General features: G+C 72.6%; 207 protein-coding genes, 7 tRNA genes, 4 pseudogenes and 1 riboswitch (1 of these 219 running past the window's edge). Of the genes and pseudogenes, 141 read left to right on the top strand and 77 right to left on the bottom strand.

The annotated features are described in order from the left end of the window. Positions 1-95 precede the first annotated feature (95 nt). Positions 96-2,177 carry a hypothetical protein gene (locus OG455_RS06765; RefSeq protein WP_266291240.1) on the top strand — a complete coding sequence of 694 codons (2,082 nt, stop codon included), beginning with the start codon at positions 96-98 and terminating at the stop codon, positions 2,175-2,177. 370 nt (positions 2,178-2,547) lie between these two features. Here the strand turns inward: OG455_RS06765 and fabG are convergent, their stop codons facing one another. The 3 genes from fabG to OG455_RS06750 form a co-directional block, all read right to left on the bottom strand. Beyond that, positions 2,548-3,306 (bottom strand): 3-oxoacyl-ACP reductase FabG, encoded by a 759-nt coding sequence (fabG, locus tag OG455_RS06760; RefSeq protein ID WP_266291238.1) that lies wholly within the window; start codon positions 3,304-3,306, stop codon positions 2,548-2,550. A gap of 14 nt (positions 3,307-3,320) precedes the next feature. Next, on the bottom strand, positions 3,321-4,508 hold the full coding sequence (locus OG455_RS06755) for an acetyl-CoA C-acyltransferase (protein WP_266291236.1): 1,188 nt from the start codon (positions 4,506-4,508) through the stop codon (positions 3,321-3,323). A 191-nt stretch (positions 4,509-4,699) separates the two neighbouring features. Then, on the bottom strand, positions 4,700-5,875 hold the full coding sequence (locus OG455_RS06750) for an acyl-CoA dehydrogenase family protein (protein ID WP_266291234.1): 1,176 nt from the start codon (positions 5,873-5,875) through the stop codon (positions 4,700-4,702). Positions 5,876-6,060: 185 nt separating this feature from the next. Here OG455_RS06750 and OG455_RS06745 point away from each other — a divergent pair, with 185 nt between their 5' ends. Beyond that, a complete protein-coding gene (locus OG455_RS06745; RefSeq protein WP_266291232.1) occupies positions 6,061-6,771 on the top strand; it encodes a TetR/AcrR family transcriptional regulator in 711 nt (236 codons plus the stop codon). A 64-nt stretch (positions 6,772-6,835) separates the two neighbouring features. Here the strand turns inward: OG455_RS06745 and OG455_RS06740 are convergent, their stop codons facing one another. Together OG455_RS06740 and OG455_RS06735 are read right to left on the bottom strand one after the other, a co-directional pair. Further along, a complete protein-coding gene (locus tag OG455_RS06740; RefSeq protein WP_266300675.1) occupies positions 6,836-7,945 on the bottom strand; it encodes a nitric oxide synthase oxygenase in 1,110 nt (369 codons plus the stop codon). A 258-nt stretch (positions 7,946-8,203) separates the two neighbouring features. Further along, complete coding sequence (locus OG455_RS06735) at positions 8,204-9,766, bottom strand: APC family permease (protein WP_266291230.1); 1,563 nt, start codon at positions 9,764-9,766, stop codon at positions 8,204-8,206. 172 nt (positions 9,767-9,938) lie between these two features. On the opposite strand from OG455_RS06735, the gene OG455_RS06730 reads away from it, so the two are divergent. Next, positions 9,939-10,658 (top strand): TetR/AcrR family transcriptional regulator, encoded by a 720-nt coding sequence (locus OG455_RS06730; RefSeq protein ID WP_266291228.1) that lies wholly within the window; start codon positions 9,939-9,941, stop codon positions 10,656-10,658. 67 nt (positions 10,659-10,725) lie between these two features. On the opposite strand, the gene OG455_RS06725 is transcribed toward OG455_RS06730, so the two are convergent. The 3 genes from OG455_RS06725 to OG455_RS06715 form a co-directional block, all read right to left on the bottom strand. Beyond that, a complete protein-coding gene (locus OG455_RS06725) occupies positions 10,726-11,523 on the bottom strand; it encodes a TIGR03084 family metal-binding protein (RefSeq protein ID WP_266291226.1) in 798 nt (265 codons plus the stop codon). A gap of 14 nt (positions 11,524-11,537) precedes the next feature. Then, the gene (locus OG455_RS06720) at positions 11,538-13,070 is read right to left on the bottom strand and encodes an AMP-binding protein (RefSeq protein ID WP_266291224.1); all 1,533 of its coding nucleotides are present in this window, start codon (positions 13,068-13,070) and stop codon (positions 11,538-11,540) included. A gap of 142 nt (positions 13,071-13,212) precedes the next feature. After that, a complete protein-coding gene (locus OG455_RS06715) occupies positions 13,213-13,869 on the bottom strand; it encodes a hypothetical protein (RefSeq protein ID WP_266291222.1) in 657 nt (218 codons plus the stop codon). Between the two features lie 259 nt (positions 13,870-14,128). Between OG455_RS06715 and OG455_RS06710 the strand changes: the two genes are divergently transcribed. The 4 genes from OG455_RS06710 (at position 14,129) to OG455_RS06695 (ending at position 19,215) form a co-directional block, all read left to right on the top strand. Continuing rightward, positions 14,129-15,592 carry a DUF4331 domain-containing protein gene (locus OG455_RS06710; protein WP_266291220.1) on the top strand — a complete coding sequence of 488 codons (1,464 nt, stop codon included), beginning with the start codon at positions 14,129-14,131 and terminating at the stop codon, positions 15,590-15,592. After that, on the top strand, positions 15,589-17,136 hold the full coding sequence (locus OG455_RS06705; protein WP_266291218.1) for a lipopolysaccharide assembly protein LapB: 1,548 nt from the start codon (positions 15,589-15,591) through the stop codon (positions 17,134-17,136). The genes OG455_RS06710 and OG455_RS06705 overlap by 4 nt, the downstream gene beginning before the upstream one ends. An 89-nt stretch (positions 17,137-17,225) precedes the next feature. Then, on the top strand, positions 17,226-18,017 hold the full coding sequence (locus OG455_RS06700; protein ID WP_266291216.1) for an SDR family oxidoreductase: 792 nt from the start codon (positions 17,226-17,228) through the stop codon (positions 18,015-18,017). A gap of 1 nt (position 18,018) precedes the next feature. Continuing rightward, complete coding sequence (locus OG455_RS06695) at positions 18,019-19,215, top strand: S-adenosylmethionine:tRNA ribosyltransferase-isomerase (protein WP_266291214.1); 1,197 nt, start codon at positions 18,019-18,021, stop codon at positions 19,213-19,215. A 108-nt stretch (positions 19,216-19,323) separates the two neighbouring features. On the opposite strand, the gene OG455_RS06690 is transcribed toward OG455_RS06695, so the two are convergent. Continuing rightward, positions 19,324-20,544, bottom strand: coding sequence for a serine hydrolase (locus OG455_RS06690; protein WP_266291212.1), 1,221 nt, complete (start codon positions 20,542-20,544; stop codon positions 19,324-19,326). Positions 20,545-20,729: 185 nt separating this feature from the next. Here OG455_RS06690 and OG455_RS06685 point away from each other — a divergent pair, with 185 nt between their 5' ends. Both OG455_RS06685 and OG455_RS06680 read left to right on the top strand, forming a co-directional pair. Next, on the top strand, positions 20,730-22,034 hold the full coding sequence (locus tag OG455_RS06685; RefSeq protein ID WP_266291210.1) for a methyltransferase: 1,305 nt from the start codon (positions 20,730-20,732) through the stop codon (positions 22,032-22,034). A gap of 362 nt (positions 22,035-22,396) precedes the next feature. After that, entirely contained in the window at positions 22,397-23,929 is a 1,533-nt protein-coding gene (locus OG455_RS06680) for an FMN-binding glutamate synthase family protein (RefSeq protein ID WP_266291208.1), read from the top strand. 58 nt (positions 23,930-23,987) lie between these two features. Here OG455_RS06680 and OG455_RS06675 read toward each other — a convergent pair whose 3' ends face one another. The 5 genes from OG455_RS06675 to OG455_RS06655 are packed head-to-tail and all read right to left on the bottom strand — an operon-like array spanning position 23,988 to position 28,177. Next, positions 23,988-24,563 (bottom strand): hypothetical protein, encoded by a 576-nt coding sequence (locus OG455_RS06675; RefSeq protein WP_266291206.1) that lies wholly within the window; start codon positions 24,561-24,563, stop codon positions 23,988-23,990. Further along, entirely contained in the window at positions 24,560-25,951 is a 1,392-nt protein-coding gene (locus OG455_RS06670; protein WP_266291204.1) for a hypothetical protein, read from the bottom strand. Before OG455_RS06670 ends, OG455_RS06675 begins: the two co-directional genes overlap by 4 nt. Further along, positions 25,948-26,757 carry an ABC transporter ATP-binding protein gene (locus OG455_RS06665; protein ID WP_266291202.1) on the bottom strand — a complete coding sequence of 270 codons (810 nt, stop codon included), beginning with the start codon at positions 26,755-26,757 and terminating at the stop codon, positions 25,948-25,950. Before OG455_RS06665 ends, OG455_RS06670 begins: the two co-directional genes overlap by 4 nt. A 32-nt stretch (positions 26,758-26,789) precedes the next feature. Beyond that, positions 26,790-27,620 carry a zf-HC2 domain-containing protein gene (locus OG455_RS06660; protein ID WP_266291200.1) on the bottom strand — a complete coding sequence of 277 codons (831 nt, stop codon included), beginning with the start codon at positions 27,618-27,620 and terminating at the stop codon, positions 26,790-26,792. Continuing rightward, on the bottom strand, positions 27,617-28,177 hold the full coding sequence (locus OG455_RS06655) for an RNA polymerase sigma factor (protein ID WP_266291199.1): 561 nt from the start codon (positions 28,175-28,177) through the stop codon (positions 27,617-27,619). Before OG455_RS06655 ends, OG455_RS06660 begins: the two co-directional genes overlap by 4 nt. A gap of 43 nt (positions 28,178-28,220) precedes the next feature. Between OG455_RS06655 and OG455_RS06650 the strand changes: the two genes are divergently transcribed. Next, complete coding sequence (locus tag OG455_RS06650) at positions 28,221-28,391, top strand: hypothetical protein (RefSeq protein ID WP_266291198.1); 171 nt, start codon at positions 28,221-28,223, stop codon at positions 28,389-28,391. Here the strand turns inward: OG455_RS06650 and OG455_RS06645 are convergent. Continuing rightward, positions 28,384-29,277 (bottom strand): NADP-dependent oxidoreductase, encoded by an 894-nt coding sequence (locus OG455_RS06645; RefSeq protein WP_266291197.1) that lies wholly within the window; start codon positions 29,275-29,277, stop codon positions 28,384-28,386. The genes OG455_RS06650 and OG455_RS06645 overlap by 8 nt on opposite strands. A 69-nt stretch (positions 29,278-29,346) precedes the next feature. On the opposite strand from OG455_RS06645, the gene OG455_RS06640 reads away from it, so the two are divergent. Both OG455_RS06640 and OG455_RS06635 read left to right on the top strand, forming a co-directional pair. Then, entirely contained in the window at positions 29,347-29,952 is a 606-nt protein-coding gene (locus tag OG455_RS06640; protein ID WP_266291196.1) for a TetR/AcrR family transcriptional regulator, read from the top strand. 222 nt (positions 29,953-30,174) lie between these two features. Then, on the top strand, positions 30,175-30,867 hold the full coding sequence (locus tag OG455_RS06635) for a hypothetical protein (RefSeq protein ID WP_266291194.1): 693 nt from the start codon (positions 30,175-30,177) through the stop codon (positions 30,865-30,867). 811 nt (positions 30,868-31,678) lie between these two features. On the opposite strand, the gene OG455_RS06630 is transcribed toward OG455_RS06635, so the two are convergent. Next, complete coding sequence (locus OG455_RS06630; protein ID WP_266291192.1) at positions 31,679-33,910, bottom strand: hypothetical protein; 2,232 nt, start codon at positions 33,908-33,910, stop codon at positions 31,679-31,681. A gap of 290 nt (positions 33,911-34,200) precedes the next feature. On the opposite strand from OG455_RS06630, the gene OG455_RS06625 reads away from it, so the two are divergent. Both OG455_RS06625 and OG455_RS06620 read left to right on the top strand, forming a co-directional pair. Next, on the top strand, positions 34,201-35,565 hold the full coding sequence (locus OG455_RS06625) for a helix-turn-helix domain-containing protein (RefSeq protein WP_266291190.1): 1,365 nt from the start codon (positions 34,201-34,203) through the stop codon (positions 35,563-35,565). A 222-nt stretch (positions 35,566-35,787) separates the two neighbouring features. Then, on the top strand, positions 35,788-36,501 hold the full coding sequence (locus tag OG455_RS06620; protein WP_266291188.1) for a TIGR02391 family protein: 714 nt from the start codon (positions 35,788-35,790) through the stop codon (positions 36,499-36,501). Between the two features lie 167 nt (positions 36,502-36,668). On the opposite strand, the gene OG455_RS06615 is transcribed toward OG455_RS06620, so the two are convergent. Together OG455_RS06615 and OG455_RS06610 are read right to left on the bottom strand one after the other, a co-directional pair. Next, complete coding sequence (locus OG455_RS06615; RefSeq protein WP_266291186.1) at positions 36,669-37,463, bottom strand: hypothetical protein; 795 nt, start codon at positions 37,461-37,463, stop codon at positions 36,669-36,671. 72 nt (positions 37,464-37,535) lie between these two features. Then, the gene (locus OG455_RS06610; RefSeq protein WP_266291184.1) at positions 37,536-38,132 is read right to left on the bottom strand and encodes an SMI1/KNR4 family protein; all 597 of its coding nucleotides are present in this window, start codon (positions 38,130-38,132) and stop codon (positions 37,536-37,538) included. Positions 38,133-38,381: 249 nt separating this feature from the next. Between OG455_RS06610 and OG455_RS06605 the strand changes: the two genes are divergently transcribed. The 23 genes from OG455_RS06605 (at position 38,382) to OG455_RS06495 (ending at position 67,965) form a co-directional block, all read left to right on the top strand. After that, on the top strand, positions 38,382-39,164 hold the full coding sequence (locus tag OG455_RS06605; protein WP_266291182.1) for a TnsA-like heteromeric transposase endonuclease subunit: 783 nt from the start codon (positions 38,382-38,384) through the stop codon (positions 39,162-39,164). Beyond that, on the top strand, positions 39,161-41,191 hold the full coding sequence (locus OG455_RS06600; RefSeq protein ID WP_266291180.1) for a transposase: 2,031 nt from the start codon (positions 39,161-39,163) through the stop codon (positions 41,189-41,191). The genes OG455_RS06605 and OG455_RS06600 overlap by 4 nt, the downstream gene beginning before the upstream one ends. Beyond that, positions 41,188-42,420, top strand: a complete 1,233-nt coding sequence (locus tag OG455_RS06595) for a TniB family NTP-binding protein (RefSeq protein ID WP_266291178.1) — start codon at positions 41,188-41,190, stop codon at positions 42,418-42,420. Before OG455_RS06600 ends, OG455_RS06595 begins: the two co-directional genes overlap by 4 nt. Positions 42,421-42,428: 8 nt before the next feature. After that, positions 42,429-44,279 (top strand): TniQ family protein, encoded by a 1,851-nt coding sequence (locus tag OG455_RS06590; protein ID WP_266291176.1) that lies wholly within the window; start codon positions 42,429-42,431, stop codon positions 44,277-44,279. A 102-nt stretch (positions 44,280-44,381) separates the two neighbouring features. Then, positions 44,382-45,410, top strand: a complete 1,029-nt coding sequence (argC, locus tag OG455_RS06585) for an N-acetyl-gamma-glutamyl-phosphate reductase (RefSeq protein ID WP_266291174.1) — start codon at positions 44,382-44,384, stop codon at positions 45,408-45,410. Between the two features lie 14 nt (positions 45,411-45,424). Continuing rightward, positions 45,425-46,579, top strand: coding sequence for a bifunctional glutamate N-acetyltransferase/amino-acid acetyltransferase ArgJ (gene argJ / locus OG455_RS06580; protein ID WP_266300674.1), 1,155 nt, complete (start codon positions 45,425-45,427; stop codon positions 46,577-46,579). Between the two features lie 18 nt (positions 46,580-46,597). After that, on the top strand, positions 46,598-47,530 hold the full coding sequence (argB, locus tag OG455_RS06575) for an acetylglutamate kinase (RefSeq protein WP_266291172.1): 933 nt from the start codon (positions 46,598-46,600) through the stop codon (positions 47,528-47,530). Then, positions 47,527-48,837 (top strand): acetylornithine transaminase, encoded by a 1,311-nt coding sequence (locus tag OG455_RS06570; protein ID WP_266291170.1) that lies wholly within the window; start codon positions 47,527-47,529, stop codon positions 48,835-48,837. The genes argB and OG455_RS06570 overlap by 4 nt, the downstream gene beginning before the upstream one ends. A gap of 18 nt (positions 48,838-48,855) precedes the next feature. Continuing rightward, the gene (locus OG455_RS06565) at positions 48,856-49,458 is read left to right on the top strand and encodes an arginine repressor (protein WP_266291168.1); all 603 of its coding nucleotides are present in this window, start codon (positions 48,856-48,858) and stop codon (positions 49,456-49,458) included. Positions 49,459-49,650: 192 nt separating this feature from the next. Further along, positions 49,651-49,893, top strand: coding sequence for a ferredoxin (locus tag OG455_RS06560; RefSeq protein WP_266291166.1), 243 nt, complete (start codon positions 49,651-49,653; stop codon positions 49,891-49,893). Next, positions 49,890-51,065 carry a cytochrome P450 gene (locus OG455_RS06555; RefSeq protein WP_266291164.1) on the top strand — a complete coding sequence of 392 codons (1,176 nt, stop codon included), beginning with the start codon at positions 49,890-49,892 and terminating at the stop codon, positions 51,063-51,065. The genes OG455_RS06560 and OG455_RS06555 overlap by 4 nt, the downstream gene beginning before the upstream one ends. 53 nt (positions 51,066-51,118) lie before the next feature. Beyond that, complete coding sequence (locus OG455_RS06550; RefSeq protein ID WP_266291162.1) at positions 51,119-52,618, top strand: hypothetical protein; 1,500 nt, start codon at positions 51,119-51,121, stop codon at positions 52,616-52,618. A 106-nt stretch (positions 52,619-52,724) separates the two neighbouring features. Next, positions 52,725-53,918 carry an argininosuccinate synthase gene (locus OG455_RS06545; protein ID WP_266291160.1) on the top strand — a complete coding sequence of 398 codons (1,194 nt, stop codon included), beginning with the start codon at positions 52,725-52,727 and terminating at the stop codon, positions 53,916-53,918. A 141-nt stretch (positions 53,919-54,059) separates the two neighbouring features. Further along, the gene (gene argH, locus OG455_RS06540) at positions 54,060-55,484 is read left to right on the top strand and encodes an argininosuccinate lyase (protein ID WP_266291158.1); all 1,425 of its coding nucleotides are present in this window, start codon (positions 54,060-54,062) and stop codon (positions 55,482-55,484) included. Positions 55,485-55,743: 259 nt separating this feature from the next. After that, the gene (locus tag OG455_RS06535) at positions 55,744-56,247 is read left to right on the top strand and encodes a GNAT family N-acetyltransferase (RefSeq protein WP_266291156.1); all 504 of its coding nucleotides are present in this window, start codon (positions 55,744-55,746) and stop codon (positions 56,245-56,247) included. A gap of 523 nt (positions 56,248-56,770) precedes the next feature. Then, positions 56,771-57,853, top strand: coding sequence for a methionine ABC transporter ATP-binding protein (locus OG455_RS06530; protein ID WP_266291154.1), 1,083 nt, complete (start codon positions 56,771-56,773; stop codon positions 57,851-57,853). Continuing rightward, positions 57,850-58,503 carry a methionine ABC transporter permease gene (locus OG455_RS06525; protein WP_266291152.1) on the top strand — a complete coding sequence of 218 codons (654 nt, stop codon included), beginning with the start codon at positions 57,850-57,852 and terminating at the stop codon, positions 58,501-58,503. The genes OG455_RS06530 and OG455_RS06525 overlap by 4 nt, the downstream gene beginning before the upstream one ends. 102 nt (positions 58,504-58,605) lie before the next feature. After that, positions 58,606-59,445 carry a MetQ/NlpA family ABC transporter substrate-binding protein gene (locus OG455_RS06520; protein ID WP_266291150.1) on the top strand — a complete coding sequence of 280 codons (840 nt, stop codon included), beginning with the start codon at positions 58,606-58,608 and terminating at the stop codon, positions 59,443-59,445. Positions 59,446-59,624: 179 nt separating this feature from the next. Beyond that, positions 59,625-60,251, top strand: a complete 627-nt coding sequence (locus tag OG455_RS06515) for a GNAT family N-acetyltransferase (protein ID WP_266291148.1) — start codon at positions 59,625-59,627, stop codon at positions 60,249-60,251. 190 nt (positions 60,252-60,441) lie between these two features. Then, positions 60,442-61,662 (top strand): precorrin-6y C5,15-methyltransferase (decarboxylating) subunit CbiE, encoded by a 1,221-nt coding sequence (gene cbiE / locus OG455_RS06510; RefSeq protein ID WP_266291146.1) that lies wholly within the window; start codon positions 60,442-60,444, stop codon positions 61,660-61,662. Between the two features lie 520 nt (positions 61,663-62,182). After that, entirely contained in the window at positions 62,183-65,740 is a 3,558-nt protein-coding gene (gene cobT / locus OG455_RS06505) for a nicotinate-nucleotide--dimethylbenzimidazole phosphoribosyltransferase (protein WP_266291144.1), read from the top strand. Positions 65,741-65,854: 114 nt separating this feature from the next. Continuing rightward, positions 65,855-67,099, top strand: a complete 1,245-nt coding sequence (gene cobA / locus OG455_RS06500; protein WP_266291142.1) for a uroporphyrinogen-III C-methyltransferase — start codon at positions 65,855-65,857, stop codon at positions 67,097-67,099. A 35-nt stretch (positions 67,100-67,134) separates the two neighbouring features. Continuing rightward, positions 67,135-67,965, top strand: coding sequence for an RNA methyltransferase (locus OG455_RS06495; protein ID WP_266291140.1), 831 nt, complete (start codon positions 67,135-67,137; stop codon positions 67,963-67,965). Positions 67,966-68,021: 56 nt separating this feature from the next. On the opposite strand, the gene OG455_RS06490 is transcribed toward OG455_RS06495, so the two are convergent. The 3 genes and pseudogenes from OG455_RS06490 to OG455_RS06480 form a co-directional block, all read right to left on the bottom strand. Next, positions 68,022-68,627 carry a GrpB family protein gene (locus OG455_RS06490; protein WP_266291138.1) on the bottom strand — a complete coding sequence of 202 codons (606 nt, stop codon included), beginning with the start codon at positions 68,625-68,627 and terminating at the stop codon, positions 68,022-68,024. Between the two features lie 73 nt (positions 68,628-68,700). Next, positions 68,701-69,684 (bottom strand): hypothetical protein, encoded by a 984-nt coding sequence (locus OG455_RS06485; protein ID WP_266291136.1) that lies wholly within the window; start codon positions 69,682-69,684, stop codon positions 68,701-68,703. 938 nt (positions 69,685-70,622) lie between these two features. Beyond that, positions 70,623-71,912: pseudogene (locus OG455_RS06480) on the bottom strand (serine/threonine-protein kinase); the annotation flags it as partial. 507 nt (positions 71,913-72,419) lie between these two features. On the opposite strand from OG455_RS06480, the gene OG455_RS06475 reads away from it, so the two are divergent. Continuing rightward, on the top strand, positions 72,420-72,638 hold the full coding sequence (locus tag OG455_RS06475) for a hypothetical protein (RefSeq protein ID WP_266291134.1): 219 nt from the start codon (positions 72,420-72,422) through the stop codon (positions 72,636-72,638). A gap of 285 nt (positions 72,639-72,923) precedes the next feature. Here OG455_RS06475 and OG455_RS06470 read toward each other — a convergent pair. The 5 genes from OG455_RS06470 to OG455_RS06450 all read right to left on the bottom strand — a co-directional run bounded on the left by OG455_RS06470 (position 72,924) and on the right by OG455_RS06450 (position 73,474). Then, positions 72,924-72,995 (bottom strand) — tRNA-Val (locus OG455_RS06470). A 46-nt stretch (positions 72,996-73,041) separates the two neighbouring features. Beyond that, a tRNA-Val gene (locus OG455_RS06465) sits at positions 73,042-73,113 on the bottom strand. A gap of 58 nt (positions 73,114-73,171) precedes the next feature. Further along, a tRNA-Val gene (locus OG455_RS06460) sits at positions 73,172-73,246 on the bottom strand. Positions 73,247-73,274: 28 nt separating this feature from the next. Further along, positions 73,275-73,348: transfer RNA gene (locus OG455_RS06455), tRNA-Cys, on the bottom strand. A 53-nt stretch (positions 73,349-73,401) separates the two neighbouring features. Further along, positions 73,402-73,474, bottom strand: a tRNA-Gly gene (locus tag OG455_RS06450). A 320-nt stretch (positions 73,475-73,794) separates the two neighbouring features. On the opposite strand from OG455_RS06450, the gene OG455_RS06445 reads away from it, so the two are divergent. From OG455_RS06445 to OG455_RS06435, 3 genes are all read left to right on the top strand, one after another. Continuing rightward, positions 73,795-74,862 (top strand): chorismate-binding protein, encoded by a 1,068-nt coding sequence (locus OG455_RS06445; protein WP_266291132.1) that lies wholly within the window; start codon positions 73,795-73,797, stop codon positions 74,860-74,862. 44 nt (positions 74,863-74,906) lie between these two features. Then, positions 74,907-75,722, top strand: coding sequence for an aminotransferase class IV (locus OG455_RS06440; RefSeq protein WP_266291130.1), 816 nt, complete (start codon positions 74,907-74,909; stop codon positions 75,720-75,722). A 176-nt stretch (positions 75,723-75,898) separates the two neighbouring features. Next, a complete protein-coding gene (locus tag OG455_RS06435) occupies positions 75,899-76,735 on the top strand; it encodes a GNAT family N-acetyltransferase (RefSeq protein WP_266291128.1) in 837 nt (278 codons plus the stop codon). Positions 76,736-76,773: 38 nt separating this feature from the next. Here the strand turns inward: OG455_RS06435 and OG455_RS06430 are convergent, their stop codons facing one another. Beyond that, entirely contained in the window at positions 76,774-77,262 is a 489-nt protein-coding gene (locus OG455_RS06430) for a DsbA family protein (protein WP_266291126.1), read from the bottom strand. Between the two features lie 74 nt (positions 77,263-77,336). Between OG455_RS06430 and OG455_RS06425 the strand changes: the two genes are divergently transcribed. Beyond that, the gene (locus OG455_RS06425; protein WP_266291124.1) at positions 77,337-77,825 is read left to right on the top strand and encodes a hypothetical protein; all 489 of its coding nucleotides are present in this window, start codon (positions 77,337-77,339) and stop codon (positions 77,823-77,825) included. 87 nt (positions 77,826-77,912) lie between these two features. On the opposite strand, the gene OG455_RS06420 is transcribed toward OG455_RS06425, so the two are convergent. Together OG455_RS06420 and OG455_RS06415 are read right to left on the bottom strand one after the other, a co-directional pair. After that, positions 77,913-78,497, bottom strand: a complete 585-nt coding sequence (locus tag OG455_RS06420; protein WP_266291122.1) for a CGNR zinc finger domain-containing protein — start codon at positions 78,495-78,497, stop codon at positions 77,913-77,915. A 341-nt stretch (positions 78,498-78,838) separates the two neighbouring features. Next, on the bottom strand, positions 78,839-79,252 hold the full coding sequence (locus tag OG455_RS06415) for an SsgA family sporulation/cell division regulator (protein WP_030056266.1): 414 nt from the start codon (positions 79,250-79,252) through the stop codon (positions 78,839-78,841). A 353-nt stretch (positions 79,253-79,605) separates the two neighbouring features. Here OG455_RS06415 and OG455_RS06410 point away from each other — a divergent pair. After that, positions 79,606-79,677, top strand: a tRNA-Val gene (locus tag OG455_RS06410). 236 nt (positions 79,678-79,913) lie between these two features. Then, a tRNA-Val gene (locus OG455_RS06405) sits at positions 79,914-79,985 on the top strand. Between the two features lie 100 nt (positions 79,986-80,085). Here OG455_RS06405 and OG455_RS06400 read toward each other — a convergent pair. Beyond that, on the bottom strand, positions 80,086-80,862 hold the full coding sequence (locus OG455_RS06400) for an exonuclease domain-containing protein (RefSeq protein ID WP_266291120.1): 777 nt from the start codon (positions 80,860-80,862) through the stop codon (positions 80,086-80,088). A gap of 230 nt (positions 80,863-81,092) precedes the next feature. On the opposite strand from OG455_RS06400, the gene thrS reads away from it, so the two are divergent. After that, positions 81,093-83,072, top strand: coding sequence for a threonine--tRNA ligase (thrS, locus tag OG455_RS06395; protein ID WP_266291118.1), 1,980 nt, complete (start codon positions 81,093-81,095; stop codon positions 83,070-83,072). A 100-nt stretch (positions 83,073-83,172) separates the two neighbouring features. Beyond that, positions 83,173-83,733 carry an HIT domain-containing protein gene (locus OG455_RS06390; protein WP_266291116.1) on the top strand — a complete coding sequence of 187 codons (561 nt, stop codon included), beginning with the start codon at positions 83,173-83,175 and terminating at the stop codon, positions 83,731-83,733. Between the two features lie 71 nt (positions 83,734-83,804). Here OG455_RS06390 and OG455_RS06385 read toward each other — a convergent pair whose 3' ends face one another. Then, a complete protein-coding gene (locus tag OG455_RS06385; RefSeq protein ID WP_266291114.1) occupies positions 83,805-85,451 on the bottom strand; it encodes a hypothetical protein in 1,647 nt (548 codons plus the stop codon). A 154-nt stretch (positions 85,452-85,605) separates the two neighbouring features. Between OG455_RS06385 and OG455_RS06380 the strand changes: the two genes are divergently transcribed. The 16 genes and pseudogenes from OG455_RS06380 (at position 85,606) to OG455_RS06305 (ending at position 101,927) form a co-directional block, all read left to right on the top strand. Then, entirely contained in the window at positions 85,606-86,043 is a 438-nt protein-coding gene (locus OG455_RS06380) for a thiol-disulfide oxidoreductase DCC family protein (protein WP_266291112.1), read from the top strand. A 160-nt stretch (positions 86,044-86,203) separates the two neighbouring features. Then, entirely contained in the window at positions 86,204-86,872 is a 669-nt protein-coding gene (gene pgsA / locus OG455_RS06375) for a phosphatidylinositol phosphate synthase (RefSeq protein WP_266291110.1), read from the top strand. A gap of 9 nt (positions 86,873-86,881) precedes the next feature. Then, positions 86,882-87,901 carry a phosphatidylinositol mannoside acyltransferase gene (locus OG455_RS06370; RefSeq protein ID WP_266291108.1) on the top strand — a complete coding sequence of 340 codons (1,020 nt, stop codon included), beginning with the start codon at positions 86,882-86,884 and terminating at the stop codon, positions 87,899-87,901. Next, positions 87,898-89,082, top strand: coding sequence for a glycosyltransferase family 4 protein (locus OG455_RS06365; RefSeq protein ID WP_266291106.1), 1,185 nt, complete (start codon positions 87,898-87,900; stop codon positions 89,080-89,082). Before OG455_RS06370 ends, OG455_RS06365 begins: the two co-directional genes overlap by 4 nt. Before the next feature lie 73 nt (positions 89,083-89,155). Beyond that, entirely contained in the window at positions 89,156-89,701 is a 546-nt protein-coding gene (locus OG455_RS06360; protein WP_266291104.1) for a hypothetical protein, read from the top strand. A 165-nt stretch (positions 89,702-89,866) separates the two neighbouring features. Beyond that, a complete protein-coding gene (gene pdxS / locus OG455_RS06355; protein WP_266291102.1) occupies positions 89,867-90,781 on the top strand; it encodes a pyridoxal 5'-phosphate synthase lyase subunit PdxS in 915 nt (304 codons plus the stop codon). Positions 90,782-90,875: 94 nt separating this feature from the next. Then, positions 90,876-91,505, top strand: a complete 630-nt coding sequence (gene pdxT / locus OG455_RS06350) for a pyridoxal 5'-phosphate synthase glutaminase subunit PdxT (RefSeq protein WP_266291100.1) — start codon at positions 90,876-90,878, stop codon at positions 91,503-91,505. Positions 91,506-91,584: 79 nt separating this feature from the next. Beyond that, positions 91,585-92,349, top strand: coding sequence for a YebC/PmpR family DNA-binding transcriptional regulator (locus tag OG455_RS06345; RefSeq protein WP_266291098.1), 765 nt, complete (start codon positions 91,585-91,587; stop codon positions 92,347-92,349). A 145-nt stretch (positions 92,350-92,494) separates the two neighbouring features. Beyond that, entirely contained in the window at positions 92,495-93,115 is a 621-nt protein-coding gene (gene ruvC / locus OG455_RS06340) for a crossover junction endodeoxyribonuclease RuvC (protein ID WP_266291096.1), read from the top strand. Continuing rightward, positions 93,112-93,723, top strand: coding sequence for a Holliday junction branch migration protein RuvA (gene ruvA / locus OG455_RS06335; protein WP_266291094.1), 612 nt, complete (start codon positions 93,112-93,114; stop codon positions 93,721-93,723). The genes ruvC and ruvA overlap by 4 nt, the downstream gene beginning before the upstream one ends. A 102-nt stretch (positions 93,724-93,825) precedes the next feature. Further along, positions 93,826-94,839 (top strand): annotated as a pseudogene (ruvB, locus tag OG455_RS06330) (Holliday junction branch migration DNA helicase RuvB); the annotation flags it as partial. 356 nt (positions 94,840-95,195) lie between these two features. Then, the gene (gene yajC, locus OG455_RS06325) at positions 95,196-95,609 is read left to right on the top strand and encodes a preprotein translocase subunit YajC (RefSeq protein ID WP_266291092.1); all 414 of its coding nucleotides are present in this window, start codon (positions 95,196-95,198) and stop codon (positions 95,607-95,609) included. Between the two features lie 205 nt (positions 95,610-95,814). Further along, entirely contained in the window at positions 95,815-97,590 is a 1,776-nt protein-coding gene (gene secD, locus OG455_RS06320; RefSeq protein WP_266300673.1) for a protein translocase subunit SecD, read from the top strand. Positions 97,591-97,594: 4 nt separating this feature from the next. Then, positions 97,595-98,722 (top strand): protein translocase subunit SecF, encoded by a 1,128-nt coding sequence (gene secF / locus OG455_RS06315; protein ID WP_266291090.1) that lies wholly within the window; start codon positions 97,595-97,597, stop codon positions 98,720-98,722. Between the two features lie 28 nt (positions 98,723-98,750). Beyond that, positions 98,751-99,302 (top strand): adenine phosphoribosyltransferase, encoded by a 552-nt coding sequence (locus OG455_RS06310; protein WP_266291088.1) that lies wholly within the window; start codon positions 98,751-98,753, stop codon positions 99,300-99,302. A gap of 156 nt (positions 99,303-99,458) precedes the next feature. Next, complete coding sequence (locus OG455_RS06305; protein ID WP_266291086.1) at positions 99,459-101,927, top strand: bifunctional (p)ppGpp synthetase/guanosine-3',5'-bis(diphosphate) 3'-pyrophosphohydrolase; 2,469 nt, start codon at positions 99,459-99,461, stop codon at positions 101,925-101,927. Between the two features lie 74 nt (positions 101,928-102,001). Here the strand turns inward: OG455_RS06305 and OG455_RS06300 are convergent, their stop codons facing one another. Next, on the bottom strand, positions 102,002-103,231 hold the full coding sequence (locus OG455_RS06300) for a DUF349 domain-containing protein (protein ID WP_266291084.1): 1,230 nt from the start codon (positions 103,229-103,231) through the stop codon (positions 102,002-102,004). Positions 103,232-103,519: 288 nt separating this feature from the next. Next, positions 103,520-104,353 (bottom strand): peptidylprolyl isomerase, encoded by an 834-nt coding sequence (locus tag OG455_RS06295; protein ID WP_266291082.1) that lies wholly within the window; start codon positions 104,351-104,353, stop codon positions 103,520-103,522. Positions 104,354-104,576: 223 nt separating this feature from the next. Here OG455_RS06295 and OG455_RS06290 point away from each other — a divergent pair, with 223 nt between their 5' ends. The 4 genes from OG455_RS06290 to OG455_RS06275 all read left to right on the top strand — a co-directional run bounded on the left by OG455_RS06290 (position 104,577) and on the right by OG455_RS06275 (position 108,954). Beyond that, a complete protein-coding gene (locus tag OG455_RS06290) occupies positions 104,577-105,284 on the top strand; it encodes an MBL fold metallo-hydrolase (RefSeq protein WP_266291080.1) in 708 nt (235 codons plus the stop codon). A gap of 11 nt (positions 105,285-105,295) precedes the next feature. Beyond that, a complete protein-coding gene (hisS, locus tag OG455_RS06285) occupies positions 105,296-106,558 on the top strand; it encodes a histidine--tRNA ligase (RefSeq protein WP_266291078.1) in 1,263 nt (420 codons plus the stop codon). Further along, positions 106,555-108,345: an aspartate--tRNA ligase gene (gene aspS, locus OG455_RS06280; protein WP_266291076.1), complete on the top strand. Its 1,791-nt coding sequence runs from the start codon at positions 106,555-106,557 to the stop codon at positions 108,343-108,345. The genes hisS and aspS overlap by 4 nt, the downstream gene beginning before the upstream one ends. Before the next feature lie 90 nt (positions 108,346-108,435). Continuing rightward, positions 108,436-108,954: a GNAT family N-acetyltransferase gene (locus OG455_RS06275; protein WP_266291074.1), complete on the top strand. Its 519-nt coding sequence runs from the start codon at positions 108,436-108,438 to the stop codon at positions 108,952-108,954. Here OG455_RS06275 and OG455_RS06270 read toward each other — a convergent pair. The 5 genes from OG455_RS06270 to OG455_RS06250 all read right to left on the bottom strand — a co-directional run bounded on the left by OG455_RS06270 (position 108,941) and on the right by OG455_RS06250 (position 112,140). Further along, a complete protein-coding gene (locus OG455_RS06270) occupies positions 108,941-109,306 on the bottom strand; it encodes a hypothetical protein (protein WP_266291072.1) in 366 nt (121 codons plus the stop codon). The two genes, OG455_RS06275 and OG455_RS06270, sit on opposite strands and share 14 nt — an antisense overlap. Positions 109,307-109,353: 47 nt before the next feature. Next, a complete protein-coding gene (locus OG455_RS06265) occupies positions 109,354-110,319 on the bottom strand; it encodes a sporulation-delaying protein SdpB family protein (RefSeq protein WP_266291070.1) in 966 nt (321 codons plus the stop codon). Continuing rightward, positions 110,310-110,891, bottom strand: coding sequence for an SdpA family antimicrobial peptide system protein (locus tag OG455_RS06260; RefSeq protein WP_266291068.1), 582 nt, complete (start codon positions 110,889-110,891; stop codon positions 110,310-110,312). The genes OG455_RS06265 and OG455_RS06260 overlap by 10 nt, the downstream gene beginning before the upstream one ends. Before the next feature lie 159 nt (positions 110,892-111,050). Beyond that, entirely contained in the window at positions 111,051-111,710 is a 660-nt protein-coding gene (locus OG455_RS06255) for a sporulation delaying protein family toxin (protein ID WP_266291066.1), read from the bottom strand. Positions 111,711-111,774: 64 nt separating this feature from the next. Next, positions 111,775-112,140, bottom strand: a complete 366-nt coding sequence (locus OG455_RS06250; RefSeq protein ID WP_266291064.1) for an SdpI family protein — start codon at positions 112,138-112,140, stop codon at positions 111,775-111,777. Between the two features lie 373 nt (positions 112,141-112,513). Between OG455_RS06250 and OG455_RS06245 the strand changes: the two genes are divergently transcribed. After that, positions 112,514-113,998 carry an NAD(P)/FAD-dependent oxidoreductase gene (locus OG455_RS06245; protein ID WP_266291062.1) on the top strand — a complete coding sequence of 495 codons (1,485 nt, stop codon included), beginning with the start codon at positions 112,514-112,516 and terminating at the stop codon, positions 113,996-113,998. A 182-nt stretch (positions 113,999-114,180) separates the two neighbouring features. Next, complete coding sequence (gene ppk2, locus OG455_RS06240; RefSeq protein ID WP_266291060.1) at positions 114,181-115,077, top strand: polyphosphate kinase 2; 897 nt, start codon at positions 114,181-114,183, stop codon at positions 115,075-115,077. Here the strand turns inward: ppk2 and OG455_RS06235 are convergent. The 9 genes from OG455_RS06235 to OG455_RS06195 form a co-directional block, all read right to left on the bottom strand. Continuing rightward, the gene (locus OG455_RS06235; RefSeq protein ID WP_266291058.1) at positions 115,074-115,943 is read right to left on the bottom strand and encodes an AAA family ATPase; all 870 of its coding nucleotides are present in this window, start codon (positions 115,941-115,943) and stop codon (positions 115,074-115,076) included. The two genes, ppk2 and OG455_RS06235, sit on opposite strands and share 4 nt — an antisense overlap. Further along, positions 115,940-116,785, bottom strand: coding sequence for a formyltransferase family protein (locus tag OG455_RS06230; protein ID WP_266291056.1), 846 nt, complete (start codon positions 116,783-116,785; stop codon positions 115,940-115,942). Before OG455_RS06230 ends, OG455_RS06235 begins: the two co-directional genes overlap by 4 nt. After that, a complete protein-coding gene (locus OG455_RS06225; protein ID WP_266291054.1) occupies positions 116,782-118,020 on the bottom strand; it encodes a DegT/DnrJ/EryC1/StrS aminotransferase family protein in 1,239 nt (412 codons plus the stop codon). Before OG455_RS06225 ends, OG455_RS06230 begins: the two co-directional genes overlap by 4 nt. 5 nt (positions 118,021-118,025) lie before the next feature. Further along, positions 118,026-118,955, bottom strand: coding sequence for a hypothetical protein (locus tag OG455_RS06220; RefSeq protein WP_266291052.1), 930 nt, complete (start codon positions 118,953-118,955; stop codon positions 118,026-118,028). 43 nt (positions 118,956-118,998) lie between these two features. Beyond that, positions 118,999-120,030 (bottom strand): NAD(P)-dependent oxidoreductase, encoded by a 1,032-nt coding sequence (locus OG455_RS06215; RefSeq protein ID WP_266291050.1) that lies wholly within the window; start codon positions 120,028-120,030, stop codon positions 118,999-119,001. 98 nt (positions 120,031-120,128) lie between these two features. Continuing rightward, positions 120,129-120,671, bottom strand: coding sequence for a CYTH domain-containing protein (locus OG455_RS06210; protein WP_266291048.1), 543 nt, complete (start codon positions 120,669-120,671; stop codon positions 120,129-120,131). A 64-nt stretch (positions 120,672-120,735) separates the two neighbouring features. Beyond that, entirely contained in the window at positions 120,736-122,004 is a 1,269-nt protein-coding gene (locus OG455_RS06205; RefSeq protein WP_266291046.1) for an MFS transporter, read from the bottom strand. A gap of 9 nt (positions 122,005-122,013) precedes the next feature. Beyond that, positions 122,014-123,012: a hypothetical protein gene (locus tag OG455_RS06200; protein ID WP_266291044.1), complete on the bottom strand. Its 999-nt coding sequence runs from the start codon at positions 123,010-123,012 to the stop codon at positions 122,014-122,016. 436 nt (positions 123,013-123,448) lie between these two features. Next, complete coding sequence (locus OG455_RS06195) at positions 123,449-124,246, bottom strand: ParB N-terminal domain-containing protein (RefSeq protein WP_266291042.1); 798 nt, start codon at positions 124,244-124,246, stop codon at positions 123,449-123,451. A gap of 320 nt (positions 124,247-124,566) precedes the next feature. Here OG455_RS06195 and OG455_RS06190 point away from each other — a divergent pair, with 320 nt between their 5' ends. Together OG455_RS06190 and OG455_RS06185 are read left to right on the top strand one after the other, a co-directional pair. Next, positions 124,567-124,695 carry a hypothetical protein gene (locus OG455_RS06190; protein ID WP_266291040.1) on the top strand — a complete coding sequence of 43 codons (129 nt, stop codon included), beginning with the start codon at positions 124,567-124,569 and terminating at the stop codon, positions 124,693-124,695. Between the two features lie 108 nt (positions 124,696-124,803). After that, entirely contained in the window at positions 124,804-126,039 is a 1,236-nt protein-coding gene (locus tag OG455_RS06185; RefSeq protein WP_266291038.1) for a helix-turn-helix domain-containing protein, read from the top strand. 31 nt (positions 126,040-126,070) lie between these two features. Here OG455_RS06185 and OG455_RS06180 read toward each other — a convergent pair whose 3' ends face one another. Then, complete coding sequence (locus OG455_RS06180) at positions 126,071-128,023, bottom strand: lipopolysaccharide assembly protein LapB (RefSeq protein WP_266291036.1); 1,953 nt, start codon at positions 128,021-128,023, stop codon at positions 126,071-126,073. 103 nt (positions 128,024-128,126) lie between these two features. On the opposite strand from OG455_RS06180, the gene OG455_RS06175 reads away from it, so the two are divergent. From OG455_RS06175 to OG455_RS06135, 9 genes are all read left to right on the top strand, one after another. Beyond that, positions 128,127-129,476: a replication-associated recombination protein A gene (locus tag OG455_RS06175; RefSeq protein WP_266291034.1), complete on the top strand. Its 1,350-nt coding sequence runs from the start codon at positions 128,127-128,129 to the stop codon at positions 129,474-129,476. A 295-nt stretch (positions 129,477-129,771) separates the two neighbouring features. Continuing rightward, positions 129,772-130,386 (top strand): 30S ribosomal protein S4, encoded by a 615-nt coding sequence (gene rpsD / locus OG455_RS06170; RefSeq protein WP_266291032.1) that lies wholly within the window; start codon positions 129,772-129,774, stop codon positions 130,384-130,386. Between the two features lie 162 nt (positions 130,387-130,548). Continuing rightward, the gene (locus tag OG455_RS06165) at positions 130,549-131,025 is read left to right on the top strand and encodes a DUF948 domain-containing protein (protein ID WP_266291030.1); all 477 of its coding nucleotides are present in this window, start codon (positions 130,549-130,551) and stop codon (positions 131,023-131,025) included. 6 nt (positions 131,026-131,031) lie between these two features. Continuing rightward, positions 131,032-131,418 carry a DUF6167 family protein gene (locus tag OG455_RS06160; protein ID WP_266291028.1) on the top strand — a complete coding sequence of 129 codons (387 nt, stop codon included), beginning with the start codon at positions 131,032-131,034 and terminating at the stop codon, positions 131,416-131,418. 15 nt (positions 131,419-131,433) lie between these two features. Then, complete coding sequence (gene alaS / locus OG455_RS06155) at positions 131,434-134,103, top strand: alanine--tRNA ligase (RefSeq protein ID WP_266291026.1); 2,670 nt, start codon at positions 131,434-131,436, stop codon at positions 134,101-134,103. Next, the gene (ruvX, locus tag OG455_RS06150; protein WP_266291024.1) at positions 134,103-134,609 is read left to right on the top strand and encodes a Holliday junction resolvase RuvX; all 507 of its coding nucleotides are present in this window, start codon (positions 134,103-134,105) and stop codon (positions 134,607-134,609) included. Before alaS ends, ruvX begins: the two co-directional genes overlap by 1 nt. Before the next feature lie 95 nt (positions 134,610-134,704). Continuing rightward, positions 134,705-136,000: an endolytic transglycosylase MltG gene (gene mltG / locus OG455_RS06145; RefSeq protein WP_266291022.1), complete on the top strand. Its 1,296-nt coding sequence runs from the start codon at positions 134,705-134,707 to the stop codon at positions 135,998-136,000. A gap of 173 nt (positions 136,001-136,173) precedes the next feature. After that, positions 136,174-138,216 carry an endolytic transglycosylase MltG gene (gene mltG / locus OG455_RS06140; protein ID WP_266291020.1) on the top strand — a complete coding sequence of 681 codons (2,043 nt, stop codon included), beginning with the start codon at positions 136,174-136,176 and terminating at the stop codon, positions 138,214-138,216. A 122-nt stretch (positions 138,217-138,338) separates the two neighbouring features. Beyond that, the gene (locus tag OG455_RS06135) at positions 138,339-139,172 is read left to right on the top strand and encodes a shikimate dehydrogenase (protein WP_266291018.1); all 834 of its coding nucleotides are present in this window, start codon (positions 138,339-138,341) and stop codon (positions 139,170-139,172) included. A 48-nt stretch (positions 139,173-139,220) separates the two neighbouring features. Here OG455_RS06135 and OG455_RS06130 read toward each other — a convergent pair whose 3' ends face one another. Beyond that, positions 139,221-139,481, bottom strand: a complete 261-nt coding sequence (locus OG455_RS06130; RefSeq protein ID WP_266291016.1) for a hypothetical protein — start codon at positions 139,479-139,481, stop codon at positions 139,221-139,223. A gap of 18 nt (positions 139,482-139,499) precedes the next feature. Then, positions 139,500-139,564, bottom strand: a riboswitch (guanidine-III (ykkC-III) riboswitch). A gap of 209 nt (positions 139,565-139,773) precedes the next feature. On the opposite strand from OG455_RS06130, the gene aroC reads away from it, so the two are divergent. From aroC to OG455_RS06100, 6 genes are all read left to right on the top strand, one after another. After that, positions 139,774-140,958, top strand: a complete 1,185-nt coding sequence (gene aroC / locus OG455_RS06125; protein ID WP_266291014.1) for a chorismate synthase — start codon at positions 139,774-139,776, stop codon at positions 140,956-140,958. Next, on the top strand, positions 140,955-141,533 hold the full coding sequence (locus tag OG455_RS06120; RefSeq protein ID WP_266291012.1) for a shikimate kinase: 579 nt from the start codon (positions 140,955-140,957) through the stop codon (positions 141,531-141,533). The genes aroC and OG455_RS06120 overlap by 4 nt, the downstream gene beginning before the upstream one ends. Then, positions 141,530-142,621: a 3-dehydroquinate synthase gene (gene aroB, locus OG455_RS06115; protein ID WP_266291010.1), complete on the top strand. Its 1,092-nt coding sequence runs from the start codon at positions 141,530-141,532 to the stop codon at positions 142,619-142,621. The genes OG455_RS06120 and aroB overlap by 4 nt, the downstream gene beginning before the upstream one ends. Beyond that, complete coding sequence (gene aroQ / locus OG455_RS06110; RefSeq protein ID WP_266291008.1) at positions 142,618-143,058, top strand: type II 3-dehydroquinate dehydratase; 441 nt, start codon at positions 142,618-142,620, stop codon at positions 143,056-143,058. Before aroB ends, aroQ begins: the two co-directional genes overlap by 4 nt. Before the next feature lie 96 nt (positions 143,059-143,154). Beyond that, positions 143,155-144,009 carry an AAA family ATPase gene (locus OG455_RS06105; RefSeq protein WP_266291006.1) on the top strand — a complete coding sequence of 285 codons (855 nt, stop codon included), beginning with the start codon at positions 143,155-143,157 and terminating at the stop codon, positions 144,007-144,009. 103 nt (positions 144,010-144,112) lie between these two features. Further along, positions 144,113-144,919: an Fpg/Nei family DNA glycosylase gene (locus tag OG455_RS06100; RefSeq protein ID WP_266291004.1), complete on the top strand. Its 807-nt coding sequence runs from the start codon at positions 144,113-144,115 to the stop codon at positions 144,917-144,919. A 7-nt stretch (positions 144,920-144,926) separates the two neighbouring features. On the opposite strand, the gene OG455_RS06095 is transcribed toward OG455_RS06100, so the two are convergent. Further along, the gene (locus OG455_RS06095; RefSeq protein ID WP_323185427.1) at positions 144,927-146,210 is read right to left on the bottom strand and encodes an MFS transporter; all 1,284 of its coding nucleotides are present in this window, start codon (positions 146,208-146,210) and stop codon (positions 144,927-144,929) included. A gap of 199 nt (positions 146,211-146,409) precedes the next feature. Then, positions 146,410-146,847, bottom strand: coding sequence for a MarR family winged helix-turn-helix transcriptional regulator (locus tag OG455_RS06090; RefSeq protein ID WP_266291000.1), 438 nt, complete (start codon positions 146,845-146,847; stop codon positions 146,410-146,412). A gap of 83 nt (positions 146,848-146,930) precedes the next feature. Here OG455_RS06090 and OG455_RS06085 point away from each other — a divergent pair, with 83 nt between their 5' ends. Beyond that, positions 146,931-147,863: an NADP-dependent oxidoreductase gene (locus OG455_RS06085; RefSeq protein WP_266290998.1), complete on the top strand. Its 933-nt coding sequence runs from the start codon at positions 146,931-146,933 to the stop codon at positions 147,861-147,863. A gap of 6 nt (positions 147,864-147,869) precedes the next feature. Here OG455_RS06085 and OG455_RS06080 read toward each other — a convergent pair whose 3' ends face one another. Together OG455_RS06080 and OG455_RS06075 are read right to left on the bottom strand one after the other, a co-directional pair. Continuing rightward, positions 147,870-149,273 (bottom strand): lipase maturation factor family protein, encoded by a 1,404-nt coding sequence (locus OG455_RS06080; protein WP_266290996.1) that lies wholly within the window; start codon positions 149,271-149,273, stop codon positions 147,870-147,872. A 22-nt stretch (positions 149,274-149,295) separates the two neighbouring features. Then, complete coding sequence (locus tag OG455_RS06075; protein ID WP_266290994.1) at positions 149,296-150,114, bottom strand: SAM-dependent methyltransferase; 819 nt, start codon at positions 150,112-150,114, stop codon at positions 149,296-149,298. Between the two features lie 144 nt (positions 150,115-150,258). On the opposite strand from OG455_RS06075, the gene OG455_RS06070 reads away from it, so the two are divergent. From OG455_RS06070 to OG455_RS06055, 4 genes are all read left to right on the top strand, one after another. After that, positions 150,259-151,365 (top strand): Xaa-Pro peptidase family protein, encoded by a 1,107-nt coding sequence (locus OG455_RS06070; RefSeq protein WP_266290992.1) that lies wholly within the window; start codon positions 150,259-150,261, stop codon positions 151,363-151,365. Positions 151,366-151,435: 70 nt separating this feature from the next. Further along, the gene (gene efp / locus OG455_RS06065) at positions 151,436-151,999 is read left to right on the top strand and encodes an elongation factor P (protein WP_266290991.1); all 564 of its coding nucleotides are present in this window, start codon (positions 151,436-151,438) and stop codon (positions 151,997-151,999) included. Between the two features lie 2 nt (positions 152,000-152,001). Further along, on the top strand, positions 152,002-152,442 hold the full coding sequence (nusB, locus tag OG455_RS06060; RefSeq protein ID WP_266290990.1) for a transcription antitermination factor NusB: 441 nt from the start codon (positions 152,002-152,004) through the stop codon (positions 152,440-152,442). Between the two features lie 161 nt (positions 152,443-152,603). Next, the gene (locus OG455_RS06055) at positions 152,604-153,455 is read left to right on the top strand and encodes a thioesterase family protein (protein ID WP_266290989.1); all 852 of its coding nucleotides are present in this window, start codon (positions 152,604-152,606) and stop codon (positions 153,453-153,455) included. Between the two features lie 149 nt (positions 153,456-153,604). Here the strand turns inward: OG455_RS06055 and OG455_RS06050 are convergent, their stop codons facing one another. Further along, a complete protein-coding gene (locus OG455_RS06050; protein ID WP_035840801.1) occupies positions 153,605-154,108 on the bottom strand; it encodes a transcriptional regulator in 504 nt (167 codons plus the stop codon). Between the two features lie 326 nt (positions 154,109-154,434). Between OG455_RS06050 and pyrR the strand changes: the two genes are divergently transcribed. From pyrR to OG455_RS05970, 16 genes are all read left to right on the top strand, one after another. Beyond that, positions 154,435-155,043: a bifunctional pyr operon transcriptional regulator/uracil phosphoribosyltransferase PyrR gene (gene pyrR / locus OG455_RS06045; protein WP_266290984.1), complete on the top strand. Its 609-nt coding sequence runs from the start codon at positions 154,435-154,437 to the stop codon at positions 155,041-155,043. A 19-nt stretch (positions 155,044-155,062) separates the two neighbouring features. Further along, positions 155,063-156,097 (top strand): aspartate carbamoyltransferase catalytic subunit, encoded by a 1,035-nt coding sequence (locus OG455_RS06040; RefSeq protein ID WP_266290982.1) that lies wholly within the window; start codon positions 155,063-155,065, stop codon positions 156,095-156,097. Beyond that, complete coding sequence (locus OG455_RS06035) at positions 156,094-157,398, top strand: dihydroorotase (RefSeq protein WP_266290980.1); 1,305 nt, start codon at positions 156,094-156,096, stop codon at positions 157,396-157,398. Before OG455_RS06040 ends, OG455_RS06035 begins: the two co-directional genes overlap by 4 nt. Next, positions 157,395-157,970, top strand: coding sequence for a hypothetical protein (locus OG455_RS06030; protein ID WP_266290978.1), 576 nt, complete (start codon positions 157,395-157,397; stop codon positions 157,968-157,970). The genes OG455_RS06035 and OG455_RS06030 overlap by 4 nt, the downstream gene beginning before the upstream one ends. Continuing rightward, positions 157,967-159,166, top strand: coding sequence for a glutamine-hydrolyzing carbamoyl-phosphate synthase small subunit (gene carA / locus OG455_RS06025; RefSeq protein ID WP_266290976.1), 1,200 nt, complete (start codon positions 157,967-157,969; stop codon positions 159,164-159,166). Before OG455_RS06030 ends, carA begins: the two co-directional genes overlap by 4 nt. A 3-nt stretch (positions 159,167-159,169) precedes the next feature. After that, positions 159,170-162,478, top strand: a complete 3,309-nt coding sequence (gene carB / locus OG455_RS06020) for a carbamoyl-phosphate synthase large subunit (protein WP_266290974.1) — start codon at positions 159,170-159,172, stop codon at positions 162,476-162,478. Positions 162,479-162,547: 69 nt separating this feature from the next. Beyond that, complete coding sequence (locus tag OG455_RS06015) at positions 162,548-163,642, top strand: quinone-dependent dihydroorotate dehydrogenase (protein ID WP_266290972.1); 1,095 nt, start codon at positions 162,548-162,550, stop codon at positions 163,640-163,642. Positions 163,643-163,857: 215 nt separating this feature from the next. Further along, on the top strand, positions 163,858-164,712 hold the full coding sequence (locus tag OG455_RS06010) for a dihydroorotate dehydrogenase electron transfer subunit (protein ID WP_266290970.1): 855 nt from the start codon (positions 163,858-163,860) through the stop codon (positions 164,710-164,712). Beyond that, a complete protein-coding gene (locus tag OG455_RS06005; RefSeq protein WP_266290968.1) occupies positions 164,712-165,671 on the top strand; it encodes a dihydroorotate dehydrogenase in 960 nt (319 codons plus the stop codon). The genes OG455_RS06010 and OG455_RS06005 overlap by 1 nt, the downstream gene beginning before the upstream one ends. Before the next feature lie 9 nt (positions 165,672-165,680). After that, positions 165,681-166,517, top strand: coding sequence for an orotidine-5'-phosphate decarboxylase (gene pyrF, locus OG455_RS06000; RefSeq protein WP_266290966.1), 837 nt, complete (start codon positions 165,681-165,683; stop codon positions 166,515-166,517). A 267-nt stretch (positions 166,518-166,784) separates the two neighbouring features. Further along, positions 166,785-167,111 (top strand): integration host factor, actinobacterial type, encoded by a 327-nt coding sequence (gene mihF, locus OG455_RS05995; RefSeq protein ID WP_266290964.1) that lies wholly within the window; start codon positions 166,785-166,787, stop codon positions 167,109-167,111. A 60-nt stretch (positions 167,112-167,171) separates the two neighbouring features. After that, entirely contained in the window at positions 167,172-167,729 is a 558-nt protein-coding gene (gene gmk, locus OG455_RS05990; protein ID WP_266290962.1) for a guanylate kinase, read from the top strand. Positions 167,730-167,900: 171 nt separating this feature from the next. Further along, positions 167,901-168,167: a DNA-directed RNA polymerase subunit omega gene (rpoZ, locus tag OG455_RS05985; RefSeq protein WP_035840778.1), complete on the top strand. Its 267-nt coding sequence runs from the start codon at positions 167,901-167,903 to the stop codon at positions 168,165-168,167. Between the two features lie 160 nt (positions 168,168-168,327). Continuing rightward, positions 168,328-169,542 carry a bifunctional phosphopantothenoylcysteine decarboxylase/phosphopantothenate--cysteine ligase CoaBC gene (coaBC, locus tag OG455_RS05980; protein ID WP_266300672.1) on the top strand — a complete coding sequence of 405 codons (1,215 nt, stop codon included), beginning with the start codon at positions 168,328-168,330 and terminating at the stop codon, positions 169,540-169,542. A gap of 139 nt (positions 169,543-169,681) precedes the next feature. Then, the gene (metK, locus tag OG455_RS05975) at positions 169,682-170,890 is read left to right on the top strand and encodes a methionine adenosyltransferase (protein WP_266290956.1); all 1,209 of its coding nucleotides are present in this window, start codon (positions 169,682-169,684) and stop codon (positions 170,888-170,890) included. A gap of 162 nt (positions 170,891-171,052) precedes the next feature. Next, on the top strand, positions 171,053-173,137 hold the full coding sequence (locus tag OG455_RS05970; RefSeq protein ID WP_266290954.1) for a primosomal protein N': 2,085 nt from the start codon (positions 171,053-171,055) through the stop codon (positions 173,135-173,137). Between the two features lie 123 nt (positions 173,138-173,260). Here the strand turns inward: OG455_RS05970 and OG455_RS05965 are convergent, their stop codons facing one another. Then, entirely contained in the window at positions 173,261-173,824 is a 564-nt protein-coding gene (locus OG455_RS05965; RefSeq protein WP_266290952.1) for a hypothetical protein, read from the bottom strand. A gap of 222 nt (positions 173,825-174,046) precedes the next feature. On the opposite strand from OG455_RS05965, the gene def reads away from it, so the two are divergent. The 3 genes from def (at position 174,047) to OG455_RS05950 (ending at position 177,196) form a co-directional block, all read left to right on the top strand. After that, a complete protein-coding gene (def, locus tag OG455_RS05960) occupies positions 174,047-174,592 on the top strand; it encodes a peptide deformylase (RefSeq protein ID WP_266290950.1) in 546 nt (181 codons plus the stop codon). Between the two features lie 133 nt (positions 174,593-174,725). Further along, positions 174,726-175,661: a methionyl-tRNA formyltransferase gene (gene fmt / locus OG455_RS05955; RefSeq protein WP_266290948.1), complete on the top strand. Its 936-nt coding sequence runs from the start codon at positions 174,726-174,728 to the stop codon at positions 175,659-175,661. 104 nt (positions 175,662-175,765) lie between these two features. Then, positions 175,766-177,196, top strand: coding sequence for an RsmB/NOP family class I SAM-dependent RNA methyltransferase (locus OG455_RS05950; RefSeq protein WP_266290946.1), 1,431 nt, complete (start codon positions 175,766-175,768; stop codon positions 177,194-177,196). Between the two features lie 59 nt (positions 177,197-177,255). On the opposite strand, the gene OG455_RS05945 is transcribed toward OG455_RS05950, so the two are convergent. After that, a complete protein-coding gene (locus OG455_RS05945) occupies positions 177,256-177,798 on the bottom strand; it encodes an AAA family ATPase (RefSeq protein WP_266290944.1) in 543 nt (180 codons plus the stop codon). 73 nt (positions 177,799-177,871) lie between these two features. On the opposite strand from OG455_RS05945, the gene OG455_RS05940 reads away from it, so the two are divergent. Beyond that, positions 177,872-178,453, top strand: a complete 582-nt coding sequence (locus OG455_RS05940) for a histidine phosphatase family protein (protein WP_266290942.1) — start codon at positions 177,872-177,874, stop codon at positions 178,451-178,453. Between the two features lie 154 nt (positions 178,454-178,607). Beyond that, entirely contained in the window at positions 178,608-178,844 is a 237-nt protein-coding gene (locus OG455_RS05935; protein WP_266290940.1) for a hypothetical protein, read from the top strand. 160 nt (positions 178,845-179,004) lie between these two features. Here the strand turns inward: OG455_RS05935 and OG455_RS05930 are convergent, their stop codons facing one another. After that, on the bottom strand, positions 179,005-179,805 hold the full coding sequence (locus tag OG455_RS05930; protein WP_266290938.1) for a TetR/AcrR family transcriptional regulator: 801 nt from the start codon (positions 179,803-179,805) through the stop codon (positions 179,005-179,007). Between the two features lie 142 nt (positions 179,806-179,947). Here OG455_RS05930 and OG455_RS05925 point away from each other — a divergent pair, with 142 nt between their 5' ends. The 3 genes from OG455_RS05925 (at position 179,948) to OG455_RS05915 (ending at position 182,862) form a co-directional block, all read left to right on the top strand. Continuing rightward, a complete protein-coding gene (locus tag OG455_RS05925; RefSeq protein ID WP_266290936.1) occupies positions 179,948-180,988 on the top strand; it encodes an ATP-binding cassette domain-containing protein in 1,041 nt (346 codons plus the stop codon). Then, positions 180,988-181,839 carry an ABC transporter permease gene (locus OG455_RS05920; protein WP_266290934.1) on the top strand — a complete coding sequence of 284 codons (852 nt, stop codon included), beginning with the start codon at positions 180,988-180,990 and terminating at the stop codon, positions 181,837-181,839. The genes OG455_RS05925 and OG455_RS05920 overlap by 1 nt, the downstream gene beginning before the upstream one ends. A gap of 288 nt (positions 181,840-182,127) precedes the next feature. Continuing rightward, positions 182,128-182,862, top strand: a complete 735-nt coding sequence (locus tag OG455_RS05915) for a hypothetical protein (RefSeq protein ID WP_266290932.1) — start codon at positions 182,128-182,130, stop codon at positions 182,860-182,862. A 154-nt stretch (positions 182,863-183,016) separates the two neighbouring features. On the opposite strand, the gene OG455_RS05910 is transcribed toward OG455_RS05915, so the two are convergent. From OG455_RS05910 to OG455_RS05895, 4 genes are all read right to left on the bottom strand, one after another. Beyond that, a complete protein-coding gene (locus tag OG455_RS05910) occupies positions 183,017-183,565 on the bottom strand; it encodes a hypothetical protein (protein WP_266290930.1) in 549 nt (182 codons plus the stop codon). Further along, positions 183,562-184,551: a hypothetical protein gene (locus tag OG455_RS05905; RefSeq protein ID WP_266290928.1), complete on the bottom strand. Its 990-nt coding sequence runs from the start codon at positions 184,549-184,551 to the stop codon at positions 183,562-183,564. The genes OG455_RS05910 and OG455_RS05905 overlap by 4 nt, the downstream gene beginning before the upstream one ends. A 114-nt stretch (positions 184,552-184,665) precedes the next feature. Next, positions 184,666-185,004 (bottom strand): hypothetical protein, encoded by a 339-nt coding sequence (locus OG455_RS05900; protein ID WP_266290926.1) that lies wholly within the window; start codon positions 185,002-185,004, stop codon positions 184,666-184,668. A 61-nt stretch (positions 185,005-185,065) separates the two neighbouring features. Next, positions 185,066-185,365 carry a response regulator transcription factor gene (locus OG455_RS05895; protein ID WP_266290924.1) on the bottom strand — a complete coding sequence of 100 codons (300 nt, stop codon included), beginning with the start codon at positions 185,363-185,365 and terminating at the stop codon, positions 185,066-185,068. A gap of 230 nt (positions 185,366-185,595) precedes the next feature. On the opposite strand from OG455_RS05895, the gene OG455_RS05890 reads away from it, so the two are divergent. Then, a complete protein-coding gene (locus OG455_RS05890) occupies positions 185,596-186,567 on the top strand; it encodes an aldo/keto reductase (RefSeq protein WP_266290922.1) in 972 nt (323 codons plus the stop codon). Between the two features lie 69 nt (positions 186,568-186,636). Here the strand turns inward: OG455_RS05890 and OG455_RS05885 are convergent, their stop codons facing one another. Beyond that, positions 186,637-187,476, bottom strand: a complete 840-nt coding sequence (locus OG455_RS05885) for an SDR family NAD(P)-dependent oxidoreductase (RefSeq protein ID WP_266290920.1) — start codon at positions 187,474-187,476, stop codon at positions 186,637-186,639. A 136-nt stretch (positions 187,477-187,612) separates the two neighbouring features. Here OG455_RS05885 and OG455_RS05880 point away from each other — a divergent pair, with 136 nt between their 5' ends. The 4 genes and pseudogenes from OG455_RS05880 to OG455_RS05865 all read left to right on the top strand — a co-directional run. Next, positions 187,613-188,578 (top strand): methyltransferase domain-containing protein, encoded by a 966-nt coding sequence (locus OG455_RS05880; protein WP_266290918.1) that lies wholly within the window; start codon positions 187,613-187,615, stop codon positions 188,576-188,578. Between the two features lie 76 nt (positions 188,579-188,654). Then, complete coding sequence (gene rpe / locus OG455_RS05875) at positions 188,655-189,338, top strand: ribulose-phosphate 3-epimerase (protein WP_266290916.1); 684 nt, start codon at positions 188,655-188,657, stop codon at positions 189,336-189,338. Continuing rightward, positions 189,326-190,099 (top strand): RDD family protein, encoded by a 774-nt coding sequence (locus OG455_RS05870; RefSeq protein ID WP_266290914.1) that lies wholly within the window; start codon positions 189,326-189,328, stop codon positions 190,097-190,099. The genes rpe and OG455_RS05870 overlap by 13 nt, the downstream gene beginning before the upstream one ends. Positions 190,100-190,264: 165 nt before the next feature. Then, positions 190,265-190,504, top strand: a pseudogene (locus tag OG455_RS05865) (pirin family protein); the annotation flags it as partial. Positions 190,505-190,639: 135 nt separating this feature from the next. Here the strand turns inward: OG455_RS05865 and OG455_RS05860 are convergent. The 9 genes from OG455_RS05860 to OG455_RS05820 are packed head-to-tail and all read right to left on the bottom strand — an operon-like array spanning position 190,640 to position 200,169. Continuing rightward, a complete protein-coding gene (locus OG455_RS05860; protein WP_266290912.1) occupies positions 190,640-191,899 on the bottom strand; it encodes a cytochrome P450 in 1,260 nt (419 codons plus the stop codon). Then, positions 191,896-192,972 (bottom strand): aminomethyltransferase family protein, encoded by a 1,077-nt coding sequence (locus tag OG455_RS05855; protein ID WP_266290910.1) that lies wholly within the window; start codon positions 192,970-192,972, stop codon positions 191,896-191,898. Before OG455_RS05855 ends, OG455_RS05860 begins: the two co-directional genes overlap by 4 nt. Further along, positions 192,969-193,997, bottom strand: a complete 1,029-nt coding sequence (locus OG455_RS05850) for an SDR family oxidoreductase (protein ID WP_266290908.1) — start codon at positions 193,995-193,997, stop codon at positions 192,969-192,971. Before OG455_RS05850 ends, OG455_RS05855 begins: the two co-directional genes overlap by 4 nt. After that, complete coding sequence (locus OG455_RS05845) at positions 193,994-196,012, bottom strand: amino acid adenylation domain-containing protein (RefSeq protein ID WP_266290906.1); 2,019 nt, start codon at positions 196,010-196,012, stop codon at positions 193,994-193,996. The genes OG455_RS05850 and OG455_RS05845 overlap by 4 nt, the downstream gene beginning before the upstream one ends. A gap of 2 nt (positions 196,013-196,014) precedes the next feature. Continuing rightward, complete coding sequence (locus OG455_RS05840) at positions 196,015-196,929, bottom strand: 3-oxoacyl-[acyl-carrier-protein] synthase III C-terminal domain-containing protein (RefSeq protein ID WP_266290904.1); 915 nt, start codon at positions 196,927-196,929, stop codon at positions 196,015-196,017. A gap of 4 nt (positions 196,930-196,933) precedes the next feature. Further along, a complete protein-coding gene (locus tag OG455_RS05835) occupies positions 196,934-197,560 on the bottom strand; it encodes a GNAT family N-acetyltransferase (RefSeq protein WP_266290902.1) in 627 nt (208 codons plus the stop codon). Further along, positions 197,544-198,233: a hypothetical protein gene (locus OG455_RS05830; RefSeq protein WP_266290900.1), complete on the bottom strand. Its 690-nt coding sequence runs from the start codon at positions 198,231-198,233 to the stop codon at positions 197,544-197,546. Before OG455_RS05830 ends, OG455_RS05835 begins: the two co-directional genes overlap by 17 nt. Next, positions 198,230-199,735, bottom strand: coding sequence for a class I adenylate-forming enzyme family protein (locus OG455_RS05825; RefSeq protein WP_266290898.1), 1,506 nt, complete (start codon positions 199,733-199,735; stop codon positions 198,230-198,232). The genes OG455_RS05830 and OG455_RS05825 overlap by 4 nt, the downstream gene beginning before the upstream one ends. Next, on the bottom strand, positions 199,732-200,169 hold the full coding sequence (locus OG455_RS05820) for a GNAT family N-acetyltransferase (RefSeq protein ID WP_266290896.1): 438 nt from the start codon (positions 200,167-200,169) through the stop codon (positions 199,732-199,734). The genes OG455_RS05825 and OG455_RS05820 overlap by 4 nt, the downstream gene beginning before the upstream one ends. A gap of 696 nt (positions 200,170-200,865) precedes the next feature. On the opposite strand from OG455_RS05820, the gene OG455_RS05815 reads away from it, so the two are divergent. The 15 genes from OG455_RS05815 to OG455_RS05745 all read left to right on the top strand — a co-directional run bounded on the left by OG455_RS05815 (position 200,866) and on the right by OG455_RS05745 (position 213,413). Beyond that, positions 200,866-202,092, top strand: coding sequence for a hypothetical protein (locus OG455_RS05815; RefSeq protein WP_266290894.1), 1,227 nt, complete (start codon positions 200,866-200,868; stop codon positions 202,090-202,092). A 136-nt stretch (positions 202,093-202,228) separates the two neighbouring features. Continuing rightward, positions 202,229-202,456 carry a ferredoxin gene (locus OG455_RS05810; protein WP_266300671.1) on the top strand — a complete coding sequence of 76 codons (228 nt, stop codon included), beginning with the start codon at positions 202,229-202,231 and terminating at the stop codon, positions 202,454-202,456. A gap of 66 nt (positions 202,457-202,522) precedes the next feature. Beyond that, positions 202,523-203,281: an iron-containing redox enzyme family protein gene (locus OG455_RS05805; RefSeq protein WP_266290892.1), complete on the top strand. Its 759-nt coding sequence runs from the start codon at positions 202,523-202,525 to the stop codon at positions 203,279-203,281. A 138-nt stretch (positions 203,282-203,419) separates the two neighbouring features. Then, positions 203,420-204,169 (top strand): HpcH/HpaI aldolase/citrate lyase family protein, encoded by a 750-nt coding sequence (locus OG455_RS05800; RefSeq protein WP_266290890.1) that lies wholly within the window; start codon positions 203,420-203,422, stop codon positions 204,167-204,169. A gap of 14 nt (positions 204,170-204,183) precedes the next feature. Beyond that, the gene (locus tag OG455_RS05795) at positions 204,184-204,897 is read left to right on the top strand and encodes a hypothetical protein (protein ID WP_266290888.1); all 714 of its coding nucleotides are present in this window, start codon (positions 204,184-204,186) and stop codon (positions 204,895-204,897) included. Then, positions 204,894-205,886: an alpha/beta hydrolase gene (locus OG455_RS05790; RefSeq protein ID WP_266290886.1), complete on the top strand. Its 993-nt coding sequence runs from the start codon at positions 204,894-204,896 to the stop codon at positions 205,884-205,886. Before OG455_RS05795 ends, OG455_RS05790 begins: the two co-directional genes overlap by 4 nt. Next, the gene (locus OG455_RS05785; RefSeq protein WP_266290884.1) at positions 205,886-206,146 is read left to right on the top strand and encodes an acyl carrier protein; all 261 of its coding nucleotides are present in this window, start codon (positions 205,886-205,888) and stop codon (positions 206,144-206,146) included. The genes OG455_RS05790 and OG455_RS05785 overlap by 1 nt, the downstream gene beginning before the upstream one ends. After that, positions 206,146-206,997 (top strand): NAD(P)-dependent oxidoreductase, encoded by an 852-nt coding sequence (locus tag OG455_RS05780; protein WP_266290882.1) that lies wholly within the window; start codon positions 206,146-206,148, stop codon positions 206,995-206,997. Before OG455_RS05785 ends, OG455_RS05780 begins: the two co-directional genes overlap by 1 nt. Then, positions 206,994-207,335, top strand: a complete 342-nt coding sequence (locus OG455_RS05775; RefSeq protein ID WP_266290880.1) for an acyl carrier protein — start codon at positions 206,994-206,996, stop codon at positions 207,333-207,335. Before OG455_RS05780 ends, OG455_RS05775 begins: the two co-directional genes overlap by 4 nt. After that, entirely contained in the window at positions 207,328-208,479 is a 1,152-nt protein-coding gene (locus OG455_RS05770) for an acyl-CoA dehydrogenase family protein (protein ID WP_266290878.1), read from the top strand. The genes OG455_RS05775 and OG455_RS05770 overlap by 8 nt, the downstream gene beginning before the upstream one ends. Next, on the top strand, positions 208,476-209,285 hold the full coding sequence (locus tag OG455_RS05765) for a hypothetical protein (RefSeq protein ID WP_266290876.1): 810 nt from the start codon (positions 208,476-208,478) through the stop codon (positions 209,283-209,285). The genes OG455_RS05770 and OG455_RS05765 overlap by 4 nt, the downstream gene beginning before the upstream one ends. A 52-nt stretch (positions 209,286-209,337) precedes the next feature. Next, positions 209,338-210,777: a condensation domain-containing protein gene (locus OG455_RS05760; RefSeq protein ID WP_266290874.1), complete on the top strand. Its 1,440-nt coding sequence runs from the start codon at positions 209,338-209,340 to the stop codon at positions 210,775-210,777. 58 nt (positions 210,778-210,835) lie between these two features. After that, entirely contained in the window at positions 210,836-211,813 is a 978-nt protein-coding gene (locus tag OG455_RS05755; protein WP_266290872.1) for an ABC transporter ATP-binding protein, read from the top strand. Then, entirely contained in the window at positions 211,810-212,640 is an 831-nt protein-coding gene (locus OG455_RS05750; protein WP_266290870.1) for an ABC transporter permease, read from the top strand. Before OG455_RS05755 ends, OG455_RS05750 begins: the two co-directional genes overlap by 4 nt. Continuing rightward, positions 212,637-213,413, top strand: coding sequence for an ABC transporter permease (locus tag OG455_RS05745; RefSeq protein ID WP_266290868.1), 777 nt, complete (start codon positions 212,637-212,639; stop codon positions 213,411-213,413). The genes OG455_RS05750 and OG455_RS05745 overlap by 4 nt, the downstream gene beginning before the upstream one ends. An 89-nt stretch (positions 213,414-213,502) precedes the next feature. Here the strand turns inward: OG455_RS05745 and OG455_RS05740 are convergent. After that, positions 213,503-213,604, bottom strand: a pseudogene (locus OG455_RS05740) (VOC family protein); the annotation flags it as partial. Positions 213,605-213,887: 283 nt separating this feature from the next. On the opposite strand from OG455_RS05740, the gene OG455_RS05735 reads away from it, so the two are divergent. Beyond that, positions 213,888-214,628: a lytic transglycosylase domain-containing protein gene (locus OG455_RS05735; RefSeq protein WP_266290866.1), complete on the top strand. Its 741-nt coding sequence runs from the start codon at positions 213,888-213,890 to the stop codon at positions 214,626-214,628. Between the two features lie 231 nt (positions 214,629-214,859). On the opposite strand, the gene OG455_RS05730 is transcribed toward OG455_RS05735, so the two are convergent. Then, positions 214,860-215,240 (bottom strand): VOC family protein, encoded by a 381-nt coding sequence (locus OG455_RS05730; RefSeq protein WP_266290864.1) that lies wholly within the window; start codon positions 215,238-215,240, stop codon positions 214,860-214,862. Positions 215,241-215,540: 300 nt separating this feature from the next. Continuing rightward, positions 215,541-216,983 (bottom strand): MFS transporter, encoded by a 1,443-nt coding sequence (locus OG455_RS05725; RefSeq protein WP_266290862.1) that lies wholly within the window; start codon positions 216,981-216,983, stop codon positions 215,541-215,543. Between the two features lie 94 nt (positions 216,984-217,077). On the opposite strand from OG455_RS05725, the gene OG455_RS05720 reads away from it, so the two are divergent. Then, positions 217,078-217,824 (top strand): TetR/AcrR family transcriptional regulator, encoded by a 747-nt coding sequence (locus OG455_RS05720; RefSeq protein ID WP_266290860.1) that lies wholly within the window; start codon positions 217,078-217,080, stop codon positions 217,822-217,824. Positions 217,825-217,879: 55 nt separating this feature from the next. On the opposite strand, the gene OG455_RS05715 is transcribed toward OG455_RS05720, so the two are convergent. Together OG455_RS05715 and OG455_RS05710 are read right to left on the bottom strand one after the other, a co-directional pair. Then, complete coding sequence (locus tag OG455_RS05715; protein ID WP_266290858.1) at positions 217,880-218,566, bottom strand: response regulator transcription factor; 687 nt, start codon at positions 218,564-218,566, stop codon at positions 217,880-217,882. After that, positions 218,563-219,840: a sensor histidine kinase gene (locus OG455_RS05710; RefSeq protein ID WP_266290856.1), complete on the bottom strand. Its 1,278-nt coding sequence runs from the start codon at positions 219,838-219,840 to the stop codon at positions 218,563-218,565. The genes OG455_RS05715 and OG455_RS05710 overlap by 4 nt, the downstream gene beginning before the upstream one ends. Before the next feature lie 327 nt (positions 219,841-220,167). Here OG455_RS05710 and OG455_RS05705 point away from each other — a divergent pair, with 327 nt between their 5' ends. The 4 genes from OG455_RS05705 (at position 220,168) to OG455_RS05690 (ending at position 228,097) form a co-directional block, all read left to right on the top strand. Next, positions 220,168-221,025, top strand: coding sequence for an ABC transporter ATP-binding protein (locus OG455_RS05705; protein ID WP_266290854.1), 858 nt, complete (start codon positions 220,168-220,170; stop codon positions 221,023-221,025). Then, positions 221,022-223,559, top strand: a complete 2,538-nt coding sequence (locus OG455_RS05700) for an FtsX-like permease family protein (protein WP_266290852.1) — start codon at positions 221,022-221,024, stop codon at positions 223,557-223,559. Before OG455_RS05705 ends, OG455_RS05700 begins: the two co-directional genes overlap by 4 nt. 475 nt (positions 223,560-224,034) lie before the next feature. Then, entirely contained in the window at positions 224,035-226,692 is a 2,658-nt protein-coding gene (gene lanKC / locus OG455_RS05695) for a class III lanthionine synthetase LanKC (RefSeq protein WP_266290850.1), read from the top strand. Positions 226,693-227,113: 421 nt separating this feature from the next. Then, positions 227,114-228,097, top strand: a complete 984-nt coding sequence (locus OG455_RS05690; RefSeq protein ID WP_266290848.1) for a S41 family peptidase — start codon at positions 227,114-227,116, stop codon at positions 228,095-228,097. 77 nt (positions 228,098-228,174) lie between these two features. Here the strand turns inward: OG455_RS05690 and OG455_RS05685 are convergent, their stop codons facing one another. Further along, on the bottom strand, positions 228,175-229,407 hold the full coding sequence (locus tag OG455_RS05685; protein ID WP_266290846.1) for an aromatic acid exporter family protein: 1,233 nt from the start codon (positions 229,405-229,407) through the stop codon (positions 228,175-228,177). 215 nt (positions 229,408-229,622) lie between these two features. On the opposite strand from OG455_RS05685, the gene OG455_RS05680 reads away from it, so the two are divergent. Then, positions 229,623-230,686: the 5' portion of a molybdopterin cofactor-binding domain-containing protein gene (locus OG455_RS05680; protein ID WP_266290844.1), read on the top strand. Its footprint extends 1,240 nt past the window's final position; 1,064 of the gene's 2,304 nt are visible here — the first part of the coding sequence; the start codon lies at positions 229,623-229,625; its stop codon lies beyond the right edge, outside the window.

The raw sequence follows: 230,686 nt of genomic DNA, 5'->3' as shown, positions 1-230,686 counted from the left end.
TGCAGGATCTCGGCTGACGCTTGCGGCTCCACGCAACGGACGCACCGGCCCGTGCCGTCTTCCACCGGCCCGGGCGCTACCAGGAGGAACAGCCCATGCCACGTCGCCGTACAGCGACCAGCGCCGCCATCGCGGTCACCACGATCGCCGCCCTCACCGCCACCGCCGGCCCCGCACTGGCCGACGCCAACGGCAGCGCCATCGACGGCTTCGGCGCCCGGGGCCACCACCACGGTTCGTTCTCCTACGGCGTCGGTACCCCGGTGGTCGACAAGGTCAAGGGCGGCCCGTGGACCCTGGGCCAGGGCGACCTGACCCTCGGCGCCTCCTACGGCAACAGCCTGCCGGTCTACGCCGGCGGCGGCACCGGCACGGTCACCGTGGGTGGGGTGACCTACCCGAACCTGGCCGTCGACCCGGCCGGCACCGGCAGCGTCCCGGCGGCCAGCGGTGTCACCGGTACCCCCGGCCCGCTGGACGGCTACTGCTCCAGCGGTGGTGCCACGCCCGAGACCGGCACCGTGGTGCGCCAGCCCAAGGGCAGCGTGCTGCCGATGCAGCCGTACTACTTCCCCTTCGTCACCAGCCAGGACGGCGGCGAGACGCTCTCCGGCCTCTTCGACTACCGCCCCAAGGACGGTGACGAGGCGGTGGTCGCCGCCACCTCCACCGACCACGGCAAGACCTGGAAGTACGCGGGCGAGGCGCTGGAGCAGAACGCGGGCCTGTGCCCGGACGGCAACACCAACGACGACGGCCAGGGTCACGCCTTCGTGCTGAACGTGCCCGACTACGCCGGCACCGGCCACCACGGCCAGGTGTTGTACACCCTCTCCCGCCCCTCGGGTGACACGCTGGGCACCAACCTGATCGTCCACCACCTCACGCCGAAGGACGGCGACCCGCTGGCCGGCCTGCCGGCCGCCGAGCCGGTCGGCATGGGCGGCGGCACCGCGGCGACCGGCGCGGTCGGCGTGCCGGCCGGCCCTGGGGGCGCGGGCGTGACCATCAACGTCGGCAGCACCGCGAACTTCGAGCAGCCCGGCCACTTCTCGGTGGACGGCGTCACGGTGGACTGCAACGACGCCGCGGCCACGGCGACGGCCTTCACCGGCTGCACCACCCGCACCGCGGGCGGCGTGAGCGTCAAGGCGGGCGACGCGATCACCGCCGACAGCGTGATCCCGGCCACCGCGCAGCAGACCAGCGGTCTGATCGCGCCCGACGGCATCATCAGCACGCTGCCGCACTACCCGGGCGCGCCCAAGGGCAGTGTCGCGGTGCTCTACACCGAGAAGATCGTCAACTACTTCACCCCGACCACCACCACGGCCGCCGTCACGCTGCCCGCCGCCACCATCCCGGTGGCCGACAGCTCGGCGCTGAAGCCGGCGGCCGGCGGTGCGGTCACCGTGAGCCTGGGCACCGCGGCCGGGATCGTCCAGGCCACCTGCACCGGCGCCGACGCCACCGACCTGACCGGTTGCACCGGCGGCACCGGCGCGGTCGCCAAGGGCAGCAGCGTGGGCGCGCCCGGCGCGGCCACCGTCCCCTACGCGCGGCTGGCGCAGATCGGCGAGGGCAAGAACAAGCCCAAGTCGCTCTACGGCAACAACGAGGACTACACCGTGGTCCGCGCCGCCTACACCACCGACGGCCTGCACTTCACCGACCTGGGCCAGGTGAACGGCCTGGCCGACCCGACCAGCACCAGCGACTCGGTGCTGCGCTGGACCGGCTCGCGCGGCACCGTGATCACCAACCCGGACGGCAGCCTCGGCCTCTTCCTCTCCGGCGCCTACGCCTCGGACGGCGACAGCGACGCCTTCAACCAGATCTTCTACTCCTCCTCCAAGGACGGGAAGACCTGGTCGGCCCCGCAGAAGCTGCTCTCCACCGACTACGGCTTCTCGGCGCTGGCCGAGCAGGCGGCCACCGGTGGCGCCCTCGGCGTCTCGGGCTACTACAGCGGCCGGGTCTACGACCCGACCGTGGTCCGCAACGACAACGGCACGCTCACCATGGTCTTCGCCGGCTACGCCACGCCCAAGCCGCTGCCCGGCACCGGGAGCGTCTACGGCACCGACCCGGCCGCGCCGTTCACCGTCCCGGCGGTCGAGCCGGCCGAGTACCGCACCATCCTGAGCGTCACCCTGAAGCCGCACTGGACCAACTGACGGTCCGTAAGCCAGAATGAACGCATCGGGTCATCGTTCAACAGGTGTGAATTCCGGGGAGGTTCGCGTGACGGAACCGTCAATTCGTGACGCCGCCACCGTGCTGCTGGGCGCGGTTGTGTCGGCCACCCCGGGATCTGTGGCTCACCTGGTGGACGCCGCGCCCGAGGAGTAGGCGCGCGGCGCCGCGGCGCTCACCGCCGCGGCCGCCGACGTGCCGAGCGCGGTGACCCAGGGCCCGAGGGGCCGACCAGGCCCCGAGCCTTCCCATGAACTGATCCGCCCTGTCCGGCGCCCAGATACCGGACAGGGCGGATCGATCCATGCTGTCAGCTGTCAGCTGTCGGCCGTCAGCCGGTCGGCAACCGCCTCAGCGCGCGCCGCCGTTGACGTACAGGGTCTGCCCGCTGACGTAGGAGGCCTCCTCGCTGACCAGGAACGCCACCACCGAGGCGACCTCCTCGGGCTTGCCCGGGCGGCGCAGCGGGGTGCGGGCGGCGACCTCGCTCTGGTGGTCCTCGGGGGTGGCGCCGACGCGCTCGGCGGTGGCCTCGGTCATGGCGGTGACGATGTAGCCGGGGGCCACCGCGTTGACATTGATGTTGAACGGGCCCAGCTCGATCGCCAGGGTGGCGGTCAGGCCCTGGATGCCGGCCTTGGCGGCGGCGTAGTTGGCCTGGCCGCGGTTGCCCAGGGCGGAGCGCGAGCTGAGCGAGACGATCTTGCCGTACTTCTGGGCCACCAGGTACTTCTGCGCCACGTGGCTGCAGTTGTACGCGCTGGTCAGATTGACCGTCAGGACGGCGTCCCAGTCGGCCTTGGGCATCTTGAAGAAGAGGTTGTCCCGGGTGATCCCGGCGTTGTTGACCAGGATGTGCAGGCCGCCCAGCTCCTCGACGACCTGCGCGAAGGTGCGCTCCACGGCGTCGTAGTCGCTGACGTCGCAGCCGTAGGCACGCGCGGTGCCGCCCTTGGCGGTGATCTCGTCGGCGGTCTGCCGGGCCCGCTCGGCGCTCAGGTCGACGACGGCGACGGTGGCGCCCCCCTCGGCCAGCAGGCGGGCGGTGGCCGCGCCGATGCCCTGGGCGGCGCCGGTGACAACGGCGACCTTGCCGGTGAATCGTGACATCTCGTGACGCTCCTTCAGCTGTTCTCGATCAGGACGGCGGTGCCCTGGCCCACGCCGACGCACATGGTGGCCAGCCCGCGCCGGGCGCCGGTGCGGCGCATCCGGTGCAGCAGGGTGGTGAGGATCCGGGCGCCCGAGCCGCCCAGCGGGTGGCCCAGCGCGATCGCGCCACCGGAGGGGTTGACCAGCTCCGGGTCGATGCCCAACTGGTCGGTGCTGGCCAGCGCCTGGGCGGCGAACGCCTCGTTCAGCTCGGCCTCCTCCAGGTCGCCGATCGTCCAGCCCAGCCGGGCCAGCGCCTTTCGGGTGGCCGGCACCGGGCCGATGCCCATCACGTCCGGGTGCACGCCGGCCGAGGCGCCGGCGGCGTAGCGGCCCAGCGGTTCGAGGCCGAGCTCGCCCAGCGCCCGCTCGCTGACCAGCAGCAGGCCGGCCGCGCCGTCGTTCATCGGGGAGGCGTTGCCGGCGGTGACCGTGCCGCCGGCGCGGAAGGCGGGCTTGAGCTGGGCGAGGCGCGCCAGGCTGGTGTCCTCGCGGATGCCCTCGTCCTGGCTGACCGTCACCCCGTCGGGGCGGGTGACCGGCAGCAGCTCGGCGTCGAAGTGGCCGTCCTTGCGGGCGGCGGCCGCCCGCTGGTGGCTGCGCAGCGCGAAGGCGTCCTGCCGCTCGCGGGTGATGCCGAACCGCTCGGCCACCTCCTCCGCGGTCTCGCCCATGGCGAGCACCCCGTGCAGGTCCTTCATCAGCGGGTTGGTCAGCCGCCAGCCGAGCCGGGTGTCGTAGGTCTGCATGGCGTGCGGCAGCGCCTCGTCGGGGCGGGGCAGCACGAAGGGCGCGCGGCTCATCGACTCGCAGCCGCCGGCCAACACGATCTCGGCCTCGCCGGCCGCGATGGTCCGCGCCGCCATGGTGACGGCCTCCAGGCCCGAGGCGCAGAGCCGGTTGACGGTGGCGCCGGGCACGCTGTCCGGCAGGCCGGCCAGCAGCACGGCCATCCGGGCCGCGTTGCGGTTGTCCTCGCCGGCCTGGTTGGCGGCGCCCCAGTAGACGTCGTCGATCCTGGCGGGGTCGAGGTTCGGCACCTCGGCGAGCAGGCCGCGCAGCACGGCGGCGGACAGGTCGTCGGGCCGCACGGTGGAGAGCGCGCCGCGCAGCCGCCCGATCGGGGTGCGGCGGGCGGCGGCGAAGTAGACGGGACGCACTTCGTTGGGCTCCTCTACTGGTTACTGCTCTGCTGGTTGCCGCCCTGCCGGGTTTTGCCCTGCTGGGCGTTGCTCTGCTGGTCGCGGCTCTGTTGGTCGCGGCTCTGTTGGTCGTGGATTTGCCGCTCCGTTGGTCGCTGCTCTGCTGGTCGCGGCCGAGGCGCACCGGGGTCTCCGGCGGGCCCCGGCGGTCAGAACGCGTTCACGCCGGTCAGCGACCGGCCGATCAGCAGCTTCTGGATCTGGCTGGTGCCCTCGTACAGGGTCATCACGCGGGCGTCGCGCAGCAGTTTGCCCACCGGGTACTCGTCGATGAAGCCGTAGCCGCCGAAGACCTGCAGCGCGTTGTTGGCGGCCCGCACGGCGGCCTCGCTCGCGAAGAGCTTGGCCACCGAGGACTCGGTGCCGAACGGCAGTCCGCGGTCGATGTGGTCGGCCACCCGCCAGGTGAGCAGCCGCGCGGCGTCCAGGTCCACCGAGATGTCCGAGATCAGCTCCTGCACCAGCTGGTAGGAGGCGATCGGCTTGCCGAACTGCTCGCGCTCCCCGGCGTACCGGACGGCGGCGTTCAGCGCGGCCTGGATGATCCCCACGCAGCCGGCCGCCACCGACATCCGTCCCTTGGCCAGCGCGGCCATCGCGACGCCGAAGCCCTTGCCCTCGGCGCCGAGCCGGGCGCTGTCCGGCACCCGCACCTGGTCGAGGACCAGTTCGGCGGTGGCCTGGCCGCGCAGGCCGAGCTTGCCGTGGATCTCCCGGCGGGTCAGCCCAGGGGTGTCGGTGGGGACCAGGAAGGCGGTCACCCCGCGGTGGCCGGGCTCGCCGGTGCGGGCGAAGACCAGGGCGAGGTCGGCCCAGGTCCCGTTGGTGATGAACATCTTGGTGCCGCTGATCAGCCAGTGCCCACCGCTCTTCGAGCGGGTGGTGCCCTCGTCCTCGCGCACCGCGCGGGTGGTCAGGTTGGCGGCGTCCGAGCCGGTGCCGGGCTCGGTCAGCGCGAAGCAGGCCAGTGCCTCGCCCGCGCAGAGCCGGGGCAGCCAGTGCCGTTTCTGCTCCTCGGTGCCGTAGCCGCTGATCGACTTGCCGACCAGCCCGAGCGAGACCGAGACGATCCCGCGCACCGCCGAGTCGCCGCGCCCCAGCTCCTCCAGCACCAGGCAGTACGCCAGGTGGTCGCCGCCGCTGCCGCCGTACTGCTCGGGGATGGTCAGGCCGAGGAAGCCGAGCTTTCCCAACTTGCTGATGACCGACCGGTCGACCGACTCGGCGCGGTCCCAGGCGGCGGCGTGCGGGGCGATCTCGCGATCGGTGAAGTCGGCGGCGAGCGCGCGGACCGCGGCCTGTTCCTCGGAGAGCTGCAGGTCCATCCCCGGGTCCCTTCCTCGGGTCCAGGTCCCGTCCCCGGGGCCCTGAGACCGACCGGCGCGTGGCGGCGGAGGGCGGTCTTAAACTAGCGGTGCAAGTTTTTCGGACTCTAGCCCGCCCGGGCCCGCTCTGGGAAGGGCCCCCTGCAAGAATGGCCGCCCCACCACCCGACCGGAGGAGCCCGCTGATGGCCCGGCCCCGCACCCCGCTGCTCAGCCGCGAGCGGATCGTCGGCGCCGCGCTGGCCCTGGTGGACGCGGAGGGGCTGGAGGCGCTCTCCACCCGCAGGCTGGCCACCGAACTCTCGGTCAGCGGCCCCTCGCTCTACAACCACTTCGCGACCAAGGACGAACTGCTCGACGCGGTGGTGGACAGCGTGATGGGCGAGGTCGACCTCGCGATGTTCGCCCCCGGGTCCGTGCCGGGGGCTGCCCCGGGGTCCGCGCCGGGCGCAGCCGACTGGCGCACCGCGCTGCGCGACTGGGCCCGCTCCTACCGCGCCGCGCTGGCCGCCCACCCGCACATCGTCCCGGTCCTCGCCCAGGGCCCAGGGCGCCGCCCCAACGCGCTGCGGCTGGCCGACGCCGTCTACGGCTGCCTGGTCGAGGCGGGCTGGCCGCGCGGCCAGGCCACCCGGATCGGCGCCTTGATGCGGTACTTCATCACCGGCTCGGCGCTCGGCTCCTTCGCCGCCGGATTCCCCGAGGACGCCCAGCTCTACGCCGCCGGCTACCCCCACCTCGGCGAGGCCCACCGCCTGGCGGAGCACCGGCGCACCGTGGACGAGGGCGCGTTCGAGACCGGCCTCGAAGCCCTGCTGGACGGGCTGGCGCTGCGGTTCGAGCGGACCGAGCGGACTGAGCGGACCGAGCGGACTGAGCGGACCGAGCAGGCCTAGCGGACCGAGCAGGCCTAGCGGACCGAACGGGCCGAGCAGGCCTGGCCGACCGCCGCGGCTCCCGTCACCACGGCTCGCGGGCCAGGAAGGCCGGGCGCAGCTCAGGGTCCACCGGGTCGTAGTAGCGGTGGAACACGGGGGTCACCCCGCCGGAGACCGGTGGCACGATCCAGCTCCAGTCGGCGGGCGTCTGCCGCCCCAGCCGCCGCTCCTGGGCCACGTGCTTCAGGAAGCGCTCCGACTCGGTGTGGTGGTCGGACATGGTCACCCCGGCTTCCTGGTAGGAGTGCAGCACCGCGCGGTTGAGCTCGACCAGCGCGCGGTCCTTCCACAGGGTGCGGTCGTGCGAGGTGTCCAGCCGCAGCCGGCCGGCGACCTCGGCCAGCAGGTCGTAGCGGTCGGCGTCGGCCAGGTTGCGGGCGCCGATCTCGGTGCCCATGTACCAGCCGTTGAAGGGGGCGGCCGGGTAGCGGATGCCACCGATCTCCAGCGTCTGGTCGCTGATCGCGGGAACGGCGTACCAGCGCAGGCCCAGCTCGGCGAACCAGGCGTGATCGGGGTGGCTCAGCGGCACCTCCAGCGTGGTGTCGTCCGGCAGTTCGAACCACTGCGGGCGCTCGCCCGGCCGCTCCTGGACCAGCAGCGGCAGCACGTCGAACCGGCCCTCGCCCGGCTTCCAGCCCAGATCGGCGGCGCGGGCGGCGAGTTGGCCGCCCGCCGGGTCGCCGGTCCAGCCCCCGGAGCCGTCCGGGTAGCCGGCGTAGCGGACCAGTTGGGAGTTGAGGATCCGCGGGGCCGGGCGGCCGGGGCGGTCCGGCGCGAAGACGCTGATCACCGGCCGGATCCGGCCGCCGTTGGTGGCCGTGCGCAGGTGCTCGAAGCACTCCTCGGCCAGCTCGTCGGCCGAGGAGACCTCGCGCAGGTCGCGCACCACCAGGCTGCGCCAGTAGAGGCGGCCGATGCAGCGGGCGGAGTTGCGCCAGGCGACCCGGGCGCCGAAGGCCAGCTCCTCGGGGGTGTGGCGGTAGCTGCCGGTCCGCTCGATCTCGTCCAGCACCTCGTGCACCCGGGCCGCCGGATCGCCGGTGCCCGGCAGTTCGGCGTGGAACTGCTCGATGAACGCGCGCGCCTGGGCCGGATCGGTGAAGGCGGGGGTGAAGAGGCTGGTCGGCATCCGGCGGGCCTGCTCGGGCACCGCCTGCTCGGCCGCGCCCGCCCGCCCGTGGCCCATCGGGCACCCGGGCGCGGCCGAGGGAGCGGCGGGGGCGGTGACGGGCATGCGGGCGCGTATCCGGCTGAAGATCACAGAGACGTCCTTTCCGCCCTCAGGGATACCGGAAGCAGCGGCCCGGCGGCACAGAGTGACCAAAGCCCCCACAGATTCCCCCCGCGACACGCTAGGGTGGGCCGCGCCGGGTGGATCTTGTGATGGTCAGGCCAATTCGTGTACCGGCCCGCCCTCCGCCGCCGCCGCCATCCGGTCCTGCGGGCGCTTCACCAGCAGGTAGCCGACCCCGATCAGGGTCACCGTCCCCACCCCGAGCAGTGCGGCCCAGATCTGGTACCACGGGGCCCCGGGGGGTGCCAGGATGGTGCGCGGCCAGCAGATGTTCAGCACTTCGCCGCCGGTCCAGAGCACCGCCAGCGCGTTGAGCGCCGTGCCGAAGCGCCCGTAGCCGACCTGCCCGGCCGGGCGCCAGGTGCCCCGCACCCGGGCGAGCAGCGCCGCGAGGGTGAGCAGGAAGAACGGCAGGAAGGTCGCCGCGCTGCCGAAGGTGATCAGGCTGCCCATCGCCGCGCTCTTCAGGCCCAGCGGCAGCGCCGCGCAGCTGATCACGGTGGCCGCGACCAGCCCGCCGATCGGCGCCTGGTGGCGGTTCACCCGGCGCACCTGGGCGGAGAACGGGAACACGCCGTCCCTGGCCAGCGAGTACAGACCGCGCGCCGCGCCGCCCTGCGAGGCCATCAGGCAGGCCGTGAAGCTGATCAGTACCACCACCACGAACGGCTTGGCCGACCAGTCGCCGAACGAGCTGGTCACCGCGGTGGTGACCGGGTCGAGGTCCCGGCCCGCGACCACGGCGGCCGGATCCGGGTGGGCCAGCGCCACGCCCACCGCGTTCAGCATCACCGCCGCGCCGACGCTGAGCAGCGCGTACCACATGGCGCGCGGCACCTGGCGGCCCGCGTCCTTGGTCTCCTCGGCGGTCGAGACGCAGGCGTCGAACCCGATGAACGCCCAGCCGCCCACCGCGACCACCGCCAGGAAGGCGAGCACGCCACCGGTGCCGGTCACCGAGGAGGCGCCGAGCGTGTCGGTGAGCAGTGAGAAGCCGTGCTTGCGGCAGAAGAGCAGCAGCGAGACGCCGACCAGCACCGAGGCGATCGCCTCGGCGCCGATGCCGAGCGAGACGAACCGGCGCAGGATGTTGATGCCGTAGGCGTTCACCAGGGCGCAGGCCATGGTGAACGCGGCGGAGACCAGCACCAGTTGGGCGGGGCTGGGCGTGCTGTCGAAGAGCGCGAAGACCCAGGGGGAGGCCAGGTAGGCGACCGTGGTGTTGGCGAACATCACGGCGAACTGCCAGAGCCAGCCGCTCAGCCAGGCGAAGGACGGGTTGGCCAGCCGCCTGGTCCACTGGTAGGCGCCGCCCGCCAGCGGCCACTGGCTGGCCAACTCGGCGTAGACGCAGACCACCAGGGCCTGGCCGAGCAGGCAGATCGGCAGCGCCCAGACCCAGGCGCCGCCGTCGATGCTCATGCCGACCTGGGCGACCGCGTAGAGGCCGACCACGGGGGAGACCACCGCGAAGCCCATCGCGATGTTGCCGAGGACGCCCAGGCTGCGGCGCAGCTCCTGCTGGTAGCCGAGGGCCGCCAGGCGCTCGCTGTCGTCGGGTGCGGCGGTGGGGGTGGCGGTGGGCTCGGCGGTGGGGGTGGCGGTCGGCGCGGGTGTGGTCGGGGGTGCGGTCGGGGGCGTCGGGTGTGCTGTCATGCGGTCCGCCTGAGGGTCGCGGGGAAAAACTAACTTAGTTAGTCCGGGACGGTAGACCACCGACCCCGGCCGGCGGAAGCCCCCGACACCGGGCTGTAACCTGACGGCGGCCGCACCGAGGACCGGGCGGCGACCAGGGCGGCAGGGCGCCGCGGCGACGATGGGGTGGGGCGTGGGACGACCGGGCAAGGCGCTGCTCAGCAGGGAGATCATCGCCCGGGCCGCGCTGCGGGTGGTCGACGAGCACGGGCCGGACGGCCTCACCATGCGGGCGCTGGCCGAGCGGCTCGGGGTCAAGGCCGCCTCGCTCTACAACCACGTGGCCGGCAAGGACGAACTGCTGGACGCGCTGGCCGAACTGGTCAACGCCGAGATCGACCACGCCCCGCTGCGGCCGGCCGGCACCGGCGCCGCCCCCGGCGGGGGGTCGGGGGCGCCTTCAGCCGCGGTCCCGGGCGCGTCCCCGGCCGGCGACTGGCGCACGGCGGTGGCGGAGTACGCCCGCGGCTACCGCCGGGTCTTCCTGCGCCACCCCAACACGATCGCGCTCTTCGCCCGCCGCCGGGTCGAGGCCGATCGCCAGCTCCTGGGCTACGACGCGCTGCTCGCCGCGCTGCGCCGGGCCGGGTTCCAGCCGGCGGACGCGGCCGAGGCCGCCGCCGCCCTCGACTACCTGGTGCTGGGCTCGGCCCTGGAGACCTTCACCGAGGGCTTCGCCCGCCCGGCCGAGGAGTACCGCCCGCGCTACCCCGACCTGGCCGAGGCGCTCTCGGCCTCGGCCGCCCGGGGTGGCGGCCCGGGCGGCCTGGACGATCGCGGGTTCGAACTGGCGCTCCGGCTGCTGCTGGGCGGCCTGTCACCGGGGCCGGCCGAGCCGCACCCTCCCGCGTAGCGGCGGGCCGCCCGCAGGCGGAGCCCTGGACGTTCTCGACGTACTGTCAGCCCCTCCTGACGCACTGTCAGTTCTCGCGCGGCGCCCGCCCGGCGCCCGGCGGACCGGCGAAGACCTGAGCGATCGGCAGCCAGGACCGCGCCACCGGGCCGGTCACCGTCAGTGCCAGGTCGTCCGGGTGCCGCCGCTGGGTGACCAGCAGGCAGAAGTCCAGTGCCGGCCCGCTGATCCGGTCGGCGGCCTCCTCGGGGCCCCAGGACCACGCCTCGCCCGCCGGTCCGGTCAGCTCGACCCGTACCGGCTCGGTCGGCACCGGCTGCCCGTGCGCCGCGAAGGCGAAGCCCATGGTGCGCACGCCCAGGTGCGCCACGTGCCGCAGCCGCGGGCCGGGCTCACGGGCGACGCCGAGCGCCTCGGCCACGTCCTCGCCGTGCGCCCAGGTCTCCATCAGCCGGGCGGTGGCCATCGAGGGGGCCTTCATCGGCGGCCCGAACCACGGCAGCCGGGTCTCCGGGGGCACCTCGGCCAGTGCCGCGAGCACCTCGGCCCGGCCTGCCTGCCACCGGTGCAGCAGCTCGGCCGGCGGCAGTGCCGCGCCCTGCGCCGCGCCGTGGTCCACGACGTCCTCGAACGCGACCTGCCCGGTGAGCAGTTCGGCCGCCGCCGGCTGGAACCCGGCCGGCTCGCGGACCGAGCGCAGGGTCCAGCTGTCCGTCCAGGCCAGGTGGGCGATCTGGTGCGCGATGGTCCACCCCGGGGCGGGCGTCGGGTCGGCCCAGCCCTCGGTGGTCAGCGGCTCGACCAGGGCGGCCAGTTCGTCGCCCTCCGCGCGCAGGTCCGCCAACAGTGCGGTGGTGTCGGTCATCGGGCCGGTCCTCCTCAGTTGACGCCGCGCTCGCGGCCGGCCCAGTACGGCTCGCGGAGCCGGAACTTCTGCAGCTTACCGGTGCTGGTGCGCGGCAGGCTGTCGCGGAACTCCACGCTGGTGGGCGCCTTGTAGCCGGCCGCCCGGGCCTTGCAGTGCGCGATCAGCTCGTCCTGGTCGGCATTCGCGCCGGGCTTGAGGACGACCAGGGCCTTGACCGTCTCGCCCCACTTCTCGTGCGGCACCCCGATCACCGCCGCCTCCGCGACCGCCGGGTGGTCGTAGAGCACGTCCTCCACCTCGATCGAGCTGACGTTCTCGCCGCCGGTGATGATCACGTCCTTCTTCCGGTCGGAGATGGTCAGGTAGCCGTCCCGCAGCGAGCCGCCGTCCCCGGTGTGGAACCAGCCGTCCTGGAGCGCGGCGGCCGTCTCGTCCGGGCGCTCCCAGTAGCTGTCGAGCACGGTGTTGGAGCGGACCAGCACCTCGCCCCGCTGGTCCACCTTCAGCTGGGTGCCGAGCGCCGGCGCACCGGCCCGCACCAGCTTCTCGGCCCGCTCGGCGGGCGGCAGGTCGTCCCACTCGGCGCGCGAGCGGTTCACCGTGACCACGGGGGAGGTCTCGGTGAGCCCGTAGATCTGCATGAACTCCCAGCCCAGCTCCCGTTCCACCCGCTGGATCACCGAGCTCGGCGGGGGCGCGCCGGCCACGATGATCCGCACCCGGTCCCGCCCGGGGACGGGCCCCGCCCAGTCGGCCGCCGCCTCCAGCACCGAGGCGACCACGGCGGGCGCCCCGCAGAGGAAGGTCACGCCGTGCCGCTCGACCCGGCGCAGGATCTCCGCTCCGTCCACCTTGCGCAGCACGATGTGCTGGGCGCCCAGTCCGGTCAGGCCGAAGGGCATCCCCCAGCCGTTCGCGTGGAACATGGGCAGACTGTGCAGGTACACATCGCGATCGCTCGCGCCGAAGTGCAGTGCCATCAGCGTGGCGTTCAGCCAGTTGTTCCGGTGGGTGAGCCGAACGCCCTTGGGGCGTGCGGTGGTTCCACTGGTGAAGTTGATCGTCGCGGTGTCGTTCTCGGCCACCGGGTACTCGGCGGGCTGGCGGTCGAAGTCGTACAGCTCGGCGTCGCTCGCCGCGCCCAGCACGTACCGGCGCGCGCACGTGACCTCGGCCAGCGCCTGGTCCAGCTCCGGGTCCACCAGCAGCAGGCTCGCGCCGCTCCGCTCGACGATGTAGGCGACCTCCTCGGCCTTGAGCCGGAAGTTCACCGGCACCAGCACCCGGCCGAAGCCGCTGACCCCGTAGAAGGAGGTGAGCAGCCGGGCCGAGTTCTGCGAGACGACCGCCACCCGCTCGCCGGGCCCGATGCCCAGCCGGTCCAGCCCCGCGGCCTGCGCCCGGGCCAGCTCCGCCACCCGGCGGTAGCTCAACTCACCCCAGGACTCAGCGGGTTGATCCGGCTCGTCGATGATCCCGATCCGGTCCCCGTAGACCGACTCGGCCCGGTGGAGGAAGTCCATGACGGACAGTGGAGTCTGCATGCCGCCACTCTGGCCCCACTGGTCGTCCGGCGCCAGACCCCGTCAGGCGCCGGACGCCGGACCCCGTCAGGCGCCGGACGCCGGACCCCCGGCCGCGCGGGCGCCTTGAGCGGCTGCCCGCGCGGCCGGGGCGCAGGTCAGGTCAGGCCGGGACGTAGTCGAAGCGCGGGGTCAGCGTGCCGAACATCGAGTCGGCCTTGAGGCCGTCGCCGAACCACTGCGCGGTGAGCGCGGCCGCCTCCGGGGTGACGTGGAAGGGCACCCGGTCGAGCATGAAGCCGGTCAGCGTGGGGCGGCCGTTGGCGAGCACCTCCGCGGGGGTGGTGTAGGCGATCAGCGTCTCGTCGCTGATCTTCTGGCCGTTGACGGTGATACCGGCGGAGTAGCCGGGCTGCGGCACGAGGCGGATCCAGGTGGGCTCCAGCTCGACGTGGGTGCCGGTGCTCGCCTGGTCGAGGGTCATGCCGCCGGGGTAGAAGATCCGACCCTGCGCGTCGATGTGGTCGCCGGCGGTCGAGCCGATCGGCATGTCGAAGCCCAGGCCGTCCGGGTCGATCACGAACGGCGCGATCGCGCCGAGCTTGACGCCGTTGGTGCTCAGCCAGGCCGCGGTCTCCGCGCTCACCCGGACGTGGGCGCTGCCCCAGGGGGAGATGTAGATCCCGGGCGCCCGGTGCTCGGCGGACGCCGCCGGGGCGGTGGCCGCCGAGGGCGCCGCGGCGCCGGCGGTGGCGGGGGCGGTGGACAGCGCGAGAGTGCCCGCGACGGCCAGCGCGGAAAGGGTACGGAACAGACGCATCGTCAAATCTCCCGGTTGCGGCAAAGCCTGGTACTTCGTTCGCGAAGTGAGGCAATCTATAGGGGAGGAAAGGGAGTTGAAGCCAGCGAATTGCGCCGTTCGGGGGAGGGGTGACACTCGATCGAGCGATGGGAATGCGTTGTCGGCCAAGGGTGATCCATTGCTGCCTACAGTAAGTGTTCGAACTTCCTGTTGAAGTACCGCTCCCGTGCTGCCGATTCGAACCGCTGCCCGTTCCCGCGCCCCTGGAGGCCCGCCGATGCCCCGTCCCCCCGCCCGCCGCCGGAGGCTCGCCTTCACCGCGGCCACGGCGCTGCTCACCACCGCCGCACTGGCCGGCCCCTACCTCGGCACCAGTCAGGCCGGCGGCCACTTCGACGCGCCCGGGGTGCTCGCCGACCCGCAGGCCAACTTCACCGACGTGTACGCCTTCACCAGCCCGGACAATCCGGAGCTGGCGACGATCATCGCCGATGTCCAGCCGATCCAGCTGCCCGGCAGCACGGCCGCGCCCGGCCTCAACTACCCCTTCGCCGGCGGCGGCGCGCGCTACGAGATCCACGTCGACGGCCGCGGTGACGGCGGCTCCGACCTGACCTACCGCTGGACCTTCCGCACCGAGGACCGGCGGCTGTTCGGCGCCGGCCCGATCGCGGCCGGCCCGGTCCGCTCGCTGACCGACCCCACGCTGCTCTACCGCCAGTACTACACACTGGAGCGGATCCGGTCCGGGCAGGCGCCCGAAACCCTGGTCAAGGACGCCCCGGTGGCCCCGACCCGGCAGAGCGCCGGCCTGATGCCCGACTACGGCGCACTGCGCGATCAGGCCACCACCCGGCTCCCCGGCGGCGGCCGCTCGATCGCCACCCAGAGCGCCGAGTCCTTCCAGGCCGACGCCCGGGTCTTCGGCTACTTCATCCTCGGCAGCGCCGGCCCCGTCCCCGGCTACCTGCCGGCCGCCAACCCGCTGGCGGCGGTCAACGTCAGCAGCCTGATCCTGCAGGTGCCCAAGCGCGAGCTGGCGCTCAACGGCGACCCGGCGCGCAACCCGGTGGTCGGTGTCTGGGCCACCATGTCGCGTCCGGGCGGCAACCTGGCCAAGGACCTGCGCGCCCAGGAGGCGGCCTACCGCCAGGTCGGCCGGCTGGGCAACCCGCACATCATGTTCGCCCTCTGGGGCACCTTCGGCGGTACCGCCACCCCCGGCGGCCCCGAGGACCGCTTCAACGGGCGTCCCGCCGACCAGGACAAGGACGACCAGGACTTCCTCGCCGCCACGCTGGACCCGGCCCCGCCGCACAAGATCGAGGCGGCCGGCCACTTCCCGGCCCCCGCCGCGCCGCGCACCGACATCCGGGCGCTCTTCCTCGGCGGCATCGGCAAGGCGAACGGCAGCAAGTTCGGCTTCGACCTCAACACCCAGGCGATGAACGCCGATGCCGACCCGAACAGGCTGGCCTGGGCGGACGAGCTGCGGCTCAACCTGACCACGCCGGTGAGCGCCGCACCCGACCGGCTCGGGGTGCTCGACGGCGACCTGCAGGGCTACCCGAACGGGCGGCGGCCCAACGACATGATCGACAACTCGCTGCTGCGGATGCTGGAGGGCGAGCCGGCCGGCCCCTCGGCCGCGGGGCTGCTGCCGGCACCGCTCTTCGACCTCCAGCCGAAGCCGGCGACCGACGCCTTCCCGTACCTCAACCTGCCGCACGCGCTGCCGTGACGGCCGCCGCCGAGCACCGCGCCGGGCCGGGGCAGGCGGAGCCGGGCGCGGTGGACGGCAGCGGGTCGCAGGCTCGATCGGCGTCCGGGACGGCGGGGTTGGCGGCCGGGGCGGCTGGGTCGGCCGGGACGGCGAGCGGGTCGGCGGCCGGTTCGAGCGCGCCGGTCCGCGCGGCTGCCCCGGCCGACCCGGCCGCCCCGGGCCGGTCCGGCCTGCGCTGGGCGGCCCGGGTCGCGGGCGCGGCGGTGCTGACCCTGGCGGCCGCGGGCGGGCTGCTGGCGCTGGGCCCGGCCGGTCCGTTCGCGCCGTTCGGCGCCGACCGGGCAGCCGCGCCGCTGCCCCCGCCGCCGGCCGCCGCCGATCCGCTGGCGGCGGCGCGGTCCGCTGTCCAGGGGAGCCCACAGGACTCGTACGTCTGGGTGCAGTTGGGGCAGGCCCAGCTCGACCGGGCACGGCTCACGCTGGACGCGGGCGCGCTCGCCGACGCCGAACGGGCCTTCCAGCGCTCGCTCGAACTCAAGCCCGAGCAGAACTACGGTGCCCTGGTCGGCCTCGGCATGCTCGCCAACGCACGGCACGACTTCGGCGCGGCGCGGCAGGCCGGGCAGCGGGCCACCGCGATGGCACCGGACCGCCCGAGCGGCTACCTGGTGCTGACCGACGCCGAGATCCAGCTCGGCGACTACCCCGCGGCCACCGCCGCCGCGCAGCGCCTGCTCGACCTGGCGCCCACCGTGCCGGGCTGGACCCGGGCGGCCTACGACCTGGAGACCCACGGGCGGGCCGAGGAGGCGGGGATCGCGCTGCGGCGGGCCCTGGACAGCGCCCAGACCCCGGGGGACAGCGCCTTCTGCGAGCACCGCCTGGGCGACCTCGCCTGGGACCACGGGCAGTTGGTGGAGGCCGCGGAGCACTACCGGCGCGCCCTGGCCGCCGCGCCCGATGACTACTACGCCCGGGCCGGCCAGGCCCGGGTGCTCGCCGCCACCGGGCAGCCGGCCCAGGCGCTGCGGGAGTACCAGGAGCTGGTGGCCCGGGTGCCGTTGCCGCAGTTCCTGCTGGAGTTCGCGGAGTTGCGGCTCGCCCAGGGGCAGCAGACCGAGGCCGCCGACCAGTTCGCCGTGCTCGCCGGTCAGGTCACGCTGCTGGAGTCGGCCGGTGGCGCGGTGGACCCGGCTCTGATGCTCTACCAGGCCGACCACGCGGACCCCGCCGTCGCGGTCCGCCTGCTGCGTGCGGAGTGGGAGCGGCGCAAGAGCGTGCTGGTGGCGGACGCCCTCGGCTGGGCGCTGCACCGGGCCGGCCAGGACGAGGAGGCGATCGCCCTGCTCGGGCAGGCGGCGGCCACCGACTGGCACAATCCACTCTTCGCCTATCACCGCGGCGCGGTCGAGGCCGCGCTGCGCCGGACCGACGCCGCCCGCGCGGACCTGCGCGAGGCGCTCGCGCTCAACCCCCGCTTCTCCCCGTACCAGGCACCGCTGGCCCAGCGGTTGCTGGCGGCGCTCGACTCCGGGGCCGCCACGGGGAACAGTTCGTCCTAGGACGGTCCAATGTCCTAGGACCATCGGACCCTCAGCTCCGGGGCCCGGGCCTGATCCGGGCCCCGGGTGCCCGGCGGGAGGGTTCACCCATGGACACCGCACGACGCACCCCCGCCTCCCGCTCCTCCGCCTCCCGCTCCTCCGCCTCCCGCTCCTCCGTCGCCGTGCTCACCGGCGCCTCCCGCGGCCTCGGGCTCGCACTCGCCCGCGCGCTGGCCGCCGAGGGCCGGCAGCTGGTGATCACCGCCCGCGACCCGGACGAACTGGCGTCGGCCGAGGACGAACTGAGCCGGCTGACCACCGTGGTCGCACTGGCCGGCTCGGTGGTGGACGACGACCACCGCGCCGAACTCGCGGCCGCCGCCTCCCGGTTGGGTGGTGCCTCGCTGCTGGTCAACAACGCCTCCACGCTCAACGGCTCGGCGGACGAGGACGCGGACCCACTGCCGTCGCTCGCCACCTATCCGCTGCCCGACCTGCTGGAGACCTTCGAGGTCAACGTCCTGGCCCCGATCGCCCTCACCCAACTGCTGCTGCCGCAACTGCGCCAGCACGAGGGGGCGGTGCTCAACATCAGCTCGGACGCGGCGGTCCAGGCCTACGCGGGCTGGGGCGGCTACGGCGCTGCCAAGGCCGCGCTGGACCACGTCTCCGCCGTCCTGGCCGCGGAGGAACCGGAGCTGCGGGTCTGGGCCGTCGACCCGGGCGACCTGCGGACCAGGCTGCACCAGCAGGCCTTCCCGGACGCCGACCTCTCCGGACTGCCGCTGCCCGCCACGGTGGTCCCGGCCTTCCGCGCGCTGTGGCGGACCCGCCCGGCCTCCGGCCGCTACCGCGCCGCCGCGCTGCTCGCCGACGCGGCACTCGGGAGCGGGGTCTGAGATGAGCTCGGACCTCCTCCCCGGCCGGCCCCTTCCCGGCCGACCCCTCCCCGACCTGGACGCCTCCGGCCCGGACTTCACCGTCCCACCCGAACTCTCCGCCCGCGCCCCGGCCGAGGCGCGCGGCCTGCGGCGCGACGGGGTGCGGCTGCTCGTCGGCCGGGGCGGTGGTGGTGGTGGCGGCGGTGGCGGCGGTGTACGCGGTGCGGGTGACCGGTCCGCCGCGCCGACCGTCTCGCACCACCGGTTCACCGAGCTGGCCCAGGTGCTGCGACCGGGCGACCTGCTGGTGGTCAACAACTCGGCCACCCTCCCCGCCGCGCTGCCCGCCCGCCTCCCGGGCGGGGCTCCGATCACCCTGCACATCTCCTCCGCCCACCCCGCCCCACCCACGCCCGCCGGTCGCACCGAGGTCCACGGCACCCACCTGGTCGAGCTGCGCCGCCCCGGCCGCGCCGACGAGGCCGCGAGCTACCTCGCGCCCGCCGACAACCCGGCCAGGCCCGGTCTGCGGCTGAGCCTGCCGGCCGGCGCCGGCGCCGTCCTGACGGCGGCGTACACCCCGCGCCTCTGGTACGCCCGCCTCACCCTGCCCGGTCCGCTGCCCGCCTACCTGGCCGCTCACGGCAAGGCGATCCGCTACGGCTACGTGGACCGGGACTGGCCGCTGAGCGCCTACCAGACGGTCTTCGCCGCCGAGCCGGGCAGCAGCGAGATGCCCAGCGCGGCACGCCCGTTCACCGCCGCCCTGGTCAGCTCCCTGGTCGCGCGCGGCATCCTGATCGCCCCGATCACCCTGCACACCGGCGTCGCCTCCCCGGAGGCCCACGAGGCCCCGTACCCCGAGCGGTTCCGGGTCCCCGAGGCCACCGCCGCCCTGGTCGCCCATGTCCGCGCCACCGGCGGCCGGGTCATCGCCGTTGGCACCACGGTCGTGCGGGCACTCGAATCCGCCACCGGCCCGGACGGCCGCACCCGCGCCGCGGACGGCTGGACCGACCTGGTCGTCACCCCCGCCCGCGGGGTCCGCGCCGTCGACGGACTGCTCACCGGCTGGCACGAACCACGCGCCTCGCACCTGCTGATGCTCGAAGCCGTCGCCGGCCGGCCGCTGCTCCACCTCTGCTACCGCGAGGCGCTGGCCGCCCGATACCTCTGGCACGAGTTCGGCGATGTCAACCTGCTCCTGCCGAATTGACGCACCCCGAAGGTGAGGAGCCCCCGAGCCCCGAGCCCCGAGCCGCCTGCGCCGGCCCCGCGCCTGCGCCGGCCCCGCGCCCGCGCCGGCCTCCACCGCGACAGGCGCTCAGTCCGCCAGCGCCTGGTAGGTCGAGGTCCAGAAGTCCTGGACCACCGGCGGCGCCTCCGCGGAGGTGAAGAGCCGCTGGGTGAGCAGCACGCCGATCACCCGGTCCGCCGGGTCCACGGCCCAGGAGGTACCGAAGCCACCGTTCCAGCCGAACTGACCGACCGGGTGGCCGAGTTCGGTGCGCCGGGTGGCCACCGAGACGCCGAAGCCCCAGCCCTGGGCGTCGAAGAAGCCGGGGCCGAGGCCGGAGGTCGCCTTCTGCTCGGGTGTCAGCTGATCGGTGGTCAGCAGCTCGACCGAGGCGCGGGAGAGGATCCGCTCGCCGTCGTACCGGCCGCCGTCCAGCAGCATCCGGCTGAAGGCGTGGAAGTCGTCCACCGTGGAGACCAGGCCCGCGCCGCCGGAGGCGAAGGCCGGGGGAGCGCTCCACCCGCCGCCCGCCGCCTCGTCCTGGACGGCCAGGGTGCCGGTGGCGGGGTCGCCGCGGTAGGCGGTGGCGAAGCGGTCGAGCCGGTCCGGGGTGACCGAGAACGCGGTGCTGGTCATGCCCAGGGGCGCGAACAGCCGCTCACGCAGGAACTCCTCGAACGGCCGGCCCACGGCCCGCGCGATCAGCACGCCGAGCACGTCGGAGCCGGTGTGGTAGGCCCAGCGCTCGCCCGGCTGGTACATCAGCGGCAGGGTGCCGAGCCGGCGCAGCCACTCGTCGGGCGCGGGCACCAGGGCGGGGCTCGGCAGCCCTTGGCCGAGTTCGAGGGCCGCCATCGCCCGCTGGATCGGGTAGCCGCCGGGCGGGCCGGCCACGATGCCCGTCCCCAGCCGGAAGGTGAGCAGGTCGCGCACGGTGATCGACCGGCGGGCCGGGACGGTGTCGTCCAGCGGCCCGTCCAGGTGCCGCAGCACCTGGCGGTCGGCCAGCTCGGGGAGCAGCTCGTCGACGGGGTCGTCCAGCCGGAGCCGGCACTCCTCCAGGAGGATCATGGCGGCGACCGCGGTGACCGGCTTGGTCATCGAGGCGACCCGGAACAGCGTGTCCCGGGTCACCGGTCCGCCGCCGACCGACCGGACGCCGAGCGCCTCGACGTGCACCTCGTCGCCCCGCGCCACCAGGGCGACCAGCCCGGGCACGCCGCCCTGCTCGACGTGGCCGGTCAGCGTGGTGCGCAGGCGCTCCAGGCGGCTCTTGACGAAGCCCCTGCTGTGGCCGGTGGGGATCATGTCGTCCTCTCCATAATCTTGGTGACGGATCATCAGAAAGCGTCAGTCGATCCTCGCAGTCCGGCCCGGCAATCACGGGCAAGCTCACCGGCCCGCGCTGCCGGGGGCGCGGCCCCCGCACCGGAGCGCCGCCGTCCGGGGCGCGGGCGCCGCCGACCGGCGCGAACGGCTAGCCTGGGCGGACAATGAACCGTTTCACCACATCATGGGGCGACCTCCAACTCACCCGCTTCCCCGAGGATCCGCGCGAGCAGCTGCGCGCCTGGGATGCCGCCGACGAGTACCTGCTGCGCCACCTGCACGGCGATCCGGACCTGCCGGCCGCACCAGCGGCGGCCGGGACCGCCGGGACCGCCGGCACTGCCGGCACTGCCGGGGCGGCCGAACCCGCCGAGGCCGCCGACGCGCCCGCCCCGCCCCGCGCCGCGGTGGAGCTGCGCGGCACCGTCGTCGTCCTCGGCGACCGCTGGGGCGCCCTGACCACGGCCCTGGCCACGGCGCTCGCCGCCGCGAGCCCCGCGTCGGCGAGCCCCGCGGCCACCCTGGTCCAGCTCGGCGACTCCTACCTCGCCCGGGAGGCCACCCGCGCCAACCTCGTCCGCAACGGGCTGGACCCCGAGGCGGTCCAGCTGCTGGCCGGCACCGACACCCCGCCCGAGCGGATCGACGTCCTGCTCATCCGGGTGCCCAAGAGCCTGGCCCTCCTGGAGGACCAGCTGCACCGCCTCGCCCCCGCGCTGCACCCGGGCACGGTGGTGATCGGCACCGGCATGGTCACCGAGATCCACACCTCCACCCTCCAGCTCTTCGAGCGGCTCGTCGGCCCGACCCGCACCTCGCTCGCCGTGCGCAAGGCCCGGCTGATCCTCAGCACCCCCGCCCCGGCGCCCGCCCGCACCGCCGCGAGCCCCTGGCCGCTGCGCTACGCGCTGCCCGACGGCATCGGCGCGGTCTCCGGACGGACGGTGGTCAACCACGCCGGCATCTTCTGCGCCGACCGCCTGGACATCGGGACCCGGTTCCTCCTGGAGCACCTGCCGGCCCGTCAGGGCCGCGAGCAGGTGGTCGACCTCGGCTGCGGCAACGGCGTGGTCGGCACGGCGGCCGCGCTGGCCAATCCGGCGGCCGAAGTCACCTTCATCGACGAGTCCTTCGCGGCCGTCGCCTCCGCCGAGGCCACCTTCCGGACCAACACCCCGCCGGGCGCGGTCGCCCACTTCCAGGCCGGTGACGGGCTGGCCGACGTCCCCACGGGCTCGGTCGACCTGGTCCTCACCAACCCGCCCTTCCACACCCACCAGGCGACCACCGACGCCACCGCCTCGCGGATGTTCGCCGACGCCCGCCGCGCCCTGCGCCAGGGCGGCGAGCTCTGGGTGGTCGGCAACCGGCACCTGGCCTACCACGTCCGACTCCGCCGACTCTTCGGCAACTGCCGGACCGTGGCCGGGAATCCGAAGTTCGTGGTGCTGCGGGCGGTGAAGCGGTAGCGCGCCACCGAGCCGCGGAGATGGCGGTGCCACCGGGCCCGGCCCCGAACGCCCCGGTCGGCACCGCGCGCAGCCCGCTCTTCGGCTGAGCGCTCCCTGAGCGCCACTGAGCGCCACTGAGTACTGCTGCGCACCGCTGCGCGCCACCGAAAGCAACTGATCGCCCCTGCGCGCCCCTGAACCCGTCCCCGGCGCGGACCGGCCCCCTGGCGACACGCCCGTCCGCGAGGCCTCCTAATATCGTTCCGCACTCTTCGACGGACGCTGATGCCCGCCTGGTCGTGTGCCCGCCGTCCAACGCCCGACACGACACAGCGACTCCACCGCACGCCGATGGAGTCGTGCACCCAGGAGGAACGTTCATGCACGCCCGGAGGATCGGCGCGGCCGCCGCGACAGCGGTGGCGCTTCTGGCTGCCCGCGACCTCATCCAGAAGAGGCACGCACTGCTCCGCAACTTCCCGGTGGTCGGGCACGCCCGGTACCTGTTGGAGACGATCGGGCCGGAGCTGCGGCAGTACATCGTGACCTCCAACGAGGAGGAGCGCCCGTTCAGTCGTGACCAGCGCAGCTGGATCTACGCGTCGGCGAAGGAGGAGAACAACTACTTCGCCTTCGGAACCGACGTCGACGTCGAGCACGTGCAGGGGCACGCCTACCTGAAGCAGCGCACGTTCGCCGGCGCGCTGCCCGACCTGCACGACCCGCAGGCCCCGTTGCCCTCGGCCAAGGTGCTGGGCGGCCCGCGCGGGCGCGCCAAGGCGTTCCGACCGGCGAGCGTGGTGAACATCTCCGCGATGAGCTTCGGATCGCTCTCCGGCGCGGCCATCACGGCGCTCAACAAGGGGGCGGCGCAGGCGGGCACGATGCACAACACGGGCGAGGGCGGTCTCTCGCCGTACCACCGCAACGGCGGTGACCTCATCCTGCAGATCGGCACGGCGTACTTCGGCTGCCGCAACGAGGACGGCAGCTTCAACCTCGACAAGCTCAAGGACGCGGTCGCCGGCGCCCCGGTCAAGGCGATAGAGATCAAGCTCTCCCAGGGCGCCAAGCCGGGGCTGGGCGGGATGCTGCCGGGCGCGAAGGTGACCCCGGAGATCGCCGCGATCCGCGGCATCCCGGCCGGCAAGGACTGTGCCTCCCCCTCGCGGCACACCGCGTTCAGCGACGTCGACTCGATGCTCGACTTCGTCGAGCTGCTCGCCACCGAGACCGGCCTGCCGGTCGGGATCAAGAGCGCGGTGGGCGAGCTGGGCTTCTGGCAGGAGCTGGCCACGCAGATGGCGCGCGGCGACCGCGGTGTCGACTTCGTGACCATCGACGGCGGCGAAGGCGGCACCGGGGCAGCGCCGCTGATCTTCACCGACTCGGTGTCGCTGCCGTTCCGCATGGGCTTCTCCCGGGTCTACGGCACCTTCGCCGAGCTGGGACTGACCGACGACCTGACCTTCATCGGCTCCGGCAAGCTCGGCCTGCCCGAGAACGCGGCGGTCGCTTTCGCGCTGGGCGCCGACATGATCAACGTGGCCCGCGAGGCGATGCTGTCCATCGGCTGCATCCAGTCGCAGAAGTGCCACACCGACAAGTGCCCCACCGGCGTCGCCACCCAGAACCCGTGGCTGGCCCGCGGCATCGACCCGACCTCGAAGGCCACCCGGGCCGCCGTCTACCTGCGCGCCCTGCGCAGGGAACTGATCAAGGTCTCGGGGGCCCTCGGCGTCGCCCACCCGGCACTCATCACGGCCGACGACATCGAGATCATGAACGGCGACTACGAGGCCCGCACCCTGGCCGGCGTCTACGGCTACAAGGACGGCTGGGGCGAGCTCGGCCCGCACCTCGCCGACGAGATCCCGGCACTCCTCGCCACCAAGCCGGCCGCCGGCCAGTAGCCGGCCGTCCCCACCGGCCAGTGGCCGGCCAGTGGCAGGCCGTCCGACACGCCGACAGCTACCTTCTCGGCCCTGCGGCGGCGTACAGCACGGTGCCGGTCGCCAGCAGGGCCGACGCGGTCACGGTGGCCGCCGCCGTGCCCGGGGGAAAGATCATCCAGCAGGCCACCTCTCCCGCGATGCCGCCCGGCGGCTGGACGACGACGGTGAACGCGAGCCAGCCGGTCGGCAGGGTCCAGGCGAACGGCGCCCCGCACAGCACCGCCCCGAGCGCGGCCAGGCCGACCAGCCCCGCGCTGTCCCGCACGACGAGCGCGGCCGGGGCGAGCTCGGGCCCGGCCGCCTGGACCGCGAGCAGCGCCGCCCCGGCGACCGCGCCGATCAGCAGCACGTGCGCCGCCCGCCGGGGCAGCCACCGGATCGCGGCCGTACTCTCCAGCGCGGCATCCTGCCCGCCGAGCCCGACGGAGGCGACCGCCACGTTCGTGGCGAGAACCAGGAGCGCGATCGTCAGGTCCGCCGGGCCCTTGCCGCTGCCCTGGGCGAGGGCCCACACCGCCAGCGCGACGAGCGTGACCGCGGCGCCCGAGGTGGGCAGTTGCCGCGAACGCGCGTACAGCATCAGCCATCTCATGAGGATGCCTCCCCGGTCAGCGCCGCGAGCTCGTTCTCGCAGGAGAGCGCGGCGGCATGCGTCCGGGCGATCCGCGAGCGCTGTTCGGCCGGCGGCAGGGCCGTCAGCTTCTCCCAGGCGGTTTCGGCGTTCGCCCAGGTGCGCTGCGAGTACACGTCGGTCTCCGGCTTCTGCAGCGGTTCGAGCTGGTGATCGCCGAGGGCCCAACTCGCGGCGATGCTCTGCGCGGGGACGTCGACCAGCCCCCCGCCCTCCCACAAGGTGCGCGGTTCGCAGTTCGGCGCCAGGCCCTGGGCGACCAGCAGGCGGGTCAGATCCGCCCCCGTCGCACGGGTGATCAGCGGGTCGTCGAAGTCGATCAGCACCACGCCGGCGGAGAGTTGGCGTTCGTCGGCGATCGTGCGCAGCGCGGTCTCCTCGCGCACCGAGGTCGGCGCCTGGTCGCCCAGGGCGTCGTGCAGCAGGCGCAGCGCCTCCTTGCCGCGCGGCGCGAGCTCGGGCAGGCGGGAGCGGTGCACCTGCGTCACGCACACGGGTCCGTCGCAGACCAGGGCGGCCGCGGCCTTGTCGACGACGTAGCTGTCGCGCGCGGCGGCCGGGAGGATCAGCAGCGCCAGGGTCGCGCCGGCCAGGACGGGGACCACCGCGAGCAGCCGGGCCCGGCGGGTCGCGGCCGACAGCAGCGCGAAGCCGGTGGCGAGCAGGCCCAGCAGCCAGAGCGTCTGGCCGAGGTCCACGGCACCGGACAGGGTCAGCAGCAGCTCCCGCGGCATTTCGGTCACGGGGGACAGCAGGGCGAGCCGGTTCGGCGCGAAGCCCGACGGCAGCGCGCTCTCCGTGGTCTGCCGGAGCAGGACGGTCATCATCAGGAAGACCACCACCAGGAGCGGCGGGGTGAGCACGGAGGGCAGGGCCCGGGCGACGCCCATGCCGAACACGGCCCCCGCGACCAGGGCCAGTGCCGCCACCAGCGAGATCGGCAGCCAGCCGAGGGGCAGGTAGGTGGCGCTACCGAGCGCCACCTGGACCGCGCCCCACAGGACGAGCAGGCCGAAGGCCGCCGCCAGCGAGATCGCCGTCGCGCCGGCCGGCAGCGCCGCCCGGCGCCAGGCCGGTCGCGGCGTGCTGGTCAGCAGTTCGGTCATCCGCGAGCGGGAGTCGCGCAGCCCGTGCAGGGCCCCGAGGCCCACCGCGAGCGGCCACCCGTAGGCCAGCACGCACCGGGTGGTCAGCGCCATCGACGTCCACTGGGCCGTCCATGCCGTGGTGCCGTACCACCACAGTCCGTGGACCAGGTAGAGGAACGCCAGGCTGCCTCCCAGGATCACGAGGCCGACCCACGGGGCGGCGGAGCGCTTCAGCTCGATCCTCAGCACCCGCCCGTTCACCAGGCACCGCCCTGCGACTCGGAGGTGCGGAGCAGCGCCGAGTAGCCGCGCTCCAGGGGGCTGTCGCCCGGGTACTCGGAGCCGCCCGCCGCGGCCAGGACCTCCGGGGTGCCCTGGAAGACGAGGCGGCCGTCGGCGAAGAGCACCACATCGGAGCAGGCGGCCGCGACATCCTCGACCAGGTGGGTGGAGACCACCACGCAGGCGTCGCGGCCCAGTTCCTGCAGCAGCTCGCGGAAGCGCAGCCGCTGCGCCGGGTCCAGGCCGGCGGTCGGCTCGTCCAGCAGCAGCAGGGTGGGGTCGTTGACGATGGCCTGGGCGATGCCGGCACGGCGCACCATGCCGCCGGACAGGGTCTTCATCCGGTGGTCGGCGCGGTCGGCCAGGCCCACCCGTTCCACGGCGCGTTGGACGGCCGCGGGGATCTCCGCCTTCGGGACCTCCTTCAGCCAGGCCATGTACTCGACGAACTCGCGCACCGTGAAGCGCTTGTAGTAGCCGAACTCCTGCGGCAGGTAGCCGATCCGGCGGCGCAGCGCCCGCAGGTCGCCCAGCCCGCTCATGGCGGTGCCGCACAGTCGCAGCTCTCCCTCGGCGGGGCGCAGCACGGTGGCCAGGGCCCGGATCAGGGTGGTCTTTCCCGCCCCGTTGGGCCCCAACAGGCCGTGGGCGCCGGTGCCGAGCGAGAGGTCGAGCCCGTCGACGGCCATCTTCCTGCGTCCGGCCCGTACTTTCAGGCCGGTGGCCTGGATCTCCCAGGCGTAGGTCTTCGGCGCGGTGTCGGCCACGCTCGTCGCGGAGGTCATGCGGTGGTCCCTCTCTAGGGTCAACGATGGTTTCACAGGCTTGAGTACGCGCGTCTGCGAGCGATCACGGCGCCGATGCCGAGCACCAGGAGCGCTCCCCACACGGGCAGTTGGTCCGGCCGCAGGAGGACGGGGACGCGGCCGGCGTCCCACGCGGGTGCCGCGAGGACGACGCCCCACGCGACCACCAGCCCGGCGGCGGCACGGGTCACGCCGACGAAGCTGCCCAGCGCCAGGGCGGTGGCGGTGAAGGCCAGCGAGGGCAGCAGCCACTGCGCGACCGTCATGGCCCCGGTCAGCCAGCCCTGCACCAGGAGCACGGGAAGGACCACGGCGAGCACCGAGGTGGTGCGTCGCAGAAGCAGGGGCAGCCCGGCCCGGGCGGTCGAGGCCGTCAGTTCGTGCGCCGGGTCCAGGCCGCGCGACCACGATGCGGCGACAGCGCAGAGCGGCAGCACCGGCGCGATCAGCAACTCGGGTGAGGCGGCGCCGAAGGCCGTGGACCCGACCGCGTCCAGCAGCAGCGCCACCGCCACGACCGCGACGATCATGGCCAGCCACGGGGCCATGACCGGTGTCACCCAGGCCGACACCCACCGCGGCCGGTAGCGCCGCGAGGGCATAGGGACGGCCGCGTCCAACCGCGGTTCCAGACTCGCCCGGACGGTGTCGACGAGCGCGGCGACGCCGGGCGCCCCGGTGGCCACGGAGGCCGCCAGCCGGCCGCGGCACGGCGCGCACGCCTCCAGATGGGCCTCCAGCGCCCACAGCGTGTCCGCGGCGATCTCCGTGTCACCCCGTGCGTACGCGTCGATCAACCGCGTCGACGCGTGTGATTCGTGTGACGCCTGTTCCGCGCTCATGCCAGCGCCTCCCGCATCGCGATCCGGGCCCGGCGGGCGCGGGTCTTGACCGTGCCTTCGGGCAGTCTGAGCAGGACGGCGGTCTCCCGGACGGAGAGGCCGTCCAGCACCATGGCCTGCAGCACCTGGCGGAGTTCCGGGGCCAGTTGCCGCAGGGCGTCACCGACATCGCCGCCGACGGTGCCGGCGAGCGCCTCGTCCTCCGCCGCGGGCACCACCGCCCGCTCGGCGGCGGCGACCGGCGGCTCGGCGTGGTGGGCCCGGCGCCGGAACGCGTCGACGAGGCGGCGCGCCGCGATCGTCCACAGCCATCCGACGGCCGACCCGCCGACCGCGCTCCCGGCGAACGCGCCCGCCGCGCGCCACACCGCCAGATAGGTCTCCTGCATGACCTCGGCGACGATCTGCTCGTCCGCGCAGCGGCGGCGCAACCGCACCGCCAACCACGGCGACGTACGCCGGTACAACTCGTCGAACGCCCCTCGGTCACCCTTGGCCACCAGCCGGAGGAGGCGTTCCTCGTCCAGCTCGTCCGGTGCTCTCCTGCGTGATCTCACACCAGCCAGACGGCTGCCGCGGCGCGCAGGTTCTGCGCCTGCCGTGACCTGCGTCACAGTGCCGGCCGCGGACGCGCTCGGCGACACCAAGCCGGTCACCTGGTTCCCCGCCGTCCTGATCGAGTGGGACAGCCCGATCGAGAGCCGGTTCGCCCCGATCGCCGCCGAGACGCCCAGCCCCCCACCGCGACCCCGGTGGCGCCGGCTCAGATGACCAGGACCCGGCGCCCTCGCGTGTGGCCGGCCTGGCTGTCGATGTGCGCCGCCGCGGCCTCGGCCAGCGTGTACGACTTCTCGACCGGGATCCGGAGCTTTCCCCGGGAGATGAGGTCGACGGCCTCGGCGAGCGCTTCCGGTACGCTCCCGGCCACGCCGGAGAATCGGACACCGAGGGCCGGCGCACCGAGGTCGGCGATGGAGACCACCTTCCGCGGATCCCCGGTCAGTTCGACGAGCTCGCGGATCACGCCCGAGCCGGCCAGGTCCAGAGCCGCGTCGACCCGGCCGAGCCGCCGCACTCGCTCGACCCAGCCCTCGCCGTACGTCGTGGCGAGGGCGCCCAGGCCGCGCAGATAGCCCTGGTTCGCGGCCCCGGCTGTGCCGATCACCGTGATGCCGCGGTCGCGGGCGATCTGCAGCACCGCCGATCCGACTCCCCCGGACGCTCCGCTGACCAGCAGCGTCTGCCCGGACCGCACGCCGACCTCGCGGATGACGCGCAGCGCGGTCTCCACCACGGAGGGGTACCCGGCCGCCTCTTCGAACGTCAGCCCCTCGGGTATGCGGGCCCAGGCCGACAGCACGGCGGACTCGGCGTAGGTGTTCGAGCCTTCGCCGAACACCTGGTCGCCGACCTCGACCCCCTCGACACCCTCGCCGACCTCGTCCACCACCCCGGAGGCGTCCAGCCCGACTCCGGAGGGCAACTGGATCGGATGCGCCCCCAGGATCTGGCCTTCGCGGATCCTCCAGTCGACGGGATTCACGCCCACCGCCCGCACGGCGATGCGTACCTGACCGGGGCCCGCGTGGGGCTCCTCGGCGTCCACGAGTCGCAGCACGTCCGGACCGCCGAACTCGGCGAAGCTCACTTTCTTCATGCGGCGACGGTAACACTAACGGTTAGGGTTTGAAACCCGTTCTGTTTTTGCATCTGGTAGCGTGTGGCCATGACCGTGCCGTCCGGACGCCGCGAGCGCAAGAAGGCCGCGACCCGCCAGAAGATCGCCGACACCGCCCTGCGGCTCTTCCTGGAACGCGGCTTCGACCCCGTGGGCATCCGTGACGTGGCCGCCGAGGCCGACGTGGCCGTCACCACGGTCTTCTCCCACTTCGCCTCGAAAGAGGCCCTGGTGTTCGAGCAGGACGAAGACTTCGAGCTGCGCCTCACGCGGGCGGTCACCGGCCGGGCGTCGCACGAGCCGCTCATCCCCGCGCTGCGCCGCGAGGTCCAGGCCCTGGTGCGACACTGCGCGGCGGACGGCGCCACCCCGATCCGGCGCATGATCGAGGCATCACCCGCCCTGCGGGAGTACGAGGAGTCGATGAGGCTGCGCCATGCGGAGGCGCTCGCAACGGCCATCGCCGCCGATCCCGCCCTGTCACAGACCGCCACGGCCTGCCGGACCATCGCCAGGTTCGTCATCGACGCCTATTCACTGGCCCGCGAGGCGGCCGATCCGCAGACCGCGCTCGACGAGATCTTCCGGATGATCGAGGCGGCATGGGCCGTCACCCGCCCCTGCGGAAACCCCGCCGGCGCGGCCGGACCGTAGCCGGCGGCCTGGTCCCCGCCGGCAGGCTCTTCGGCGGCAGTGCTCGGTCTCAGCTGTGACTGAGCGCTTCAGTTGGCGAGTTGAGCGTTTGCCGGGCAAGGTATCGCCGGAGTTGAGCCCGTGAGTCTTGAGCCGAGCCACGATAGTTGGAACCTGGCCACGCATGTTGGAACCGGAGGGCTCACGACGGCCCCGGCGGGCTTGGGTGTCGGTGGTGTCGGGTTGGATGAGCAGGTGACTGTCTATGACGTAGCCCGCCAGCTCCCCAGCATCGCCGACCTGCGGGACAAGTGCCGTTCGCTGGCGATGCTCGATGCGATCTTGAGCCCGGATTGGGAGGGCCGGTACTACTCCTTCAACGCCGGTTGGGCCGACGGTGAGGAGATGGCGTCGATGCGTAACGGGTCGGGAGACGAGTACTCGATCGTGTTCTCGGCGGCCGGGGCCTATGTGCGGGGCTTCGATCACGAATCGCCGATGAGCCCCTTCGGCAACGATGGCGAGGCCTGGCCGGGAGTGATCGACGAGGTCCCCGAGCTCTTCAGGCCCTTCGTCGAGGAGCCGGCGTTCACCGACGAGGACGACGTGCCGGTCGTGACGGCCTGCTTGTGGCGGGGGCCGACGGACGAGCGGTGGCATCACGGGACGATCGACTTCCCCGAGGGTGCTGTCGATCCTGACGGGGCGACGAGCCTGTTCGGCCTCCTGGTCGACCGTTCTCCGGAAGCGTTCCAGCGTTTCGCCGAGGACTACTACGAGGTCTCCATCGACCTGAGGGCGGTGAGTCAGGTGCATGCCTTGCGGCCGCTGAGCCAGGAACTCGTATCGCTGCTGAACCCTGAGGTCAGCTTGGCGGACCTGGCCCAGGACATCTCCGAGATCGGCTATCCGCAGCTGGACCAAGGGTCGGCCTGAACGCTGTCGATCTTTCGGATGAGATGCTCGGCATGCTGGAGCAGGAGTCCGCGTAGTGCCGTGAAGTGATGGATCCGGCCTGGACGGGCGAGTTTGGCCCAGGTGCTGCTGCGCTGGTCGAGCCACCTTCGCCGCGAGCCCGGGATGTTCGGAACTGGTTCCAACATGAATGGCAATCCACCGCAGGTTACAAGAAGCGCGACCAGATGGTTCCAACAAGCGTGTCCCGCAGGGTCAGAACTGCCAGGTCAGCACACCATCCTGCTGGTTCCAACTATCGTGTCTCGGCTCAAGTCTGGCGCTCGGGAAGGTAGGCGATCGTTCACTCTTCCGGCCTCGGTGCGCCGCGCGCGGGTCAGCGGGCGCATTCCGTCACCAGTTCCAGGATCTGCCAGCCGGTCGACGCGAGAGCGCTCGAGGCAGGGCTGCACAACTGCACTACCGCCGCTTGCCGGGCCGAGCGGTACGTGCTCGCCTTGGCTGCTGTCACCGGCCGGCCTGCCGCCGACTGGATCTGTTCTCTGGCCACCCGCCAAACCGACGGGCACAACTGGCAGCTCCTGGAGTGCTACGCCGCCGCGTCGAGCAGGTGCTGAGCCATGAGATCATCCCCGGTTTGGAGGGTGAAGCTCACCCTGGAGCTGCGCGCCCGCCGGCGACACGCCCTGGTGGCCCCAGGTCCGGTGGGCTCGGGCACACGATAGCGGCCGGTTGCGGGATGTGCCGGTGCCCGTCTCCCGTTCGGCAGCATGCGGTCGGAGACCAGCGCTCCGCAAAAGTGTGCACGTGTCGTTGGGCGAGGCCGGGGATGTCAGAGCAGGTGCACGTGCTGCAGGCTCGTGCGCAGGTCGGCGGTGTCGTCGTCGAGGACGTGCCCGTGTTCCAGGCTCTTGAGGACGACCCGGTCTCTGGGCACGCGGTCCACATGAAAGGTCGACCACAGGCGGCAAGCGGGGCAGTCCCGGCCGATCAGGAACGGGCGTAGCAAGTGGAGTTCGTGTTCGCTGTCGCGCAGGTAGAGGCTGCCGCTCTCTAGGTCGTTGCGAGCAACTGTCATAGTGCTGATCGGAACGACGGGGTGGTCTCCGGTCATCTCGCGGTATTCGACCTTGGCGGTGCGAGTGAGGGTGTTCCAGCGCACGGCTGTGAGGTGGATGAGCGGCCAGTCGGCGAGGAACCGGGCGGATTGGAGCAGGTGGGTCAGGTCGGCCAGGGCTTCGGTGATGGCGCGGGGCAGGTCGACCGCGTCGATGCGACGCTGGTGGGCCTGGTCGTTGCGACGATCGTTCAGACGCTTGCGGGCGTCGGCTGTGCCGTGGTCGGCCAGCAGGGTGCGGACCTTGAGGAGGGGATGCTCGGACGGGAGCTGCTTCAGTTTCCGGCTGGTCGCGACTTCCTGAAGAACCGAGGCCCAGTCGCCGAGGCCCGGGCCACTTCGTCCGCTGGCGAGCTTGTCCTTGATGTCGGCCGCCGCTCCCAGCTCGATCCCGGCGGTTCGGGCGAGCGCGAGAGCGAGTTGCGCCACGTAGCACAGCAACACCTCGGCGGTGTCCAGAATGGTGGCGTAGGTGGCCTGGCTGGGTCCGGCGCTAATGTCGGCTTCGGTCTCGCGCCAGCGAGAGGCGACGGGGTAGGGGAACCGGGTGCGGACCGTGTGCCCGAGGTCATCGAGGAGGGCAGCGGCTTCGACGCGCAGGCGCAGGGTCTGCCCCGATCGGATGATGTTGTCGCGGGCTGCGGCAGGGGTCCTCTCCAAAAATACCGAGGCCAAGAGGGTTTCGGCTTCCGCCTGCCAGACGCGCAGGCGGTCTCGGGCCGCGGTCACGTCGTCGAGGGCCTTGGTAAGAGCGTCGTCTGGTTGCGGGATGGTGAGGGCGCGAAGCTTGCTGCCAGTCAGACGGAATCCCGACCACATGGTCAAGGAGCGGGCCGCTGGTGTGCGCAGGAACATAACCGCGAATGCCAGCAGCTTCGGGTCCAGTCCCTCGCGTGGGCGCAGCGGGAGAACCATGTGAGTGGCAGCGGCTGGCAGGTCCTGGGCGGTGACTTCCGCCAGGATCAGGCCGCCGGGGTCGCTGGGCTGGCCCACCGCCCGGACAACCAGGTCCCCTGGAGCCAGCAGATGGGTGTCGGGGACGCGGCCCCAGGCGGTGTCCTCCGAGGCGGGGGCGGTCTCGCCGTCCCGAGTGATGTCCCGCCCGCCCAGCAGCCGAACGGCGCCCAGATCCTCGGCGGCGCAAATCCAACCCACGTCGGTCGCGAGATTCACTGCGGGCAGTTGCTGGTACAGGTCGCCCAGGGGGGTGACGCTGCCGTAGGCGGCGAGGGCGGCGCGCAGTTCGGCGATCTTCGGATCGTGAACCTCAAACGCCAGCGAGGCGGACGGGTCGGGCCGGTCGCGGAGCACGTAGCCGTGGCGGGTACGGCCGCCGCCTCGACCCAGGAGGCTCTGGTAGTCCTTCTCAACCGCGTCCTGGGCATCACGCCCTGAGAAGCGGAACAGCTTCAGCGGGGGTTGGTGGGCGCCGCGGGGACGCAGCAGCACCGCCGAGATGACCAGGCTGTTGTTCATGCCGGTGACCGAGCCCTGGCCATACAGGAGCACGAGAATGTCCCAGCGCTCGGCAAGCGCGGTACGCAGATCTACGGCCCAGAGGGCTTCCGAATCGAACACCTCTGCGGGGAGGACCACCCCCAACAGGCTGTCGGGGCCGGCGGGCTGGAGGCCCCGCAGAACCGGCTCGAAGGCGAAGCGCGGCGGCTGCATCCGCTTGCTGGTTCGCGGTAAGCGCTCCCACGAGGGCAGCAACAGAACGGGGCCCTGGCTGAGCAGTTCCGCCGCCCGGGCTGAGAACCGCTCGCCCTTCGGCTCGTGATGGGTCGCCCACTGCTCAGGCGCGCGAAGGAAGCGATCCCCGTTCTCCGCTTCGTCCGCCAACACCGAAGGCGCGCTCCCAGCCAGGTTCGCGAACGACCATGCCAAGAGGTTCTGCAGCAACGGGCTGAGTTGACCGCTGATGTGGTCTGCTGCTTCATGCGACAACGTGATGGCCCGTCCCCCAGTGATGTCTCCTGATCCAGGAAGCCTACGGGAACTCAGGGTTGCCGCGTGTGCGCTGCAGTCGAGAGCGTTGCTGGGAAGTCCGTTACCCTCACCGATCGGCCATGGGACAGATGATCTTCGGTTCGGCAAAGGCGGGGTTGGTGACGACGTTGAACGGAGCAGTGGCCAGGGGACCGGCTCAGCCGTCGCTGCCGTCGAGCCGGACGCACCGTAGAGTCTGAGCACTCGTGCCAGTGCAGGTGTCACGGGTTGAGGGAGGGAGAGGTGGCATGGGCGTGCAGGTCAAGGCAGAAGAGGCCGCTGACGTGCTGGTCCGCGACAGCCGGGATGCCTGTGTCCGACTGCTTGCGCTGCGCCGCGGCGAGCGGTGGGTGCTCAACAGGTGCTGGGCGCTCGTTGGGGCTGAGCCGCCGGGTTGGGGCGAGAGCATGTGGATGTATGAGCACTACGCCTTCGTTGCTGCCCGTACGGCTGCGTCCGACCTCGCCTTGATGTTCTCCGTAGACGCCTGCCCGAGCGTGGTGGTCGGGCCGCTGACGTTCTGGACACCAGGCGCGCACCCAACTGCCATCGCGGAGCGGCGGCCAGGGTACTCGCGCCTTGATCGGCTGCAGCTGCCGTTCCCCGTCGCCGAGTACACGGTCTCGGCGGCCGATCCGGAGAACCGTCAGCTCCCGCCTGCGCACCTCCCGTCCGGGATGCTCGTGGGTGAAGGTGAGACCCCGTCGTTCCCCGACATTGCCTGGGCCTGCCGGGCGTTCTTCGACGGCGACTTCTCCCTGACCGGGAACCGTGACGCGATGGCTGACCTGGCCGTGGTCCGCGTCGCCGAGCAGGGCGCTCAGCTCGGAGGCGTGCACATCACCGCGACTGAGCTCAAGGTCGCTGTTGAGGGCGACGACGTGCACGGCACTGACCTGGAGCTCTACGGGGTCGAGCAGCGGCGGGTCGAACGACTCGACGGCCCGAGCGTCGTCGTGATCCCGCTGCCCTCCGGGCTTCCCTCCCACGCGTGGCTCTGGTTGAAGAGGGGCACAGTCTGGCTGGACTACCGCTCGCTCGACCCAACCTCCGCTTGGACCGGTGGGCTGCAGGGGGCCGGCGTGGAAATCGACAGACCGGTTGACCCCGTGGCCACGGTGGAGGCCCTTATCGCATCCGGGGAAGGGCCTCAGCTGGAGTTCAAGGAGATGCTCCCCACCAAGGAGAACCGTCGCACCCTCAAGACCGTTGCCGCCTTCGCCAATGGCGACGGCGGCGCGATCGTCTTCGGCATCCACCGTGACGAGGTAACGCTCCCGGGCCTCTCGGAGGACAAGCCCAGTACCCAGATGCGCGATGAGCTCACGAACCTGGTACGCAGCTCGGTGCAGCCAACTCCCGACTTCGACATCAAGGAGTATCGCCCCGGCAACAAGCTGGTTTTCGTCCTGGAAGTGCAGCCTGGCCAGAACGGTCCCTACGGGCTGGTGAATCCGCGTGAGCGCGACAAGCAGCCGGAGTACTTCGTCCGCCGCGGTGCCAACACCTATCCGGCGCAGCCCGGCGAGCTGCGTGCGATCGTCCTTCGGAACAACGGAACTCCCTCCGGCCTCACCGGTGGGCGCTACTCGGGCTTCGGCTCGGCTACTTGATGGGTGGCAAACTCATCCGCCAGCTGAAGCGCTCAGTCCCGGGCGGCTCACTGCAGCGCGGTCTTGGTTTTCCCAGGGTGCTCTCAGGTTACGACGGCGACTGATAAGCGACTTGGTGACACCCGGTGTGACTGAGCACGGCAGTTGGAGAGTTGAGCGTTGACTGAGCGGAGAGTCGCCGGCTTGGGTGCTGCTGTCGCAGTTGCCGCCTAGGATGCCGATGTGGACCGTGACTGGATGCGACAGCAGCTCGAGGCGTTCGACAACCTGGCCATGCGGTATGAGGCCAGTGAAAGGCATGGCGGATACATCGGTGACCGAACGCTGTACGAGCAGCTGCACCGGCTAGAACCCACTATCAAGCAGATCCTGCGACTCCTGGACCCGAAGATCGCGGAGAAGATCGACATCGACCAGATGGCGGGTCCGATCATGGCGCGGAACGAGGTCCACCGCGGCCTCGGAATCTTGGCGAGCATGGACGAATGGGCGGCGCGGCTGACGCCGGATGCGCCCACATTGGCTGCTGACCAGCTCCATCCGTGGGTCTGGGAGCCAGCCTCCCCGCTTTGGGCCGCAGAGGCGCGTCAAGACGCGGTGCTCGCTGCTGCTCGTACAGTTAACCGCCGTCTTCAGCAGAAGCTCGGTCGCCATGACATCGGCGAGACCGACCTGTGCCTCCAGACATTCGATCTGAAGGAGCCGGTTGCTGGGAAGCCACGGCTCCGCTTTCCGGATGATCGCAATACTCCAACCTGGCGGGCTCGCCAGGAGGGGGCTAAGTACCTCGCTGCGGGTGTCTTCTTGGCGATTCGCAACGTTGCTGCCCACGAGGATGAAGTCTCCTGGACCGAACAGGAAGCGTTGGAGCACCTTGCGACTCTGAGCGTTCTTGCCCGCTGGATCGGGGAGTGCACTGTCGAGTCTGCTGGCTGAATCCACCCTTTCGAGACAGCGCCCCAGTCGCCAACTCTGCCGTGCAGCCGCCAAGTCGGGCGCTCTGCCAGCCCACCTGACCAAGCCTGGCGGAGAGATCGGTCAAGGCGGTTCAGTATGACGTCATGCGCAAGGAGGAGAGCGATCTTGGTGATCGGTCCCCTACCTCAGCGCGAACTCACGAGTTGATGAACGCCCCCGATCGAGTCCACCGTCCTTTTTGGTGGCCAGGTCACCAGGCTAGCCGGGTTCGGCCAGATCTGAGTAAGAGCGTCCTGATGGTCCGGGGGCGGCGTCGCGGTGATCTCCGCGCCAGGCAGGTGGTAACCCATCACGTCGCAGACCACGTTGAACAGGCGAAAGGCCGCTCGGTAGAAAGGGAATGTGGTCTTGACGCCATCGACCAGCATCGTCGCGTTCGCAGGCAGGAAGTCGCATTCGCCAACAAGGTCGTAGCGTATGTTGTCGCCGAAGTAGTCCCGAGGTGGGGGGCTATCCCCGAGCCCGATGCGGATCCAGCATTGGGGGAGCGTGTCGCTGGCGCGGAAGTCCTGGCACTGCTGGAGCGGGAAGACAGGTCGTCCACTGACGTGTGCGGCCACAACAGCAGTCTTGAAGCCCCAGCGTGCCAGGGCGATCTGCTCGTCAGAGTCCAGCTGCAGTGTCGCCTTGCCGTCCCAGTCGAACATCTTCACCAGCGCCGGCTTAGCCTTCTCCTCCATGCTGCTCATCCACACGTTGTTGCAGGGACGACAGACGATCTTGAGCTTCTTGCTGAACGGTCCCCCCTTCTCCGTGACCGGTGTCCCGTCAACTGTCCATGTACGCACCCCCTCACCGCCGCCGTAGGCCCTGTGTAGCCAGTCGGCAAAGATGTGTTCAGCCGAGTCGGCATTGGACGAGCAGAACAGGCACTTCTTCCGTGACTGCTGCTGCCCCGCACTTCTCTTGTTGCTCCCCATGAGTGCTAACCATAGAGGCTTGTGGCGTACCGTCAGATCCAGAAGAGACGGCCCAGGTGTCCGAGGTCGCGCTCAGAATGGTCCGAAGCTCGGCTGGACCGGGCCGATCTCTCCAGCGGCGGCCAGTTCCTCCAGGTCTTCCGGCTCCAGGAATTCCAGCGCTTCCGGGTCGATGCCGTGGTACTGATCCACATCGAGGAGCCGTTTGACGAAGGCCAGGGCGAAGCTCGAGAACGGACCGTCGAAGGTCTCGCAGCCCTCCTCGTGGATCATGGTGACGATCTTCCATCGGTCCGGGTCGGGGTCGCAGGGCAGGAAGAAGTGCTCGTCGCCGCTGTGGTCGTATCCCCAGGAGATCAGCCCGCCTGGTTCAGGGTGGAAGGCATACGGGAAGTGCTGAGAATCGTCGCGATCCAGGGCCTTGCCTCGACGCTCAGAGAACGTCTGATGGATCTTGGTCATGCGCGTCAGCAGTGGGCTCGATCCACGTGGGTGGAAGACGACGAGCTCGCCGGAGATGACCCCGCTGCCGTAGACATCCAGGAACGCCTTGAAGTCGCTGGGCAAAGCGGAGCCTAGGTGTTGCTCGATGTCGCTCCAGCTGTCTGCGTCGAGCAATCGGTGGGCAGGGGCACCCAGGAGGGCCTGCAACTCGTCCAACGAGGACATGAACTGCTCCAGGGCTGGTCGGCGGTGGGGTCTGGGCCGCCACTTTAGCCGTGTCGAGCCAGTACCCGATGAGCACTTCAGTTGGCGAGTTGAGCGTTAGCCGGGCAGGGTATCGCCCGAACTTGGTTGCTGTGCCCGGTTTGGGTGATCTCGCGGCACGATCTGTCCCGGTCAGCTCTCCTAGGTCATGTGGATGATGCACAGCGCCAGCGTGTCGCAGTAGGGCCGGTGTGGTCGCACGCCTGCTCGTTGGACGATCTGGTGCTTCCCTATGAGATCCCTGACCGGGCCTTGGCGCGTCTGGACCTCGCGCCAAGATGGACGCGGTCGTGGACCGCCACCTGGAAGGTCGGGAAGGCCGACGTCATCAGCCCGGTGGAGATGCTGGCAGAGGTGCCCGCGATGGCGTCGGCGCCGGTACGGCGCTTCACCTGGCGGACGGGCCAGCGGCACAGGCCCGGACTGGAGTGCCTCGTCTCGACCGGCCGACAGCACGGGTTCGAGAGCCTGGCCGAGCGCTGGCTGCTGCTGGCCCTGGACTTCATCGGTGGGTTCGACGAGGTGCTGTCCCAGCCGTTTCGGCTGCGGTTCACCGGGTCGGACGGGAAGGGCTCGCACATCCCCGACTTCCTCGCGCTCACCGCAGATGCGTCCTGGCTGCTGGATGTACGCCCGGAGGGACTGATCGAGGCCGAGGACGAGGTCCGATTCGCCGCCGCCGCGCAGGCAGCGGCAGCGGCGGGCTGGCGCTACGCAGTGGTGACGGGTTGGCAGCCTCAGGTGTTTGCCGGGATCGATGCCTTCTCCGCGCGGCGTCGGCCGATGGTCGACCCGATGGGTCTGGAACGGCAACTGCTTGCAGCTGTGGGTCAGCACCCATGGCAGTTCGGCAAGTTGGTCGATCAGACGCGCGTGCCGGCGGTGGCTCGGACGCACGCGGTCCACCTGCTTTGGCGCCGTCGTATGACGGTCGACCTGACCCAGCCCTTCGGGGACGCCAGCTGGGTCTATCCAGGTGGGAGGACGCGATGACCGACAAGCCGCAGCCGACGCGCTTCGAGGACCTCGACCGCGGCAACCAGAAGCGCTTGCTTCTGCGGGCTGGTCACCTTCTGGAGGCTGAAAGTGGCTACCGAAGTGGCAGCCGGCACTGGGCCCAGGAGGGAGAGCCTCGACCTCAGTACGATCCTGGATGCACGAATCTGACCCAGCGTCGTCTCACCAAAGTAGCCGAGCTCAGTGCTCTCCATCCTGACGATGCACACCAGTTGGGGTTGGCTGAGGTCAGCGAGCGCACACTGCAGCGATGGTCCGCGGCCTGGCAGGAGCGCGGGATCATGGGTCTGGCGGATGGCCGTCTGACGCCTGTCCTGCGAGGGCACCGCTCGATCAGCTCAGAGATCACGGAGGCCATCCACGCAGTCCATGCGGAGTGTCTGCACCGGTCCCGGGTCGGGATGAAGACCAAGGAACGGATGATCCACCAGTACGTGCGCGAGAAGCACGGTGCAACGGTCGCGGAGACGATCCCGCACTACACGACGCTCTCGAAGGTCTGGAAGGAGTGGTTCGGCCCCGAGGGCGGCCGCCAGCGCTACCTTCGATCGGCGGCTGCGGTCGAGACCGGCGCGTCGGTGGTGACCGTCACCCGTCCCGGGCAAGTGCTGGTGCTGGACACGACCCCGTTCCCGGTGAAGCTGCGTGACGACGTGTTCGGGGAGCCGATCACCGCGGACCTCACCCTCGGGCTCGACGCCTTCACGCACTCCGTGGCCGCATTCCGGCTCACTCCGGGCTCGGACTCCTCGATTGAGGTGGCGATGCTGCTCAGGGACGTGATGCTCCCGTTGCCGATGCGCCCCGGCTGGACGCCGGAGATGGCATGGCACTATCCGGGAGTCCCGGCTGCACTGGTCACGGAGTTTGCGGGGCACCCAGTTGCGGGTCGCCCGTTCTTCGCCCCGGAGACCGTGACCAGCGACCACGGAAGCGTCTACAAGAACCACCACCTGGTGCAGGTCGCCCGCACTCTCGGGGTGGTGGTGCTGCCGGCGCGGGCCATGCGCCCCCAGGACAAGGCTGCCTGTGAGCGGGCCTTCGGCGGGATCCAGTCGCTGCTGCTGGAAATGCTGCTTGGCTATCGGGGGCGGGATGTCGCGGACCGGGGCGCGGACCCGGAGGGCGACGCCTCATGGACTCTGTCCGAGATGGAACATCTGCTGGCCACCTGGATCGTGAAGGTCTGGCAGAACCGGCGTCTGGATCAGTACGCACCGGCCTGGGACCCAGGCGGTCGGCACAGCCCGAACACGCTCTTCGCCGCCTCGGCGGCCCGGGACGGTATCGCCCTACAGATCCCGGAGCCAAGCCTCTACCACCACCTACTTCCGGCCCACTACGGCAAGATCCACGGCCGGCGCGGTGTCAAGGTCGGCGGACTTTGGTACGGCGGCAACCACCCCGTTCTCGCTGACCTCGGCCCGCTCCCATCGACACGAAGCGGCCGTCACCGCGGCAAGTGGGTGGTCAATCGCGATCCGCGCGACTGCCGCCAGGTGTATTTCGAACTCGCCGGTGAGTGGCACACGTTGCCTTGGAACGGCCTTCCTGCCGGCCGTGACACCCCGGTCTTCTCCGACGCGCGAGTGCAGCAGGTCCTTCGCGAAGCCGCTCGCGCAGGTATGAAGCCTCGCGACGACACCGAGCTGCTGCCGGTGCTGCTGGACTTGATCGCCGCCCACACGCCGGTGAGCGCCTGGCCGAGTCAGATGACCAAGACGGAACGAGTCGAGCGGGCCCGGGAGGTGGCACGGGCCCGGCAAGCCGACCGGGATCGCGCGCACCCAGCGGTCCTGACCTCCCCGCCAGCCGCACGTCCGGCCGACCTTGTCCGCCAGAACCGCGAGGCGGTCGGAGCCGAGCGCCGGCGTCGACGCGAAGCCGCAGTTCCCGAAATGCCCCCGTCGCCGGCCCTCCTCGGAGAGGACCTGCAGCGGCACAGCTTCTTCACGCTGCCCGACGACGCCGTGGAATCCGAAACCGCTGGAGGAACGCGATGATCGGGAACGAACTGCCGTTCGTGCTCCCCGGGCCGGCACCGGCCCGCGACACCCTGGCCGGCTGGCAGCACTGGTGCCGCATCCGGAGGTCGTTCGTTCCAGCGCCCCTGATGGACCTGGCGGCTTGGCGGCTGCTCAGTCCGCGCAAGAAGATGCTCCACAACCTCCACCGCGCCGCGACCCACGCGAATCTGCCGCTGTTGGCGACCCCGATGAGCCGGGCGGTGGAGAAGCTCCTCAACGGCCGCATCGAGAGCAACGCACTCAAGCTCAAGCCCACCACCCGCGCTGGCGTCATGGTCTCCGGCGGTGGCTACCAGGGCAAGACCGAGTGCGTCTGTGAGATCGCCGCTGCCTTCGAAGAACGCTGGCTCGCTCTGCACCAACATCTCAACCCTGAGGCGCAGTCCGGCCACCGAGACTTGCACGCTCCCGTCGCCTACGTCCAAACACCCGTCACCGCAAAGCCGAAGAGCACCTGCAAGGCCATCCTGAACTTCTACGGCGCACCCATCAGCCCGCGGATGGATCTGCCCGACCTCATCCAGCAGGTCGCCTCATCCCTGCGCGACCACGGCACCAAGGTCCTGATCCTCGACGACATCACCCGACTACGCATGCACCGCGCTGATGACCAGGACACTCTCGACCTGATCCGAGCCTTCATGAGCATGCACGTCACGCTCGTCCTGATTGGTGTCGACATCCGTGGGTCCGGACTACTTCGGGAAGGCCGCCACGACCCGAGCACTGGCCAGTGGCAGCTACCGGCCTCCGAGCGATCCAAGTTCCGCGGCTTGGAGCCGACCCAGACGGAGCGGCGGTTCGACCTGGTCGAACTCGGCCGATTCCGCTACGACAGCCCACCGCAGATCGCTGCTTGGCTCCAGCACCTTCGCGGTGTCCAGGAGGGGCTCCGCCTGCTCGACGCCACCTCGGGCATGCTCACCGAGGGCACCATGCCCGAGTATCTCTTCCAGCGCACCAACGGCGTCGTTGGCCTGCTGGAACGGTTGATCGAGGACGGCTGTCGGGAGGCCATCGACTCCGGGCTCGAGCGCTTGACGGAGGATCTGCTCGACAGCGTCGCGATCGACCTGACCGGGGTGCCCGACCGGGATCCGGAGGCTGGCGAAGTGCCGCCTGTCCCCGCCCGCGAGGCCCGGAAGGCCAAACGTTCGCGCAACACCGTCTTCGACGACCGCGGCCCTGCCGCCACGGGCACGTGAGGACCGCAGTGGCGACCGCGCCGCTGCCACGCAGCTTGGATCCATTGCCAGACGAGTCGGTGGCTGGATATGTGCTGCGCTTGTCGCACCGGCTCAACGTCCCACCGGGCTGGCTGATGTACCGCACCGGTCTCACCGGTCCTCGCAGCCCCAACTACTCGAACGCGGGCCTGTCTATCGCCATGTCCGACGACATCGCGGCCGAGTTCGCCCGCACAACCCGTCTGAGCCTCGAGGAGGTCACCGCTCTGACGCTGGCCTGCTTCAACGGCCGGTACCCGCCGGTCACACGCGCCATGAGTGCATCCGTCGTCGGGCGGCGGCCCAGCGAGACCTGGCTCTTTCAAAACTCATCTCGCTACTGCCCTGATTGCCTTGCTGGTGGCGGATCACCGATCCAGGATGCGCACGGCGGTAGTTGGAAGAAGATCTGGCAGCTTCCCGTGGTCTTCGCTTGCCTCGAACACCGCTGTTACCTGCGGCACCAGTGCTTTGACTGCCGCCGACCGATCAGCGGCGACGGTGGAGGCCGCCTCCTTGCCAGAGCCGGTGATCCCAGTCTCCACCCGCTCCAGTGCCGGAACTCACTACCCGGCGCCGAGGGAGAACGCAGCCGCACCGATCCCGCTTGCGGCGGCAGACTCGATCGTCGGCCGTCGCTCACCGCGCCGACCCTGATGGGTCGGGACATGGCGCTTCAAGCCCGCATGCTTCGCTGCCTCGGTGCGGAGACTTCCCCGCGCGAAGCAGCCGAATACTTCACAGACCTGCAGCTCGTCACCTCGCTGATCTGTGTGACCTGGCCGCTCGCCGAGTCCCTCGCACCGCGACTCGCCGCCCACACCGTCAACAGCTTCCTACGCCGACGTGCCGCTCAACTAGGCTCCAATCACTGGTTCCAGCGCTTCACCGCACTACCCGTCGACGCCACTGAGGCGGCGGCTCTACTGGAGATCGCCGCCGCAGTACTCGACAGTGAAGACCTGGCGGCCACGCTGGGTCCGCTTGTCCTGTCTGACCGGACGCAGGGCCGCAGAGCTGTCTGGTCCGAGCACTTCATCCGGCAGGCGGCCCCGTGCTCCAGCCGGTTCTCCCAAGCTGTCGCCCCGCTCACCCACGCCGTCCATGGCTCCCACAGGCGCGACACGCTCCCGCAAAGCGCGGGCCATGGCGGATTCGCTCCTGAGCATGTCCCTGCGTATCTGCCCAAGCTCTGGCTCGACGAGCACTTTCGCCGCTGCGAGGGCATCAGCGAGCGGCTTCTGCGTCGAACAGCCTCGGTCAGGCTGGCACAACTGACCGCGCAAGGCTCCCTCGACGAGGCGGCCGAGTACTTGGGGATCGAAGCACCCCGACGGGCTTCAGGGGGCGTTCAGCGGTGGGCCCACGCCAAGCTCGACGTGTTCGAGTTCGAGAACGCCCTGCGCGACCTTGCGATCGGCCTCGACGCCACAGTCGCGTGGCTGGTCGACTACCAGCACCGTCGCGAAGCGCTCAAGGATTGGCACCTCGACCAGCGGACCTGGGACGACCTCACGGCCAGCATCCCGCAGACCGGGACCGTCGAACCGCGTTACGACGACCTCAAGCGCCACGTCGCGTCCATCTTCGTCTGGACTCGTATCACCCAAGGCGAGCATCTCTTCGCTCCCCGCCCGTTGGAGACCGCTCAGGCGATCCGGACCCGGCAATACTGGGAAACACGCCGAAACACGATGTGGTCTCTATTGGCCAATCCTGGCGTTTCCCCACACTTCACCCTCCTTGGCGAAGCCCTGACTGAGTATGCCGACCGTCTGGCTGCCACGATCGACGCTGAACGCTCAGCTCGCCAAATGAAGCACTCGCTCGCCAACTGAAGCGCTCAGTCACATCAGCGGTCTCGGCCGAGCACGCCGACCTCCTTGCATGAATGTTCCGAGCTGCGTATATTCATGCCAAGCCTAAGGGAGGACGCAGTCATGGCCTTGCGAGTCGCCGTTGCCGGAGCCAGCGGGTATGCGGGTGGCGAGGTGCTGCGCCTGCTGCTCTCGCATCCCGAGATCGAGATCGGGGCGCTGACCGGCGGGTCGAACGCCGGGACGAAGCTCGGCGAGTTGCAGCCGCACCTGGTGCCGCTGGCCGGGCGGGTGCTGGAGGAGACGACACCCGAGGTGCTGGCGGGGCACGACGTGGTCTTCCTGGGGCTGCCGCACGGGCAGTCGGCCGCGGTGGCGGCGGCGCTCGGCGACGACGTGCTGGTGATCGACTGCGGGGCGGACTTCCGGCTCAAGGACGCGGCGGACTGGGAGCGGTTCTACGGCTCCGCGCACGCCGGGACCTGGCCCTACGGGCTGCCCGAGCTGCCGGGGCACCGGGCGGCGCTGAAGGGCAGCAAGCGGATCGCGGTGCCCGGGTGCTACCCGACCGCCGTCTCGCTCGCGCTCTTCCCGGCGTACGCGGCGCGGCTGGCCGAGCCGGAGGCCGTGATCGTCGCGGCCAGCGGGACCTCGGGGGCCGGCAAGGCGCCCAAGGTGAACCTGCTGGGCAGTGAGGTGATGGGCTCGGTCACCCCGTACGGGGTCGGCGGGGTGCACCGGCACACGCCGGAGATGGCGCAGAACCTCAGCCCGGTGGCGGGCGAGCCGGTGGGCATCTCCTTCACCCCGATGCTGGTGCCGATGTCCCGGGGCATCCTGGCCACCTGCTCGGCCAAGGCCAAGCCGGGTGTCACCGCGGGGGACGTCCGGGCCGCGTACGAAGCCGCCTACGCGGACGAGCCGTTCGTCCACCTGCTGCCCGAACTGCAGTGGCCGCAGACCAAGTCGGTCCACGGCGCCAACACCGCGCTGGTCCAGGTGGTGCTGGACGAGCAGGCCGGGCGGATCATCGCGATCAGCGCGATCGACAACCTGGTGAAGGGCACCGCCGGTGGCGCGGTGCAGAGCATGAACATCGCCCTCGGCCTGCCCGAGGAGCTGGGTCTTCCGCTGAACGGAGTCGCGCCTTGAGCAGCAGTCAGAACATCGGCGTCACGGCCGCCCGGGGCTTTCGGGCCGCCGGTGTCACGGCCGGGATCAAGGCCTCCGGCACCCCGGACCTCGCGCTCGTCGTCAACGACGGGCCGCACTTCGCCGCGGCCGGCATCTTCACCGGCAACCGGGTCAAGGCCGCTCCGGTGCTCTGGTCCCAGCAGGTGCTGACGGGTGGCCGGTTGGCCGCCGTCATCCTCAACTCCGGTGGTGCCAACGCCTGCACCGGTCCGGCCGGGTTCCAGGACACGCACGCCACCGCCGAGCGGGTCGGCGCCGAACTGGCCGTCAGCGCCGGTGAGGTGGCGGTCTGCTCGACCGGGCTGATCGGCGAGCGGCTGCCGATGGACCTGCTGCTGCCCGGCGTCGGGCTCGCGGTCAAGGAGCTCAGCGCGGACGGCGGCGCCGCGGCGGCGATCGCCATCAAGACCACCGACACGGTGCACAAGACGGCCGCCGTGACGAGCGGGGCCGGCTGGACGGTGGGCGGGATGGCCAAGGGCGCGGGCATGCTCGCCCCCGGCCTGGCCACCATGCTGGTGGTGCTCACCACCGACGCGGTCGTGCCCGCAGGGCAGTTGGACCGGGCGCTGCGCGCCGCCACCCGCACCACCTTCGACCGGGTCGACTCCGACGGCTGCATGTCGACCAACGACACCGTCCTGCTGCTCGCCTCCGGCGCGTGCGAGGTCACGCCCGCCGAAGCCGAGTTCGCCGCGGCCGTCCAGCAGGTCTGCGCCGACCTGGCCCGCCAGTTGGTCGGCGACGCCGAGGGGGCGAGCAAGGACATCCGGGTCGAGGTGACCGGCGCCGCCACCGAGGACGAGGCCGTCACCGTCGCCCGGACCATCGCCCGCAACAACCTCCTCAAGTGCGCCATCCACGGCGAGGACCCCAACTGGGGCCGGGTGCTGGCGGCGATCGGCACCACCGACGCCGCCTTCGACCCGGACCGGCTGGACGTGGCGATCAACGGCGTCTGGGTCTGCCGCGGCGGCTCGGTCGGCGAGGACCGCGCCCTGGTGACGATGGCCGAGCGCGAGGTCGTCATCACCGCGAACCTGAACGCGGGCGGTGCCGAGGCCACGGTCTGGACCAACGACCTCACCGCCGACTACGTCCACGAGAACAGCGCCTACTCCACCTGATCCCGGGGGACCGAGACCGTGCAGATCGCACCCAAGGGCGAACAGGCCCGCAACAACACCGCGTTGCCCAAGGCGCTCACCCTCATCGAGGCGCTGCCCTGGCTGGAGCGGTTCCACGGCAAGACCGTGGTGATCAAGTTCGGCGGCAACGCCATGGTCGACGAGTCGCTCAAGTCGGCCTTCGCCCAGGACGTGGTCTTCCTGCGCTACGCCGGACTGCATCCGGTTGTCGTGCACGGCGGCGGTCCGCAGATCAGCGCCCAGTTGGAGAAGCTCGGCCTGGAGTCCTCCTTCACCAACGGGCTGCGGGTCACCACGCCCGAGACCATGGACGTGGTCCGGATGGTGCTGGCCGGCCAGGTCCAGCGCGAGCTGGTCGGACTGCTCAACGAGCACGGCCCGTTCGCGGTCGGGATGACCGGCGAGGACGCGCACACCATGACCGCCGTCAAGCGCTACGCGGTGGTGGACGGCGAGCAGGTGGACATCGGCCTGGTCGGCGACATCGTCAACATCGAGGCGGGCGCGGTGAAGGCGCTGATCGCCGACGGCCGGATCCCGGTGATCTCCTCGATCGCGCGCGGCGACGACGGCCACGTCTACAACATCAACGCGGACACCGCCGCCGCCGCCCTGGCGGCCTCGCTCGGTGCGGAGATGCTGGTGGTGCTCACCGACGTCGAGGGCCTCTACGCCGACTGGCCGAACTCCGACGACGTGATCAGCCAGCTCTCGGCGACCGAGCTGGAGGCCATACTGCCCGACCTGGCCAGCGGCATGCTGCCCAAGATGGAGGGCTGCCTGCGCGCGGTCCGCTCCGGCGTCGGCACCGCGCGGGTGCTGGACGGCCGGGTCCAGCACAGCCTGCTGCTGGAGATCTTCACCGACGAGGGGATCGGCACCATGGTGGTGCCGGACGACGAGAGCACCGTTCTGGGGGGACTGGCATGACCGGCGAACTTGCCCATGGCAACGACGAACTGACGAAGCGTTACCAAAACGTCTTCACCAACAACTACGGCACCCCCCGCCTCCCCCTGGCGCACGGCGCCGGCGCGCTGCTCCAGGACGCGGACGGCAACGAGTACCTCGACCTGGTCGGCGGCATCGCGGTCAACGCGCTGGGCACCGCGCACCCGGCGATCGTCGCCGCGGTGACCGAGCAGATCGGCCGGTTGGGCCACGTCTCCAACCTGTTCACCGCCGAGCCCACCATCGCGCTGGCCGAGCGGCTGCTCGCGCTGGACGAGCGCCCGGGCCGGGTCTTCTTCTGCAACTCGGGCACCGAGGCGAACGAGGCCGCCTTCAAGATCAGCCGGCTCACCGGCCGGACCCACGTGGTGGCCCTGGAGGGCGCCTTCCACGGCCGCACCATGGGCGCCCTCGCGCTCACCGGCCAGCCCGCCAAGCAGACGCCGTTCCTGCCGCTGCCCGGCGAGGTGACCCACGTGCCCTTCGGTGACGTCGAGGCGCTGCGCGCGGCCGTCACCACGCGGACCGCGGCCGTGGTGCTGGAGCCGATCCAGGGCGAGAACGGCGCGATCCCGCTGCCGCCCGGCTACCTGCGGGCCGCCCGCGAGATCACCCGGGCCAGCGGCGCCCTGCTGATCCTGGACGAGATCCAGACCGGCATCGGTCGCACCGGCCACTGGTTCGCCCACCAGGCCGAGCCCGGCGTCGAGCCGGACGTCATCACGCTGGCCAAGGGCCTGGGCGGCGGCCTGCCGATCGGCGCCGTGATCGCCTACGGCGCGGCGGCGGAGCTGCTCCAGCCCGGTCAGCACGGCACCACCTTCGGCGGCAACCCGGTGGTCGCGGCGGCCGCCCTCGCGGTGCTCGACACCATCGGCTCCCAGGGGCTGCTGGCCCAGGTGCGCGCGGTCGGCGAACGGCTGCGCTCCGGTGTCGAGGCGCTGGGCGACCCGCTCGTCTCGCACGTGCGCGGGGCCGGCCTGCTGCTGGGCATCGTGCTCACCGAGCCGCTCGCCGCCCAGGTGCAGGCGGCCGCCCAGCGGGCCGGGTTCCTGGTGAACGCCGCGGTGCCGGACGCCGTCCGGCTGGTCCCGCCGCTGATCCTCACCGAGGCGCAGGCCGACACCTTCCTCGCCGCGCTGCCGGCGATCCTGGCCGAGGTCCGGGAGACGGCACGGGAGACGGCGCGGGACACGGCACAGGAGGCGGCACAGGAGACGGCGCGGACGGACGAGCAGGTGGCCGGGGCCCGGCAGGACGACCCGGCCGCGCAGGCGCGAGGGTAGTCCGGGAGAATCATCATCATGACCGTGTCCCCCTCCGGCCGGCCGCCCGAGCAGCCGACCGACCAGCCCGCCGAGCAGCTGTCCGAGCCGTCCGCCACCGGCCCGGTCCCGCAGGTCCCGCAGACCCGCACCGCGCGCCACCGGCGGATCGTGGACCTGCTGACCCGTCAGCCCGTGCGCTCCCAGAGCCAGCTGGCCAAGCTGCTGGCGGACGACGGGCTGGTGGTCACCCAGGCCACGCTCTCCCGGGACCTGGACGAGCTGGGCGCGGTGAAGATCCGCAACCGGGACGGCGCGCTGATCTACGCCGTCCCGGCCGAGGGCGGCGACCGCACGCCGCGCGCGCCGATGGGGGAGTCGGCCAGCGAGGGCCGGATGGCCCGGCTGGCGGGGGAGCTGATGGTCTCGGCCACCGCCTCGGGCAACCTGGTGGTGCTGCGCACCCCGCCGGGGGCGGCGCAGTTCCTCGCCTCGGCGATCGACACCGCCGAGGTGCACGAGATCATCGGCACCATCGCGGGCGACGACACGGTGCTGCTGATCAGCCGGGACCCGTCCGGCGGCCAGGCACTGGCGGACCACCTGATGCAGCTGGCGCAGGCCCGCACCGAGCGCGCGTAGCACTGCCGCGCCGGGTGCGAGCCGGCGCCGTGCGGTGGCGCGGGACGGTGCGCGCAGGGGCGGGATCCGGCCATTCTGCACCGACCTCGCTTCGGTCGGGCGTGTGCATCACAACAGCGGGTTAGTTTGGCAGCACGGAACGTTGGTTGCCTGAGGCAACCGGCCCATCTTCGCGCCCAACGAGGTCCCGCCATGCACGTGACTGTCGATCAGGATCGCTGCTGCAGCTCCGGCCAGTGTGTGCTGACCGCCCCCGACGTCTTCGACCAGAGCGAGGACGACGGCGTGGTCCTGCTGCTCCAGGACCACCCGGATCCCGCCCTCCTCCCCAAGCTGCGCACCGCCGCCGCGCTCTGCCCGGGCGGTGCCATCACCGTCACGGCCGGGCCGGCGGACCAGCGGGAGACCGAGCAGGTGGCGGGGGTCGAGGCATGAGCGTCGTCGACGACATCAGCTTCCCGGCGCCGCGCGAGAGCGCCTGCCCCTTCGACCCGCCGCCCGCCTACCGTCGTGCCGCCACCAGGATCGCCCTCTGGGACGGCAGGCCCTGCTGGATGCTGACCGGGTATCAGGACGTGCGCACCGTCCTGAGTGACCGCCGGTTCAGCGCCGACACCCGCAACCCCGCCTTCCCGCTGCCGTTCCCCGCCCAGGCGCTGCGGCGGGACAACCCGAGCTTCATCCGGATGGACGACCCCGAGCACTCCCGGCTGCGCAAGATGCTCACCGGCGACTTCCTGATCAAGCGGGTCGAGGCGATGCGCCCGGGGATCCAGCGGATCGTCGACCAGCAGCTGGACACCATGATCGCGCACGGCTCGCCCGCCGACCTGGTCGCCGAGTTCGCGCTGCCCGTCCCGTCCCTGGTGATCTGCGACCTGCTCGGCGTGCCGTACGCGGACCACGAGTTCTTCCAGGCCCGCAGCTCACGCCTGCTGAACAGCACCCTGCCGCCGGAGGAGGTGAGCGCGGCCTTCGAGGACCTGCTCGACTACCTGACCCGGTTGACCGCCGATGGGCGGGCCGGGTCCGAGGGCATCCTGGCCAAGCTCGCCGCCCGGGACGACCTGACGGCCCACGAGGTGGCCAACAACGGCGTGCTGCTGCTGATCGCCGGGCACGAGACGACGGCCAACATGACCTCGCTCTCCACGCTCGCCCTGCTGCACAACCCGGCGCAGCTGGAGCGGCTGCGGGCCGAGCCCGAGCTGATCAACGGTGCCGTCGAGGAGCTGCTGCGGTACCTCAGCATCGTGGGTTCCGGCCTGCCCCGGGTGGCGCTGGAGGACGTCGAGCTGAGCGAGGGCCTGGTGGTCCGGGCGGGCGAGGGCGTGCTGCTGATGCTCTCCACCGCCAACCGCGACGGGGTGCAGTTCCCCGGCGGCGAGGAGCTGGACGTGGCCCGCGACGCCCGCCGCCACCTGGCCTTCGGCTTCGGCGTGCACCAGTGCCTGGGCCAGCCGCTGGCCCGGGTCGAGCTGCAGCTCGCGCTGTCGACGCTGCTGCGCCGGCTGCCGGGGCTGCGCCTCGCGCTGCCCTTCGACGAGGTCCGGTTCCGCACCGACGCGCTGATCTACGGCCTGAAGGAGCTGTCGATCGCCTGGTAACGATTCCCATCGGGCCTGGTGGTTCGTCACATCGACTGCTAGTACTGCTGCCCGTGCGGATCAGATATGAGAACACCACCAGCGCAGGGACGGTGGCGGCGTGGTCGGCCCACCCCGGCACCGTCCTGGCGGCCCTGCTGCTGGTGGTCAACGATCACCTGCTCAAGCGGGCCGCCCCAGGCTTGATCACCGGCAAGCTGAGCGATGGCGCCGGCTTGCTGGTGGCCCCGCCGCTGCTGGCCCTGGCCCTCGCGCCGCTGGTCGCCCGGCGTCACGCGGACCGGCTCGCCGCGGCGGCCCTCACCCTCACCGGCCTCGGCTTCACGCTGGTCAAGTGCACCGCCACCGGGGCCGCGCTGGCCTCGCAGGCGTGGAGCGTGGTCGGCGGTCCGTCCACCGTGCTGCGCGATCCGACCGACCTGGCGGCGCTGCCGGGCCTGGGGCTCGCCTGGTGGCTCTGGACCAGGGCCCGTGCCCGCCGCCCGCAGTGGCGGACCGTCAGGATCACGGTGCTGCTGCCGCTGATGGTGCTGACCGTCTGCGCCTCGGGTGAGGACGGGTCCTGGCAGGCCGCGCAGGTGGGCACGGCCGACGGCACCCTGCTGGTGTCCACCGACAGCTGGCTGTACCGCAGTACGGACGGTGGCCTGAACTGGGAGGGCCAGGACCGGACCCCGCCGGCGGGCGGGACGGGCTGGCAGCCGCCCGCGCCCCTCCCGTTCACCCCGCAGCGCACGGCCTGCGTCCCCGGTGCCCCCGCCCACTGCTTCCGCGCCACCGGCGCACCCCGGGTCGAGGAGACGACGGACGGCGGCACGCACTGGAACGCCGCCTGGCAGCTCTCGCCCGGCCGCGCGCTCTTCCAGCGCCGGGACGACTTCTTCGACGAGGATCCGGCCGGGGCCCAGCCCGCCACCTCCGTGGCGGTGGTGCCGCGGGCCGGGGGGTACGCGGTGCTCGTCGCCATGGACAGGGACGGGCTGCTGGTCCGCGACCCCGCCGGACGCTGGCAGCGGCAGGGGTGGGCCGGACTGGACGGCGACTTCGCCGGCCAGGCGCCGCTGACCGGCTTCCTCTCCGACATCAACAGTGAGCTCGGCCTGGCGCTCGCGGTCGGCACCGCGTGCACCGTGCTCGGCTACGCGATGGCGATCCGGCGCCGCCTGGCGGTGGTGGTCGTCCGACTGGCGGCCGCGTCCGGCTGGATCCTGCTGATCCTCCTCGCCCGGGACGGCGCGGGCGACCCCGCCCCGGGGACCGGCCTGCCGATCATCGTGCTCGGCCTGCCCTCGGTGCTGGCCGTCGTGCTGGCCACGGTCGGGCCCGAGCGGCTGACCCTGGGCGAGCACTGGTCGCTGCTCGGTGTCGGCGCCCTGAGCACCCTGGGCGTCGCCCTCCCGTTCATCGGCTGGAGCGTCGCCGCCCCGGACAGCTACCGCACCGCCGCCCTCCTCGCCGGCGCCGCCGGCCTGCTCGGCACGGCCGGAGCGGTGCTCGCCGGCCGGACGGTGCTGCGCCGCTCGGGCCGCCGCCCGCCGGTGCCGACCACCTAGCGCCGTGTCCGGACTTTGAGTTTCATACGGAGTCGTGCATACTTATGCCTACCACCGCATGGGCCGCCCATGAGCCACCCATGAGCCACCGAAGAAGGAGAAAGCCGTGACCGAGCGCGTCGTACTCGCCTACTCGGGCGGTCTGGACACGTCCGTCTGCATCGGCTGGATCGCCGAGGAGACCGGCGCCGAGGTCATCGCCGTCGCGGTCGACGTCGGCCAGGGCGGCGAGGACCTGGACGTGATCCGTCAGCGCGCGCTGGACTGCGGCGCGGTCGAGGCCGAGGTCGCCGACGCCCGCGAGGAGTTCGCCGACGAGTACTGCCTCCCGGCCCTGAAGGCCAACGCGCTCTACCAGGGCCAGTACCCGCTGGTCTCGGCACTCTCCCGCCCGGTGATCGTCAAGCACCTGGTCGCCGCCGCGCGGAAGCACGGCGCCACCACCGTCGCGCACGGCTGCACCGGCAAGGGCAACGACCAGGTCCGCTTCGAGGTCGGCATCAACTCGCTGGCGCCGAGCCTGAAGTGCATCGCCCCGGTGCGCGACTACGCGATGACCCGGGACAAGGCGATCGCCTTCGCCGAGGCGAAGAACCTCCCGATCGTCACCACCAAGAAGAACCCGTACTCGATCGACCAGAACGTCTTCGGGCGGGCCGTCGAGACCGGCTTCCTGGAGGACATCTGGAACGCCCCGATCGAGGACGTCTACGAGTACACCCAGAACCCGGCCACCGCGCGCGAGGCGGACCAGGTCGTGATCACCTTCGAGGCGGGCGTCCCGGTCGCCGTCGACGGTCGCAAGGTGACGGTCCTGCAGGCGATCGAGGAGCTGAACAAGCGGGCCGGCGCCCAGGGCATCGGCCGCCTCGACATGGTCGAGGACCGGCTGGTCGGCATCAAGTCCCGGGAGATCTACGAGGCCCCGGGCGCGATCGCGCTGATCACCGCCCACCAGGCGCTGGAGAACGTCACGGTCGAGCGCGAACTGGCCCGCTACAAGCGGCAGGTCGAGCAGCGCTGGGCCGAACTGGTCTACGACGGCCTCTGGTTCTCGCCGCTGAAGCGCGCGCTGGACGGCTTCGTCAACGAGGCCAACCAGCACGTGACCGGCGAGATCCGGATGGTGCTGCACGGCGGCCGGGCCGTGGTCGACGGGCGCAAGTCGGGGCAGTCGCTCTACGACTTCAACCTGGCCACCTACGACACCGGCGACACCTTCGACCAGTCGATGTCCAAGGGCTTCATCGAGATCTTCGGGATGTCCTCGAAGATCGCCGCCCGCCGCGACCTGGCCTGATCTCCCGCCGGTCCAGCAAGCCCCCCGAGCCCCGGCCGACCTCCCTCGGCCGGGGCTCGCCCTCACCCTCCGCAGACCCTGCACCCCCCGCAGACCCTGCACCCCCCGCAGACCCGAGAAATCCAGCAAGGAGCCCACGCGATGTCGTCCCACCAGACCGCAGACGTCCGCCTCTGGGGCGCGCGCTTCGCCGACGGCCCCTCCGAGGCGCTGGCCAAGCTCTCCGCCTCGGTCCACTTCGACTGGAGGCTCGCCCCCTACGACATCGCCGGCTCCAAGGCGCACGCCCGCGCGCTGCACGCCGCGAAGCTGCTGACCGACGATGAACTCACCGCCATGCTGGCCGGGTTGGAGCAGCTGCTGGCCGATGTCGAGTCGGGCGCGTTCACCGGCACCATCGCCGACGAGGACGTGCACACCGCGCTGGAGCGCGGCCTGCTGGAGCGGCTCGGGGCGGACCTCGGCGGCAAGCTGCGGGCCGGCCGCTCGCGCAACGACCAGATCGCCACGCTCTTCCGGATGTACCTGCGCGACCACGCCAGGACCATCGGCGGCCTGGTGCTGGACCTCCAGGAGGCGCTGGTCGGCCTGGCCGAGGCGCACCCGGACACCGCGATGCCCGGCCGCACCCACCTGCAGCACGCGCAGCCGGTGCTCTTCGCCCACCACGTCCTGGCCCACGTGCAGGCGCTGGGCCGGGACGCCGAGCGGCTGCGCCAGTGGGACGCACGCACCGCCGTCTCCCCGTACGGCTCCGGCGCGCTGGCCGGCTCCTCGCTGGGCCTGGACCCGCGGGCGGTCGCCGCCGAGCTGGGCTTCGAGGGCGGCTCGGCGGGCAACTCGATCGACGGCACCGCCTCGCGCGACTTCGTCGCCGAGTTCGCCTTCGTCACCGCGATGATCGGCATCAACCTCTCCCGGATCGCGGAGGAGGTGATCATCTGGAACACCAAGGAGTTCGGCTTCATCACACTGCACGACGCCTTCTCCACCGGCTCCTCGATCATGCCGCAGAAGAAGAACCCGGACATCGCCGAGTTGGCCCGGGGCAAGTCCGGCCGGCTGATCGGCAACCTCACCGGCCTGCTGGCCACCCTCAAGGCGCTCCCGCTGGCCTACAACCGCGATCTGCAGGAGGACAAGGAGCCGGTCTTCGACTCCTGCGACACCCTGGAGGTCCTGCTGCCGGCCTTCACCGGGATGATGGCCACCCTGACGGTCCACCGCGAGCGGCTGGAGGAGCTGGCCCCGGCCGGGTTCTCGCTGGCCACCGACATCGCCGAGTGGCTGGTCAAGCGCGGGGTCCCGTTCCGGGTCGCGCACGAGGTCGCGGGCGCCTGCGTCAAGGTCTGCGAGGGCCAGGGCATCGAGCTCTGGGACCTGAGCGACCAGCAGTTCGCCGAGATCTCCGAGCACCTGACGCCGCAGGTGCGCGAGGTGCTCAGCATGCACGGTGCGATCGGCGCCCGGGACGGCCGCGGCGGCACCGCGCCGAGCGCGGTCGCCGTCCAGCTGGCCGAGGTCAAGGCGGACCTGACGGTGCAGCGGGCCTGGGCCGCCCGCTGACCGCGCCGACACCGACCGTCGTCAGAAACCCTTCATCGGGTGATATTTCCGCGTGATTTCCGCCACCCGGAACCACCGGTGGGTTGAGAACAGCTGAAGGCTGGGTAGAGCGCTGGCGAACGTATCTCCGGTTCGGCTGATACGGTCCTGCACTACCTCCGGTCAGGGACGATCCCCGGCCGGATCGACCTCCGGCAGGCCACCCGGTGCGAAACCCTCACCCTGCGCCCCGGGTATTGACGATGGGAGGCCCCCGCACATGGGCATGAGCGTGATCATCTCGCTGGCGACCGAGCAGGACACCGAGCAGATCCTCAAACTCCAGTACCTCGGCTACCAGACCGAGGCCGAGCTCTACAGCGACTGGTCCATCGAACCGCTGACCCAGACCCTGGAGGAGCTGCGCGAGGAGCTGGCCGGCCGCCACGTGCTGGTCGCCCGGCTCGGCGACGAGGTGGTCGGTTCGGTGCGCGGCTGGATCGACGAGGACGGCGTCGGCCGGATAAGCCGCCTGGTGGTGCACCCCCGGATGCAGCGGCACGGCCTCGGCGGCCGTCTGCTGCAGGCGGTCGAGGAGCGGCTGCAGCAGGACGACCGCCCGGTGCGCGCCTTCCGCCTCTTCACCGGCCACCGCAGCCTGGGCAACCTGCGGCTCTACGCGCGCCAGGGCTACCAGCAGATCGGCGTGCGGTCGGTCAGCCGCGACCTGAGCTTCGTGACCCTGGAGAAGCCGGTCGAGGTCCCGCTGGCCACCGCCGTCTGACCCGCCCGCCGGCCACCGTCCGACCCGTTCCACACCGCTCCGCCTCGCTCCACACCGCTCCGCCTCGCTCCACATCGAACGGCCCCACCATTCCCGGTGGGGCCGTTCTGCTTCAGCCCTTGCGGCGCCTGGGCCGTGTCCGCATTGCGGACATCACATCCTGATTTCTGGGACGTGGCCTTGGGATCTGCTTTACTTACTTTCATGACTGCGACGACGAAGACCACCGCCACCGGCACCATGCCGGCAGGTGTGCGTGGCATGTGTTGTCGAATGTGTCACTGCTGATCGGGCCTCTCGCCCCGCGGGCCGCCGTCCGCCCAGCCACTCGATCCGCCGCCCCCAGCTGACCGCTCGGTCGGCCCCGTACGGGCCCTGCGGCACTTCCGGTCGAGTCCGGCTCACCCCGCCACACCTCGCCACACTTCGCCACACCCCGGCTTCCGGCCTGCCGCACGCGCGGTCATGTCCGGATTCCGGACTGTGCGCACCGCTCACCAGACCCCGACCCACGGAAGCAGCTGTGATCACCACCAAGGACCTCACCAAGGTCTACACCTCACGTGGCCGCGAGGTCAGCGCCCTGCGCGGCGTCGACCTGCACGTCCGCGAGGGCGAGGTGTACGGCGTCGTCGGCACCTCAGGAGCGGGCAAGAGCACGCTGATCCGCTGCGTCAACATGCTGGAGCGCCCCAGCTCCGGCACCGTCACGGTGGACGGGGTCGAGCTGACCGCGCTGCCCGGCGGCGACCACCGGGCCGGGCGCGAGCTGCGCGCCGCCCGCGCCCGGATCGGCATGGTCTTCCAGCACTTCAACCTGCTCTCCTCGCGCACCGTGCGGGCCAACGTCGAGCTGCCGCTGGAGCTCACCGGCCTGGGCCGCGCCGAGCGCCGCCGCAAGGCGGGCGAGCTGCTGGAGCTGGTCGGCCTCGCCGACAAGGCCGGCGCCTACCCGAGCCAGCTCTCCGGTGGCCAGAAGCAGCGGGTCGGCATCGCCCGCGCCCTGGCCGGCGACCCCAAGGTGCTGCTCTCCGACGAGGCCACCTCGGCGCTCGACCCGGAGACCACCCGCTCGATCCTGGCACTGCTGCGCGACCTCAACCGGCAGCTGGGCCTGACCGTGCTGCTGATCACCCACGAGATGGAGGTGATCAAGTCGGTCTGCGACTCGGCCGCGCTGATGCGCGACGGGCGGATCGTCGAGTCCGGCACGCTCGCCGACCTGCTCGCCACCGACGGCTCCCAGCTGGCCCGGGAGCTCTTCCCGCTCGGCGACCACGGCACCGGCGACCACGGCACCCCGGGCACCGGCACCCCCGGCACCGACACCCCCGCCTCCCGCGCCGCCACCCCGGGCTCGACCGTGCTGGAGATCACCTTCCAGGGCGACACCGCCGGCCGGCCCTTCATCTCCCAGCTGGCCAGGACCTACCAGATCGACCTGAACATCCTGGGCGCCGCGGTGGAGACCATCGGCGGCCGCCAGGTCGGCCGGATGCGGGTCGAGCTGCCCGGCCCCCACCAGGACAACGTGGTGCCGATCGGCTACCTGCGCGAGCAGGGCCTGCAGGTGGATCTGATCAGCCCGGACGGAGTTGTGGCATGAACTGGGACGACATGCAGCCGCTGCTGCACGACGCGACCATCGAGACCCTGCAGATGGTCGGCATCGCCACTCTGGTCACGCTGCTGGTCGGCCTGCCGCTCGGGGTGCTGCTGGTGCTCACCGACAAGGGCGGCCCGCTGCGCAACGCCGTGGTCAACAAGGTGGTCGGCGCGGTCGTCAACGTCGGGCGCTCGCTGCCCTTCGTGATCCTGCTGGTCGCGCTGATCCCGTTCACCCGCTGGGTGGTCGGCACCTCGATCGGCTGGCAGGCGGCCACCGTGCCGCTGGCCGTGGGCGCCATCCCGTTCTACGCCCGGCTGGTGGAGAGCGCGGTGCGTGGCGTGGACGGCGGCCTGGTCGAGGCCGTGCACGCGATGGGCGGCGGCACCTGGGCCGTGGTCCGCAAGGTCCTGCTGCCCGAGGCGCTGCCCGCCCTGCTCGCCGCGCTGACCACCACGGTGATCGCGCTGGTCGGCTACTCGGCGATGGCCGGGACGGTCGGCGGCGGCGGCCTGGGCAACCTGGCCATCACCTACGGCTACATGCGCTTCGAGACCAACTTCATGATCGTCATCGTGATCGAGCTGGTCCTCCTGGTCACCCTGGTCCAGCTGCTCGGCGACCTCGCCGTCCGCCGCCTCAAGCGCTGACCCCCGCGCTGACCCCCGCGCGCTGACCCCCAACCGAAGACTTCCGCTCCCCGAACCCCCGGGTGTGCGGCTGACTCCCCACAACGGAGAAAGGCACTTTTCGTGCGTACCGTCCTGAAGTCCACCGCCCTGATCGTCACCGCCGGCCTCGCCCTGTCGGTCGCGGCCTGCTCCTCCTCCGGCAAGAGCGGCTCCTCGAACTCCTCCAACAACGCGGACAAGCCGCTCGTCGTGGTCGCCAGCCCCACCCCCCACGCCCAGATCCTCGACTACATCAAGGACAACCTGGCCGCCAAGGCGGGGCTCAAGCTGACGGTCAAGGAGGTCTCGGACTACACCCTGCAGAACCCCGCCGTGCAGGACGGCTCCGCCGACGCCAACTTCTTCCAGCACGTCCCCTACCTGACCGACTTCAACAAGACCCACGGCACCGACATCGTGCCGGTCGAGCCGGTCCACCTGGAGCCGCTGGGCGTCTACTCGAAGAAGGTCAAGAAGGTCGCCGACCTGGCGGACGGCGCCTCGGTCGCGGTCCCCAACGACGCCACCAACGAGGGCCGCGCGCTCAAGCTGCTCGCCGACAACCAGGTGATCACCCTCAAGGCCGGGGCCGGCACCACCGCCACCGTCCAGGACATCGCGAGCAACCCGAAGCACCTCAAGTTCAAGGAGCTGGACGCCGCCCAGCTGCCGCGCGCGCTGGACGACGTGGACGCCTCGGTGATCAACGGCAACAACGCGCTGGGCGCCGGCCTCAAGCCCGCCACCGACGCGATCCTGCTGGAGAAGGCCGACGGCAACCCCTACGCCAACGTGCTCGCGGTCAAGAAGGGCCACGAGAACGACCCGCGCGTGCAGAAGCTCGCCCAGCTGCTGCACTCGCCCGAGGTGAAGAAGTACATCGACGACACCTTCCAGGGCTCGGTCATCCCGGCGTTCTGACCGGCGTCCTGACCGGCGTTCTGAAACCTGGCTCACCGCCGGTAGCCGGCCCCCGGGCCCCGTCGCGCACGCGGCGGGGCCCGGCGCGTGCGCTGCCACCTGACGCTCCGTCGACCCCCGGCGACGCCCGGCGCGCGCGGGGCGTACCGTGGGTCCACGACCCGGCGAGGAGAGACGGTATGCCAGCGAGCTTCCCCGAGACCGCGATCAGCACCGAACGGCTGCTGCTGCGCCCTCTGGAGGAGGGCGACGTGCCCGAGCTGGTCGCCATGATGGCCGACGACCTGGTGCTGAGCTGGACCGACGTCCCGCAGCCCTTCACCCGCGGGCACGCGCTGCGCTGGGTGCGCCGGTGGGCGCCCGCGCAGCGCGCCGAGGGGCGCGGGATCGCCTTCGCCGTCACCGAGCACCTCACCCAGCGGCTGGTCGGGCTGGTCGAACTACGGCACACCGACTGGCGGTTGCTCAGCACCGAGACCGCCTACGTCACCGCGTCGTGGGCCCGCGGCGAGGGCTACGCGGTGGAGGCGCTGCTCGGCGTCGCCCAGTGGCTCTTCGAGGACCGCGGCTTCCACCGCCTGGAGCTGCGCACCGCGGCCGGCAACACCGCCGCCCAGCAGGTCGCCCAGAAGATCGGCTGCATCAGCGAGGGCGTGCTGCGCAGCGCCTGGATAGTGCGCACCGGCGAGGTCGGCTCGGCCGGCGAGGAGAGCCGCAGCGACCTGATCCTCTGGAGCCTGCTCCCGGAGGACCTCGAACCCGCGCCCGTTCACCGCGCCCCGTTCGCCGCGGTGCGCCATGGCTGACGAGGGCTCCAGGGCGGCGGCCTGGAAACCCGGGCCCACCAGGTAACCTCCTCTCCTGGACGGATGGCCGCAGCGGCGGGGGTGGGTGCACCTGACGCCCGCGTGCCACCGGCCGACCCAGGGGCCCGAGCGCGCGAACGTCCGCGCCGCGGCCCGGTCGTGAGGTGGGAGTCGAGGGAGAGCAGCCGCGATGGCTGACCGGATCACGGTCATCGGGTGGGACGGCACGCCGCTGACGGCGGCCGCCGCCGCCGCGCTCGGCGCGGCCACCCTGGTGGCGGGGGCGCCGTACCAGCTCAACGCGCTGCCGGTGCCGGCCGCCGCCGAGCGGATCGCGCTCGGCAGCGTCGAACTGGCGGCCCGCAGGATCGCCGAGCACCGTGGCGCGGTGGTGGTGGTCGCCGAGGGTGACCCCGGCTTCTTCGGCGTGGTGCGGACCCTGCGCCGCCCGGAGTACGGCCTGGAGTTGGAGGTGCTGCCGGCCGTCTCCTCGGTCGCCGCCGCCTTCGCCCGGGCCGGGATGCCCTGGGAGGACGCCCAGGTGGTGAGCACGCACGGCGGCCGGCTGCGCAAGGCGGCCAACGTCTGCCGCGCCCACCCCAAGGTCGCGGTGCTGACCAGCCCCGACGCCGGGCCCAGCGAACTGGCCCTGATGCTGCGCGGGGTGCACCGCACCTTCGTGGTCTGCGAGGCGCTCGGCACCGCCGACGAGGACGTCACCGTGCTGACCTCCGACCGGGTCCCCGACCACGACTGGCGCGACCCGAACGTGGTGCTGGTGATCGGCGGCAACGCCCAGACGCAGGCCGTGGACCGGCCCTCCGGCTGGCTGGCCGGGCGCCCGGTCGGCTACCCGGGCCCCGAGCGCGGCTGGGCGCTGCCCGGCGACGCCTACGACGGCGAGAGCGCGCGGACCCTCTCGGCGCAGACCCGCGCGGTGATCCTGGCCCGCCTCGGTCCGGGGCCCGGTGACCTGGTCTGGTGCGTGGGCGCGGGCAGCGGGGCACTCGCCGTGGAGACCGCGCGCTTCGGCGCGGCGGTGGTCGCGGTGGAGGCGGACGCGGCGGCCTGCGCGCGGATCGCCGTCAACGCGCGCCGGTACGGCGTGGAGGTGGAGACGGCCGCCGGCGGTGCGCCCGAGGTGCTCGGCGGGCTGGCCGAACCCGACGTCGTGGTGGTCGAGCGCGGCGGCGCCGAGGTGGTGGCGGCGGTGCTGACCCGCCGTCCGGGGCGCCTGGTGGCGCCGGCCCGCACGCTCGCCGAGGCGGAGGCGATCCGCGGCGTGGTCGAGGCGGCGGGCTACCACGTGGAGGGCGCCATCCTGCAGTCCGCGCCGCTCACCGCCGACGGCGGCCTGGTGATCGGCGCGGGGGAGAGCAGTCTGGTGCTCTGGGCGGAGCCGCTCGGCTGAGACCGGCCGGCGAACGGTGGGCGGTCTGAGCATCCGCCAGCTGAGAACTCGCCAGCAGACGCCCTGGCAAATCCGGATGAACCGGACACCGCGCCGCTGACCTGTCCGTCCGGGCCGGTAGTCTGACGATCCGACCGACGCTCGGGATCTTCGACAGGATCCTGGCGCGGTGGGGCGCCGACGTGGTGCAACCCACACGGAGATCGTTGTGTGGGCATTCGACTGACGCTCGCCCGACCGGGAGAATGACCCGGGGCCCGGGCTGGTCGTGCCGGTTGCCCCGGGCCGTCGTTAGTTCAGGTGACGGCGCACGGTGCCCGACTGTCCCGCTCGGGGCGGGCGAGCCGCACCGGACGCCGTCAGCACCGGGCGGCCCACGGCTGCCGCGCACCGCGCGCGACAGCCGGCAGGTTGGACTGTGGGGTGGGCCGGCACGCGGCTTGGACCCGGAGCGGGCGGTGCGCCTCGGTCGGCGACCGGGCCGCCAAGGACGCGGAAGCGGCCTGGAAGGAGTGTTGACATGACCGACGGCGGTCACGTCCCCAACGAGGGACTGCCGGAGCACCTGCTCCCCGAGACCGGTACCGATCCGGCGCAGGGAGGTGGCGGGTGGGGCACCGACCTCGTCGGCCAGGCCGTACCCGTGGGCCTGCCCGGTCCTGGCTACACCTTCATCGACGACGAGGACGACGTGCTCCTGATGCCGGGGCCGCAGGGCTCCTGGAGCGACGCGTCCACCGCGCCGGTGGTTCCGCTCGGTGAGGCGCTCGCGCCGCAGGGCACCCCCGGCTACCCGGCCGCGCCGGTGTACGCGGCGGTGGACGGCTCGGTGGCCTTCCCGTCGGCCGGCGTGCCGCCGGTGCAGCCGGTGGCCCCGCCCGTGGTGCCGCAGCCCGCCGTGCCGCCCGTGGTCCAGGGCCTCGCCCCTGCGCCCGGCTTCGTACAGCCCGTGGCGGCGTCGCAGCCCATGGCCGCGCCGGTCGAGGCCGGCGCGCAGCCGCCGGCCGGTCTGCCGGTGGAGCCCTCCTGGCCGCCGCTGGACCCGCTCGTACCGGTGGTGGAGGCGGCCCCCGCGGCAGCGCCCGCGACCCCCGCGCCGATCGAGGTGCCGGTGGCGCAGGCGGTTCCCGCCGCTCCCGTCGCCGTCCCGCCGACCGCCGTCGCCTCGCCCCAGCAGCCGCAGGCGGCCGCCGCCTCGCCGTCGCGTCGCCCGCTGCACGCCGGACCGCCGATCCCGGACCCCTCGGTGATGACCGGTCAGGTCCCGGTCCGCTCGCTCGCCGACCGCGGCCCCTCCGAGCCGGGCGGCACCCCGCCGCACGGCATCCCGGTCGCGGTGCCGGTCGCACCGGTGGCGGTGGCCGCGCCCGCCCCCGCCGAGCAGCACACCGACCAGCTCACCGAGGCCGTGGTGATCCCGGCCCAGTCGGCCGCGAGCGAGCCGCAGTCCGCCGTGCCCGCACCACAGCCCGAGGCCGCTCCGGCTGTCCCGGAGGCCGTCGCGCCCTCCGAGGCACAGGTCGCCGAGGCGGCCCCCGTGGAGGCGGCTCCCGTGGAGTCCGCTCCCGTCGAGGTGCCCGCCGCCCAGGCCCCGGCGCCCGACGGCGCGCCCTCGGCCCAGGTCGTCGAGGTCGTCGAGGCCATGGAGGTGGCGGAGGTCGTCGAGGCGGTCCAGGCCCAGGCCCCGGCCGTCGAGCAGGTCGCCGAGACGGTCGCTCCCGTTGAGGCGCCCGCCGCCGAAGCCGCCGGCCCCCTCGCTCCCGCGCCCGCCGCCCACCCGCGCCGGATCGCCGCCTTCCTGGCCGACCCCGCCCCGCTCGGCCTCGCGGTCCGCGACCTGGAGCCCCAGCCCGCCGAGCCCCAGCCCGCCGAGCCCCAGCCCGCCGAGGCGCAGGCACCCGAGGTCCTGGCATCCGGGGTCCAGGCCACCGTCGAGGCCGCCCCGCAGGCTCCCGCGCCGGCCCCGGCCCCCGAGGCCGTAGCCACCCCGGCGATAGCGGCCGACGCCGCCGACGCCCCGTCAGCCGAGGCCGCCGCGATCGACGACGCGGCCGCGGACGTGACTGCCGACGCGACCGCCGAGCCCACCACCGCTGCGCCCACCCCGGCCGCCGCCGAGCCCGCGCCCACCGCCGAGGAGCAGCCCGAGCTCGCCGGCGCCGACGCGGCCACCCCGGTCGACGCCCCGGCCGAACCGACCGCCGAGCCCGAACCGACCGCGCCCGCGGCCGAACCGACCGCGCCCGCGGCCGAGCCGCCCGCCGCCGTCGAGCCCGAGCCGACCGCCGCCGAGCCCGAGCCGGTCGAGCCCCCCGCCCCCCGCCCCCCGGCGGCCCCCGGCTACGACGACCCGATGCGCGAGGCCGTCCATCAGGTGATGCGCGAGCGCCGCGACATCCGCAACGGCTTCCGCTCCGACCCCGTCCCGCACGAGGTCCTGCTGCGCGTCCTGGAGGCCGCCCACACCGCCCCCAGCGTCGGCTACTCGCAGCCCTGGGACTTCGTGGTGATCCGCTCCGCCGAGACCCGGCGCAAGATGCACGCCCTGGCCGAGCGCCAGCGCGAGGTCTTCGCCGACTCGCTGCCCAAGGCGCGGGCCAAGCAGTTCAAGGAAATCAAGATCGAGGCCATCCTCGACACCCCGGTCAACATCGTGGTCACCGCCGACCGCACCCGCGGCGGCCGGCACACCCTGGGCCGGCACACGCAGCCCCAGATGGCCCCGTACTCCGCCGCCCTCGCGGTCGAGAACCTCTGGCTGGCCGCCCGCGCCGAGGGCCTGGGCGTCGGCTGGGTGAGCTTCTTCGACGAGGAGGAGATGGTCCGCGAGCTCGGCCTGCCCGAGCACCTGGACGTCGTCGCCTACCTCTGCGTCGGCTACGTCGACGCCTTCCCGGACGAGCCCGAGCTGCAGCAGCAGGGCTGGGCCAAGAAGCGCCCGCTCTCCTGGGTGGTGCACGAGGAGCAGTACGGCAACCGGGCGCTGCCCGGCGAGGAGCCGCACAGCGTGCTCTCCGAGACGCTGCGCACCATCCGCCCGCTGGATGCCAAGGCGCTCGGCCTGGCCTGGGACCGGCAGAAGCGGATGACCAAGCCGGCCGGCTCGCTGGGCATGCTGGAGATCATCTCCGCCCAGCTCAGCGGCCTGTCCCGGAAGTGCCCGCCGCCGATCCCGGAGCCCGCCTGCGTGGCGATCTTCGCGGGCGACCACGGCGTGCACGCCCAGGGCGTCACCCCCTGGCCGCAGGAGGTCACCGCCCAGATGGTGGCCAACTTCCTGGCCGGGGGAGCGGTGGTCAACGCCTTCGCCGCCCAGGTCGGCGCCGAGGTCTGCGTGGTCGACGTCGGCGTCAAGGCCGACCTGCCGGAGGCGATCCAGCAGGGCCGCACCACCGGGCTGCTGCCGCGCAAGGTCAAGGCGGGCACCGACGACATGACGCAGGGCCCGGCGATGACCCGGGAGGAGGCGCTCAAGGCGCTGGAGATCGGCATCGAGACCGCCCGCGACCTGGTCGCGGCCGGCAACAAGATCCTGATCACCGGCGACATGGGAATCGCCAACACCACCGCCTCGGCCGCCCTGATCTCCGTCTTCACCGGTGTCGACCCGACCGAGGTCACCGGCCGCGGCACCGGCATCGACGACGAGACGCACGCCCGCAAGGTGGAGGTGATCCGCCGCGCCCTGGAGCTGCACCGGCCCGACGCGACCGACCCGATCGGCGTGCTGGCGGCCGTCGGCGGTCTGGAGCACGCCGCGATCGCCGGCTTCCTGCTCGGCGCCGCGTCGTTGCGCACGCCCGTCATCCTGGACGGTGTGATCGCCGGCTCGGCCGCGCTGGCCGCCAAGGCGATCGCCCCCGAGGTGCTCGCCGCCTGCATCGCGGGTCACCGCTCGGCCGAGCCCGGCCACCAGGCCGCGCTCGCCAAGCTCGGTCTGCGGCCGCTGATCGACCTCGACCTGCGGCTCGGCGAGGGGACCGGCGCCCTGCTGGCCCTCCCGCTGGTGCAGAGTGCCGCCCGGGCGATGCACGATGTAGCCACCTTCGACTCCGCCGGCGTCACCGAGAAGGGCTGACCCCGCGCCCCGCGGGTTCCGCCCAGCAGTCCCCACCCCGCACCGGCCCGAGGGCGCCGGTGCGGGGCCCTGCCTTTCCCGCACAGACCGCACCAGCCCCCCAGGAGCCCGCCGATGACCGGTCCCAATCCCCACCCGAGCACGGAGGGCCGCACCCCCTACCCCGTGGGCCTGCTGCTGACCGGCCGCCGGGTCGTGGTGGTCGGCGGCGGCCAGGTGGCCCAGCGCCGGCTGCCCGCGCTGATAGCCGCCGGCGCGGTGGTCGAGCTGATCTCGCCGAGCACCACCCCGGCCGTGCAGGCGATGGCGGACGCGGGCGAGCTGAGCTGGCAGCGGCGCGGCTACACCGACGGCGATCTGGCCGAGGCCTGGTACGTGCTGGTCGCCACCGACGACCACGCCGTCAACGAGGCGGTCAGCGCCGAGGCGGAGCGTCACCGGATCTTCTGCGCCCGCAGCGACGACGCGGCCGCCGCCACCGCCTGGACCCCCGCCACCGGCCACGACGAAGGCACCACCGTCGCCGTGCTGACCGGCGACCCCCGGCACTCCGCCGCGCTGCGCAGCACCATCGTCGAGGGGCTGCGCGACGGCAGCCTCAGCGCGCAGCAGTACCGGCGGCGCGCGGCCGGCGTGGCGCTGGTCGGCGGCGGTCCCGGTGACCCGGACCTGATCACCGTGCGCGGCCGCCGGCTGCTGGCCGACGCCGACGTGGTGGTCGCCGACCGACTGGCCCCGCGCGAGCTGCTCGCCGAGCTGTCCCCGCACGTCGAGGTGATCGACGCCTCCAAGATCCCCTACGGCCGGTTCATGGCCCAGGAGGCGATCAACCAGGCGCTGATCGAGCACGCCAAGGCGGGCAGGTTCGTGGTCCGGCTCAAGGGCGGCGACCCCTACGTCTACGGGCGCGGCGGCGAGGAGCTGCTCGCCTGTGCCGAGGCGGGCATCCCGGTCACCGTGGTGCCCGGCATCTCCAGCTCGATCAGCGTGCCGGCCGCCGTCGGCATCCCGGTCACCCACCGCGGCATGACCCACGAGTTCACCGTGATCTCCGGCCACGTCGCCCCCGAGGACCCGCGCTCGCTGGTCAACTGGGAGGCGGCCGCGCAGATGTCCGGCACCCTGGTGCTGCTGATGGCGGTCGAGCGGATCGGCGCCATCGCCGCCAAGCTGATCGCGGCCGGGCGCGCTGCCGGGACGCCGGTCGCGGTGGTCCAGGAGGGCACCACCGCCGCCCAGCGCCGGATCGACGCCACCCTCGCCACGGTGGCCGACACCGTGGTGGCCGAGGGTGTCCGCCCGCCGGCCGTCATCGTGATCGGCGACGTCGTCCACGTCCTCGACCCGGCCACCCGCTGAACCTCCCCGTCCGTTGACGCCCGTCTGAGAGCAGCATGTCCGAGCCCAGCACCATCACCGACCCCGCCGACCCGCGGCTGGCCGACTACACCGACCTGACCGACGTCGAACTGCGCCGCCGCCGCGAACCCGCCGAGGGCCTGTTCATCGCCGAGGGGGAGAAGGTGATCCGCCGCGCGCTGGCCGCCGGGTACGAGATGCGATCGATGCTGCTCACCGCCAAGTGGCTGGACGTGATGGCGGACGTGATCGCCGACGTCGACGCTCCCGTGCACCTGGTCGAACCCCGGCTCGCCGAGCAGGTGACCGGCTACCACGTGCACCGGGGCGCGCTCGCCTCGATGGCGCGCAAGCCGCTGCCCGAGGTCGCGGAGGTGCTGCAGGGCGCCGGCCGGGTCGCGGTGCTCGAAGGCCTGGTCGACCACACCAACCTGGGCGCCATCTTCCGCAGCGCCGCCGCCCTCGGCATGGACGCGGTGCTGCTCTCCCCGGACTGCGCCGATCCGCTCTACCGGCGGGCCGTCAAGACCTCGATGGGCGCCGTCTTCTCCGTGCCCTACGCGCGCCTGGAGCCGTGGCCGGCCGCGCTCGCCACGCTGCGCGACGCGGGCTTCCAACTGCTCGCCCTCACCCCGGCCGAGGGCTCGGTCGACCTCGCCCAGGCCGCTCCGCACCGCCTCCCCAAGGCCGCCCTGCTGCTCGGCGCCGAGGGCGACGGCCTGACCGCGCGGGCGCTGGCCGCCGCCGACCAGCGGGTGCGGATCCCGATGGCGCACGGCATCGACTCGCTCAACGTGGGTGCGGCCGCCGCCGTGGCCTTCTACGCCGTCAACCCCGGCCTCGGGGCTGGTGGGCCCGCGTGTTGAGGTGCTCCCACACCCTCAGGTGAGGCGGACCACGCGCGGGACCGCCGTCGTGGGGATCATTCCCGGGGGCTCGTGCCGGCGTGCGGCGTCCACTTGCCCTCGGTGGCCCAGGGCTCGGCGACCGTGATGACGAGGTCGACGACGGGGTCCTTGACGTCGGCGTAGACGCCGGTGTCGCTGACGGAGTCCGCCAGGACCTTCTTGAAGCCGGCATAGGCGGGGACCGCCGTGGGGTGGGCCCGGAACCAGTCGCGGAACAGCAGGGCGAGTCGTTCGTTGGGCGAGCCGAGGAGGCGGACGTGCAGGTTGACGTCCGCGCCCGAGTGCCCGCGCCGTGACCACAGTCTCTTCGTCCAGCGCTGCGGGTCGTCGTCGCGGCCGGCGGGGACGTGGTCGTGCTGGTAGGGGGATCGCTGGAACCCCCGGTCGGCCAGCGGCTGGTCGAACGCCTGCTCGGCCTGGCGCAGGTCCATGACGCTGACCTGCAGGTCGAACACCGGCTTGGCCGCCATGCCGGGGATGGCTGTGCTGCCGATGTGCTCGACCTGCAGTGCCAGGGGCGCGAGTGCCGAGCGCAGTTCGCCGGCGAGGGCGATTCCTTGGTCCCGCCATGCGGGATCGTGGTCGACGACGATGGGGGCGAGCGTGGTCTCCTTGGGCATCTGAGCAAGTGTAGGGAACGACGGGACCTCATCCACCTGCTCCAATGCCTTCGCCACCCGGGCCGACGGTCCGTCAGTCGGCGCCCTCGGCGCCCTCGGCGGCCTCGTTGCGCTCCGCGGCCCACGCCGTCCACGCCTGCGCCCACGGGGCCAGCAGCGGCGCCGCCGCCGCGGGCTCGGCGCTGTCAGCAAGCTCCCAGTAGCGGTCCCAGAGGTCCATCGCGGCCTGGCCCGAGACCGGCTGGCGCAGCCCGTAGTGCCGCAGCAGCTCCTCCAGCGCGGCGGCGCGCGGCCCGTCCTCCTCGGTGAACCAGGGCAGCTGGACCCGCAGTTGGGAGAGCTGGTTGACCATCGAGGACACCAGGTACTCGGCCTGCCGCGGGCCGCGGCCCAGCACCTGGTCCAGCTCCGCCACCGCGCGGCGCCCCAGCGCCCGGTAGGCCGCCCCGGCGTCCGGCCCGCCCGGCAGGAAGGTCTCCAGGAAGGCGCGCACCGCGGCGACCCCCGAGGCCGGGGGCAGCACCGGCTCCGGCACCGCCCGTCGCTCGGCGCCGATCCTGGCGAAGAGCTCGCCCCGTGCCGTCACGTACGGCAGCAGGTCCTCGACCGGGCCGACCTCGACGTCCTCCGGGGCCGGGCCGTGCCCGACGATGGTCACCGCCTGGTCGCCGACCGCCGTGCGCAGCGCCCAGGCCTCGCCCAGCCGGAACAGCTCGCCACGCGCCACCCGCTCGCGCACCGGCGGCCCCTGGGCCGCCGGCGGAGTGCCGTTCCCGACCTGGTCCCGCAGCAGCCGCAGCGGATCGCCCGGCTGCCCGGCGCTGCCCGGCGGCTCGGTGGTCACCGTGACGAAGGGGCCGCCGCTCTCCCGCCGGTCGCCGTACGCGAGGGTGGCGCTGACCACCTCGCCCTGCTCGCGCCGCCACTGGGCCAGGTAGGCGGGCACCACCACGGGGCGCCGCAGCCCGAGCAGCGGATAGGGCGGACTCGCGGCGAACTCGCGCAGCCGCTGCTGGTACTGCTCCAGACGCTCTGGGTCGGGCGGCATCCGTTTCATGCCGGAGAGTCTCGCACCCATCACTGACAGCGAGAACCCCGGCGCCCGCACGCAGCGCCCGCCCGCGCCCGTTGCGCTCCAACGCGCCCCCGGGCTCGCGATGTTGACCCGACGCGTCGTCTGTCCGGGCCGTCGGTCCGGGCCGTCGGTCCGGGCGGTCTGTCCGGGCGGTCGGCCCGAACCGGTGGGTGAGGCCGTCAGCTCGCGCTCGCGGCGGCCGGTGCGCCGATCCCGATGCCGCCCGAGACCCCGGCGCCCGGCCAGGACTCGTCCAGGCCGCCGTCCGGGCGCACCGTGTAGCGGGTGGTCGCCGTGGCCCCGGTCATGGTCATCCGCTCCTCGCGGACCAGCGCGCCCTCCTCCAGCCGCCAGCTGACGGTGGACTGCGGGTCGGCGGCCGAACTGCGCGCGGTCAGCGGGACGGGGGAGTCGGCGGTGAAGCCGAACAACTCGACCAGGTCCACCGGCACCGAGCCCTCGGTGCGCCGCAGCACCACCACGGTGGCCGGCGCGCCGTGGAAGCGGGCGGGCAGCACGCCGGTCAGCGTGACCACCGGCGCGCCGGGGGCCGGGTCGGCGGCCGAGCGGCCGCCGCGCAGCGCGATCGCCGGACCGCCGGCCGGGTCGCTGTAGCTGCGGTTGGACCAGTCCGCGGCCGGCACCGGCTCGCTCGCCGGACCGAGCACGGCCGCCGCCCCGCCGGCCGGGCCCGCCGGGGCGCCTGGTGCCGCCGGGGCCTGCGGAGCCGCGGGGCTGCCGCCACCGGTCCCGGCACCGCCACCGGTCCCGGCACCGGTACGCGTCGCCGGGGCCGCGGCCGACCCCGCCGGCTGCGCGCCGTCCGCCGAGAGGCCGATCGCCGGCGCCGCAGAGACGCTCGCCGCCCTGCCCGCCCCGTCCGGCGCGGCCTGTGCCGCCACCGCGCGCTGCGGCGGCGCCAGCCCCTGGGAGCGCCGGTTCTCGCAGCCCTGCGCCGCCGCGATGGCCAGCGCGACCCCGATCGTCACCGTGATGAAGACCACCAGCCGCTGCCGCCGCAGCCGCCGCCGGGCGTCCAGCACCCGCCCGGGGGGCGGGGTGTGCTGGCGCTCGCGCGGCTGGGGCCGCCCGGCGCCCTCCGGTCGTGGCCGCACCGGCGGCAGGGGCGCGCCGACCGGCGGGTGCCCGGTGGGCGCGCTGCCGTGCGGCGGCGGGTACGGAGCCGAGCGGGCGAACCGCGGCTGCCCCAGCGCCCGTGCCTCGTCCGCCTCGCGCGCCGCCCGTTCGGCCCGTTCCGCCGCGCGGGTGGCCGATTCCCGCACGCTGCCCTCGCGCGCGGTCACCGCGCGCTCGTGCTCCCGCACCCGGTCCTGCGCCCCGGCGGCCGGCGGCGGTACCGCGGTGGGGGCGGTCCGGCCGCGGCCGGCCGCGGCCCGGGCGGCCAGCTCGCTCAGCCGCTCGTGCAGGTGGGCGGCGCCGGGCCGCTCCATCGGCTCCTTGGCCAGGCAGGCCCCGATCAGCGGGGCGAGCGGCGCCGGCACCTCGGAGAGGTCCGGCTCCTCGTGCACCACCCGGTACAGCATCACCTCGGAGGAGGCGCCGGAGCCGAACGGCGTGTCACCGGTGAGCGCGTACGCCAGCGTCGCCCCGAACGCGAACACGTCGGTGGCCGGCGTCACGGCCGCGCCGCGCACCTGCTCGGGCGCCAGGAAGCCGGGCGAGCCGACCGCCGTGCCGACGTGGGTGAGCGTGCTGGCCCCGCGCGACCAGGCGATGCCGAAGTCGATGATCCGCGGACCCTTGGGGGAGAGCAGGATGTTGGAGGGCTTCAGGTCGCGGTGCACCACGCCGGCCTCGTGCACCTTCACCAGGCCGTCCGCCAGCGCGGCCCCGATCCTGGCCACCTCGGGCCAGGGCAGCGGCCCCTCGTCGCCGACCCGCTTGTACAGCGAGGGTCCGGGGACGTAGGCGGTGGCCAGCCACGGCCGCTCCGTCTCCAGGTCCGAGCCGACCACCCGGGCCGTGCAGCCGGCCCGGATCCGGGAGGCGGCCGCGACCTCGCGGGCGAACCGGGTGCGGAACTCGGCGTCCTCGGCAAGCTCGGCCCGGATCAGCTTCAGCGCCACCCGCTGGCCCTTGCGGTCGGAGCCCAGGTAGACCACGCCCATCCCGCCGGCGCCGAGCCGCCGGTGCAACCGGTACGGGCCGACGATGCGGGGGTCCTCACGCCTCAGCCGCATCATCGCCATGTCGTCCCCGTCAGCCCGTCAGGTGGGCAAGCCGTGAGGTGGGCCCCGCAGATCGGGGCGTCATCAGTTTCGTCGGGCACAGCTTACGGACTGTCGGCTGCGGTGTGCTGATACGCAACACGCGAACCGCCGGTGGGATTGTCCGATCTCCACTGACGGCCGGTCCCGCCGCCGCCCCGGGGCCCCGCCGCACCCGTTCCGGCGGCCCGCCCGAACTCGCTCCGCGTCGGCCGGCGGCTCCTCCGGAGGCCGCTCTCAGGGTCTTCTCTCGGGGTTCCCTCGGGGGTTGACAACCCTGCCCCTCCATCTGCGGTAGTACGCCGGGGGGAGCGTCCTCATCCTCCCGGGCAGCCTTCGAACGATACGCAGGCATGACGTCACCAGCCCAGCTGCCGCCTACCGTTGAGGTCAGCGGTGGACGGGGCACTCGTCCCCCGAGACTTCCGTCCACCGCCGCAGAGCCACCACCCGGCACCCGGACGAACCGACAGCGGCAGGAGCAGGACGATGGCCACGCAGCTCACCGGAACCACCGAGTACCGGCGGTCGCTCATCGCCCGGGTCCAGCGGCGCCAGCAGGCGCAGCGGCCCGCCCGCCAGGAGCGCCATCCGGCCGTCGCGCTGGCGATCGCCCTGCCCTTCGCCATCGCGCTGATGGCGCTCTTCGGCGGGTGGGACCAGATGGTCACCCAGACCAGGGCGGTGGCCGACCTGATCGGGCGCTGATCCCAGGGGACAGGGATCGGACGCCGGGCCGCCCCCGCGGGGGCGGCCGCGCAGGACCGGGGTGAGCGCCCCCGCGGGGACACGCGGACGGGCGAGAAGCGGGTGGTGCCGCTCCGGGATCCACGAGTGCCGTGTACGGACGTCGGTGAGGGCGCCCCGTGCACGGCACTCGACTGTGCGGTGTCCGACCCTGTGCCGCCCGGCTCCGGCCTGCCCAGCTCTGTGGTCGCCCAACGCCGAAGGGCCGGACCCTCGATGAGGATCCGGCCCTTCGGCTCTGAACTGTGCGCGATACTGGGATTGAACCAGTGACCCCTACCGTGTCAAGGTAGTGCTCTCCCGCTGAGCTAATCGCGCGGATCGACCGCACCGACAGGAGCAGTCCGTGATCCCGGAGGATCGGTGCGCGATACTGGGATTGAACCAGTGACCCCTACCGTGTCAAGGTAGTGCTCTCCCGCTGAGCTAATCGCGCGGGTCAGCCGCACCGCGAGGTGCCGCCGCAGGCCTCGTGAGGCCGCGCCCCGAAGGGCTGGTGCGCGATACTGGGATTGAACCAGTGACCCCTACCGTGTCAAGGTAGTGCTCTCCCGCTGAGCTAATCGCGCGGGAAGACCCCGGAGACCGGGGACCTCTTGGAGGTGGAGACGGGATTTGAACCCGTGTAGACGGCTTTGCAGGCCGTTGCCTCGCCTCTCGGCCACTCCACCAGGCAACTTCGGCTGAACTCTATCAGGAAGAACGATCTTGCTGTCCTTCGCCGAGCGGACGACGAGATTCGAACTCGCGACCCTCACCTTGGCAAGGTGATGCTCTACCAACTGAGCCACGTCCGCCTGTCTTCCGAGCTCTTCCCCGCTCCGTAGCGGCTCCGTTTCCCGGCGACGTGTTGAACTTTAGCGGAAACCTGGGCCAGCTCAAATTCCGTATCCCAGGCCCGTCGCGGAGCGGCCGCCGAACGCGGCGCCGCGGGGCTCGTCCGAGGCCCTCCGCGTCCGCGCAGGTCAGCTGGCGCAAGGCCCCCGCGACCAGGATCGCGAGCAGGAGGCGACCTAGACTCTCGACTCACCGCACCCCACGCACCCCGTCCCGCCCCGACTCGCCCGCCGGGCCCACCCCTGCCCGCCGCGGACCGCGCACCACCAGCAGGAGAGCCGTGTCCCCCGTCAGCGAAGCCCCGCGCCCCGACCAGCCGATCGCCCGCTTCGGCGGCCGGCTCGCCACCGGGCTGCGCGAGGTGACCCACGACCCCGCCGCCCTGGAGAGCGAGGGCTGGTGGGCCGTGGCCCACGACTTCGAAGGACGCCTCACCTGCGCCCGGTTCGCCGAGGTCCGTCCCGACCCGGCCCCCGTCCCGGTCCACCACCGCTGGCACGGCCCCCACCCCGACAGCTGGCGGAGCTCGCTGGACCGCGCCGCCTACCTCGCGGGTGTCCGCCGGATCCGCGAGCACATCGCGGCCGGCGAGGTCTACCAGGCCAACCTCTGCCGGGTGATGACCGCGCCGCTGCCCGACCCCGACCCGGCCCGCAGCGACATCGACGCGCTCACCGGCCTGCTGGCGCTGGGCAACCCGGCCCCCTACGCCGGCACCATCCGGCTGCCCGAGCACGGTGTGGAGATCGCCACCGCCTCGCCCGAGCTCTACCTCGCCCGCACCGGCCGCACCGTCGCCTCCGGCCCGATCAAGGGCACCGGGCGCACCGAGCACGACCTGCTCGACAAGGACCACGCCGAGAACGTGATGATCGTCGACCTGGTCCGCAACGACCTCGGCCGGGCCTGCGCCACCGGCAGCATCACCGTCCCGGACCTGTGCGTGGTCGAGAAGCACCCCGGCCTGGTCCACCTGGTCTCCACCGTCGCCGGCACGCTGCGCGCCGACGCCGGCTGGCCCGAGCTGCTGACCGCCACCTTCCCGCCCGGCTCGGTCACCGGCGCGCCCAAGTCCAGTGCGCTGCGCGTCATCGAGCGACTGGAGACCGCGCCGCGCGGCCCCTACTGCGGTGCCGTCGGCTGGGTCGACGCCGACCGCGGCCGGGCCGAACTCGCCGTCGGCATCCGCACGTTCTGGATCGACCGGAGCGCCCCCGCCACTCCGGTACTGCACTTCGGCACCGGCGCCGGCATCACCTGGGGCTCCGACCCGGAGGCCGAATGGGCCGAAACCGAACTCAAGGCCGCCCGCCTGGTCGCGATAGCGTCGGGCCAGCAGCCGGAGTAGAACGCTCCACTCCGCTACCCCACCACCCTGGAGGAGTGACCCCGATGATCTGGCTCAACGGAGTGCTGGTCGAGGAGGCCGCCGCCGAGGTCTCCGTCTTCGACCACGGACTCACCGTCGGCGACGGCGTCTTCGAGACCATCAAGACCGTCAACGGACAGGCCTTCGCGCTCACCCGCCACCTGGACCGGCTGGCCCGCTCGGCCGCCGGCCTGGGCCTGCCCGCCCCCGATCTCGAAGCGGTCCGCAAGGGCTGCGAGGCCGTCCTCGCCGCGAACCCGATGCCGCTCGGCCGGCTGCGGATCACCTTCACCGGTGGCCTCGCCCCGCTGGGCTCCGACCGCGGCGACGCCCCGCCCACCCTGGTGATCGCCCTCGGCGCCGCCGCCGTGCGCCCCGACACCACCGCCGTCGCCACCGTCCCCTGGACCCGCAACGAGCACAGCGCGGTCGCCGGCCTCAAGACCACCTCCTACGCGGAGAACGTCGTCGCGCTCGCGCACGCCCACCGCCAGGACGCCTCCGAGGCGCTCTTCGCCAACACCGCGGGCCAGCTCTGCGAGGGCACCGGCTCCAACGTCTTCGTGGTCGTGGGCGGCAGGCTGCTCACCCCGCCGCTGGCCTCCGGCTGCCTGGCCGGTGTCACCCGCGCCCTGGTCGCCGAGTGGTGCGGCGCCGAGGAGGTCGAACTGCCCTTCGCGGTGCTGCGCGAGGCGGAGGAGGTCTTCCTCACCTCCACCCTGCGCGACGTCCAGGCCGTCTCCCGGGTCGACGACCGCCTCCTGGCCGCTCCCGGCCCGGTGACCACCCGTGCCATGGCCGCGTTCGCCGCCCGCTCGGCCGACGACCTCGATCCCTGACCTGGCGATGGCCCCGCGATGACCTCGCGATGGCCCCGCGATGACCTCGCGATGACCCCGCGATGACCGGCGGCGGCCCGGCCGGTGGGCCGCCTGCCGGCCGGGCCGCCGCCGGGGGAGCCGCCATGGGTCCGGTACGTCGTTACGCGCCGGTCCGCCGGGGGAAGAGACTCGCCATGACCACCACGCTGCGCCCCGCCGGCCCCGAAGAGGCCCACTCCGACGGCGGGCGCGACCGCCGCTGGCTGGTCTGCGCCAATGGCCGCCCGGTCGGCTCGGTGCGCACCGGCGCCCGTCCGCACGGCACCCACCTGACCGGCCGGATCGCCGAGCTGGAGATCTTCGAGGGCCGCCGCCGCGGCCGCGGCACCATCGCGGTGCTCGCCGCCGAGGAGGTGCTGCGCGCCTGGGGCTGCTACCGCGCCGAGGTCACCGTGCCGGCCGAGGCCGCCCCCGCGCACGCCCTGGCGCTGGCCCTGGGCTACACCGAGACCAACCGGAAGCTGCTCAAGCGCCTGGGCCGGGCACCCGCCCCGCGAGCTGACCTGATGGTCCGTCAGATCGACGCGGACGCCTTCCCCGACTGGCTCGCCGCCACCAAGGCCGAGTACCGCAGGCACCTGGTGGGCTCCGGCCTCACCGAGGCCCAGGCCCACGAACTCTGCGAGGCCGACCACAGCCAACTGCTCACCCGAGGGCACGCCACCGAGGGCGTCGTGCTGCGCCTGCTGATCTCCGAGGGCCGCCCGGTGGGCAGCCTCTGGCTCGCGCTGAGCGGCGCCCGGCTGCCGGACGGCACCCCGCGGGCCTGGGTGATGACCGTCGAGGTGCCACCCGAGGAGCGCGGCAGCGGTTTCGGCCGCGAGCTGATGCTGCTGGCCGAACGGGAATGCCTCGCGGCCGGCATCCCCGCCCTGGGCCTCAACGTGTACACGGCCAACCAGGTCGCCATCGGCCTCTACGACTCCCTGGGCTACCGGATCACCGCGCGGGTGCTCGCCAAGGCGCTCTGAGCCCGGCGGTACCCGCCCGCCGCCGCCCGGCGAGGCCTCTATGCCTCCAGCAGCTCGATGATCCGCTCCCGCAGGCCCTGCTGGCTCTGCCCGCCGTCCAGTCGCTGCCCGGCCACCAGGTACGTCGGCGTGCCGGCGACCCCGATCGCCTTGCCCTCGGCCTGGTCGGCGTCGACGGCCAGCATGTGCCGCCCGTCGATGAGCGCCAGCTCGACCTCCTCGGCGTCCAGGCCCAGACCGGCGGCCACCTCGATCAGCAGCTCGGGACCGCGCTGCTCCAGCTCCGCGACCCGGGCCAGCACCGCCTCCACGAAGGGCCACCCCTGTCCCTGCGCGAACGCCTCCTCGGCCGCCTCCGCGGCCGCGTAGGCATGCTTGTGCTTCTCCAGCGGGAAGTGGCGCAGCGAGACGGTCAGCGCGTCGCCGTAGCGCTCCCGCAGGGCGCGGACGTCGTCCAGGGCGGTGCGGCAGTCCGGGCACTGCAATTCGCACCAGAACTCGAGATGGGGCAGGGAACCTTCGGTCATGCGCCCAGTGTTCCACTACCAGGGACCCTGAACGGACAGGGCCGACCGACCGCCGAACGGGACGGAGCGAGGCCATGCTCACCGGTGCTATCTGCTACGCCCTCAGCGCCGCCGGCCTGGTGGTGGCCGGCCTGCACGCCTGGCGCCGACGCTGGCGCAGGGCCACCCGGTGGGCCGGGCTGGCACTGCTGCCCGCCGGGGTCTACCTGACCGGGCTGGTGCCGGTCGGCACCGCCATCGGCCACGCGGTCGGTCACTGGGTCTCGGGGCTGGTCTTCGCCCCCCGGGTGTGGAGCGGCATCGTGCTGCTCGGCCTCGCGGTGCTGCTGATCGTGCTGAGCCGGCTGGGCACCGGTGGCGCAGGCGGCGGCGAGGTCACCGGTGAGCAGGGGCGCCCGGCCGCGAAGCGGGGCCGCGAGTCCCGCCAGGGCGCCGCTGCCGCCCCCGCTTCCTCCACCGCCGCCGCTCCCACCGCTATCGGGCCCGAGCAGGGCAAGAGCGCGGCCGAGGAGCTCGGCGACTTCTCCGACATCGAGGAGATCCTGCGCAAGCGCGGCATCTGAGCGCGGCATCTGAGCGCGGCGGTGCGGCCCGTGCGGCCCGTGCGGGCCTTTGCGGCCGCCCCGGGCAGTGCTCGCCCCGGGCAGTGCTCAGCCGACGCCGAGCGCCACACCGGCGTCGTCCGCCGCCGAACGCTGCCGGGCCCGGTAGGCGGCCACGTGCATCCGGTTCCCGCAGGTGCGGCTGTCGCAGTAGCGGCGCGAGCGGTTGCGGGACAGGTCCACGAAGACCCGCGCGCAGTCGGGCGCCTCGCAGCGGCGCAGCCGCTCCCGCTCGCCGGCCATCAGGATCAGGCCCAGCGCCATCCCCAGCTCGGCCGCCAGGTGGTCGGCCAGCGCCGCGTGCGGGGCGAAGTAGTGCATGTGCCAGCCGTGGCCGTCGTGGTCGGTCAGCCGCGGCGTCGCGTTCACCGCCGCCACCAGGGTGTTCACCAGCCCGGCGGCCGCCTCGGTGGAGGAGGCGCCGAAGATCTCCCGCAGTCGGCCGCGCAGCGAGTGCACCGCGGCCAGGTCCGCCGCCGTGACGGCGTCCAGCTCGCTGATGTCGTGCCGCGCCACGAAGCCGTCCAGCGCGGTCAGGTCCGCCAGCTGCTCGTATCCGCCGACTTGCGGCGCGGTGTTCAGCAGGTCGACCAGGATGCCCAGGGCGCACTCGGTGTCATGGGTGATCAGCACGTGGGAGCTCCTCGCGTGCGCCGGGGGCGGAGGTGCCGCCCGCGTCGGGTCAACACCGCCGAACTCTACCGGGCCGGGGCGGCCGAACGCCGAAGGCGCCCGGTGCCGCGGCCCTTGTCCGCGCGGGGCGGACGAGATGCCATGACACCGGGCGCCTTCGGTCGGGCGCTCGCGCTGCTGCCGCGAACGCCGAGGACGACCGGCCCCGAGACCGCGGAACGCGGTGGTATCGGTGGCCGTGCCCCCGAGTAGGACAGCCACCTGGGAGGTCGACCTGACCGTCGACCCAGCACGTCGACCTCGGTGGGTCGACCGACGACCGGGGGAGCGCCCCCGGCGCTTCAGCTCTCGGCGAGGATGTGCGACAGCTCCCGATCCAGATCGAAGTGGCGATGCTCGGTGCCGGGCGGCACGGCGGCGTCGGTCCGCTTGAGGAAGGACTCAAGCGCCCGGGCCGGGGCTTCCAGCAGGGCCTCCCCCTCGGGGGAGGACAGCGCGATGCAGACGACTCCCTGTCCGTGGCTGCGTGACGGCCACACCCGGACGTCGCCAGTGCCGGTGGGTCGGTGCAGCCCCTCCGCGAGGAGGTCGCGGGCGAACACCCACTCCACGGTCTCGTCGGCACCGGTGTGGAAGGTGGCGTGCACGGCATAGGGGTCGGCAGTGTCGTAGCGCAGGCCCGCGGGGACGGGCAGTGACGACTCGCTGGACACGATGAGGCGCAGGTGCAGCTCGCAGCTGACCGTGGTGTTCATAAGCGCCAGGGCCTTTCGCTCAGTGTGCGCTCGGGGAATCGCACGTCGGCGAACGGACCATCCCACCCCCAGCGGCGATGTAAACCCCTCTGTCCCGATTCGGGGGGCACCGGTAACCCTTCCGGCGCATTGCGCATTGGTCCGGAACCGGGGCGGAACCGGACTGCGAGCGGAAATCGGCGCGGCGCGGGCGGGTGCCGCCAGGGGATCGGACGCATGCTCGGGAATGGCCGGGAATGGTGACTGATCGTGACGATTGGCGACAGCTGGGCTGGTGGGAGCCGGTCCGGAGTCGCCAGGGTGAGGGTGGCGCGGAGCGCCCCTCGGGATGGGGTAATGTTTTCCCTGCAGCCGGGCGATTAGCTCAGCGGGAGAGCACTTCGTTCACACCGAAGGGGTCACTGGTTCGATCCCAGTATCGCCCACCGGATTGCAAGTAAGGCGTAGGACCTCGGTTATTTATTGGCCGGGGTCCTACGCCTTTTCTGTTGTTCCGCAACGCCCGGACAGCGGTGCGGTGGAAGTCCGGAGAACTGAGGACGCGTCACCGGGCCTTTCCGGTACGGCTGCTGTCGTGCCGTCGGGCGGCCGCCGGGGTGCGGTGCTCCGAACCGCGTTGCGGGGCACCCCCGGGACGGTGCTATTGTTCATCTCGTTGCCCGGGCGATTAGCTCAGCGGGAGAGCACTTCGTTCACACCGAAGGGGTCACTGGTTCGATCCCAGTATCGCCCACCGGACAACATCGGGCCCCAACTGCCACGGCAGTTGGGGCCCGATGCATGGTCAGGGCGGATTCCGCGCCGCGCTCTCAGGGCGCGGCGCGGGCCACCGCTCAGGCCGCGCTCTCGCAGCGGTGCTCCGCGGCCAGCGGCACGCCGCAGCCGGCGCAGCGGACCGGGCGCAGCGGCCAGGAGCGGTCGACCCGCTCCGGAGTGCCGGACCGGTCGAACCAGTTCTGCAGCCCGCGCGCCTGGGCCGCGTGCCAGCGGGCCTGCCGCAGGTGCAGCTCGGCGGCGGAGAGGTCGCCCAGTGCGGCGCTGTGCCGCCGGCCGAGCGCGCGGACCAACTGCAGCGCGGCCCAGGCGTCGGCGCCCGCGTCGTGCGCGGCGGCGAGCTCGACCCCGTAGTGCGCGCACAGGTCGGTCAGGGTGCGCCGGCCCTTGCGGTAGCGGTCCACGTGCTTGTCCAGCACCCGCGGGTCGACCACCAGCAGCCGGGCCCCGGCCAGCTCGGCCGCCAGCGAACCCTGCCGGTGCCGGCGCAACTCCCGGTCCAGCAGCGTCAGATCGTAGGGCGCGTTCATCACCACCAGCGGCACCCCGGCCCGCGCCTGCTCGGCCAGTGCCCCGGCTATCTCGGCGGTGGCCAGCACCGGCGAGCGGCCGTGCGCGCGGACCTGCTCGTCGGTGATGCCGTGCACCGCGCGGGCGCCGTCCGGGATCGGGATGCCCGGGTCGACCAGCCAAGTCAGCCGCTCCACCGGGGCGTCCGGCGCGGGCTGCAGGACCAGCGCGGCCGACACCACGCGGTCCTGCTCCACGTCCACGCCGGTGGTCTCGGTGTCGAAGGAGGCGAGTGGTCCCTCGTACCAGTGCGGATTCTCCATCATGACCACCCCTCAGCTCCCCTGGGCGCTCCCGCCGAACCGGCCTGGTGCACCGTCGAGGACTGACGGTGCACCGGCTCGCGGTGCGGTGCCGAGCAGGTGATACCCCGGGGCCGTACCCCTTCAATCCCGTTCGGCCCGGCCGCGCGCACGGCGGGCGCGGCGGGCTCGGTACCATCGGTGAACGCAGCACCTGCTGCGCCCCATCAAAGCCAGCACGTCAGGAGAGACCGGTGACGGACGTCCGGGTATTCATCAACCGCGAACCCGATCGGGAAGAGCGCGTGGTGACCACGGGCACCACCGCCGCCGAGCTGTTCGCCGAGGACCGCGCGGTCATCGCCGCGCGCGTGGCGGGTGACCTGAAGGACCTCGCCTACCAGTTGCGGGAGGGCGACGAGGTCGAGCCCGTCGAGATCACCAGCCAGGACGGCCTCAACATCCTGCGCCACTCCACCGCGCACGTGATGGCCCAGGCCGTGCAGGAGATCTTCCCCGAGGCCAAGCTGGGCATCGGCCCGCCGATCAAGGACGGCTTCTACTACGACTTCGACGTCGAGAGGCCGTTCCACCCCGATGACCTCAAGGCCGTCGAGAAGAAGATGCAGGAGATCATCAAGCGCGGGCAGAAGTTCGCCCGCCGGGTGGTCACCGACGAGGCGGCCCGCGAGGAGCTGGCGAACGAGCCGTACAAGCTGGAGCTGATCGGCCTCAAGGGCTCGGCCGCCACGGCCGGCGAGGGCGCGGACGTCGAGGTGGGCGGCGGCGAGCTGACCATCTACGACAACCTCGACCCGAAGAGCGGCGAGCTCTGCTGGGGCGACCTGTGCCGCGGCCCGCACCTGCCGAGCACCCGGATGATCCCGGCCTTCAAGATCATGCGCTCGGCCGCCGCGTACTGGCGGGGCAGCGAGAAGAACCAGCAGCTCCAGCGCCTCTACGGGACCGCCTGGCCGACCAAGGACGAGCTGAAGGCGCACCTGGACTTCCTCGTCGAGGCCGCCAAGCGCGACCACCGCAAGCTCGGCAGCGAGCTGGACCTCTTCTCCATCCCGGAGGAGATCGGCTCCGGCCTGGCGGTCTTCCACCCCAAGGGCGGCGTGATGCGCCGGGCCATGGAGGACTACTCGCGCAAGCGGCACGAGGAGGCGGGCTACGAGTTCGTCTACACCCCGCACGCCACCAAGGGCACCCTGTTCGAGCTCTCCGGGCACCTGGACTGGTACGCCGACGGCATGTACCCGCCCATGCAGCTCGACGGCGAGAACGACTACTACCTCAAGCCGATGAACTGCCCGATGCACAACCTGATCTACCGCTCGCGCGGTCGCTCCTACCGTGAACTTCCGCTGCGGCTCTTCGAGTTCGGCACGGTGTACCGGTACGAGAAGTCGGGTGTGGTGCACGGCCTGACCCGGGCCCGCGGCTTCACCCAGGACGACGCGCACATCTACTGCACCAAGGAGCAGATGGCCGGCGAGCTGGACTCGCTGCTCACCTTCGTGCTGGACCTGCTGCGCGACTACGGCCTGACCGACTTCTACCTGGAGCTCTCCACCCGGGACCCGCAGAAGTCGATCGGCTCGGACGAGGACTGGGAGGAGGCCACCGAGACGCTGCGCGCGGCGGCCGAGAAGCAGAACCTCGAACTGGTCCTGGACCCCGAGGGCGCGGCCTTCTACGGCCCGAAGATCTCGGTGCAGGCCCGGGACGCGATCGGTCGGACCTGGCAGATGTCGACCATCCAGGTCGACTTCCAGCTGCCGAACCGCTTCGAGCTGGAGTTCCAGGGCGCGGACGGCAACCGGCAGCGCCCGGTGATGATCCACCGCGCGCTCTTCGGTTCGATCGAGCGCTTCTTCGCGGTGCTGCTGGAGCACTACGCGGGTGCGATGCCGCCGTGGCTGGCCCCGGTGACCGTGGTCGGCATCCCGATCACCGAGGAGCACGTGCCGTACCTCCAGGAGGTCGCGGCCGAGCTGAAGAAGCAGGGGATCCGGGTCGAGGTGGACGCCTCGGACGAGCGGATGCAGAAGAAGATCCGCAACGCCCAGAAGTCCAAGGTGCCGTTCATGCTGATCGCGGGCAACGACGACGTCGAGGCGGGCGCGGTCAGCTTCCGCTACCGCAGCGGCGAGCAGAAGAACGGCGTGCCGCTCGCGGAGGCCGTGGCGGAGATCGTGGACGCGGTGCGGCGCCGCATCCAGGTCTGACACCGCCTCTCTGGCACCGCCCCTCTGACAGGCCGGTGCGGGGCGTACTCCCGGAGAAGGAGTCCGCCCCGCACCGGCCTGTCCGCCACCGCGGACGAATATGCTGATCAGCATGACGAGTGAGCCGGAACTGCAGCAGGGTGTCGGGGAGCCGGACGGCTTCCGGCGTCTCTGGACGCCCCATCGCATGGCCTATATCCAGGGTGAGAACAAGCCCACCGGGCCTTCCCCCGACGACGGGTGTCCGTTCTGCTCGATCCCCGCGCTCAGCGACGAGGAGGGGCTGCTCGTCAGCCGCGGCACGCACGTCTTCGCGGTGCTCAACCTCTACCCCTACAACGGCGGCCACCTGATGGTCGTCCCGTACCGGCACGTGGCCGACTACACCGAGCTGACCGACGAGGAGACCGTCGAGCTGGCGCTGCTCACCAAGCGGGCGATGACGGCCCTGCGGGCGGCCTCGGGGGCGCACGGGTTCAACATCGGGATGAACCAGGGCGGCGCGGCCGGCGCCGGGATCGCGGCGCACCTGCACCAGCACGTCGTGCCGCGCTGGGGCGGGGACGCCAACTTCATGCCGGTGGTCGGGCACACCAAGGTGCTGCCGCAGCTGCTGGCGGACACCCGCAAGATACTGGCCGAGGCCTGGCCGCAGGGCTGAGCCGGCCCCGCACGCGGTGAGCGGCCCCGGCGCCAGGCGCCGGGGCCGCTCAGGTGCTCACCGAGGTGCCGTCACCAGGCGTCGTAGACATCCGACTTGAACGGACGCACGCCCTGCATCTCCGACTTCAGGATCAGCGAGCGGTTGGTGAACCGGTCGGTGCTGATGTCGTGGTCGGCGAGGAACTCGATGGTCGCGGCCTGCACCGCGCTGACCACCGGGGTGGCGATCCGCATCGAGTCGTCGGCCATGAAGCGGCTGCTCCAGGGCGCGGTGGCCCAGGCGGTGCGCAGGCCGAAGGGCTCGGGCAGCTTCATGGTGCCGCCGAGCCAGGCGAGCAGACCGGGGGCCCGCAGGAAGGGGGCCCGCAGGGCCTGGCGGACCACCTCGTCGTTGTCGATCAGCGGCAGCTGGATGGTCTCCTCCTCCCAGAACTTGCCGGTCTTGGCGCGGCTCATCTCCTTGGCCTTCGGCTTGTCGTGGAACAGACCGGGGACCGGGCCCAGGGTGTGGCCGTTGACCGAGACCCGCAGGGTATTGCTGAGCACCGTGACGGTGACCAGGACGCTGACCACCAGGCGGCCCTTGTTCAGCACGAACTGGGTGCCCAGGTAGTGCCGCGGGCCGTCGAGGCCGAACCCCTGGCGGTTGGCGACGCTGACCACGGCGTGGTCGCGCATCCGCGGGCCGTCCATGTCGGGGCCGCCGGGACGGCCGATCTCGTCCGCGCCGGCCCCGACCTCCAGGATCACCCACTGCTCCACCGAGGAGTTGGGGACCGCGCCGTTGCCGACGCCGCTGCGCCCCAGGGTGTTCAGCCGGTCGGTGATCTTCTTGACCAGGTCCCAGGTGTGGAAGCCGCGGAACTCCTCGTGGCCCTCGGCGGGCCGCAGGTCCTCGACCATCTCCCAGGAGCCCCAGCGCTTGCCGAGGCCGAGTATCCCGTTGACCCCGGCGTAGTGCAGGACGTTGGTGTCCTGCTCCAGCGAGAGCTGGGTGAGCTGGGTCTTCAGGGCGGCGGCCCGGGCGTCCTGGTCGTTGCGCGGCACCGCCTGCGGGACCACGGCGATCGCGCCGCCGTCGATCACGTCGGTCCAGCGGGTCCGCATGTCCTTGATGAAGGCCAGGCAGACCCGCTTGGCGAGGAACCAGCCCAGGACCGGCACCAGCATGACCATGCGGGTGTAGAGCCCGAGCGGGCCGGTGAAGGGCGGCCGCCAGGCGAGCGCGGCGGCCACCACCAGCAGCAGGGCCAGCAGCAGCGGACCGTAGAGCCCCTCCCGGCGCTCGCTGCCGGCCCGCAGCCACAGGCGCAGCCGGAAGACGCCGAGCCAGAGCAGCGTGCCGGGCAGGAAGAGCACGCCGGTGAGCAGGGTGATCAGCATCAGCCTGCGGTCGCGGCTGTCGCGCAGCGCCTCGGCCGCCAGGCAGTGCTCGACCACCATGCGCGGCTCGGTGCCGAACGAGGGCACGATGGGCTTGCGGCCGGCGCTCAGGGTGCGGGCGATCACGGCCTTGCTGAAGGCCTCGCCGAGGTTGGGGCGCAGCAGCCGGAACCGCCCGGCCTTGCCGACCACGCCGGCCTGCACGGCGCTGACGAAGGCGTCGAGTTCGCCGTCCCGGTAGGCGATCGACGCGAGTGCCTGGGTGACCGCGGTCTGCGGTCCGGCGTCCGTGCGGGGTATCTGCGCCCCGGGGGTCATGTCGAGCTTGCTCATGGCTGCGGCCTCCCCTCCTCCCCTGTCAGCGGCAGGGTATCGTGCCGCCGACCTGTCAGGTCGGTGATCTCCTGAAGAACCGTCATCCGGACGGTGTGGGGCGAGTCTTCCCCGAATGCGGGTGCTTCGATCCGGATGCGGCAGGATCGGTGCCATGGTTACCGAGGAAGCTTTGGTCCGGGCCCCCGATCCGGTGCTGGTCTTCGACGGGGACTGCGCGTTCTGCAGCTCCTGCGTGCGGATCGCCGAGCGCTACCTGCGTCAGACACTGGCCTCGGGCGGGTGGACGGCGCAGCCGTTCCAGTTCGCCGACCTCGCGGAGCTGGGGGTCACCCGAGAGCGCGCGGAGCGCGAGGTGCTCTGGGTGACGCCGTCGGGGGAGGTGTACGGCGGGGCGCAGGCGGTGGCGAAGCTGCTGCTGCGCTCGGGCAACGCCTGGGCCTACCTGGGCGCGGTGCTGCGGCTGACCCCGGTGCGGCCGGTGGCGGCGGCGGTGTACCGGGTGGTGGCGCGCTACCGGCACCGGATGCCGGGCGGCACCGCGGCCTGCGCGCTGCCGCGCCGCGGTTCGACCGGGCAGCACCTGGCCTGACCGGCCGTGATCCGATCGGGTGTGGGGCGGCGGAGCGGGTCCGGCGGCCTGGATACCATGGGTCACGCCGGGTGGGCTGATCCGCTCGGCCGCCCGGTGCTGCCGCTGCTGTTGGCCGCCGGTGACTGACTGAAGTGAGATCGGAGCGGTCGGGAAGGCCATGCTCAACAAATACGCGCGTGCCTTCTTCACACGTGTGCTGACCCCGTTCGCCGCGCTGCTGCTGCGCTGGGGGGTGAGCCCGGACGCGGTGACCCTGATCGGGACGGCCGGCTCGGTGGCCGGCGCGCTGGTCTTCTTCCCCCGCGGGGAGTTCTTCTGGGGGACGATCACGATCACCCTCTTCATCTTCTCCGACCTGGTGGACGGGAACATGGCCCGCCAGGCGGGCACCTCCAACAAGTGGGGGGCGTTCCTGGACTCCACACTGGACCGGGTGGCGGACGCGGCGATCTTCGGCGGCCTGGCGCTCTGGTACGCGGGCAAGGGCGACAACGACCTGCTCTGCGCGATCTCGGTGCTCTGCCTGGCGAGCGGTCAGGTGGTGTCGTACACCAAGGCGCGGGCGGAGAGCCTGGGGTTGCCCTGCGACGTGTCGGGGCTGGTCGAGCGGGCCGAGCGGCTGGTGATCACCCTGGTGGCGGCCGGGGTGGCGGGTCTGCACACCTTCGGGGTGCCGTACGTCGAGTGGTTGCTGCCGGTGGCGCTCTGGCTGGTCGGGGTGGGCAGTGTGGTCACGGTGCTGCAGCGGATGCTGACCGTGCGCCGGGAGGCCTTCGAAGCCGCGGCCCTTGAGGCGCGGGCCGGCAGTACCGCAGGGGAGAGCTGAGGCGGCACGATGCGCGAGAAGCTGGTCGAGACCGGGTACGCCGCCGGCTGGGCGGTGCTGAAGCTGCTGCCGGAGCCGGCGGTGCGGGTGCTGGGGGACAGGATCGCCGACGTCGCCTGGCGGCGGCAGGGGCGCGGGGTGCGCCAGCTGGAGAAGAACCTGGCGCGGGTGCGGCCGGACGCCTCGCCGGCCGAGCTGCGCGAGCTGTCGCGGGCCGGGATGCGCTCCTACCTGCGCTACTGGATGGAGTCCTTCCGGCTGCCGGTCTGGAACGACCGCAAGATCGCGGACCGGGTACGGGTGGACGGCACCGAGCACCTGGTGGCCGCGCTGGAGTCCGGGCGGGGCGCGATCGTCACGCTGCCGCACATGGGCAACTGGGACCTGGCCGGCGCCTGGGTGGTGCGGCACCTGGGGCTCGGCTTCACCACGGTCGCCGAGCGGTTGAAGCCGGAGTCGCTCTTCGACCGCTTCGTGGCCTACCGCGAGGGCCTGGGGATGGAGGTGCTGGCGCTGACCGGCAGCGACATCTCGGTGATCGGCACGCTGGCCCGGCGGCTGCGCGAGGGCAAGCTGATCTGCCTGGTGGGCGACCGCGACCTGTCCGAGGCGGGGCTGCCGGTGCGGTTCTTCGGCGAGACCACGCGGATGCCGGCCGGCCCCGCGGCACTCGCCCAGCGCACCGGGGCGGCGCTGCTGCCGGTGACCCTCTGGTACGACGGGCCGGTGCTGGCCGGCCGGATCCATCCGCCCGTCGAGGTGCCGGCCGACCTGGACCGGCAGACGGCCAAGTCGGTGATGACGCAGTCGATGGCGGACATCTGGGCGGCGGGGATCGCGGAGCATCCGCAGGACTGGCACATGCTGCAGCGCTTCTGGCTGGCCGACCTGTCGTCAACTGCCGCGCGGGAGCAGGCATCGGACGGGAAGGCGACCGCCCCGGCCTCGCACGCCGAGCCGGCCTCGCACGCCGAGCCGGCCTCGCACGCCGAGCCGGCCTCGCACGCCGAGGCGGGGGACAGCGCGTGAAGATCGGCATCGTCTGCCCGTACGACTGGGACGTCCCCGGCGGCGTGCAGTTCCACATCCGCGACCTGGCCGAGCACCTGATCGGGCTGGGGCACAAGGTCTCGGTGCTGGCCCCGGCCGACGACGAGTCCGCGCTGCCCTCCTACGTGGTCTCGGCGGGCCGGGCGGTGGCCGTCCCCTACAACGGCTCGGTGGCCCGGCTGAGCTTCGGGATCATCTCGGCGACCCGGGTGCGGCGCTGGCTGCGCGACGGGGAGTTCGACATCCTGCACGTGCACGAGCCGACCTCGCCCAGCCTGTCGATACTGGCCGCCTGGGCGGCGACCGGCCCGATGGTGGCCACCTTCCACACCTCCAACCCGCGCTCGCGGGCGATGGTCGCGGCCTCGCCGATCCTGCAGCCGGCCCTGGAGAAGATCAGCGCCCGGATCGCCGTGAGCGAGTACGCGCGCCGCACCCTGGTCGAGCACCTGGGCGGGGACGCGGTGGTGATCCCCAACGGCGTGGACGTCGACTTCTTCGCCGGGGCCGAGGCCGATCCGCGCTGGACCGGCGGCACGATCGGCTTCATCGGCCGGATCAACGAGCCGCGCAAGGGCCTGCCGACGCTGCTCGCCGCGATGCCGGCGATCATCGCGGCCCGCCCCGAGGTGCGCCTGCTGGTGGCCGGCAAGGGCGACGAGGAGGAGGCGCTGGCGGGTGCGGCCCCCGAGGTGCGGGCCAGGGTGGAGTTCCTCGGCATGGTCACCGACGAGGAGAAGGCGCGGCTGCTGCGCAGCGTCGACCTCTACGTGGCGCCCAACACCGGGGGCGAGAGCTTCGGGATCATCCTGGTCGAGGCGATGTCGGCGGCGGCCCCGGTGCTGGCCAGCGACCTGGACGCGTTCGCCCAGGTGCTGGACCAGGGCCGGGCGGGCGAGCTGTTCGCGGTGGAGGACCCGGCGGCGCTGGCCGAGGCGGCGGTGCGGCTGCTGCACGACCCGGTGCGGCTGGCCGAGCTGCGCACGGCGGCGGCCGCGCACGTGCGGCGCTTCGACTGGTCGACGGTGGGCGCCGACATCCTGGCGGTCTACGAGACGGTCGCCGACGGCACCGGCAGCGCGCCCAAGGTGCGGGAGGACGACCGGACCAGCTGGCGCGAGCGGCTCGGGCTGGCCCGGGACCAGGAGCGACCGGTGTGACTCCGCTCACGGACCGCTGACCTGACGGGACGCCGACCGGAGCGGGCGCCGCGGGCCGGTAGCGTTGCGCCTCGTGACTACCTGGATCTGGGCCGCGGTGGCCGTGGTGCTCTTCGCGGTCTACCTCAGCTGGACCGCGGGCCGGCTGGACCGGCTGCACGCGCGGATCGACGCCGCCCGCGCCGCCCTGGACGCGCAGCTGCTGCGCCGCGCCTCGGTGGCGCAGGAGCTCGCCACCTCCTCGCTGCTCGACCCCGCCACCTCGATGGTGCTCTACGAGGCCTCGCACGCCGCCCGGCAGGCCGACGAGGAGCACCGCGAGGTCGCGGAGAGCGAGCTGAGCCAGGCGTTGCGCGCGGTCTTCGCCGAGCCGGAGCAGCTGGCCGAGCTGCGGGCGGCGCCCGGCGGCGAGGACGCGGTGCGCGACCTCACCTCGGCGGTGCGCCGGGTGCCGATGGCCCGCCGGTTCCACAACGACGCGGTGCGCGCGGCTCGCGCGGTGCGCACGCACCGGCTGGTGCGCTACTTCCGACTGGCCGGGCGGGCACCGTTCCCGCTGGCCTTCGAGATGGACGACGAGGCGCCGGCGGCCCTGGTGCCGCAAGGCTCTCCGGCCTAGCGCGGCCGCTTCGGGCGGTACCGTAGCCGCTCCCGAAGGCCGGGACCTACGGCCTGTTTGGCGTATCGATTTGGCCTGGCTGGACTTGGTGGCGCATCGATCAGGTACCCGAACGGCCTACCATGGGGCGATAGCACACCGATTCGTCTTCGAGTGAGGTCTCACGTGTCCACCAGCACTCCCGCTTCCGCCGACCAGCCGCAGATCGGTACCGCCCGGGTCAAGCGCGGCATGGCCGAGCAGCTCAAGGGCGGTGTGATCATGGACGTGGTCAACGCCGAGCAGGCCAAGATCGCCGAGGACGCGGGTGCCGTCGCGGTCATGGCCCTCGAGCGGGTCCCCGCGGACATCCGCAAGGACGGCGGCGTGGCCCGGATGTCCGACCCCGACATGATCGACGGCATCATCAACGCCGTCTCCATCCCGGTCATGGCCAAGTCCCGGATCGGCCACTTCGTCGAGGCCCAGGTCCTGCAGGCGCTCGGTGTCGACTACATCGACGAGTCCGAGGTGCTCACCCCGGCCGACGAGGTCAACCACTCCGACAAGTGGGCCTTCACCACCCCCTTCGTCTGCGGTGCCACCAACCTGGGCGAGGCGCTGCGCCGGATCGCCGAGGGTGCGGCCATGATCCGCTCCAAGGGCGAGGCCGGCACCGGCAATGTGGTCGAGGCCGTGCGCCACATGCGCCAGATCAACGGTGACATCCGCCGCCTGGCCACTCTGGACGAGAACGAGCTGTACGTCGCGGCCAAGAACCTGCAGGCCCCGTACGAGCTGGTCAAGGAGGTCGCGCAGCTGGGCAAGCTCCCGGTCGTGCTGTTCTCCGCCGGTGGCGTGGCCACCCCGGCCGACGCCGCGCTGATGATGCAGCTGGGCGCCGAGGGCGTCTTCGTCGGCTCCGGCATCTTCAAGTCCGGCGACCCGGCCAAGCGCGCCGCCGCCGTGGTGAAGGCGACCACCTTCTACGACGACCCGAAGATCATCGCGGACGTCTCCCGCGGCCTGGGCGAGGCCATGGTCGGCATCAACTGCGACACCCTGCCCGAGACCGAGCGCTACGCCAACCGCGGCTGGTAGCAGCCCGCGCCCTCCGGCCCGCCGCGCGCTCGTGGGTGCGGCGGGCCGCTCCGTGTGTGTCCGCCCGCGACGTAACGTAAAGAGGAATGCCACCGTGTCCACCAGCACCCCCGTGATCGGCGTCCTGGCCCTGCAGGGCGATGTCCGCGAGCACCTGATCGCGCTCGCCGAGGCGGACGCCCTGGCCCGCCCGGTGCGCCGGCCCGAGGAGCTGGCCGAGGTCGACGCCCTGGTCATACCCGGCGGCGAGTCGACCACGATGTCCAACCTGGCGCTGGCCTTCGGCCTGATGGAGCCGTTGCGCGAGCGGGTGGCGGCGGGTCTGCCGGTCTACGGCTCCTGCGCGGGCATGATCATGCTGGCCGAGAAGATCCTGGACGGCCGCGACGACCAGCAGAGCGTCGGCGGCATCGACATGACGGTGCGCCGCAACGCCTTCGGCCGGCAGAACGAGTCCTTCGAGTCCGCGATCGACTTCCAGGGCTTCGAGGGCGAGCCGGTGCACGGGGTCTTCATCCGGGCGCCCTGGGTCGAGTCGGTGGGTGCCGGCGTCGAGGTGCTGGCCGAACTCCCGGCCGCCGACGGTGCGGAGAGCCGGATCGTGGCGGTGCGCCAGGGCAACCTGCTCGCCACCTCGTTCCACCCCGAGCTGACGGGTGACCACCGGGTGCACGCCCTCTTCGTGCGGATGGTCGAGCAGGCGCTCGAAACCGCGGGCGCCTGACCGGTGCCAGGCGCGCCGTTCCGACACCGGTAGGATCTCCCCTGTTTCATTTCCCTTTGGCGACGTAAAGGAGCTGGTGATGTCCGGCCACTCTAAGTGGGCTACCACCAAGCACAAGAAGGCCGTGATCGACGCCAAGCGCGGCAAGCTCTTCGCCAAGATGATCAAGAACATCGAGGTGGCGGCGAAGACCGGCGGGCCCGACCCGGCCGGCAACCCGACGCTCTACGACGCCATCCAGAAGGCCAAGAAGAGCTCGGTCCCGATCGACAACATCAACCGCGCCGTCAAGCGCGGCGGCGGCCTGGAGGCCGGCGGGGCCGACTACCAGACGATCATGTACGAGGGCTACGGCCCCAACGGTGTCGCGGTGCTGATCGAGTGCCTCACCGACAACCGCAACCGCGCCGCCTCCGACGTGCGGGTCGCGATGACCCGCAACGGCGGCTCGATGGCCGACCCGGGCTCGGTGTCGTACCTGTTCAACCGCAAGGGCGTGGTGGTCGTCCCCAAGGGTGACGGGGTCGACGAGGACCGGGTCCTGGAGGTCGTCCTGGAGGCCGGCCTCGACGTCGAGGAGGTCAACGACCTCGGTGAGTCCCTGGAGGTGCTCTCCGAGGCCACCGACCTGGTCGCGGTGCGCAGCGCGCTGGTGGACGCCGGCGTCGACTACGACTCGGCCGACGCCAACTTCGTGCCCAGCATGCAGGTCGAGCTGGACGTGGACGGCGCCCGCAAGATCCTCAAGCTGATCGACGCGCTGGAGGACAGCGACGACGTGCAGAACGTCTTCGCCAACTTCGACATCTCCGACGAGGTGGGCGCGCAGCTCGACGCCGAGTGAGCTGAGCCGTCCCCCGGCCCGGTGGTCCCCTGGACCGCCGGGCCGGTGTCGTTGTCCGCGCTGTCCGAGCCGGGCACTAGGGTCTGACTGGGTCTGATCGGGCCTTGTCGGGCCTGAGCCGGCGCGACTGACGAAGGGTGGGAGCGTGCGGGTGCTGGGTGTGGACCCTGGGTTGACCAGGTGCGGCGTCGGCGTGGTCGACGGCGCGCCGGGCCGGCCGCTGCGCATGCTCGGGGTCGGCGTGCTGCGCACCCCGGCCGAGGAGGAGGTGCCGCGCCGCCTGTTGGCGATCGAGGACGGGGTGGAGACCTGGCTGGACGAGTACCGGCCCGACATCGTCGCCATCGAGCGGGTCTTCGCCCAGCACAACGTGAGCACCGTGATGGGGACGGCGCAGGCCAGCGCGGTCACCATGCTCTGCGCCGCCCGGCGCGGCCTGCCGGTGGTGCTGCACACCCCCAGTGAGGTCAAGGCCGCCGTCACCGGCTCGGGCCGGGCCGACAAGGCCCAGGTCACCGCGATGGTGACCAGGCTGCTGCGGCTGGACGCGCCGCCCAAGCCCGCCGACGCCGCCGACGCGCTGGCGCTGGCGATCTGCCACATCTGGCGCGGGACGGCCACCGACAAGATCGCCGCCGCGCTCGCCCGCGCCAACACCGCCAGCAGCGCCGCCGTTGCCGCCGCTCACACCACTGCCCGTACCGCCGCAAGTACCGCCGCAAGTACTGCCGCAAGTACTGCCGCCCGCAAGGAGTACCGCCCGTGATCGCCTTCGTCCAAGGGCCGGTGGCGGCCATCGCCGCCGGGTGCGCCGTCGTCGAGGTCGGCGGCGTCGGCATGGCCGTGCAGTGCACGCCCAACACGCTGGCCGCGCTGCGCCTGGGGGAGCCGGCCCGGCTGGCCACCTCGCTGGTGGTCCGGGAGGACTCGCTCACCCTCTACGGCTTCGCGGACGAGGACGAGCGGGCCACCTTCGAGATCCTGCAGGCCGCGCCCGGGGTCGGCCCGCGGGTGGCGCAGGCGATGCTGGCCGTGCACAGCCCCGACGCGCTGCGGCTGGCCGTGGCCGGCGGGGACGAGAAGGCGCTGATCCAGGTGCCGGGGATCGGCAAGGCCCGGGCGGCCAAGCTGCTGCTGGAGTACAAGAACAAGCTGGGCGCCCCGCTCGGCGCCGTCCCCGCGCAGAAGCCGCTCGCCGCCGGTCCGGCGCCGTGGAGCGAGCAACTGCACGCCGCCCTGGTCGGCCTGGGCTACGCGCCGCGCGAGGCCGAGGACGCGGTCGCCGCGGTCACCCCGCAGGCGGAGGCGCAGGCCACCGCCGATGTGGGCGCGCTGCTCAAGGCGGCGCTGCGGACCCTCAACCGGACCCGGTAGCACGGCCACGGCTGCCAGAACGATCTGACAGAACGATCTGGCAGACCGATCTGGCAGACCGACCTGACACCTCATCAACTTGTCGACTTGGAGCCAGCCCTGATGAGTCCCTACGACTCCGACCCCGCCGACCGCCTGGTGGCGGCAGCCGCCGACGAGGCGGACCAGGCGGTGGAGGCGGCGCTGCGCCCCAAGCTGCTGGATGAGTTCATCGGCCAGGAGCGGGTGCGCGAGCAGCTCTCGCTGGTGCTGCGGGCCGCCCGCAAGCGCGGTGCCGCGCCCGACCACGTGCTGCTCAGCGGCCCGCCCGGGCTCGGCAAGACGACCTTGTCGATGATTATCGCGGCCGAGCTGAACGCGCCGATCCGGATCACCTCGGGGCCGGCCATCCAGCACGCCGGCGACCTGGCGGCGATCCTCTCCTCGCTGACCGAGGGCGAGGTGCTCTTCCTCGACGAGATCCACCGGATGTCGCGCCCCGCCGAGGAGATGCTCTACATGGCGATGGAGGACTACCGGGTCGACGTCATCGTCGGCAAGGGCCCTGGCGCCACCGCGATCCCGCTGGAGCTGCCGCCGTTCACCCTGGTCGGCGCGACGACCAGGGCCGGCCTGCTGCCGCCGCCGCTGCGCGACCGCTTCGGCTTCACCGGGCACATGGAGTTCTACGCCCCGGCCGAGCTGGAGCGGGTGGTGCACCGCTCGGCCGCGCTGCTCGACGTGGCGATCGACCCGCGCGGCGCCGCCGAGATCGCGGGCCGCTCCCGGGGCACCCCGCGGATCGCCAACCGGTTGCTGCGCCGGGTGCGCGACTACGCCCAGGTCGAGCACGACGGCCAGGTCACCCAGGAGATCGCCGCCCGGGCGCTGGCGGTCTACGAGGTGGACGCACGGGGGCTGGACCGCTTGGACCGGGCGGTGCTGAACGCGCTGCTGCGGCTCTTCGGCGGAGGTCCGGTGGGCCTGTCGACCCTGGCGGTCGCGGTGGGGGAGGAGGCCGAGACGGTCGAGGAGGTGGCCGAGCCCTTCCTGGTCAGGGAGGGCCTGCTGGCTCGCACCCCACGTGGACGGGTCGCCACCGCGGCGGCCTGGCAGCACCTCGGGCTGACCCCGCCGGCGCACCTGGCGGCCGGTCGCGGGGCGCTGCCGGGGCAGCAGCAGTTCTTCGCGGCCGAACCAGCCGGCGGACCAGCGGGTGAATCCGCGACCGGAACGGCGGACGGAACGGCCGCCGGAACAGCGGACGGAACAGTGGCCGAATCACGTACCGGATCCCGGGTCGATTCGGGGTCCGGACAAACCGCCGAGGACTGAGCGTGTCGGGGACTCGCCACCTTTGGCGGCGGGATGCGATGCTTGGCGTTGTCCGATCAGAGCGGGTCTCCTAGACTTCGCCGGACCGCCCCGTCTCACCAGGCGGGTTGACCATCGCCACTGGCCATCCACGGGTGGCTTGTAAAGGACTTTCTGCTGTGTCTCTCCTCATCTTTGTCATCCCGGTCGCCTTGGTCTTCCTGATGTTCCGGTCGCAGAAGAAGCGGCAGCAGCAGGCCAGCCAGATGCAGTCGACCATGGAGCCGGGCGCGGCGGTGCGCACCATCGGCGGCATGTACGCCCTGGTGAAGGCGGTCAACGACAGCACCGTGGAGCTCGAGATGGCCCCTGGCGTGGTGGCCCACTTCAGCAAGAGCGCGGTCGCCGCGGTCATCGACGCGCAGGAGTACGACGAGATCATCAACGGCCGTCCCGAGGAGGACGAGGCCGCGGATCTCGATGCCGAGCTCGCCGACACCGAACTCGTCGAGGACGAGGTGCTCAAGGACGAGGACGCGCAGGAGAGCATCAGCCTGGCGAAGGCCGACAGCGAGAAGCCCGCGGCCAAGTAGTACGACGACGGTCCGCACCACCACTTCACGGTTGCCCGCAGCTCGCGCCGCCCCCTGCCCTCACGCGGGCCGGCGACGCTGAGCCCGCGGCATGGGACAGGGAGAAACGAGCAAGGTGGCAACACCCAAGTCGCGTCCGCGCGACGGTTATCCGGGGCGGGCTCTGGCCCTCATCCTGGTGGTCACCGTCGGACTGGTCGCCCTCATGTTCGGGACGGGCCACAAGACGCCTCGCCTCGGGATCGACCTCGCGGGCGGCACCAGCATCACGCTGACGGCCAGCTCGAAGGACAAGGCAGCGGTCACTCAGTCCAATATGAACATCGCTGTCGGGATCATCCAGAAGCGCGTCAACGCCTTCGGTGTCTCCGAGGCCGAGGTTCAGACCCAGGGCAACGACAACATCATCGTTGACATCCCGAAGGGGACGAACAGCCAGCAGGCGGCACAGCAGGTCGGTACCACGGCCAAGCTGTACTTCCGCCCGGTGCTGGCGCTCGCGCCCACTGGTGTGCCCCTGCCGCCTGTCACCAGCAGCCCCAGTGCCGCCACCAGCGGCAGCCCGAGTGCCGCCGCCAGCGGCTCGCCGAGCGCGGGTGCGAGCACCAGCGCGAGCGCCGCGGGCAGCCCGAGCGGCTCGCCCAGCGCGAGCGCCGGTGCCAGCAAGGCCGGCCGCGCTCTCTCCGAGGGCCTGCTGGCCGCCGACGCGAGCACGAGCCCGACCGCGACCCCCAGCGCGAGCACCGCCGCCTCCCCGTCCGCCGCGTCCAGCGCCTCGGCCGCAGGCAGTGCCGCGCCCAGCGCCGCGTCCTCCGCGCTCCCGCCGGTGCCGACCACCCCGCCGGCCGCCACGCAGCCCGTCGAGGGCACCGTGCCCGCCGACCTGGCCCAGCAGTTCGCCGGACTGGACTGCTCCAACTCCACCCAGCGGCTGGACTACCAGACGGACACGACCAAGGACTCGGTCGCCTGCTCCTACGACAAGGAGTCGAACGTCTGGTACAAGTACGCGCTCGGCCCGGTGGCGATCAACGGCGCGGACGTCTCCAAGGCCCAGGCCGGCTACGACACCCAGAGCGCGGGCGGCTGGGAGGTCCAGCTGAGCTTCAACGACCGCGGGTCCAAGGCCTTCGCCACCACCACCGGCCAGCTGGCCACCCAGCAGTCGCCGATGAACCAGTTCGCCATCGTGCTGGACGGCAAGGTGGTCTCCCACCCGTACGTCAGCCAGGCGATCACCGGCAACGCCGTGATCAACGGCAGCTTCACCCAGGACGACGCCAGCAACCTCTCCAACGTGCTGAGCTTCGGCGCGCTGCCGCTGAGCTTCAACCAGAGCGACATCACCACCGTCACCCCGCAGCTGGGCGGTGACCAGCTGCACGCCGGTCTGCTGGCCGGCGCGATCGGCCTGGCGCTGGTCGTCCTCTACTCGCTGATCTACTACCGCGGCCTGGGTCTGGTCTCGATCGCCGGTCTGCTCACCTCCGCGATCCTGACCTACACGATCATGTGCCTGCTGGGCGCCGGGATCGGCTTCGCGCTGAACCTGCCGGCGGTCTGCGGTGCGATCGTGGCGATCGGTATCACCGCGGACTCCTTCATCGTGTACTTCGAACGCATCCGCGACGAGGTCCGCGAGGGTGCCCCGCTGCGCCCGGCCGTCCAGCGCGCCTGGCCGCGCGCCCGCCGCACCATCCTGGTCTCCGACTTCGTGTCGCTGCTCTGTGCCGGTGTGCTCTACATCTGCTCCGTCGGCAAGGTCCAGGGCTTCGCGTTCACCCTGGGTCTGACCACGGTGCTCGACGTCGTGGTGATCTTCCTCTTCACCAAGCCGCTGATCACCCTGCTGGCGCGGCGCAAGTTCTTCGCGGACGGCCACCCGTGGTCCGGCCTCGACCCGAAGCGTCTGGGCGCCCGCCCGCCGGTGCGCGGCGGCCGCCGTCGCCCCGCCACCTCCGCCGCCGTCAAGGAGGCCTGACGTCGTGTCACGCTTCAGCAACCTGGGCCACCGCCTCTACCAGGGCGAGGTCAGCTTCGACTTCGTCAACCGGCGGAAGATCTGGTACAGCATCTCGGCGGCGATCGCCGCCGCGGCGCTGATCGGTCTGACCGTGATCGGGCTGCACCTGAGCATCGACTTCAAGGGCGGCTCGGTCTACACGGTCAAGAAGTCCGGGCTGACCATCAGCCAGGCCCAGACCTCGATCGACAAGATCGTCGGTGACTCGACCCCGCAGGTGCAGGCCACCGGTGACGGTCAGATCCGGATCCAGGTCAGCTCCAACGACAAGACGCCCGCCACCGAGGTCGTCAAGGAACTCGCCGGCGACCTCGGGATCGACCAGAGCGCGGTCAACGCGCAGGTGGTCGGCCCGAGCTGGGGCCAGCAGATCTCCGAGAAGGCCCTCACCGGTCTGATCGTCTTCATGATCCTGGTCACCGCCTACCTGGCGATCGCCTTCGAGTGGCGGATGGCGGTGGCGGCCCTGGTCGCCCTGATCCACGACCTGCTGATCACCATCGGTGTCTACGCGCTGGTCGGCTTCGAGGTCTCGCCGGGTACGGTGATCGGCTTCCTGACCATCCTGGGTTACTCGCTCTACGACACGGTCGTCGTCTTCGACACCGTGAAGGAGAACACCAAGAACCTGGAGAAGCAGAACAGGTTCACCTACAGCGAGGCGGCCAACGCGGGCCTCAACCAGACCCTGGTCCGTTCGATCAACACCACCGTGGTGGCCCTGCTGCCGGTGGCGGCGCTGCTCTTCATCGGTGGCGGCATCCTCGGTGCCGGCACCCTGAACGACATCTCGCTGGCGCTCTTCGTCGGCCTCTCGGCCGGTGCCTACTCCTCGATCTGCGTCGCCACCCCGCTGCTCGCGCAGCTCAAGGAGCAGACCCCCCAGATGCGGGCGCTGGCCAAGCGGGTCGCCCAGCGGCGCGCGTCGGAGGCCAAGGCCGCCGAGGCCAAGGCGGCGGCCGGCCCGACCGACACCGAGGGCGAGTCCGAGCAGGACACGGCCGACAGCGTCGCGGCGGGTATGGTCGGACAGCGCAACCAGCCGGTCGGCCGGGCCCGTGGCAAGGGCCGCCCCTCCGGCAAGCGCTGACCGGACACCCGCGAGAGAAGGACTCGTCGTGACCACCGCTGACACCGCCTTGACCGAGCTGCTCACCAGCCGGATCAAGGACGTGCCCGACTACCCGAAGCCCGGGGTGCTGTTCAAGGACATCGCCCCGCTGCTGGCCGACGCCGAGGCGTTCGGCGCGCTCACCCGGGCGCTGGCGGGCCGGGCCGAGGCGTTGGGCGCGACCAAGGTGGTGGGCCTGGAGGCGCGCGGCTTCGTGCTGGCGGCTCCGGCCGCCTTCGCGGCCGGGCTCGGCTTCGTGCCGATCCGCAAGAAGGGCAAGCTGCCCGGCGAGGTGTTCCAGCAGTCCTACGACCTGGAGTACGGCTCGGCCACCCTGGAGGTGCAGTGCGACGCCTTCGCGCCCGGTGAGCGGGTGCTGGTGGTCGACGACGTGCTGGCCACCGGCGGCACCATCGCCGCCTCGCTCGACCTGGTCAAGCGGACCGGGGCCGAGCTGGTCGGCGTGGTGGTGCTGATGGAGCTGGGCTTCCTGGACGGCCGCGAGCGGCTCGCCGAGCACCTGGGCGCCGCGCCGCTGGAGACCCTGGTCACGGTCTGACCCCTCGCCCCTGGCGGGGCGGTCCTCGAACGGTGTCGAGAGCGGTGATCGCACACGCGATCACCGCTCTCGGCATGTCAGGGACCGGGCGGCGGAACACCGGCGGGTCACGCTCGGTACGATGAAGGTTCATCCGGTGCGTACCGAGGAGTGTCCTTGCCCGACGAGGTAGTGCCCACGGCCGCCGATTCCAGCAGCGAGTCGGCCGGCGACCAGCCGGCCGGCCAGCAGCCCACGCCCGCGGGGGCCACCTCCGCCCGGCCGGTGCCGCCCGCCTCCGGTCTGGCCCGCGCGGTGGCGCCCGCCCTGCGCCAGGCCTCCTCCTCCGGTATGCGCGCCCGCCTGGCCCGCTTCGGCGGCCAGCGCTCCTCGGTGCTCAACCCCGTGCTGGAGCCGCTCTTCCGCACCATCAGGGCGGGCGACCCGAAGGCCGACCCGGCGCTGCTGCGCGACATCGAGCGCGCCTACGCGGTCGCCGAGCGCTGGCACCGGGGCCAGAAGCGCAAGAGCGGCGACCCGTACATCACCCACCCGCTCGCGGTCGCCACCATCCTCGCCGAGCTCGGCATGGACGCCGCGACCCTGATGGCCGGGCTGCTGCACGACACCGTCGAGGACACCGACTACGGCCTGGAGACGCTGCGCCAGGACTTCGGCGACTCGGTCGCGCTGCTGGTCGACGGCGTCACCAAGCTGGACAAGGTCAAGTTCGGCGAGGCCGCGCAGGCCGAGACGGTCCGCAAGATGGTGGTCGCGATGGCCAAGGACCCCCGGGTCCTGGTGATCAAGCTCGCCGACCGCCTGCACAACATGCGCACCATGCGGTACCTCAAGCGGGAGAAGCAGGAGAAGAAGGCCCGCGAGACGCTGGAGATCTACGCCCCGCTGGCGCACCGGCTGGGCATGAACACCATCAAGTGGGAGCTGGAGGACCTGGCTTTCGCCATCCTCTACCCGAAGATGTACGACGAGATCGTGCGCCTGGTCGCCGAACGCGCGCCCAAGCGGGACGAGTACCTCGCCACCGTGATCGACCAGGTCCAGGGCGACCTGCGCGGCGCCCGGATCTCGGCCTCGGTCACCGGTCGGCCGAAGCACTACTACTCGGTCTACCAGAAGATGATCGTCCGAGGGCGCGACTTCGCCGAGATCTACGACCTGGTGGGCATCCGGGTCCTGGTCGACACCGTCCGCGACTGCTACGCGGCGCTCGGCACCATCCACGCGCGGTGGAACCCGGTCCCCGGCCGGTTCAAGGACTACATCGCGATGCCCAAGTTCAACATGTACCAGTCGCTGCACACCACGGTGATCGGCCCCGGCGGCAAGCCGGTCGAGCTGCAGATCCGCACCTTCGACATGCACCGCCGCGCCGAGTACGGCATCGCCGCGCACTGGAAGTACAAGCAGCGCGCGGTGGCCGGCGCCTCCAAGGTCCGCACCGACACCCCTGACCAGGTCCGCAAGGACGACAAGGCCGGCGCGGTCAACGAGATGGCCTGGCTGCGCCAGCTGCTCGACTGGCAGAAGGAGACCGAGGACCCGAGCGAGTTCCTGGAGTCGCTGCGCTTCGACCTCTCCAACAACGAGGTCTTCGTCTTCACGCCCAAGGGCGACGTGATAGCGCTGCCGGCCAGTTCCACCCCGGTGGACTTCGCCTTCGCGGTGCACACCGAGGTCGGGTACCGCTGCATAGGGGCCCGGGTGAACGGGCGCCTGGTGCCGCTGGAGTCGACGCTGGAGAACGGCGACCTGGTGGAGGTCTTCACCTCCAAGGCCGAGGGCGCGGGGCCCTCGCGGGACTGGCTCGGCTTCGTCAAGTCGCCGCGGGCCCGCAACAAGATCAAGGCCTGGTTCTCCAAGGAGCGCCGCGAGGAGGCGATCGAGCAGGGCAAGGAGGCCATCGCCCGCGCGATGCGCAAGCAGGGCCTGCCGATCCAGCGGATCCTGACCGGCGACTCGCTGGTGACCCTCGCGCACGAGATGCGCTACCCGGACATCTCCTCGCTCTACGCCGCGATCGGTGAGGGCCACGTCTCGGCGCAGTCGATCGTGCAGAAGCTGGTCCAGGCGCTCGGCGGCGAGGAGGGCGCCACCGAGGAGTTCGCCGAGACCGCCACGGTGCCGACCCAGGACGGACGCGCCGCGCGGCGCCGCCGGGCCAAGGGCGACCCCGGGGTGATCGTCAAGGGCGTGGACGACGTCTGGGTCAAGCTCTCGCGCTGCTGCACCCCGGTGCCGGGCGACCCGATCGTCGGCTTCATCACCCGTGGCAACGGCGTCTCGGTGCACCGGGCGGACTGCGTCAACGTGGACTCGCTGACCCAGCAGCCCGAGCGGATGATCGAGGTCGAATGGGCGCCGACCCAGTCCTCGGTCTTCCTGGTGGCCATCCAGGTCGAGGCGCTGGACCGCTCCCGGCTGCTCTCGGACGTCACCCGGGTGCTCTCCGACCAGCACGTCAACATCCTCTCGGCGGCCGTGCAGACCTCGCGCGACCGGGTGGCGATGAGCCGCTTCACCTTCGAGATGGGTGATCCCAAGCACCTGGGCCACGTGCTCAAGGCGGTGCGCGGGGTGGAGGGCGTCTACGACGTCTACCGGGTCACCTCGGCGCGCAAGTAGCGCGCCCGGTCCGGGAGTACGGGAAGGGCCCCACCGCAGGCGGTGGGGCCCTTCCCGTACTCCGGGTCCAACGGTCAGCCGCTGAACTCCTCCAGGCTCTTGAGCGCCTGGTCCAGCAGCTCCTGACGGCCCGCCAGTTCGGCCTCCAGCTTCTTGGCCTTGGCCTCGTTGCCGGCCGCGCGGGCCTTCTCCAGGTCGGCCCTGAGCTTGTCGACCGCGCCCTGGAGCAGGCCGGTCATGCCCGCCGCACGGGCCTTGGCCTCCGGGTTGGAGCGCTGCCACTCGGCCTCCTCGGCCTCGCGGATGGCGCGCTCCACGGCGTTCAGCCGTCCGTCCAGCTTCGGCCGGGCGTCGCGCGGTACGTGGCCGATCGCCTCCCAGCGCTCGTTGACCTCGCGCAGCGCCGCCTTGGCGGTCTTCAGCTCGGTGATCGGCAGGATCGCCTCGGCCTCGATCAGCAGGGCCTCCTTGAGCTTCTGGTTCTCGCCCTGCTCGGCGTCCCGCTCGGTGAAGATCGCCGAGCGGGCCTGGAAGAAGACGTCCTGGGCGCCGCGGAACCGCGCCCACAGCTCGTCCTCGGCGTCCCGCTGGGCCCGGCCCGCGGCCTTCCACTGCGCCATCAGGTCGCGGTAGCGGGCCGCCGTGTCGCCCCACTCGGTGGAGCTGGAGAGCGCCTCGGCCTCGGCGACCAGCCGCTCCTTGACCGCCCGGGCCTGGTCCCGCTCGGCGTCGAGCTGGGCGAAGTGCGCCTTGCGGTGCTTGGAGAAGACCGACCGGGCGTGCGAGAACCGGTGCCACAGCTCGTCGTCGCTCTTGCGGTCCAGTCGCGGCAGGCCCTTCCAGGTGTCCACCAGGGCGCGCAGCCGGTCGCCGGCCTCCCGCCACTGGGTGGACTCGGCGAGCTGCTCGGCCTCGGCGACCAGCGCCTCCTTCGCCGTGCGGGTCTCGTCCGCCGCCTTGGCGCGGGCCGCCTTCCGCTCCACCTGGCGCGACTCGATCTCGCCGGTCAGGGTCTCCAGGCGCTGGGCCAGCGCGGCCAGGTCGCCCACCGCGTGCGCCTCGGTCACCTGGGCGCGCAGGTGGTCCAGCGCCGTCTGGGCGTCCTTGGCGGCCAGGTCGGTCTTGCGCACCCGGTGCTCCAGGAGGCCGATCTCGGCCGACAGGCCCTGGTACTTGCGCTCGAAGTAGGCGAGAGCCTCCTCGGGAGAGCCCGCCTGCCAGGAGCCGACGACGCGTTCGCCCTCGGCGGTCCTGACGTAGACGGTCCCCTGCTCGTCGACACGGCCCCACGGGTCGCTGCTCACAGCGCCTCCTCCACATGACGGGTCGCCCACCGCTGAGGATGGTGCGGTTCCGTCGTCCACAGTTGATGTGCGGCGGACCGATGGCCCGCCGTCCCTGCCCGCCCGATCGGTTCGACTGCCGCGGGTGACGGCGAGCGGGTCAGGGCACCCTATACAACAGCAACATAGGCGACCAGGCCCGGTGCTGTCCGCATCCGGGCCGGGCCAAATTCACGCGGCGGTACCCGGGGGCCCGTGTCCCGTCCCGTGGCGGACCCGACGCGGGACGGGACACCGGCCCTGAGGGGCTCAGCCCTTCGCGGCGGTCACGGAGTTGAGCACCACGTTCGCGTTCGGAGCACCGTCGCCGGGGCCGTTGGCGTCGTTCTCGCCGCCGCCGGCGATGTTGGTCAGCACGTCCATGCCGCCGGTGATCTTGCCGAACGGGGTGTAGTTCGGCGGCAGCTGGGAGTCCTTGTAGACCAGGAAGAACTGGCTGCCGTTCGTGTTGGCACCGGAGTTGGCCATCGCGACGGTGCCGGCCGGGTAGGTGGCGCCGGTCAGGTTCTCGTCGGCGAAGGTGTAGCCCGGGCTGCCGGAGCCGGTGCCGGTCGGGTCCCCGCACTGCAGCACGTAGATGCCCTGCGTGGTCAGCCGGTGGCACTTGGTGTGGTCGAAGTAGTTCTGACCGGCCAGGAACACGAAGGAGTTGACCGTGTGCGGGGCCTTGGTGGCGTCCAACTGGAGGGTCACCGCGCCGCAGCTGGTGTTCAGCGTCGCGGTGTAGTTGCCGCCGGTGTCGATCGACATGGCCGGCTCGGTCTTCCACTGCTTGCCGTTGGGCTTGCCCGCGGACGGAGGCGTGCAGCCCTTGACGTCCACCGGACTGGCGGGGGCGCTCGGCGCACCGGAGGCCGCCGCCGGCTGGGTCGGCGCCGCGTTCGCGGTGCTGCTGCTCTTCTTGTCGGACTTGAAGGCGCCGCCGGCCCAGGCGCCGCCGGCCGCCAGCACCACCACGGCGACCGCCGCGCCGATGACGGCGTTGCGGCGCTTGGCCTTGGCCGCGGCCTCGACGCGGTTCTTCTGCTGCCGCTCGTACTTGTCCCGGGCGAGCTGCCGCCGCCGCTGTTCGCTGCTGACCACCGGCCGTGTCTCCTCAATCGCGCTGATGGGGATGTGTGTCGGGCGGATCATCGCATCCACCGGCCGCCAAGTGTAGGGACCTCGTCGGTAAGTACGCGGTGAACCGGCCCGCCACCGGGGGATCTGGTTCGCTACGGCGGCCGTACCGCCGGTAGGCTGCACCCCAGACTTCCCATCCGCGGACCCGTGAGAGCCGCCCGCCGACCAGCCGATAAGGACTGCCGTGTTCATCGCCGGATTTCCCGCCGGAGCCTGGGGCACCAACTGCTACCTCGTGGCCCCGGCGGCCGGCGAGGAGTGCGTGATCGTCGACCCGGGGATGGACGCCACCGAGGGCGTCGAGGCGATGATCCGCGAGCACGGGCTGAAGCCGGTCGCGGTGGTGCTCACCCACGGCCACATCGACCACATCGCCTCGGTGATGCCGATCTGCGGCGCCAAGGGCGTGCCGGCCTGGATCCACCCGGACGACCGCTACATGCTGACCGACCCGGAGAAGGCGCTCGGCCGCTCGCTCGGGCAGCAGATCATGGGCGAACTCACCATCGGCGAGCCGGACGACCTGCGCGAGCTGACCGACGGCTCGGTGCTGGAGCTGGCCGGCCTGAGGCTCACCGTCGACCACGCGCCCGGCCATACCAAGGGGTCGGTGACGTTCCGGACGCCCGCCACCCAGGAGATCCCCCCGGTTCTCTTCTCGGGCGACCTGCTCTTCGCCGGCTCCATCGGGCGCACGGACCTGCCCGGCGGCGACCACGGCGCGATCATGCGCTCGCTGGCCCGGGTCTGCCTGCCCCTCGACGACGCCACCGTGGTGCTCTCCGGCCACGGAAACCAGACCACCATCGGCCGCGAGCGAGCCTCGAACCCCTACCTCAAGCAAGCCGGTGGGGCTGCTGACGCTCCTGCCGCCGTGCGACGAGGAATGTGACGGAAGACCAGTTGAGCACCTTCACCGCCCCCAAGGGCACCTACGACCTGCTGCCGCCCAGCTCCGCGACCTTCCTGGCGGTCCGGCAGGCGCTGGCCGCCCCGCTGCGCCGGGCCGGCTACGGCTACATCGAGACCCCCGTCTTCGAGGACGTGGCCCTCTTCTCGCGCGGCGTCGGCGAGTCCACCGACATCGTCACCAAGGAGATGTTCACCCTCACCAAGCGCGGCAAGGAGGACCTCGCGCTGCGCCCCGAGGGCACCGCCTCGGTGGTCCGCGCGGTGCTGGAGGGCAACCTGCACAAGCTCGGCAACCTGCCGGTCAAGGTCTGGTACTCGGGCAACTTCTACCGCTACGAGCAGCCGCAGAAGGGCCGCTACCGGCAGTTCTCCCAGGTCGGCGCCGAGGCGCTGGGCGCCGAGGACCCGGCGCTGGACGCCGAGCTGATCATCCTGGCCGACGACGCGTTCAAGTCCCTGGGCCTGCGTGACTACAAGCTGCTGCTCAACAGCCTGGGCGACAAGCAGTGCCGCCCGGTCTACCGGGCCGCGCTGCAGGAGTTCCTGCTCGGCCTGGACCTGGACGAGGACACCCGGCGCCGGGCCGAGATCAACCCGCTGCGGGTGCTGGACGACAAGCGCGAGGCCGTGCAGGCCCAGTTGGTCGGCGCCCCGCTGCTGCGCGACTACCTCTGCGAGGAGTGCAAGGCCTACGACGAGCAGGTCCGCGCGCTGCTCACCGCCGCCGGCGTGGCCTTCGTCGACGACCCCAAGCTGGTCCGCGGCCTGGACTACTACACCCGCACCACCTTCGAGTTCGTGCACAGCGGCCTCGGCGCGCAGTCCGCGATCGGCGGTGGCGGCCGCTACGACGGGCTCTCCGAGATGCTCGGCGGCCCCGCGCTGCCCTCGGTCGGCTGGGGCCTGGGCGTGGACCGGATCCACCTCGCGCTGGAGGCCGAGGGCGTCGAGCTCGACGTGCCCGCGACCACCTCGGTCTACGCGGTCGCGCTCGGCGAGGAGGCCAAGAACGTCCTCTTCGCGAAGGTGACCGAGCTGCGCCGGGCCGGCGTCGCCACCGACCTCGCCTTCGGCGTCAAGGGCATCAAGAACGCCATGAAGTCCGCCAACCGCTCCGGCGCCCGCTTCGCCCTGATCGCGGGCGACCGCGACCTGGCCGAAGGGGTCGTCCAGCTCAAGGACATGACCACCGGCGAGCAGAATGCCGTCGCCCTCGAAGCACTCGTCACCACCCTGAAGGAGAAGCAGCTGTGATCCGCACGCACGACGCGGGCACGCTCCGCGCGGAGCACGCCGGAGCGACCGTCACCCTGGCCGGCTGGGTCGCCCGCCGCCGCGACCACGGCGGGGTGGCCTTCATCGACCTGCGCGATGCCTCGGGCACCGTGCAGGTCGTGGTCCGCGACCTGGATTCGGTGCACGGCCTGCGCGCCGAGTACTGCGTCAAGGTGGTCGGCGACGTCCGGGTGCGCCCCGAGGGCAACGAGAACGCGGAGATCCCGACCGGTGCGGTCGAGGTCGTGGTCAGCGAGATCGAGGTGCTCTCCGAGGCCGCGCCGCTGCCGTTCCAGGTCGCCGAGTACGAGCCCGGCACGGTCAACGAGGAGGTCCGGCTCCGCTACCGCTACCTGGACCTGCGCCGCGAGGGCCCGGCCCGCGCGCTGCGGCTGCGCTCCAAGGTCAGCAACATCATCCGCCGGGTGATGGAGGAGAACGACTTCCTCGACATCGAGACGCCGTACCTCACCCGCTCCACCCCCGAGGGCGCCCGCGACTTCCTGGTCCCGGTCCGACTGCAGCCCGGCCACTGGTACGCCCTGCCGCAGTCGCCGCAGCTCTTCAAGCAGCTGCTGATGGTGGCCGGCATGGAGCGCTACTACCAGATCGCCCGCTGCTTCCGCGACGAGGACTTCCGCGCCGACCGGCAGCCGGAGTTCACCCAGCTGGACATCGAGGCCTCCTTCGTCGACCAGGAGGACATCCTGGCCCTCGGCGAGAAGATCGTCGCGGCGATCTGGCGCGAGGTGCACGGCTACGAACTGCCGAACCCGCTGCCCCGGATGAGCTACGCGGACGCCATGTCCCGCTACGGCTCGGACAAGCCGGACGTCCGCTTCGGCCAGGAGCTCACCGACCTGACCGAGTACTTCAAGGGCACCGAGTTCCGGGTCTTCCAGGCGCCGTACGTCGGCGCCGTGGTGATGCCCGGCGGCGCCTCGCAGCCCCGCAAGGCGCTGGACGCGTGGCAGGACTGGGCCAAGGCGCGCGGCGCCCGCGGCCTGGCCTACGTGGTCATCGACGCCGAGACCGGCGAGCTGCGCGGCCCGGTGGCCAAGAACCTCTCCGCCGAGCACCTGGCGGGCCTGGCGGCCGCGGCCGGCGCCAAGAACGGCGACGCGATCTTCTTCGCGGCCGGCAAGCGCACCGCCTCGCAGGAGCTGCTCGGCGCCGCCCGCCTGGAGATCGGCCGCCGTTGCGGGCTGATCGACGAGTCCCAGTGGGCCTTCCTCTGGGTCGTCGACTTCCCGATGTTCGAGCCGATCGAGGACGACAAGGGCGCCTTCCAGGGCTGGCACGCGGTGCACCACCCGTTCACCGCGCCCACCGCCGAGTCGCTGGCGACCTTCGACACCGACCCGGGCGCCGCCCTGTCCAACGCCTACGACCTGGTGCTCAACGGCTCGGAGCTGGGCGGCGGTTCGATCCGTATCCACCAGCGGGACGTGCAGAAGCGGGCGTTCGACGCGATCGGGCTCTCCGAGGAGGAGGCCTCCTCGCAGTTCGGCTTCCTGCTCGACGCCTTCAACTACGGCCCGCCGCCGCACGGCGGCATCGCGCTGGGTCTGGACCGGGTGGTCACGCTGCTCGGCGGCTACGACACCATCCGCGACGTCATCGCCTTCCCGAAGACGTCCACCGGTGGCGACCCGCTGACCGGCGCGCCGACCCCGATCACCCCCGCGCAGCGCCGCGAGGCCGGTGTCGACGCCCAGCCCAAGCTGAAGGATGAGGCCAAGTCGGAGACCCCGCAGGGGGCCTGACGCTTCATCAGCAGTGAACTCCGGCCGGTGCGCACCCGCGTGCCGGCCGGAGCGCGTCCCTCATCCCGGCAGTCCACAAAGGAGTGGGCCATGAAACCGCGCGTCAGAGTCGAGGAACCAGGCGACGCCCCCGCGATCAGGCGGGTGCACATGGCCGCCTTCCCCGGACCGGAGGAAGCCGACCTGGTCGACGCGCTGCGCCGCGATCCGGCCTGGCTGCCGGCCCTCTCACTGGTCGCCGTCGACGAGGGCGGACTGGTGGTGGCGCACGCGCTGCTCACCAGGCTGCGGATCGGCGACGGCCAGGGCCTGGCGCTGGCCCCGGTCGCGGTGGCGCCCGAGTGGCAGCGGCGCGGAGTGGGCAAGCGGGTGGTGCGGGCGGCGCTGGAGGCCGCCGAGCAGGCGGGGGAGCGGCTGGTGGTGGTGCTGGGCGATCCCGGCTACTACGGCCGGTTCGGCTTCACCCCGGCGGCCGAGTACGGGGTGAGCGGACCGTACGAGGTGCCGGACGAGGTCTTCCAGGTGCTCGCGCTGCCCGCCTACGACGACGCGCCGCGCGGACACTGCGCCTACCCGGAGCCGTTCGAGGTGGTGCCTAGCGGGATCTGACGCCGTCTCCGGTGATCGTGAACGTGCTCGAGTTGCGCACCCCGAGCTGGGCGCGCACCCGCGCACGGGGCGGCCCGTCGGCGGTGAGCTCCACACGCTCCTCGCCGAGCCGGGTGGCTCGCTGGCCGCGGTAGCGGAAGTACACGCTGAGGCGGTGCGGCCCCGGGGCGAGCGGCAGCAGGGTCGGGGCGCCCCAGCGGGTGCGGTGCTCGGTGCCGTCGAGCTCCACCACCGGGAAGGTGAACAGGTGGTGGAAGGTGGCGGCGAAGAGCGAGGGGCGCACGGTGATGTCCAGCTGCGTGGAGCTGTCCGGTTGTGCGGAGCTGTCCGGCTGCGCGGATTCGTCTGACATGGCGTCAACCTTAGGTCGGGTCGGGGGGTGCGGTGGTGGCCGGCCGTTCAGTGCGCCACGGCGGGGGCCCTCGGCTCGGTGACGGCCGCCGCCGGCGGCTCGCCGGCGGTGCGTTCATGTCGGCGCGGGCCCGGGGTCGCCGCGATGATCGAGGCCCCGATCATCACCAGGCCGAAGCTCCACAGGCCCATCGTCATGATGATCATCCCGTGCAGGGCGATGTCCAGTGCCAGGCCCACCTTGCGCCGGCGCTCCGAGGAGAGCACGCAGACGGCGATGGCCAGCTCCACCACCAGCGCGCCCCAGGTCATGCCGACGGCCACCAGGGAGTTCTTGGAGAGCGCGTAGAACATGCCGGACAGCGGGTGCGCGACACCGAACATGTTGTCGCGCAGGAAGTAGTACTCGGCCGTTCCGTTGGCCCAGTCGGCCACCCCGAACTTGCTGATCGCGGTGTCCAGGTAGATGTAGGCGAGCTGGCAGCGCAGCGCGCAGAACGCGGCGAAGGCGAGCACCCGCAGGTTGGGCGCGGGCGCGGTGGTCGCCGGCCGCCAGTGCCAGGTCCGGTCGTCGGCCAGCGCGATCGGCACCGTCAGGAGCGAGACGATCAGCGCGATCGACTCCCCGCCGTCGGGCACCGAGATGCTGGTGGCGATCGAGTAGACCGCCCAGAGCTGCGGTAGCACCGTCCAGCGCGGCCGGTAGCCGCTGGCGGCCGCCGCGAGGACCAGGACCAGCAGCCAGCGCGGGTACTCCGCACCGACCGAGTGGTGGCCCAGGCAGAAGGCGGAGAGCGCCTGGACGGAGCCGCACTTGGGCCCGTCCGAGATGCCGAGCACCGGCACCAGCAGCGCCTTGGCGGGCGTGAACAGCAGGACGGAGAGCTCGGCCAGGCAGAGCACGGTCCGCCCGAGGCCGAACCAGTGGTTGCGGGCGTCGAAGTGCCGCAGCTGCCGTTCCAGCGTGCCGGCGGCGCGATCGAGGGCCGATTCGAGGGCGAGGGCTAGGCGCATGACACGTCCAGGTGGGCGATCTTGACGACTCGTTTCTGGTAGGAGACGAGGTTTCGGTACTCCCAGGGCACGGTCTTCTCCTCGGTGAGGTAGGAGTCACCGCAGACGGTGGGCACCGGGCTGGTGTTCCGCACGTGCTGCGCGGGCGTGCCGGACGCGCCGCGCAGGCAGCTGTCGAGCAGGCCCGAGCAGTCCTGCCAGTCATTGGCCTCGGCGTTCACATAGCCGATTTCCGGCCCCTGGGCGCGCTGCGTCCTGGAGAGTCCGAAGAAATTCGACGGGCTTCCCTGCGGGGTCCTGATCAGGCTGTGCGAATTCGTTCCGTCGAAGGCGTAGACGCCGAGCTGCACGGTTTCCGGATTCCGAGTGAAAAAGGCCCAGTCCTGCGGCGCGACGGTGTTGAAGAAGGTCCTGGCGCCCTTCGAGTGGCGGCTGCTCAGGGCATTGCTCGGCAGCGTGTAGAAGACCGACAGGAGGAGGAAGGAGAAGATGGCCGCGCAGCTGACGGCGAAGAGCGCGAGCCGGCGCCGCGCGGCTCCCGATTCGTCGGCCCGGGCGGTGGGGCTGGCCATGGGACTGTCCTTGGAGGTGTCTGGGGGAGGTGTCTGTTGGAGGTGCCTGTTGGAGGTGCCTGGGGGAGGGCGGATGGGTGCTCCGCCGCGCCGCGGACGCGGCGGAGCACCCATCCCTGACTGGCGTTCGATCAGCCTCGACTCACCGTGCAGGCGGTGTCAGAGCGCGGCGGCGACCGCGGCGACCAGACCGTCCTCGTCGAGGTTGTTCGGCTGCTTCATGTCGAAGCCGTAGCTGACCGCGTCCGGCACCACGACCAGGGCGACGGCGACCTCGGTCGCGCCGGCCACGTTCGCGTAGCCGAGCACGTTGATCGCGGCCACCCCGTTGATCTCGGTGAACACGTTCGCGTCGTGCCAGAGGAAGCCGTTCGGGCGGACGGCCGCGTTGCTGCGCGCGGTGCTCGCGCCGGCGTTGCTGATCACCGTCTTGAGGTCGTCGTTGAGCCGCTCCATGCCGCTCTGCACGACGAACGGGTCCTTGGCCTGGACCGCCTGGGTGACCTCGCTGTGGTAGGCGGGGTCGACGGTGGTGAGCTGCTGGACCAGCTCGGTCACCTGCGCGTCCGACATCGGGGCGAGGGCGCTGTGCTGGTTCTTGATCTGCTCGGCCAGCGCGGGGTGCTCGGCGGCGGCCCGGCCGCCGGCGAACAGCAGCAGGCTGAGCACCTCGCCGTCGCCGTACGAACCGGTGCTCTTCGCGGCCGGCGCGGCAGCGGAGCCGCCGCCCGGAGTGGCGGCCATGGCGGAGGTGCCGACGCCGCCGATCAGGCCGGCCGTGATGGTCGCGCAGATCAGCGACCGGGTCTTGAGGTTCATCTCTTGCTGTCTCGCATTCGTTGGATTGGTCGAGCGGCCGCTCGTTCGCCCGCCCGCCCGGCGCTCACCGGCGGCCGGCGGCCGCGCGGGCGGCCCGGACGGCGGCGGTGGCCGTGACGAGGTCGGCGAGCCCGCAGCCGCTCGCGATGACGAGGAAGACCCAGAACGGACCGCTCAGCAGTCCGTTGACCAGCGACCCGATCGCCGCGAGGGCCAGCACCGGCAGCACGCGCCGGTACCTGCGCTGTGCCGCGAGCTGTCCGGCCCGCCAGGCGTCGTCGTCCTGGGTGGTGGCGCGGGTCCTGATGCCGACCAGCGGATTTCTCGGCAGTCGGCCCTCGGCCGCTCTGCGGCCGGCACTCGCGATCACCAGGCCGGCCGCGGTCAGCGTGAGTGCGAACAGGACGCCTACCGCGAGGTGTGCATTCATTTCCACCACTCCTCGGTCTTCCGAATATCCCGGGGAATGTCGCAGAAAAAATCGCGAAGCATACTGCGGCGCGTAGTCGTGAAGTCCCGTCCCCCGGGTGGACGGTGACGCGGTCACCGGCCGGACGAATCATGGCACCGGCCTTCTCGGGGCGTCAACGACCATCGGACGCGATCGTTCCTGTACGGGCGGTCCGGGGGGATTTGCACGGATCGCCCGGGGGCTGCGGAATGGATTTCCATAAAGATCCGGAGTTATCAATTCCACTTCTTTCCGTGCTATTGACGGCGACGCCGGGCAGGCCTGCCGGGGTGGCATTCTGAAAGGGCCGCCGGGCACCGCCCGGGGGCTGACCGGGAGGAGTTCGATGACGGTGGCGGCCGATGGGGAGCAGGCGATCGTGGTCGGGTCCGGACCGAACGGCCTGGCCGCGGCGGTGGAGCTGGCCGGTGCCGGGCTGCGGGTGACCGTGCTGGAGGCGGCCGCGGAGATCGGCGGTGGGACCAGGAGCGGCGAACTGACGCTGCCCGGACTGCTGCACGACCACTGCGCCGCGGTGCTGCCGCTCGGCCCCGGCTCGCCGTTCCTGCGCGGGCTCGGCCTGGAGCGGTACGGCGTCGCGTGGGCCCACCCCGAGGTGGACCTGGCCCACCCGCTGGACACCGGGTCCGCCGGTGCGCTCCACCGCTCGCTGGAGCGCACCGCAGCCGGGTTGGGGGTGGACGGCGCGGCCTGGCACGCCCTCTTCGAGCCGCTGGGCACCGGCTTCGACGCGCTGGCCGGCGACCTGCTCGGCCCGGTGCTGCGGCTGCCCCGGCACCCGGTGCGGCTGGCCGCCTTCGCCGCCCGGGCGGTGCGCACCGTGCCGGGCCTGGCCCGCCGCTTCCGCACCCCGCAGGCCCGCGCGCTGCTCGCCGGGGCGGCGGCACATGCCTTCCACCCGCTGGAGGCGCCGCTCTCCGGCGCCTCGATCGGCCTGATGCTGATCGCCTCGGCGCACCGCTACGGCTGGCCGGTGGCCAGGGGCGGCACCCGCACCGTGACCGACGCGCTGGCGGCCGTGCTGCGCGAGCGCGGCGGGACGATCGAGACCGGGATCCGGGTCCGCTCACTGGCCGAACTGCCGCCCGCCGCCGTGGTGATGCTCGACCTCGCGCCGCGCGTGGCCCTGGCCGTCGCGGGCGACCGGCTGCCGCCCCGGGTCCGCCGGGCCTACGCCCGCTGGCGGCCGGGGCCGGGCGCGTTCAAGGTCGACCTGGCCGTCGAGGGCGGACTGCCCTGGCGCGACCCGGTCTGCGCGGTGGCAGGCACCGTCCATCTCGGCGGCACCCTGGAGCAGGTGGCCGACGCGGAGCGGGAGGTGCACCGCGGCCGGCTGCCCGAACGTCCGTTCGTGCTGGTCGGCCAGCAGTACCTGGCCGACCCCGGCCGCTCCCGCGGCGACCTGCACCCGGTCTGGGCCTACGCCCACGTCCCGGCCGGTTACCCGGGCGACGCCACCGAGGCGGTGCTCGCCCAACTGGAGCGCTTCGCCCCCGGCAGCCGCGAGCGGATCGTCGCCATCCGCACCCGCTCAACCCGCGAACTCGCCGCCTACAACGAGAACTTCATCGGCGGTGACATCATCGGCGGCGCGAACACCCCCTGGCAGCTCGCGATCCGCCCCCGGCTCGCCCCCGACCCCTACTGGACCGGCATCCCCGGCGTCCACCTCTGCTCGGCCGCCACCCCACCGGGCGCGGGCGTCCACGGCATGTGCGGCCACCACGCGGCCCGGGCCGCCCTGCGGCGGCTGCGGCGCGGTGAGCGCGGGGGGAGCGGCGGCCAGGGTGAGCGCGGGGCACCCGGGCGGCACTGACTGGCATGTTCGGTCATGCGGCTGCCCTCGGTGCGGTCGGACGTAACAGTCAGGCCGCTCGGGCGTCGCTGCGGCAGGTGGGCGGGCGCTGACCCCGTTCGACCTGCCGTGCCGACCTGCGGGAGCGGGCCGGTCGGCTTAATGTGAAGGGTCGTCAGCAGCCCACCTCAGGAGGCGCCACCGTGACCGACCAGCCCGTCCAGCCGCCCCGCCTCGCCAAGAAGCCGTACGAGACCGAACTCCTGCGCCTGCAGAACGAACTGGTGATGCTCCAGGAGTGGGTGCGGGCCGAGGGCGCGCGGCTGGTGGTGGTCTTCGAGGGGCGGGACGCGGCCGGCAAGGGCGGTGCCATCAAGCGGGTGACCGAGTTCCTCAACCCGCGCGTCGCCCGGGTCGCCGCGCTGCCCGCGCCGACCGAGCGCCAGCGCGGGCAGTGGTACTTCCAGCGCTACGTGGAGCAGTTGCCCGCGGCCGGCGAGATCGTGCTCTTCGACCGCAGCTGGTACAACCGGGCCGGGGTCGAGCGGGTGATGGGCTTCTGCAGCCAGGAGGAGTACTGGCAGTTCCTGCACCAGTGCCCGACCTTCGAGCGGATGCTGATCGAGGCGGGCATCCGGCTGCGCAAGTACTGGTTCTCGGTCAGCGACACCGAGCAGGAGCGCCGCTTCCGGGCCCGGCTGGCCGATCCGATGCGCCGCTGGAAGCTGTCGCCGATGGACACCGAGTCGATCAGCCGCTGGGAGGACTACTCACGGGCCAAGGACGAGATGTTCATCCACACCGACATCCCCGAAGCCCCCTGGAACGTGGTGGAGAGCGACGACAAGCGGCGGGCGAGGATCAACATGATCGCCCACCTGCTCTCCACCCTGCCCTACCACGACGTGACCAAGCCGCCGGTCGAGCTGCCGCCCCGCCCGCCGTCCCAGGGGTACCAGCGGCCGCCGCGCGACCTGCAGAAGTACGTCCCCGACCACGCGGCCGCGCTGGCCGGGAAGAGCGCGAAGAAGGGCGGTAGGGACGGCAAGGGCGCCGAGGGCGGAGCCGGCGGGAAGAAGAAGGGCGCGACGATGGACTAGAAGGCTGGGACGCGGTGTGCGGACTCCAGCGCGCCGATCAGTTCGTCGGCGAGGAACGGGCGGACGAACTCGGCGACATGGCGGATCTCCTCCTCCCAGGTCGACAGGATCGGCACGCCCGCGCCGCGGTCACCAGAGGTGGCGAACAGGGGGATCATCGGAATGATGCCCAAGCAGGGAACCCCCATGGCCTCCTCGGCGCGCTTGACCGACTCCCGCATCTGCTCGGGGTGCTCGACCCCGTTGACGACGAACCCGCTCACCAACTCGCGGCAGTCCGGCCGCAGCAGCGACCAGGTGCCCATGACCGAGGCGACCGCGCCGCCACGGCGCGCCCCCGCGACGAGCAGCACCGGATGATCCGCCTCGCAGGCGATGAGCTGGTTCGACAGGTCCCTGGCGACCGCGTCGGTGGCACCGCCGGCGCCCTCGGTGATGACGAAGCCCGGACGGGCGTGCAGCGCCGCGGCGCAGGTGTCGACCATGGTCTGCCAGGCCGTGTCATCGAGGCGCGTCAGGTCCAGGCCGTCCTCCGAGATCCTCGGGACCGCGCCGAGCTCGGCTCCCGGTGGGCCGCAGGCGGCGCGGATGGTCGCTCGGGAGCCGGTCGGCTCGGCGACGTAGCTGCAGATGCCCGAGGACCGGACGCTCTCCTCGCCACTGGCCAGCGCGCCGAGGTACATGGACAGGTCGGTCCGGTGGTCGCCCTCGGTGTAGGGCTGGAGCATGACGGCGAGCGGCTTGTACATCGACACGTCGAGCCCGGCGGCGCGGCGGATGGCGGCGAAGGAGCGTGCCAGGAGGCTCTTGCCGCTGCTGGCGGCGGTACTCAGCAGGGTCAGGCCGCCGGGCTGGTACTCGGTCATGGTGTCGGTTCCGTTTCGTGCGCTGTGGACGGGGGGCCGGGCGCGACCTGCAGGTAGATCCGGCGACCGCCGTCCTCGATGTACGGCAGCTTGCCGTTCCCGGTGTCCAGGGCGCGGGCGTAGCGGTAGAGGCGCTCGAAGTCCCAGCCGTGCGAGAGCTCGTAGAGGGCCGCCAGCGAGGCCCGGGTGCAGCGCCGGGGCACCACGCCTCCCTGCTCCTCCAGGACGGACTGCGGCGTCGCGGGGATCGGCTCCGGGTCGAGGAGCCTGGGCGCGTACTCGGTGAACAGGTCGAACGCGGTCTCCGCCAGCTCGGTCATGATCTGCCGTTCGGGGCCGGTCGGGGGGATGGGGATCCACCGCACGGCGATGACGTCGCCGGTGTCGAGCCCCGCGTCCATGTAGTGCAGGCTCACCCCGCACCGCTCCTCGCCGTTGATGATGGCGTGGGCCAGTGTCTTGGAGCCGCGGTAGTGCGGCAGCGGTGCCATGTGCAGGTTGAGGGCCCCCCGTTGGCAGCGGGCGAGCGCCCGCGGCGTGATCCGGTGCGGATAGCCGACGGCGATGCCGATCGTGGCGTCCGTCCCGACCGGATCCTGGTGCTCGTCGAAGACGGGGACCCCGAGGTCGCGGGCGAGCTCGACGAGCTCGTTGCGCGCGCGTCCGGACTTGCGGTGGTCCCGGTCGCTGTGGACGAGGCCGGCGATGGCGGCGTCGGGGCGGCCCGCCGCCAGCTCCGCCAGGTGGGCGAAGCAGCGCAGGCCGAGCTGCTTGCTCGCCCAGAACAGGACGCGCTGCGGTGCCGGCCCGGGGGTCGGCGCCGCGGCCGGCGGCGCTGTCACAGCGCCGCCAGGTTGGCGTGGACCTTCTCGAACGCGTCGGCGTACGCCTCGACGAGCGGCGCCTCGTCCGCGAAGGTGAAGGTGGGCAGGCTGAGGGACTCGGCCCAGACCCGCTCGGCGACGGGGAAGTCACCGGCCTGGTAGCGCCGCCGCCCAGCGGGACGGGTGCGGAAGACGGGCACCTCCTCGTCGGTGAAGAAGGCGGTGGTGTGCAGCGGTGCGGAGCCGGGCTTGTGCACGTCCAGGCCCTCCGCCTGCAGGGCGGCCACCAGGGCGGCCATCGGAACGTTCAGCCACTCGCCGCTGAGTCGCAGCTTGTAGCCGTAGAAGGCGCCGCGGTCGCAGTCGGTCCTGGTGGTGGGGCAGCGCAGGCCGGGGATCCGGCTCAGCCGCTCGGTCAGCCGGGCGAGTTGGGCCTGGCGGGAGGCGATGAGCGGGTCCATCTGCTCGGTGCTCACCCGGGCCAGGGCCGCGGAGAGCGGGTGGATGCGGTAGTTGAGCCCGAACCCGGTGCTGGCGTAGCGGCCCAGCTCGGTGGTGCAGTCCTGCTGGGCCCGGACCCGGAAGTGGCCCAGCAGGACCGCGCGTTCGAAGGTCTCGCGGTCGCGTGCGGCGAACATGCCGCCCTGGCCGGCGAAGACCAGCTTGGCGCTCTGGAAGCTGATGGCCGCCGCGTCACCGATGCTGCCGACCTCGCGGCCGTGGTACCGGGCGCCGTGGGCGTGGGAGCAGTCCTCGACCACCCAGAGTCCGTGCTCGTCGGCGATCTGCATGATCGCGTCCATGTCGCACGGGTGGCCCCACAGGTGCGTCACCGCGATGCCCACCGTCCGCGGGGTGATGGCGTCCCGGATGGACTTGGGGTCGATGTTGCCGGTGTCGTCCTCCGCGTCGGCGAGCACCGGCGTGGCGCCGGTCTGGACCAGCGGCATGAGCGTGGCGAGGAAGGTGTTGGTCGGGCAGATCACCTCGGTACCCGGTTCGGCGCCCAGCGCGTAGAAGGCGGAGTGCAGCGCCGCGGTACCGGAGGTCACCGCCAGGGTGTGCCGGCCCTCCAGGCGCCGGCTCCACAGCCGCTCCACGGCCTCGGCCTCTCCTTCGCGCCCGTAGTAGCTCAGCTCGACCCGGTCGAGCAGGCTGTTCACCGCCGAGCGGTGGTCATCGGTGAGGCGGGGCCAGACGAACCGGTGCGGCGTGGGCAGGACCGGCGTCCCCCCGTGAACGGCGAGCTGCATGTCAGTCATCCCTTCTTGACGGCGGTGTGGTGGGGGCGGTCCTGGAGGCTGGGCCGGGCGCGCAGGCTCTCCTCCAGCCGCTCGTAGGAGCGGGTCACCAGCTCGAAGCGGGCGACGAGCCGGTCGTTCAGCGCGTGCCGCAGGAACGCCTGAGTGGCTGTCAGGCAGTCGTGCACGGCGTCGGGGCTGCTGGGCGGGTTGGGGAAGAGACCGGCGTGGGCGACCTCCTCGCCCGGCAGCGGACTCTGCATCCTCGCCCGGGTGAGCAGCGCGTGCCTGGCCTTGGGGTTGACCACGATGAGGCCCTCGGTGGCCAGCGCGGCGTCGATGGCGTACTCACTGGACAGCCGTGCCGTGTAGAGCGCTTCGGCCGGGGTGGCCTCGGGCAGCGCCAGCAGGTCGTCGGCCAGCGCGGCGCAGGCCAGCACGGAGCGGACCGCCGCGTAGACGTGCAGCAGGTCCGCCGCGTGGGCGACCCGCACGGCTTCGCCGGGTCCGAGGCCGGATCCGCTGCCGGGCCCGGTCAGGGACCGGTCGCGGTGCAGCGCGTGCAGTTGCCGGAAGAGGCGCTGCGACAGGAGCGGCAGTTGCGGCTCGGTGGCCTCGGCGGGGGCCAGCAGCAGCGGCAGCAGGCTCTCCCGCTCCCCGGGCCGCCGACCGCCGGGCACGACCGTGAGGTCGAGGACCGTGTCGCCGCACTCGATCAGGAGCCCGGGCGCGTCGCCGTCCGCGCCCGCTGTGCCCGCTGCGCCTGCCGCGCCGCCGGCGCCGGGCGGCAGGAAGCAGTACAGGTCCACGTCCGAGCCCTCGTTGCCGAGGTCGTCCGCCAGCGACCCGCCGAGGAAGATGTCGCAGGGGCCGAGCACCTGGTGGACCGCCCCGGCGACGAGCTCGTTGTCGATGTTCCACTGTTCGAAAAGTTGACTTGTCAGCATGGGACCTCTCCGGGGCGTGCCTGCCTGGTGGTGAACGTGCCGCTCACGCCGGGCTTTCGAGCCAGCGCCGGCTCGGCACCCTGGAGCGGCGTCGGGTGTGCAACTCGGCCAGCCACATGCGCGCGGTCCAGTCCAGCGCGCGTTCGGGCGCGTAGCCCAGGCGCTCCCGGGCGAGACCGGTGTCGACCGACTTGCCGACCCGCGCGGGCAGGGTGACGGAGCGGTGCCGGGCCGCCTCCACCAGCTCCGGGATCGCCTCGCCGAGCACGGCGGGCAACTCGGTTCCCAGCCGGGCCCGTTGGTCCCGGTCCAGCGGCAGGTCCGACGCGATGCAGTAGGCGGAGAAGGGCGCGGGCACGGGGGACGCCAACGCCCGCACGATGGCCTGGCAGGCGTCCAGCGCGTCCAGTCCGGTCGACAGCTTCCTGAGGTGGTAGTCGACGTGGGAGGGGAAGAAGAACCGGCCGAACCGCAGGGCCACGCCGGCGGCGCCCTGTGTGGCGTACTGCCGCAGCAGTTCCTCGCCGGCCAGCTTGGTGAGGTCGTAGACGTCCTCGGGTCGCAGCGGAAAGGCCTCGTCGAGCACGTGCGCGGGCTCGCCGACGGCCGACCCCGAGCCGTAGATCGAGGTGGAACTGGCGATCACCGCCCTGCGCACCCCTGCCTCGTGCGCGGCCCGCAGCACGTGCTCGGTGCCGCGCACGTTCACCTTCCAGAAGTCGCCGCGCGGATATCCGGCGACCAGGTGGGCTCCGTGCAACGCGGCCAGGTGGACGACCGCGTCGACGCCGTCGAAGGCGGACGGCAGGATGGTCGCCGGGTTGGCGATGTCGCAGTACCTGAACGAGGTGTGGGCCAAGGACTCGCACGGCCGCGAATCCAGGACCAGCACCTCCACGCCGCGCCGGGTCAGCAGGTGCGTCAGCAGTGATCCGAGCCTCCCCGAGCCGCCCACGACGGCCACCTTGGCCACACCGGCCGGCTTGAGCAGGTCGACCCAGGGGGCCTGCGGCTCGGGGCCGGTGACTCCTGTCAGGCCGCCGCTGGTGCGGCCGGTTGCTCTCTCCTGCGCCATTGCCTCTCCTTCCCCACGCGTGTGACCTGCGTCCCGGGGCTGATCGTGCGCCTGAGCGCGGATGGATGGTGGTGCTCGGGCCGTCTCGACCAGCCCTGCTACGGGGCGAACTCCCGGTAGGGGTGGACGGCCAGGGCGGCGTTGGCGTAGCGGCCGTCCTCGGTGACTTCGGGGCCGAGCCAGCGCGGCAGCGCGCCGCGGTCGGACGGATCCGCGGGGAGGGCGCGGTACTCGACCTCCGCCAGGACCAGCCCGTGGTTGGCGCCGGCGAACTCGTCGACGGTCAGTTCGTACTCCGCGGGGCCCTGGGGGGTGCAGACATGGCGGACCTTGTCGATGACGCCCGGCAGGCACAGCTGCTCCAGCATCTCGACGGCCTCGGCTGCCGGGACGGGGTACTCGAACTCCGGTCGGCTCATTCCGGATCGGGCACCCTTGATGGTGATCAGTCCGGTGGTGGCCGGTCCGGTGGTGACCAGTCCCGTGGCGGCCGGTCCCGTGCTGTTGTCGGTGACCCGGATCCGCACCACCCGCTCCGGGTCCGTGCTGAGGAAGCCCTGGCGGATCCGGTGGCTCGACACCGCATCGGTCCGCCAGACGTCGTTGTGCACCAGGAACTTGCGTTCACTCTCGATCCCCACGGTTGGCCTGCCTTTCGAGACATGGTGTGGCGCTCACGGCAGCGCCGTCGGTGGCGCTCCCGCGTCAGTCGCTCCCAGCGGCGCTTCCCGCGGCGCGTCGCGGAGTCGTGCGCGGCCGCAGCAGCAGCCGGGTCAGCCCCAGGGTGCAGGCCCCGCCGGCGGTCAGCACGACCCAGCTGCCGCTCGGGCCGGCCGAGGCGACCGCGGCGGCGCCCACACTGGGCCCGACGAGGGTTCCCAAGCTCCAGGCCGACCCGGCGAACCCGGTCGCGCGGGCGATCTGCCGCTCCGGCACCAGGGCGACGATCATCGGCGTGAGCGAGGAGGCAGCCGCCACCTCGCCGGCGGCGAAGACCACCGCGAAGGCCACGAGCAGGCCGTCGGCGAGCACCGCCCGATGGCCGACCGCGCCGCCGGAGGCCGCGCCGAGCAGGTAGGCGGTGACCCACAGCGCGGCGGCGGCCGCGACCGCGGCAGCGTGGCCGAGCCGGTCGATCCGGGCCCGAAGGACCCGCTGCAGAGCCACGACCGCGATCGAGTTCACCACGGTGACCACGGAGATCATCGACAGGCTCTGGCCCGCGAGCCGCTTCAGGATCAGGGGCACCGTCGACTCCAACTGGACGGCACCGAAGGTGGACATCAGGAAGTTGACGAGCAGCGCGACGGTGAAGGCCGGCGACCAGAGCGGCTCCCGGCCCGTTCGACCCTCCTCCTCGGGTGCTCCAGCGGCCCGCATCCGCTCGCGGCCCGCGTGCCACCGCACCCACAGCATCAGCGGAAGGTAGCTGGCCGCGTTCGCCAGGAAGAGGCTCGACCGCGCGGTGTGCGCGAGCAGCACGCCGGACAGTGCCGCGCCGGCGGCCACGCCGAGGTTCACCACGGTGTAGCGCAGCCCGAAGGTGCGTTTGCGCAGGGCCTCCGGTGTGCCGGCCAGGATGGTGCTGAAGAGGGCGGGGAAGAACAGGGCACCGCCCAGCCCGGACAGCACCGCCGCACCCGCTAGTTGGGGTTCCGAGCGGGCCGACGCCACGACGACCCAGGCCGCCATCTGACCGGACCCGCCGAGCAGGGCGGTCACCCGCGGCCCGAGCCGTGCGGTGAGCGATCCGCCGAGCGGGGCGCCGGCGGTGGCCGCCACCGCCAGCACACCGTAGAACAGCGCCACGGAGGCGACGCCGAGCCGCAGGTCGGACGCGATGTGGATCGCGGTCACCGGATAGACCAGCCCGCTGCCCACCGCGGAGAGGAACGTCGCGGGCCACAGCAGCAGGAAGCGGCCGTCCCGCTGGGCGGCCCCCGCCGACCGGGCCGGGGTGCTGGTCGCTGTCATCGCGTCGGCCTAGGCCTTGGCGGTGAGCAGGCCGGCGTCGATGAAGCTGTCCAGATAGGCGGCGACCTCGGACTCGGCCACCGGGGCCTGCTCGGAGTGCAGCAGGCGCGCGGTCAGTTCGACGGCCCGCGCCCTCGACCGCCCGTGCGCCAACCCCAGGAGCAGCAGCCCCTGTCGGCTGACCTCCGCCGCGTCACCGTCGCCCAGGTAGACCAGGGCCGAGTCCTCCAGCGGAACGGCGCACGCCAGGGGCGCGCGGGAGAGGTCACCCGGCGCGACGGCGCGCACCACCGGGTAGCCGGTCCCGGTGATGGCCTGGATCACCAGGTCCTGGCAGACGGCGGCGGACTCGGCGAAGACCACCGGGTCGGGGGACGGCACGATGGGCAGCGGCAGCGCGAGGGCCGTCTCCAGGCTCCGCTCCCAGCGTGCCCACACCCACTTCTGGCCGAGGTAGAGGTCGCCGCGGGCGGCGAGCAGTGCCTCGGCGGCCGACAGGAACGAGAGCTGCGCCGCCCACGCGGCCGCCGGCAGATCGCCGACGAGCTGGAATCCGTGCGCGTCCTCCAGGGCGTTCTGGACCTCCAGCGACATCGCTCCGACGATGGTCCGCACGATCTCCGGGAGGGACTCCTCCGCGGTGGCGGCCAGGGCCCGCAGCGAACCGTCGTCCAGGACGACGTCGCTCAGCAGGAAGCGGACCAGCGTGGTCAGCGACTTGCGCCCCATCTCGTTGAGGGTGCCGAGGTCGTGCTGCTTCGCCCGGAACCGGGAGCTCCGCGCGACGAGCTCGCCGAGCGAATCGAGGCTCTGGTAGCCGATGTCGATGCGCCGACTGCCGACGTACACCTGCCGCGCCGCCGGAAGAGCACCGCCTTCGACGACGAAGAAGGCGTCCACGTCCGACATGGGAGTGCCGAGACCGGCCGTGAGGGCGCCGCCCAGATAGGCGGCCGAAACGCCTTCCGACCGGGCCAGCGAAAGCACGCTCTCGCGTGCACCGGCCATTTCTTCGGGAAATCTTGGGGAGTATTTCTTCATCATCTCGAAATTCCTGGGGCAGGCGGGTTCCGCATGTGCGTTCAAGGTGCGGCTCCCTCGGTGGGGAGCCACTCGTCCCAGCGGCCGCGCTCCGGCGGTGCCGGGGCGGACCGGGGGTTTCCTTCACCCCCGGGCCGCCCCGGCGTGCGGTCAGCTGGAGACCGGGTGCGCGGCCTGCGCCTTCACGATGGTGAGCTGGGTACCCATGTGCGAACACCTCCCCTCAGTGGTCGGCGAATATTCGTGGACGCCTTCTTCTCAGGTGTCCCGTTTGTTTCGCCTCGGTGATTCCTGAAATCTAGCAGCGGAGAAACGGAGGCAACAAGAGTTCCGCTCCGAATCGCGCCGCGGACGTTTTCCGTAGACGAATTTCCTGGCCGCGGCGACCGGGCCGGGACAGGGCTCAGGCGCTGCGCGGCGGCTGCGCGGTGCGCCGCACCTGCTGCGCGAACTGCTGCCAGGAATGGGCATGGGCCTGGGCGAGTTCGGTCACGGCCTCGGCGCAGTGCGAGGGGACCGCGGCCAGCAGGGTCTGCCACTCCTCGGGCTCGACCGCGGGCAGGGACAGCCGGCGGAGCAGCACCCGGCCCGTCTCCGAGAACCGCAGGGACGGGTCGTTCGCCAGGGCCTGCATGAGGTCCCGGCCTTCGCGGACGGCCGGCCGCCGGGGCGCTCGCACCTCCCCGAGCGGGGCCGCCCGGGAGCCCGCGTGGTTGCCTCCACGGGGACGCAGCGGGCGGACCTTCCCGTCCCGGCCCACTCGTGCGGGCAACTGAGGAATTTCCTCAGTTGCCCGTCTGCGGACCGTGGCGACCGTCTTCGGGGAGAGGCCGGCCATCGCCGCGATCGCGCGATCCGACCATTCCGGACGCGTCGTCAGGATCCTTGCCGCGGCGGCCTTGCGATCCCCCAGGGACAGCGGGAGGCCGTGGCGGGTGTTCGCCTCGACGGCTCGGACGAACGCCTCGTCGTCGGAGCCGTCGAGGTAGACCACCTCGATCTCGGTGTCGCCGCGGAGTTGGGCGGCGCGCCAGCGGTGCATCCCGTCCACCACTCGCCGCGAGCCGCGCTGGACCAGGATGGGCGGCAGCGGCGTCGTGCACTGGGCCAGGAGGAGGACGTGGTCCTCGTCCTGGCCCGAGAGGCGGGGCGAGTCGGCCGGGTGAAGGGTGTCGACCGGGACCAGCTCCACCGACTCCATGTGTGTGTCGGGTCCGTACGTTCCATGCGCTTCTGGTGCTCTCGCCACGCTCCGCTTCCCCTCGCAACTGACCAGACGCAGGGCCCCCAGAGAGCCCCAGGTTCCCCACCGACCCTAGGAAGGTGTTGCCTAAAGTGTCAATGACACCCTGTTGCTTTTCTGTATGCGGAAAGTTAGCTTGACAACAGCGATCCGCGGCACGGGCCGCGCTCCGGGGGGAGCCGGCTGGAAACGTGCGCGGATCTGGTCACGCACGGGATATCGGAGAACCAACCATGAAGTTCGCTCACCGTCTCGCAGTCCTCGTTGCCCTGCTGGTCATGGCAGCGACGCCCACCGCCATGGCCGCGAACCGGCCGCAGCCGCAGTCGCGGCCGCACACGGCCGTCCAGCCCGATTCGGGCTCGACGAACGAGATCGACTGGCCCACGCCCGTCCCCACCTCGTAGGCCATCGCCCGGGCAACCCTCGGGGGGAGACCACGCGGGGTTGCCAGATCTGGCAACCGGAAGAGCGAGTTTGACTCATGACGTGAAATCTGTGGCAGAGTTTGTGCCATGGATCATGTCAGGGGCGACACGCTCGAACAGCCAGAATTCGGACGCCGACTCCGGTCGCTCAGATCGGCGCACGGATTGTCGCAGGCGCAGCTCGCAGGCCCCGGCATGTCCACGGCCTACCTGTCGCGACTCGAATCCGGGGCCCGGCCGCCAACAGCGCGCGCCGTCGCCTACCTCTGTGCCCAGCTGAGCGTGCCGGCGTCGGCGTTCCGGAAGACCGATCCGCACCCGCTCGCGCATGTCCTGGCCTGCACGGCGTCCGGTCCGGAGAGCGAGGAGTCGGCCCAGCGGCTGCTCGACGTGTACACCCGGGAACAGGACGCCGACCCGGCGCTGCGCTGGCACGCGTTGTGGGTGCTGGCCCGCTGGCAGGAGATACACGCCGAGACCGAGACCCACCTCATGTCACTGCGGACACTCGTCGAACTCAGCGATCAGATCGGCCTGCCGGACCTGCGCGCGCGGGCCCGGGTCGCCATGGCGAGGGCCCAGCGCTCCGGTGGTCGGGACCTGCGGTCCGCCGGCCTGGCCGCGCGCGAGGCACTGGAGATCGCGGAGAGCCACGGGCACAGCCACACCGAGATCGTGCAGGCCCTGCTGGTGCTGATCTCGATCGAGGCCGAGACGGGGAGCCTCGCCGACGCGGACACGCACACCGACCGGCTGAACGCGCTGATCACGGATGTGTCCAGCAGCCTGCGGGTGGAGGCGCTGTGGACCATGGCGAGCCTGCGGGTGCGCCAGGGCCGCCACAGCGAGGGCGCTCCACTCCTGGAGCGTGCCATGGACGAACTGGGCAGCACGGACAACCTGAGACTGTGGACCCGGCTCCGCCTCGCGGCCGCCTCCCTCTATCTGCAGATGACCCCGCGCGACCTCTCGCAGGCGGCTCGGCACCTGGAGGAGGCACGGCCGGCGGTCGACCTCATCGGAGTGCCGCTGCACAGTCACGAGCACTGCGCGCTCCGCGCCAGGCTCGCCTTCTACCAAGGGGACGTCGACCTCGCTCGAACGCTCTGTGCGAGCGTGGCACTGGCGCCCGGCCACCTCGCCTTCCGCGACCAGATCCGGCACGAGCTGCTCCTGTGCCAGTTGCGGATCATCGACGGCGACCGCAGCGCCATCGCCGACATCGAAGCGCTGACCCACCGCTCGGGGGAAGCCGCCAACACCGAACTCACGGCCGAGATCTGGCGTTCGCTCGCCGAGGTGCTGGCCCGGGCCGACGCGTGACGCTCCCGCGCCGTGCGCATCCGGCGAGCCGTCAGGACGGCTCGCCGGAGCGGTGCGGCAGCCGCCGCAGCCGGCGCCGCAGCCAGCGGCCCAGGCGCCGGGCCGGCCCCTGACCGAGCCACCGGCCCGGCCCCTGGGCGGGCCCGAGCGCCGAGCGGCCGGCCGGGCCCGAGGCCGGGGCCGCCGCACGGCCCGGCGCCGACGCGGCCGCCAGGGCGTCCAGTGCCTGCCGGGCCGGCGCCCGTACCTCGGGCTCCAGGCCGGGCATCGCCAGGGTCAGCCGGCAGAGCGAGTCGAGCACCGTCACCACGCGTGACCGGGCGGCCTCGACCGCGGCCCGCATCCGCTGCGCGACCAGCTCGGCGGCGTCCTGCCGGGCGGCCGGGTCGGTCCAGGCGACGGCCACCAGCGCGACGGCCGCCGACTCGGTGACCCAGTCCTCCGGGCCGAAGAGCAGGTCCGCCAGCACCCGGCGGCGGTCCGAGGAGGCCCACGGCTGGTCGGCCTGATGGTGGGTCAGCCCCAGGCAGGCGAAGGTCTGCGCCGCGCGGATCCACAGGTCGGGCCGGCGCAGGGCCAGCCGTCGGCCGTCCTCGTCGTCGGCCGGCTCGGGCGGGTGGGCCAGGCAGCCGAGCAGGTCCGCCAGCGACAGCCCGGAGAGCGCCACCGCGTGGTCGTAGGCGGCCAGCAGGTGCGGCCAGGCGGGCGCGGCCGTGCCGCGCAGCAGCTCGGCGGCCGCGGCGCTGGGCGGCGCCACCGCGGGGAGCGCCTCGGTGCCCCGGTAGCGCCAGACCCGCACGCCCACCTCGCGCAGCGGCTCGCGCAGATCCGGCTCCGGGACGGACAGCACGCTGAGCTCCATGTCGGGCAGCACCCGCCGCACGGTCAGCAGCGCGCTGGCCGGCTCCAGCGCGGAGAGCGCACTGCGGGTGACCTGCCCGGCCTTGCCCGCCAGCACGTGGCGCATCGGCCCGAGCACCGCCTCACCCGGCTCCGACACCTGTCCGAGCCAGGCGCGCCCCTCGCTGCACCGGGCCAGCACGGTGGCGGCGTAGCCGTGCTCGGGGTGCTCGCGCAGGTGGTCGACCAGGGCGGCCAGGTGGCTGCCGTCCCCGTCGATCGCGTACCGCACGCCGTGCAGCGCGGGCCCGGCCTGCGGGTGGTCGGGCTCCGCCGCCAGGGCCGACTCCAGCCAGCGCAGCCCGTCGCGCGGGCGGCCCAGCTCGGTCAGCAGCTCGGCGACGTCCACGTGCAGTGACCGGTCGGAGTCGTCCTCGGCCAGCCGGGCCCGCCAGACCGCGAGCGCCTCCTCGGGCCGGCCCGCGCCGCGCAGCGCGTAGCCGAGCATGACGGCGCTGGCGTGCCCCGGGGCCAGCGCGTGCGCGCGCCGGGCCAGGTCGACGGCCAGGTGGTGGTCGCCGAACCGCCGGGCCAGTCCGGAGCTGATGGTGAGCAGGTCCGGCTGCCCGGTCGCCGCCTCGGTGCACCGCCGCACCGCTCGGTAGAAGGGGCGCAGCGCCTCGGCCGTCGCCTTCGGCAGCGGCTCCGGCAGCCCGCCGCCGAGCAGCGCGGCCACCGCCTGCCGCACCGCGTCGGGGTCGAGCAGCTCGGGCAGGTCGGGGCGGGTCAGCCAGGCCACCGAGGCCCACGGGCGGTCCGGCTGCTCGCGCAGGATCGCCGCGAGCAGCACCAGCGCCTCGTCCCAGCGCCCCTCGGCGGTCAGCAGCTGGGCGTGGCAGGCCGCCGCGCCGATGGTCGGCCGCTCCAGCGGGAACCAGGCGAGCGCGGCCGCCGGGGAGCCGCAGCGGGCGGTCAGCTCGGCGAGCGCCTGGTAGGCCTCCGGCAGCGCGGGATCCAGGGCCAGCGCGTTCGCCAGGTGCTCCGCCGCGTGCGCGAGCTCGCCGCTGTCCAGCGCCAGCCGGGTGAAGGCGACCTCGCCCTCCGCCGCCAGCCGGTCGTCCCCGTGCGGCCGCGCATGGTCCATCAGTGCCGTCCCCCCTGGCCGTGTGCCCCCGGTGATCACCGTAGCGCGCGCTGCGGGCGGGCGGCGCCGCCGGGCTGTCGGCCCGCTCGCATAGGGTGGCGGAGTGGACGAACCGGACCTCTTCACCGCCGCCGCCGAGCAGCGCCAGGCCAGCGAGCCAGGGCGGGCGCCGCTGGCCGTGCGGATGCGCCCGCGCACGCTGGACGAGGTGGCGGGGCAGCGCCAACTGCTGGCCGAGGGCTCGCCGCTGCGCCGCCTGGTGAGCGGCTCCAAGGGGCCGGCCGCGACCAGCTCGGTGATCCTCTGGGGTCCGCCCGGCACCGGCAAGACCACGCTGGCGCACGTGATCAGCCAGGGCGTCGAGGGGCGGTTCGTCGAGCTCTCGGCGATCACCGCCGGGGTCAAGGAGGTGCGCGCGGTGATCGAGGGGGCCCGCCGAGCGGTGGGCCTCAGCGGCCGCGAGACGGTGCTCTTCCTGGACGAGATCCACCGCTTCTCCAAGGCCCAGCAGGACTCGCTGCTGCCCGCCGTCGAGAACCGCTGGGTCACCCTGATCGCCGCCACCACCGAGAACCCGTACTTCTCGGTGATCTCCCCGCTGCTCTCCCGCTCGCTGCTGCTCACCCTGCAGTCGCTCACCGACGAGGACATCCGCGCGCTGCTGCGCCGCGCGGTGGCCGACGAGCGCGGGCTGGCCGGCAGCGTGGCGCTCGGCCAGGAGGCGGAGGAGCACCTGGTGCGGCTGGCCGGTGGCGACGCCCGCCGGGCGCTGACCACGCTGGAGGCGGCCGCCGGGGCGGCGCTGGAGCAGGGCGCGGACGAGATCACCCTGGTCACCGCCGAGACCGCCGTCAACCAGGCCGCGGTGCGCTACGACAAGGACGGGGACCAGCACTACGACGTCGCCAGCGCGCTGATCAAGTCGATCCGCGGCAGCGATGTGGACGCCACCCTGCACTACCTGGCCCGGATGATCGAGGCCGGCGAGGACCCGCGGTTCATCGCCCGCCGCCTGATGATCTCCGCCAGCGAGGACATCGGCCTGGCCGACCCGACCGCGCTCCCCACCGCCGTGGCGGCCGCCCAGGCGGTGGCGCTGATCGGCTTCCCGGAGGCCCGGATCATCCTCTCCCAGGCGGCCATCGCGCTCGCGCTGGCGCCCAAGTCCAACGCCGCCTACCTGGCCATCGACGCGGCGCTGGCCGACGTCCGCCAGGGCCTGGCCGGACCGGTCCCGCCGCACCTGCGCGACGGCCACTACGGCGGTGCCGCCAAGCTCGGCCACGCCCAGGGCTACCAGTACCCGCACGACCTGCCCGGCGGCATCGCCGCCCAGCAGTACGCGCCGGACGCGGTGCACGGCAAGGCGTACTACCAGCCGACCCGGCACGGCGGCGAGGCCCGCTACGCGGATGTCGCGGAGTGGACCAGGGCCCGGCTCAAGGGCGACTGAGCGGCGCGTATACTCGGTCGAAGTGCCTTGTCCCGGGTCCGGCAGCAGTCTCCACCGCTGACCGGCCACCACCAGCGGGACACCGGCCCGCAGCCCCCTCCGCGGGAGCTGCCAGGAGCGTCGCGCACCGTTATCGGTGTCACGTGCCCCCAGCGGGCGCGTGTGCATGCACGTCAGTGCCCGGCCTCGGAGAGCGGCTGACCACCCCCGGGTGGTTATTCTCCGGACCGCGAGAGGCGACCTCCGTCAACACCTGGTGAAGCCGTATTCGCACACTGAAAGAGGTAATGGTTCCGTGCCGAACCAGAAGCGTCCCAAGGTCAAGATCGCGCGTGCCCTTGGCGTGCCGCTGACCCCGAAGTCCGTCAAGTACTTCGAGGCCCGCCCGTACCCGCCCGGCCAGCACGGCCGTGGCCGCAAGCAGAACTCGGACTACAAGGTCCGTCTGCTCGAGAAGCAGCGTCTGCGCGCTCAGTACGACCTGAGCGAGAAGCAGATGGCGCGCGCGTTCGACCGCGCGAAGAAGGTCTCCGGCAAGACCGGTGAGGCCCTCATCGCGCAGCTCGAGACCCGTCTCGACGCCCTGGTCCTGCGTTCGGGCATCGCCCGCACCATCTACCAGGCCCGTCAGATGGTCGTGCACGGCCACATCGAGGTCAACGGTGGCAAGGTCAACAAGCCGTCGTTCCAGATGAAGCCGGGCTACGTCGTCACGGTCAAGACGAAGTCCAAGGAGAAGGTCCCGTTCCAGGTCGCCCGTGAGGGTGGCTACGCGGGCGAGGGCCAGACCCCGAAGTACCTCGAGGTCAACCTCAAGGCGCTGGCCTTCCGCCTGGACCGTGAGCCGCAGCGTCGTGAGGTCCCCGTGATCTGCGACGAGCAGCTGGTCGTCGAGTACTACTCTCGCTGACCCCTGGTACTCCGGTACCTCCGCGGCGCCCCCGCAGCCTTCGGGCTGCGGGGGCGCCGTGCGTTCCGGCCGCCGGCAGGCCGCGTGGTCAGCGCTTATCCGGTCGGGATCGGCCCCTGAGCGCGATAGGGTTCCACTCTGAGGAGTGAAGGGAGCACGCGGGTGTCCGTGGGAGAGCTGGCCGGTCTGCTGGTCGCCGTGGGCTGGACCGTGCTGGTCACCCTGCTCGCCGTCGTCCTGGTGCGCCTTTCCAAGGTGCTGCGTGAGGCCACGGTGCTGGTCTCGGCCGTCACCGAGCAGGCCGTTCCGCTGCTCAGCGACGCCAGCGCCGCCGTGCGCAGCGCGCACGAGCAGCTGGAGCGGGTCGACGACATCACCGCCAACGTGCAGGACGCCGCCGCCAACGCCAACGCGCTCTCCTCCACCGTGGCGGCCACCCTGGGCGGTCCGCTGGTCAAGCTGGCGGCGTTCAGCTACGGCGTGCGCAAGGCCGTCAACCGTCAGCAGAACACCGTGACGCTCCCTCAGCAGAGCAGCGAGCGCGAGGCGCTGGCACAGCTGATCCGCGCCGAGGTGCGGGCCGCCACCGCCCCCAGGGGCGGGCTGCTGTCCCGGGTCCGGCGAGCCGTGAAGGGCTGATGCACCGTGGTACGACGCATCTTCTGGATGACGGTTGGCGCGGGCGCCGCCGTCTGGGCCATGAACAAGGCGAACGAGGCGACCCGCCGACTCACCCCTGACAGCCTGTCGGGCGCCGCCGCTCGCGGGGCCCTGCACCTGGGCGACACGGCCAAGCGCTTCGCGCTGGACGTGCGGGCCGGCATGGCCGAGCGCGAGGAGCAACTGCGGGCCGACCTCGGCCTGGACGGCACCGCGGTGGTCGAGCCGCCCCGCCCCGCCGCGCGCCGAGCTATCAAGGCGGCCCCGGGCCGAGCCCCGGTCGCCGCCCTGCCCCCGTCGCGCACCATCACCCCCCACGTCATCGCGTCAACGCCCCGTCAGCTCGAACAGCGCCGGGACAAGCACCCTTAACCGGAAGGACCACTCATGGAGTCGGCAGAGATCCGCCGCCGCTGGCTGCGCTTCTTCGAGGAGCGCGGCCACACCGTCGTTCCGTCGGCGTCCCTGGTCGCCGACGACCCCACCCTGCTGCTGGTCAACGCCGGCATGGTGCCGTTCAAGCCGTACTTCCTGGGCGAGGTCAAGCCCCGGTTCGACCGGGCCACCAGTGTCCAGAAGTGCGTGCGCACGCTGGACATCGAGGAGGTCGGCAAGACCACCCGGCACGGCTCCTTCTTCCAGATGTGCGGCAACTTCTCCTTCGGCGACTACTTCAAGGAAGGGGCCATCAAGTTCGCGTGGGAGCTGCTCACCTCCTCCGTCGCGGACGGCGGCTACGGCCTGGCCAAGGAGAAGCTCTGGATCACCGTCTACCAGGACGACGACGAGGCCGAGCAGATCTGGCGCGACGTCATCGGCGTGCCCGCCGAGCGGATCCAGCGCCTGGGCATGAAGGACAACTTCTGGTCGATGGGCGTGCCCGGACCGTGCGGCCCGTGCTCGGAGATCAACTACGACCGCGGCCCCGCCTACGGCGAGGAGGGCGGCCCGGCCGTCAACGGCGAGCGCTACCTGGAGATCTGGAACCTGGTCTTCATGCAGTACGAGCGCGGCCACGGCGACGGCAAGGACGGCTTCGAGATCCTCGGCGACCTGCCGAGCAGGAACATCGACACCGGTCTCGGCCTGGAGCGCCTGGCCGCGATCCTGCAGGACGTCGACAACCTCTTCGAGATCGACACCAGCCGGCTGATCCTGGACCGGGCCGCCGAGCTGACCGGCCACACCTACGGCGCCGACCACAGGTCCGACGTCTCGCTGCGCGTGGTCACCGACCACATCCGCACCGCGCTGATGCTGGTCGGCGACGGCGTGACCCCCGGCAACGAGGGCCGCGGCTACGTGCTGCGCCGGATCCTGCGCCGCGCCATCCGCAACATGCGCCTGCTGGGTGCCACCGGGCCGGTGGCCAAGGAGCTCATCGACGTCTCCATCAAGGCGATGGCTCCGCAGTACCCGGAGCTGGAGACCGACCGCAAGCGGATCGAAACCGTGGTGGTCGCCGAGGAGAACCGCTTCCTGCAGACCCTGCGGGCCGGCACCAACCTGCTGGACACCGCCGTCACCGAGGCCAAGCAGGCCGGTCACCCGGCGCTCTCCGGCGAGAAGGCCTTCCAGCTGCACGACACCTTCGGCTTCCCGATCGACCTCACCCTGGAGATGGCCGAGGAGCAGGGCCTGCAGGTCGACGAGGCCGGCTTCCGCCGCCTGATGGGCGAGCAGCGGGACCGGGCCAAGGCCGATGCCAAGGCCAAGAAGATGGGCCACGCCGACGTGGCCGCCTACCGCGAGGTGGCGGACCGGTCCGGCGCCAGCGTCTTCACCGGCTACAACGCCACCGAGGGCGAGGCCACCGTGGTCGGCCTGCTGGTGGACGGCGTGCCGGCCCCGGCCGCGACCGAGGGCGACGAGGTCGAACTGGTCCTGGACCGCACCCCGTTCTACGCCGAGGGCGGCGGCCAGCTCGCCGACCACGGCCGGATCCGGCTCGACTCGGGCGCCGTGGTGGAGATCCGCGACGTGCAGCAGCCGGTGCCCGGCGTGGTCGTGCACTCCGGCGGCGTGCTCTTCGGCGAGGTGGTGCTCGGGGCCTCGGCCTACGCCACCATCGACACCGACCGCCGCCGCGCCGTCTCGCGCGCCCACAGCGCCACCCACCTGACGCACCAGGCCCTGCGCGACGCGCTCGGCCCCACGGCCGCCCAGGCCGGCTCGGAGAACGCCCCGGGCCGCTTCCGCTTCGACTTCGGCTCGCCGGCCGCCGTGCCCGGCAGCGTGCTGACCGATGTCGAGCAGAAGATCAACGAGGTGCTGACCCGCGAGCTCGACGTCACCGCCGAGGTGATGACGATGGACCAGGCCCGCAAGCAGGGCGCCATCGCGATGTTCGGCGAGAAGTACGGCGACGCGGTCCGGGTGGTCACCATCGGTGACTTCTCCAAGGAGCTCTGCGGTGGTACGCACGTCGGCAACACCGCCCAGCTGGGCCTGGTGAAGCTGCTCGGCGAGTCCTCCATCGGCTCCGGCGTGCGCCGGGTCGAGGCGCTGGTCGGCGTGGACGCCTACAAGTTCCTGGCCCGTGAGCACACCGTGGTCGCCCAGCTGACCGAGCTGGTCAAGGGCCGCCCGGAGGAGCTGCCGGAGAAGATCGCCGGCATGCTCGGCAAGCTCAAGGACGCCGAGAAGGAGATCGAGAAGTTCCGCGCGGAGAAGGTGCTGGCCGCCGCCGCGGGCCTGGCCGAGGCCGCCGAGGACGTCCGGGGCGTGGCCCTGGTCGCCGCCCGGGTGGCCGACGGCACCGGCGCGGACGAGCTGCGCAAGCTCGTCCTCGACGTGCGTAACCGACTGGGCTCGCGCCCGGCCGTGGTCGCCGCCTTCACCGTGGTGAACGACCGTCCGCTCACCGTGATCGCCACCAACGAGGACGCCCGCGCCCGCGGCGTCAAGGCCGGTGAGCTGGTGCGCACCGCCGCCAAGACCCTCGGCGGCGGCGGTGGCGGCAAGGACGACGTGGCCCAGGGCGGTGGCAGCAACCCGGCCGCCGTCGGCGAGGCGATCGAGGCCGTGCGCGCCCTGGTCACCGAGCGCGCCGTCTGATGGAGCAGCAGCTGCCGCCCTCGTCCGGGGCCGAGGAGCCCACGCCCTGGCGCCGGGGCCGGCGGATCGCCGTCGACGTCGGCGACGCCCGGATCGGGGTCGCCTCCTGCGACCCCGACGGGCTGATCGCCACGCCCGTGGAGACGGTCCCCGCCGGGGGGCGCTCCCAGGCCCGGCTCAAGGCGATCGTGGAGGAGTACGACGCGATCGAGGTGGTGGTCGGCCTGCCGCGCTCGCTCAACGGCAAGGAGGGCCCCGCGGCCGAGAAGGTCCGCGGCTACGCGGGCCGGCTCGCCGCGCTGCTCGCGCCGGTGCCGGTGCGGCTGGTCGACGAGCGGATGACCACCGTCACCGCGGCCCAGGGCATGCGCGCCTCCGGCGTGAAGGCCAAGAAGGGCCGCGCGGCGATCGACCAGGCCGCCGCCGTGGTGATCCTGCAGAGCGCGCTGGAGACCGAACGGGTGAGTGGCCGGGCACCCGGCGAGAGTGTCGCGCCGACCAGCTGATCAGCCGGTCCTAATGTCTGATCAGGGGCCCGTCCGGACGCGTCCGGACGGGCCCCATCGCTGACCGGGCGGGGCTGACACCAGGGGCTGACGCGATGGACCAGGACGCGATGCCCGGCCTGACGCCGGGCCACCTCGGTGCCCCGCCGCAGGAGCCGCAGCCGCAGCCGCTGCCCTCCGGCGCAGATGCCGGGGCGCCCGCCGCACCGACCTCGTGGCACGCGACCGCGGCCGACCTCGCGGCCGACCTCGACCCGCAGGCCGAGCCCGGCGGCGAGGACGAGCCGCCGCCGACCCGGCCCGACCGCACCAGGCTGGCCTGCGGTCTGACCCTGCTGCTGCTCGTGCTGCTCGTCGGGGGCGCGCTGCTGACCGCCCGCGCGTTCTTCACGCGCTCCGGCCCGACCAGGCCGGCCGACTTCGCCGGCGCCGGCAGCGGCGCCGTGGTGGAGATCTCCGTGCCGCAGGGCGCCACCCTGACCACCATCGGCCGGCTGCTGCAGGCGAACCAGGTGGTGGCCAGTGTCGAAGGCTTCGTGGACGCCGCCGGCACCGGGGTCGGCAGCACCCGGATCCAGCCCGGCACCTACGCGCTCAAGCACCGGATGTCCTCGCAGGCCGCGCTGGGCGTGCTCGACAACCCGGCCAACGCCAACGCGCTGACCATCCCGGAGGGCCGTCGGGCCAGCCAGGTGTATCCGGCCGTCGACCAGCGGCTCGGCCTGCCGGCCGGCAGCACCGAGCAGATCGCCAAGCAGCACCTGGCCGAGCTGGGCCTGCCCGACTACGCGGGCGGCAACATCGAGGGCCTGCTCTTCCCCTCCACCTACACGGTGACGAAGGACACCACCGCGCTCGGGCTGCTCCAGGAGATGGTCAAGCGCGGCACCGGCGCCTACTCGGACGCCGGCCTCGACCACCCGATGACCGGTGGGCTGACGCCCTATCAGGCCCTGGTGGTGGCCAGCCTGGTCCAGGGGGAGTCGGACAACCCGGACGACATGGCCAAGGTGGCCCGGGTGATCTACAACCGGCTGGCCCGCGCCATGCCGCTGCAACTGGACTCGACCATCAACTACGCGCTGGGCCGCACCACGCTGCACACCTCGGTCACCGACACCCAGCTGGACTCGCCCTTCAACACCTACCGGGCCCCGGGCCTGCCGCCGACCCCGATCGACAACCCCGGGCCCGACGCGCTGCACGCGGCGCTGGAGCCGGCGGCGGGGGACTGGATCTACTTCGTCACAGTACGACCCGGCGACACCAGGTTCACCGACAGTGAGCAGCAGCAGCGCAAGAACGTCGACGAGTTCAACGCCTACCAGGCCAAGCACGGTGCCTCGCCCAGTGGTTCGCCCACTGGCTCGCCCGCACCGAGCGGGCACTGAGGCGGGCCGTTGCGGGTACGCAGCGCGAGGAGGAGGGCCTGAGGGGTACCGTGCGGTACGGTAACGTCTCCCCTCAGGCGCTGCGCTAGCACGCCGGTTCGAGGCACCGCCGGGACGCCGTCCCGGACGGTCGGTCCGATCAACCGTCCGTCTCCGTCGGCCTAAGGGAATCGATGACTGATCTGGGTCGGGGCTACGGCTCCCAGCCGTGGCACGACGCCGAGCCCGGCTACGGTGAGCAGCAGGCCGCCGTCCCCGGGGAGCAGGAGTACCCCCCGCAGGAGCCGTACGGGCAGGGGCACCAGTACCCGGTGCAGGGCCAGGACCAGTACGGGCAGCAGCAGGCGTACGTGCCGATGGATCCGTACGCGCAGCAGCAGCAGTGGCAGCAGGACCAGCAGCTTCAGCAGCAACCGCAGCAGCAGGTCTACCAGCCGTACCCGCAGCAGCAGGGCGGCTACCCCCAGCAGCAGGGCGGGTACGTCGGTCAGCAGGGCTACCCGCAGCAGGGTGGCTACCCGCAGCAGCAGATCCCCCAGCAGATGCCGCAGCAGATGCCGCTGCAGCAGGCGCCGCAGCAGTCGTTCCCCCAGCAGATGCAGCCGCAGCAGCAGATGCCGCAACAGCTGCAGCCCCAGCAGCCGTTCCCGCAGCAGCAGGTGCCGCCGATGCACCAGCAGCCGCACCTCGCGCCGCAGCAGATGCAGCCGCAGCAGCCGCAGATCCCGCACCAGCAGGCCCCGCACCAGCAGTTCCCCCAACAGCAGATCCCGCACCAGCAGGTCGCTCAGCCCGCTCAGCCCGCGCCGGCGGCCCCCCGGCCGTCCGGTCCCGGCCCTGACGGGATCGACTGGGAGGCCGAGGCCGCCGCGCTGGAGGCCGGCGATCGGCCCGCCGCCGAGCAGTACGCCGAGGACGGCGACTTCCACGAGGGCGACTTCCACGAGGGCGACTACGCCGAGGAAGGCGAGTTCACCGAGGACGGCGAGCACGCCGAGGGCGAGGCGTTCCACGAGGACGGCGACGGCACCGCGGGCGACTACGCCGAGGGCGAGGAGGAGTACGACTCCTTCCTGGGCGGCGAGGACGACAGCCAGGAGGCCCAGGCCGACCGCAAGGCCAAGGGAAAGAAGTCGGGCCTGCGCAACAGCGGCGCCTGCCTGGTGGTGGCCCTGGTCCTGCTCGGTGGCCTCGGCGGCGCGGGTTACTGGGGCTACGGCGCCTACAAGCACGCCATCGCCCCGCCGGCCGACTTCCAGGGCAACGGCACGGGCAAGGTGCAGGTCCAGATCCTGGACGGCTCGTCCGCCGGCGACATGGCCGTCGTGCTGAAGAACGCCGACGTGGTCAAGAGCACCGGCGCCTTCAACAACGCCTACGCCAAGGCCGGCAAGCCGATCCAGCCGGGCTACTACGACATGCAGAAGGAGATGTCCGGGGACGCCGCGGTGGCGCTGATGATCAGCGAAGCCGGTGGCGACTCGCTGATCATCCCCGAGGGCAAGAAGGCGTCGGACATCTACGCGATGATCGACACCAAGCTCAAGCTCGCCGCCGGCACCGCCGCGGCCGCCGCGAAGGCGAACGCGGCCAACCTGGGCCTGCCGTCCTACGCGAACGGCAACCCGGAGGGCTTCCTGTGGCCGACCAAGTACTCGGTCGCCCAGGGCATGAAGCCCGAGGACCTGCTCAAGCAGATGGTCAGCAACGCGCTCACCGAGTACAGCCAGCTCAACCTGGACTCCGCGGCCCCGACGATCGGCCTGAAGAACGCCTACGACGTGATCACCGAGGCGAGCATCCTGCAGGCGGAGGGCAACAACGTCGCCGACTTCGGCAAGATGGCCCGGGTCATCAGCAACCGGCTCAACGGCCCTCTCACCAAGGACCTCACCAAGCACGTGCTCGGCATGGACACCACGCTGCAGTACTCGGTGGGCTCCAAGACCCTGACCTCGGCGCAGATCAATGACGCGTCGAACAAGTACAACACCTTCATCAACCCGGGCCTGCCGCCGACCCCGATCTCCAACCCGGGCGAGGCCGCGATCCAGGCGGTGCTCAACCCGACCCCGGGCGGCTGGATCTTCTTCATCGCGATGAGCCCGACCGAGACGCGGTTCTCCAGCACCAAGGACGAGCACTCGCAGAACGTCAAGGAGTACTGCACCGACCACGGCCAGGGGTTCGACGCGGAGCACCTCACCTGCAAGTAGCGGGTGCGCCGCGGCCGGTAGGTTGGTCCGGCTGCGCCGGCTGCGTCCGGCGCCGGCCGGCAGGAAACCGGCGCCGGCCGGGAGGAAACCGGCTCTGTCCGGCAGGAAAGGTGACCAGGCTCGTGACCATCCACCACCGCGCGGCCGTGCTCGGCTCGCCGATCGCGCACTCGCTCTCCCCGGTGCTGCACAACGCGGCCTACCGGGCGCTGGGTCTGGACGACTGGGAGTACGGCCGCTTCGAGGTGACCGAGGCCGCGCTGCCCGGCTTCCTCGCCGACCTCCGGCCGGGCGACTGGGCGGGCTTCTCGCTGACCATGCCGCTGAAGCGCGCGGTGATCCCGCTGCTGGACGAGGTGAGCGCGAGCGCGCTGGCCGTGGACGCGGTGAACACGCTCCTCCTCGCGCCCGACGGGCGGCGGATCGGGGACAACACCGATGTGCCGGGCCTGGTGGCGGCGCTGCGCGAGCGCGGCATCGAGCGGGTGCCGGCGGCGGCCGTGCTGGGCGCGGGGGCCACGGCCTCCTCGGCGCTGGCCGCACTGGCGCTGCTGGGCGCCGCCGAGGTCACGGTCTACGTCCGCAGTGCCGAGCGGGCCCGCGAGATGAGCGCGCTGGGCGAGCGGCTCGGCGTGGCGGTGCGCACCGCCGACTGGGCCCGTGGGGCCGAGGCGCTGGCCGGTCCGCTGACCGTCTCCACCACCCCGGTCGGCGCCACCGACGCCTTCGCGGCGGGCCTGACCGCCACCCCGGGCGCCCTGTTCGACGTGCTCTACCACCCCTGGCCGACCGCGCTTGCGGCCGCCTGCGCCGAGCGCGGCGGGACCGTGCTCGGCGGGCTGGACCTGCTGGTGCACCAGGCGGTGCTGCAGTGGGAGCGGTTCACCGGGCGCACCCCGGGCCCGCTGGCCGCGATGCGGGCAGCGGGCGAGGCGGCGCTGGCGGCGGGTGCCTGAGGCGTTCGCGAGGCGTTCGCGGATGGTGCCTGAGGCACCGGCGGCGGGTCAGTGCGCCGCGCGCGGCGCCCGGCCGCGCAGCACGGCGATCAGCCCGGTCAGTGAGACCACCGCCCAGACGCCTTCGAGCAGCAGGAACCCCCACTGCGCGGTCAGCGCCGCCTGGACGGCCAGGATCGCCGAGCCGCAGAGGTTGAGCAGCAGATAGCCCCGGGCCCGCGCGTCCAGGCGCCCCCACTGGGCCAGCGCGAACGGGATCAGGATGAGGATCGAGCCGAAGATCTGCACGGCCTGTTCCATGACGTCCATGACGGCACCCTCCAACGGGCTGCGTCGTCTTGTCGGTCCGGGTACGGCGCGTCTCGTCCGGTGGCTGCGGTGCCGCAGTCGAACAACCATTCTGCCTGATTAGTCCGGCCAGGTCGATGTCCGCTCCCCGGACCGGGGCCCGTCGCGCTCCCCGGACGTGAAAGGATTCGGGGCAGGGCTTGCCAGGCAGGCCCGAGGCTGGACTGATCAAGTCGGATCACGTCGCAGACCAAGGCCCGGTCGGGCCGCGGCACCGCCCCGCCGCGACCGGACCGCTGACGAAGGAGCACCGTTGGGTACGTTGCGCTGGCTCACGGCGGGGGAGTCGCACGGCCCCGCCCTGGTCGCCACCCTGGAGGGCCTGCCCGCCGGCGTGCCCGTGACCACCGCGGCGGTCGCGCAGGCCCTGGCCCGGCGCCGGCTCGGCTACGGGCGCGGCGCGCGGATGAAGTTCGAGCAGGACGAGGTGACCTTCCTCGGCGGGGTGCGGCACGGCGAGACCATGGGCAGCCCGGTGGCGATCATGGTCGGCAACACCGAGTGGCCCAAGTGGGCGCAGGTCATGTCGGCCGACCCGGTCGACGCCGAGATCCTGGCGGGCCTGGCCCGCAACGAGGCCCTGACCCGGCCCCGCCCCGGCCACGCCGACCTGGCCGGCATGCAGAAGTACTCGATCGACGAGGCCCGCCCGATCCTGGAGCGCGCCAGCGCCCGGGAGACCGCCGCCCGGGTCGCGCTCGGCGTGGTGGCCCGCTCCTTCCTGAAGGAGACCTGCGGCATCGAGATCGTCTCGCACGTGGTCGAGCTGGGCGCCGCCAAGGCCCCGGCCGGCGTGCTGCCGCTGCCGTCCGACGAGGCCCGCCTCGACGAGGACCCGGTGCGTTGCCTGGACCCCGAGGCCTCGACGCGGATGGTCGCCGAGATCGACCAGGCCCACAAGGACGGCGACACCCTGGGCGGCGTGGTCGAGGTGCTGGCCTACGGCGCCCCGGTGGGCCTGGGCTCGCACGTGCACTGGGACCGGCGGCTGGACGCGCGGCTGGCCGCCGCGCTGATGGGCATCCAGGCGATCAAGGGCGTCGAGGTCGGTGACGGCTTCGAGCTGGCCCGGGTCCCCGGCTCGCAGGCGCACGACGAGATCGTGCCGACCGCGGACGGCATCAGGCGGGTCTCGGGCCGCTCCGGCGGCACCGAGGGCGGGCTCTCCACCGGCGAACTGCTGCGGGTGCGGGCCGCGATGAAGCCGATCGCCACGGTGCCGCGCGCGCTGCGCACCGTCGACGTGCGCACCGGCGAGGAGGCCAAGGCGCACCACCAGCGCTCCGACGTCTGCGCCGTGCCGGCCGCCGGGATCGTCGCCGAGGCGATGGTCGCGCTGGTGCTGGCCGACGCGGTGAGCGAGAAGTTCGGCGGCGACCACGTGAGCGAGACCCGCCGCAACGTGCGCGGCTACCTCGACCACTTGATCGTCCGATGAGCGCGGCCGCACCGACCAGCACCGCACCGGACAGCACCGCACCGGCCGGGCCGCTCGCGGTGCTGGTCGGTCCGCCCGGGGCCGGCAAGAGCACCGTCGGCCGGCTGCTCGCCGAGCGCCTGGGCTGCGACTTCCGCGACACCGACGCCGACATCGAGCGGCGGGCCGGCAAGCCGATCCCGGAGATCTTCATCGAGGACGGGGAGCCGCACTTCCGCGTCCTGGAGGCGCAGGCGGTCGCCGCCGCGCTGGCCGAGCACCAGGGCGTGCTCGCGCTGGGCGGCGGCGCGGTGCTGGCGGACGCCACCCGCGCGCTGCTGGCCGGGCGACCGGTGGTCTTCCTGGAGGTGGCGCTGCACGACGCGGTCAAGCGGGTCGGCCTGGACGCCCCCCGCCCGCTGCTCGCCATCAACCCGCGCCAGCAGTGGCGCGAGCTGATGGAGCGCCGCCGTCCGCTCTACCTGGAGGTGGCGGCCGCCACGGTCGCGACCGAGGGGCTCACCCCGGAGCAGGTCGCCGACGCCGTACTGGAATCCCTGGACCTGACGTCCGGGCCTGGAGTTGAGGACGCATGAGCACCGACACCGTCACCATCCACGTCGGCGGCTCGGCCGGCCACGCCCCCTACGACGTGCTGGTCGGGCACCAGCTGCTGGGGGAGCTGGGCGGGCTGATCGGCAACCAGGCCAAGCGGGTGGCGATCATCCACCCGGAGGCGCTGGAGGCCACCGGCGACGTGATCCGCGAGGACCTGGTCGCCCAGGGGTACGAGGCGATCGTGCTCCAGGTGCCGAACGCCGAGGACGCCAAGAGCGCCGAGGTCGCCGCGTACTGCTGGTCGGTGCTCGGGCAGACCGGCTTCACCCGCTCCGATGTGATCATCGGCCTGGGCGGTGGGGCGACCACCGACCTGGCGGGCTTCGTGGCGGCCAGCTGGCTGCGCGGGGTGCGCTGGATCGCGCTGCCCACCACGTTGCTCGGCATGGTGGACGCCGCGGTCGGCGGCAAGACCGGCATCAACATCGCCGAGGGCAAGAACCTGGTCGGCGCCTTCCACCCGCCGACCGGCGTGCTGGCCGACCTGGCGACGCTGGAGACCGTGCCCACGCACGACTACGTCTCGGGCCTGGCCGAGGTGATCAAGTGCGGCTTCATCGCCGACCCGGTCATCCTCGACCTGGTGGAGGCGGACCCCGAGGGCGCCAGGACCCCGGCCGGGCCGCACACCGTGGAGCTGATCCGGCGGGCCATCCAGGTCAAGGCGGACGTCGTCTCCGGTGACCTCAAGGAGTCGGGCCTGCGGGAGATCCTCAACTACGGCCACACCCTGGCGCACGCGATCGAGCGCAACGAGCGCTACAAGTGGCGGCACGGCGCGGCCGTCTCGGTCGGCATGGTCTTCGCCGCCGAACTGGGCCGGCTGGCCGGACGGTTGGACGACGCCACGGCCGACCGGCACCGCACCGTGCTGGCCTCGGTCGGCCTGCCGCTGAGCTACCGGGCGGACGCCTGGCCCAAGCTGCTGGACGCGATGAAGGTCGACAAGAAGTCGCGCGGCGACCTGCTGCGCTTCATCGTGCTCGACGGCCTGGCGAAGACCGCCGTGCTGGAGGGCCCGGACCCCTCGCTGCTGGTCGCGGCCTACGCGGAGGTGTCCGCGTGAGCCGGGTGCTGGTGCTCAACGGCCCCAACCTCGGCCGGCTCGGCAGCCGGGAGCCGGACGTCTACGGGGCCACCTCCTACGCCGGCCTGGTCGAGCGCTGCACCGCGCTCGGCCGGGAGCTGGGCTTCGAGGTGGAGGTCAAGGAGACCAACTCCGAGCAGCAGATGATCGAGTGGTTGCACTGGGCCGCCGACGAGCAGACCCCCGTGGTGATCAACCCGGGCGCCTTCACGCACTACTCGTACGCGATCCGCGACGCGGCCGCCCAGCGCACCGCGCCGCTGATCGAGGTGCACATCTCCAACCCGTACGCGCGCGAGGAGTTCCGGCACACCTCGGTGATCGCCGCGATCGCCTCCGGCACCATCGCCGGTTTCGGGCTGGGGTCCTACGAGCTGGCCCTGCGCGCTCTCGCCGAGCAGCTCACCACCCGCTGAACCGACCGCCGCCGTGCCCACCCCGGTCCGGCCGCGAGCCTCCCGAACTGGGCTCTCGGCCGGACCGCCGTGTAATCTCCCGGCGGGAGGTGTGTCGTGACGCAGCAGTACGCCGGGGGGATGCCCCCACGCCCGGTGGTGCCGCCGCCACCGGCGCCGCCGCGGCAGAGCGTGCAGCCCTACCCCACCGTGCCGGACCGCCCCGCGCTGCCCCCGCCGCCGCCTCCGCCCGCGCCGGCCCCCGAGCAGCCGCTGACGGTCCATCAGGTGCCGGTGTCGGTGCCGGTGCCTGTCGACGCGCCGCGGGCCGCGGTGCCACCGGGCGGTACCGGGCACTTCGTGATGCCCACCGGCGCCCCGGTCCAACTGCCGGCCGCCGCCCCGCAGCGGCAGACCGGCCCGCTGGCGGTGCTGCTGATCGGCCCGGCCGGCGCGGGCAAGACCACGGTCGCCCGGCACTGGGCCGAGCGCCGGCCCACGCCGACCGCGCACATCAGCCTGGACGACGTGCGCGAGTGGGTGCGGTCCGGCTTCGCCGACCCGCAGTCCGGCTGGAACAGCGCCTCCGAGGCCCAGTACCGGCTGGCCCGCCGCACCTGCGGCTTCGCCTGCCGCAACTACCTGGCCAACGGCATCTCCTGCGTCATCGACGACGCCGTCTTCCCCGACCGCCCGGCGATCGGCCTGGGCGGCTGGAAGCGGCACATCGGCCCCGGGATGATCCCCGTGGTGCTGCTGCCGGGGCTGGACGTCGTGCTGGCCCGCAACGCGCGGCGCAGCGGCCGGCGTCGGCTCAGCGACGAGGAGGTGGCGCTGATCCACGGCCGGATGGCGGGCTGGTACAACTCCGGGCTGCCGATCATCGACAACTCGCAGCTGGACGTCACCGCCACCGTCGAGGCGCTGGACCGGGTGATCGCCGCCCGGCTGGCCGGCCAGCCGGTCCGCTGAGCCGCCCAGCCGGTCCGCCCAGTTGAGCCGCCCCACTGAGCCGCCCCGCTGAGCCGCCCAGCACTTCGTAGAGCACAGCACTTCGTAGAACTGAGAGCTCCGCATGCCCGAAGGCCACATCCTGCACCGGCTCGCCGCCCAGCACCGGGCGGCCTTCGGCGGCCGCCCGGTCGCCGTCGCCAGTCCGCAGGGCCGGTTCGCCGAGGGCGCGAAGCTGGTCGACGGGCAGACGCTGCGCGGCGCCGAGGCCGACGGCAAGCACCTCTTCCTGGAGTTCGACGAGGCCTGGCTGCACATCCACCTCGGCCTCTACGGCGTGGTCACCTTCGGCCCCGCGCCCGCGCCCGACCCGGTCGGCCTGATCAGGCTGCGGCTGGCCAACGACGAGCGGTACGCCGACCTGCGCGGTCCGACCACCTGCGAGCTGCTCACCCCCGCCGAGAAGGACGCCGTGCACGCGCGGCTCGGCCCCGACCCGCTGCGCGCCGACGCCGACCCCGAGCGCGCCTGGCAGCGGATCGCGCGCAGTCGCAGCACGGTGGCCGCGCTGCTGATGGACCAGAAGGTGCTGGCCGGGGTGGGCAACGTCTACCGCGCGGAGGTGCTCTTCCGGCACGGCATCGACCCGCACCGGGCCGGACGCGAGGTGAGCCGGACGCAGTGGCAGCTGATCTGGCGCGACCTGGTGGAGCTGATGCGCGAGGGCGCCGAGGTCGGTCGGATCGACACGGTGCGCCCCGAGCACACCCCCGAGGCGATGGGCCGCGCGCCCCGGGTGGACGACCACGGCGGCGAGGTCTACGTGTACCGCCGGGCCGGGCAGGCCTGCCTGGTCTGCGGCACCGAGGTGCGCACCGAGGCGCACGCGGCCCGCAACCTCTTCTGGTGCCCGCGCTGCCAGCGCTCCTGACGGAGAGTCAGGAGAGGGCGGCGGCCGGCGTCGGCACCGCCGCGGCCGCGCCGGCCGGCGCCGGCTCCAGGGCCGCCAGCCGCCGCAGGCAGGCCCGCCGCTGCACCAGCGAGAGTCCGGCCACCGCCGTCCCGAGGACCAGCCAGCCGGCCGGTCCCGCGGCCAGCACCGCGCCGGTCAGCAACGGCGGCCCCGCCGACTTCTGGATGGACTGGGACATGCCCGCCACCCCGAGGTACGAGGCCCGTGCCCTGGCGGGCGCCAGCGAGACGGCCAACTCCCAGGAGCTCACCGAGCGCATCAGCTCGGCCAGCGTCACCAGCACGGCCGCGACCAGCAGGGCGGCCACCGCCGTCCAGGTCCCGCCGCCGCTGCCGAACGCCGGCGCCGCGCAGCAGGCGAGCATGGTGACGCCCAGCAGTCCCACCGCGCCCGCCGCCCGCCGCGGCCCCTCGGTCCGCGCCGAGACCCGCAGTTGCAGGGCGACCACCAGCACCGTGTTGACCACCAGGAAGGCCGGTACGAAGGCGTGCGGCGCGGAGGTGTGGTGCACCAACCAGAGCGGCAGTCCCACGTTGAGCACCGAGTCGTCCAGGCACATCGGGATGTCCAGCAGCACGAAGAGCAGGTAGCCGCGGTCCCGCCAGGGGCTGGGCCCGGGTGACGGGTCGTCGGTGCCCTCGTCCTCGGAGCGGGCCACCACCCGCTCGGGCCCGCTCGGCTCCCGGGTCCGCCGGATCAGGGCGGCGGCCAGCGCGTAGGAGAGCGCGTTGGCCAGGATCAGCGCCCGATAGGCGTCGAGCGTCCCCACCGCCAGCCCGATCGCGGCCAGGCCCGCGCCGACCGCGTATCCGGCGTTGGCCACGGTGCGGAAGAGTGCCTGGTAGGTGCCCCGCTGCTCGCCCGCGACCCGGGTGGCGAAGAGCATCTCCAGGGTCTTGGCCGCCCGCTCGGCCAGGCAGGTGAGGGCCACCACGGGCAGCAGCGCCGCGAAGCCGTGCGCCACGAGCATCAGGCCCATGGTCCCGAGCCGCAGCAGGTGGCTGCCGATCAGCAGTCCGCGCACCGGGAACCGACCGGCCAGCCGCCCCGCGATCGGCGATCCGGCGATCCCCGCCACCGCCGCCAGGCCCAGGAGCAGCCCCACCCGCTGCGCGTCCAGGTGGCTGACGTAGGTGAAGTACAGCACCGACGCGGCCGCCCACAGCCCCGTCCCCGCCCGGTCGAGCCCCTGCGCGAGCAGCATGATCCGCGCGTCCCGCCCGCCGGGCGGCCGCCGCAGTTGCGCCACCAGTCCGCCCGTCCGCCCCGCTTGTTCTGCCCGCTCCGCCCGCCCGTGTCGCCCTCGCATGGCGCGCCCCCGTTCCGCTCGTGACCTGCCGGTCCTGCTGGTCCTGCCGGTTCTGGTGATCACGGAGCAGCCTGCCCGATATCTATCTTGACGTCAAGATACTTGATATCGACAGAAGTGCCGGAGTGGTGGAGGCGCCTCAGGCGCGGTCCTCGATCAGCCGGGCGACCAGGGCCAGCAGCTGCTCCCGCTCCGCGGGTGCCAGCGGCGCGAGCAGCTCCGCGTTGGCCCGGGCGCCCAGTGCCGCCAGGCGGGTGAGCAGCCGGGCGCCGGTGGGCGAGAGCGAGATCGCGTTCTTCCGGGCGTCCCGCGGATCCTTCTCCCGCAGCACCAGCCCCTTGGCCCCCAGCTCCCGCAGCACGCCGACCATGTCCTTCGGGTCGATCCGCACCCGTCGCGCCAACTCCGCCTGGGCCACCGGTCCGAACTCGGCGACCGCGCAGAGGACCGCGTGGTGGCCCATCCGGCACCCCTCCTCGGCGAGCGCTCCGGCGACCAGGCGGTGGGCCAGGGCGCCGGCTCGGCCCAACTGCCAGCTGGGGAGGGTCTGCAGGTCGGAGAACGGGGTCTCGGTCATGGGGACATCCTAAATCGTTGGTGATCCCCATGATGTGGGTTATCGTTGGGGGCACCAACGGTTCTTCGAAGGGGGAGCGCGGCATGCGCAAGGTCAGGTTCCACCGCTACGGCGGCGCAGAGGTCCTGCGGCTGGACGAGGTCGCCGCACCGGTGCCGGGGGCCGGCGAGATCCTGGTCCGCACCGAGGCGGTCGGCGTCAGCCTGATGCTGCTGAAGCAGCTGCGCGGGGCCGGGCAGCCGCCGCTGCCCGGCTCGCCCGGCGGCGGCTTCGTCGGGCGGATCGCGGCGCTGGGTGCCGGGGTGACGGGGTACCGGGTGGGCGAGCGGGTCGGCGGGGTCGCGGCCGAGGCGTACGCCGAGCAGCTGCTCGCCTCACCGCTGACCCTCACGCCGGTGCCCGAGAAGGTGAGCGCCGCCGACGCGCTCGGCGTGGTGCACGGCGGGCTGGTGGCGCTGGCCGCGCTGCGGGTGGGTGGGCCGGTGGCGGGCGCGTCGGTGCTGGTCACCAACGCGGCGGGCGGCGTCGGGCACCTGGCCGTGCAGCTGGCGAAGGAGCTGGGGGCCGAGCGGGTGGTGGCCGCGGCCGGTTCGCCGGCGAAGGCCGCGTTCCTGCGCGAGCTGGGCGCCGACGAGGTGGTCGGCTACCAGGACGCCGACTGGGGCGCGCCGGTCGACCTGGTCCTGGAGGGGGTCGGAGGTGAGGTGCTGACCCGGGCGCACGCCGCGCTGGCGCCGTTCGGGCGGCTGGTCGCCCTGGCCGGGCACGGCGGCACGCTCGACGCCGGCGCGGTGCTCGGCTCGATGACCACCGTCACCGGCCTGTCGATGGGGCAGCTCGCCCGCCACCGCCCGGAGCTGGTCGAGGAGGTGCGCGCGCAGCTGTGGCAGCTGCTGGCGGCCGGGCGGTTGCGTCCGGTCTCGACCGTGCTGCCGCTGGAGCGCGCGGCGCAGGCGGCGGCGCTGCTGGAGCGCAGGGCCAACCTCGGCAAGGTGGTGCTCGGCGTCGCGCCGTAGCGGTGCTCAGCGTCGCGCCACAGGGGCCAGGTAGACCCGCAGCCGGGTCCGGTGCCACCAGGCCCCGGTGGCCCGCCGCTCCGCCGGGGTGGTGAAGCGGTAGCGGTAGAGCACCGCCCGCACGTGGGCCGGCGGCGTGTCCGGGAACGGGTTGTGCCGCAGCAGCCGCAGGGTGGCCCGGTCACCGCGCAGCAGCCGTTCGACGAGCGGCCGCAGCCAGGGGCGGGCGTAGCCGGGGGAGAGCGCGGCGAACCACATCAGCCAGTCCAGCCGCAGGTGGTAGGGCGCGAACTGGCGCGGTCGGCGCCGCACGTCCCCCGGCTTGCCCCGGAACCCGTACTCCTGCCAGCGGGTGCCCGCCGTCAGCCGCTCCTCGGCGGTGCCTTCGAGCACCACCTCAAGGCGGATCCGGCTGATGCTGCCGAAGGCGCCGTAGCTGTTCACCAGGTGCAACTGGTCGAAGGAGTGGTTCATCAGCTGGCCGCGGGAGAGCAGGTTGCGGGCCGGCCGGTAGCTCAGCGCGACCACCAGCGCGGTGGCGGCCAGCACCAGGACCTCGTACCAGAGCGGCGCCCGCGCGGTGGCCAGGTGCTCCGCGCCGGGCAGCCGCAGCGCGCCGAAGGCCAGCGCGATGGTCAGCCAGTTCAGCCAGGCGAAGTTGCCGGAGGCGATCAGCCAGAGCTGGGTGAGAACCATCGCCCCCGCCGCCCAGGAGGCGATCGGCTGCGGGGCGAAGAGCAGCGGCGGCAGGCCCAGCTGGGCCAGGTGGTTGGCGGCCGCCTCGATTCGGTGCAGCGGCATCGGCAGGTGATGGAAGTACCAGCTCAGCGGCCCGGGCATGGGCTGGGTCTCGTGGTGGTAGCGCAGGCAGCTCAGGTCCCGCCAGCACCGGTCGCCGCGCAGCTTGATCAGCCCGGCCCCGAACTCCACCCGGAAGAGCAGCCAGCGGAACAGGAGGAGCACCGGGACCGGCGGCGCCACCGCGGCATTGCCCAGCAGGACCGCCAGGAACCCGGACTCCAGCAGCAGCGACTCCCACCCGAAGGAGTACCAGGTCTGCCCGACGTTGACGATCGACAGGTAGAGCAGCCAGAGCACCGCCCAGAGCAGCATCGAGCCCCAGAGCGGCACCAGGTCGGCCAGCCCGGCGGCCACGGCGGCGGCCAGCAGCGCCCCGCCCCGGGCGAGCGCGGCGAACGCGCGGTCGGAGTAGCCCAGCTGGAACAGGGTCGGCGCCTCCCACCAGCCCCGCCGCCGCAGGTGGCGCGGCACCGGCAGCATCCCGTGCTCGCCGATCAGTGCCCGGAACTGCCGGGCCGCCGCCAGGAAGGCGACCAGGTAGACGGCGGCCAGCAGCCGCAGCAGCACCAGCCGGCTGAGCGCGTACCCGGGCGCGGTGAACCACTCCACCCGTCCATCTGACCACCGGCGCCTACGGCTTGCGGGCCACCGCGCCGTAGTAGTACGCCGACTCGATGTCGACCCCGTCCGCCACCTCGCCCCAGCCCAGCACCGGCACCACGCCGGGCCCGACCAGCTCCAGGCCCGTCAGGAACCGCCCCACCTGCTCGCGCGAGCGCGGGGTCAGCGTGACGTGCGCGTGCTCGGCGGCCCGCACCGCGACCGCCACCGCCTCGGGTGCGAAGTCGCCGGTCGGGTGGGTCAGCGCGACGTAGCTGCCGGAGGGCAGCGCGTCGATGAGCGTGCGGACCATCGCCCACGGGTCCTCGGCGTCCTTGAAGAGCATCAGCACCGCGATCAGCAGCAGGCCGATCGGCCGGTTGCGGTCGATGATCCTCGCGAAGACCGGGTGGGCCAGGATGTCGGCCGGCTCGCGCAGGTCGCCCAGGATGAACGAGGTCCGGCCGGCCGGGTGGCTGGAGATCATCGCCCGGGCGTGCGCCAGCACGATCGGGTCGTTGTCCACGTAGAGCACCCGGCTCTCGGGAGCCAGCGCCTGGGCCACCTCGAAGGTGTTGCCGGCGGTCGGGATGCCGGTGCCCACGTCCAGGAACTGCCGGATGCCGCCCTCGGTCACCAGATGGCCGACCGCCTTGGCCAGGAAGTCCCGGTTGGCCCGGGCCATCGCCCGCATGTTCGGCACCGCGGCGATGATCTGCTCGGCCAGCTCCCGGTCCGCCGGGAAGTTGTCCTTGCCGCCGAGCCAGTAGTCGTAGACCCGGGCCGAGTGGGCGACGGTGGTGTCGACCTCCACGGGCTCCCAGTCGTCCAGCACATCCGACTCGGACACGGTGATCCTCCGCAACGCTCGATGGCCTGCCGCACACGCTGATGCCGCGCGGGGCAGCTTATATGACGGACCGTCATTTCGAGCCTCGCCCGCCCGGCCCAGCAGAACAGGCGCGCCGGGGCCGGCCTGCCTAGGCTTCCGTACATGTCCGATGCCCACGCGGCCCGCCGGGAGCGGCTGAGCGAGTACTGCAGCGCGGGCGGGGCGGACGCGGCGCTGATCACCAGGCCCGCCAACGTCCGGTACCTGACCGGCTGCGCCCCGTGCGGCGCCACGCTGCTGCTCACTCGCGAGCGCGCGCTGCTCGTGCTGCCCGCCGAGCTGCCGCCCGACGACACCGGCGAGCACCCCTACGCCGCCGACCTGCCGCGCCTGACGGCCGCACCCGACCAGGACACCGCCGAGGCCGCCGCCGAGGCAGCCGCCCGCTTCCACGTCGCCGACCTCGCGGTGGAGGAGCACGACCTGACCGTCAGCCGCCACCGGGCCCTCGCCGCGCCGGCCGCCGGGGTCCGGCTGCTCGACCTGGGCCGCGCGGTGGAACGGCTGCGGGTGGTCAAGGACGAGCAGGAGCTCGGCGAGCTGCGGATCGCCGCCGAGATCGGCGACCAGGCGCTCGGCGAGCTGCTGGAGTCGATCCTGGTCGGCCGCACCGAGCGGCACCTGGCGATGGAGCTGGAGCGCCGGATGATCGACCACGGGGCGGACCGCGCGGGCTACCCCGTCTCGGTCGGCACCGGCAGCCACTCGGGGCGCGGCAGCCACCAGCCCACCGACCGGCGGGTCGAGGAGGGCGACTTCCTGACCGTCTCGCTCGGCGCGCAGTACCGCGGCTACTCGGTCCGCACCACCCGGACCTTCGTGATCGGCGCGGCCCCCGCGGCCTGGCAGGTCGAGCTGCACCGGCTGGTCTTCGAGGCCCAGCGGGCCGGGCGCGAGGCGCTGGCGCCGGGGGTGCTGACCAGCGCGCCGGACCGCGCGGCCCGTGAAGTGCTGCGGGCCGGAGGCCACGAGGAGCAGCCGCCCCGGCCGTTCGGGCACGGTGTCGGCCTCGAGGTGCGGGAGGCGCCGCAGCTGGGCCCCGCGGAGATGGGTAAACTGGACAATCGCGTGCCGGTCACCGTCGGTCCTGGGGTACACCTCCCGGGCCGTGGCGGGGTCCGGATCGAGGACACGCTCGTGGTGCGCCCCCTCGAAGAGGGCGGTCCCGAGCTGCTCACCATCACCACCAAGGAGCTCCTCGCCCTGTGACCACCGGCTTCGGTGGGGGCAGGCGCGCACCCTTGGTTCCTTGACAGCTATATCAGGAGTAAGTGCGCCCGTGGCTTCCACGAACGATCTCAAGAACGGCATGGTCCTCAACCTCGACAACGGCCTGTGGACCGTCGTCGAGTTCCAGCACGTCAAGCCGGGCAAGGGTCCCGCCTTCGTGCGCACCAAGCTCAAGCACGTGCTGAGCGGCAAGGTCGTCGACAGGACGTTCAACGCGGGTACCAAGGTCGAGACCGCCAGCGTCGACAAGCGCGGCATGCAGTACTCGTACAAGGACGGCGAGCAGTTCGTGTTCATGGACACGGACACCTACGACCAGGTCTTCGTCGACCCGAAGGTCGTCGGCGGCGCCGCCGACTACCTGCTGGAGGGCTTCGAGGCCCTGGTCGCGATGTACGAGGGGGCCCCCCTCTACATCGAGCTGCCGGCCTCCGTCGAGCTGGTCATCGAGTTCACCGAGCCCGGCCTGCAGGGCGACCGCTCCACCGGCGGCAGCAAGCCGGCCCGCCTGGAGACCGGTGCCGAGATCCAGGTGCCGCTCTTCATCACCACCGGCGAGAAGATCAAGGTCGACACCCGCGACGGCAGCTACCTCGGCCGGGTGAACAAGTAACCGTGGCGTCAGCACGCACCAAGGCGCGTACGCACGCCTTCCAGATCCTCTTCGAGGCCGACGGCCGGGACGTCGACCCGCTGTCGGTGCTCGCCGGCTGGGTCGCCCGGGCCCGGGAACCCAAGCCGGACGAGGGTGTGCCGCAGGTCGGCGAGTACACCATGCAGCTGGTCGAGGGCTATGTGAAGCACGCCCGCCGGATCGACGAGCTGATCTCGACCTACGCGGTCGGCTGGACGCTCGACCGGATGCCGGCCGCGGACCGCAACGTCCTGCGGCTCGGCGCCTACGAGCTGATCTGGGAGGACGGCGTTCCGGACGCGGTCGTCCTGGACGAGGCGGTGGAGATCGCCAAGGAGTTCTCCACGGACGACTCGCCGGGTTTCGTGAACGGGCTGCTGGCCCGCTTCATGGAGCTCAAGCCGACGATCCGCCGGGACTGAGGCGGCGCCGGCTCCCCACTCGCGCGGGGGCCGTCCGCTGACGCTCCGCCGGGTCGGTGGCCCGCACCCGACGCCCTGCGATGGCGGTCGGACCTTCCGGTCCGGCCGCCATCGCGCGTATGTTGTTACTGATCAGTAGCTAACGCGAAGGGCGCCTTCCCATGACCTCTGTGACCGCGATCAGCAGTGAGTTCGACCAGGCGATCGCCCTCGAACCCGACCCGGCTGAGCCGGGGTGCCACCTCGGCGAACTGGGGGAGGGCTGGCAGATCGGCGGCGGGATCAACGGTGGGCTGCTGCTGGCCGTCGCCGCCAACGCGCTGCGCCAGGAGCTGCCCGGGCACCCCGATCCGCTCTCGATCAGCTGCTACTACCTCTCCGCCTCCCGCCCGGGTCCGTTCTCGGTGCGCACCGAGACCGTCCGCCGCGGCCGTTCGCTCGCCACCGCGACCGCCTCGCTCCACCAGTGGGAGGCCGACGGCAGCCAGGTCGAGCGGCTCAGAGTGCTCGCCAGTTACGGTGACCTGGCCGCGCTCACGGGCGAGGTGCGGACCTCGGCCGCCGCGCCCGAGCTGCCCCCGGTCGAGCAGTGCATCGGCATGGAGCACGCGCCGCCGCAGCTGATCACCCAGGCCGCCCTGCTGGAGCGCTTCGACCTGCGGCTCGACCCGGCCACCGTCGGCTGGGCCGTCGGAGCGCCGGCCGGCGTGGGCCGGATCCAGGGCTGGTTCAAGCTGGCCGACGGCCGCGAGCCGGACCCGCTCTCGCTGCTGCTGGCCGCCGACGCGCTGCCGCCGGTCACCTTCGACCTCGGGCTGCCCGGCTGGGCCCCCACCATCGAGCTGACCGTGCACCTGCGGGCGCTGCCGGCCCCGGGCCGGCTGCGGGTCAGCCACGCGACCCGGAACCTGGCCGGCGGCTACTTCGAGGAGGACTGCGAGATCTGGGACTCGACCGGCCGACTGGTCGCGCAGTCGCGCCAGCTGGCCCGCGCGCCCCGCGCGCAGGCCTGACCCACCCCCCGCACCACCCGTACCACCCGTACCGCGCGCCGCACCGCGCGCCGCACCGCGCGCGCCGGGCGTGCGCGGACACGCCGACGGCGCGGTCCCCCGGGACCGCGCCGTGACGTTTCTTCAGTTGGGCCGAGGCCGCGAGCGGGTCAGCTCGCGTCCTCCTCGCGCACCGCGCGCCGGGCGTCCGAGTTCAGCACGCCCCAGCTGATCAGCTGCTCGGTGAGGATGGACGGCGACTGGTCGTAGATCACGGCCAGGGTGCGCAGGTCGTCCTGGCGGATCGACAGCACCTTGCCGTTGTAGTCACCGCGCTGGGACTGGATGGTGGCCGCGTAGCGCTGCAGCGGGCCGGCCTTCTCGGAAGGCACCTGGGTCAGTCTCTCCAGGTCGAGCACCAGGCGCGGCGGCGGCTCGGCCGCGCCACCCGGGGTGCCGCCGGGCAGCAGCTCCTGCACCGGGACGCCGTAGAACTCGGCCAGTTCGGCCAGCCGCTGCACCGTCACAGCACGGTCGCCACGCTCGTAGGAGCCGACGACGACCGCCTTCCAGCGCCCCTGGGACTTCTCCTCGACGCCGTGCAGGGAGAGCCCCTGCTGAGTGCGGATAGCACGGAGTTTGCCTCCGAGCTGCTTCGCGTAGTCGCTGGACATTGTTCTCCCCGGACGAGAATTTCTTGATCGTTTCAGTTGCGGCGGAGTGGAGGGGTGACCCTGTTTCCCGTGACGCCCTACCGGTGGGTTCGACGTCTGTTCCGTAACTCACTGTGAGGTTACGTAGAGTAAGGTAGCTGCGTCAAGCCGAATGGGGCAGCCGTGCGAATGGTCTGCTACCTCTGCGTGAACACGACACAACGGATGTCGGGCGGCTCATGATCGCCCTGGTACCCTGGACCAGGACTCCTGCGCATTCGGGGAGCCATCTGTCAGACATCCTTTAAGGCCCGTCCAGTGAGGCGGGGAAGGAGGTCCGCTTCGGCATGACCACACACATTGACACTCCGCGTCCGCCGCACCAGGTGCTGGACGGTGCGGACATCGCCCGGGTGATCACCCGGATCGCGCACGAGATCGTCGAACGCGCCAAGGGCGCCGAGGACGTCGTGCTGCTCGGCATCCACACCCGCGGCGTCCACCTCGCCCGCCGGCTGCACGCCAGGCTGACCCAGATCACCGGCCGTGAGATCCCGCTGGGCACCCTCGACATCACCATGTACCGGGACGACCTGCGGCTCAAGCCCGCCCGCGCCCTGGAGCACACCGAGATCCCGGCCGGCGGGATCGACGGGAAGCTGGTGATCCTGGTCGACGACGTGCTCTTCTCCGGCCGCACCATCCGCGCCGCGCTCGACGCGCTGGGCGACATCGGCCGCCCCCGCGCGGTGCAGCTCGCCGTCCTGGTCGACCGCGGCCACCGCGAGCTGCCGATCCGCGCCGACTACGTGGGCAAGAACCTGCCCACCTCGCTGCGCGAGGCCGTGCAGGTCCGGCTCTCCGACGCCGACGGCATGGACGCCGTCCTGGTCGGCGACCGCGACTACGCCGCCCGCAGCTCGCAGGCGCTGGCCGCCCCGAACCCCGCTGAATGACCCGGGAGATCCCCCTCACATGCGTCACCTCGTCTCCGCCGCCGATCTCAGCCGCGACGACGCGCTGCTGATCCTGGACACCGCCGAGGAGCTGGCCCAGCTCTCCGGGCGGGCCGTCAAGAAGCTCCCCACGCTGCGCGGCCGCACCGTCGTCAACCTGTTCTTCGAGGACTCCACCCGCACCAAGACCTCCTTCGAGGTCGCCGAGAAGCGCCTGAGCGCCGATGTGATCAACTTCGCCGCCAAGGGCTCCTCGGTGGCCAAGGGCGAGAGCCTGAAGGACACCGCGCTGACCCTGCAGGCGATGGGCGCCGACGCGGTCGTCATCCGGCACCACGCCTCCGGCGCGCCCGCCCGCCTGGCCCAGTCCGACTGGCTGCACGGCAGCGTGATCAACGCCGGTGACGGCACCCACGAGCACCCCACCCAGGCCCTGCTGGACGCCTTCACCATGCGCCGGCACCTCAACCCCGGCATCGGCAAGGACCTGAGCGGGCGCCGCGTCACCATCGTGGGCGACGTGCTGCACAGCCGGGTCGCCCGCTCCAACGTGCTGCTGCTGCGGACCCTGGGCGCCCAGGTGACCTTCGTGGCCCCGCCCACCCTGCTGCCGATCGGCGTGCAGAACTGGCCCTGCGAGATCTCCTACGACCTGGACGCCGCGCTCGCCGGCACCGACGCGCTGATGATGCTCCGGGTGCAGCGCGAGCGGATGAACGCCGCGTTCTTCCCCACCGAGCGTGAGTACTCGCGCCGCTACGGCCTGCACGCCGGCCGGCTCGCCAAGCTGCCCGAGCATGCCATCGTGATGCACCCGGGCCCGATGGTCCGCGGCATGGAGATCACCGCCGAGGTCGCCGACTCGCCGCGCTGCACCGTGGTCGAGCAGGTCGCCAACGGCGTCTCGGTCCGGATGGCCGTCCTGTACCTCCTGCTCGGTGGCGCGGTCTTCGCCGACCACCAGGCCGATCCCGCCGGCACCGGCACCGGCACCAGCACCAGTACGAGCACCAGTACGAGCACCAGCACCAGCACCAGTGAGGCCGCCCAGTGACCAGCTACCTGATCCGCAACGCCCAGATCCTCGGCGGCCCCGCGCAGGACATCCACCTCGACGGCGGCGTGATCCGTGCCATCGGCACCGACCTGGCCATCGAGGCCGACGTCGACATCGACGCGCACGGCCTGATCGCGCTGCCCGGCCTGGTGGACCTGCACACCCACCTGCGCGAGCCCGGGCGCGAGGACGCCGAGACCGTGCTGACCGGCACCCAGGCCGCCGCCAAGGGCGGCTACACCGCGGTGCACGCGATGGCCAACACGTTCCCGGTGGCCGACACCGCCGGCGTGGTCGAGCAGGTCTGGCGACTGGGCCAGGCCTCCGGCTACTGCGACGTGCGGCCGGTGGGCGCCGTCACCGTGGGCCTGGAGGGCAAGAAGCTCGCCGAGCTCGGCGCGATGCACGACTCGGCCGCCCAGGTGCGGGTCTTCTCCGACGACGGCAAGTGCGTGGACGACGCGGTGATCATGCGCCGCGCGCTGGAGTACGTGAAGGCCTTCGACGGCGTGGTCGCCCAGCACGCCCAGGAGCCGCGGCTGACCGAGGGCGCCCAGATGAACGAGGGCCAGGTCTCCGGCGAGCTCGGGCTCGGCGGCTGGCCGGCCGTCGCCGAGGAGGCGATCATCGCCCGCGACGTGCTGCTCGCCGCGCACGTCGGCTCCCGGCTGCACGTCTGCCACGTCTCCACGGCCGGCTCGGTGGAGCTGATCCGCTGGGCCAAGGACAAGGGCTGGGACGTCACCGCCGAGGTGACCCCGCACCACCTGCTGCTCACCGACGAGCTGGTCCGCTCCTACGACCCGGTCTACAAGGTGAACCCGCCGCTGCGCACCGCCGAGGACGTGCGGGCGCTGCGCGCGGCGCTGGCCGACGGCACCATCGACGCGGTGGCCACCGACCACGCCCCGCACCCCGCGGAGGACAAGGACTGCGAGTGGGCCGCCGCCGCGATGGGCATGGTCGGCCTGGAGACCGCGCTCTCGGTGGTGCAGCAGGCGATGGTCGACACCGGCCTGCTGAACTGGGAGGGTGTCGCCGACCGGATGTCGCACCGCCCCGCCCGGATCGGCCGGCTGACCGGCCACGGGCGCCCCGTCTCGGTCGGTGAGCCGGCCAACCTGGTGCTCTTCGATCCCGCGTACCGTGGCACCGTGAACCCGGACAGCTTCGCCACCCGCAGCCGCAACACCCCCTACCGCGGGCTCGACCTGCCCGGACGGGTGCACGCCACCTTCCTGCGCGGGGTGGCCACGGTGCTGGCCGGCGAGCTGGTCGAGCCGGGCCGGCCCGCATGAGCGCCGGCCTGATCGCGATGGAGAAGGCCAAGGTCCACGACTGGCCCAGCTACATCGGCTGGACGGTCGGCCTGCTGATCGTGGTCGCGGTCGTCTACTGGCTGATGCGCCAGGGCTGGAACTGGCGCCGCACCCTGCAGTCCGACCTGGTCGCGCCGCCCGCCGTGCCGGCCGAGCGCGGCGCGCCCATCCTGGAGAGCGGTGGCCGCTACCACGGCAGCACCCTGGCCGGGAGCTGGCTGGAGCGGGTGGTGGCCCACGGCCTGGGCCTGCGGAGCCTGGCGGAGCTGACCCTGACCGAGCGCGGTCTGCTGGTCAGCCGCCCAGGTGCTGAGGACCTCTGGCTGCCGGCCGAGGACCTGACGGGCGCCCGGACCGACTCCGGCATCGCCGGCAAGGTCGTGCCGGCCGGCCTGCTGGTGGTCGGCTGGCGGCTGGGCGGCACCGGGCTGGAGTCCGGGTTCCGGCTGGACCACCCGGACGAGCACGCGGCCTGGGTCGCGGCCATCGCGGGCCTGGCCGATCGAACGACGGCAACACGTACGACGAAGACGGAAGGCGTAACACCATGACCGCACCTGCCCCCACCACGCCGCGCCCCTGGCGGGAGCGTGTGCCCGCCGTGCTGGTCCTGGAGGACGGTCGCAGCTTCCGCGGCCAGGCGTACGGCGCGATCGGCGAGACCTTCGGCGAGGCCGTCTTCAACACCGGCATGTCCGGCTACCAGGAGACCCTGACCGACCCGTCCTACCACCGCCAGGTGGTGGTCATGACGGCCCCGCAGATCGGCAACACCGGCGTCAACGACGAGGACCCGGAGTCGCAGCGGATCTGGGTGGCCGGCTACGTGGTCCGCGACCCCGCCCGGGTGCCCTCCAACTGGCGCTCGCGCCGCTCGCTCGACGACGAGCTGGCGACCCAGGGCGTGGTCGGCATCAGCGGGATCGACACCCGCGCGCTCACCCGCCACCTGCGTGAGCGCGGCGCGATGCGGGTCGGCATCTTCTCCGGTCCGGCGCTGGCCGAGCCCGCCGAGCTGCTCGCCCGGGTGCAGCAGGCCCCGGAGATGAAGGGCGCCGACCTGTGCGCCGAGGTCGCCACCACCGAGCCCTACGTGGTCCCGGCGGTGGGTGAGAAGAAGTTCACCGTCGCCGCCCTGGACCTGGGGATCAAGGCGATGACCCCGCAGCGGATGGCCGAGCGCGGCATCGAGGTGCACGTGCTGCCCGCGAACGCGACCGCCGAGGAGCTCTACGCGGTTGCGCCGGACGGCGTCTTCTTCTCCAACGGCCCGGGCGACCCGGCCACCGCCGACCACCAGGTGGCGGTGCTGCGCGAGGTGCTCGGCCGCAAGACCCCGTTCTTCGGCATCTGCTTCGGCAACCAGATCCTCGGCCGGGCGCTGGGCTTCGGTACCTACAAGCTGAAGTACGGCCACCGCGGCATCAACCAGCCGGTGCAGGACCGCACCACCGGCAAGGTCGAGGTCACCGCGCACAACCACGGCTTCGCCGTCGAGGCGCCGCTGGACAGGGTGAGCGAGACCCCGTTCGGGCGCGCCGAGGTCTCCCACGTCTGCCTCAACGACGACGTGGTGGAGGGCCTGCAGTGCCTGGACACGCCCGCCTTCAGCGTGCAGTACCACCCCGAGGCGGCGGCCGGCCCGCACGACGCCGCCTACCTGTTCGATCGCTTCGTCGAACTCATGCGAGGCGAACGAGACCAGCACGGCGTAGAGCCGATGACCCGCACCACCGCAGGGAGCTGACCCGTGCCCAAGCGCACTGACATCAAGTCCGTTCTGGTCATCGGCTCCGGCCCGATCGTGATCGGCCAGGCGGCCGAGTTCGACTACTCCGGCACCCAGGCCTGCCGGGTGCTGCGGGCCGAGGGCCTGCGGGTCATCCTGGTGAACTCCAACCCGGCGACGATCATGACGGACCCGGAGATCGCCGACGCGACCTACGTCGAGCCGATCACCCCGGACTTCGTCGAGAGGATCATCGCCAAGGAGCGCCCCGACGTCCTGCTGCCCACCCTGGGCGGCCAGACCGCGCTGAACACCGCGATCTCGCTGCACCAGGCGGGCACGCTGGAGAAGTACGGCGTGGAGCTGATCGGCGCCAACGTCGAGGCGATCAACAAGGGCGAGGACCGCCAGCTGTTCAAGGAGGTCGTCGAGGCCGTCAAGGCCAAGATCGGCCACGGCGAGTCGGCCCGCTCGGTGATCTGCCACTCGATGGACGACGTGCTGGCGGGCGTCGGGACGCTCGGCGGCTACCCGGTCGTGGTCCGCCCCTCCTTCACCATGGGCGGCGCCGGCTCCGGCTTCGCGCACGACGAGGAGGACCTGCGCCGGATCGCGGGGCAGGGCCTGGCCCTCTCGCCGACCACCGAGGTGCTCCTGGAGGAGTCCATCCTCGGCTGGAAGGAGTACGAGCTGGAGCTGATGCGCGACCGCAACGACAACGTCGTGGTGGTCTGCTCGATCGAGAACTTCGACCCGATGGGCGTGCACACCGGTGACTCGATCACCGTCGCCCCGGCGATGACGCTGACCGACCGCGAGTACCAGATCCTGCGCGACATCGGCATCGCGGTGATCCGCGAGGTCGGCGTGGACACCGGCGGCTGCAACATCCAGTTCGCGGTCAACCCGGTGGACGGCCGGGTGATCGTGATCGAGATGAACCCGCGCGTCTCGCGCTCCTCCGCGCTCGCCTCCAAGGCCACCGGCTTCCCGATCGCCAAGATCGCCGCCAAGCTGGCCGTCGGCTACACGCTGGACGAGATCCCCAACGACATCACCGAGCAGACGCCGGCCTCCTTCGAGCCGGCGCTGGACTACGTGGTGGTCAAGGTCCCGCGGTTCGCCTTCGAGAAGTTCCCGAGCGCCGACGCCACGTTGACCACCACCATGAAGTCGGTCGGCGAGGCCATGGCGATGGGCCGCAACTTCACCGAGGCGCTGCAGAAGGCGCTGCGCTCGCTGGAGAAGAAGGGCTCGCAGTTCACCTGGGTCGGCGAGGTGGGCGACAAGGCCGAGCTGCTGACGAAGGCGCAGGTCCCGACCGACGGCCGGATCAACACCGTGATGCGGGCGATCCGGGCCGGCGCCACCCAGGAGGAGGTCTTCGACGCGACGAAGATCGACCCCTGGTTCGTCGACCAGCTCTTCCTGCTGAACGAGATCGCCGCCGAGCTGGCCGAGACCCCCGAGCTGGACCCGGAGCTGCTGCGCCACGCCAAGCGGCACGGCTTCTCCGACCAGCAGATCGGCGAGATCCGCGGCCTCAAGCCGGACGTGGTCCGCGAGGTGCGGCACGCGCTGGGGATCCGCCCGGTCTTCAAGACCGTCGACACCTGCGCCGCCGAGTTCGCCGCCAGGACCCCGTACTTCTACTCCTCCTACGACGAGGAGAGCGAGGTCGCGGCGCGCACCAAGCCCGCGGTGATCATCCTCGGCTCCGGCCCGAACCGGATCGGCCAGGGCATCGAGTTCGACTACTCCTGCGTGCACGCCTCCTTCGCGCTCGCCGAGGCCGGCTACGAGACCGTGATGGTCAACTGCAACCCGGAGACCGTCTCCACCGACTACGACACCTCCGACCGGCTCTACTTCGAGCCGCTCACCCTGGAGGACGTGCTGGAGATCGTCCACGCGGAGACGCAGGCCGGCCCGCTCGCGGGCGTGATCGTGCAGCTCGGCGGCCAGACCCCGCTGGGCCTGGCGCAGGCGCTCAAGGACAACGGCGTGCCGATCGTCGGCACCCAGCCCGAGGCGATCGACCTGGCCGAGGAGCGCGGAGCCTTCGGCCGGGTGCTGCGCGACGCGGGCCTGCCGGCCCCCAAGCACGGCACCGCCTTCTCCTTCGAGGAGGCCAAGGCGATCGCCGACGAGATCGGCTACCCGGTGCTGGCCCGCCCCTCCTACGTGCTCGGCGGGCGCGGCATGGAGATCGTCTACGACGAGGCCAGCCTCGCCTCCTACCTGGAGCGGCACGCCGGCCTGATCTCCGAGCACCCGGTGCTGATCGACCGCTTCCTGGACGACGCGGTGGAGATCGACGTCGACGCGATCTACGACGGCACCGAGCTCTACCTCGGCGGCGTGATGGAGCACATCGAGGAGGCCGGCATCCACTCCGGCGACTCGGCCTGCGCGCTGCCCCCGATCACCCTGGGCGGCTACGACATCAAGCGGCTGCGGACCTCCACCGAGGCCATCGCCAAGGGCGTCGGGGTGCGCGGTCTGATCAACATCCAGTTCGCGCTGGCCGGCGACATCCTCTACGTGCTGGAGGCCAACCCGCGCGCCTCGCGGACCGTGCCGTTCACCTCGAAGGCGACCGCGGTGCCGCTGGCCAAGGCCGCCGCCCGGGTCTCGCTCGGCGCCACCATCGCCGAGCTGCGCGCCGAGGGCCTGCTCCCGGCCGAGGGCGACGGCGGCACGCTTCCGGCCGACTGCCCGATCTCGGTCAAGGAGGCCGTGATGCCGTGGAGCCGCTTCCGCGACATCCACGGGCGCGGCGTGGACACGGTGCTCGGCCCGGAGATGCGCTCGACCGGTGAGGTCATGGGCATCGACACGGTCTTCGGCACCGCCTACGCCAAGGCCCAGGCCGGCGCCTACGGCGCGCTGCCGACCAAGGGCAAGGTCTTCGTCTCGGTGGCCAACCGCGACAAGCGCAACCTGGTCTTCCCGGCCCGCGCGCTGGTCGAGCTTGGCTTCGAGGTGCTCGCCACCGCCGGCACCGCCGAGGTGCTGCAGCGCGGCGGGATCCCCTCCACGCTGGTGCGCAAGCACAGCGAGGGCGAGGGCCCGAACGGCGAGCGGACCATCGTGCAGCTGATCCACGACGGCGAGGTCGACCTGATCATCAACACCCCCTACGGCACCGGCGGCCGCCTGGACGGCTACGAGATCCGCACCGCCGCGGTCTCCCGGGGCGTGCCCTGCCTGACCACCGTGCAGGCGATGGGCGCGGCGGTGCAGGGCATCGACGCGCTGACCCGCGGCGACGTCGGGGTGATGTCGCTGCAGGAGCACGCGGCGCTGATCAACTCCAGCCGCAAGTAGCAGGATCCTGAGTGGGAGGCGCCCGTGTCCGGGTGCCTCCCACTCCCATGTGAGGAAGGCGCCGCAAGCGTGTACAAACTGCTCTTCAACCTGGTCTTCCGGAAGATGGATCCCGAGAAGGCCCATCACCTGGCGTTCTTCTGGGTCCGGCTGGCCGCCTCGGTGCCGGGTCTGCGGCAGCTGGTCGCGCTGGTGCTGGCGCCGCGCGACCAGGCGCTGCGCACCACCGCGCTGGGGCTCGACCTGCCGGGGCCGTTCGGGCTCGGCGCGGGCTTCGACAAGAACGCGGTCGGGATCGACGGCCTGGCGATGCTCGGCTTCGACTACGTGGAGATCGGCACGGTCACCGGTGAGCCGCAGCCCGGCAACCCGGCGCCGCGGCTGTTCCGGCTGGTCGAGGACCGCGCGCTGATCAACCGGATGGGCTTCAACAACCAGGGCTCGGCCCGGGTCGCCGCCCGCCTCGCGCAGCGCCTGCGCGGCTCGCTCTCCCCGGTGGTGGGCGTCAACATCGGCAAGACCAAGATGGTCGAGGAGGCCGACGCGGTCGCCGACTACGTGAAGAGCACCGAGCGGCTGGCGCGGTACGCGGACTACCTGGTGGTCAACGTCTCCTCGCCGAACACCCCGGGGCTGCGCAACCTGCAGGCCGTCTCCCACCTGGGCCCGCTGCTGAGCGCGGTGCGCGCGGCCGCCGACCGCAGCACGGCGCACCACGTGCCGCTGCTGGTGAAGATCGCACCCGACCTGGCCGACGAGGACGTGGACGCGGTCGCCGACCTGGCCCTGGAGCTGGGGCTGGACGGCATCATCGCGACCAACACGACGATCGGGCGCGGCGGGCTGCGGGCGCCGGCCGACCGGGTCGAGCAGATCGGCATGGGCGGGCTCTCCGGCGCACCGCTGAAGGGGCGCTCGCTGGAGGTGCTGAAGCGGCTGCGCAAGCGGACCGAGGGGCGGCTGACCCTGGTCTCGGTCGGCGGGATCGAGAGCGCGGAGGACGCCTGGCAGCGGATCCTGGCCGGGGCCGACCTGGTGCAGGGCTACAGCGCCTTCATCTACGAGGGGCCGTTCTGGATGCGCCGGGTGCACAAGGGCCTGGGACTGCGGCTGCGGCGGGCCGGTTTCCGGAGCATCGCGGAGGCGGTGGGCTCGGGGGCCTGAGCAGCGGGCACCGGTCACCGGGCGCCGGTCATCGAGCGCCGATCACCGACTGATCATCTGACGATATGTCATAAACCGGGGCAATGTGACAGCCGGCGGACCGGTTTGGCAGAGTGCCGGGAGCCGGTGAACCGACCGGACCGATCGCCGACCGGACCGACCGGACCGGCCGGCGATCGGTCCGAGCAGCCAGAGCGGTCGAAAGGGGCCACGGAATGGCCAACCCCCTGCAGCTGCGGGCCGAGGTGCTCGCCAACCATCCCGAGGGGGCCTGCCAGCGCCTGGTGCTGCACGCCCCCGGCGTGCCGCAGCGGGTGCGCCCCGGGCACTTCGCCACCCTGGCGGTGGGCGGCGCGAACTCGGCGCTGCCGCTGCGCCGGGCCTTCTCGATCCACCGGGCGGACCCGGCGGCCGGCACCGTGGAGCTGGTGATCGCCGTGCGCGGCGCCGGCACCCGCGAGCTGGCCGCCGTCCGGGTCGGCGAGCGGCTCGACCTGATCGCCCCGCTCGGCACCCCGTTCCCGCTGCCGGACGGCCCGGTCAGCGCGCTGCTGGTGGCCGGCGGCCGCCGCTCCGCCCCGCTCTTCGCGCTGGGCGCCGAGATCCAGCGGCGCGGCGGCCAGGTCGGCTTCCTGCTCGCCGCCGCCACCGCCGGGCGGCTCTACGGCGTCGAACAGGCCAGGGCGCTCACCCAGGACGTCCTGGTGCTCACCGAGGACGGCTCGCTCGGCCTGGCGGGCCGGGCCACCGATCCGCTGGCCGAGGCGATCCGGGCGATCGGGGCCGGCGTCGTCTACGCCTGCGGTCCGACGGCGATGCTGCGCGAGGTCACCGCGATCGCCGCCGAGCAGGCGGTGCGCACCCACGCAGCCGTCGAGGCGGCGATGGCCTGCGGCACCGGGATCTGCATGACCTGCGTGCTGCCGGTGGTCGGCGAGGACGGCCGCAGCCGCTTCGTGCGGGCCTGCACCGACGGGCCGGTCTTCGAGGGCGCCCGGGTGCGCTGGGCGGACATCGGCACGGTGCCCGCCGACCTGGACGGCGCCGCCGGGATGGAGGTGCGGGCCTGATGGAGCCGCAGGACGTCGACCTCAGCGCCCCGCTCGGCGCGCTCACCCTGCCCAATCCGCTCAGCACCGCCTCCGGCTGCGCCGGCTACGGGCGGGAGTTGGCCCGGTTCGTCCCGCTGGACGAGCTGGGCACCGTCACCACCAAGACGATCATGCCCTACCCGCGGGCCGGCGGGCCTACCCCGCGGATGGCCGAGACCCCCTCGGGCATGCTCAACTCGATCGGCCTGCCGGGCTCGGGGATCGAGCACTTCACGCGGCACGAGCTGCCCTGGCTGGCCGAGCGAGGCGCGCGGGTGCTGGTCTCGATCGCCGGGCAGCGGCTGGAGGAGTTCACCGAGAGTGCCGAGCGGCTGGCCGGGCAGCCCGGCGTGGTCGGGCTCGAACTCAACATCTCCTGCCCCAACCTGGCCGATCGCGGCCTGGTCTTCGGTCGCAATCCGGCCACCTCCTACGACGTGGTGCGGGCCGTGCGCCAGGTCGCCGACCCCGCACTGCCGCTCTACGCCAAGCTCTCGCCCGATGTCACCTCGATCACCGAGATCGCCGCCGCCTGCGCGCACGCGGGGGCGGACGGCCTGTCGATGATCAACACCGCCCTCGGCCTCGCCGTCGACCTGGAGACGCTGCGCCCGGCGCTGGCGGCCGGAGCCGGCGGGCTCTCCGGGCCCGCGCTGCGGCCGATCGCGGTGCGCTGCGTCTACGAGGTGCACGCCGCGATGCTGGCCGGACGGATCCCACGGGTGCCGATCCTCGGCATGGGCGGCATCCGCAGCGGGCGGGACGCGCTGGAGTTCACCCTGGCCGGGGCGAGCGGCGTGGCGGTGGGGACCGCCCTGTTCCACGACCCGGCCGCGCCGCGGCGGATCCTCGCCGAGCTCCGGACCGAGCTCGCCCACCGCGGCTTCGCCAAGTACACCGACGCGGTGGGGTTCGCCCACCGCCCCCGTCCGTCCTGAAAGGACCTCATGACTCTCGCCCCCTTCGGCGCCCGGCTGCGCCAGGCCATGGACGACCGCGGCCAGCTCTGCGTCGGCATCGACCCGCACGCCGCCCTGCTCTCCGCCTGGGGACTGGGCGACGACCTGGCGGGCCTGGAGACCTTCAGCCGCACCGTGGTCGAGGCGCTGGCCGACCGGGTCGCCGTGCTCAAGCCGCAGGCCGCCTTCTTCGAGCGCTTCGGCAGCAAGGGCGTCGCGGTCCTGGAGCGCACCGTCGCCGAGGCCCGGTCGGCCGGCGCCCTGGTGGTGATGGACGCCAAGCGCGGCGACATCGGCTCCACCATGGCCGCCTACGCCGATGCCTTCCTGCGCCCGGACAGCCCGCTCTTCTCCGACGCCCTGACCGTCAGCCCCTACCTCGGCTACGGCTCGCTGCGCCCGGCGCTCGACCTGGCCCGCGAGCACGGCTGCGGCATCTTCGCGCTGGCCCTCACCTCCAACCCCGAGGGCTTCGAGGTGCAGCGCGCCGAGTCCGCGGAAGGGGTGAGCGTGGCCCAGCGGGTGCTGCGCCACCTGGCGGCCGAGAACGCCGGTGCGGAGCCGCTGGGTTCGTTCGGCGCGGTGGTCGGCGCGACGCTGGCCGACGCCGGGGTGGACCTGGCGATCAACGGTCCGCTGCTGGCCCCCGGGATCGGTGCCCAGGGCGCGACGATGGCCGACCTGCCGCGCGTCTTCGGTGCGGCCGTACCTGACGTGGTACCGAGCGTCTCGCGCGACGTGCTCAGGCGCGGACCCTCGGTCAGCGCCCTCCGGGAGGCCGCGCAGCGCTTCGTCGACGATGTGAGGGCTGTCACACTCGCTTGACGAACAGGGCCCAAACCGGGCCGTTTTCTCCCGAAAAGTCCTGGGCTACCGGTGCTGACCAGGACTTTTCGGCTTCTTTTCCTGACGCGGGCGCGCAATCCGGGTAGTGTCCGGCGGTAGGTGCCCAGGGCGGTGCGAATCTTGTTGCTCTCGCAGGTCAGAGCAGCTGGGTTCCACTGCGGCCACAGCCCGAACGGGCAGTGGCAGGCCCTTGGTTCGACCTATGTCCTAGCACTTCAATTCCTTCCAGACCCTGAGGTGAACGGCGTGGCTCTTCCGCCCCTTACCCCTGAACAGCGCGCGGCCGCGCTGGCCAAGGCCGCCGAGGCTCGCCGGGAGCGCGCCGAGGTGAAGAACCGGCTCAAGCACTCGGGCGCTTCCCTGCACGAGGTGATCAAGGCCGGCAAGGCCGACAACGAGGTCATCGGCAAAATGAAGGTCTCCGCACTGCTGGAGAGCCTGCCGGGTGTCGGCAAGGTTCGTGCCAAGCAGATCATGGAGCGCCTCGGGATCAGCGAGAGCCGGCGGGTCCGCGGCCTCGGGAGCAACCAGATCGCCTCGCTGGAGCGCGAGTTCGGTGGCACTCCGTCCTGATCCGGCAGTACCCCTTTCCTGGTGGTCTCCGGTTCGTCCAGGATCCGGGATAATCGCTGTATGAGTGAACGTCCGCGGCTGACCGTGCTCTCCGGCCCTTCGGGGGTCGGCAAGAGCACGGTCGTCGCTCATATGAGGCAGCAGCACCCCGAGGTCTGGCTCTCGGTGTCGGCCACCACCCGGCATCCGCGACCCGGCGAGAAGGACGGGGTCCACTACCAGTTCGTCGACCACGACGAGTTCGACAAGCTGGTCGCAAACGGCGAACTGCTGGAGTCGGCCGTCTTCGCCGGCAACAAGTACGGCACCCCGCGTGCGGCGGTCGAGGAGCGGTTGGAGCGCGGCGAGCCCGTGCTGCTCGAGATCGACCTGCAGGGCGCCCGCCAGGTGCGCGAGTCGATGCCCGAAGCCCAGCTGGTCTTCCTGGCCCCGCCGAGCTGGGAGGAGCTGGTGCGCCGGCTCACCGGGCGCGGCACCGAGCCGCAGGAGGTCATCGACGAGCGGCTGGCCGCCGCGAGGATCGAGCTGGCCGCCGAGCCGGAGTTCGACACCACGCTGGTGAACACCTCGGTCGAGCAGGTCGCGGCCGAGCTGCTAGCCTTGCTCGGTGTAAACTGATTCGATCTGTGTGATTCAACCGAATGCCTGTTGGCGTACTCGCCTGTTGGTTCACCTGCCTGCTGGTTCACCTGTCTGTTGGTGTGGTGGCCTGTTGGTCTGGTGGCCTGCCGGTGATTCGGTCGGATCGAATCAGGAACTGTTCTCCGTCATCTTTTCGGAAGGTTTTCCGTGTCCTCTTCCATGACCGCGCCCGAGGGCATCATCAACCCGCCGATCGATGAGCTGCTCGAGGCCACGGACTCGAAGTACAGCCTGGTGATCTACGCGGCCAAGCGCGCGCGTCAGATCAACGCGTACTACTCGCAGCTCGGTGAGGGTCTGCTGGAGTACGTCGGCCCGCTGGTCGACACCCACGTGCACGAGAAGCCGCTGTCGATCGCGCTGCGCGAGATCAACGCCGGCATGCTCACCGCCGAGGCCGTCGACGCCGCCTGACGGCACCGCGCTCCGCGAAGGCCCGCCGGACTCGTCCGGCGGGCCTTCGCGCTGCTCCGGGCCGCTGGTCAGGGCCGCTGTTCCGGGCCGCTGGTCAGGGCGGGCCCGGCGCAGGACCGGACGCAGGCCCTAAGGTGAACGCGTGACGGAGACGAGCCCGGTGCGGCAGCCCAGTGTGGTCCTCGGTGTCAGCGGCGGGATCGCCGCCTACAAGGCGTGCGAGCTGCTGCGCCGGTTCAGCGAGACCGGGCACCAGGTGACCGTGGTGCCGACCGCGGCGGCGCTGCACTTCGTCGGCGAGGCCACCTGGGCCGCGCTCTCCGGGCGCCCGGCCGCCACCGAGACCTGGGAGCGGGTGCACGAGGTCCCGCACGTGCGGATCGGGCAGCGCGCCGACCTGGTGGTGGTGGCCCCCGCCACCGCCGACCTGCTGGCCAAGGCGGCCCACGGGCTGGCCGACGACCTGCTCACCAACACCCTGCTGACGGCGCGCTGTCCGGTGGTCTTCGCGCCCGCGATGCACACCGAGATGTGGGAGCACGCCGCCACCCAGGAGAACGTGGCCACCCTGCGCCGGCGCGGCGCGATCGTGCTGGAGCCCGCGGTGGGCCGGCTGACCGGGGTGGACACCGGCAAGGGCCGGCTGCCCGACCCGGACGCGATCTTCGCCGCCTGCCGCCGGGTGCTGGCCCGCGGTCCTGTGGTGCCCGACCTGGCGGGCCGCCACGTGGTGGTCTCGGCCGGCGGCACCCGCGAGCCGCTGGACCCGGTGCGGTACCTGGGCAACCGCTCCTCCGGCAAGCAGGGCTACGCGCTCGCCGTCACCGCGGCCGCGCGCGGCGCCCGGGTCACCCTGCTGGCCGCCAACGTCGGGCTGCCGGACCCGGCCGGCGTCGATGTGATCAAGGTCTCCACCGCGCTGGAGCTGCGCGAGGTGGCCGTGAAGGCGGCCGCCGAGGCCGACGTGGTGGTGATGGCCGCCGCCGTCGCCGACTTCCGGCCGGCCGAGTACGTCGCCGTGAAGATCAAGAAGAAGGACGACGTGGCGCCCGCGCCGGTCGCCCTGGTGCGCAATCCGGACATCCTCGCCGAGCTCTCCGGCCACCGGTCGCACCCGGGGCAGCTGGTGGTCGGCTTCGCGGCCGAGACCGACCAGGTGCTCGCCAACGGCCGGGCCAAGCTCGCCCGCAAGGGCTGCGACCTGCTGGTGGTCAACGAGGTCGGCGACGGCCTGGCCTTCGGTACGGACACCAACGAGGCCGTGGTGCTGGGCGCCGACGGCTCCGAGACGCCGATCGCCGCCGGTCCCAAGGAGGAGGTCGCGGACACGATCTGGGATCTGGTCGCGGCTCGGCTCGGGGTGCCCACCCACTGAGACAGGGGGTCCGTAAACCCCGCAGGGAGTGTTGATCGTAGATAGCTGACCGTTACACTCCAGAGAATCAAGTCTTTCCGGATGCCCCGGCCCGGCCGGGAGCGTTCAGTCAGCAGCCGCTGCAACCCCAGGGAGCGCTGTGTCTCGCCGCCTGTTCACCTCGGAGTCCGTGACCGAGGGACACCCCGACAAGATCGCTGACCAGATCAGCGACACCATCCTCGACGCCCTGCTGAAGGACGACCCGACCTCCCGGGTCGCCGTCGAGACGCTGATCACCACCGGCCAGGTGCACGTCGCCGGCGAGGTCACCACGAAGGCGTACGCGCCGATCGCGCAGCTGGTCCGGGAGAAGATCCTGGAGATCGGGTACGACAGCTCGAAGAAGGGCTTCGACGGCGCCTCCTGCGGCGTCTCGGTCTCGATCGGCTCGCAGTCGCCCGACATCGCGCAGGGTGTGGACAGCGCTCACGAGGTTCGAGTCGGGGGCTCCGCCGAGGGGGACGAAGCCGACGAGCTGGACCGTCAGGGCGCCGGCGACCAGGGCCTGATGTTCGGTTACGCGTGCGACGACACGCCCGAGCTGATGCCGCTGCCGATCACCCTGGCCCACCGGCTCTCCCGCCGGCTGACCGAGGTGCGCAAGAACGGGACCATCCCCTACCTGCGTCCCGACGGCAAGACCCAGGTCACCATCGAGTACGACGGCGACAAGGCGGTGCGCCTGGACACCGTGGTCGTCTCCACCCAGCACGCCAGTGACATCGACCTGGACTCGCTGCTGGCGCCCGACATCCGTGAGTTCGTGGTGGAGCCGGTGCTGCAGGGCCTGGCCATCGACACCTCGGACTTCCGCCTGCTGGTGAACCCGACCGGCCGCTTCGAGATCGGCGGCCCGATGGGCGATGCCGGTCTGACCGGCCGCAAGATCATCATCGACACCTACGGCGGCATGGCCCGCCACGGCGGCGGCGCCTTCTCCGGCAAGGACCCGTCCAAGGTCGACCGCTCGGCCGCCTACGCGATGCGCTGGGTCGCCAAGAACATCGTGGCCGCCGGCCTGGCCACCCGCGCCGAGGTGCAGGTCGCGTACGCGATCGGCAAGGCGGAGCCGGTTGGCCTCTTCGTGGAGACCTTCGGCACCGAGACCGTTCCGGTGCTGAAGATCCAGGCGGCCGTCACCCAGGTCTTCGACCTGCGCCCGGCCGCGATCATCCGCGACCTGGACCTGCTGCGCCCGATCTACTCGCAGACCGCCGCCTACGGCCACTTCGGCCGTGAGCTGCCGGACTTCACCTGGGAGCGGACCGACCGCGCCGAGCAGCTGAAGGCCGCCGCGCAGGCCTGACGCCGAGCCCGGCGCCGAGTTCGACCAGCGACCGCGGCGGCGGTGCCCACCCTTCGAGGCGGGCACCGCCGCCGCGGTCGTCGGCGTTCGGGCCCCGGTGGTGTCGGTGCGGCGTGGTACCACTGGAGCCGAGCACGGTCGGCACGAGCGGCGGGAGGGTAGATGAGCAGCGAGGACACCCCGCCGGGCGGCCCGCCCGAGCAGCTGGCGCTGATCCGCGAGACGGTCCGCCGGGCCAAGCCGCGCACCTGGCGCGGGGCGCACCTGGCCGAGGAGCTGCCGGTGGCCCGGGTGGTGGTCGACAAGGGCCTGCTCCACCTCGACCAGTTCTTCGACTACGCGGTGCCCGTGGCGATGGCCGAGGAGGCCCAGCCCGGCGTCCGGGTCCGGGTCAGGTTCGGCGCCCGGGTGGGGGCGGGGGGCCGCCGCGAGGGCGGTGAGCTGCACGACGGGTTCATCGTCGCCCGCCTGGCCACCACCGACTACGCCGGGCCGCTGGCCCCGCTGGCCCAGGTGCTGTCGCCCGAGCGGGTGCTGACCCCGGCCCTCCTGAAGCTCAGCCGCACCATCGCCGACCGCTACGCCGGCACCCTGGCGGACGTGCTGCAGCTCGCCGTGCCGCCCCGGCACGCCAAGGCCGAGGCCGAGCCCTCGCCCGCCGCGCCGCCGCCCCCACCGGCCCCCGGTGCCGACAGCTGGCAGCGCTATCCGCAGGGCCCCGAGTTCCTGGCCGCGCTCACCGCGGGGCACGCCCCCCGCGCGGTCTGGACGGCGCTGCCGGGGCCGCACTGGCCGCGCGAGATCGCCACCGCCGTGGCCGCCACGCTGGCCGGCGGGCGCGGCGCCCTGGTGGTGCTGCCCGACGGCCGGGCCGTGGGCCGCCTCGACGCCGCGCTGACCGAGCTGCTCGGCGGCCCCGAGCGGCATGCCGTGCTGACCGCCGACCTGGGCCCCAAGGAGCGCTACCGCAACTGGCTGGCCGTCAGCCGGGGCTCGGTGCGTGCCGTGATCGGCACCCGGGCGGCGGTCTTCGCGCCGGTGCGGGAGCTGGGCCTGCTGGTGGTCTGGTCGGACGGCGACAGCAGCCACAGCGACCCGCGCGCCCCTCATCCGCACGTGCGCGAGGTGGCGCTGCTGCGCGCCGCCGAGGAGAGCGCGGCCGTGCTGCTCGGCGGGCTCGCGATGACGGTGGAGGGCGCGCAGCTGCTGCGCACCGGCTGGGCCCGCCCGCTGGCGGCCGACCGCGCCACGGTCCGCGCGACGGCCGCCCGGGTGCGCACCGTGGAGGAGGCCGACCAGGGCCGGGACGAGGCCGCGCAGGCCGCCCGGCTGCCCACCGTCGCCTGGCAGGCCGCGCGTGAGGCGCTGCGCAGTGGCCCGGTGCTGGTCCAGGTGCCGCGGCGCGGCTACGTGCCCCGGTTGGCCTGCGGGCGCTGCCGCACCCCGGCGCGCTGCGAGCACTGCGCCGGGCCGCTGGAGTCGCTCGGCGCCGACCAGGCGCTGTGTTGCGCCTGGTGCGGGACGGTGGCCGCGGACTGGCACTGCGAGGAGTGCGGCTCGTTCCGGCTGCGGGCGCAGGTGGTGGGGGCCCGGCGGACGGCCGAGGAGCTGGGCAAGGCTTTCCCCGGGGTGCCGGTGCGCACCTCGGGGCGGGACGCGGTGCTCGCGGGCGTCTCCGGGGAGCCGGCGCTGGTGATCTCCACGCCCGGCGCCGAGCCGGTGGCCGAGGGCGGTGGTTACGCGGCCGCGCTGCTGCTGGACGGCTGGGCGCTGCTCAGCCGTCCCGACCTGCGCTCGGGGGAGGAGGCGCTGCGGCTCTGGCTGGCGGCGGCGGCGCTGGTCCGCCCGGCGGGGGAGGGTGGCCTGGTGGTGATCGTGGCCGAGCCGAGCGCGCGGCCGGTGCAGGCGCTGGTGCGCTGGGACCCGGCCGGTCACGCGGACCTGGAGCTGGCCGAGCGGGCGCAGCTGGGCTTTCCGCCGGTCTCCCGGATGGCGGCGGTCAGCGGTTCGCCGTCGGCGGTGGCCGATCTGCTCGGGGTGACCCGGCTGCCCGAGGGGGCGGATGTGCTCGGCCCGGTGCCGCTGCCGGCGCTGCGCGGTCAGGAGCAGGAGCGCGCGCTGCTGCGGGTGCGCCCCGGGCAGGGCGGTGCGTTGGCGGCGGCGCTGAAGGCGGCGCAGATCGCCAGGGTCGCGCTGCGCGGGGCGGAGCCGGTGAAGGTGCGGATCGACCCGCTGGACATCGGCTGACGCGGTGGGCGGCGGGTGGCAAGGACGGCGGGTGGCAAGGACGGCGGGTGGGCCCGGGAAGTCGGCCGGGCCGACTTCCCGGACCGGGCCCCGTCGTGCCGTACCTGCTGGGCGCGGGCCGGATCAGCCGCGCAGCGGGATCCCGGAGCGGTCCAGGCCGCCCTGGCGGGCGGCCGGCACCGAGCGGGCCAGCGCCGCGGAGGCGGGTTCGGGGGCGGGCGCCGGCTGCTCCTCGACCAGGCGGTCGTCCCGCGGCCCGCTGGGGGAGGGGAGCGTGCCGCCGAGCGCCGGGCCGCCCGCGGGTGCGCCCCCCGCGGCCGCGCCGAGCAGCTCGGTCGCCGAGCGGCGCATGCCGTAACGGCGGTGCACCGCCTGCTTGGTCACCCCCAGCGCGGAGCCGACCGAGTCCCAGGAGAAGCCCAGCGCCCGGTCGAACTCGACCGCCGCCGCCACCAGGGTCTCCACGCTCTCGCGCAGCTCCTGGGCCAGTCGCACGGTCGGGGCGGGGGCCCGCCCGTACACCACGAAGCCGCCGGAGCTGCTGGGGCGGCGCGGCCGGTAGACGTTGCCCAGCTGGGCGGTCAGGGTGCGCAGGGCGTCGACCTGCCGGCGGACCCGTTCGATGTCCCGCACCAGCAGGTGCAGGCTCGCCCGGGCCCGGGTGTCGTGGTTGATCTGCTCGGCCATCGTGCTCAGGCCACCTTCCGTGCAAATGATGGGGGCCTCGCGCCGGCCCGCTGAAACTCACGGTGGAACTCACGGTCAATCTGCCTTGACCAACGCCGAATCGGGGTCCGGGGTCACGCGTCCGGCCGCTCCGGTTCCAGCCCGGCCCGGGCGGCCCGGTGCCACCGCATAGACTGACGTGCTGCTCGTGTGACCACCTCGATCTGTGAAGGAGCCGCCGCCGTGGCGATCCAGCCGATCCGGATCTTCGGCGACCCGGTGCTGCGCGCCAAGGCGCAGCCGGTGACCACCTTCGACAAGGAGTTGCGCACCCTGGTCAAGGACCTCACCGAGACCATGCTCGACGCCCCGGGCGCGGGCCTGGCGGCACCTCAACTGGGCGTCTCGCTGCGGGTCTTCACCTACCACGTGGACGGCGTGACGGGGCATCTGATCAACCCCGACCTGTCGCTGAGCGAGGAGGAGCAGGAGGGCCCCGAGGGCTGCCTCTCGCTGCCCGGACTGCGCTTCGACACCCGGCGCGCGCACGGCGTGGTCGCGCGCGGCTTCAACGAGTACGGCGACCCGGTGACCATCGAGGGCACCGAGCTGCTCGCGCGCTGCATCCAGCACGAGACCGACCACCTGGACGGGATCATCTTCATCGACCGCCTCGACCGCGAGCTGCGCAAGGAGGCGATGCGGGCGATCCGCGACGCCGACTGGGGCACCGGGCCCGCACCCGAGGTGCGGATATCCCCGCACAGCACGTTCGGCCCGATCCGCTGACCCGCCGTCACCGCGTTGTTCACCGCGTTGCTCACCGCGTTGCTCACCGCGTTGCTCACCGCGTTGCTCACCGCGTTGTTCACCACACCCTTCACCGCACCTTTCACCGCACCTTCTGAGAAAGGCACCTGTTTTGCGTCTCGTCTTCGCCGGAACCCCCGAGGTGGCCGTCCCCGCCCTGGAGGCGCTGCTCGCCTCCGAGCGGCACGAGGTGGTCGCGGTGGTCACCCGTCCCGACGCCCCGGCCGGGCGCGGCCGCAAGCTGGTCGCCAGCCCGGTCGGGCAGCGGGCGGCGGAGGCCGGGATCGAGGTGCTCAAGCCGGCCAAGCCCAGCGAGCCGGAGTTCCTGGCCCGGCTGGCCGAGCTGGCCCCCGACTGCTGCCCCGTGGTCGCCTACGGCGCGCTGCTGCGTGAGCCGGCCCTGGAGATCCCCGCGCACGGCTGGGTCAACCTGCACTTCTCGCTGCTGCCCGCCTGGCGCGGCGCCGCCCCGGTGCAGCACGCGGTGCTGGCCGGGGACGAGGTGACCGGTGCGTCCACCTTCCGGATCGAGCGCGGCCTGGACTCCGGCCCGGTCTTCGGCGTGATCACCGAGGAGATCCGCCCCGGCGACACCAGCGGCGAGCTGCTCACCCGGCTGGCCCGCTCCGGGGCCGGGCTGCTGGCCGCGACCATGGACGGGATCGAGGACGGCAGCCTGCTGGCCGTCGCCCAGCCCGCCGACGGGATCACCCTGGCACCGAAGATCAACGTCGAGGACGCCCGGATCGAGTGGACCCACCCGGCGCTGCGGATCGACCGCCTGGTGCGCGGCTGCGCGCCCGCGCCCGGCGCCTGGACCGTCTTCCGCGGCGAGCGGCTCAAGCTGGCCGGGCCGGTGAAGCTGATCACCGGCGCCGCCGAGCTGCCCCCCGGCGAGCTGGCGGTGAGCAAGAACGCGGTGCGGGTGGGCACCGGCAGCCACGAGATCGAGCTGGGCGAGGTGCAGCCGCAGGGCAAGAAGGCGATGCGGGCGGCGGACTGGGCGCGCGGGGCGCGGATCGAGAGCGGCGAGCTGCTCGGCGGCTGACCGCCGCGCCGTGCGGCCGCCGGCCGCCGTGCTGCCGCGTCGGGCCGCGCGACGAAGCCGCGTTAACGTTGACGAGACATCCGTAGCACCTTGAGGTTTCCCTGATGAGCACCCCGCCCGCCAAGCGCGCCCCCCGTCCGCACCGCCGCCCGAAGAAGGACCCGGCGCGCAGCGTCGCCTTCCGCGCCCTGCGCGCCGTCGACGAGCGCGACGCCTACGCCAACCTGATCCTGCCCTCGCTGCTGCGGGACGCCGAGCAGAAGGGCATGGACCGCCGCGACGCCGCGCTCGCCACCGAGCTGGTCTACGGCACGCTGCGCCTGCAGGGCACCTACGACGCGATCATCGCGGCCTGCATCGACCGCCCGCTGCGCGAGGTCGACCCGCCGGTGCTGGACATCCTCTCGCTCGGCGCGCACCAGCTGCTCACCACCCGGATCCCCAGCCACGCCGCGGTCTCCGCCACCGTCGAGCTGGCCCGGGCCGAGATCGGCGACGGGCGGGCCAAGTTCGTCAACGCCGTGCTGCGCCGGATCAGCGTCCAGGACCTGGACGCCTGGGTGGCCCAGGTCGCCCCGCCGTACGAGGAGGACGCCGAGGACCACCTCGCCGTGGTCCACTCGCACCCGCGCTGGGTGGTCTCCGCGCTCTGGGACTCGCTGGGCCGCTGGCAGCCGCAGGCGGCCGGGCGGGCGGCGGTCGAGGAGCTGCTGCGGGCCGACAACGAGCGGCCCGAGGTGACCCTGGTGGCCCGCCCCGGGCGGATCGCGGCCGGCGAACTGGCCGACGGGCTGCCGGACAGCTCGCCCGGGCGCTGGTCCCCGTTCGCGGTGCGGCTGGCCGAGGGCGGCGACCCGGGCACCCTCCCCGCGGTGCGGGACAACCTCGCCGGGGTGCAGGACGAGGGCAGCCAGCTGGTCGCGCTGGCGCTGGCCGCCGCCCCGGTCCAGGGCCGCGACCGGCTCTGGCTGGACGGCTGCGCCGGGCCGGGCGGCAAGGCCGCGCTGCTGGGCGCGCTGGCCGCCGAGCGGGGGGCCGCGCTGGTGGCCAGCGAGCGGCAGCAGCACCGGGCGCGGCTGGTGGCCCGGGCGCTGGACGGCAACCCCGGCCCGTACACGGTCATCACGGCGGACGGGACCAGGCCGGCCTGGCGGCCGGGCAGCTTCGACCGGGTCCTGGTGGACGTGCCCTGCTCCGGCCTCGGCGCGCTGCGCCGCCGTCCCGAGGCGCGCTGGCGCCGCCGCCCGGAGGACCTGGCCGGCTTCGGCCCGCTCCAGCGCGACCTGCTGCGCTCGGCGCTCGCCTCGGCGCGGGTGGGCGGCGTGGTCGGCTACGCCACCTGCTCGCCGCACCTGGCCGAGACCCGCGCCGTGGTGGACGACGTGCTGCGCGGGCGCGAGGACGTCGAGTGGGTGGACGCGCGGCCGCTGCTGCCGGGCGTGCCGGACCTCGGGGACGGTCCGGACATCCAGCTCTGGCCGCACCTGCACGGCACCGACGCGATGTACCTGGCGCTGCTGCGCCGCACGGCCTGAGGCACAGGCTCTGAGGCGTGGCGGGCTGACGGGCGGCTGACGGGCGGCTTATGGGGTGGTCAGAGGTCGGCCCGGAGGGCGGCGGCCAGGGCGGGGACGTCCACCGGCCCCGTGGTGTCCACCCGGTGCACCGGGCCCAGCGCGAGCGGTTCGGCGTCGCGGATCCAGGCGTCCCAGTGGCCCTCGAAGCCGCCGGACCGCTCCGGGTGCACGGAGTGCCGCTCGGCGGTCCGGGCGGCGAAGCGCTCGCGGGCCAGGGCCGCCGGGACCTCGCACCAGACCTCCTGGACCGCCGTCACCCCGGCCCGGCGCAGCCCGGCCCGGACGATCGGGCGCAGCGGGGCCAGCCACGGCGTCTCCAGCACCGCCGCGCCCCGGGCGTCGGCCAGCAGGGTCCAGAGCGTCTCGCCGGCGGCCGTCCCGAGGAGCACGCTCCACCGCTGGTCGGAGCAGTCGGGCGGGCGCAACGCGGCCAGGTTGTCCGCCAGGGTCTCCTTGACCGCGTCCTTGCTGAACAGGGGTAGCCCCAACTCGGTTGCCAGCGCGCGGGCGAGGGTGGTTTTTCCCGCGCCGGGGAGCCCGTTGACCAGTACGGTGATCATGCGGTCAGCCTAGCGACGGGGGATGCGGGTGGAGATGCGGGTGGGGCACGGCACAAGCGTGGCGGCTGGGGCGGTGACCAGGATCTGGTGCCTGCGGCACGGGCATGCCCGGAATATCGAGACAGGCGCCGCCGGCGCGCTGCCCGAGGCGCCGCTGACGGCGCTGGGTCGTCGTCAGGTCGCCGCGGCGGCAAGGGAGTTGGCCGGGGAGCGGCCGGCGCAGGTCTACGCGAGCCCGGCGCGGCGCGCGCGGCAGACCGCGGCCGCCCTGGGCCCCGCGGTGACCGTGCTGCCCGGACTCGCCGAGGTCGGCGTCGGCGCGGCCGAGGGGAGCACCGATCCCGCCGTGCTGGTCAGGACGGCCGAGGTGCTCCGCTCCTGGGTGGTGGCGAAGGACCTCGCGCCCAGGGTGGCGGACGGTGAGGACGGGCACACCGTGGTCGCCCGGGTGCGGGGCGCCTTCGAGGCGGTCGCGCACGCGCATCCCGGCGGGACGGTGGCGCTGGTCGGCCACGTGGCGAGCCTGACGGCCGGCCTGAGCGCGCTGTGCGGGCTCGGTGCCGAGATCTGGGGTGCGCCGCTGCCGCCCGCCGTCCCGTTCCTGGTGTGTTGGGACGGCGTGCGGTGGAGCTGCTCGGCCTGGCCGACGGGCTGATCGGTGAGCCGGCCGGGCGGGCGGCGGGGCGCCGATCGGCGTGACGGTCGGCGTGACGGTCAGGGGCCCGTCGGGGGTGTGAGGTGCCGCTCAGGGGGCGACCCGCGCGAAATCGGGTACCCGTGAGTCCGTCCGACCTGTGACACTGGGGATCATGACCCCTGACCGTCGCAGCCTCGGGCTGCCCGCCTTTGCCGAGCCGGCCTTCGCCGAGCTCGCCGCCGACGCCGTCGTCCCCGCCCAACCGGGTGGGTGGCCGCGGCCCTCGGTGGAGCAGGGCGCCGACTTCCGTCAGCCGCCCGGTGAGGACGTCCCGGAGCCCCGGGCCGCCCGCCGCGACGCCGGCCTCGGCACCGCACTGACCTTCTCCGACCCCGACCGGCAGATCTGATCGCTCCCGACGCCCCGGGCGCCGAGCGGTGGCCGCACCAGGCCACCGCCCCGCGTCCGGGGCCTCGCCTTTCCCGGGCCGTGGGCGCGGCCGTTGTGGCGGTGGTGGCGGTGGTGGTGGCGGGCTACGGCGACGGCTACGGCTACGGCTACGGCTGCGACTACGGCTCCACCAGGACGGTCAGCAGCTTCTCCAGGAAGCGTTCGAACGAGGCCTGCGGGTCCATCGGCGCGTTGCCGGAGGACAGCGCGGCGGCGATGTTCGGATAGTCACCGCTGCTCGCGACACCTGTGAGATAGCTCACCAGGTCGCGCTGCCACTGCTGCGGATCCCGCACCGCGATGAGGGTGGCCCGCTCCCACTCGACGAACTGGCAGAGGTAGCCGTTCAGCATCGCCAGCGCCTCCATCTTCCGGCCGCCGCTCAGCTCGGCACCGGCCAGCGCGCCGAGGAAGAACTCGGTGTAGCGCAGACTGTTCGGCCCGAAGGAGGCCCGGGTGCGCATGATCGTCACGGCCCACGGATGGCGCCGCAGGATCTCCAGCTGCTGGCCGGCCAGCAGCCGCAGGTCGGCGCGCCAGTCCCCGGAGGGCGCCGCGGGTAGCTGGTACTCGGCGCAGACCGCGTCGAGCATGAGGTCGAGCAGCTGCTCCTTCTTCGGCACGTAGTTGTAGAGCGACATCGTCCCGGCGCCGAGCTCGCCGGCGATCCGGCGCATCGTCACCGCTTCCAGGCCCTCGGCATCGGCGAGCGCCAGCGCGGCCCGCGCGATCGAGGCGCGGCTGTGCGCGGGACGCGGGCCGCGCCCGGCGCGCTCGGGGCGCAGCCAGATCAGCTCCGGTACGTCGGCGCCCGATCCCGCTCCGGGCGCGGGGCCGGATGCTCGGCCGGGCGCGGGGCTTGACGGTTGACCGGGCGCGGGGCCTGACCCGGGGTCGGGGGTTGACTTGTTGGACGGCACGGACTGATCACCTCTCGGTTCCCCATCTTAGGAGCGGCCGAGCCGGGCGGCGGGCGCTCTTCAACTCCGTACGACGTACGTAGTACGATGCTGCGCAGCATGCTTCTACGTACAGCGTACTTAGAACCTGGAGGGAACCGTCATGTCCCGAGCACAACTCGCGGTACGGGCCGAGGGGCTGGCCAAGCGGTACGGCAGGACCCAGGCACTGGACGGGCTCGACCTGGCCGTCCCGGCCGGTACGGTCTACGGCCTGCTCGGTCCCAACGGTGCCGGCAAGACCACCGCCGTGCGGATCCTCGCCACGCTGGCCGCCCCGGACCGGGGCAGCGCGACGGTGGCCGGGTACGACGTGGTCGCCGAGGCCGAGCAGGTGCGGCGCAGCATCGGCCTGGCCGGGCAGCACGCCGCGGTCGACGAGGGGATCACCGGCCGGGAGAACCTGGAGCTGGTCGGGCGCTTCCACCACCTGGGCGGGCGTGAGGCCCGGCGGCGCAGCGCCGAGCTGCTGGAGCGGTTCGGGCTCGCGGAGGCGGCCGACCGGTTGGTGCGCGGCTACTCGGGCGGTCAGCGCCGGCGGCTGGATCTGATCGCCTGCCTGGTCGTCTCCCCGCCCGTGCTCTTCCTGGACGAGCCCACCACCGGCCTCGACCCGCGCGGCCGGAACGAGATCTGGGACGCGGTACGGGAGTTGACCGGCACCGGTACCACCGTGCTGCTCACCACCCAGTACCTGGAGGAGGCCGACCGGTTGGCGGACCAGGTGCTGGTGATCGGTCAGGGGCGGGCGATCGCCGAGGGTCCACCGGAGCGGCTCAAGGCCTCGATCGGCGCCCGGGTGGAGGTCGCTGTCGGCAGCGCGGCCGAACTGCCCGCCGCTGCCCGGACGGTGGCCGCGCTCACCGGTGGTGAGCCGCTGACCGACCTCGATCGGCTGCTGGTCTCGGTGGTCGCCCGGCCCGGTCGCGAGGTCTCGCTGCCGTGGCTGGTCCGGGAGTTGGACGAGGCCGGGGTCGCCGCGCGGGACGTGGCGCTGCGGACGCCCACCCTGGACGACGTCTTCCTGGCGCTGACCGGTGGCGTTGCGGCCGCTGGTGCTGGTGCTGGTGCTGGTGCTGGTGCTGGCGCCGGTGTCGCCGGTTCCGCTGCCGGCGGCGCCGCGCAGGCGGAGGTGGCGGCCTGATGTCCGTCGCGACCCCCGGCTCCGCCCAGCGCTCGGCGCTCGGCGCGCCGCACCGGCCGGCCCCCGCCGGACTCGCGGCCCTGCTCACCGACGCGCTCACCTCGATGCGCCGGGTCCTGCTGCACTACCGCCACTCGCCCGGCCTGGTCGCCGCCTCGCTCGCGGTGCCGGTGGTGATGGTGGTGCTCTTCGGCTACGTCTTCGGCAGCGCGATGCGGGTCCCCGGCGGCGACTACCGCGAGTTCCTGCTGCCGGGCCTGTTCGCCATGGTCAGCGTCAACGGGATCACCCCGACCATGGTCGGCGCCGCCCGTGACGTGGCCCGCGGGGCGGCCGACCGGATCCGTTCGATGCCGGTCTCCCGGTTCGGCGTGCTGCTCGGCACCGCGTTGGCCGACCTGCTGGTCAGCACGGTGGTGCTCGTGCTGCTCGCGGCGGTCGGGCTGCTCTCGGGCTGGCGCGCGCACCGCGGCCCGGGCCTCGCGTTGGCGGGTTTCGGCCTGCTGCTGCTCTTCCGCTTCGTGATGACCTGGCTCGGCACCTGTCTGGGCCTGGCCGCCGGCCGTGAGGAGGTGGCCGGACAACTGGCCGTGCTGACCTTCCCGGTCGCCATGGTGACCAACAGCTTCGTGCCCACCGGTGGGATGCCCGGCTGGCTGCGGGTGGTCGCGGAGTGGAACCCGATCAGCTCGGTGGTCGCGGCGGCCCGGCAGCTGTTCGGCAACCCGGCCGGCAGCGCGGCCGGTTGGCCGCTGCACCACCCGGTGACGGCGAGCCTGCTCTGGGCGGCGCTGCTGTTGGCCCTCTGCGGCCCGCTCGCGGTGCGCGGCTACCACCGGCACGGGCGCTGAGGCGTCAGCCTCGCGGTGGGGTGCGGGCCGCTGTCCCGTCTCACCGAAGCGTTGACGAGCCTCACCGAAGTTTGACTGCGGTGGCGGTGGTCATTGGTACGGCTGCCAGTCGTCGCGGTGGACCGTGGAGTTGCCGGCGACTCGCCAGGAGCGGCGGCGTGAGGTCAGGATCCAGGGATGACCACCTGTGCCTCACGGGCCCGGCGCTCATCGCCCCGACACGCATGTCACCGCCAAGGGCAGGGGCGGGAACGGCCGGCTGTCACATCGGCCTGTTTGGATTCCCGCATGACGGATGGGTCGCGACTCAGCCACGCCTATGGCTCCGCGGAAGACATACCTGCCCTGCTGGACCAGATCGAAGCAGATCCGAGTGCCGAGCGCTGGAACGACCTCTGGTCGGCCCTCTGCCATCAGGGCAGCGTCTACTCGGCCAGCTTCGCGGCGATTCCCCGACTGACGACAATCGCCGCTGTTGCCGACCCGAAGGAGCGGCTGAGCGCACTGCACCTGGCGGCCGCGATCGTGGCGGGGGCGGACCAGCCGCACGGGGCCGGCGATGTCCGTGTGAAGTATGCGCAGGACATCGCGGCCCTGCTGCGAATGGCGAACGAGCACCTTCGGACGTCTCCCGACCGCACCGAGTACATCTACCTGCTCGAAGCCCTCCTGGCATTCGAAGGTGTCCCGGTCTGGGGTGAGGACCTGGCATGGGGACTCGTGAACGGCGAGTACGGGGTCTCCTGTCCCAACTGCGAGACCGGCCTGTTCATCGCCATCGGTGACTACGGTCACTTCTCCACGAGCGGCGACTACGCCCTGGATGACAACGTCGAGAAGGCGCCCTTGCGACCCGCAGGCCCTGGCGACCTGGACGGCATCGGCCAACGCCTCCACGCGCTCGCTCTCACCGACGGTCAGAAAGAGGTCGCCACCGCGGTGACCTACCTCTTCGGAAGCGCGCGCTGCACGGACTGCGGGACAGACTTCGCCGTTGCCGACCAGGTAGGCGATCCCTACTGACGTTGCTATGGCAGCGTCAGTGACGGGTCACTACTCTCTACCGGCTTCTGTACGAGTACTTCGACCAGCGGGAAGAACCTCAATCGATCTGGTCGCCCCAGGTCAGAGCCCCATCCTCGGACCAGATCAGCTGAGACAGGACACCCCGCGCACGCTACCCCTGCGGGGCGGACCGGGCGCAGTCCTGGGGCTTCTGGATGTCGGTGACCTTCCAGTCGCCGTCGATGCGGCGGAGTGTCATGACCGAGAGCTGCGGCGGCCTGGCGCCGGCCTGGTCGACCGGGCGGCCCGTGGCGGCATCGGTGATCAGCCAGCGGTTCAGGTCGACGCAGTCGTAGATCCGCCGCAGATCGCCGTCCGCGACCATGCCCTCGATGCGGTGCCCGACCGTCCCGGTGTGGGTGTGGCCCTCCTTCGCGGAGTCCGCCAGCGCGGCCCGCAGGATCGACAGATTGGGGTCCCCGGCGTGCCGGGCCAACTGCTCGGGTGGGATGCCGCCGGGGCGGTTCGCGGCCAGCCAGTCGTCCCAGTAGGCGAGATAGGCCTGCTGCACGTCCCCGGCCGGCGCGGACAGCGCCTCGCCGGCGGGCCCCACACCGTAGGGCGCGGCAGGCCTGCCGGGCGCGGCGCAGCCGGTGACGGCGGCCGCGACGGCCAGGACCACGGCGACGGCCGGCCGGGCGCACCGGCGACGGCCCGTCACTGGCCGTGCTCCGCGAGCACCCGCGCCGCGTTCCGCAACCTGGCGTCGACGGCCGCGCGTTCCGCCTGGAGCTCCGGACGCCGCTGGTCGATCAGCTGCCGCTGGATCGCGCTCCGCACGGCGAACGCGATGCCGGACAGGTTGGTCTGCCGGGTGCAGGCGACGTCCGCCCGGGCGATGTCGATCTCGGGCGGGGTGACCGTGGCACCCCAGGACTCGGCGGCCAGGCTCTGCGGATCGCTGTAGTCGAAGCCCTTCTGACGCATGCACGAACGCCAGCCGGCCGTCGCGGCCAGCACCCGGTCGTCGGCCACCGTGCGCTGCAGGGACTGGTCGGTCACCTCGTCGTACGCGGTACTGCCGGCCGCGGACGCGCCGGTGGCGAGCGCGCGGGCGGCCTCGCCGTCGCAGCCGCCGGCCGGAATCCCGCCGCCCGCCGGTGGCTGTGCCGGCGAGGCCGAGGTCTGCGGCGGGCTGCCGACCGACGGCTGCTGCTGGAGGCCGGTCGGCGCCAGACCGGTCTCGGCGGTGAACTCCGCCGGGTCCAGGCGTGGTCCGCCGGTGGGCTTCGGCTGGAGGCTGTCGGGGCTGTGGAAGCCGTCGCGCGCCGCCAGCGCGTCGTCCAGGTAGCCGAACACCGTCGGGGCGTCCGTCGGGGCCGTGGACGCGGCAGGCGTCATGGTGAAGGCGGCGAAGCCCAGCCGGTGCATGCAGTCCGCCGTCAGCAGCGCGGTCGCCCGGCTGAGGGTCACCGACTCCTGCGGGCTCGCGGCGAAGGCGAGCAGCGGGAGTTCACCGGTCTGGGCGGCCGAGGTCGGCGTGGGCGTCGGGGACACCACGGACGGCGCCGCGTTCGGCGCACCCGCCCGGCCGGCGGCGGCACACCCGGCGAGGAGCAGCAGGCAGCTGCCGACCGCGAGCAGCGGGCCGACAGCCGGGCCCGGGGCGGCAGCGGGCGGGACGGCCGTGGTGGTGCGGCGGCGCATCGCCGTGGCTCCTCCGGTAGACGGGGCTGGTCGTGGTGGGCGTTCGGGGTGGCCGCCCGGTCCGATCCGGTACGGACCGGGTGACCACCCCGAACACCCGGCGCGGGGCCAGGATCAGCAGTTGGTCTCCTGGGCGTGGCTGGTGAGGTACTCCTCGGAGGTCCAGCCCGTGACGCCGGTGGCGCTGTCCCGGTTCTTGTCCCAGGCGTAGTCGCCGTTCACCCCGGTGCCCTGGTTGGTGAAGCAGTAGTCGGTGTTGCCCTGACCCGGGTAGCCGACGCCGAGGACACCGTACGAAGTGGTCGGGCCGCTGCGGATGTTGGCGGCGGTGGAGTAGTCGTTGCTGAACGTACCGGCGCTGGCGACACCCGCACCGAGCACCAGCACTGACGCGGCGGCCGTGGCAACCGCCACCGCGCGCAGAGAACGCGACTTGATCATGGTGGATCCCATTTGTCGAAGAGTCCCGACCCGGTTGGGTCGTTGACATACCACCAGTTCCAGCGTTCGGGCACTATTGGCCATTCGGACACATCTGCAACAGCAGCCGCTGCGCCAGCAGAGCGGCCCTGGTGCGGGAGTCGACCCCGAGCTTCACCAGGATCCGTCCCAGGTGGGCCTTCACGGTGGAGCCGCTGATCACCAGGCAGCCGGCGATCTCCTGGTTGGACAGACCGCTCCCCAGCAGCTCGAACACCTCGTGCTCGCGCGACGTCAGTGCCCTGATCCCCGCCTCGGGCAGCGGGACCCCGCACGGACAGCGGCCCTGCGAACTGCTGGGCGCCCGGCAGGTGTGGGACTCAGCAACGGACAACTTGCGCCTCCCCGTCAGGATCAGCCAACGGTCCGACATCTAAGCAGTTGGTCACGGCATCGGCTAACACATTTGATGCGACCCGTTCAGACACTTTCTGACTACCAATCAGGCACATGTGAAGTTCGCACACTGCCACCGTCACTGCCGCCACAGGGTCACCGGGCCATTGCCGATTCGGCCTCTGAGGGACTGGACAAGCGGCCTCGGCGCGGCGGAGGGTACCCGTCATGGAGTACACCCACCTCGGCCGTACCGGCCTGCGCGTCTCGCGTCTCTGTCTGGGCACCATGAACTTCGGTCCGCACACCGAGGAGGCCGACGCCCACCAGATCATGGACGTCGCTCACGAGCAGGGCATCAACTTCTTCGACACCGCCAACATCTACGGCTTCAGCGCGGGCAAGGGTCGGACCGAGCAGATCATCGGCAACTGGTTCGCCCAGGGCGGCGACCGGCGCGAGCGCACCGTGCTCGCCACCAAGGTCTATGCCGACATGGGGGACTGGCCCAACGACGGCAAGCTCTCCGCGCTCAACATCCGCCGGGCCGTGGAGGCCAGCCTGAAGCGGCTGCGGACCGACTACATCGACCTCTACCAGATGCACCACATCGACCGGGCCACGCCCTGGGAGGAGATCTGGCAGGCGATGGAGGTGCTGGTCGCCCAGGGCAAGATCCTCTACGTCGGGTCCAGCAACTTCGCCGGCTGGCACATCGCCCGCGCCCAGGAGGCCGCCAGGGCCCGTAACTTCCTCGGCCTGAGCAGCGAGCAGTCGCTCTACAACCTGCTGGAGCGCTCCGTCGAGCTGGAGGTGCTGCCCGCCGCCGAGCACTACGGGCTCGGCGTCATCCCGTGGTCGCCGCTGCACAGCGGCCTCCTCGGCGGGGTGCTGCGCAAGGAGAGCGAGGGGGTGCGGCGAACGAGCGGGCGGGCGGCCGAGATGCTGGCCGCCAAGCGCGAGCAGATCCAGGCGTACGAGGACTTCGCCGCCGAACTCGGGCACGAGCCGGGCGACATCGCGCTCGCCTGGCTGCTCACCCGCCCGGCCGTGACCGCGCCGATCGTCGGGCCGCGCACCCTGGAGCAGCTGCACGCGGCCCTTCGCTCGTTGGAGTTGACGCTCGATCAGAAGACCTTGGACCGGTTGGACGAGATCTTCCCGGGCCACCGCCCGGCGCCGGAGGCGTACGCCTGGTAGGCGAGGGCGAGGGCGAGGGCGAGGGCGCTTCGGGGAGGGCCTCGGGGAGGGCGAGGGCGTCGGGGAGGCTCAGCTGAGTGCCTTGGCGATCAACTCGTCCGAGAGCGCGCGCAGTCGGACCCGCGCCTCGGGGTCGTAGGCCTGCGCGTCGGCGCGGGCCTCCTGGGTGCCGTTGTAGTAGCGGCCGCTGTTCGCGCCGGCGCTCCCGGTGACCAGCCGCAGGGTCGCCTCGACGCCCTGCTCCACCGTGCTCCAGGGGGCCACCGCGGCCTCCTGGACCATGGTGGTGGCCATGAAGCTCGCCGGGTGCAGCGCGTTCACCGTGACCGGCCGGTTGTCGGCCGCCAGCCGGTCGGCCAGGTCGTAGGTGGCGATGACCTGGGCGAGCTTGCTGCGCCGGTAGGCCACCATGCCGTCGTACCCCGTGGTGAGCTGCGGGTCGGCGAAGTCGATCGGGTACTGGCCCGCCGAGGCCACGTTGACGATCCGGGCCGAGCCGGCGGGCGCCTCGACCAGTCGCGGCAGCAGTCGGTCGATCAGCCGGTAGCCCGCCAAGTAGTTCACCGCGAACCGCAGTTCGATCCCGTCCGCGGACTCCTCGCGACCCGAGCCCGGGGCGCCGAAGCCCACGCCGGCGTTGTTGACCAGCACGTCGAGCCGGTCGAAGTCGGCCAGCACGGTGTCCGCGAGCCGGTCCACCTGGCCCAGGTCGCCGAGGTCGGCGAGCCGCACCTCCGCGGACCCGCCCGCCGCCCGGACCGCCTGCCGCAGCTCGGCGGCCCGTTCGGCCGAACGTCCGTGCAGGATGAGCATCCGGTCCGGTGCGGCCAGGCGCAGCGCGAGCGCGCGGCCCAGGCCGTCGGTGGCGCCGGTGATCATGATGGTGGTCAGTGATGAGGTCGGTGACATAAGGTCAGCTCCGGAGGGCGCAGCGGCAGTTCCTGGACGACGCGTCCTCAATCTAGCGAATCTCCGGTGCGCCTCGGTGCGGTGGCAGGTGCTGTGGCACGTGTGCGGGCCGGTCCAAGGGGGAGGGGAGCAGCCGATGTCGGGTGCGACGAGTGGTGCAAGTGGTGCAAGTGGTGCGACGGGTGCGGGCGGTGCGGCTGGCGCCGCTCACGAGGACCCGCGCCTGGCGGCGGCCTACCAGCGCGGCAACGAGCTGCCGGCGGCCTCGATGCGGGCCTGGGCGGAGCTGATCGTCGGCAGCGCGCCTGAGTGGTCGGCGGGTGGTGACAGCGCGGGCGACGCCGGCGAGTTCGGCGGCGGTGCGGCGGATGGGCTCGCGGTGCTGGAGGTCGGCTCCGGTACCGGGATGTTCTGCGCGGCGCTGGCGCAGGCGCGGCCGGCGGCCCGGGTGACCGGGGTCGAGCCGTCCGCGCCGATGCTGGCCGAGGCCGAGCTGCACAACCCGCACCCCCGGGTGCGGTACCTGGCCGGTCCGGCCGAGGCGCTGCCGGTGCCGGACGGGAGCTACGACCTGGCGCTGCTCTCCCGAGTGGTGCACCACCTGCCCGACCGGCCGCTGGCCGCGCGCGAGCTGGCCCGGGCGCTGCGACCCGGCGGGCGGCTGGTGATCCGCACCACCGTGCGCGAGCGGTTGGACGCGCTGGTGTACCACTTCTGGCCGCGGCTGCTGGAGACCGACGCCGAGCGCTTCCCCAGCGAGGCCGAGATCCTCGCCGACTTCACCCCGGCCGGCTTCACCGTGCACCGGGTGCACGCGTTCGCCCAGCCGGTCGCCGCCGATCTGCGCGAGTGGCGCGAGCAGGTGGTCGGGCGGGCGCAGTCGAAGTTCCTCGCGCTGAGCGAGGCGGAGTTCGAGGCGGGGCTGGCCCGGCTGGACGCGGCGCTCCAGGCGGCCTCGGGCGAGGTGTCGGGCGAGGCGTCGCGTGAGGTGGCGGGCGGGGCGTCGGGCGGTGCCGAGCCGTCGCCCGGGCTCGATCCCGGCGCGCCCGTCCAGGAGCGTTACGACGTGATCGTCCTCGACCGGACCCCGGTCAGGGCCTGAGCCTGCGCCGCAGGGGATGATGGGCCCCGGCGACCGCCCCGGTGGCCGGCCCGACGAGTGGTGAAGGTTCTCGGAAATGGCGCAGATCAACCCCAGCATCCTGTCCGCGGACTTCGCCCGCCTGGCCCAGGAGGCCGAGGCCGTGCGCGGCGCCGACTGGCTGCACGTCGATGTGATGGACAACCACTTCGTGCCCAACCTCACCCTCGGCGTGCCGGTGGTGGAGTCACTCGCCCGGGCCACCGACACCCCGCTCGACTGCCACCTGATGATCGAGCAGCCCGACCGCTGGGCGCCGCAGTACGTCGAGGCGGGCGCCGGCTCGGTGACCTTCCACGTGGAAGCCGCCGCCGCGCCGGTCCGGCTCGCCCGCGAGATCCGCGCCAAGGGTGCCCGTGCCTCGATGGCGCTCAGGCCGGCCACGCCGATCGAGCCCTACGAGGACCTGCTCCCCGAGCTGGACATGCTGCTGATCATGACGGTCGAGCCCGGCTTCGGCGGCCAGGCGTTCCTGGACATCATGCTGCCCAAGATCCGCCGCACCCGGCAGCTGATCGCCAAGCACGGCCTGGAGCTGTGGCTCCAGGTGGACGGCGGGGTCTCCGCCGCCACCATCGAGCGCTGCGCCGAGGCGGGCGCGGACGTCTTCGTCGCCGGTTCCGCGGTCTACGGGGCCGCCGATCCGGCGCAGGCCGTCCGCTCGCTGCGGGCCCAGGCCGAGGCGGCCACCAGCGGGGCGGGGTGGGCGTGCGCCCACTGACCCCGCCGGGGGCGCCTGGTCCGCTGACCTCGTCGATCCCGCCGGGGGCGCCTGGTCCGCTGCCCCTGCCTGGTCAGCCGATCCGGGCCGGGGTGGTCCGGCGCGGGCTGGCCTGGCTGGTCGACTTCGCGCTGGTGCTCGGGGCGGCGGTGCTGCTCGGCGTCCTGACCTTCCACCGGATCGGGGCGATGCTGGTCAACGTCCCCGGGCTGGCCGGCGAGAGCGCCTGGCAGTTGCTCAAGTCGCGAGGGGACTATCTCGGCGCGGGCGAGGGGCTCGGTCTGTCGCTCTGGCACTCGGCGCTCTCGGACGTCCAGCAGGCCTGCGTGGCGCTGGCCCTGCTCACCTTCCTCTACCAGTTCGGGACGCTGGCACTGACCGGGCGCACCCTCGGCAAGGCGCTGCTCGGCCTGCGGGTGCACGGGTTCGGCCCTGGCACCAGCCCGGGGCCGACCGACGGGCCCCTCCGGCTGCGGCGCGGTCAGGCCGCGATCCGCGGTGCTGTGACGGCGCTGGCGGACATCGGCTGCGTCGCGCTGGCGTGCTGCGCGTTGGCCGGTGGGGCGTTCCTGCTGGCGGTGGTGCTCTGGGGCGTCGCGGTGGTGGTGTTCTGGGTCAACGCGCTCCCCGCCCTGGCCGGGGACCGGCGCTCGCTGGCCGATCGGCTGGCCGGCACGGGGGTCGGCGGGGCCGAGGTGTCGACGGGGGCGGAAGTGCCGGTGCCGGTGGTGGCGGTGCCGGTTCCGGGACAGCGGTACTGACACCCGTGGTCGACGTGTTGACGGGGGCCGGCGGCCGGCGGCCTGAGGTCGTGTCAGCAGCGGCTCGGTGCCTGCCGGGCCGCTAGGCCGTGTCTGACAATTCGCGTTGGACAGGCCCGCGGCGTTGGGCGCCCGGCGGGGTCAGGCACGGCCTAGCGTGGGCCGATGAGCAACCTTGATCTCAAGCCCGCCGAGACCCGGTGCGGCGGCGGCGCGAGCGGTGGCCCGGTCCGCGATCTGCTGACCGGGCGCACCGTGCGGCTCGGCGGCAGCACGGTGGTGCGGCGGTCGCTGCCGAACCTGGGACGGCGGATGGTCGGCGCCTGGTGCTTCGTCGACCACTACGGCCCCGACGACATCGCCGACGAGCCCGACACGCAGGTGCCCCCGCACCCGCACCTGGGACCTTGAAGCCACCGGGGAGGGTGTGCTGAGCTGGGACTTCGTACTCTGAGCCGGGACTTCGTACGCATGGTGCGGCGTGCTGGTCCGGTGAAGGTCGCCGAAGGCGGCGCAGCGGCAGGGAGGGCGAGGTAGCGGTCATGGTCGCCGCCACTCTGCCTGGACCGGCAGTGAGGCGTGGCCCGCCTTGAGGATGTTGGCGCTGATCCGGGCGGTTCCAGCGGATCGGAGGTGGTTCACCTGTTCGGTCAACACTCTTAGGATGCAGGACAGTTCGGCGTGCGCGAGATATCTGCCCAGGCAGCGGTGCGGACCGCCGCCGAAGGCCAGGTGCGGGGCCCGGCCGACGGCCGGTCGGTCGGGATCAGGGAAGACCCGCTCGTCGCGGTTGGCCGAGCCGAGCAGGAGCATCAGCATCGCGCCGTCGGGGACGGAGACCCCGCCCACCTGCCGGGCCCCGACCACCGTCCGCACCGTGGCTCGGACCGGGGAGCCGAGCCGGATGCCCTCGCCGATCAGCAGTTCGAGCTCCTCCGGCCGGGCCGGATCGGGCAGGGGCCGGTCGACCACGAAGACGGCCAGGGTGGAGCAGACCGCCGAGACGATGGTCTCGTAACCGGCTTGGAAGAGCTGGAGCACGGAGAGGATCACCTCCTCCCGGCCGGCCGGGCCGTCGGCAGCCCGCCACGCCTCCATCAGCCCGTTCGGCGGCTGGTCCGGGAGGTGGCGGGTCCCGGTCCGCAGGAAGGCCGCGACGGCCCGGACGCAGCCCAGGTTGGCCAGCATCACCCGGGGCGCGGCCTCGACCGTGCTGAGCGGGTCACCGGGGTCGAGCGCACGCGCGGTCAGGTCGACCCAGCGGAGCAGGACCTCGGTCATCTCCTGATCGAGCCCCATCACCTGGGCGATGGCCCGCGCGGCCACCGGACCGGCCAGGTCGCCGACCAGGTCGAAACCGTCGCCCGCCGCCCGGAGCCCGGCCGCGATCCGCTCGACGTGCTCGCCGACCGACCGTTCCACGGCGTCCAGCCGGGGCTTGCTCAGCAGCCCGGCCACCATCCGGCGCAGCCTGGCGTGCACCACTCCGTCGGTGGAGGAGACGACGCCGCCGAAGTCACCGGAGAACCGTAGGTTCAGCTGCCGCCGGGGCTCGCTCCGGCGGTCCGTGATCGACGCGTCCCGGCCGAAGGCCAGTGCGGCGGAGAAGGCCGCGGGTTCGGCCAGCACCTCCCGGACGTCGGCGTACCGACTGACCGCCCACAGGTCCAGCGGCTCCAGATGAGCCACCGGATGGTGGTCGCGGAGCGCCCGATAGGCCCGGTACGGGTCCGCCAGCACCCGGGGGCTCATCGGATCGAAGATCTCGACAGCACTGATCCCTGCCTCCTGCGGTGTCACCGAACGCCCTCCCACTCGACGGGGACGACACCGACCGTGCCGCCCACCTCCCCGCGCGCGGTCCGGACGCAGACCGTGCTGCCCACGGGCACCTCCGGGCTCACGAACGCGAGGCCCAGCCCGCGGTGCAGCCGGAACGAGTAGTTCCCGCTGGTGATCCGGCCCACCTGCGCGCCGTTGTGGATCAACTCGCTCCCTGTGGAGGGTGCTTGGCGACTGTCCAGGACCACCGAGCGCAGCATCCTGGTCGGGCCGTCGGCCCGCCTGGCCAGCAGGGCCGCACGGCCGACGAACTCGGTGTCCAAGGCGACCGCGCGGGCGCAGCCCGCCTCCAGCGGATCGATCGAGGGGCCCAGCTCGTAACCGTGCCGGGGCGTCCCGGACTCCAGGCGGTGTGTCTCGCGCATGGCGAGACCCGCCGGGACCACACCCGCGTCGATCAGACGGCGGTGCACGGCGCGGGCGGCGGCGATCGGGAGGTCGAGCTCGAAGCCGAGCCGACGGCCGAAGCCGGTGGTGGCGATCAACCCCCACCCGTCCTCGACCTCGACCTCGCGCACGCCGAACAGCGGCATGGCGGCGGCCTCCGGGACGATCGGCGCCAACCGGGCCACTGCCTCGGCTCCCTGGAGCGCGAGCAGCACCCGGGCCCCGGAGACGTCCTCGACGGTGCAGGCCGGCGCCGGCCCCGCGGTGGCCCGAAGGGCCCGGAGCACCGGATCCGGGCGGCTCGGCGTCAGCACGAACCGGTCCTCCGCCACCCACCAGACCATCAGGTCGTCCACCACACCGGCGTCGGCCGCCGCCAGCAGGAAGGTGTACTGGCTCCGGCCCGGCCGTATCCGGCGCAGGTCGTTGGTGAAGGTGCGCTGGAGGGCCTCGAAGGCGCCGGGCCCGGAGACCAGGATCGAGCCGAGGTCGGAGGCGTCCCAGAGCACGCTGCGGCTGCGGTGGGCCCGGTACTCCTGGAACGCGCCGGTGAACTCCAGGGGCAGCAGCCAGCCGTCGCTCTCGACCATCCGGGCGCCGAGCGCGGTGTGCTCCTCGTGCAGGGGCAGGAGACGCGCGGTCATGGCCGGTCCCGCTCCCAGACCGCCACCGAGGCCCTCAACAGCATCTCCGCGGCGGGAGGTTCGGGATGGGCGTCGGTCAACGTGCGGCGGGCGTTGGTCGGGCGGTTGGCGGGGTGACCGTCGAAGACCAGCGGTTGCGGTGGCAGTGAGGTGGCCAGCCGCGCCGTCCCCGGGTCCGTCCGGCCGGCCTCGGTCACCAGCTCACGCCAGCTCGGGTAGGGGAGTCGCGCCAGCTCCGGCCTGACCTCGCGCAGCACGTCCAGCACCTCGCCCCAGCGGAGCGATTCGGCGCGGACCAGGTGATAGGCCCGGCCCTGGGCGGGCGCCCGTTCGGCCAGCAGGACGGCCAGCTCCGCCATCCAGTCGACCGGGCTGAGCCGGACCCCGGTCTCCAGGGCCGGAGCGACGCCGAGCCGCAGGCAGAGCCGGAGCACCTGCTCCAGCAGGTCGTCCGGATTCCCCAGCGCCGTACGGGAGTCCGCGGTCGCCCGGCCCGGCCGCAGGATCACCGCCCGGACCCGGCCTTCCTGGTGCGCCACGCTGACCAGCCGATCCGCCGCCCACTTGGACTGGCCGTAGCCGCCGGACACCGGATCGATCAGCTCGAACGGCTCACCGGTCACCGTCCGGGCGACCGCCGCCAGGCTGCCCACGTAGCAGAACGCGGCCGAGGCCGTCTCCGCGAGGCTCAACAGGGTCTCGGTGGCGCCGACGTTGGTCCGGTGCAGCGCGGTGTAGGGCAGAGTCATGTTCACCCGCGCGCCGCAGTGCACCACGTGGGTGACGCCCTGGCCCAGGGCGGCCAGCTCCGCCGCCGACCGACCGAGGTCCCGCGCCGCGAGATCCCCCGCCACCACCTCCAGCCGGCGCTGGTCCGCGTCCGGCAGCGCGGCGTGCAGTTTCGCCCGCCGCTCCTCGTCGGTGGCTCCCCGGACGACGCAGCGCAGCGTGTGGCCGCGGGTGAGCAGGCGATTCGCAAGAGCCGCACCGAGGAAGCCGGTGGCCCCGGTCAGCAGGACGGTCACCGCGCCTGCCCTGGGGCAGCGCCGGCGGCGACCAGTTCCGCATAGGCCCGGACGGTGGTGGCGTCGGCGGACGGGGCCGGGACGTCCCGGCCCAGCTCCCGGCCGATCCTGGCGGCGACCTGCACGGCCGTCAGGGAGTCACCGCCGAGGTCGTGGAAGCCGTCGCCGAGCCCGATCGAGTCGATCCGCAGGATGTCGCAGAACGCGTCCGCGACGAGCCGGTCCAGCCGGCTCCAGCGGCCCGCCCCGGGGCCGGCCGGCGTGGGCGGGACGATCGGCAGCGCCTCGGGCAGCGCCCGGGTGTCGACCTTGCCGTTGGCGTTCACCGGGAACTCGGTGGCCGCCGCCATCCGGCCCGGAATCCACTGCGGGGGAAAGAGCCGCTCCAGCGCCGTCCTGGTCGCCACCAGGTCGATCCCGGCGCCGGGAGCGTGCAGCAGGTACGCCGCCAGGGTGGTCCGGCCCTCCTCCTGGCGTGGCAGCACCAGGGCCTCCTTGACGTTCGGCAGGCTTCGCAGCGCCTCCTCCACGGCGGCCGGTTCCACCCGGTGTCCGCGCACCTTGACCTGCCGGTCGGCGCGGCCCAGCACGGTGACGACACCGTCGGCGTCCACCCTGGCCAGGTCACCGGTTCGCAGCAGCCTGGCGCCCTCGGCACCCCAGGGGTGCGGGAGCCAGCGCTCGGCCGTCAGCGCCGGACGGTTCCGGTAGCCACGCCCCAACGATGGCCCACCGACCAGGAGTTCACCGATCTCGTCGACGCCGAGGAGCTCGCCGTCGCGGCCCACGACGTAGGCCTCGACGTTGTCGATCGGCGTGCCGATCGGCACCCGGCCGCCGATCCGCTCGTCGCCGCCCAGCCAGTGGCAGAAGCAGCCGTGTGTCTCGGTCAGCCCGTAGTGGTTCACCAGCACCCGCTCGGGGTCGGCGGCCAGCCACTGGCTGATCTCCTCGGTGAAGACCAACGGCTCACTGCCGATCATGAGTTGACGAGCCAGGCCGGTCTCCGGGACTCCTCTGGCCATCATCATCCGGATGTGCGTCGGGGTCAGCTTGAGCAGACCGCCCTCGGTGCTCGCGGCGACCGCGAGCAGCTCGTCGGTGGTCGCGCCGTCGGGTGCCACGGTGATCGGCCAGCCCTCCAACAGCGGTGTGAAGATCGTGGTGAGCGAGCCGAGGAAGTACAACGCCCCGCTGAGGAAGGTGCTCTCCTCCCTCCGGTGGGCGAACGCCCTGCCGCACCAGAGGGCGTAGTTGACCAGCTGGGCGTGGGTGCCCTCGACACCCTTGGGTTCGCCGGTGGTGCCGGAGGTGTAGAAGACGAAGGCGAGATCCTCCCCCGAGGCGGGCCGGGGCACCGTGGTCGAGGCCGCTCCCCGCTCGGCCAGCTCGGCGACGGTCAGCAGCGTCCGGCCGGGTCCGGCCAGTTCGGGGGCGAGTTCCTCGGTGGCGACCGCGATGTGTGCGCCGCAGTCGTCCAGCACCGCTCGGATGCGCTCCACCGGCTGGTCGCAGGCGAGCGCGACGTACGCGCCGCCGGCCTCCAGCACGGCGAGAATCGCGACCAGGGCCTCCGGCCCGCGCGGCAGCAGGATCGCCACCGGGACCTCGCGGCCGCAGCCCGCGTCGGCGAGGGCCCGGGCCCAGAGTGCCGAGGTGTCCAGCAGTTCGCCCCGGGTCAGGCGCTCTGCGCCGTATCGTACGGCGAGTCGACCCTCCGGCAGCTCCCGGGCCCTGATCAGCGCCATGATCGAGGTGTCCGGCAGCTCGCGGCTCGGTCCCGCCAGCGCCGCGCCGTCCGGCAGTTCACCGGGCCGGGCGGCCACGCCGGCGGCGGGTGGGCCCGGGGCCCAGATCCGGTCGATCTCCGCCAGGCAACTCGGCCGCGTCCCGGAGAACCCGGCCGCGGCCCAGCCCGGCGGGTGGGGCCGGCCGGCCGGCCAGATCGAGTACTGCCCCCTGGCGTTCCTGACCACGTCGAAGGTCGTCTCGTCCAGGTTGTCCCAGAGCGCCATGCTTACCCCAACTCACTGTATTCGAGGGCGATCAGTGACCATGCCCGGGCGCTGGTGGCGAGCAGCAGCAGCCGCTGCCCGTGGCGCAGGGCGCCGGACCGCTCCAGGGTCGCGAGCGTGATGAGCTGATCCGCGGCGTAGCAGTGGCCGTACTCCGCGATGTTCGGCGCCTGCGCCCTGGAGTCGTCCATCTGGACGGCGGAGGCGAGGAACCGCCGCGTGGAGCGGTCGTAGTTGCCGGTGACGAACCAGTCGAAGCCCCGCTCCGGCTGCTGGACACGGGAGTTGATCTCGTCCAGGGCGCGACCGATCGCCCGCATGACGGTGCGGGCACCCAGGAGCTTCCTGGTCTCCGGCAGCAGGTCGGCATTGACGGCGGTGGCCATTGCCAGGAGCTGGAAGCCGGCTCCGAGCGGGGCCGGGGTGATCAGGCAGGAGACGGCGCTGTCGCTCATCACGGTATTGCCGACCGGCTGGTACCGGGTGCCGAGGGTGAACCGATCGGCGAGGGTGAGCAGTACGCTGTCGGCGTCCTCCGCGAGCACCAGGTCACGGGCGGCCCGGAGGGCCGGCGCGAGGTTGCCGCAGCCGTTGCCGCCGACCGTGAGCGTCGAGGTACGCGGCAGCGGGACGGCTCGCAGCAGCTCCCAGGTGTTCTGGGTGGCCGAGACCAGCCGGGTCGACTCGGTGGAGAAGACCACGGCGGCCGGCTCCGGGCCGCCGCACCGCTCAAGTGTCCGGCGGGCGCTCGCCGCTCCGAGCGCCGCCGCCGAGGCCCCGGCCACCCGGCAGCGCCGGAACCCGTCGGAGCCGAGCGCGTGGAGCCGCTCGGCGACCTCCGGGTCGTCCAGGGTCCCGATGGCCACCGGATCGCCCAACTCATAAGCGATCGCGGAGAGATGGATGCCAGGCCGCATACGATCAGGGCCCCGCGATCCGGCTCAGGCGGGCCTCCAACCCGGCTCGGCAGCGCGCCCACTCCTGCGCCACGATCGAGAACATCGCGGAGTCCCGGAGCAGTCCGTCCTCGCCGGGCGCCCAGGACGGCGACCAGTTCCGCAGCACCCCCTCGAACCGGGCCCCCACCGCCTCGATCGCGGCCCGGGAGCGGGCGTTGCGGGCATCGGTCTTCAGATCCACCCGGGCCACCTCCCAGCTCTCGAAGGCGTGCCTGAACAGCAGGTACTTGGCCTCGGTGTTGACCCCGGTGCCCTGCGCGGAGGCGGACAGCCAGGTGAACCCGACCTCGACCGCGGACAGTCGGTCGCCGCCCGGCCGCAGGCGCGGGTCCCAGTACGCGGTGGCGCCGAGCACCCGGCCGTCGGCCGGTGAGATCAGCACGTACGGGGCGAGCCGGCCGGTCTCGGCGCGGCCGAGCTGGGCGTGGATGTACTTCTCCACCTCGTCCGCCGTGGGCACCCAGGTGAAGTCGTAGGACTCCCGGCCCTCCTCGGCGGCGGCCGCCATCGCCTCGGCGTGCTGGAGGCCCATCGGCTCCAGCCGCACCAGGGTGCCTTCCAGCACCGGTCCCTCAAGTCGAAAGACCATTCGCCGTCTCCTTCTCTCCAGTGATCCTGGCCGCGGCCAGCAACTCGACAGGGGCCCCACCGGGCGTTTCGATCAGTGCCATCCGCAGCGGTCGCCCACCCACGGTGGTGGTGATCGCCGCGGAGCGGAGCTTCGCGCCGAGGCGGACCGCGCGGGCGCAGTCCCGCTCCATCGAGGTGCTGAACACCCCGATGGACGGGAAGCCCCGGTCGTTCATGGCATGGACTTGCCCCTCGCCCCGCGTACCCGGCACGAGCTCGAACTCGCAGTCCATCCCGGGCAGCGGCGAGGGGATGGTCCCACGCACCGTTCCCGGGCCCGGTCCGGCCCAACGCGCCCGGGCGAAGCCCGACCAGAACGCGGCCTCCGCCGCGGTGTCGGGGACCGTGCAGCTGAGGCCGGCGAATCCGGCCTCGGCCGACCGGCGCGGGATCGGTGCGTAGGCGCTCGGCTGACCGGAGTCGCCGCCATGGTCGACCACTTCGAGCCGGATGCCGGGCGGGCCGGAGAGCAGCGCCAGCGGCAGGACGTGGTCCGTCTCCCCGACGCACTCGAAGGAGGCCGGCAGGGCGACCGCGTCGCGGAGCTCCGGCTCGAATCCCCACGACCGCCCTGCCGCCACACCCGCGTCCAGGCCGGCTTCCATGGTCACGTGCGTGACGCCGGCGATCACCGCCGCCCCTGCCCGGCGCTCTCCCAGGAACTGCCCAGCGTGCGGGGGACGCCTGGCAGTTGCTCCCAGCGGAGCCTGATGCCTGGTCGATCCAGCTTGTCCTGGCCGCCCCGAGGCAGCGGGTCCTCGGTCAGCACCACCCGGCAGGGGGCCCGTTGGGCGCCGAGCGCGCCCCGGAGCCAGGCGAGGATCGATTCGGCGGAAGTCTCCCGGCCGTCGATCAACCGGACCAGGCAGCCGATGTCCTCGGTGCTGTCGGCCAGTCGCAGCGGCACCCCGGCGACCTCCAGGATGTCCGGGTGGGAGGTCGCCATTTCCTCCACCTCGTTCAGGTAGATGGCGTAACTCCCCTTCATCACCACGTCCTTGCTCCGACCGACCAGGTGATACCAGCCGTCGTCGTCGCGGCGTCCGATGTCGCCGGTGCGCAACCACCCGTCCACCAGGGTCTGTTCGGTGGCCGTGGGGTTGCGGTAGTAGCCGCTGAAGACCTGGGCGCCGGAGAGTTCGATCTCACCCTCGCCCACCCCCTCGACGAGCCGGCCGGACCGGTCCCGCAGGCGCGCGGAGACCCGCTCGGGCACGCCGACGCTGGCGGTCGCCAGGCCGTCCGGTCCGAGGTGACCGAAGAACGCAGCCGAGGAGGTCTCGGACAGCCCGTAGGCGTTGAACAGCGGTAGCCCGAAACGGCGTTGGAAGCGATCCTGGGTCCGGGGCGACAGTGGCGCGCTGCCGGTGAAGCAGAGTGGTCCCGGCACCGCCGGGTCCCGGTCGGCGGCGAACCGGTTGACCAGCTCGATCAGCTGTGGCACCAGGAAGGTCTGGTCGATCCGGTCCGCCTCCAGCCGGGCCCAGTAGTCCCGTGCGTTGGAGACGTCGAGGTCCGGGAGGACCACCACGCAGGCGCCGAGGACGGCCGCCCAGGTGTGGTGGAGGTTGATCACCCCGGAGCCGGACATCCGCATCGAGCGGGCGATCCGCTGCGGCCGGGAGCCGCGCAGTCGCAGCGAGGCCTGGACATTGCCCAGGGTGCCGTCGTAGAGGCGCTCATGGGTGAAGACAATGGCCTTGGGATCTCCGGTACTTCCGGAGGTGTAGCCGATGAAGACAGCGTCCTCGGGATGGTCGGCGCGGTCCGGGCCGATCCGGCGCGCCGTCAGCTCGGGCTCGATCCCGATCAGGAAGGTCGGCGTACTGTGCGCCAGGATCGCGCCGGTGAGCTCGGTGCCCCACCGCGGGTCGAACAGCACCGGTGGGGAGTCGAGCCTCCAGAGCGCCAGCAGGGTGGGGACGAGGTCGGGGTGGTCATGCAGGGTGAGTGCCGATACCTGGTGCGGCCGGACCCCTTGGTCCAGCAGCCTCGCGTGGATCAGCTCCGCCCGGGCCCACAGGTCGGCCCAGGTCAGGGTCAGGTCCGCGAAGGGCTCGCGGCGGTAGACGATGGCCGGCTCGTCCGGTCTGCTCTCGGCAAGACTTTCATGGCGGTCGAGCAGTTCCCTCACGCGCCGGGGACCTTCCATTCGAGGTGGTGGCTGGAGAGCTCGAACCCGTTCCGGAGGTAGGCGCGGTGGGCGCGGTTCCGTTGGTAGCCGGTGTCGAGGTGGACGGCGTCGCAGCCGTGCCGGACCGCCTCACCCTGCACGTACTCGAGGATGGCCGTACCGAGCCCCTCGCCCTGGTGCTCGGTCAGGGCGGCGAGGTCGTCGAGATAGAGAATGCGACCCCAGGCCATGTTGTGGACGATGCGATAGCCGCCCACCGCCCGGACCTCACCGTCCTGCTCCAGGTAGACGATCCGGTAGCCCTCGTCCCGCTGGACCTTCCACCGGGCGACGAACATCTCCTCGGTGGGGATGTTCTGACGCAATTCCCGGAACACCGGCCAGCATCGGCGGACGTCCGCCTCCTCCGGAGCCGGGTGGATTTCCCACGCCATGATCCCTCCCCTCCTTGGGGGCAGTTGCGGAAAACGTGCAACGCGAGCCTGGAGCAAGGGAGATCCCTCGACCAGAGCTGACGTGAATGATCAGCATCATGCACATCGTCCTGAGTCGGAGTCAATCCCGGTTCCGGTAGGGCTCATGTCCCACCGCATCTTTGACGCCGAGTCAGCTTGGTGCGGCCATATCAGCCAGGGATCCGATTCTCCGCGTGTAGACGGAGATTGCATTACTGAACGTCACCAGCTGGCCACGTCCGGCGGTTGAGTCGTCTCGCGATCTGGGACACGATCGGGTCTTCCTGACAGGCGGGGGTGTCTGGCTGTAAGAATTTGTTGGAACTTGGTGTGTGGTCTGGTGTAGATTTGATTGCCCCGGGGGTTCAAGGACGTTTCGCGGTGCGTGTGGACTCCGCGTTCGGTTCCTTTCTTCAGTCGTTCCCGATTGTCCTGGCCGATTGTTCCGGCCGACTGTCCTGGCCGATTGTTCCGGCCGACCGCTCGGACGCCGAGGACCTCAAGAACCGAGAGGTCGGCTTGCGGTCGATCCAACTTCTTCGAAAAGGTACTTCCCGACGCCCAAGGGGGGGGCTTGTGTTGCCGCTTGTGTCCAAGTCGGAATCACACTTCGCCGGCATCGATGCGGGTACCGAGTTGCGTGCCGCCGTCGCGGCCGCAGCGGACCCGCAATGCGTGGCCGGAATTCTCGACGCCTGCGCCCGTCCGCTGGTCTACAGTCGCCACCACTGGCTGCTCTACAAAGGCGAGTACCGGGTCAGGGCGGACCTGCGGTCGGCTCTGGAGTCGATCCGGTCGCGCGGTCCGGCGGCGTGGGACGACGAGGAATCCGACCTCGTGCTCACCCTGTTCGCTCTCAATGCCTCGGCGGTCGGCCTCGACGAGCTTGTGGAGCACGCGAGTTCGGCTGCCCTGAGGACCGTGCTGCAGGAGCGGTACGCACTGTACGAAGGTGTCCTCGGCCCGGCGGGGCGAAGTCCTGAGGGGCTGCTCGACCTGGCGCACCAGGTCGCCCGGATGCGCGGGCTGGTGCAGGGGACCCATGAGCTCTACTCGGTCATCGACGGCCGCGCCTGGTACCGAACCGAGGGCGTGATCCCCCGCGCGGAGCTCGATCCGGGCAGGCTCGCCGACGCGGTGGAGCAGGAGCTCGCCGCGCTCTTCGACGGGCCGGCCGCTGCGGGTGCGGAGCAGCGACTCTCCTCGGTGACCCGGCAGGCCATCGCCGAGGAGGGCGACAGCGCCTCGGTGGTCCGTGCCATCATGCGGGCAGCCCTGGTCGACCCGGCGCTGCGGGCCGACCACGTCACGGTGACCTGCCCGATGGGTGATCTGCTCGATCGCCCATCGGAGATGACCACCAGCCAGGCCTTCTTCACCGAGACCCAGCTCCGGGACGGCCTCGAACTCGGTGACTACGCCGAGCGGTTGGGCCACGAGTCGGCCGAGCAGCTGGGCCGCACCATCAAGGCCCGGATGCTCAAGCTCAAGCGCGGTGCCATCCGTAGCCTCTACGGGCCCGGCTGTATGCAGGGCCAGTTCGTCGAGAAGCACGGCGGACACATGATCTTCCGCAACGAGGACGCCCACTACCGGGGGCATCAGGCGATCGGCTGCTCCAGCGGCGGCCGCGGCTCGTTCGGGCTGCGCTATCGGATCGACGGCACCGACCAGGAGTTGACGCCCATGGTGGGCGACTTCCGGGTGGTGCGGATGAGCCACGACGAGGCCGACACCTTCGATGCGGACGGGCTGCGAGAGACCATCCGCTACGCGGAGTGGATTCGCATCGTCGTCGAGGAGACCTACCGGGCCGGCGCGGTCATCCGAGTCGACCAGCCGGTCGCCGGCGTCGACCAGCCGGCCGCCGTCGACCAGCCGGTCATCGCCGGCCACCCGTAGCCGACCGGCACCGTCGACCTTCACCGTCGACCTTCACCGTCGACCGGGACCGCCGCCTCGCCTGGCCGTAGCCCCGGGCCGACCGCAACTCCCCACCGAGGCAGCGCCCTCGACGAGAAAGGACAACCCAGTGAAGATGTGGATCGACCAGTCGAAATGCCAGAACAGCGGCCTGTGCGAGGAGGAGGCGCCGGAGCTGTTCGCCATCGGCGAGGACTTCCTGGCATACGTCAGGCAGGACGGCGAGATCCTCCACGGGCCGGGCGGCGCGGCCGACCAGGTGGACGTCCCCGAACAGCTCCGGACCCTGGCCAGGGACACCGCCATGGCCTGCCCGGCGGCCTGCATCCACCTCGTCGACTGACGACACCCCACCCGCGCCCAACCCCGGGCTCCCACCCGACCACCGAGCAACCCAGCTGGAGACACCGTGACCGTCATTCTGGATCAGACCGTGCAGCTCCCGTACGAGGAGGCGCACAGTCGCATCCAGGCGCTGGCCCTCGGCTGTGCCGAGCACCCGGCCGTGAAGAACCCCTTCTACGACCTGTGGATCTCCCAGGAGCTCACCGCCGATCAGGTGGAGCTCGTCGCCAAGAACTTCTACGAGCGGGTGCGCCGCACCCCCATCCGGATCGCGCTGGCGTTCCTGCACATGACGGACATCACCGCCCGCGCCGAGACCGTCGAGAACCTCTACGACGAGATGGGCCACGGCAACCCCGCCAAGGCGCATTCGGTGATCCTCAAGGAGTTCCTGGAGGGTCTGCTCAGCCGTCTGCGCGGCCGCCCCGTCGACCTCGACACGGTGGCCGCTCCGGTGCTGCCGTCCACCCTGCGCCTCATCGAGCAGAGCGAGAAGGTCTTCAGCAGCTCGCTCCCGCAGGAGGTCTGCGGTGCGCTGCTGGCCCAGGAGTGGCACGCCTACCCCCAGTTGGTGAACCTCTACGAGGGCGTGCGGAACTACCGCGGCCTGTACGGCTTCGAGGAGTTCCACGAGAACTGCGAGTTCTTCTACCTGCACATCGGCGCCACCGAGAAGCAGCACAAGGTGCACGCGCTGTCGACCGCGGCGAAGGCCTGCGCGTCGGTCGAGGACATCGAGCAGCTGGAGCGGGGCTTCTCCACCTACCTCGACCTGCTGGCGGAGAACTGGGCCGAGGTCTACCAGGTGCTGAAGGCCGGCTGATCCGGCCTGGACTCCTCCCGGCCCGGCACCCTTCCGGCCCGGCACCCTCCCGATACAGCACCACTCACGCCACACCCCCCCCCGCAGCCGGGGCGACTTGACGCGCGGCGGCCATGGGACCGATGAGAGGGCGCAGCTATGACAGACATCCGGCAGCGGATGACCGACGGACCGGTGTACGGCCTCTTCCTGGTCAGTGCGAGCGCGTTGCTGACCGAGGCGGCGGCCTGCGCCGGGGTCGACTGGGCGGTCATCGACATGGAGGCGGCGGCGATGACCAAGGCCGATGCCCTGCACCAGACCCAGGCGCTGAGCGGCACGGGCGCCACCGCCATCGTCCGGGTGCCGTGCCTGGACCGGCACGCCATCGAGTCCGCCCTCGACCTGGGGGTCGACGGGGTGATGGTGCCCAAGGTCGACCGGGTCGAGGACGCCGAACTCGCCGCGCGGTGCACCCGCTATCCGCCGCAGGGCTCCCGCGGCGTCAACCCGGTCAGGGCCAGTGGCTACTTCACCAGCACCGCCGGGTACCTCGCGACCGCGAACGAGCGGGTGCTGTGCGTCGTGCAGGTCGAGAGCCGGGAGTCCGTCGCGAACAGCGGGGACATCGCGGCCGTGCCCGGGGTGGACCTGCTGTTCGTCGGCACCGGTGACCTGCTGATGGACCTCGGGCAACCGGGCGACCCGACCGGGCCGGCCTTCGACCAGGCCCGGCAGACCGTACTGGCCGCCTGCGCCGCCGCCGGCAAGCCGGCCGGGATCTTCGCACCGAGCACCCGGCTGGCCCGCCAGTACGCCAAGGAGGGGTTCCGCTTCATCGCCGTCGGCAACGAGGTCGGGCTCTTCGTCCAGTCCGCTCAGCTCGCGCTGAACATGCTCCGGAAATAGCGAAGGTGGACCCCTTGGCCCAACCCCAGTTCGTCAGCCCTGGGCAGGCGGTGTCCCGGCGAGTCGTCTTCGAGGGCCGGATCAGCAGGATCGTCGACTACTTCGGCGGCGCGGCCCCGGTCGGCGGCGGTCCGCAGGCGTACCTGGTGGAGCAGCACGACTACGTGCTGCGCCCGCACTTCCACCCCGTCGACCAGTTCCAGGTCCTGCTGGGCGCCACCGGCTCACTGTTCGGACGGCGGCCGATCGGCGCGTTGGAGGTGCACTACGCCGACGCCTTCACCGTCTACGGCCCGCTGGCCGGCGGCAGCCCACCGCTGCGCTACTTCACCCTGCGGGCCGAGCCGACCCTGACCACCTCGTTCATGCCCGAGTCCCGGGCCCTGCTTCCACCCCACGCCGGGCGCAGCCTGCACGCGGGGATCGACCTGGCCCGAACGGACGACGGGGAGGCGCTGCTGGCCGACGACCGGGACGGCCTGCGGGTCGGCCGCCGCTCCGCCGGCCCCGGGGCGGAGCTCTCCGTCCCGGCTGCCGGGCCGGGCGGGCAGTTCCTGTACGTCGCGGCCGGCGCGGTCTCGGTGGCGGGCGTCGAGGGTGACCACGGGCCCGAATCGATCGGCTGGCAGGCGCCCGGTGACGGGCCGGCCATCCTGACCGCCGGAGCCGAGGGGGCCGAGCTCCTCGTGCTGCGGTACCCGGAACCGTCCGAGCGGAGAAGCAGATGAGCACCGAACCGCGACCCGTGCCGGCCCCGCTGCGGATCGATCCCCACCTGGTCCGGACGGCCGCGCTGTACCGCCGCGTCGACCACGCCGACCCGCTCGCGGTCCGGCGGGAGGCGGCCCGCCGGATCACCATCGCCCGGATGACGGGGCTCTGGTTCGGCAGCGATCCCGGCGTCGAGGTACGGGACCGGCTGCTGCCCTCCGATGACGGGATCGAGGTGCCGGTCCGTGTCTACCGACCGGTCGGGGAATCGGAGCCGGGTCCGGCCGTGCTGTACCTGCACGGCGGGGCGTTCATCTCCGGTGATCTCGACTTCGAGCACCCCCGGTGCCTGGAGATGTGCCGCGAGACCGGTTTCACCGTGGTCGCGGTCGACTACCGGCTGGCACCGGAGCACCCGTTCCCGGCGGGGCTGGACGACTGCCTCACGGCGTACCGATGGCTCCGTGCCGAGGGTTCGTCGATCGGCGTCGACGCCGGACGGATCGCGGTGGCGGGCTCCAGCGCGGGCGGAGCGTTGACCGCCGCCCTCTGCCTCCGGGCCCGCGACACCGGGCTCGAACCGCCCGGGCTCCAACTGCTGCTCTACCCCGTGACGGACGACCGGCTCCGGACCAGGTCGGTCCGGGAGTTCGCCGACACGCCGGCCTGGGACTCCCGCAACTGCGTCCACATGTGGGACCACTACCTCGGCCCCGCGGAGCGCCGGGGTCCGGTCTCGCCGTACGCGGCGCCCGCCCGGGCCACCGACCTGCGCGGGCTTCCGCCGGCCTATGTGATGACCGCGGAGTACGACCCGCTGCGGGACGAAGGGGACGAGTACGCCCGACGCCTGGCCGAGGCCGGCGTCCCGACCGAACTGCACCGCTTCGCCGGGACCTTCCACGCGTTCGACACGCTCGCGTCGGCGCCGGTCTCGCGCAGGGCCTGTCGTGAGCACTACGAGGTGCTGCGCGACCGGATGAACGCAACGACAGGGGAGAAGTAATGCCGACCATCATGCCTTCGGAGGACGAGTTCGTGCGGAACGCCGTCCAGTTCCTCGCGGAGATCGGCGCGGACAGCTCCGGACTGGAGCCCGAGACCGACCTGTTCGAGAGCGGAGTCCTGGACTCGCTCGGCTCGTTGGCCTTCCTCGACTTCCTGGAGCAGCAACGTGGTGCCGAGATCGACATCGACACGCTCAACATCAGTATGATCTCGTCGCTGCGAAGCGCCTACGCCTTCATCACCGCGGAGCGTGGGTGATGCGGGTCGGATTCGTCGGCGCCGGCCTGATGGGCGCTCCCATGGTGGAACGCCTGTTGGCGGCAGGGCACGAGGTGGTCGTCTCCTCGCGCTCCCCCGGGCGACTGCCGAGCGGCTGGTCGGTGGTCGACACTCCCGAGGCCGCCGCCGAGCAGGCCGAGGTGATCTGCACCATCCTGCCCGATGCCGCCGAGGTCCGCTCGGTGGTGAGGTCCCTGCTGACGACGGCTCAACCAGGGTCCGTCCTGCTGGAGATGACGACGCACTCCCCGCAGGTCGCCCGGGAGCTGGCCGCCGAGGCGCGGCGGCACGGTGTGGCCTACCTGGACTCCCCGGCCGGCGGCGGCATCGCGGCGGTCCGCGCCGGAGCGCTGGCCTTCTGGGTCGGCGGCTCCGAGGCGGCGGTGGAGCGTGCCCGGCCCGTACTGACCGCCATCGGCGATCCGGAGAAGCTGCGGCACTGCGGGCCGGTGGGCGCGGGCCTGACCGTCAAGTTGCTCAACAACTACCTGGTCGCCGTCACCGCGGTCGCCTCCGGCGAGGTGCTCGCCATGGCCCGCGAGGCCGGGGTGGACCCGCGCCTGGCGATCGAGGCCATCACCAGTGGCGGGGGCGGCGCCAACGCGCAGCTCGCCGGCCTCTACCCGAACCGGGTCCTGGTCGGCGACTTCGAGGCCGGCTTCAAGCTCGGCTACATGGTGAAGGACCTCGGCCACGCGTTCGACCTGGCCGACCGGCTCGCCGTCCCGTCCCCGGTGGGACGCGCGGCCGGCGACCGGATGGGCGAAGCGCTGGCGGCCTACGGCCCCGAGGTCGACTTCGGCTCGGTCTCGCATCTCAACGGCTGGTGATCGAACCGGACTTCGTCCGGGTGCGCCTGTTTGATCCCAATGACGAGCTGATGTCGAAAGGCCGGGAGGCAGCTGTGATGACTGAGGAGATCAGGAAGGTCATTACCGTCATCCCCAAACTCCAGGACATCGTTCCAGGAGTGGCGGCTGACACCGACCTGTGGGACGCCGGCATGGACTCCATGACGAGTGTGCAGATGATGATGCTGCTGGAGGACCACTTCGGCGTGGAGCTTCCGGAGCGCGCGCTGACCCGGGAGACCTTTGCCAGTATCCGCAGTCTTGAGGCGGTGCTGGTCGAACTGCTGAATGAGAAGAAGGCCGTTTCCAGTGACTGAGACCGACCCGCGGGGGTTCACCCCGGAACTGGAGCTCGCGCTGACCGCGGCAGCCGAGCAGGCGGCTGCCAGCGCGGCCGATGTCGACCGCGGCGCGCGGCTACCCACCGAGGCACTCCAAGTGCTCCGCGACACCAACCTGATGGCGGCGATCGCGCCCCGGGAGTTCGGCGGACTGGGGCTCGGTCTCCCCGCGCTGGTGCGGATCGCCGAGCGCCTCGCCCGTAGCTGCGGCTCCTCGGCGATGATCTGGGCCATGCACCAGGCTCAACTGGCCTGCCTGGTAAGGCACCACCGAGAATCGCCGCTGCTGCGGAAGGCGGTGGCCGAGCGATGGCTGATCGCCTCGGTCACCAGCGAGCGCGGTGTCGGTGGCGACCTGCGCAGCAGCCTCAGCAGCCTGGCGGACGGACCGGACGGACGGCAGACCCTGGAGAAGGACGGCACGACCGTCTCCTACGGGGCCGGGGCCGACGCCTATCTGGTCACCGCCCGTCGCACGGCCGACGCGGACACCGGTAACCAGGTCGCCGTCCTGGTGACCCGCGACCAGGTCGAACTGGAGCAGCAGGGGGAGTGGGACGTCCTCGGCATGCGGGGTACCTGCAGTCCGGCGTTCCGGATCCGGGCCGCCTTCCAGCGGGACCAGATCCTGCCGGTACCGTTCCGGACCGTCGCCGCCGAGACCATGGTGCCGGTCTCCCACCTGCTCTGGGCCGGCGTGTGGAGCGGACTGGCCGCCGAGTCGGTGCACCGGGCGGTGCGCTCCGTCCGCGGGCGGGCTCCGGCCGATCCCACCGCCGCGGTACCCGAACTCGCCCGGGCACATCTGAGGTTGACCGCGATGCGCGCACAACTCGACGCGGCCGTGCGCGCCGTGGAGCCGGTCTTCGACGCCGGGCGGGAACCCACGCTGGGGCTCGGCGCGCAGCTGAACGCCCTCAAGATCTCGGTGTCCGAAGGGGCCGTGGAGACGGCCCACCTGGCATTGCAGGTGTGCGGCATGGCCGGCTTCGCCGAACGCGGTCCGTACTCGGTGGCGCGGATCCTGCGTGATGCCTACTCCGCCCCGCTGATGATCGGCAATGGCCGGCTGCTCGCCGCCAACGCCCGGACGGTACTGCTCTCCCGAGGAGAACGATGACGATGCCACCGGACCCGACTCTCCGGGCACCCGGGGTGGTACTCACCCCGGCTGCCGAAGCGCGGATCCTGGACGGCCTGCGGATCGGCCTCGCCGCGGCCTTCTACGGGAGTGAAGAGCACTATCTGGCCCCCCCGGTGATCGCCCGGACGGTCGCCGAACGGGCGGACTATCCGACCTCGTTCCCGCAGTTGCTGGGAACCGTGTACGGCGCCCCCGAGGGCGGTGCGGCCGGCCCGACCGACCTGGTGCTGTCCCCGGCGGCCTGCCACCACGTGTATCCCCTGCTCGCGGGCAGCGTGCTCGGCACCGAACGGCAACTGAGCGTGGAAGCCGTCTGCTATCGCGGCGAGGCGACTGCGGAGACCGGGCGGCTGCGCGCCTTCCGGATGTACGAGGTCGTCCGGTTCGGCGCCCCGGAAGCGGTGATGGACTGGCGCGACCGGGTGCTGGAATCGGCTGTCACCTGGCTCGGCGGACTCGGCCTGGCAGTCGAGGTGGTCGCCGCGAACGACCCGTTCTTCGGCCGGCCCGGGCGGTTGATGGCGGCGGTCCAGCGCACCGGGGAACTCAAGTGGGAGATCGTGACTCGGCTCGGCCACGGGCAGACGCAGTCGGTGGCCTCGGCCAACGGCCACAAGGACCACTTCGGCGCGGCGTTCGGACTCACGCTGACGGACGGCTCGGTGGCGCACAGCGCCTGTCTTGCTTTCGGCCTGGACCGGTTGGTGCTCGCGCTCCAGCACCGCCACGGCCGGTCGGCCGGTGACTGGCCGGCCTCGGTCCGGGAGGCGCTGGGACTCTGACCGGCCACCGGTCGGCAGCCACCCGGTGCGGCGAATCGACCGCAGGATTTCGATGTCCGGCTCAGATCCTGGGCCCGCCGTCTCGATCGACACGTGCGAGCGGCACCTGAACAGGCATAGAGGAAGGACGGAGCCCGTGTCCGAGGCTGACCGTACACCGCTGACCTTCGGCCAGCTGTCCGTCTTGCGGATCACCGCCCGCTGGCCGACCGATCGCTGGCCGGAGACGTACCTGAGTGTCGTCGTCCCGGTACCGGCCGAGTGTCCGCTGGATCGGGTGTACGCGGGGCTGCGCTCGCTGTGCGAGCGGCATGAGTCCCTGCGCACCCACTTCGCGGAGACACCGCGGGGCCCGATCCAGTTCGTGCGGCCGGTGGAGGACCGGGTGCGGATCGCCACCATCGAGGATCCCGGCGCCGATGAGTCCGCTGCCATGGCCATCGGGCGCGGGCAGGCGGCCGAGCTGATCGACCGGGAGAGGGACTTCGGCCGCCGCTTCACCGTGGTCACCGACGGCGGCCGTCCCCGTTTCGTCGTCCTCGTCTGCGACCACATCGCCGCCGACGGGTTCTCGCTGCGCCGTCTGAGCGGCGAACTGACCGTACTCATGGGTGGTGACGATCCGGAAGGGCGGCGCTGGCTGACGGAGACCCCCGTGCAGCCGCGCGAGCTGGCCCTCTTCCAGCGATCGGATGCCAACCGGTCGAGCCGCACGGCTGCCCTCGCGCACTGGACGCGGCTGCTGGACACGCTCGATCCGGGCGTGTTCCCGGTGCCGGATCACGGCGATCAGGATCCGGGACGGATCGAGGCGGTCCTGCGGTCACCGGGGGCCCGCTCGGCGCTGGCCACCGCGGCCGAACGGTTGGGGGTGCCGGCCCACGGGGTGCTGCTGGCACTCAGCTCGGTGGCTCTGGCCGTGGTCAGCGGGACGGCGCGGGTGGTGCTCACCCTGCAGTCGAGCAACCGCTTTCGGCTGCCCTGGCAGGATCTGGTCAGCTCGATGAACCAGTACGCCCCGCTGCCGCTGGACATCGGCGCGGCGCCTGACGGTTTCGGCCGGTACGCCGCGTCCGTCCAGGCCGCCGCGCTCCGGTCCTACCGCTTCGGCGCCTACGACATCGACGAAGTCACCGCTCTGGTGCGCGCGGAGCGTGGCATCGAGCTCGGCTTCGACAACTTCTACAACTTCATGGCGCAGGACATCATGGCGGCGCCGCCGTATCCCGCGGCTTCCGGTCACGCCTCCGCCAGGGTCGAGGCCACCCTCCCCAACCGTCAGGTCGGCCCGCGCTTCGACATGAGGGTCCGCGGCGGCCGCGAGATGCCGGTCGTCATCCGGACCGATCCGCGAGTGCTGCCGGAGGACCGGCTCCATTCACTGCTGTCCTGGTACGACCAGGAGTTGCGGCGGCTCGCCGTCGACGCAGAGGTCAGCACGCAGGCGCTGTACGCGACATGTGAGAGTGCGGTCGCGCGCACGGCCTCCTAGGCCATCGCGGTACGCCAACAGAGCACCCCACCATCGGTCTTCAGTAAGAGGTATTCGGATGCAGGACCTGACCGCCAGATCCGCCATCGAGATCCAAGCACTGGTACGCACCTTCCAGGAGCCGCAGGGGCGGGTGAAGCGCGCGGTGGACGGACTCTCGCTGCGCGTCGAGCAGGGCGAGATGGTGGGTCTGCTCGGGCCCAACGGGGCCGGCAAGACCAGCACCGCGAAGATCCTCATGACAGTGCTGCTGCCGACCTCCGGCCAAGTGAGCGTCCTGGGTCACGATGTCGTGCGCGAAGCGCAGACCGTGCGCCGGCTGATCGGGGTCATCCTCGGCGGTGACGCGGGACTGTACGCGCGGCTGTCGGCCCGGGACAACCTTCTGCTCTTCGCGGACCTGTATGGCATCCCGTACCGGGAGCAGAAGCGCCGCGTGCCCGAACTGCTCGACATGGTCGGCCTGCTGGGGAACGAGCGGAAGCGTGTGGAGACCTATTCGCGCGGCATGAAGCAGCGGCTGCACATCGCCCGCGGCCTGCTGCACGACCCCAAGGTGGTGATCCTCGACGAGCCGAGCAACGGCATCGACCCGGTCGGCGCCCGGGAACTGCGGGCCCTGGTCCGCGACCTGGTGCACCAGCAGGGCCGCACCGTGCTGCTCACCACGCACTACATGTTCGAGGCCGACGAACTCTGCGACCGGGTCGCGGTGATGCGTAACGGCAAGAAGATCGCCGAGGGCACCCCGGAGGCCCTCAAGAAGCAGACCGCCGGCCAGGTCGTGCTGACCGTGAACGTCACCGGCGCCGACGACGGGCACGTGAACCGGCTGCGGGCGCTGCCCGGCATCCGCTCGGTGAGCCTGACCGAGCTGGACTCCGGCCAGTCCCTCGACATCCACAGCGGACTGGAGACAGACGTGACCGCGGCCGTCCTGGCCGAGTTGCGAGAGGTGGCCATACGCGAGGTGTTCAAGCGCGAGCCGACTCTGGAGGACGCGTACGTCGCGTTGATCTCCGGAGGCGGGCGGTGACCGCGTCGACCTCGTGGACCGCGTGGACCGCGTCGACCGCGACGGGTCGGCTGCGGGCGGGTACCGGATTCGTCCTGCGCTCCTGGCGGTTGGAGCTGTGGCAGCTGATGCGCAGCCGGCTGTACCTCTTCCAGTGCGTGCTGCTGCCCCTGATCTTCGCGTCGCTGGCCTTCTACATGTTCCGCAGCTCGACCCGGCACGTCGCGCCCATCGACGTGGCGCTGAGCGCGGCCCTGATGGGCATGTGGTCCTCGACCCTGCTCGGCTCCGGCAACGCGATCAATCGGCTGCGCTGGTCGCAGATCCTCGAGCCCCTTGTCGCCAGCCCCCGATCGACCTTCCTCATCACGCTGCCGTTCGCCCTCGCGACCGCGTCCCTGGGGGTCTACGGGCTGGTGGCAACCCTGCTGTGGAGCGCGCTGCTGTTCGACATGCCGCTGCACATCGCGGATCCACTGCTGTTCGTCGGGGCCGTGGGGGTCACCGTGGTGGCCTTGGGGATGCTCGGGCTGCTGATGGCGTCCGCGTTCATCCTGTACCCGACCGCGCAGTCGCTGGCCAACTTCTTCGAGTATCCGGTCTGGATGCTCAGCGGAATGCTGGTGCCCATCTCCACCCTCCCCGCGTCGGTCCGGTCCATCTCCTATCTCCTCGCGCCCACCTGGGGTGTCAAAGCTCTGGAGGGGGCGGCGGCCGGGACCTCGGGGGCCGGCTCGGCCGTGGGCATGTGCGCCCTGCTCTCGGCGGTCTACATCGCGGTGACGCTGCTACTACAGAAGAGGTTCGAATGGCTGGCTCGCTCCAGCGGCACGCTGGCGTTGCAGTGACGCTGCGACTGTTCTTCGTCGCCGGGTGGCGTTCCCACCTCGCGCTGTTCCGCTGGTTGCGGCCCTCCGCGTTCATTCCCACGGTACTGGGCGTTCCGGTGGTCCAGTTGATCTGGTTCGTCCATCTCGGCCGCTACCTGGGTACCTATCCGACCCAGTACTACGTCGTGGGCAACGCGCTGAACGCGTGTGCCATGGCGGGCCTGTTCGCGCCGGCCATGTCCGTCCAGGGCGAGCGGGTGAGCGGTACGCTCAGCGCGGTGCTCGCCACCCCGGCCAACAGGGCCGTGATGTTCGGCGGCCGGATCGGGCCGGCGGTCCTCATGGGAGCCCTGACCTCCTCGGTCATGCTGGCCCTCGGTACGGCCCTCGGCTGGCTGCACGTCCCGCTCGGCTCGCTGCCCCGACTCGCTCTCGCCGTCCTGGTCACCGCCATGTCGTGCAGTGCCTGCGGCCTGCTCGTCGGCGCGATCGGGCTGCGCACCCGCGAGCCGATCTTCGCCGCCAGCGTGGTGCTGTACTCGATGCTGCTGCTGTGCGGGGTGAACATCCCTCTCGACCGGCTACCCGGCTGGCTTGCCGCGATCGGTGAGGTGATGCCCATGTCGCAGGGCATCGAGGCGGCTCGCGACGCGCTGGCGGGCAGCGGTGGGGTCGTGGGCCTGCTGGGTTGGGAGCTGCTGAAGGCGGCGGTGCTCGCGCTGGCGGCCCTGCTGGTCCTGCGCGTACTGGAGCGGTCCAGCCGAGAGCGGGCCGCACTTGACGACGCGTGAGCGGGGCTGACCGCCCGACGGATCGCCGCCGACGGCTCGCGTCGCACCGAGTGCCCGGTGAGCCGCCGGCGGACGGTGACCGGCGGGCATCAGAGCGGGCTGAGGCGGGCCTTGAGCAGGCAGAACTCATTGCCTTCGGGGTCGACCAGGACGTGCTACTGCTCCTGCCCGCTCTGGCCGATGTCGCCGGGCGCGCACCGGGTTGATGTGAGCTTCGCCACGCAGCTGGGAATTGCGTACCCGTGTCCGGTTGCGGCATGGTGAAACCTCTGTCAGGCCCCGTGTACGGCCCGCGTGTTGGGCGTCAGCTGAATATCGATGGTCCGTACGCCGCCCGAACTCCTTGCCCGCACCGGCTTGTCCGGCACTCGGGCGCCGGGCCCGCGCCTCCCGTGACCAGCTCTGGTGGAGGCCAGTGACCAGGGCATGTTGCGTCCTCACGGTCACGCGGGGTCGACGCTGGAAGGAAACCATGTGACTCGGATCTCGGTCCGGGGAGTCGCTGTGGCCTCTGCCACCGCTGTCACCGCCGTCAGTGCCGTCGTGGGTGTGGCGTCGGGCAGCGAGGGCGCTACGCCCCAGTCGGTCGACGTCGCGGGAGCCACCCTCCTCGCGGACGTGCCGTCGCCCACCCAGGCGCAGGCCATCAGCGACAACTTCGCCGTCCAGTCCTCGGCTCAGCAGCAGTCGGCCGACCTCGCCGCGCAGAAGGCCGCGCAGGAGGCCGCCCGGCTGAAGGCCGCCGCCGACGCGCAGGCCAAAGCCGACGCCGACAAGGCGGCAGCCGACGCCGCGGCTCAGAAGGCCGCCGCCGACGCGAAGGCCAAGGCCGACGCCGCCACCGCCGCACAGCAGGCCGCCGCCCGCGCCGCGGCCAAGTCGCAGCTCGCCACCACGGACTCCGCGCCGCCCGTCGGCTCGTACACCGGGGGCTCGCCGCAGTCGATCGCGGCCGGGATGATGGACAGCACCGAGTTCCAGTGCTTCAGCAACATCGTCACGCGTGAGAGCGGCTGGGACGTCACCGCCCGCAACCCCTCCTCCGGCGCGTACGGCCTGGTGCAGGCGCTGCCCGGTTCCAAGATGGCCTCGGTCGGATCGGACTGGCAGACCAACCCCGCGACCCAGATCAAGTGGGGCCTGGGCTACATGAACGCCACCTACGGCAGTCCGTGTGACGCCTGGTCGTTCTGGCAGGTCCACCACGCGTACTAGCTTGATCTTCGAGCAGTCGCACGTTTCCGTGAAGCCCTGACCGTCACCGCCGCTCGGCGAATGCCATCGGGGCACCCCTTTCGCGCGCACGTGGACGCCTGCCACGTGCGCGCGAAAGAGGGGGCGAGGTGAGCGGCCCGTCGCCGGCCGAGCGCCCCCGAGTCGCCCCGATCTCCCGGATCACCGCGTCTTCGGCGGACCTCACCCGGGTCGAGGCATGACCGATGAGGATCAGAGCGGGTTGAGGCGGGCCTTGAGCAGGCAGAACTCGTTGCCCTCGGGGTCGACCAGGACGTGCCACTGCTCCTGCCCGCTCTGGCCGATGTCGGCCGGGCGCGCACCGAGCGCCAGGAGGCGTTCGAGCTCGGCGTCCTGATCGCGGTCGGTGGCGTTGACGTCGATGTGCAGCCGGGACTTCCCCGGCTCCGGCTCGTCGCTGCGGCTGAGGACGATCGTCGGTTGCGGGCCGCCGAACCCTTCACGCGGCCCGATCTCGAGCGAGCCGTCGTCCTCGCGGTGGAGCACGACGAAGTCCAGGACCTCGCACCAGAACCGCGCCAGCGCCTCGGGGTCGCGGCAACCGAGTACGAGCTCACTGATACGACATGCCATGGACGAAACCCACTCTCGGTCGGGGAACTGCCGGGCGAGCCGCGCGCGAACCTCGCAGGCCCCAGCGGCGAGGGCAATTCCGCGACCGTACCGAACGGGGCGAGCACGGGCCAATGATTTCAGCGTGATCCAGCGAGTGGCCGCCGCGAGCTGCCCGCGTGACGGAGCCGAACTCGACCTGGCCGGCCCCGCGTTCGTCCGCGAGCGGCTCCTGCACCGCCTGGAGTCCACCGAAGTCGGCGAACTCCTCGTCGAGTTCGACCTCCTCAAGGACGACCGGGCGGCTCCTGGCCAGGCGGCTCAGCCGTGTGCCTGCTGGGCGTGCTCGGGCAGCAGACCCACCAGCAGCAGGGTGAGGAGGTTCAGGACCGCGGCGATGGCGAAGACCAGTTCCGCGGCGGCGAGGTAGGAGTGGACGGACGGGTGCCCGACCCGGGCGAAGAACACCGTGCCGATGGCGGCGACGCCGATGGCGCCGGCGAACTGCTGGACGGCGTTGAGCAGGCCCGCGCCGGTGCCGACCTCCTCGGTGGTGGCGTCGCCGAGGATGAAGTCGACCAGCGGGACGAAGACCAGCCCGGAGCCGAAGCCGGTGAGCAGCAGCGCGGGCGCCAGGTTCCAGATGGTGATGCCGGCGCCCCAGTGGGCGGTGGACCAGCACAGGGCCAGCAGGCCGATGACGGCGATGGCGAGCCCCAGGCGCAGGCCGGCGCGGCCCAGCTTCTCGGCGAGCACGGCGCCGGCGAGCAGGACGGCGACGGCGGTGCCCAGGGCCCAGGGGATGAGGGTGAGGCCGGTGCGCAACGGCGTCCAGCCCAGGCCCAGTTGCAGCAGCAGGTTGATGACGAGGACGAACGCGCTCAGTGACGCGTAGAAGCCGGCCACGATCATCAGGCCGACGACGAAGCTGCGCTTGCGGAGCAGCGAGGGCGTGATCACCGGGTGCTCGCTGCGCCGTTCGGAGAAGACGAACAGCGCGAGCAGGGCGGCCGCGGCGGCCATCATGGCGTAGGTCCAGGTGGGCCAGCCGAGTTCGCGTCCTTGGATGAGCGGGACGATGAGCAGGGCCGAGGCCGCGGTGAGCAGGCCGATGCCGGTGAGGTCGAGGCGGGCGGTCGGGTCCTCCCCGCCGCGGTGCGGCAGCACGCGCCGGCCGAGCAGGAGGGCGGCGATGCCGAACGGGACGTTGATCAGGAAGATGGAGCGCCACTGGCTGCCGAAGAGGTCCAGGTGGAGCAGCCAGCCGGCCAGGATGGGGCCGGCCACCATGGTCAGGCCCATCAGCGGCCCGACCGGGGTCAGTGCCTTGCGCAGGTGCTGGGGCGGGAACACGATCTTCATCAGGGCCATGCCCTGCGGGATCATGACCGACCCGCACAGGCCCTGCAGCGTGCGGGCGACGATCAGGAAGGCCGGGTCGGGGGCGAGGCCGCAGGCCAGCGAGGCCAGGGTGAAGCCGGTCAGGCCGAGCAGGAAGAGCCGTCGGCGTCCGAGCAGGTCACCGAGCCGTCCCGAGGCGACCAGGCCGAGCGCGAAGGCCGCGGTGTAGGCGCTCAGCACCCACTGCACCGTCACCTGGCCGCCGCCGAGGTCGGCGCGGATGGACGGGCCGGCGAGGTTGGCGATGCTGGAGTCGAGCAGATCCATGATGTCGGCCATGACCACGACGGCCAGGACGAGCCACGCGGTGCGCAGCGGCAGCGTGGTGGTGGGCAGGGGAGAGGTTTGCTGGTCAATGGACACGAACACCGTTCTACAGCAGAGCGGCGTTCTGAACAATACGAACACCGTTCTTAGTGATGTGGAACACTGTTCGTCGATTCGCTAGACTGCCCGTATGTCACCGACTCCGCAGGAACGGCGCGCAGCGCGGCACCAGCTCGGCACCGGTTCGAGCGCACCCGCGGCCCGGCGTGGGCCCTCCGCCGGACGCAAGACGCCGATCACGGTCGAGGCCATCATCAGCACCGCGTTCGGCATCGTGGCTAGCGAGGGATACGAAGCCCTGAGCATGCGGCGCCTGGCCACCGTGCTGGAGACCGGGCCGTCGTCGCTCTACGCGCACGTGGTCAACAAGGAGGACCTGGACGAACTGCTCATCGGCCGTCTGTGCGCCGGGATCGACCTGCCCGAGCCGGACCCCGGCAGCTGGCGGCAGCAGCTCATCAGCGTCTGCACCCAGCTGCGCGACCAGTACCTGCGCTACCCGGGCATCTCCCAGGCGGCGTTCGCCGCGGCCCCGTCCAATCCGGACACGCTGCGCGTCGGTGAGGGGATGCTCGCCATCCTGCTCGCCGGAGGCATCGACCCGCAGGCCGCCGCCTGGGCGATCGACTCGCTCTCGCTCTACGTCAACGCCTACAGCCTTGAGGTCTCCCTGGCGGACAGGCGGGTCAGCCGCAGTGACGGCAGTTGGGTGGTCAGCCGCGACGAACTGCTGCGCCGGTTCGCCGCACTGCCCGCCACCTTCCCCCAGACCAAGCGCTACGCGGCCGAGCTCACCTCCGGCACCGTCAACGACCGCTTCGGCTTCACCATCGGCCTGATGATCGACGGGCTCCCGGGTTCACGACCAGGCCGGTGAACGGGCCGCGGTCCGCGCCCGCGGTGCCGGGCCGGTCGGCCTCGGAGCCTGTGTCTCAGCCCGTGGGGCCGGCCGCGACCAGGCCGGACTCGTAGGCGGCGATCACCGCCTGGGCGCGGTCACGCACCCGCAGCTTGCCGAAGATGCTGGTGATGTGGTTCTTGACCGTGGAGAGGCTGATCTCCATGGCCCGCGCGATCTCGGCGTTGTCCAGACCGGTGGCGATCAGGCGCCACACCTCGACCTCGCGGGCCGTCAGGTCGACCGGGCTCTGCGCCGCGGCCGTCGGCCGCGGCGGGTGGGACGCGGTGACGTAGGTGGAGAGCAGCCGGGTGAGCAGCCGGGGCGCCACGGCGGCCTCGCCGGTGTGCACGGTGCGGATCGCGGCGAGCAGGTCCTCCGGGGAGACGTCCTTGGGCAGGAAGCCGTAGGCACCGGCGCGCAGCGCGGCCACCACGTACTCGTCCATGTCGAAGGTGCTCAGTGCCAGGACCCGGCAGTCGGGCAGTTCGCGGGCGAGGCGCTCGGTGGCCTGGACGCCGTCGAGGACCGGCATCCGGACGTCCATGACCACCACCGAGGGCCGGTGCCGGTGGGCCAGCTCGACGGCCTGCTCGCCGTGCTCGGCCTCGGCCACCACCTCGACGCCCGGAGCGGGCGCCAGGATCAGGGCCAGGCCGCGCCGGACCAGCGGCTGGTCGTCCGCGATCAGCACCCTGATCGGCGCCGTGGTCGGTGTCATCCGAACAGTTCCTCCCTCTCGACGTTCTCGGCCGGGCCCAGCGGCAGGCTCGCCGTGACGCGGAACCCGCCCTCCGCCTGTGGCCCGGCCACCAGGCTGCCGCCGTTCAGCGCGGCCCGCTCCCGCATGCCGATCAGACCGTACCCGCCGCGCTCCCCGCCCGATCCCGGCGGGGTGAGGGCACCACCGTGGCCGTGCGCCCCGCCGGCGGTGCGGCCCGGCCGGCCGGCGCCGTCATCGCTGACCTCCACGGTGACCGAGTGCGGCCGGTAGGTCAGTTCGACCCGGGCCCGGGCAGGGCCGGCGTGCTTGCGGGTGTTGGTGAGCGACTCCTGGACGATCCGGAAGACGGCCAGGTCGGTGGTCGGCGGCAGCGCTCGCGCGGTGCCGTGGACGGTGAACTCGGTGGGCAGGCCGGCCAGCCGCGACTCGTCGACGATCCGTTCCAGGTCGGCGGTGCCGGGCTGAGGCGCGGCCGGGACCTCCTCGCGCTCGTCGTCGGCCCGCAGCACATCGAGCAGCTGGCGCATCTCGCGCAGTGCCAGGCGGCCGGAGCTCTCCAGCGTCACCAGGGCCTCGCGCACCACCTCGATGTCGCCGCCCAGGTTGGCCCGCGCACCGCCGGCCATCAGCTGCATGGTGGTGATCTGGTGGGCGACGATGTCGTGCAGCTCCCGCGCGATCCGCCGCCGTTCCTCGGCCACCGCGCGCTCCGCCAGCAGCCGGCGCCGGATCTCCAGCTCGCGCTGCCAGCGGGTGAGCACGGCGCCGGTGCCGACCACCAGCACGCTCGCCAGCAGGCTGCCCAGGACGTCCTCCCCGCCCAGGCTCAGGCGCGGTCCGAGGCTGGTCAGCGCGACGAGGGAGGCGGTCAGCCCCGCCGGCACGGCGAGGGCGAGCGAGCGGTACTGGGTGACGGCGAACAGTGCCACCGCGATGGTGCAGGGGAAGTGGTGCGACAGCGGCGCGCTCAGGTTCAGCGCCAGGTTGAGGGCCAGCACCACGACCAGGACCGCGAGCGGGTGACGGCGCCGGACCAGCAGCGGCAGCGCCGCCAGCACACTGAGCACCAGCCCCAGCAGGCTCAGCGGATGGTTGTCGTCCAGGCTGGTCATCGTGTAGCCGAACAGGTCCAGGATGGCCGAACCGGCGGCCACCAGCGCGTCGTTGCGGGTCCAGGGGGAGTCGGTGCCCGGTCCGTCGAGTGCCTGCGGTGCCTGTGGTGACTGTGGTACCTGCGCCGGGTCCGGCGGCAGCGGTCGGCGCGTCGCCATGCTGGTGGTTCTCCTCTGCGGGTGTCCTTTGCGCGTGTCCGCGGCGGGTGTCCGCGGCGGCCCGCGCGCCGGGCCCTCCCCGGTGCGCCGCGGCCGGCGTGCGCGAACCATTCTTCCACCGCCGCACCGCAGGTCACCGGGCCCGCGGGTGGATCCCGGGGTAGGAGCAGGGTCCTGGTCCCGCCGGCCGGTGGACCGAGGTCCCCCGCGCCTTCTCGTCCCGCGCTCGGACGAGAACGCGCCGGCCGGGTGATGGGCTGGAGACCGGTCGGGACGCCCCGGCCGTACCGCAACCCACCCCACCCCACCCCACCCCAGGAGGAGATCGTGATCCGCGCCCTGACCGGGTCCGCGACCGGTGACCCGAGGAAGGCGAGCGCCGCAACCGGGCCGGACGCGCCCGCCTACGAGGCGGCTCCGACCGCGGTGGACCGGCCCGAGCACCCCGCGATCGAGCTGCGCGGGGTGCGCCGCAGCTACGGCCGTGGCGGCAAGGCGGTGCAGGCCCTGCGCGGGATCGACCTGGCGCTCGGCCGCGGCAGCTTCACCGCCGTGATGGGCCCGTCCGGGTCCGGCAAGTCCACGTTCCTGCAGTGCGCGGCGGGCCTGGACCGCCCGGACGCGGGCGAGGTCCGGCTCGGCGGCCAGGAGATCACCGGGCTGAGCGAGAACCGGCTCACCCGGCTGCGCCGCAGCCGGATCGGCTTCGTCTTCCAATCCTTCAACCTGCTGCCCGCGCTGACGGTCGAGCAGAACGTGCTGCTGCCGCAGCGGCTCGCCGGCGGGCGCCAGGACCGGGCGCGGGCCCGGGAGCTGCTGGCCCAGGTGGGCCTCGGCGCGCACGCCGGGCGGCGGCCGAGCCAGCTGTCCGGCGGGCAGCAGCAGCGCGTGGCGATCGCCCGGGCGCTGATCACCCGCCCCGACGTGGTCTTCGCCGACGAGCCCACCGGCGCGCTGGACACCCGCACCGCGCACGAGGTGCTGGGCCTGCTGCGGCACGCCGTGGACGCGACGGGGGCGACGGTGGTCATGGTGACCCACGATCCGGTGGCGGCCTCGGTGGCCGACCGGGTGCTCTTCCTGGTCGGCGGCGCCATCACCGACCAGCTGCGCCACCCGGAGCCGCAAGCCGTCGCCGACCGGATGGCCGCGCTGACCGCCCGCCCCGCGGGGGCCGCCGCGTGACGAACGGACTGGCCCGCGCCTCCGTGCGCTTCCGGCCCGCCTCCTTCGCGGGCACCCTGATCGCCCTGGCGCTGGCGGCCGCCGTCGTGGCGGCCTGCGGCGTGCTGCTGCAGACCGGCCTGACCGCGAAGCTGCCGCCCCTCCGGTACGCCCGGGCACCGGTGGTCGTCGCCGCCGACCCGGACGTCAGGCTGAGCGTGAGGACCGGCCAGGACACCGAGACCGTGACGCAGGCGGTGCCCGAACGGGCCCGGGTGGACGCCGCGCTGGCGGGCCGGATCGCCGGCCTGCCGGGTGCGGCCGAGGCCCGTCCGGACAGCGCCTTCCCGCTGCCGGCCGGTGAGGACCACCCCGCGCTGACCGGCCGGGGCTTCGCCGCGCTCGGCATCGCCGGCCCCGCCGACCGGCTCCTCGAAGGCCGCGCCCCCGGCCCGAACGAGGTGGTGCTGGACGCTGACACGGCGCGCACCGCCCACCTCGCGCCGGGCGCGAGCCTCACCCTCACCGCTCCCGGCGGCACCGGCAGCTTCCGCGTCAGCGGCCTGGCCGCCGGACAGCCGGCCGGCCCCACCGCCTGGTTCGCCGACGCCACGGCCGACCGCCTCTGCGGCCACCCGGGCCGCGTCGACGCGATCACCGTCCAACCGCGCGACGGCGTCACCGTCCTGGCACTGGCGGCCCAGGTCCGCCAGGCCCTGGGCGGCGCCGCCGAGGTGTTCACCGGGGACGGCCGCGGCGCCGTCGAGCAGCCCGCGATCGGCGGGGCCCGCACCCTGCTGGTGGGCATCGGCGGCTCCTTCGGCGGCTACGCCACCATGACCGCGGTCTTCGTCGTGATGAGCACCGTCGCCCTCGCCACCGGTCAGCGCGTCCGCGAGTTCGCCCTGCTGCGCGCCATCGGCGCCACCCCCCGGCAGATCCGCCGCAGCATCGCCACCGAGGCGGTGCTGCTCGCCCCCGTGGCCGGGGCGCTCGGCATCCTGCCCGGACTCGCCCTCGCCCGCTGGTGGCTCGACCAGCTGGTGTCGCGCGGGGCGATCCCGCCCGGCGTCCGGCTCGACGTCGGCCCGCTGCCGATCCTCGCCGCCGTGCTCATCTGCACCCTGGCCGCCCTGGCCGCCGGCTTCCTGGCCGCCCGCCGCCCCGCCCGGCTGCGCCCCGGTCAGGCGCTCGGCCAGGCCGCCATCGAACCCGGCCGGCCCGGCCCGGTGCGGATCTGCCTCGGACTGCTCTGCACGGCGGGCGGTGTGGTGGCCGCTGTCCTCGCCGCCGGCCTGGACGGGGCGAAGGCCGCCAACACCGCGCTCGGCGTGGTCATGTGCTTCATGGCGGCCGTCGCCCTGCTCGGCCCCTGGGTGGCCCGGCTGGCCGCCGCCGTGCTCGGCGTCCCGCTGCGGGCCTGCGGCGCGCCCGGCTCGCTGGCCGCCGACAACACCCGGGCGGGCGCCCGCCGGCTGGCCTCCGCGATCACCCCGATCGTGCTGGTCACCGCGTTCTGCGGCACCCTGCTCCTCCTCCAGAGCACCATCGCGCACGCCACCGGCGAGAACATCCGCACCGGCGTCACCGCCGACCAGGTGCTCGGCTCCACCGCCCCCGGCCTGCCCGCGGGCACTGCCGAGCGGGTGGCCCAACTGCCCGGCGTGGCCGCCGCCGTGGGTCTGCTGCACACCTCCGCGCTGTTCGCCGCCGACCAGGACATCGACTCCGCCACCGCGCTCGGCGTCGACGGGGACCCGGCCAGGCTGCCCGCGGTGCTCGACCTGCCGGTGCGCGAGGGCGCGCTCGCCGACCTCGGCCGCTCCGCCGACACCGTCGCCCTGGACGCGGGCCTGGCCGACGAGTTGGGCGTGCGGGTCGGCGAGAGGGTGCCGCTCTGGCTCGGGGACGGCACCGAGGTGCGGCCCACCGTGGTGGCCACCTACGACCGCGGGCCGGGCCTCGGCCAGGTGCTGCTGCCGAGGGCGGCCGTCGCCGCGCACGTCACGGCCGGATACGACAGCCAGGTCCTGGTCGCGGACGCGCCGGGTGCCGATCGCGCGGCCGTGGCGGCCGCCTTGATCGGCCTGGCTGGCCCGGGTGGCGGTGCGACCGTCACCGACCGGGCCTCATTCGTCGCCCGGTCGGACGCGATGACGGAGCTCAACGGCTGGGCCGACACCGTGATGGCGGGCGTCCTGGGCGGGTTCGCCGCCGTCAACGCCGCCAACACGCTGGTCATGACGGTGCTCGACCGGCGCCGTGAGGTGGCGTTGCTGCGACTGGCCGGCACCACCCGGCGTCAGGTGCGCCGGATGATGCGCTGGGAGGCGCTGCTGGTCGCCGTGACCGGCCTGACGGTCGGCGGAGCCATCGCCTGGATCGCCCTTCTCCCGATCGCCCGCGGCATCGCGGGCACCGCACCGTACGTCCCGCCCGGCCTGGTACTACCCCTGGCCGCCGGAGCCGTCCTGCTCTGCCTCGCCGCGACCGGCCTGCCCACCCGGGCCCTGCTGCGGAGCCACCCGCTGACGGGCGGCCGCCGACGGCGGTAGCGGGAGGGCCTGTTGGCGGCCCCCTTCGAGGCAACCCCCTCGGGAGCCCCCTTCGAATGCGTTGCCGTTCGAGGTCGGCCCGCGACGCGCACACTGCGTGGAGTCGCGCGGACTGAACGTGAAATCAGCCGGGTTGGCCGAAAATCGCCGCCACCACTCCGGCGGCTCCCGCGGCGTGGTGGTCGGTGTGCGACCGGTGCCGCGCTCCGGGGGCGGGGCCTGGGGCGGGTGGGCGCGGCACGGATCGGCCGGCCCGCGGGGTTCACGGTTTTCCGGTCATCGTGGGCGGTCCGAGCGGGCTTCGATGGCCGCGCGGTTAACACGCCGTTATTGCTGCCGCAAGGTCTTGAGTCCATCCGGGAAACCCGGCTATAAATCCGGTCCAACGCCGGACACGAAAACGAGTCCGGGTCAGTGCGAACGGCCGGGCACACCCCGCACGGTCCGTCGATTTATGCGTGGAGGGGATCCTTCGGTGCGGCCTTCGGAGTACGAGCAGTTCTGCCAGGCGGACCCCGTCTACTTCGACGACCCCGGCTCCCGTGACGACCTCGAAGGCCTCTACCCGCCGGCGGTCCGGCCGGTGCCGGAGGGCTGGCGCCGCAGTCGCGACAGCGTCTGGGTCTACCTGCACCCCGAGGACGCGGTGCTGCCCGACCAGGGGTGGAAGGTGCACGTCTCCGGGGGGCTCGACGAGGCGCCCGAGATCATCGACACCGTGCTGGAGTTCTGCCGCGAGGAACTGCTGAGCGTCAAATTCCTGCGCGGCCGGGAAACCGTGCTGAAGGCGAATTCGAAATACGCGCCGCGGGGTTCCAGCGGAAAGCTGCTGACGCTCTATCCGCGGGACGAGGCCGAGCTGCTCCGGGTCCTCGAAGGGCTGGAGCCCCGGCTGGCCGGGCGGCGCGGGCCGTACATCCTGAGCGATCTGCGCTGGCGGGACAGCCTGCTCTTCGTGCGGTACGGCGCCTTCCGCCAGCTGTACTGCCTCGACGAGCAGGGCCGGACGGTCTCCGCGCTGCGGGACGCGGAGGGCACGCTCGTCCCCGACCTGCGCCGCCCGGTCTTCTCCGTCCCCGACTGGATCACGGTGCCCGACTTCCTGCGCGAGCAGGTCGAGTCCAGAGCGGCCGGCGCGCCCGAGGACTTCCCCTACGACATCGAGGGGGCCCTGCACTTCTCCAACGGCGGCGGCGTCTACAAGGCGCGCGACCGCCGCGACGGGCGGGTGGTGGTGCTGCGCGAGGCCCGCCCGATGGCCGGCCTGGACCGGCGCGGCACGGACGCGGTGGAACGGCTGCACCGCGAGCGCGACACGCTGCGGCGGCTGGCCGGCCTGGACTTCCTGCCCGAGCTCTACGAGCACCTGGTGGTCTGGGAGCACGAGTACCTGGTCGAGGAGTTCATCGAGGGCGAGAAGCTGGAGCGGCACCTGTTCACCGGCCGCTACCCGCTGCTGCGCCCCGAGCCGGACGCCGCCGCGCTGGCCGAGTACACCGCGATGGCGCTGGACTTCGGCGAGCAGCTGACCGCCATGGTGGAGACCCTGCACGAGCACGGGGTGGCCTTCGGTGACCTGCACCCCGGCAATGTGATGGTCCGCCCGGACGGCCGGCTCGCCCTGGTCGACTTCGAGCTGGCCTTCGACCTCCTCGACGGCACCCCGCCGGGCTTCGGTGCCCCCGGCTTCATCTCGCCGGCCGCCCGCACCGGTGCCGCGATCGACCGGTACGCGCTGGCCTGCATGCGGCTCTTCCTCTTCCTGCCGCTGACCTTCCTGATCGAGCTGGATTCGGCCAAGGCCGAGCAACTGGCCGCCGCCGCGGCCGAGCGGTTCGCGCTGCCGCCCTCCTGGGCGGCCGAGGTGGTCGGGCAGCTGCGGGCGGCCACCGGCGGCGCGCTGCCGGTCGGCAGCACCGAGCGCACCGGGACCGGGATCGCGCCCTTCGTCCCCGACGGCGCCTCGGCCGAGAGCTGGCGCCGGGTGATGGACGACCTGGCCGAGGGCATCCTGGCCGCCGCCACGCCGCAGCGCACCGACCGGCTCTACCCGGGCGACCCCGAGCAGTTCAACCGCGGCGGCATCGACCTCGCGCACGGCGCCGCCGGTGTCCTCTACGCCCTCGCGGAGACCGGCTACCCGGTGCCGGAGGAGCACGTCGAGTGGTTGCTGCGGGCCGCGCGGGACCCGAAGGTGGTCCGCCCCGGCCTGTACGACGGCCTGCACGGTGCCGCGCTCGCCCTGGACCGGGTCGGCCGCCCCGACGAGGCGGGCGAGATCCTGGACCGGGCCCGGGAGTTGACCGAGCACCGGCAGCGGCTCGGCGTCTTCGGCGCCGACCTGTCGGGCGGCCTGGCCGGCCTCGGCCTGAGCCTGCTGCACTTCGCCGACCGGCGGGGCGAGCCCGAGCTGGCCGAGCAGGCGCTCGGCTACGGCGAGCGGCTGGCCACCGGCGCGGTGCTCGGCAAGGGCCGGGTCGGGCTGCTGAACGGCGGCGCGGGCCTGGCGCTCTTCCTGACCCGGCTGCACGAGCACACCGGCGAGGAGCGCTGGCTGGATCTCGCCTTCGCCGCGCTGGCCCGCGACCTGGCCGGTGCCCAGGTGGACGAGAAGGGCATGCTGCTCACCCAGGACGGGCAGGGCACCGCCTACCTGGGCGCGGGCTCGGCAGGCGCGGCGATCGCCGCGCGGGCGCTGCTGCGCCACCGCGAGGACGCGCAGCTGAGCCAGGCCGTCGACCTGCTCGACCAGGCCTGCGCGGCCGAATTCTTCCTGATGCCGGGGCTGTTCGAGGGGCGGGCCGGACTGGTCTGCGCGCTCGCGGCGGCCGCCGGCGACCGGGACGCAGCCGGCGACGGTGGCTGCGATGGTGGCGGCGATGGTGGCCCTGGCGGCCAGGGCCGCAGTGCCGCGCGGCAGTTGGAGCGGCAGGTGGCCCGGCTCTCCTGGCACCTGGTGCGCCACCAGGACCGCTCGGCGTTCCCCGGCCAGCTCCTGTTCCGCCTCTCCACCGACCTGGCCACCGGCTCGGCCGGCATCCTGCTGGCGCTGCACGCGGCGTCGGCCCGGAAGGGCACGGCCCTTCCCCTCCTGGACCACCACGGCGCTCCACTGGCCGCGGTGCACGAGTAGTACCCAACCCATCGGTTAACGCAAAGAAATGAGGTGTGTCATGGCTTTCATCCTCGACCTCCAGGGCCTGAACGAGGAGAACGAGTCGATCGTCGAGTCGCTGTTCTGCAGCCACTGGTCCTCGCGTACCTGCATGTGACGTACGTGTTGACGCGTTGAACTGACAGCGGTGCCCACCCGAGCCTCAATCGGGTGGGCACCGCTGTTCGGTGACCGGGTCCGACAGGTCGGCCCCGGTCACGCTGGACCGACTCTACGACGCCCGCCGCTCGGCCGCGGGACGGGGCGGCAGGGATGGGTGCGCTGGTCGCCCACCGAGCCCTGGGGGAGGGCTGGTTGGGAGAAGGTGTACCGTCCCCGGTGACGTTGCGAGGTCTCAGGCAGGACCGGCGGCCCGATGCCGGTCGGGAGGGTGCACCCGATGCTCACCGTTCTCTCCGCCGCTCGCGGGCGGCGCTCGGCGCGCCGGATCCGTGCCTACCTGCTGGACGCGCTGGAGCTGATCCGCCGCACCGCGCTGTACAGCGACACGGTGGACTGGACGGGCGTCCGGCAGGAGGCGCAGGCCGTGCTGACGGGGGCCGGCGGCTACGCCGACACGCACACGCTGCTGCGCGAGGTGCTACTGCGGGCCGGTGGCCGGCACAGCGGACTGCGGCTGCCGCGGGCAGCCGTCCCGCCGGAGGTCAGGGAGCGGCTCGCGGCCCGGGCGGCGGCGTTGGGACCGCCGCTGCCGACCGGCCGGGTCGTCGAGGGGGTGGGCTACCTCAGACTGCCGGGGCTGTCCGACGGCTACCGCCTCGCCCGCGACTACGCCAGGGCCGGGGACGAGGTGCTCGGCACGCTGCTGGCGGCGGCACCGCGGGCGTGGGTGGTGGACGTGCGCGCCAACACCGGCGGGAACATGTGGCCGATGCTCGCGGTGGCGGCCCCGCTGCTGCGGGACGGCGTCCTCGGCCGGTTCGAGGGCCCGGACGGGCAGAGCGAGGCCTGGACGCTGGAGGACGGTCGGGTCAGCCTGGGCGGCAAGCCGACGGCCCGCTCGCGCAGTCCGCTCGGCTCCGGGCGGCGCGCGGCGGACGCACCGCTGGCCCTGCTCACCTCGGGTCACACCGCCAGCGCGGGCGAGGCCGTGGTGGTCGCCTTCCAGGGCCAGTCGAACGTGCGCACCATCGGCGCGCCCACCGCTGGCTACACCACCGGGAACCGGACCCACCAGCTGCGGGACGGCGCCCGGCTGGTCATCAGCGGCTCCTTCTACGCCGACCGCGAGGGCAACCGCTTCGACGGCCCGCTCCCGGTCGACGAGCGGATCGCCCGCGGCGAGCCCGACGCGGTGCCCGCCGCGGCACGCGCCTGGCTGAGCGGGCCTGGTCGCGCGGGCGGGGGTGACGGGCGGGGGTGAGGGGACGGGGGTGACGGGCGGGCTCGGGTGAGGGGGCGAGGGTACGGGCGGGCTCGGGTGAGCGGGCGGGCGGGGGGTTACGGCAGCACGCGCCGCAGCAGCCGCCCGCCGCCCTTGACCAGTCGCCGGGCCCCGCCGATCCGCTCCAGGCGGGCCCGGTTGGCCACCGAGGCGCGGTCCAGCTCCTCCATCAGGCGCCGGGAGCGGTGCTCCAGGTCCAGCTCGTCCAGGATCCGGTCCACCTCGGCCAGCATCGAGCCGTGCAGCTGCCAGGCCTGCGGGTGCTCCTGGACGCGCCGCAGCAGCCGCTCGGCGAGCTTCTCCCGGCTGGCCCAGGCCGCGGCGAGTTCGGCGGCCAGCCGCTCCTCCGCCTCCTGCGCGTCGCGGCCGACCTGGGTGGTGACCAGCACCGCGAAGCTGACCAGCGCGCCGCCGATGTGGCCGAGCAGCTCCTCCATCCCGAGCGCCAGGTCGGGGGCCAGCAGCCGTTCACCCTCCTCGCGGCGCTTGGCCAGGTCGGTGAGCGAGCGGGCCAGCACCCGCACCACCACCACGCAGATCTCCAGGGTGTCCAGGCCGGTGCGCAGCATGATCCGGGAGAGCAGGCCCTCGCGGATCCGCGGGTTCAGCCGCAGGCTGTCCTCGGCCTGGCGCAGCGCGCCGTCCACGTCGGCGATCGCCTGGTCGAGCCGGCGCGCCTCGTGCAGCCGGGCGGCCGCGCGCTCCACCGGGGTCGGTCCGCTCAGCTCCTCGGCGATGCTCAGCAGCAGGTGGCGGGCCCGGCGGGACAGGTCCAGGAGCGACTCGCCGGCGGTGTCCACCCAGACCGGCGGGGCGAAGAGCAGGTTGAAGAGCAGCCCCACCACGGCGCCGATCAGCGTCTCCAGGATCCGGTCCCAGGCCTGCGAGGCCACCTGGGTCACCCCGAGGATCAGCATCGCGCTGATCGCGACCTCGTTGACGAACTCGTCCACCCGCACGAAGTGGCCGATCGTCAGCGCCGCGAGGATGGTCAGCGCCAGGCTCCACCAGGAGAGGCCGACCACCGCGCTGAAGCCGATCGCGATCAGCACCCCGACCACCACCGAGTTCACCCGGCGGATCCCGGTGGTCAGGGTGGAGTAGAGCGTCACCTGCACCACGAGCAGGGCGGTCAGCGGCGCTGTCAGCGGGGCCGGCTCGCTGCTCAGGTGCAGTGCGACGACATAGGCGAGGGTCGCCGCGGCGGTCGCCCGGATGGCCTGCTCGACCACCGGCTCCCGCAGCCGGCGTCTGGCCTTCGCGATCAGCTCACCACGTGCACGGAACATCCTTCCCTTCTTCCCTCCCTGCCGTCCGCACACCTCGTGCCGCGCATCCCGTACCCGGATGCCGGTGCGGCAGCGCCCGGTGGGGTGAGCCGGGCAGCGTGCCGGAGCCCGTCGTGCCTGGTGGGGCCCGGCGTGCCCGAAGGGGCCGCGTGGCGTCGGGCAGCGGCGGTGTGGCAGGCTCGCGCTTCGCGACAACCCCGGGGAGAGGACAGTTGATGGGTGATCAGGATCACTCGGTGGGGCGGCGGAGGTTCCTGGGCTACGTGCTCGGGGCCGCCACGCTCACGGTGGCCGCGCAGCTCGGGGAGGCGGCGGTGCCCGAGCGGGCCGAGGCGGCGATCCCCTCGCTGCCCGAGCCGTCCGAGGTCTACGACCTGAACGACCTGCTCACGGACGCGGCGCTGCCCACCGCGAACCTGATCAGCATCCAGCTGAACACCGACGGCACGGCCTCCTTCGCGCTGCCGCGGGCCGAGGTCGGCCAGGGCGTCACCACCTCCAGCGCGATGCTGATCGCCGAGGAGCTGGACCTCCCGCTGGACCGGGTGCGGGTCACCCTCGCGGACGCCCGTCCCGAGTTGGTCTTCAACCAGCTCACCGGGGCCTCGAACACCACCCTCGCCACCTTCACGCCGATCCGGGTGGCCGCCGCGATCGCCAGGCAGCGGCTGCTCCAGGCCGCCGCCCTCCAGCTCGGGGTGGCGGTCTCGACGCTGACGACGAGCGCGGGTGTGATCACCTCGGCGGCCGGCGTCAGCATCGGGTACGGCGAGCTGGCGGTGGCCGCGGCCAGCGCCGGCACGGTGCAGGTCTCGGTGTCGCTCAAGCCGGCCGCGCGGTTCGGCGTGATCGGCACGCCGCAGAACCGGATCGACGCGCTGGACGCGGTGACCGGGCGCAAGCAGTTCGCCATGGACCTGAGCGTGCCCGGGGCGCTGCCGACCATGCTCTGCCGCCCGCCGACGATCAACGGCACGGTCGGTGCGGTGGGGAACCTGGCGGCCGTGCAGGCGATGCCGGGCATCACCGACGTAGTGGCCGTCGCCACCGGTGTCGCGGTGCGCGGGCAGACCTTCGGGCAGTGCATCGACGCGGTCCGCGCGCTGCAGGTGACCTGGGGCCCCGGCACCGCCGAGGGCACGAGTGACGCCACCGTGCTGCAGGAGCTGCAGGCGGCCGAACTGCCGCTGGTGGTCCCGCCGCTGCCGCTGCTCACCCAGGCGGTGGACGCCCGGTTCACCTTCCACTTCGCCAGCAACAGCGCGCTGGAGCCCAACTG

This window comes from Kitasatospora sp. NBC_01287, from assembly GCF_026340565.1.
In the GTDB taxonomy this organism is placed as follows: domain Bacteria; phylum Actinomycetota; class Actinomycetes; order Streptomycetales; family Streptomycetaceae; genus Kitasatospora.
This window is presented reverse-complemented; position numbering and strand designations above follow the sequence as displayed.

Coding starts and splice junctions, on each gene's coding strand:
- OG455_RS06555 (WP_266291164.1), top strand. CDS start 49,890: ATGAGCGTCGTCGACGACATCAGCTTCCCGGCGCCGCGCGAGAGCGCC.
- OG455_RS06205 (WP_266291046.1), bottom strand. CDS start 122,004: ATGACAGCGACCAGCACCCCGGCCCGGTCGGCGGGGGCCGCCCAGCGG.
- OG455_RS06685 (WP_266291210.1), top strand. CDS start 20,730: ATGAACCGTTTCACCACATCATGGGGCGACCTCCAACTCACCCGCTTC.
- OG455_RS06050 (WP_035840801.1), bottom strand. CDS start 154,108: ATGTCCAGCGACTACGCGAAGCAGCTCGGAGGCAAACTCCGTGCTATC.
- OG455_RS06415 (WP_030056266.1), bottom strand. CDS start 79,252: ATGAACACCACGGTCAGCTGCGAGCTGCACCTGCGCCTCATCGTGTCC.
- OG455_RS05685 (WP_266290846.1), bottom strand. CDS start 229,407: ATGTTCCGTGCACGTGGTGAGCTGATCGCGAAGGCCAGACGCCGGCTG.
- OG455_RS06495 (WP_266291140.1), top strand. CDS start 67,135: ATGTCCGAGCCCAGCACCATCACCGACCCCGCCGACCCGCGGCTGGCC.
- OG455_RS06640 (WP_266291196.1), top strand. CDS start 29,347: ATGACCGTGCCGTCCGGACGCCGCGAGCGCAAGAAGGCCGCGACCCGC.
- OG455_RS06665 (WP_266291202.1), bottom strand. CDS start 26,757: ATGACCTCCGCGACGAGCGTGGCCGACACCGCGCCGAAGACCTACGCC.
- cobT (WP_266291144.1), top strand. CDS start 62,183: ATGACCGACGGCGGTCACGTCCCCAACGAGGGACTGCCGGAGCACCTG.
- OG455_RS05785 (WP_266290884.1), top strand. CDS start 205,886: ATGCCGACCATCATGCCTTCGGAGGACGAGTTCGTGCGGAACGCCGTC.
- OG455_RS06695 (WP_266291214.1), top strand. CDS start 18,019: ATGAGCTCGGACCTCCTCCCCGGCCGGCCCCTTCCCGGCCGACCCCTC.
- OG455_RS05835 (WP_266290902.1), bottom strand. CDS start 197,560: ATGGTCTTTCGACTTGAGGGACCGGTGCTGGAAGGCACCCTGGTGCGG.
- OG455_RS06275 (WP_266291074.1), top strand. CDS start 108,436: ATGAAACCGCGCGTCAGAGTCGAGGAACCAGGCGACGCCCCCGCGATC.
- OG455_RS06645 (WP_266291197.1), bottom strand. CDS start 29,277: ATGAAGAAAGTGAGCTTCGCCGAGTTCGGCGGTCCGGACGTGCTGCGA.
- OG455_RS05710 (WP_266290856.1), bottom strand. CDS start 219,840: ATGGCGACGCGCCGACCGCTGCCGCCGGACCCGGCGCAGGTACCACAG.
- OG455_RS06090 (WP_266291000.1), bottom strand. CDS start 146,847: ATGACCGAGACCCCGTTCTCCGACCTGCAGACCCTCCCCAGCTGGCAG.
- OG455_RS06250 (WP_266291064.1), bottom strand. CDS start 112,140: ATGAATGCACACCTCGCGGTAGGCGTCCTGTTCGCACTCACGCTGACC.
- OG455_RS06390 (WP_266291116.1), top strand. CDS start 83,173: ATGCTGATCAGCATGACGAGTGAGCCGGAACTGCAGCAGGGTGTCGGG.
- OG455_RS06255 (WP_266291066.1), bottom strand. CDS start 111,710: ATGAACCTCAAGACCCGGTCGCTGATCTGCGCGACCATCACGGCCGGC.
- OG455_RS06740 (WP_266300675.1), bottom strand. CDS start 7,945: ATGCCGACCAGCCTCTTCACCCCCGCCTTCACCGATCCGGCCCAGGCG.
- OG455_RS06425 (WP_266291124.1), top strand. CDS start 77,337: ATGCTCACCGGTGCTATCTGCTACGCCCTCAGCGCCGCCGGCCTGGTG.
- ruvX (WP_266291024.1), top strand. CDS start 134,103: ATGGAGCAGCAGCTGCCGCCCTCGTCCGGGGCCGAGGAGCCCACGCCC.
- OG455_RS05950 (WP_266290946.1), top strand. CDS start 175,766: ATGAGCACCCCGCCCGCCAAGCGCGCCCCCCGTCCGCACCGCCGCCCG.
- OG455_RS05855 (WP_266290910.1), bottom strand. CDS start 192,972: ATGACCGCGCGTCTCCTGCCCCTGCACGAGGAGCACACCGCGCTCGGC.
- OG455_RS05885 (WP_266290920.1), bottom strand. CDS start 187,476: ATGTCACCGACCTCATCACTGACCACCATCATGATCACCGGCGCCACC.
- OG455_RS06610 (WP_266291184.1), bottom strand. CDS start 38,132: ATGTCCTCGTTGGACGAGTTGCAGGCCCTCCTGGGTGCCCCTGCCCAC.
- OG455_RS06615 (WP_266291186.1), bottom strand. CDS start 37,463: ATGGGGAGCAACAAGAGAAGTGCGGGGCAGCAGCAGTCACGGAAGAAG.
- OG455_RS05715 (WP_266290858.1), bottom strand. CDS start 218,566: ATGACACCGACCACGGCGCCGATCAGGGTGCTGATCGCGGACGACCAG.
- OG455_RS06200 (WP_266291044.1), bottom strand. CDS start 123,012: ATGGCCGGTGCACGCGAGAGCGTGCTTTCGCTGGCCCGGTCGGAAGGC.
- fabG (WP_266291238.1), bottom strand. CDS start 3,306: ATGTCACGATTCACCGGCAAGGTCGCCGTTGTCACCGGCGCCGCCCAG.
- OG455_RS05880 (WP_266290918.1), top strand. CDS start 187,613: ATGTCGGGTGCGACGAGTGGTGCAAGTGGTGCAAGTGGTGCGACGGGT.
- OG455_RS06190 (WP_266291040.1), top strand. CDS start 124,567: ATGGCAGCGACGCCCACCGCCATGGCCGCGAACCGGCCGCAGCCGCAG.
- OG455_RS05810 (WP_266300671.1), top strand. CDS start 202,229: ATGTGGATCGACCAGTCGAAATGCCAGAACAGCGGCCTGTGCGAGGAG.
- pyrF (WP_266290966.1), top strand. CDS start 165,681: ATGACTCTCGCCCCCTTCGGCGCCCGGCTGCGCCAGGCCATGGACGAC.
- argH (WP_266291158.1), top strand. CDS start 54,060: ATGTCGTCCCACCAGACCGCAGACGTCCGCCTCTGGGGCGCGCGCTTC.
- OG455_RS06430 (WP_266291126.1), bottom strand. CDS start 77,262: ATGACCGAAGGTTCCCTGCCCCATCTCGAGTTCTGGTGCGAATTGCAG.
- OG455_RS06370 (WP_266291108.1), top strand. CDS start 86,882: ATGCGCGAGAAGCTGGTCGAGACCGGGTACGCCGCCGGCTGGGCGGTG.
- OG455_RS06185 (WP_266291038.1), top strand. CDS start 124,804: ATGGATCATGTCAGGGGCGACACGCTCGAACAGCCAGAATTCGGACGC.
- OG455_RS06270 (WP_266291072.1), bottom strand. CDS start 109,306: ATGTCAGACGAATCCGCGCAGCCGGACAGCTCCGCACAACCGGACAGC.
- gmk (WP_266290962.1), top strand. CDS start 167,172: ATGAGTGAACGTCCGCGGCTGACCGTGCTCTCCGGCCCTTCGGGGGTC.
- cobA (WP_266291142.1), top strand. CDS start 65,855: ATGACCGGTCCCAATCCCCACCCGAGCACGGAGGGCCGCACCCCCTAC.
- secD (WP_266300673.1), top strand. CDS start 95,815: ATGTTCGGGACGGGCCACAAGACGCCTCGCCTCGGGATCGACCTCGCG.
- OG455_RS05965 (WP_266290952.1), bottom strand. CDS start 173,824: ATGGCCGAGCAGATCAACCACGACACCCGGGCCCGGGCGAGCCTGCAC.
- OG455_RS05845 (WP_266290906.1), bottom strand. CDS start 196,012: ATGGCGCTCTGGGACAACCTGGACGAGACGACCTTCGACGTGGTCAGG.
- rpe (WP_266290916.1), top strand. CDS start 188,655: ATGGCGCAGATCAACCCCAGCATCCTGTCCGCGGACTTCGCCCGCCTG.
- OG455_RS05720 (WP_266290860.1), top strand. CDS start 217,078: ATGTCACCGACTCCGCAGGAACGGCGCGCAGCGCGGCACCAGCTCGGC.
- OG455_RS06180 (WP_266291036.1), bottom strand. CDS start 128,023: ATGGACCATGCGCGGCCGCACGGGGACGACCGGCTGGCGGCGGAGGGC.
- OG455_RS06725 (WP_266291226.1), bottom strand. CDS start 11,523: ATGACCGACACCACCGCACTGTTGGCGGACCTGCGCGCGGAGGGCGAC.
- OG455_RS06385 (WP_266291114.1), bottom strand. CDS start 85,451: ATGAGCAAGCTCGACATGACCCCCGGGGCGCAGATACCCCGCACGGAC.
- OG455_RS06260 (WP_266291068.1), bottom strand. CDS start 110,891: ATGGCCAGCCCCACCGCCCGGGCCGACGAATCGGGAGCCGCGCGGCGC.
- OG455_RS05840 (WP_266290904.1), bottom strand. CDS start 196,929: ATGCGGCCTGGCATCCATCTCTCCGCGATCGCTTATGAGTTGGGCGAT.
- OG455_RS06220 (WP_266291052.1), bottom strand. CDS start 118,955: ATGCTGACAAGTCAACTTTTCGAACAGTGGAACATCGACAACGAGCTC.
- OG455_RS06745 (WP_266291232.1), top strand. CDS start 6,061: ATGGCCCGGCCCCGCACCCCGCTGCTCAGCCGCGAGCGGATCGTCGGC.
- OG455_RS06380 (WP_266291112.1), top strand. CDS start 85,606: ATGGTTACCGAGGAAGCTTTGGTCCGGGCCCCCGATCCGGTGCTGGTC.
- OG455_RS06130 (WP_266291016.1), bottom strand. CDS start 139,481: ATGGACGTCATGGAACAGGCCGTGCAGATCTTCGGCTCGATCCTCATC.
- OG455_RS06440 (WP_266291130.1), top strand. CDS start 74,907: ATGATCTGGCTCAACGGAGTGCTGGTCGAGGAGGCCGCCGCCGAGGTC.
- OG455_RS05920 (WP_266290934.1), top strand. CDS start 180,988: ATGTCCGTCGCGACCCCCGGCTCCGCCCAGCGCTCGGCGCTCGGCGCG.
- OG455_RS05890 (WP_266290922.1), top strand. CDS start 185,596: ATGGAGTACACCCACCTCGGCCGTACCGGCCTGCGCGTCTCGCGTCTC.
- OG455_RS06225 (WP_266291054.1), bottom strand. CDS start 118,020: ATGCAGCTCGCCGTTCACGGGGGGACGCCGGTCCTGCCCACGCCGCAC.
- OG455_RS06570 (WP_266291170.1), top strand. CDS start 47,527: ATGACCGGCGAACTTGCCCATGGCAACGACGAACTGACGAAGCGTTAC.
- OG455_RS06120 (WP_266291012.1), top strand. CDS start 140,955: ATGAGCGCGGCCGCACCGACCAGCACCGCACCGGACAGCACCGCACCG.
- OG455_RS06490 (WP_266291138.1), bottom strand. CDS start 68,627: ATGCCCAAGGAGACCACGCTCGCCCCCATCGTCGTCGACCACGATCCC.
- OG455_RS05905 (WP_266290928.1), bottom strand. CDS start 184,551: ATGCGCCGCCGCACCACCACGGCCGTCCCGCCCGCTGCCGCCCCGGGC.
- OG455_RS06515 (WP_266291148.1), top strand. CDS start 59,625: ATGCCAGCGAGCTTCCCCGAGACCGCGATCAGCACCGAACGGCTGCTG.
- OG455_RS05970 (WP_266290954.1), top strand. CDS start 171,053: ATGAGCAGCGAGGACACCCCGCCGGGCGGCCCGCCCGAGCAGCTGGCG.
- OG455_RS05690 (WP_266290848.1), top strand. CDS start 227,114: ATGCTCACCGTTCTCTCCGCCGCTCGCGGGCGGCGCTCGGCGCGCCGG.
- pgsA (WP_266291110.1), top strand. CDS start 86,204: ATGCTCAACAAATACGCGCGTGCCTTCTTCACACGTGTGCTGACCCCG.
- OG455_RS06560 (WP_266291166.1), top strand. CDS start 49,651: ATGCACGTGACTGTCGATCAGGATCGCTGCTGCAGCTCCGGCCAGTGT.
- OG455_RS05760 (WP_266290874.1), top strand. CDS start 209,338: ATGTCCGGCTCAGATCCTGGGCCCGCCGTCTCGATCGACACGTGCGAG.
- argC (WP_266291174.1), top strand. CDS start 44,382: ATGGCCTTGCGAGTCGCCGTTGCCGGAGCCAGCGGGTATGCGGGTGGC.
- OG455_RS06040 (WP_266290982.1), top strand. CDS start 155,063: ATGCGTCACCTCGTCTCCGCCGCCGATCTCAGCCGCGACGACGCGCTG.
- OG455_RS06535 (WP_266291156.1), top strand. CDS start 55,744: ATGGGCATGAGCGTGATCATCTCGCTGGCGACCGAGCAGGACACCGAG.
- OG455_RS06565 (WP_266291168.1), top strand. CDS start 48,856: ATGACCGTGTCCCCCTCCGGCCGGCCGCCCGAGCAGCCGACCGACCAG.
- OG455_RS06720 (WP_266291224.1), bottom strand. CDS start 13,070: ATGCAGACTCCACTGTCCGTCATGGACTTCCTCCACCGGGCCGAGTCG.
- OG455_RS05790 (WP_266290886.1), top strand. CDS start 204,894: ATGAGCACCGAACCGCGACCCGTGCCGGCCCCGCTGCGGATCGATCCC.
- aroB (WP_266291010.1), top strand. CDS start 141,530: ATGAGCACCGACACCGTCACCATCCACGTCGGCGGCTCGGCCGGCCAC.
- OG455_RS06215 (WP_266291050.1), bottom strand. CDS start 120,030: ATGGCGCAGGAGAGAGCAACCGGCCGCACCAGCGGCGGCCTGACAGGA.
- pyrR (WP_266290984.1), top strand. CDS start 154,435: ATGACCACACACATTGACACTCCGCGTCCGCCGCACCAGGTGCTGGAC.
- OG455_RS06400 (WP_266291120.1), bottom strand. CDS start 80,862: ATGATGGAGAATCCGCACTGGTACGAGGGACCACTCGCCTCCTTCGAC.
- OG455_RS06710 (WP_266291220.1), top strand. CDS start 14,129: ATGCCCCGTCCCCCCGCCCGCCGCCGGAGGCTCGCCTTCACCGCGGCC.
- OG455_RS06030 (WP_266290978.1), top strand. CDS start 157,395: ATGAGCGCCGGCCTGATCGCGATGGAGAAGGCCAAGGTCCACGACTGG.
- OG455_RS06700 (WP_266291216.1), top strand. CDS start 17,226: ATGGACACCGCACGACGCACCCCCGCCTCCCGCTCCTCCGCCTCCCGC.
- OG455_RS06715 (WP_266291222.1), bottom strand. CDS start 13,869: ATGCGTCTGTTCCGTACCCTTTCCGCGCTGGCCGTCGCGGGCACTCTC.
- OG455_RS06010 (WP_266290970.1), top strand. CDS start 163,858: ATGGCCAACCCCCTGCAGCTGCGGGCCGAGGTGCTCGCCAACCATCCC.
- OG455_RS05800 (WP_266290890.1), top strand. CDS start 203,420: ATGACAGACATCCGGCAGCGGATGACCGACGGACCGGTGTACGGCCTC.
- OG455_RS05780 (WP_266290882.1), top strand. CDS start 206,146: ATGCGGGTCGGATTCGTCGGCGCCGGCCTGATGGGCGCTCCCATGGTG.
- OG455_RS06675 (WP_266291206.1), bottom strand. CDS start 24,563: ATGAGATGGCTGATGCTGTACGCGCGTTCGCGGCAACTGCCCACCTCG.
- OG455_RS06485 (WP_266291136.1), bottom strand. CDS start 69,684: ATGAAACGGATGCCGCCCGACCCAGAGCGTCTGGAGCAGTACCAGCAG.
- OG455_RS06680 (WP_266291208.1), top strand. CDS start 22,397: ATGCACGCCCGGAGGATCGGCGCGGCCGCCGCGACAGCGGTGGCGCTT.
- alaS (WP_266291026.1), top strand. CDS start 131,434: ATGGAGTCGGCAGAGATCCGCCGCCGCTGGCTGCGCTTCTTCGAGGAG.
- OG455_RS05820 (WP_266290896.1), bottom strand. CDS start 200,169: ATGGCGTGGGAAATCCACCCGGCTCCGGAGGAGGCGGACGTCCGCCGA.
- OG455_RS06765 (WP_266291240.1), top strand. CDS start 96: ATGCCACGTCGCCGTACAGCGACCAGCGCCGCCATCGCGGTCACCACG.
- OG455_RS06660 (WP_266291200.1), bottom strand. CDS start 27,620: ATGAGCGCGGAACAGGCGTCACACGAATCACACGCGTCGACGCGGTTG.
- OG455_RS06625 (WP_266291190.1), top strand. CDS start 34,201: ATGGGCGTGCAGGTCAAGGCAGAAGAGGCCGCTGACGTGCTGGTCCGC.
- OG455_RS05935 (WP_266290940.1), top strand. CDS start 178,608: ATGACCCCTGACCGTCGCAGCCTCGGGCTGCCCGCCTTTGCCGAGCCG.
- OG455_RS06735 (WP_266291230.1), bottom strand. CDS start 9,766: ATGACAGCACACCCGACGCCCCCGACCGCACCCCCGACCACACCCGCG.
- OG455_RS06525 (WP_266291152.1), top strand. CDS start 57,850: ATGAACTGGGACGACATGCAGCCGCTGCTGCACGACGCGACCATCGAG.
- OG455_RS06005 (WP_266290968.1), top strand. CDS start 164,712: ATGGAGCCGCAGGACGTCGACCTCAGCGCCCCGCTCGGCGCGCTCACC.
- OG455_RS05730 (WP_266290864.1), bottom strand. CDS start 215,240: ATGGCATGTCGTATCAGTGAGCTCGTACTCGGTTGCCGCGACCCCGAG.
- OG455_RS05900 (WP_266290926.1), bottom strand. CDS start 185,004: ATGGGATCCACCATGATCAAGTCGCGTTCTCTGCGCGCGGTGGCGGTT.
- OG455_RS06100 (WP_266291004.1), top strand. CDS start 144,113: ATGCCCGAAGGCCACATCCTGCACCGGCTCGCCGCCCAGCACCGGGCG.
- OG455_RS05925 (WP_266290936.1), top strand. CDS start 179,948: ATGTCCCGAGCACAACTCGCGGTACGGGCCGAGGGGCTGGCCAAGCGG.
- OG455_RS06055 (WP_266290989.1), top strand. CDS start 152,604: ATGACCTCTGTGACCGCGATCAGCAGTGAGTTCGACCAGGCGATCGCC.
- OG455_RS06435 (WP_266291128.1), top strand. CDS start 75,899: ATGACCACCACGCTGCGCCCCGCCGGCCCCGAAGAGGCCCACTCCGAC.
- OG455_RS06265 (WP_266291070.1), bottom strand. CDS start 110,319: ATGCGCCTAGCCCTCGCCCTCGAATCGGCCCTCGATCGCGCCGCCGGC.
- OG455_RS06070 (WP_266290992.1), top strand. CDS start 150,259: ATGTCCGATGCCCACGCGGCCCGCCGGGAGCGGCTGAGCGAGTACTGC.
- mltG (WP_266291022.1), top strand. CDS start 134,705: ATGGACCAGGACGCGATGCCCGGCCTGACGCCGGGCCACCTCGGTGCC.
- cbiE (WP_266291146.1), top strand. CDS start 60,442: ATGGCTGACCGGATCACGGTCATCGGGTGGGACGGCACGCCGCTGACG.
- OG455_RS06235 (WP_266291058.1), bottom strand. CDS start 115,943: ATGACCGAGTACCAGCCCGGCGGCCTGACCCTGCTGAGTACCGCCGCC.
- OG455_RS05765 (WP_266290876.1), top strand. CDS start 208,476: ATGACGATGCCACCGGACCCGACTCTCCGGGCACCCGGGGTGGTACTC.
- OG455_RS06085 (WP_266290998.1), top strand. CDS start 146,931: ATGCGCAAGGTCAGGTTCCACCGCTACGGCGGCGCAGAGGTCCTGCGG.
- carA (WP_266290976.1), top strand. CDS start 157,967: ATGACCGCACCTGCCCCCACCACGCCGCGCCCCTGGCGGGAGCGTGTG.
- OG455_RS05915 (WP_266290932.1), top strand. CDS start 182,128: ATGACGGATGGGTCGCGACTCAGCCACGCCTATGGCTCCGCGGAAGAC.
- OG455_RS06750 (WP_266291234.1), bottom strand. CDS start 5,875: ATGGACCTGCAGCTCTCCGAGGAACAGGCCGCGGTCCGCGCGCTCGCC.
- OG455_RS06195 (WP_266291042.1), bottom strand. CDS start 124,246: ATGGAGTCGGTGGAGCTGGTCCCGGTCGACACCCTTCACCCGGCCGAC.
- mltG (WP_266291020.1), top strand. CDS start 136,174: ATGACTGATCTGGGTCGGGGCTACGGCTCCCAGCCGTGGCACGACGCC.
- OG455_RS06595 (WP_266291178.1), top strand. CDS start 41,188: ATGATCGGGAACGAACTGCCGTTCGTGCTCCCCGGGCCGGCACCGGCC.
- OG455_RS06690 (WP_266291212.1), bottom strand. CDS start 20,544: ATGATCCCCACCGGCCACAGCAGGGGCTTCGTCAAGAGCCGCCTGGAG.
- OG455_RS06475 (WP_266291134.1), top strand. CDS start 72,420: ATGGCCACGCAGCTCACCGGAACCACCGAGTACCGGCGGTCGCTCATC.
- OG455_RS06600 (WP_266291180.1), top strand. CDS start 39,161: ATGACCGACAAGCCGCAGCCGACGCGCTTCGAGGACCTCGACCGCGGC.
- OG455_RS05755 (WP_266290872.1), top strand. CDS start 210,836: ATGCAGGACCTGACCGCCAGATCCGCCATCGAGATCCAAGCACTGGTA.
- OG455_RS06345 (WP_266291098.1), top strand. CDS start 91,585: ATGTCCGGCCACTCTAAGTGGGCTACCACCAAGCACAAGAAGGCCGTG.
- OG455_RS05945 (WP_266290944.1), bottom strand. CDS start 177,798: ATGATCACCGTACTGGTCAACGGGCTCCCCGGCGCGGGAAAAACCACC.